This window comes from Dyadobacter sp. OTU695, from assembly GCF_038440355.1.
Taxonomy (GTDB): Bacteria; Bacteroidota; Bacteroidia; order Cytophagales; family Spirosomataceae; genus Dyadobacter.
This window is the reverse complement of the sequence record NZ_JASATN010000004.1, coordinates 1-230,686: the sequence shown is the minus strand read 5'-3', so window position 1 is coordinate 230,686 and position 230,686 is coordinate 1. Positions and strand designations below refer to the sequence as shown.

Here is a 230,686-nt window from a genome sequence, read left to right as displayed (position 1 = left end):
ACGCATATCGTTCGGGTCGAGCTTCCAGATCTCGTACTTGATATAATTGGTGGGAGAATTGACGCCGATACCCCGCCCGAGGCTGTCGGAAGGCAGGTTGGCGCTACCGTTGGGCGATTGGATCTTGTCATATTCAGGCCCCCAGTAACGGATACTGATATTCGCCAGCGACGGGGTCGAATAACCGCCGGGCGTAAAATTCTCAAACTGCCATGCCCACATTACCTCTTTGTTACCCGAGGATTTGTTGATCTGCCCGTCGGCGAAAATGTCAGAGAACACATCCCCCGGACGTGCGCTTGCCTTACCGAAACGCTGCGTCATCAGCTGATAGTCGCCGGCTTCCTTACTGATCACTTTCGTAGCCGCAGCAATGGATTTATCGTAATACGAATCGTCCTTCTTTTCCATACCCAGGGAAATATAGACCTCGCTCAGCAAGTGAAACGCAGCCGCCCGCGGGATTCTACCGTCCGGCACTTCCATATCCAGCAGCTCCGAAGCCGCTTCCAGGTCCTGCGCAGCAAATTCCAGCACCTCCACCCGCGAGCTGCGCACGAAATCGAATTTCGGTTCGACGATCCGCTCCTTCACAATGGGGACGCCGCCGTACACGTTTGCGAGAAAATTGTAGGTATATGCCCTGAAAAACAATGCCTGCCCTTTAATATTGGCCCTTGCCGCATCCCCAATTTTCAGCTCGGGATCGTCGATATTGTCCAGAATCAGGTTGGCCCTTACGATCATTTGTTTAAATGCCCAATCCCAATAAATGGCTGTCGCTTCCAGGTTCGAGCTCAACAGGCTGTAATCCTTGTTGCCGCGGGAGTCGTTTCGGCCCCACTGGCTTTGATCTGTACCAACCGTCATGTATTCGAAATTATTGGAAGCAATGCTATGTTCCTGCCGGGCACCCTCGTAGAGCGACACGACGGCCGCATCGTAGCCGGCTTCGTTGACTAGCAGGTTTTCCGGGCTGAAACGATCCAGCGGCACTTCGTCAAGGTACGACTCCTCGCAAGCGGTCGTTAGCACCAACGCACATAATGTGAGTAAACAGGTAAGATATCTTTTCATGATTTATCAGATTTAGAAAGAAATGTTGAGCCCGGCAATGAACGTTTTCAGTAAAGGGCCGTTTTCGCGCGGACTTCTCCCGCCTTCACCGAATTCCGGGTCCCAGCCTTTCCATTTCGTCCAGGTCGCCAGGTTCTTGGCACTCACATACACTTGTAGCGAACCGATCTTTATGGCCTTCAATACTTTGTCAGGAATATTATAAGACAGCGAAACGTCCTGCAAACGGGCGAAACTGCGGTTTTCATAGAAACCATATCCCAGCGGATTGCGGTAATTGATCCTCGGGCTGGTGTTGATAGGGTTCGCCGGAGTCCAGTAAGGTACATCCAGAAAATTGGCCTGGTCATAGAAATTTTGCCCGGGATTCATCATATCCATCCTGCTGTAACCTCCCTGCCGAATGTTGAAAGTGGTGGACAGACTCAGTCCCCGATAGCTCCATGTATTGGTAAGACCTATGTTGAATTTAGGTTGAGCATTGCTGATCACCGACCGGTCCTGCGGGGTAATCTTGCCGTCGGGCACACCATCCGGACCGCTGATATCCTTGAAACGGATGTCACCCGGCTTAGCTCCCGGAATGAGGCTCAGATCGTCGCCTTCCTGGAAAATGCCGTCGAAAGTATAGTCGTAATTGCTTTGCAGCGGATGGCCGATGAACCAGTTGCTGGCAATGTCGTCGTCCTCCCGTCCGTCGTTGTTCAGGTCGCGACCTGTCAGTTTCATGATTTTGTTTCTGTTAAAAGAAAAAGCAATGCCGGTATTCCAGGCAAATCCGCCGCGCTGAATGTTGGTCGTTTTCAAATCAATTTCCAGCCCGTGGTTTCGCGTCTGGCCCACATTTCTGAGAAACTCCTCAAATCCGTTGGTATTGGGAATGGCCTGCTTCAAAAGCAGATTGTAGGTGCGGGTCCAGTAATAGTTAACAGAAGCGCTGATCCTGCTGTTGAACGCCTGCACATCGACACCAATATTGGTACTTTCGGAAGTTTCCCAACCAAGAGCCGGATTCGCCAGGCTGCTTGGGCTTAGCCCCACCGAGGTACTGCCGCCATCGCCGAACACGTAATTCTTTTGTTCCACCTGGCTTAGCGAAGAATACTCATCGACGCCCCGATTACCGTTCCGGCCCCAGGAAGCCCTCACTTTCAAAAAGTTAACATCCTTCAAATTCCGCATAAACGATTCCTCGGTAACATTCCAGCTCAATGCGACCGCAGGAAATACCCCGAACTTGTTCCCAGCGCCAAAGGCAGAAAAGCCATCCCTGCGTACGCTCACAGTCGCGAGGTATTTGCCCGCAATGGAATATCCCAACCGCGCCATGCCGGAAAGCTGACGGTTTTTTAAGGCTCCCGCATCGATATTGAAGCTCTCCCCTATTTCCAATGCATTGTAACCTAATGCATCGTTGAAGATGTTCTGGCTGGAAAGGAAAGAATACTGTTTTTTCTGCTCATATGCCCCGTAGAGCAATGTAACGTCCAGGCTCTGCCGGGGAGTGATCTGCTGTTTGTAGCTGACGATGTTTTCGACGGTAATATTCTGCGTTTCATCGTGTCGCTTGGACCCTGATCCGAGCCGATTCAATGGTTCATAGGATGGGCTGTAAATGAACGTTTTGGAATCGGTACGGGTGTAGGCCACATTCAGTTTATAGGAAAGGCCTTTCCAAATCCGCACATCGGCGAAACCGTTGGCAAACAATGCATTGGCAATCGATTTGCGATCGTTCAAAAGTGTACCCGTCAACGGGTTGGCAACCAGGCCAACGTCCTGCGGTAATGGTCGCGGCGATCTTCCGTCCGCCAGGTAAAGACTGGCAAAAGGGCTCAGGTAGGTAGCATTCAGCAGGTCCGCGCGCACGCCTGAATCGTCACGGGAGGAAAACCCCGAATTGACGCCGAGTTTAAGCCAGTCGGTCGCATCCACAGAAAGATTGAGCCTGCTTGAAATGCGGCTGAAATTGTCGCCCCTTACCGGTGATTTTGCTTTCAGATAACCGCCGGAAAAGAAATAAGCCGTTCTTTCCGTCTTGCCAGACACACTCAGTTCGTAGTTAGACATCGGTGCCGACTGTTTTATTTCTTCGAAGGGCTTGATCGTCCTTCCCGCCGCGATATTTTCAAGTTCGACCGATTGGAAAGGAACTGCTCCCCCATCCGCGATTTCGGCGTCCTTCCGCGCGGCCAGATACCGTTCTGCATTCAGGAATTTGGGTAAAAAGGCATAATCCGAAGCGCCGGCATAGGTATTGAAGGAAAACACAGGCTTACCCGATTTGCCGCGTCTGGTGGTGATTTCGATTACCCCGTTGGCTGCCAGCGAGCCATAAATGGCTGTTGAACTGGCGTCTTTCAGCACATCGATCGATTCGATGTCGCTCGGATTGATATCGGCCAGGCTTCCGCCGGCATAGATAATGCCATCCAGCACGATCAATGGCGAATTGCTTGCCGAAATAGAGTTGGTACCGCGGATTTTGATCGTGCCCACCTGACCGGGACGGCCATTGTCGGTGACCTGCACACCGGCTGTCGTGCCCCGCAGCATTTGGGATGCATTGGTATTGGGTTGAAGCCGCGTCTGCTCGACGTTCACGCTCGCGATGGCGCCCGTGAGATCGCGCTTTTTCATGGTACCGTACCCGACTACCACCACTTCCTCCAATGCCTTCGTATCGGGTTTCAACACTACTTCCACCTGCGTCCGCGAGCCGACCTCCACTTCCTGCGGCAGGTAGCCTACGAATGAAAACACGAGAAATGTCGCTTCGTCCGGTATTTGCAGGCCAAACTTACCCTCCACGTCGGTCACCGTTCCTGATTGCGTTCCTTTCACCACCACGCTCACGCCGGGCAATCCGGCGCCCGCTTCGTCGGTCACCGTTCCCCCGATCCACCGTTCCTGCATGCGTGCCGGCCCGGGAATCGGGCTAACCGCGGGTGTTACCGCCCCTGTTCTCTGCTCAGGTTCCGCCCGCGACAGGATAATCTGCCGTCCGGCCACTACGTACCGGACATGAACAGGTTTCAGGATCAGGTCCAGTACTTCGCCCAGCGTACGGTTTGCAGCAGATAGCGTGACCCGCTGCTGAACGGGTACAACCTGCGGACTGTATGAGAACTTGATGTCGGCCTGCTTTTCGATTAAATGTAGCACCGATTTGAGACTTTTTTCCTGAACGGTTATGGATATACTCCTATTGAGCAACTCCTGCCCCGAGGCGTTGCGCGCCCAGGAAAGGTGAATAAGTCCAAGCACCAGCAACATGGGGCCGATGGTCGTTCTCATGCATTTGAATGCATAACATGCGGCGAGTTTTTTCATAGTGATCTGCTGATTCGGGTTAGTAATGGGCAATAGGTTAGTTTTCTCACGGCCTCGGCCGGAGGTTTCCTAACTCGATTTCTTTGCCATGGTTTACCGGCACTCACCTCCGTGAATGACTACCTGGCCGTCGAGCTTCTGGTAATCCGCATTGACAGTGGTACAAATGACCCGGAGTTTTTCTTCAAAAGTTTCGGTTTTAAGCGAAGCGCTGAGCTCGCAATTCTTCAACTGCTCTTTGCTAAACAGAATAGAGATTCCGTAAGCTCTTTCCAAATCCTCTATCACGCTGCTAACCGGTACTCCATCGTACTCGAACGAAGGTGCCTGCCCGTCCGCACCGATCACTTGTGGTTCGGCAACGATCGATTTGCTGAACTCCTCGGATTGGCGTGAAAACACGGCCTGCTGATTGGGCAGAAGCAACAGCCCGCTGCCCGACTGCTCTTTGGCTTTTCCCGGCAACGGGCCATCTTTGGATACCGACACCTGCCCGGAAGACACATTCACCAGCACTTTTGCTTCCGCATCAAAGGCACGAACGGTAAACTGCGTACCCAACACCCTGGTAACTACCTCATTGGCATACACCAGAAAAGGCCTGCGAACATCCCTGGTGACTTTGAAAACAGCTTCGCCCGACAGGTAAACTTCCCTCAACGCGGCCTCAAACGAGGGTTTGAAGGTAATCCTGCTGCCCGGTGCCAGCTGCACCACGGAACTATCGGGAAGCACGATCGTTTGCTGAAACGGGCTGTGATTGACACGTTCGGTGTATTCGCTGCGCAGGTCGGCCACACGACTGGCGTAATAGCTTTCGGATGCGCTTTTACCCAACCACCAATATACAAACAGCCCACTTGCCAGTAACACCACAGCAGCGGCCAGCCATCGGAAACGGTACACAGCGCGAACCTGGACCGAACGCTGCCGGTTAGTTTGTCTGATCCTCGTAAGGAGCGCATCAATGGCTTCCTCCGAAATCACCTGCTGCGCATACCGCGCAAGTCCCAGCCGGATCGAATCCAGAAGGTATACCGCATTGTTCCATTCGGCCAGGTTCGGCGGGTTGCTTGCCAGCCACTCGTCCCACAGCAGGGCCGTCTCCGGAGTCGGCTCCAACTGGTGGCTTACGAAATCGTCTGATAGCAGAAAGTCGGCAGCCGAGTAGTTGTCAAATGAATGGTCCAAGGTATAATGCGATGTTCTGGTTCATGCATAGATGACAGAAATCGAAAATAGTACTCAGTTTAACCCAAAAAAATATTAAAAAAGTGAATAACGGGAAGAATGATCCAACCACGCAGCTTTTCCACCGCCCGAAAAACCAGGTTTTTTGCCGACTGGGTGTTCATTTGCAAAATATCGCCGATCTGGCTGTAATTCAGATTCTCAATAAAACGCAGCTTGATCGCTTCCTGCTGCCGCTGGGGCAATTTCGAAACAAGGGCAATAAGTTTGTCCTGGCGGGAGGCGGCCATGTCAAGCTCTCCGAGTATTTCAAAATCCTCGCTGTCAAACACTTCCAGATCGATCTCTGACAATGGGGTGAAGGGCCGTTCCTTTCTCTCCAGCAGATGCATGATGCGCGTTTTCAATGCCTTGATAAGATAGTACTTCACATGTACCGGCACCGACAGACGCTCGCGCTTGATCCACAATTCCGTGAACACATCATGGATACAATCCATCACAAATGCATCAGAGGCGGCCACCAGACTTGACCCGTAGCGGAACATGTCCTTGATATAAAGACGGTAAAGCCTCGTATAGGCCTCCTCGTCCCCGTCCTGAAACGCTTTCCAGAGCTCTTGATCGGTTAATTCCGGCAAAGTAAAGTTGGTTGGGTTAGGTTTTTGAGATAACCGGCAACGATCGCCTGGTGTGGCTGCCACGTTACCTGCATTAAGAGACGGCCATTCCGCCTATTTACTCTGAACCGCTCCCCGGCATTGCTTAGCGGTTTGCCTCTGCAATTCTTTTCATGCTCGGTATTAGTTAATTCCGATGGTTTTACTCCGGCGTTCCAGCAGATTGACGTCCCGCCAGACGCCTTTCATTTTTCCAATTTTTTCACGGTACCCGATGATGCGGAAACCGTTTCTTTCATGCAGTCTGATGCTTGCCGGATTTTCCGGAAAGATTCCCGCCTGCAAAGTCCAATATCCCTTTTGCTCGCTCTCGGTGATTAGATATTTCAATAGCTGATCACCTATTTTCTGCCCCCGGTAAGCTTCGGCAACATAGATGCTTACTTCGGCTACCCCCGCATACACGCAGCGACCTGAAACGGGCGTCAAAGCGGCCCATCCAGCCACTTCGCCATTGCCAGCCACGGCCACATACCGCAGATCCGCGACATGGGACTGGTCCCATACCTCCCACCCGGGCGGACTTGTTTCAAGGGTAGCCTGGCCTGTTTCGATGCCCTGGGCGTAAATTTCCCTTACGGCAGACCAATCATCGGGTACTAGTTCTCTGATTGTCATAAATAGCTCGTTAAAGTCGTCAATTAACAACATCCGCCGCCCGGCGTACAGCACGAAGCTTCCTGACCCGCTGCAACCAACTCAGGCCCGGCTGACGGTACACCGCAGCTTTGATTGCGAGAGAGCGCCTTACATTGCGTAAAGTCGGGAACCAGGTTTACCGTAAATGTCTCGCCTTCTGTGACAAATTCGCCCGGATACATTTGCCGCGTATCAAACTTTGAATTTCCGAATTCGATTTTCACGACCGCTTTCGGGTTCAAAGGCAACGTTTTTTCAACAACATTAACAATTTTGAGCGCCTTGCCAACTTTCATCGAACGCTCAGCTTCTTTAACCGAAGGCTCCCATAGCTGCACAACCACCTCTGTCCAGCTATTCATCTGACCACCACAATCGACCGACACAATCGGCGCCTGTTTGATCTCGGTGATATGATATGAGCTGTCCACAAACTTCCCTGCCTCATATTCGAATTGCAGGTGCAGGTCGGGGTTTTGTTCGAGCGTGTTTTTGAAATCGCCCCACGTCATTGGATTTAATTGGTTTGTCATGACTCTCGTTGTTTAATGTAATATTACGATTAATATGCTCAAAAAAATAGCTGTTAGTTACAGCAGTTGGCCCCCTCAAAGGATTCCAGTATCGAGCCGAACGCCTGCCTTGCCTCTTCCCAAACCGCTGGGTTAATGCAGTAGCAAACGCGGGGCGGATTGATCTCTCCCTGGATGATTCCAATCCGTTTCAACTCCTTTAAATGCTGCGAGACTGTTGCCTGGGCCAGTTCCAGTTCATCCACCAGATCACCGCAAACGCAGGCCTTGCGAGCAATCAGCAATTGCAAAATGGCCACCCGCGCCGGATGAGCAAATGCTTTTGCCAGATCGGCAATGCGGTTCTGCCGCTCGGTAAATATTTCAGTTTTCGTCAATCCCATACTGCAAACATAGCACAAAAAATACAAATCGCAATATTGCGATAATATATTTTTTAAGGGGTATGCGGGCAGGGCTGTGACGACATCGCAAATCGCCTTTTTTGTTTTTGCCTACCTGTTGCATGTTTCTCTGCCGTAGATTTGCGCCATGAAATTTTCGCTGATCATATTGGCTTTTTACGTTGCGGTCCTCTCCTGCTTTCCATGCCAGGATGCACCCGCTCGTCTGGCCCATGATAGCAGCCCGCAAGCCGGATTGGTACATGCTGACGCTGGTCACATGGATCAGCCGGGGGATTTCTGCTCACCTTTTTGCATTTGTTCCTGTTGCGCGAGCGTAAGCATGCCGCCGATGGTTTTCGGGTTTGTACTTCCTTCACCTTTGCCGGAGAATCCGGAGAAATCTTTTCAATACAAAGCTTCGTTTAATCAGACCAATGCCCATTTGATCTGGCAGCCGCCGCGCCTGGTGTAACCCGCTGCGTTTTCGGTTTGGTCTCTTCACTTGTCCTGACACAGGTGTAGCAGGCTATTTCTGCACACTTTTCACGTTACATTCAAAATGTTGGATAGAATCATTCATTTTTCGATCCGCAATAAGCTTATCGTGGGCATTTTTACGCTCGGGCTTGTTGTGTGGGGGCTTTGGAGCGCGTCGCAGATTCCTGTTGACGCCGTGCCCGACATTACCAATAATCAGGTACAAGTCATCACGCTGACGCCTACCCTGGCCGCACAGGAAACCGAGCAGCTGGTGACCTACCCTATCGAACAAAGCCTGGCCAACCTGCCCGACCTGGTTGAAATGCGCTCAATTTCCCGGTTCGGATTGTCGGTTATCACGGTCGTTTTCGAAGACGGCATCGATATATACTTCGCCCGTCAGCTTATCAATGAAAAGCTGAAAGAGGCGGAGCAGAAAATCCCAAGAGGCCTCGGAACGCCCGAACTCGCCCCGGTTAGCACGGGCCTTGGAGAGGTCTATCAATATGTTATTCATCCCAAAAAGGGCTCAGAGAATAAGTACTCGGCAATGGACCTGCGTACCATGCAGGACTGGATCGTCGCCCGTCAGCTTTACGGTACCAAAGGCGTTGCCGAAGTGAACAGTTTTGGCGGCCTTCTCAAACAGTACGAGGTAGCCGTAAACCCTCAGAGGCTGAAAGGAATGAACGTCACAATCGCCGATATTTTTACCGCCCTGGCAAAAAACAATGAGAACACGGGCGGAGCGTATATCGACAAAAAACCCAACGCATACTTCATCCGCGGCATCGGGCTTGTCTCCTCGTTGGATGATATCCGGACTATCGTTGTCAAAAATGTGAACGGTATCCCCGTGCTGGTCCGCGACGTAGCCGACGTACGTTTAGGCAATGCCGTTCGCTATGGATCGGTGACCTACAATGGGGAAAAAGAAGTTGTCGGGGGCATTGTCATGATGCTGAAAGGCTCCAACAGCGCTGCGGTAGTCGAGCGGGTCAAAGCCAAAATGCTGACGATCAAAAAATCGCTCCCCGCCGATGTGGAAGTCGAAGCCTATCTGGACAGGACAGACCTGGTCGACAGGGCCGTGAGTACGGTCAGAACTAACCTGATTGAAGGGGCGCTGATCGTTATTTTTGTACTTGTGCTGTTCCTGGGCAATCTACGCGCCGGGCTGATCGTCGCCTCTGCCATCCCGCTCGCTATGCTTTTCGCGCTGGGTATGATGAACGCGTTTGGTGTCTCCGCTAACCTGATGAGCCTTGGCGCGATCGATTTCGGGTTAATTGTCGACGGCGCGGTAATCATCGTCGAGGCCGTACTGCATCATCTGGCGCTTCGAAAAACAGCAGAAAAACTTACCCAGGATGAAATGGACCAGGAAGTCTTTGAATCTGCTTCAAAGATCCGGAGCAGCGCGGCATTTGGCGAGATTATCATTATGATCGTCTACATCCCTATACTTTCACTGGTAGGCATCGAGGGGAAAATGTTCAGGCCAATGGCAGAAACGGTATCCTTCGCCATCCTGGGGGCGCTCGTCTTGTCGTTAACTTACATTCCGATGATGGCAGCGCTGGTCTTGCCGAAGACCATTTCATCTACAAAGACCCTTTCCGACAGGATGATGGACCGCATTCAGGCTGCCTATCAACCCATTCTTGTCCTTGCGATCCGTTTTCGCATAGCGATCGTTTCGGCAACGGTAGCCGTTCTTGCAGTGACCATCTTCCTATTCTCACAAATGGGTGGCGAGTTCATCCCCCAACTCGAAGAAGGGGACTATGCATTCCACTGTATCCTACCCCAGGGGACATCTCTGACACAAAGTGTAGAAACGTCCATGCAGGCCAGCAGGATTATCAAATCATTTCCGGAAGTAAAAATGGTCGTTGGAAAAACAGGTAGCGCCGAGGTACCCACCGATCCGATGCCTCCGGAAGCAACCGACCTCATTGTCGTCCTCAAACCCAAGGACCAGTGGACCACCACCGAAAGCTACACCGAACTGGCCAATATGATCCAGGAAAAGCTGGAAGTGATCCCGGGTGTATTTTTTGAACCCAACCAGCCCATTCAAATGCGTTTTAACGAGCTGATGACGGGCGTCAGACAGGATGTCGCCATCAAGATTTTTGGAGAAAACATCGATACGCTGGCTGCCATCGCCCCGAAGGTGGCCCAGGCATTGCAAAGTGTACAGGGCGCAACCAGCCCTCAGATCGAACGCACCACAGGGCTTCCGCAAATCACGATCCAGTACGACCGCGCCAAAATCGCCGCTTACGGAATGAATATCGGGGATATCAACCAAACCGTCCGCACGGCATTCGCAGGCGAGGCCGCAGGCGTAGTCTTTGAAAACGAACGCAAGTTTGATCTGGTCGTTCGCCTGGATAGCGCCAATCGCTCTTCGATCAAGGACGTCAGCGACCTTTTTGTGGCCATGGCCGACGGAACGCAGATTCCGCTTTCGCAAGTTGCTTCGATATCCTTCAAGGAAGGGCCCGCGCAGATCAGTCGTGAAGATGGCAAACGTCGTATCGTGGTCGGTTTCAACGTACGTGGCCGGGATGTTCAAAGTGTTGTAGAGGATATCCAGGCCAGGCTCTCGGCCGCTAACCTGCTTCCTACGGGCTATTACTACACCTACGGCGGCACATTTGAAAACTTGCAAAAAGCAACGGCCCGGCTGCAAATCGCAGTACCGATCGCACTGGCTCTCATTTTCATACTGCTTTACTTCACATTCGGTTCGTTCAAAGAATCGCTGCTGATCTATACGGCGATCCCGATGAGCGCGATCGGAGGCGTCTTTGCATTGCTGCTCAGGGGCATGCCATTCAGTATTTCGGCGGGAGTGGGCTTCATCGCGCTCTTTGGTGTCGCTGTGCTGAATGGCATTGTACTGATCAGCACGTTCAACCAGCTCGAAAAAAGCGGTTTCGACAAGCTTATCCCACGTGTTCTGGAGGGAACTAAAATGCGGCTAAGGCCGGTGTTGATGACAGCCACTGTGGCCTCGCTGGGCTTTCTTCCTATGGCGTTTTCTACCGGGGCCGGCGGTGAAGTGCAAAAACCTCTGGCAACCGTCGTAATCGGCGGGCTTGTCTCAGCTACCTTTTTGACGCTGGTCGTCCTGCCGTTGCTTTACATCCTGTTTGAAAAGCCAAAAGGGAAAATAGCCGGTGCAGCCGCCGCCATGTGCGCGTTGCTCCTGACGACATCCGGCCATGCGCGGGCACAGCATACCACGCTCCCCGACCAACGCGTACGGATCGAGCAGCTTCTGGACGCCAGCAAATCCAACCTGGAACTGGAAGTGAACAGAAAAGCTGTGCAACAAGGGGAATACCAGGTCAAATCCGCTGGCCTGATCCCTAAAACCGGTGTTTTTGCAGAGAATGAAGACCTCAGGCCAACAGACAGCAGGGGTATTTTAAAAATCGGTCTTTCTCAAAGCCTACCCTGGCCCGGACTTTATAAATCTCAAAAGAACCTTTACCAACAACAGCTTGAGGCCACAAAAGTGAGCGGCACGCTGATCGGCACGAACCTGAAAAGAGAGATTCGCTCGGTATACTACCAGCTTTGGTATTTGCAGGATAAAGGTAAACTTCTGCAAAGCCTGGACAGCATTTACATAGCGCTCAATCAGACGACAAAACTCCGGGTCCGCACCGGCGATACGCCCGGCCTGGATAGCGTCGCATCAACCGCCCGTTCGCGTGAGCTGAAAGCGTTCATCGCCCAGACTACAACCGAGGTGCGGATCCAGCAACAACTTCTGATGCAACTGCTGAATGTCGAACAGCGCTACCTGCCGGCCGATAGTGCGCTGCAAAAGCTGCCATTGCCTGAATCGGTCTCACAGGCACCCCACCCGCTGATCGAGCTTGAAAAAAGGAATCTTGCCATTGCCGGCGCCGGCGTCGCTGTAGCCCGGAACGAGAACAGGCCGGATTTTTCGGGCCGGTTCTTTTCCCAGCGCTTGTACGGGCTCAGCGATCCGTACACCGGGTTTTCCGTGACCGCGGCTTTCCCGATCCTGGGTTCGGGCGCTTATCGTAACCGCGTGAAAGCGGCGAAGGCACAGGTCGACGTTCAGCAAAGCCAGCTCACCTATGCAGAGCAGCTGTTGCAGATGCAATTAGCCCAGACCCGGCAGGAGGTTGAAAAAAACCTGGCTTTGTTGGACTACTATGAAACAACCGGACTTGCGCAGGCTGCGGAAATTATCAAATCATCGACCCTTGCTTACCGGCAGGGAGAGATCAGTTTTGCGGAACTGTCGCAATTTCTCACGCAGGCAATCGACATCCGTCGCAACTACCTGGATAGTCTGAATGCTTACAACCAGTCGGTTATACAATTCAATTATTTTCTGAATCGATAAAAAATGAAAAAGCTATTAATCATAAAGAGCCTGCTTTTTTCCCTGCTTCTTCTTGCTTGTTGCAAAGGAGAAAAAGGCGCAGACCAGAAAGAAGAACTGAAAGCAGATTTGCCTGCCGAGGAAAGTGACCATGAGACGCATACAAACCCCGGCACAACCAGCTTAACTGCCGGACAAATCAAAAGCATCGGCGTGGAAATGGGTTTGATCGAAGAAAAGGAGCTCACCGCGGCGCTCAAAGCGAACGGTACCCTGAAAGTCCCCAATCAGAACAGGGCGACGGTCAACACCCTGTACAACGGCGTAATCCAGACATTGCGGATACAGCCCGGCGAGAACGTTAAAAAAGGGCAGATTATCGCCACGCTTGCCAATCCCGATTTCATGCGGTTGCAGGAAGAATATGTCGCGGTAAATGACCGGATCGAATTGGCTGAGCTTGAATACAACCGTCAGAAGGAACTCTCGGCAGGAAATGCGGGCGCATTGAAAAATTTTCAAACGGCGGCCACGGAAATGAAAACACTCCGGACGCGCATTAACACATTGACCCAACAGATCCGGCTCATGGGCATCAATCCGTCGAAAATCAGCAGCGGAAAGCTGGTTTCCGTCCTTTCCGTTAAAAGTCCCATATCCGGAGTGGTAAGCAGCGTTACTGCCCAGATTGGCAGCTATGTGGATTTAACCTCGCCCATTGCCGAAATCGTCGACAACAGCCAGCTTCACCTGGATCTGTTCGTTTATGAAAAGGACCTGCCCAAAATCCGCAACAACCAGATTATCCACTTCACCCTCACTAACGCGCCCGGCAAGGAATACGACGCCCGGATTTTCTCCCTGGGGTCTTCTTTTGAAGGCGAAAGCAAAGCCGTTTCGGTACATGCGAAAGTGATGGGCAATAAAACAGGCCTGATCGACGGTATGAACATTACTGCGGCCGTAAGTCTTGAAAAAGCCACGGTTCCGGCTGTACCCACCGACGCGGTCGTCAATTACCAGGGACAGGATTACATTTTCATCGCTGCCGCCCCGCACGACCAATCAAAAAAGGACGAAGAGATCGAAGTTCAAGAGATTACCTTCGAAAAAATACCCGTCGCGAAAGGCACGACCGATATTGGCTACACTGAAATCACATTGTTGAAACCTATCCCAAAGAATGCAAGGGTGGTAGTCAAAGGGGCGTTTTTCGTGCTGGCTAAAATGACCAACTCGGGCGGGGAGCATGAGCATTGACCGCTGACAGTTCCCCCGTCCCGGGGAAGTCGTCAGCGACGGAAATCCAGATTATGAAACGCGAAAATGCGTAACACGTTGTTACTGTTGAAATGGTTGCCCGACGGCAGCTGCTGGAACTGGTTCATATAGCCTGCCTGAATGTTCAAACCTTTGGTGAACTGATAACCCAATCCAAAGAATAGCCGGTTCTGGTCGAATAGGTTATAGGTAATTTGTTTTCCGGCATTAATGTGAATCTCATCATTAAAGGCAAAGAAAAGCGTGTTAGGTTCAATAAAATCGCGGTTCAAAGGCACCATCAGGTTTATCAGGTACCGGAAGCGGAAGTTAAAATTGTAGCCGTCTTGGAGCTGGTCATTGGCGATTTTCCGGTTAAAGCGCTCTTCGATGCGTATCCACTGCTGGGTTTGCAGACGCTTTTGCCTGCTGGTCCAAAGCACCTGCTGCCATAGTCTGTTTTCAGGGCGGACCGTATGAAGCCCTGCCGCTGGATAGCTTCGGGCGTAAGCATACCCCACCGTGAAGCGCAGGTGGTCGTTTGCGAAATAGGTTACACCCGGCCGGATGATCTGAGTCGCCCACCGGTCGAGAAAATCCGTGCGCCTGGCGTGGACGTCCAGCCATAAACCCCACTTGTTGGAAAGCCTTGTCTGGTTGAAATAGCCCAGCCAGACACCGCTGAGCTTGTTGACCTGCTTCTGCGCGAGGGCAGGGACTGAAAAGAGTAAAATGAGTGCCAGTAAATATTTTTTGGTCATTGGAAAGGATAAGATTATAAATAAGTTTTAATGCAATAGCCGATGATGGCCGCAGCCAGGATAATGTAAGGCTCCTGGATTTTTTTGAGATAAACCAGTGCTAAAATCGATGCCAGCGCTATAACCGCCGATGTGAGATCGACAATAGACCGAGTGGCAATCACCACCACCGATCCTACCAGCGCGCCCACAACCGCCGCGGTGATCCCATCCACAAATGCCTTGATGCTTTCATTTTTGGATATCTTCCTGAAATAGGGCGCTGGAAGCACTGTGAATACAAAACATGGGAGAAATACGCCCAATGCCGCTACACTTGCACCGGCAAACCCGGAGACCAGAAAACCGATAAACCCGACGGTAATCACGACAGGTCCCGGCGTGATCATGGCCACAGCGACCGAATCCAAAAATTGCTGCTCATTCAGCCAGCCCATTTCGCCTACCACGCCGGCTTGTAAAAACGGAATAATGGCCAGTCCGCTTCCGAACACGAATGCACCCGCTTCCGTAAAAAACAGCCCCAGCTGCCAGAGTTTTGTGGCATCAAACTGCCAGAACCCCGCGCCGACCAAAAGCACAACAGATGGCAAAGTACTCTGCCTTCTGATCCACTTCGGTGGTGCTTTAATGATCATGTAAACCAGGCCCAGGATAATAAAAAGCCAAACCTCCTCCCGCTGGGTTATCGCTGTCGCAACTGCCGTTACAATGAAGAACAACCACAGTAGCCAGCGGCTTTTGATGGCCTGCGCTTCCAGTTTGCCGACCGACTTGATGGTAAGCTTATAGCAGCTTAGTGTAATTATGCCGATCACCGCGGAGCCTACCCCATAGAATACCGATTGCATCCAGGCAAGGCCGCCGTACAACTTATAGGCAATCCCGAGCAGCACCACCATGATGAACGAGGGAAGCACAAAGCTCAAACCCGTAAGCGTAGCGCCCCAAACCCCGTAGTGGACATACCCCAGGTAGATACCCAGCTGTGCGGCAAGAGGGCCGGGCGCAAGTTGCGCGAGCGCCAGCCCCTCCCGGTACTCTTCTTCGGTGATCCACTTGCGCTCTTCGACCAGATCCCGGTGCATATAGCCGACCAGGGCTACGGGCCCGCCAAAGCCAAGGGTTCCGAGTCTGAGAAAGTACTTGGTAAGCGCTGTCAGGCTGTATCGAACTGTTTCAGGGTGCGTCAGGGTTTCCATACCCGCAATACTAGCCAGTCGAGAACTCAAAAAATAGAACAGAAATAACCCTTTTGTACAAAGTTTACTTTTTGGCCAAAGATTTTCGAAAAGCGGATGGATTTTGCCCTGTGTGCTGCTTGAATATGCGGTTGAAATGGCTTTGGTCTGAAAAGCCGGTCAGGTAAGCGATCTCAGCCAGACTGTTTGAGGTATTGGTAAGCAATTCAATAGCCTTCTCGATGCGCAGCTTTCTGATGTAGTCTCCGAAAGACATATCGCTGAAATACTTGGAAAACTCCCGTGAAACGTAGGCAGGATTCATATCGAGCCCCGCGGCAACTTCTTTCAGGCTCAAATTCAGATTGGTGTCGATCTGATCCTGGATAATTTCTTTGAGCTGTCTGGCCCATTCCGGGGCCTTGCCGCGTTGTAACGACTTCTCCCGGTTATAGGCGTTAAAAACTTCGAGCAAAAGCTTTTCCGTCGGACTTTGGGTGTGCCTTTGCTTTTGCAAATGCTTCGCCCAGCTGTACAGGGCATCGTAAATCAACATTCCTTTTTCCAGCAGCTCATAGTCATCACCGAAGTTGAAACTCAGTCCCGCCGAAATAGCCCAAAGCCCCGAGCTCTGCGCTGCCATCGAATGTGCATCGGTATCGGCTCCCCGGATTACCGGAGCCATGTCCTTAACTGCCGGATCGTCTATATTGAATTTTTCGATGAAGTAATCGAAAGTACAACGATCTTCATAGTGGGTAAACTCCACGCCGGGAATGTCAAACGGGATCGCATCCAGCTCGGCTGCCTTGGTTTGGACCTGCTCAAAAGGCACATAATAGAAAATTGCATCCGGATCGATGAACCTTCTGATCAGCCAGGGGCAAGCAATCCTGTCGATTTTGGGACGCTCTCGGGTAATCCACTTCATACTTATTTGCGATTCGCATTTGTTCACCACAAATATGTCACTTTTTCCCGCCCAGTATTTCTGATAGCTTCCGATTAAGTTCTGGTCCCCGCAAATCTTTCGCGACGATCTTTCCATCGGGATCTACCAGGAAATTTTTAGGGACCGATTCCACGCCGTACAATTTGCAGACCTGATTGTCCCAACCTTTCAAATCGGAAACCTGGGTCCAGGGCAGGCCATCCTTTTTAATTGCATTTAGCCAGGCGTTTTTCGCCGTCAGCTTGTCCAGTGAAATGCCCAGTACCGTAAAGTTCTGGTCTTTATACTGTTCATAGGCTTTCACCAGGTTGGGATTTTCCGCCCTGCAAGGGCCGCACCAGCTCGCCCAGAAGTCGATCAGAACATATTTACCCCTGAAATCCTTCAATGACACGGCCCTGCCCGCCGTGTCGGCTTGTGTAAATTCGGGCGCGGGCGCACCAATGCTCACTTTCGTCAGTCTATCGAGCTTATCAGCGTAAACCCTACCTAGCGCGCTATTACGGACCGACTCACTAAGGCTTTGAAAAAGGGGGTTAACAACAGCCAGATCGGTGTTCTGGCCAGCCACATTAGCGATCGCAAAAACAGCTGCCATATTATCCGGATTGTCTTTTGTAAAATCAAGGTAAGCCTTCTTTAGCTGTTCACTCGAAGATTGCCTTTTAGTATCCCATGTCTTTTGAAATTCCGGATCCTGTTTTTTCTCCGGCGAGGCAGCGATAGCTGCTTGCATAGCCTGGTTGTATTTTCGCAGGTCAGTCTCAATTACATCGGTGATCTTTTTTAATACTGCAAAGTCGGCATTTAATTTCCCCGCGCTCACGGTGGCGTTGTGCAACGAGTCCTTGCTTTCCACTTTGATCTTACCCGGCTCGATGAAAAAATCCAGTCGGTTATTGTCGGGGACCGAAAACAGAATCGCTTTCATGGGCGTTTGAGTATTGCCGTTAAAACTAAAAACCCCGTCCTTCACCGCTGTCGAATCAATCCGGACAGTCTCGGATATGATATCAGCAATGTAGAAGTAAATTTTGTTGGACTTTGTGTTTTCCAGCTTACCCTGGATGGTGTAGCCGTCACTTTGCGCAATCGAAACCTGTGACCATAGCAGGATAATAAGCAAACATGTGCATCTCATAGCCGGAATGTTTAAGGTTAGAACTTGTCACTTATAGGTAACAAAAGGAAACATTCCTGCCAAATTACTGGTTATGAGTAAATACGTATAGCATCATTAGTTACAGAATGGGTAAAGAAATAACACCGTCTGATTTCTCCGAAGGGCATCGACGCCCTGAAATGCAAGATCGCGCTGCCTCCCGCACCAGATTCACGTTGGGTGCTCATCACTACCTCATCCACAATGCAACTGTGAGCTGGCTCTCGTTAGTTTTAGTACTGATAACGTGCGCGGCGAACGCCCAGGCCTGGCAGCCGTCCTTTCAAATAGGACTTAGAGCCGAAGCGGCTGCCTGGGGTGAAGATATTTCCCTGAGCAGGTATCTCAGCCGAAATGCCGATTACAACGCCGGCGATCACGGATGCTATTTAAAAATATCGCTTTTCTTTTTCCGGGTAAACGGCTTGGGGGCCGTCGACAGCGTTTATGCGAGGGGAAGCTTGAATGAAGATCTGGTAGCCACCGTTACGGCCAACATTCTGGCAACGCAAGGAAAGTGGAAATTGCCCGAAAAATCCCAGACATCCGACAAATGCTGGTTCATCTTTCCGTTTATTGACCCCGGAAGAGCCAGATCCTGCCAGGGGATGCAGCGCCTAAGCCGCAACGCATTGACAGAACTACTCTTGCTTTATGCAGATGCGGAACCCACGAAAGATCGGCGAGGGCGGGTTATGCTGCCGCCGAATGATTTTCCTCAATTATCCGAAAGGTAAATTTCGCAGCGGTTTTAACCCGCGAATATGCTCCGTAGCCGTGCCGCAAAGCCGCTTGCCGGTATAAATTGTCTATCTTAACTGCAACCATTATCGTAGCTGGTTCCAATAGCCTGATCAGGCCGGCAGCAAAGACATTATTCCTACCGGACGCCGGTGCTGGCCGAATAGAAAACCCGGGGCTGCGCTATCGGGGTGGAAACCATTCCGGTATCGCGCCTAACCGATACGCTGCCCAATGGAATATATTCTGTAAGTTGGGGTTGGAAAATGATTCTAGCCCATGAGTGAAACCAAATTCAACATTGCCGTATTGATCGATGGGGACAATGCGCAGGCCAAATTGATGAAGGAAACTTTGGAAGAAGTTTCAAAGTATGGTAAAGCAACTATCCGGCGCATATACGGCGACTGGACATCGTCCCAAATGAACAGCTGGAAGGAAATTGTCAATCAGCATTCGATTAGCCCCATCCAGAAGTTTTCATACACGACAGGTAAAAACTCAACCGATAGTTCGCTCATCATTGATGCGATGGACATCCTGCACAGCAAAAGCGTTGAGGGCTTTTGCATTGTCTCCAGCGACAGCGATTACACGGGACTAGCCAAGAGAATCAGGGAAGAAGGACTTTTCGTAATGGGTATCGGGCGGAAAACTACACCCATCGCGTTCGTGAATTCCTGCGAGATCTTTACATTCAGCGAAAACCTCGTGGTTGAACTGGACGCGAATGCAGAGGAACCCGAGCCGCTGAAAGTCGACGTCACCCCGAAAGAAATCGTTAAAAAAGAGCCTAGAAAGCAGGATACCAAACGCAAGTATCCCAAAATTGATACAAGCATTATCGACAAGGCATTCGAAATATCTGCCAACGAGGAAGAAGAAGCATTTATCTCCAAAATAGGATCCTCACTCCGAAAAATTGACCCCAGCTTCGATGCCCGCACCTACGGATTTAAAACATTGACCCAGCTGTTTAAGAGTCTGGACAAATATAAAATCGTCAAAAATGATGTAAATGGCCTGAACCACCCGCTAGTAAGGTTGAAATAACAGATAAGCAGTAAAACAATCATTTACAGTGCTTTACAACAGTAAAAACACCTCAACTAAACTACTGCGTCATGCGTGATATTACATCTACTGTGCTATACCAATGGTTTGAGCAGGTCTGGAATCAAAATAGTGAGGACGCTATCGGCAGACTGATGACCCAAACTGCCGATTTTCAAGGCATTGAAACCGAAGGCAATTTAAAAGGAGCTCCTGGTTTCAAGCTCTTTTTCAGGGCCTTCAAAGCTCAATTTGATCCTGTCAGGATCACCGTAGAAGACGTTGTTTCGCAGGACGACATGGAGGCGGCCAGAACCGTCATTACAGCCACTCATGTCGCCACAAATAAAATTGTGGTCGTTCCCGGCATCTGTATGATCAAGGTAGATAACGGGAAAATCGCTCAGGCCTGGAACAGTTATGATTTCTTGTCCATGCATGAGCAGTTGGGAAAAAAATTGGTTGACGCCGATTCAAATTGATTTCCCTCCATCTCTGATTACAGTCAGCAGTGGGACCTTTAGTTACTTCAACCGAAGCCCCTGAACAACACCAATCACGCCATCGGGATAAACTCCCAGCCAGATCAGCGCGAATGTTAGGATGGAAAGAACGGCCAAGCTGATCCCGAGGAAAACGGGATACCTGGCCGGCGGTTCGGGCAGCAAATCGCGGGTTCCGGCGAACATGATCGTAATGACCCGGAGGTAGTAGTATAGTCCGACGACACTGCTCAGCACCAGTACGAGAGCCAGTAGCCAGAGTCCCTGGCCGATACCGGTAGTCAGCACATAAAATTTACCGGTAAAACCCGCTGTGAGCGGTATGCCCGCCAGCGAAAACATTGCTACACTTAGGATACAGGCCAGCGCCGGATGCTTCCAGAACAATGCGCTATAATGTTCCAGCTCCTCCGCATCCGATTCCGCACGTGAGAGGATCGTAATGACCCCAAATGCAGCGAAAGTCGTAATGAAATAAGTCAGCAGATAAAAACTGACCGCCTGCGGCACGACATTGCTTCCCGGAATAAACGCTACGAGCAGATACCCCAGGTGTGCAATAGAAGAATACGCAAGAAGCCGCTTGATATTTGTTTGCCTCAATGCAAGCAGGTTACCGGCAACCATGGAGGCAATGGCGATGGCGATCATCACGGTCTGTAACTGTTCGGACCGGAAACCGTCGATAGCCACAAAAAACCGCAGGAGTGCAGCCACTACCCCGCCCTTCGAGGCGGTGGCGATGAATGCGGTAACAGGTACAGGCGCCCCCTGGTACACGTCGGCCGTCCACATATGAAAAGGGACGACTGCCAGCTTAAAACCCAACCCCACGAGCATAAAGCCCAATCCGGTAAGCAGTAATGGCGGCACGCTGGCTGCTGTGATCACATGGGCCATTCCCGCAAACGACACGGTACCCGTTTGTAAATACACCAGGGCCATTCCAAAAAGCAGGAATGCGGACGAAAATGCGGCCAGAACAAGATATTTGATGCCGGCCTCGATGCTATGGTTCCGCGTCCGCAGGTAGGCGATGAGTGCGTAAAGACCTACCGTAAGGATTTCGAGCCCCAGGAAAGCCGACACAAAATGACTGCTCACCGCCAGCACGCACGCGCCCAGCGTACACAGGAAAAGCAGAACATAATATTCTCTGGGCCCTTCCTCTTTTTCCTGAAAGTAAATGTAGGAAAACACGTTGACGGCCAATCCTGAAAAAATGATCAGACCGATCATAAAAGCGCCAAAGCTATCGATCATTAACAGCGAACCTACCTGATACGGGAGCATTTCGCGGATATTCAGCAAGGAAGCAAATGCTATGACAAAGAGTAAAAGACTCACTAGCTGAATGATGCGGTGGCTCAGCCGCGCTACAATCAGCAACATCACCAGGACAGATGCACCTGCCAGCACCAAGAGCGGCATCAGCGCGTAAAAATCATTATTTGACATAAGACTCATGATCTGGGACTGCACTTTGAACATCCATAAACCGGATAAGCTCTGTAATGGCGGGTTTGGCGGTATCGATCACCGGTTGCGGAAATAATCCCAGCCAAATCACCGAAACCGTGAGTGCCGCCATAATCAGCATTTCCCTGACAGAAAAATCGGAGACTGCTTCCATGGTCTTCCGCGGCCCCAGGAATATCTTTCCGACAATCCGGAGCGAGTACACGGCCGAAAATATCAGTCCGGTCGCTGCGACTGCGGTGATCCAGGGCTCGGCCTGAAAAACACCGAGCAGGATCAGGAATTCGGCCACAAAATTCCCCAGACCCGGTAATCCGAGCGACGCCATCGCAAAGACCAATCCGATGGTACCCATTTGAGGCATAGGCCCCCAGAGCCCGCCCATTTGTTCGATGTTGCGCGTGTGCAGCCTTTCCTTGATCATCCCGGCCAATAAAAACAAGGCGCCCGTACTTAGCGCGTGGGTAACCAACTGCATGACAACCCCTTGCAGTGCCAGCTCATTCAATGCAAAAATGCCGGTAATCACAAAACCCATATGGCTGACGCTCGTAAATGCTACCAGCCTTTTCAAATCCGTTTGCGAATAGGCCATTACTGCCCCGTAAATGATGCCAGCCACACCCAGCACCATGGCCGGAACCGCCACATCCGTTACAACTTCCGGGAACATCGGTACGACAAAACGCAGCATACCATACGCCCCCGTTTTGAGAAGCAATCCGGCCAGAATGAGACTTCCGGCGGTAGGCGCTTCCCCATGCGCATCGGGCAGCCAGGTATGAAATGGAAAGACAGGCAGCTTGACGGCAAAGGCGATCATGAAGCCGGACATCAGCCAGAAAGCGGTTTTAAAAGGGATCACCGTACCGACCAGTTCAAAATATCCGAATGTGTAAACACCCGTGTCGCGACCGTGGATAAAATACAAGCCCAATATGGCCAGGAACATCAGCAAGCCGCTCGCCTGCGTGAAGATGAAGAACTTATATGCCGCATACACCCTGTTTTCACTTCCCCAAATACCGATCAGGAAATACATCGGGATGAGCATTACCTCCCAGAAAAAGTAAAACAGGAACAGGTCCATCGCCATAAAGACGCCGGCAACTCCGGCCAGGATCCAGAGCAGGTTGAAATAATAGAAACCGGTCCTCTCCCGTATTTCATTCCAGGAACAGAGCACGGCCAGGATCCCCAGAAAAAATGTCAATGCCAGCAAAAGTAAACTCAGCCCGTCGACAGCCAGGTGAAAGGTAATACCAAAGGATGGTATCCAGGTTTTGCGGAAACCCATTAGCCATTGCCCATCCGTCACCGGGTGGCTGGACGCCGAAGTATCAGCCCAAATGGATATGACCAGCAACGACCCGACTATGCAGGCCGTCAAAGCGATCCAGCGTGGTAAGTTCCTGCTCCATTCTCCGGCGACGATTGCCGCAACAGCCCCAACCATTAAAACCGTGATCAAAAGAACCAGCATCATAGCATTATCTGAATACCCAGGATGAGAATTGCGCCAACCACCAGACCCATGATATACCACCGGAGCGACCCGGATTGCGTTTTTGAAAGCAGCTTGTACATTTCACCGGTCATAGCCGCTATGCCGGTATACAGCTTGTCGGTAATGTCCGATTTATTGATTTTTGAGATAAAAATAAATGGCTTGACAAGCACGCTGTCGTACAGTGCGTCGAAAGCCCAGCCCGAAAACCAGAAGCGGTAAAGACCCACCAGCAGGCCATTCCGGCGAAGGCGCTCGATTCGTGCCGGTTTCTCGTAGTAGTAATAGTAGCCAAGAAATATGCCGCCCAGGGTGGCCAAAGCCGCCAGAAGCTGAAACAACCATTCAGAAGGGACATTTTCCCGCATTATTGTCTGGGGCAAAACCGGATGCAAAAAGTCTGAAAAGAGCGTAAAATGCCCGAAATTATGGGGTAGCTCGATAAATCCGGCGAGAACCGAAAACACTGCGAGTACCACTAATGGCATAGTCATCCGTTTGCCGGGCTGATGGCCGATCGGCGTATGCGATTCGCCCCAGAATGTCAGGATCATCATGCGCGTGGTGTATGCGGCGGTAATCAATGCACCCGACAAAGCTATGGCCCATAATAACGGACTACCGCCATCAGCTGCCCAGGAGTACCAGAGTATCTGGTCTTTGCTGTAAAACCCTGCGCTGACGAGCGGCACTGCGGCAAGGGATATCGCTCCCGCCAGAAAGGTCCAGAAGACAACAGGCATTTTATCTTTCAGCCCTCCCATTTTAAACATATTGTGCTCGTGATGAAGGGATTCAATAATAGCACCCGCAGCAAGGAAAAGTAATGCTTTAAAAAATGCATGGATCATAAAATGGAACACCGCCGCCGTCCAGGCCCCTACGCCGAGCGCCAGGAACATATAGCCAATCTGGCTGATCGTCGAATAGGCCAGCACACGTTTGATATCGTATTGGGTAAGGGCCGTCAACCCGGCGAGCAGCAGGGTGGCCGCGCCGATGACGGCGATCACAAGCCGGGCGGTTTCAGAAAGCGCGAAGATCGCATGCATGCGCGCTATCAGGTACACGCCCGCAGTCACCATCGTAGCCGCGTGGATCAGCGCGCTCACGGGGGAAGGTCCTGCCATGGCATCCGGCAGCCAGGTTTGCAACGGTAGCTGCGCCGATTTGCCGAGACCACCGGTCAAAAGCAGCAGGGCTGTCACGGTAACAATTGTGGTATTGGGCTGCCAGATCACCGAGGCATTAGCCTGTATGTCGGAGATGACCAAAGTACCTGCCTGTTGGAACACCATAAACAACCCGATAGCCATCGCTGCATCGCCGATCCGGGTGACCGTGAATGCTTTACGGGCGGCAGTACCATTGGCAGGTTGTTCGTACCAAAAGCCGATCAGCAGGTAGCTGCACAATCCTACTCCTTCCCAACCCAGGTACATCAGCAAAAGATTGTCGGCCATTACCAGCGTCAGCATGGAGAGCACAAAGAGGTTCATACTAGCGAAAAAGCGTGCATAGTCCCGGTCCGCCTCCATAAAAGCCGTGGAATAGATATGGATCAGCGCGCCGATGAATGTGATTACAAATACAAAAATCAATGAAAGGACGTCGAGCGTGAGGGTGATCTTCGCATTAAACGCGCCCACCTCGAACCACGTCCACAAAGTTTGTGTGTATACAGCGTTTTCGGGCATGCCCGACAGCAATGCGCCGCCGACTGCAAAAGTGACCAGCGCGGAAAGGCAGACGCTGCCCGCCCCGACAGTCGCCACCGATTTTCTCCCAAGATGGTTTCCTGCTAATGCCAGGATTAGAAATCCGGCGAGCGGAAGGGCCGGTATGAGCCACAGATACTTGTCCATGCGCTTTCAGTTTGCGGGTTGCTTACCCATTCATTTCTTTCAGATTATCTATATCCAGCGATTTATGCTGGTGATAGATTTGCAGGATCAACGCCAGGCCGATGGAAACCTCCGCGGCAGCCATCGCCAGAATAAAAACGAACATGACCTGCCCGTCGGGTTGGCCCCAACGCGAGCCTGCGGCCACAAATGCCAGACCGGACGCATTGAGCATGATCTCGACCGACAACAACATGAAAATGATATTCTTACGGATGATTACCCCGACGATCCCCAACGCAAACAGAAGACCAGCCAGCAATACCACCACTTCGACGGACACGGATGATTTCATAGCACCATTTCTTCATGTTTCTCTTCTTCCCTCTCGTTTTCTTCCTTCAAAAACCGGTGTAGTACCAGTCTTTTATGGCGACCGATATGCGCAGCCCCCACCACGGCGGCCATGAGCAGCATTGCCGCCAGCTCAACGCCAATCAGATATTCCCGGAACAGTGAAACAGCCACCTCGCGCGGACTGACCGTGGCCGGGCTGTACGTACTTTGCTCCGACGATAAAACGAGTACCAGAAATTCGGCAAACAGAATCCCAGCGAGTAATGAAGGCCCTACCCACACCTTGGCTTTCAACCACTTACGTTCCTGCTCAGCCGTCTCCTTTCCCAGATTCAGAAGCATCACTACGAAAATGAAAAGCACCATGATCGCCCCGGCGTAAATGATGATTTCCAACAGCGCCGCAAATGACGCGCCAAGCAGGTAAAAAAGCAGGGCGTGCGCCAGCAGCGATACATTCAGGTACAGCAGCGCATGGACGGGATTGTGCCGCGTGATAACCATTAAAGTGGCAACAATGGCGACGGTACCAGCGATGTAAAAGGCGATTTCCATGGTTTACGGGATTAAACTGCGGATATCCACAGGCGGTTCTTCATTTGCTCCTTCGCCTTTTCCCTTCACGCCCGCAGCGAGGCCAGCTACTTTATAATAATTATAACCCGGGTATTTCCCCTGGCTGTCGATCAACAGGTCCTCTTTTTCATACACCAGATTCTGCCGGTTGTATTCACCCATTTCAAAATCAGGCGTGAGCTGGATCGCGTAGGTTGGACATGCTTCCTCACAGTACCCGCAGAAAATGCATCTCGAAAAATTAATCCTGAAAAAGGAGGGATACCTTCTCCCGTTTTCATCCTCGGTGGCCTGCAGGGAAATACAGTCGACCGGGCAGGCGGCGGCGCAGAGGTAACAGCCTACACAGCGCTCGCCCCCGTCGGGATCACGCGTGAGCACAATGCGGCCCCGCCAGCGCGGGTGCGGCACTATTTTTTCTTCGGGGTACTGGATAGTCTCGCGCTTCCTGAACATGTGCAGGAAAGTGAGGCCGATCGATCTGAGTAAGCTGATCATGACGCATTGGGTTAATGGTTAGTCTTTCAGCAATGTAAATGCACCGGTTATGAGCAGGTTGAGCAGGGCAATGGGCAGGATGATTTTCCAGCCATATTCCATCAGCTGGTCGTACCGTGGGCGTGGAAGCGAAGCGCGCAGCAGAATAAAGAAAATGATAAAAACGAATGTTTTGAGCGTGAACCATACCACTGGAGGCAATACCGGCCCCAGCCATCCACCAAAGAAAATGGTGACCACCATCGCCGAGATCAGGATGATACCGAGGTATTCTCCGATAAAGAACATCCCGAACTTCATACCCGAGTACTCGGAGTGAAAGCCGGCCACGAGCTCGCTTTCCGCTTCGGGAATGTCAAAAGGCAGCCTGTGCGTTTCGGCTATTCCGGCTGTCAGAAAAAGTACAAAAGCCACCGGCTGCGTCACCACAAACCAGAAGTCCTTTTGCGCCATCACAATGTCCGTCAGCCGGAATGAACCCGAAAGCATCACCACACCCATCAGAGAAAGTCCCATAAAAACTTCGTAGCTGATCATCTGCGAAGCGCCACGCAAGGCGCCCAGCAGTGAATATTTGTTATTCGAAGCCCAACCGCCGAGTACAATGCTGTACACGCCCAGTGACGACATCGCAAGGAAGAACAGCAATCCAATGTCCAGATCAGCCACCAATATATCCGGTGCAAACGGTACCACGACAAAACTCAGCAGTACTGACGCTGCAACAATGGCAGGTGCGAAAATGAAAATGGCTTTCTCGGCAAACGGCGGTATCCAGTCTTCTTTAAAAAACAACTTGATCGTGTCGGCGACAACGATGAACAAACCAAATGGCCCCGCCCGGTTCGGTCCGTAGCGGTCCTGCCATAGCGCCAGCATCCGGCGTTCCAGCCAGATCAGCCAGGCCGCGATCGTCGTCAGCGTAAAGAGGATGATGACGATCGTCAATGTATATTTCAAAATCTCATTCATACCATTGCTTTGGTTAGGACGCCTTTCGCAGGCCATGCGATGCCCGACATCGAGGGCAGATTGTACGCTATCCCTGCCAGACCTTCGGGAAGTTCGTCTTTCCTGACAACGGTAAGATCGTACACCTGACCGCCTATCTGTACCAGCAAAACATCGCCCTCGGCCGCGCCAAGCTGCTCGGCGTCAAGGGCGTTCAGGGCAATGAACGGGCGAGGCGCACGGCTTTCCACCGACGCCGAACGCACGCTGAGCTCATCGGAACCAAAAATGTGTGGTAATGGCACCAGTGTCATCTCATTCGGCGAGCGTTTAAATGCCGGCGGAGCAGGACTTTGAAAGCCGTTCTCAAAATGCAGGCCTTCGCCCGACAACCGCACACCCGGATCCCCACCGCGTAACGATCCGCCGGTTTCGCTCTGGTATTTATGGACCGACTGGCCTGAATTCCATCCTGGCGACCAGTAAAATGGTATCAGTGGTGCCGGCGGCATGCCGCGATACCCCTCCATGGTAAAGGACAGGGGCGAATCTACATCTTCCGGTGGCTTGGGTTCGCTTACGGCCACATTGGAGAGTATTGCTGTCCGGCCGCTGAACCGGTGCGGTTCCCTTGGGATACGCTGCCCGTTGATCCGGAAATCGGATGGCGGCGCAGCGCTTTCAATTCCTTTAAATTGCGGCATTGCGGCAACAAGCTCTTCGAGCAGGTTATCCAGTTCGCGCAGCTCATCAGGCTTCGAACCTTCCTGAAATTGCCGCAGCTCATCGAGCCACCGCCAGCTTTCCCGGATGTGTTCGTTTTTAGGCATAAAAACCTGAAAAAACCGCTGCGCACGCAGCTCATTATTGACGAGCGTTCCTTCTCCTTCCGCAAAGGTGGCGGCCGGGATCAGGACGGTTGCTGCGCGGGTCGTGTCGTTTTGGAGGTGATCCAGTACAATGATGTTTCTAAATCCGCTTAGAAAACGGTCGATCTCAGATCGTTCCGCCCGGCGGTATAAATCATTCTCCAAAATAACCGCCGTCGCGAATCCGCCGGTTTCCGCAGCGCTCATGGCCACGGTGAGCGACGGCGCCTGCATCATCGCAAGCCCGGCCGAATTGCATTCGGGAAGTACAAAAAACAGCCCGGCTTTCTTTTCATCTTGTTCCAGGGCCCGTCCAATCTGATACGCGGCCTGGATGATATCTTCATTCAAAAGCGTCGTTCCCGACACAATCAATGGTCTTTCCGCTTTTTGAAGTAGTTCAGCAATGCGCCTGGCCGATTCCAGCGTTTGGGTATCCATGCCTTCGGGCTTGGACATCCCGGCTACATTGTCAGCGAGATAATGGGCAATGGCCAAACCGAAACGGGCAATATCTTCCGGTGCCGCGTGAAGCGTACCGGACGCCAGTTCGTCTAGTTTGGTGTGAACGGGATAGGCCATAAAAAGCGCTCCCTTTTCGTCCTGGATCAGCTCCCTGACGGCGGAGTCATGCCAGAGCGGAATGTTCGATCCGGCGGTGTCTTCTAATGGTTGGGTACGTACCGCCTGCCGCAATGCTAATGCAAGCCTTGGTGCCGAATTGGTCGGGTCTTCACCCAGTACCAGCACCACATCCGCAGATTCTGTTTCTTTTAACGATGGCGTATACACGTGGCCACTGTGCTGTATCGCTAATACTTTGTCGAGCAGCCGCGCTTCGTTTTCGGGAATGCCCTGGTAAAATTGTTCTTTCCCTACAAGGCGCCGCAATGCGAAATTAGCCTCCAATGAAGCCCTCGGCGACCCAACACCGATCATCCGGCCTTCTCCCAAAATGGCTTTCAGGCTTTCGAACAGGTTCGGCCCTTCGTTTTCTGTACGAACGACAAGTTGCCTGACCCGTTCGGGATCGTTCACAAACTCATAGCCGTATCGGCCCCGGTCGCAAATGAAATAGCCGTTTACAGCCCCATTGAACCGGTTGGTAATTTGCCGTAGTGCCCCGTACCGCTCGCCCGCGATGATGTTACAACCCAGACTGCAATGCTGACAAATCGAAGGAGCCATGGTCATATCCCATTTCCGGGTATAATGCTCTCTCAGGGACTTGTCAGTAAAAACGCCTGTCGGACAAACCTCGGCCAGGTTTCCACTGAATTCGTTTTCAAGAATACCGTCCTTTTCCCTGCCAAAATACACATGGTTATGGGCCGCGAATACATCCAGGTCTTTTCCTCCTGCATAATCCTTATAAAACCGCACGCACCGGTAACACTGAATGCAACGGTTCATTTCATGGTGCAGAAACGGCCCCAGGTACTGGTTTTGATAAGTTCTTTTAGGATACCTGAAACGACGGTAAGCATGGCCAGTCATGACGGTCATGTCCTGTAAATGGCAAGAACCGCCCTCGTCACATACCGCGCAGTCGTGCGGGTGGTTGCTCATCAGCCATTCGATATTCTGCGAACGGAAATCGCGCGCGGTGGGGTCATTCACGGACAGATACATATTATCCCGTACGCCCTCCATACAGGCCATCGCCAACCGGCCCGTCTTGTCATTTTCGTCCTTAAAAAGCTTGACGGCGCATTGGCGGCATGCTCCTACGGATCCCATCGCGGGATGCCAGCAAAAATAAGGCAGATCGAGCCCGAGCGCGAGGCATGTTTCGAGCAGGTTTTTACCCGGCTTTACGTCGTAAGGCTTTTGATCGATGTAAATGCGTACCATGATATTTACCGCCAGGGGCATTTTTTTTGATCGATATGTCTTTCAAAATCCTCTCTGAAATATTTCAGCGCACTTTGCAGCGGCTCCATCGCACCGGGTGCGAGCGCACAGAACGTGTTGCCCGGACCTAAAAACCGGGTATGCATTTCGAGCAGGTTCAAGTCCTCCGGCTTACCCTCGCCACGTTCGATGGAAAGGAGTATTTTCTCCGTCCAAGGCAGCCCTTCACGACAGGGGGTGCACCATCCGCATGATTCCTGCGCAAAGAAATGTTCGAGATTATGGACAAATCCCACGGGGCATGTATGGTCATCGAGGATGATCATCGTACCCGTGCCGAGCCGGCTGCCGGCAGCGGCAACGGATTTGTAGTCGAGGTTAATATCCATATGTTCCTTCACCAGAAAGTCCGTGGACGCGCCTCCGGGTAATGCCCCTCTGAAACCGTATCCGTTGGCCATGCCACCCGCATGGTCCTCGATCAATTCCCGCATAGAAACACCCATCGGCAGTTCCCACAGGCCGGGTCTTTTGACCCTTCCGCTGACGCCGTAAATTTTCGTCCCGGCATCGTTCCCTTTTCCCAGGCCTTTGAACCAATCGGGCCCATTATTAATAATGTGCGGGATATTGCAAAGGGTTTCGACATTGTTGACAATCGTAGGCTTGCCAAACAGCCCGCTCACCTGCGGGAAAGGTGGTTTAGCCCTCGGCGTAGCCCTTTTTCCCTCCAATGCATTGAGCAGAGCGGTTTCCTCGCCGCAGATGTAGCGCCCAACGCCCGTATGCAGGTACATTTCCAGATTGTAGCCCGTTCCCAGGATGTTTTTCCCAAGATAACCCGCTGCATAGGCCTCCTCGATGGCGTGGCTGAGCAGCCTGCCCGCCTTTTTGTAGGCCCACCGCAGGAATATGTACGAAATGTTGGCCTGAATCGCGAACGCCGAGATAATCATGCCCTCGATCAGCTGATGCGGGTTGCCCTCCATCAGCATACGGTCTTTGAATGTTCCCGGCTCCATTTCATCGGCATTCGCAATCAGGTACTTGACCGGGTGATGGCCGTTCATCGGAACGAAGCTCCATTTCATACCTGTGTTGAAACCTGCTCCTCCCCTGCCCTTCAGATCCGACGCCTGCACGATGTTCGTGATGTTTTCGGGCGACAGCGATAGCGCCTTCCGCAACGCCTGATACCCCCCGTTTTTTTCATAATCGCGGAGATTATAGCAGGGCCGGTCGAAGCTGATATGCTGGGTAAGGGGCGTTTCCATATCGTCAGTGATATCTGTCCAGTATTTCGTCCAGGTCGTTTTCCGTCACGTCGCGGAAGAGCTCGTTGTTGATCATCAGCGCAGGCGCGTGGTCACACGTACCCAGGCATGCATTAGGCAGGAGCGTAAACCGTCCGTCGGGGGTCGTTTGCCCGAAAGCAATGCCCAGCCGCTCGCGGATCTGCCCGTATATCTTTTCGTACCCCATTACATAACAACTGATGCTGTCGCATAAAAGGATCACATTTCTTCCGACCGGTCTTCTGAAAACGAGGTTATAAAAAGTAGCCACGCTATCCAGCTCTTCCGGCGATATTTCGAGGTAACCGGCGATCGCCTGCAAGCTGTCGTCGGAAATCCAGCCGCGGTGTTGCTGCACGATTTTCAGCGCTTCGATAGCCGCCGCCCGGCGAACCGGGACCAGCGCGATCTCATGGTCAATCTCCGCCATTTCTTCGGTTGTGAGTGTCTCCTGGGCGATCATGGCAAAGGTTTTTTTGTTGATTATCGGTCTATATCAGCCAAAACATAATCGATACTGCCGAGAATGGACAGCAAATCGGCCACCGTGTAACCCTTACTGATATACGGAAGCATTTGCATATGCGGGAACGACGGGGTCCGGATCCTTACCCGGTATGCCGACGTGTTCCCGTCGCTCGTCAGGTAATAACTGTTAGCGCCTTTTGTCGCCTCGATACAGCTCATTGCCTCGCCGGCGGGAATCACCGGGCCCCAGCTTACATTGAGAAAATGGGTAATAAGCGTCTCGATGTCCTGCATCGTATTCTTCTTGATCGGCGGCGTCGTAAGCGGGTGGTCGGATTTGTATGGCCCCTCCGGCATGTTGTTCAGGCATTGCTCGATAATTCTCAGGCTCTGGCGCATTTCTTCCACCCGCACGAGCGCGCGGTCAAAACAATCGCCGTTTTGCATCGTTGGAATCTCGAAATCAAAGTTTTCATAGCCGGAATAGGGTTGTTTTTTCCTAAAATCCCATTCAAACCCGCATGCCCGCAAGCCCGGCCCCGTTACGCCCCATTCTATCGCTTCTTCGAGTGTGTATATGCCAATGCCAACGGTTCGCGCCTGAAAAATGCTGTTGCGGATCACCATCTGGTCGTATTCACGGAGCCGTTTGGGAAAATAATTGACAAAATCCCGCACCAGCTTGTCCCACCCTGTAGGCAGGTCCTGGGCTACGCCGCCAATACGGAACCAGTTGGGGTGCATTCTTGCTCCGCAAATGGCTTCGATAATGTCGAATATCTTTTCGCGGTCGGTAAACATGTAGAATACCGGCGAGAGTTGTCCCAGATCCTGGGCAAATGTGCCATACCATACCAAATGGCTGGCAATACGAAAAAGCTCGCATAGCATCACCCGTATCACTTCCACTCGCGGCGGTACCCGGATGCCCGCCAGCTTTTCCACTGCGAGCAGATAAGCCAGGTTGTTCATTACGCCACCCAGGTAATCCACCCGGTCGGTATAGGGTATGTAGGTGTGCCACGACTGTCTTTCACCCATTTTCTCAGCCCCGCGATGGTGGAAACCAATGTCGGGTACAGCATCGACGATATCTTCCCCGTCGAGCTGCAAAATGATACGAAGCACGCCGTGTGTGCCGGGGTGCTGCGGCCCCAGGTTGAGGAACATAAAGTCCGCATCGTCGCTGTGCCTTTTGAGGCCCCATTCTTCGGGATCGAACTGCAATGCTTCCTGCTCCCGGTCCTGTTTTTCGTCCCAAAGCCGGAAGGGTCCCATTTCGGTCGCCCGTGCGGGATGCTCTTTTCTTAAGGGGTGCCCGGTCCAGGTTAACGGCATCAATATACGCCGAAGGTGCGGATGGCCTTCAAACCGGATTCCGAACATATCGAAGACCTCCCTTTCATACCAATTTGCATTTTCCCAAAGGGAGCAAATGGATGGTAGGGACGGATATTCTCCGTGCAATGATACTTTAATGCGAATAAACCGGTTGCGGCCGAACGAAAGCAAATGGTAGATAACCGTAAAATCCGGTGGTACAGACCCGTTCAACGCCGCTTTTGCCCTGCTGCGCTCATCAATGGCGCTGAGGTCAAAGAGCATGCTGTACGGACTGGCTACTTTCGTTTTCAAGTGCGTCAGTAAGGGCACTATCTGTTCTTTCCTGACGAGCAGCGTGGTTACTCCGTCTATATGAACCTGTATTTTAAAAGCTGTGTCGCCCAATGCGGCCCTCAGCTCATCTTCGAGACCGGAATCTATATCTTCCATGTCAAACAGTGTCAGGCGTACGAAAATCAACGACCTTTTTCCTCTCCTCTCTCTTTTCAACTCGCATTACAGGCTTTTCGGGCCTGATAACGCCCTGGGGACCAATAGCCCAGCTTAACGGCCTCTGTTCCTTCCCTACCGATTCGGACAAGAGCATCAACCCTTGCATAAACGCGTCCGGACGCGGCGGGCAGCCGGGTACATACACATCCACGGGAAGAAATTTATCGACACCCTGTACTACACTGTAGATATCGTACATTCCCCCCGAATTGGCGCATGAACCCATTGAAATAACCCATTTTGGTTCCATCATCTGCTCGTGGAGCCTTTTAATGATCGGCGCCATTTTCACGAAAACAGTGCCCGCGATCACCATCACATCGGCCTCCCGGGGCGTGCCCCGGATCACCTCTGCCCCAAATCTTGCCACATCGTATTTGCTCGTCAGGCTGGTGGCCATCTCCACAAAACAGCAGGAGAGCCCAAAATGGAACGGCCACATGGAATTCCGACGTCCCCACGCAAGCAGATCCTGGACGGTCGTGAGCATGACGCTCTGCCCGACCGCTTCTTCGAATGAACCCGTTCCCTGCATCGCTGCCGTAGGATCGGATGGTTTACTTAGCCACCAGTTCATGGTATGCTTGCCCTTTGGGCAGTTTACGGTAAGCTTTGAGGATTTTCTTTCCGTCGGGCCCGAAATTCAATGCGCCGATACTCCATTCGTAGATCAGCACAGCAAACAGTAACCCTATAAAAACACAAATGCCGAGGTACCCTGGCCACCCGAGTTCGCGGAATGCCAGAGCCCACAGCACGATAAATACCACCTCGATATCAAATATGACAAACATCATCGCGATCAGGTAAAACTGCGCAGAAAACCGCAGCCTCGCCGAGCCCGTTTCGAGTATCCCCGATTCGTAGGGCTGATCGGACGCCGCTGTGCGGTGACGTTGACCGAGAAAGTAAGAAAGCGAAATAATCAGTGTCAATAATGCAAAAACCAGTAAAGTATATAGCCAAAACGGCCATCCTGGCGTGCCAGACGCATTTAAACGATCCATAAGAAATCCAATTTAGAAAACGGGAACAGCAACAAAACTGTATTCTCTCAGATTGGCGTGAATAAAATGGGTAAGATGATGGAAGTGAAGAAAATGCTCAGATGCCCGTAATGTAATGTTTCAGGTTGTCAATAACGTACTCCTGATCTTCGATGATGAACTTTACCACGTCTCCAATGGAAATGATACCTGTGAGTTTTTCGTCGTCGATAACAGGAAGATGCCTGATAAATTTGTCGGTCATGCAAGCCATGCAGTCTTCAATAGATGTATCCGAAGATACCGTAAGGGGATTACTTGTCATGATTTCCCCCACCAATAAATCTTTAGAGGCCTTACCTCTCAGGATAACTTTTCGTGCGTAATCCCTTTCTGTGAAGATTCCAACGACTTGCTGCCTCTCCATAACCAGCAGCGCGCCGATGTTTTTTTCAGCCATCAGTTCCAGAGCTTCGAAAACAGTATTGTCCGGCCGAATAGACACTGGTCCCGTTTTCTTTGTTTCGAGAATATTTCTGACTTTCCCCATAATTAATTCCTTCCTCCTAACAGATTCAGTGCTAAATATTGGTTAACATAAATATATTTACCAATTCGGTAAAAAGCTAATATTCAAGCATTTTTTTATATTTTTTCTGGATTAAGAAAATGGGTAATGACTAAAATCGGGATGGAGTATTTTGATCTTGCCCTATTCACTCCAAACTGCCAGCACATTGCCATCCGGATCGGCGAAATGGAACCTTCTGCCACCAGGGAAGGAGAAGATATCAACCGTAATGGTGCCCCCGGCGGCGATGACCTTTTCCTTTATGCTTTCCAGCTCTTTGGTGTACAAAACCACCAGCGGGTTGCCGCCTGTCGTTTCCTGAGGATTTTGGTGAAAGCCGCCGGATAGAACACCGTCTTCAAACGCGGTATAATCGTCGCCGTAATCGGTAAAGGTCCAGCCGAAAGCATTGGTGTAAAAAGCTTTGATGACTGAAATGCGCTGACAGTAAAATTCGATGTAGTTGATGGATGTCTGGCTCATGGTTTTTGGAATAATCGTGTTGATACCCTTTTTGCAAATGTATTATAGTCCCGGCCCTGATCAAACAGACTGCTCTGCATTGTTAATTTGCAGCGAAATACCGCCCGATCTATCTGGAAACTTCCAACCTCAGGAACCTTCCATTTTACGAGCGCGCGGGGTTGGTCGAGTACGGGCAACTGGATTTTGGATACACATTATATAATTGCGGGATAATACCGATCAATGCCCGATATTTTTTGCGTTTTTAGGGTATTCGGGGCCGTTTTTAGGCTCTTTAACATATTCCTAAATTCCGCAATCTTAAAATTGATGACAAAGAAACCAACCGAACCCGGCCCCGGGTCGGCAGACTCAACTCCATTGGCCCCAGCCGCGCAAATGCACCCGCTGCTGACCAGACGTAAAATGCTCGGCATAACCGGTATGGCCGGTTTAACGGCTCTGACAGGCTTTACAACCGAAGCAGCTCCGCGAACCGCCCAGGCAAAACCACGCATTGCGTGCCTCGTCACTTATTGGGGCGCTACCAGGTCCCATGCCGACTGGATCATCGCCAAGCTGATGGATGGCTACTGGTGGCAGGGCGCACATACACCTTCCCGGATCGAGATCGTTTCGGTTTACATCCATCAATTTGAAACAAGCTTGCTGGGCCAAAAAGTATGCAAGTCCAAAAACATCCCGATATTCAAGACCGTCGCGGAAGCTGTTACGCTGGGAGGTAAGGAACTGGCTGTGGACGGGGTGGTGATCGTCGGCGAGCACGGCGACTACCCTACCAACCTGAAAGGGCAATGGATGTTGCCACGGTGGTGGATGTACGAAAAGGTGGTCAGGGTTTTCGAGCAGAGCAAGCGCTCGGTGCCAGTCTTTAATGACAAACACCTTTCTTACAGCTGGGATGAAGCCAAATGGATGTTCGATAAATCCCGTGAGCTAAATTTCCCATTGACAGGCGGTTCCTCCATACCTGTCCACTATCGCAAGCCCGACATTGAAATTGACATCGATACACCCATCAAAGCGTCGGTCATGTTGGGAGGCGCTCCGGATGAGGGCGCGCTTTTCCATTGCGTCGATGTGTTACAAGCCTTTGTAGAGCGTCGGAAAGGTGGCGAGACGGGCGTAAAATCGGTACAATGCATACGCGGGCCGGAAACCTGGAAATGGACCGAAAAGAACCCCTGGGCGGACAGGCTCCTTGAATCCGTTCGCGCGAATTTCAATCTGAAACCCGGGCATTTTCAGGAGATCGAAAGACCCAATGTCTGTATCGTCGAGTACAATGACGGGACGAAAGCGGCCATATACAATGCCAGGGATGTCGGCTGGACCTACGCCGCTGAGATCGAAGGACGCAAAGAGGCGACGATCATTTCAATGCTCGAATGGCCGGGACCATTTTCCCAATACCACGCATCCAACTCCCAGCCACACTGGATCGTCGAAACGATGGTCACCAAAAAAGAGCCATTCAATGCCGAGCGCTTGCTTTTGTCAACCGGGATTACCGCATTCAATATGGAATCCAACTGGGAGAACGGCGTCTATTCCCCCGTCGGACGCCGCATTGAAACGCCATTCATGAACATGACCTACCGCTCAACGCGCGGCGCCCAATTCAACAAGGGCGAACGGCCGCCGAATACGCCTTACATGAGAGGCTTTGCTGAATAATTTTGAATGATTGAATGATCCGCCGTGGAACGGGGAATGATTGAATGAGCCGGTCTGGAATGGAATCAGCCGCGATGGCCCGACTGCCCGGTTATGGTTCTATTAGTGCGTAAATGCCGTCAGGCATGTGATATTGGTAGCAAATAATTACAAGGGCGGTCTTGAAAATGCCCTTGGGCATGCAACAACCAGGTATTCGGCTAGCGCTGCTTTGCCGTTGCATCCCTAAAGGGATTTTTAAATGCCTAACCTCCTGGTTGCTACCAATGTGACATCGCTACGCGATTTATTCAGTTGTTAATTATTCAATCATTCCCCTTCCACGGCATAATACGCACCCATTCAACATTATATCATTCAGTCATTGCTCCGGCAACCCAGTCACTCATTCACTCATTCAAAATTCAATCATCGCTCCGGCGACCCGGTTAATCATTCAGTCATTCAATCATTCAATCATTAACTCCCCCATGAATCGCAGAAACGCTATTAAAAGCCTGGCACTTTTGCCGGTAACCGGAAGTGTTTTTCCAATAAAATCAATGTTATCCGCTCCTATTACCGGAAATAATATGCCTTTGGCTTCGCGTAAGCCCATGCCGGACCTGCATCGCGATGCGTTTGTCATGGACGGGCATACGCACGTGATGAGCCGTGAATTGGTGCTGAAAACCGATATCGGCCAGCGTTATCCGGACGGCACAGTCGATTTGCCAAGGGCAAAGGAAGGCGGGCTGGATGCTATGTTTTTCTCCGTTTACACCCCTGAAAACTACTATCCGGGGCGATTCGAGACTAAAAACACCTTCCGAGTCGTAAACCTTGCATTGGATCAGATTAAAAAGAATAGCGCGATGATCGAACTGGCTCTCACGGCTTCCGATATTGAGCGGATCAATAAAAAAGGCAAAATGGCGGCTTTCCTGGATTTAGAAGGCGGATACGACCTGTACGGCGACCTTGACCTGCTACGTGCCCTTTACAAGCTCGGCCTGCGCTCCATGCAGTTGACTGCCCACAGTACAACCAACGCATTTATCGATGCCTGCAACGATGTGTATACCTGGGGCGGTATTAACGATCACGGAAAAGCAATAATCAAAGAAATGAACGATCTCGGGATGGTGATCAATGTCGCTCACGCCTCTAACGACGCTATCATCCAGTCGGTAGCTGCGAGCCGCCATCCGGTCATTTACAGTCACGGCGGGTTTTACAAAATAGTGGACCATCCCCGCTGCATTTCCGACGAAGCAGCCAAAGCCATCGCCGCGAAAGGGGGCGTGATCGGTGTTCATTTCGGCAGCCTTTTCAACAATCCGAAATACTGGGCGTGGCAGAAAGCGAATAATCCGACTAAGGTGCAGCCTGATCCTCAACCCAAAACACCGCGGATTCTCAGCTCCCAGGTTACCACGCAAACCATCGAAGAGGTTGACCGGGAGTTTGCACGCGAGCTTCCATTTACATTTAAAGGCACCATCCCCGACGAGTACTGGATGCACGTAGACCAACTGGCAAAAGTGATCGACTATGGCGTAAAACTCGTTGGAGAAGACCACATCGCCCTGGGCTCCGATCTGGACGGCGGCCCGGAATTGCCACGCGAGATCCAAGACATCAGCGATTACCCTCAGATAACCATCGCAATGCAAAAGTTGGGTTACAGCGACCAGCGCATCAAAAAAATCCTTGGTTTGAACTGGCTTCGCGTGATCAGGCAGGTAACGGAGGGGAAGTAACCAATTTTGTGCAAATCACCATGAAATTGGATGAATCGCCGGCGCGCCTGAGTCTTTCGCCCTAAGACCTGCTACACATCAGGATTTGCTTTGTATCAATCCCGATACAACATTGATAGTAAGCGCGACAAGCAACGTATTGAATGCGAAGGACAATAATGCATGGACAAGCGCCAGCCGCCTAAGCTCCCTGGAAGAAATCGTGACGTCCGAAACCTGGAAGGTCATCCCAATGACAAAGGAAAAATAGGTAAAGTCAAGATAGTCGGGCTCTTCTTCCTGAGGGAATTCCAGCCCTTGCCGTTGCTGATCCTTACCGCCCCGATGGCCTTCCGTGGGCCGGTAATAAAGGTGCGCATACCGTAGCGTGAATATGGTGTGAACCAGGATCCAGGAGCATACAATGCAGGAAAACGAAAGGATCAAATGAATGGTCAGGTCGGATCTCGAGGCCGTCTTTCCAGCCCCATACAAAAGAAACAATATGGCAAAAAGGCTCACGAAAGAAGCGGCGATTACAAAAAGGGAAATCATGATCCGGTTCGAATCCTGCCCGCCCACTTCCCGCCGGATTTCCGATGGATGCGAGCTGAGTATCGTCACCCAGGCCAGCCCCAGGTGTGCGGCCGCGTATGCGAGCCAGCCGATCATCCAGCTGATGGGTTTTTCGACAACAGAACCCGTCATGACAATCGCCAATGTACCGAAAATCAGCGATATAGCTAATTTGTGATGGGCGTCCAGCCGGTTGATAAATCTGATGATGCGCATAGAAGGTCGGGAACACGTTTTCAAAAAAGCAAGATAGCATATTGCCCGCCGAATTAAACAAAGCCGCTTAATAACATTTCCCAGAAAAAGTAGAACTACTTTTATATTCCTTTATACCTTATGGTTCTGTACCCTGACGAGCCTAAAATCCTTCCCAATCAATGCGACCTCCTGTTATACTTTGTGCATTTTCGAATTCCGGCGACGCCTATCTGTCCCAACTTGAAAAGGAAAAAGAAGCAATCTCGGATGCGCTGCGCGAAAGACAGGGTAAGGGCCATCTATTGCTCGACACCGACCCTCGTACAATCAAGAAATTACGGGACCGGCTGCTTCTGTATCAACCTCAGGTAGAGATCATTCATTATGCGGGACATGCCAGCGGCAGTCAGCTGCTCATGGAGGACGCGACGATTTACGGCGCCGGTTTGCTCCAATCGATCCGGTTGCAAAAGAATTTGCAGCTCGTCTTTCTGAACGGCTGCTCGACCCAGGACCAGGTGGACCAACTCCTCGACGCCGGCGTCCGTGCAGTCATCGCGACGAGCGTTGACATAGGCGACGACACTGCCACGCGTTTTGCAGAGGACTTTTACCAGAAATTGGCCAGCGGGCATTCCATCGACGAGGCTTTCAAGCTGGCCACAGAGGTAGTTACCGCCAAAAACAATGCGGCCTTAACTACCACAGAAGATGCTGACCGCGGCATTGCGCGCCTGATCAAGGCGCCCAACTCGGGACCTGTCTGGGGCCTTTATCTTCACAAAAACCAGCAGGGTGCGGCCAGCCACAGATTGTCCGACAAGAGCTTTTACGAACTGCATATCAAAAGCCAGATCGACACCAGGTTCAATACGTCCGAAGATGCGATCCTTGCCTCGCTTTATAATGTATTGATGACGTTCAGCGACGAGCTTCCGATGTTCGAAGACCTTGAAAAAAAGTATGGAGAACAATGGGACCCTAAAAAATTCGATGTGAGGGAGGTGAAAAACGCGATTATCAACAGCCTGCCCTCGCCGATCGCTGAACAGGTACGAAAACTGCTGGTTACCGAAGATGAACCCCTCGCAAGCGAACGCCTCCGGTTTTTGATCAATACCTACACGGTGATGGCCGATCTTTTGCTGTTTATCATGTTTTCCCAACTATGGGAAGCGCTGGTGCAGGGTAAGGTGCCCGTTCTGGAAGATCACCTGAAAGAACAGATCAGCGCTTTCTTTTTGCTTAACCACCACGACCGCCAGGCGTATGATGTCATTCCGCTTGTAAGGCTTATCCATGACAAACTGAAAGTCCATGATGTGCCCCTGTTTGTGAATGAAATGTCGCATCTGGCCGATCTTATGGACGAGCGTGACAGCGAGTTCTTCGGAGCTTACCTGAACATAACGCGCATTAAAAGCAAGTACAGGGATCTCGCGGCTCTGGAAGACCTCGATGACCAGGAGGTTGCAGAAGATTCTCAGAAAGCCGAAGCCAGCCTTTGCATTATGTTTAAGGAACTGGGATTCTGCGCCAGGTACAAATTCGCAACCATCAAGAATATCTATATCAATAAAAAGAAGAACCAGCCGGCCGTTTACCAGCACAAGATGGTGAAACTGGATTATGTGCTCGTGGGATTTACCGACAAGATGGAAGACTTCGAGAATTTCACGGATTCAAATTCGGTCGTTATTTACAAGATCGAGAACAAGAACCTTTCCGCATTCAACCTGTATCCGTTTGTGATCGATATGAATGCACTGATCAGTGAAAAGCTTTCCAAGATCTACTTCTTCTATAATTACGATAAAGGCGCCGCTACCGCTACGTGCAACTACAATTTCATCAAGAATATCAATGAGAAGAAGGACCGTCTGCAAATACCTGCCTTACCCAATTTTTTAAGAACCAAGACCGACCTGAAAATATCACAGGAAGAACTCAACACGATTGGCCCGGAGATCCTTGAAAGTGTCGAAGTTTTTATTTCCTATTTCAAATAGCGACCGATCATGACACCTTCGCCATTCAAACTGCTGGACTCTTTTGAGAAGAACGAACGCAGCGCCTTTTTTGAAAGAGAGGACGAGATCAGGATCATATACAACTACATCCACGAGTCCAACATCGTACTCGTGAACGGTCCGCTGGGTACCGGGAAATCCAGTATCATCAAATGCGGGCTCGCCAACTGCTTTGAGAAGACCGACTGGCTGGAAATATTCGTCCGGCGTTACGATAATATCAATATCTCGCTGCGAAAGGAAATCAACGCGAAAAACAAGGAAGACTTCCCGTTCGACTCCGACATCCTGGATTGCCTGCGGTCTCTCTACCTCGATTTTTTTAAGCCCATTTACCTCATATTCGACCAGTTCGAGGAAATATTCATTTTCGGGAATACCGAAGAACAAGAGACATTCTTCAACGAGCTCAGAAGGATACTCGACGCCAGGGACATTCCTTGTAAAGTGATTTTCATCATGCGCGAGCGATACATTGCGCAGTTGCAAAAATATGAGAGCATTGTGCCGGAAATCTTCGACAAGCGGGTGCTGATCGAACGGATGACCGACAATGATATCAAAAACGTCATCAAAAAATCCTGTGAACACTTCGACATAGAAACCGATGACGCCACCGTCGATGCGATCGTAAAAAACCTGAAAATCGACGAAAACCTCATCGAGTTACCGCATCTTCAGATTTACCTCGACCGGCTCTGGCACCAGGCGCCCGGCCCCCGTAAAAGTTTCAGGATCGGCCTGCTGGCAGAGGTAGGTAACATCCAGAATGTGCTCAAACAGTTTTTGGAACAAAGAATAGAGAAGACGATTTCAGAGGTATCCTCCGTACACGGGTCAGTCAATTACAATACCGTCAGGGATGTACTTTACTGTTTTGTCAGTGACGAAGGCACCAAACGGCCGCAAAAAATTGAGGAGGTGATCTCCCGGGCTGCGCCTCTGGACATTGCCACGGCGATCGTCAAATCGCTGGCCAGTAAAAACATTCTCAGGCTGGACAAATATGGCCGTAACGGGACGGACAGCATTTATGAGATTGCGCATGATAGCCTGGCCCAGATTATCTACGACAAGTTTAGCCTGGAAAACTCGCACATCGCCCGAACGATCAAAACCATAAAAAACGCCTACCTGAAATACGAGCAGTCCAATAAGATATGGTTTTTAAGATCCTATCTCGACCGGAATGATTTAAGGGATATCAAGCGTTCGACCAAGGATATCCGCGAGAACGTTGCGCTGAGCAAGCAGCCGACGAAAGAGGAATGGAAATTTGTTGCCGACAGCAAACGGCGGCTCACGACGATATACGGGCTGAGCTACGCCGCAGGCGCCTTATTTCTTTTAACCATATTAACCTTTCTGACCATATGGAGCTCCGAAACAAGCACGCGTTACCGGCTTCTCATTAATCTTGCCAAGTCGAAAACCCAGCAATACATTCTCTATAAACAATATGAACAAAACAGCGTGCTCTCCGGACTGTTCGGGGATGGCATGTTTGATGAAATTAAGAGGTATCCCGAGCACGAAAACCTGTATTTCGCTTCCATATTTAATGTGGAGCCCATCACCGATATGGCCTTCGCCCACGTAGGCAAAGGTAAAAAGCTTCTGATTATTGCCGGCCCAAACACGGTAAGTCTGTATAACGAGCGCTTGGGGACTCTGGAAAACAGGTATAATCTCGTCAAACGCATCTGGACCAGGGACCGCGCCAATCATGGTTTAAGGGTAATTATTAACAGCCACGATACGACGCTGGTGAGAATATCATATGATAGCGGGAAAATGTTGCTGATGAAGAGGGTTATCGACAGCACACGCAACGGAGAATCGTTCAGGTTAACCTCGGAGGGGATTTTGAGCGACAGTACCCAGTCGTTGTATGATATCGACAACGAATATCATTACAATTCGCTGAGGAGGTTCCGGCACGACTCTGTAATAGCCATTTCAGATACCCGAATGGGCATTACCCGGTTATTCTGGACGGGCAACAAAAAGATCGAACCGAGCACTCGCCTGCTTCCCGAAACAAAGGTACGGTTCCTGTTGCCACTGGATGTAGAAGATCTTGAATATCTGAAACGAAATTCGGGTATCGCTGCCAAAGAGGATTTATGGACCTACCTGGAAAACGAATATCTTACATCGATCGACCGGCTTTCGAGCCATTTCTTTTCCTCCGAAAACTCAGGTTCCCTCGTTCATCTGAGAGGTGTGCTGAGCGCGTTGGTAAGGCAGGTGGAAGGACAATACAATTATGCGCTCTGGACGGCGCTTTCGAGAAAAATAAGCGCAGACCGCAACGAGCGGTTGAATGAAGTCTTCCGGGATGCACGCGGCGAACTGGAACGTAAAATCCAGAAAATGCGGGAAGACGAGCGCAACGCGCTTTTTTCCTTTGTCCGAACGCAATCCAAACGGTATGCGAGCGACGACCACATTTTGTTTCTCGAAGACATGCACGAAAAACTTCCCAATGATACCTGCCTGAATCACTACCTGTCGATCGTTTACAACAACGCGTCGTGGTACCGGCTATTCGACCGTAACTTCAAAAAATCGATCGACTATGCTCAAAAAGGCACAACCGTGAGCGTTGCACCCAGGTCACGCCTCCACTACATTTTCGTGAACCTGGCACACGCCCACCTGCTTTCCGGTAACGTCGCGGAGGCCAGGCGTTACTATCGGAAATATGCCGGCAGCAAAAATTTCAGCGAGAAAAATTGTTCGTATGCAGAAAGCGCTATTTACAACCGCGACGTAATGATTGCTGACCTGCACACATTTGCCCAAAAGAAGATGATCCCCGACTCGCTCAAAGACGATGCAGCATCGATCGTCAAAATGCTCAACGACCTCGCCCTACCCGCCTCGGCGGCCAACGGCTACAATAGCTTAGCCAACGCTTCAACTGACTCGTCGATAACGAAATAGTTGAGATGATGGCACGACACCTTTTGCGGCACGGCGGCCGTCTTCGCAAGGAAGATGCTGTCCGTGCTCACGGCAATATCGTTGACCGTATTCTTGTAAATCCAGGTACCTATTTGCGTTACTACCTTTTCCATTAATGGCAAGCCGTTGCTGGCCCGGAGATAGGCATCGAGATCGCCTCCGATGATGAAGTAGGGAATCGGAGCTGCATTTTTATGGGTTAATTTTTTGATAAAATCGCTGCCGGCATCCATTTGTGCCAAAGTGTGGAGTACTTCTTTATTCCCAACTTTCAGTACCGACGATAAAAAGCCCGTCACAGCGCCTACCTGCGGAGGGAACAACCTGGTACCCAGCGCAAGGGCTACGGACGTCCAGCTGACGTAATCCGGAATCTGACCGAACTTGCTGCCACCGTTTGGCGTTCCCGCCATAATCAGTTTGTCGACAAACTTGTCGCCCCCCAGTTCCTCGATCATATACCGCGACACCAGTCCGCCCATCGAGTGAGCGACCATAACCAGCTCCTTTCCGTCATTTTCGTGGAGTCCAAGGTCCGTCAGTTTGCCTTTCAGAATCGCCGCGATCTCTTCGATGGGCGTGTTCAGGTTTTCATAATCGTAGGTCATCACAAGGTCGTAACCGCTGTCGATCGCCATTTTAAACGTCTTGGCCATTTCTTCCGTATCGCCGATAATCCCGTGGACAAGCAGTAATACCGATTTTGCCTGGCTTACTTTCTCTTTGAGGCTCCAACTTTCGCGGGACGCATTATTGGCATAATCCACCCAGCGCAGCTTGTTCGGGTCCGTTTTAATGCCCAGCTTGCCCGCAAATTTCAGGAACACCATCCGGAACGCGCCGCCAAGGCTCCTCGTTTTCTCACCGGCTTCCTCCGGAATGCTATTGACGCTGATCTGCATTAACCCCGGTTCCGGAATGGCAACTACGCCCATCGGCAAAAAGTCTTCGCCGTCGAAAAAAAATGGCAATACCAACTCGTCCTCTTTTTCAGGTCTGATATCGATAATCAGAGGATTCTCTTTCAGGGCAGCGACGTCGCTGATTTCCACCACCTCGGCAATGCTTCGATCTTCTCCCCGGGTACCTTCGTCGAAGTTGACGATCTCAAACCAGGGATTACCGACCGCATAAGCCTCATTGATAACCGGCTTATCGATGCTCCTGGTCCTGGAAACGAGTGGCGCCCAGCCGAGTTTGCCCCGAAACGACGGATGTGGCTGGACCGTGATCCCTTTGCCGATGGCCACCGGCTGGGCTCCCAATTCTCTCTCTGCTTTTTTGACAAGCCTGATACTCACTGCTTTTGTGATCCAGTCGGATTTCCCTCCTCCGATAGCCTTGGATTGCCCAAGACCCCTCGAACCGGATGGCGTAACTGTGGCGCCGATTTGCAGCGGCTCCTGAACAAACAGACTGCTGTCTATGGCTTCCGTCGAAGCAATCAGCTTCAGCGTATCGATTTCCTCTTCGCTGTTCAGGGTGAAAACGTCACTCGTGAGCACCACCGAGGCTCCCGGATTCACAGGCTGCGAATCGTTGAAAATGACTGTCACCCCGTAATCCGGTGAGAGATATAGAAGGCAGGCGTACAATGGCCTGGCTGTACCGTTACTGAAATTAACTTTAAACGGAATATCCTCTCCATCGTGGTCGAGGGTAATCATCTGCTCCGAAAATGTCCGTGTCGACGCGCCGTTCGCAACCTCTACATTGAACGTAACCTGCCCGGAATGAATGGCCGATTGCGCGTTTTGTAAATCGAGCAGGCGCTGCCAGCGGGCGAGCGTTTGCAGGATGTTCAGCATATGTGTTACCGAAAACTTACCGGTACCTTCCACCGTCTGAATCCTCGTGTCGCTGCCCGTGTGATAGGCTGCGATATTGCCGTTTTCAATTTTTAGTTCAAACAAAGCGGCGGCGGGAACGTCGGTCAATACAATGCCTGATTCAGAGGCGCCGGCCAGCGTTTCCTGCATGGCCTGAACCGCCAAGTCATCACCGTAAATAAAAAATGGTTGAAGCCGGAGGGATTCGGGCTCACCCCAATAGACGTTACTTGCATCCAGGGGTAATGTCCCGGCCTGCAAAGTGCTTTCTGTCACATTCATCACATCCAGTACGGCGTCTCCAACAAGCAGGCCCTCCGCTACCGCATCATATATTTTGATCTTCAAGGGCTCTCCTACCCGCTGCTCTATGCCCATACCCGCGCCCAGATCGATCGTCCACTTGCCTGCTTTCATATACACGCGATACCGGGTGAGCCGCCCGGTTTCCACGTTTCTTCCCAAAAAGCCCTGACTCACGTTGAAAATACCGACCGGCTCCATTTGCGGAGTCTGGTTTTTCAACGCATTGCGGATAAACGCCCTCACCTGAACGAACAGGTCCGCATAAGTTACCTGCCCGCCATTTTTGCCTAACACAGAAATCAATGATTGCGTGAACTGCCCGTGCCCGTTGCTTTCCCACGCACGCTCTACCCGGTCGCACGCGGCCAGTAACAGGTGGTCGGAAGAGGGAATACTCAAATTGGCCCGTTGCAGATACGCACCATCTAGGTAACTTTCAAGAGGCCGGATATCGGAGGTCCCTTTTTCGAAACGGGGCTGCATTTGCAGAAACTGTTCAAGCTCTCTGGTGACTGAACCCGAATGGCAGGAGTCGGCAATAACGACGATCCTGGGGCCACGTAAACTCACTTCTTCGAGTAAAAGCGCAATTTCCTTGTCTGCCAGGTCATATTTGCCCGACTCCCGGCTGTCGTGCAAAACCCAGGTCTGTTCCTGTTGATCGGAGGTTGCCGCCTGGAATTCCCGGGCCGTAATCCCGGTAGATCCGTGTCCCGAATAGTACACCACCGCCATATCCTCGGGCCCCGCCTGGGTAAGATGTTTTCTGAATCCATCTATCACCTTTGCGCGCGTCGCATGGGTGTCAGTTAGCACAAGTATTTGTCGTTCGTCGGGGATCAGATCACGGTAATTTTCTTTTAAAAATTCTCCAAAATCGGAGACGTCATTCAAACAACCGCCCAGCGCTCTGATGGCCGGTTCCGAGGAGGGACTATACTCATTAATACCAATCAGCAATGCGAAGATTTTCATGGGATAACAGGTTGGATGAGAAGGACGGTCGGCATGTACGGATGAGTCGGCAACCGGGCAACATAAGACTCGTATCCCCTGAAATTACCTGCCCGATGCATTAAAATCAATACGCGACATGCTTTGTTATTGAACGGAAAAAATGGCGCATCGAAGACCGTACTGCCTTTGCGGCCCGGTTAATAACTTCTTTCGCTGCCACCCCGAACACCCCGGAAAAATATCGAAATTGAAGTTTAGTCAGCGAAATCACCATCATGGGCATCGGGACAGTTACCCCTCGGCAGAATAAATCAAGACGGAACCGGTTGTTTTTCGTCGCAATCGATAAATACGATCACTGGACACCACTCCGATACCCGGTATCCGACTGCCAGCGTTTTTTTGCCGTGCTTAAAGAGTCCTACGGCTTTTCGGATGAAAACTTTATTATTCAGCCACTTTTTGATGAAAATGCCAAAACCGACATCGTTTTCGATGAGATCTGCTACCTGGCTGACAAAGACGAAAACGGCGAGCTTCGCGTCAGACCGGACGAGAACCTGATCATTTATTTTTCCGGCCATGGTCATTTCGACAAAAACAAGGAAGGCTACTGGGTACCGTCCGACGCGCCGATGCACATGGAACGGCCCAGTGATCTAAAAAAGCTTATTTCCGTCAGTGAAGTGATCCGGATCCTTTCCAATATAAAAGCCCACCACATTGTCCTCATCGTCGACGCGTGCTTCTCCGAAGCCTTTGCCACCATGGAGATTGACGTTACCCAGCAAAGCCAGTCCGCCGAAGCCGAGGAAGTTCCGTCCCGGTGGGTGCTCACGGCCGGACGCAATGGCGTGGTTCCCGACAAGAGCCCATTTGCGGATGCGCTGATCGACATTCTGCATAGCAATGCGGATGCCAGCGTGTCCATCAACTGGCTGGGGGCACAGGTGACGAAACAAGTGCGCGACAAAGGGTTCAATTTAGAACCCCTTTGCAAGAGCCTCGTCAACCAGAAATATAAAGTAGGGGAATTTTTCTTCCATCGCGCGGCCAGCGCATCGCAGCCGTCCACTCCGTTTGATCCCGCAAACCTGCAAGAAACACTGCGCATGGGCTCCAAAGCGCAGTTTGAGCGGCTTCAAAAAGGCCGTTATAAATACCTGAATATCGAGAGCATACTGGTTTCGGAGATTAACCTGGGCAAATACCTCGATGTACAGGTGAAAACGGACGCTCAGGTCGCCTCTCTTGAACTGGCCGTGGAAGCTTTGTGGAAAAACAAAAAGTCGCAGGCACTGCTTGTCGGCGACGGCGGTATGGGCAAAACGGTATCGCTGCTTTTGTTGTGGAGGGACCTCCTTTTCGAAGAGAATGGCCCCGTTCCCGTCTTTATTCCGCTCAATGAATACAACTCGTCTTCCGAACCCGAGCACAACGACTTCATTGTCAGATATATTTGCAAAAACCTGCTTAATATTCCCGAGCCGCTTCCGGAGACCGTCAATGCGCTCTGGAAGCTTTTTGAAACGTCCCGTGAGGGCAAGCCATCGCTCATCCTGCTCCTGGACGGCCTCAACGAAGTGACTGTTCCGAAGGGCCGCCTGATGACCACCATGAACGACCTTGCAGCCAGGGCAGGTGGTACACAGATGGTGATATCGTCCAGAAACAAACAAATCGAAAAACTGGATCTTTCCAGCGAGAGCGCCGCATTGATGCAGATCCTGCCGCTAACCCAGGAAACCGTTGTCGCTTACCTGAAAGAAAAAGGTCAGGAAATACCTGCAAATAAGGATTTGCTGGGGCTGTTTGCCAACCCGATGATGCTGACGCTCTATTCCGGCGCCAATAACATTGCCTTGCGGTTCAGGGACGATGATCGCTTCCACTTTAAAAAAGTGACGACTTACGGCGAACTGCTCTGGAATTTCAATGAAGCCCAGCTCGCACAGCTCACTGATGCCAACGAGGAAACTGAAATCCGCTACCAGGCTTTCCTGCTGCGCGTGCTGGTCCCTTATATCGCTTACCGAATGGAGGATAAGGGCAAATACGCCATTTCGATCCGCAAGCTCACCGACCCGACTTTCAACTTCAAAACAATGCTCGACGAAGCGTTCGCGGAACTGGATACGGAAGAGCTCACGGAAATATACCCTGAATTTGAAGGAAGGCGAAAGGAATTAGGCCTTGGTGTGCTCACCGAATTGGATGAAAAAGAGCAACGCGCCGGGAAAGTAAAGCAATTTCTTGTCGAGCGTCTGCGGGTACTGGTGATGGAGGGAGACGATCTCCGCTTTTTGCATCAGAATTTCCGGGATTTCTTTGCGGTATGCCATATACGCAACATGACGCAGGTCGCGATGGTGCGGCGGGCGTTGCCTGAGGTATTTTTCAGGAATTATATCCCGGTTTACCTGCGTCGCCTGCTGGGAGAAATTGAAGGGGAACACAGGGTGATGCCGACCTGGAATGCCGCAAAAAACCGGCTCGAACTGGTAGAAAAGGAAAACCTGCTATCCAGCCTGATGGATTTATGCCGGAACGAAGCAGGGATTAGTGCCGGTGAAGCAGAACGCGCGTTCGTGATCCGGAATGTGATGACGATCTGGCTTGACTTACGCCAAAGCCTGGCTGGCGCCAACCTCACCGACCTGGACCTGCGCCAAATCCAGTTCAACGGCCTGCCATTGACCCGCCACAAGGGGAGCGCCTACCTTCCGGCGCGTTTTGAGGGAAGTTTGCTGGATGGGGACGGATTTATCTTTAAAGGGCATTACGGCCAGATCAACCAGGTGCATTACAGTCCCGACGGCAAAAAGCTGCTGACAGCCTCCGACGACGGTACCATTAAAGAATGGCTTACCGCCACAGGAAAACTTTTACAGACGTTTTCAGGCCATACCGACAAGGTCATTTCTGCCCGGTACAGCCCGGATGGTCAAAAAGTTGTATCTGCTTCAAACGACACATTCGTCAGGGAATGGGCAGTAAGTACAGGCGCCGAACTGGCCCGCTACGAACACGAACATGCCAGGGTCAACAATACGGTGTACGCTCCGGACGGAACCAGAATCCTCACTTGCGCCGACGACAAACTGATCCGCGAATGGAGCACGACATCCCACGAGTGCATAAAAACCTACGCAGGCCACACCAAGAACGTGACTTCTGCCTGTTACAGCCCGAAAGGGGATAAAATCGGCTCAGCTTCTGCCGACACGACCGTGCGCGAATGGTCGGTAAAAACGGGAGAATGCCTCAGGGTGTTGAATGGCCATACAGAAAAGGTTAACAGCATTTGTTACAGCCCCGATGAAGCGCATCTGCTGTCCGCTTCCGACGACCACACGATAATCGAATGGGCCGCCGACAGCGACGCTCCTTTCAGGACTTTTACAGGTCATTCCGACCAGGTATACAGCGCAGTTTACAGTGCCGATGGCGAAAGAATTCTCTCGACATCAAAAGACAAAACCATGAGGGAATGGTCGGTAAAAACAGGCCTGGAAAGCCGTACCTGCTCGGGACATACCGATAAAGTTAACTTCGCCAGCTACTCTCCCGATAAACCCAGGGCTGTTTCGGCTTCCGACGACAAATCCATCCGTGAATGGAGCCTCGAAACCGGCACGCAGCTTTACATGATCAGCGGCCAGTCCGACTGGGTGGTTAACAAATGTGTGGTCAGCCCGGATTCTAAAAAAATACTGACGGTCAACTACGACCGCACGTTCAGCGAAATACACATTGGATCGGGCATCGCATTACAGGCATTCCGCGGACACGAAAAATGGCTCCACCGCGCAAGGTATAGTCCCGATGGCGCGAGAATAATCTCCACATCCGACGATCTCACGATCCGGGAATGGCTGGTCGGAACCGGTGAATGCATCCGCATTTACAGGGGCCACGGCTATGGTGTCGAGGATGCCACTTACAATGCGGAGGGTACTCAAATCTTCTCCCGGGACTTTGGCCATAACTTCCGGATTTGGTCGGTCGCGACGGGCGAATGCCTGGAAATCGTCGATGACGAGGCCAAAAAAAAGCAGCTGCAGACGGAAATGCAACTGCTCATAACGGGGGTTGCACCCAAGCCCTACAATATCAAATGCAGGTATGCTGAGATCACCGTTAAAGACTCAGCTTCCAAACCCGTTCTTTCATTTGTCAATGTATCAGGCCTGCTCGTGCAAGGCTGCGATTTCCGGAACGCAGACCCGGCCTCGAATTTCTCCGAGGCCGTCAGGAAAAACCTGAGAAGTTACGGCGCCATTTTCAACGACGAGGATGAAGCGGCCTGGAAACAGGCCAGGATCGCGGATCAATGATCTTTCAAACCGTCCATTACATTCAAAAAGCTCCCTGCCACAGCCTGAAAACCATGCTTGTCGGGATGGATCTCGTCGTACCATTGGGCATCGGCTACGAGTCCGCGCGCATTCACGTAATGCACATTAGGGAACTCGGCCGCCACCGTACGCAGGCGATCGTTGAATTCATTGAGAATATAGCTGATCACCCCTTTTCGGTCAGTCTGGCTGGTCATGCCTTTCTCGATCATATAACGCCCCAGCCAGCCCTTGTCGGTCTTTTCCAGCGGGGTAATGTAGTCGTAGCCGTGGCAAAGCGCATGAATATCAGGGCGTAATGCAAACAACTCATTGAACATCCTGCGATAAATCACCTGCAAGTTATCGAGCTCGGCGATCAGCGACGATTCGAGGTAATCCTGTGGTGGAAGTCCCGGCTCGTGCGGGCCGGCCTTGATATGGTTACGGAACTGTTCGCCCAACACATCGTTTCCACCACCGCTGATCAGGAAAAACCGTGGGCTTTTGTCCCGGACCGCTTCCAACCATTCTCCTTCGCGATCGTAGTTGGCCAGCGTGTCGCCAGCTGCCGCCACGCAGAAGATCGGATAGACTTTCGACAAATGATCGATCGTGTCCACCACGAGCGGATGTTGAAACCACGAATCACCTTCGGAAACAATTTTAGGCGCCCGGGGAAACCGCAGCCGCATAATGCGGTATTTGGAATTGCGTATCAGGCGCGCTGTTTTGTTGGCCACATCGAGCAGCCCGTCGCGAATGAACCCTTTTTCGTCCAGGTGCGCATCGCTTTTGCGTAGCTGCACATCCGGCTTCAACTGATATTCGGGCTGCAAATCAGGCTTGGTTTTTACTTCAAAATAATTCCCCAATGCATACTCGGCCAGATTTTCGTCTTCCAGCATCCTAGCCAGCTCGCTCTCGGCTATGATGTTGCATTCGGGGTTAATGTATTCCAATGTCAGCAGCTGCGTCGACCAGCTTGCCGCTACACTTTTGTCCGTTTCTTTGGCACTCGCGCCGATGCCTCGGGTGGAACCTTTTTTGCCCACGGTAAAGGGAGCGGGCAGGCTTTCCAGCGCCAGTTCCTCTATATTCGACAGGTCCTCGACACTGACGATAAATTGAAGATATTCTGCATTTTTGGGCCAATTATAAAGCCGGACATAGTTATCGAGCGAAATCGGAATGGTGGTCTGCCCATTGTAAGTAAGCGCTTTGGAGGCGCCCGGATCCAATGGGGTAACTATGGGATCCAGCAGCCCCAGCGACGCGCCGAAGCCGGCGTCCAGAAATACGCAGCAGCAATACAGCTTGCGCGAGCCGGTATTGGTTATTTTAATTTTGATACTCCCCTTCCACTCACCATCCACCTGCTGATAATGTAATCTCACAACATCCTGATCGGAACCGATCGGGTTCCCGCCCGCGTCGCTGACCTCGATGCGCAGCGGAGTGCCCATTGCCACGTCGTTTCGCAGGTTTTTAAGGAAATGCCAGTTGGAAATATGTTTGAGGTCTTTCACCAGCTCAGAAGCAAATGCTTCCGAATCCAGTTCAATTTGCTCTACGACCGGACGAAAAGTATCAAAAGGTTTCGTCAGCACGGCCAGGCCATTTCGGAACGACAATGTATAATCTGCCTCTGCTTCGCTGGCTTCCAGCCTGGCCTGGGCGGGGATCTCGGCCATCAGCTTTTCGGCAAGCAAAAGACTGTCGGTCAATATATTGTCGACATTGTTAAGGTGAATTTTAAGTTGCTGGCTCATCAACCCTTCCACATACCCCTGGTAAATCTTCGTGGTATCGAGCTCCGACTCCACTGCATTATCGAATGCCAGAATGGTGGTGTCAGCTCCAACCGACCGCACTTTTGCTTCAAATATCTTGTCATCGTCCCGCACGGTAATGCCGCCGGTCGCCCGTCCGATCCCGTGAACAGCCCCCCGTTGCAGCACCCAGTTGCCCGCCCCGTCGCGCAGCACGTCGGCATAAGTGGTATTGCCCGCTCCGCCAGGTTTATTGAATACATTGTTTAATACCAGCTCACGGTGAAATGCAGGTGGAATGTACATGACTGGCGTCTGCTCGAAAGCATTATGGAGCATTTGCTTCACGCGCCCGTGCAATGCCGCATAGGAAAGCTGCCCTCCCGACGCTTCGAGCGATTTGAGCAGATATTTGGTAAAAACACCTTCACCACTTACCTCAACCGCCGATTCATCCGACTCGCAGGCAGAAAGACTGACGTGCCTGGCCGGGGGAAGAATTGCATCAATGTGCTTGCCTGCAAAATCGCCCGTTGAAAGCTCGCCGCTGAAAATGAATTTCTCCCAGGTCCGTTGCGGGAAAACATAAGGGATCCGCCGTTCGGTCACCTCCTGATAGGTCGATTTGATCAGTCCTGCGTTGCGGGTATTATCGCCCGAATGGCAGCAATCCGAGATCACCGTAATATGGGGCCCGTTCTTGGAAACCTCCTTGATCAGGTATCGCAACTCTTTATCAGATAGCAGGTAGTCGTCGGCATGGCCCTCGTCATAATAGCTCACCAGGCATTCGAGCTTGCCATCCTGTTCGGCTGTCCAAACGGATGCATCCGCCAGTTCCTGGGTACCATGTCCTGAATAGTAAAACACGATGACATCGTCCTTACCGGCTTGCCCCAACTCCTGAAATGCCTTGACGATCTCCGCCTTCGTTGCCTCCTGGTTGGTCAGAAACCGGATATGCTTCTGGTCGAACGACGTGTCGTTTTCCAGGTAGCGCCGGATTTTCGTAGCATCGGCCACACAGCCCCTGAGTTTTGGAAAAGCCACTTTCTGGTTCAGCACTACCTGATCTTCGTAGGCATCAATCCCCACCACCAATGCATATAAATTCGGCTTGACCGCAGCACCTTCTTCATCGTTAAAAAGGGATTCGAAATCCTCCGGCGGGGCTACCTCCACACCTCTCGGCTCAGCCCATTGCGCTTCCAGTGATGCTTCGTCCGTAATCGTTCCTTCTTCTGCCACCAAAGCCTCACGTGTAGCGCCCGCAGGCAGATAGGCCTGCGCCTGCACGCCCGAGATAACCTGCTGCCAGTCAAAGGCAGGCCCGAGGTCCCACTTCCCGCTTGTGCGGTAGTTGACATGCGAAACAATGCCTTTAAAGGATAGTACATCCTGCGTACCCTGGTACCGCACCGACTCATCAAGAAACTGGCGGGGGATATTGTATTTTTTGGTTAAAAACCGCAGCAGTATGATCAGGCTTTCGTATTGCTTCTGGGTGTAGGAAGCATAGTATTTCTGGTCGCGGAAGGGATGGTCCAATTTCTGATATGCTTCTGTCTGCGTCAGCGGGCAGTACAAGTCGACGCGGCCGGGATTCTCCCTGGGCCGCGAATAGATCGTTTCCAGGTTAGCGCCCCGTTCGACCAGGTAGCCGTAGTTGATAATCTCGATGGCGATTGTCACCTTATCCTGTGCATTGCCGGTGCCCGCATTACCAATGCCGGCGCCTATGTGCCCCGACCAGTCTTTCGATGGAAACAACTGGTAAATAGTACCGTCTCGGGCGATGACGAACGGGACGGAAACCCGGAAGTTCTGCGTGGTAAGCGTGTTGATGCCCCCGCTCAGGTTACCGGCGGTAAAATGCAGCACGATCCGTTGCTTACCGTGGGGCGGCTCGGGCGTATTGAAGTAACCCGAACGGTTTTTAGGCTTGCAAAATACTCCGCGCAAAGAAAGGTCCTCCCCTGCCACGGGAACCGTAAACGGCGTAAACGTATAGTCAGTCCGGTTTTTGAAAGCTGCCTCATCGGCGGCAAGTGTATCGTAGCGCATGGGATAAGAGGAATGAGGTGAGAAAAGCAGTGCGAATCCGTCAGCACGGCCAGGGCCGACTTTGAAATGAAGACGATTTACCAAAAACGAGAAGCATTGTAAAGCAATTTCCTCACGATTTATTTAATGGTTTCGTAGAAATAATCCTATCTTTCCAATTGTTCTCAGCTCCGTAAACACCGTAACTTTAACACTATCACAAAAAATGGAAGACATCGACCCAAGGAAATACGTCAAAGGACTGGCACTTCAAAATTCCAGGGAATCATTCATTAGCGAAGGCGAGCGTGAAATACTCTCAAGAGACCTGACAACAACGGAAATCGAAACGAAGACGGATGTCGAACAATCGTTCATGAACGACAAGAGTCTGGTGTCGTTTGTTTCGGAAGTATCTGACCAACGCCGGCAGGATGTCCTGCATTCGGTGTTATTGGCCCAGCTTGCGGCCAATAAGAAGTTTCCGGAAGAGGATCAAATCAAAGATTGGTATAACGAATTTGTAAATGTGCTGAGCAATATCGGCTGGGCGATGCAATCCGCGAGTTTTACGCCGTTTACGTCGGAAGGCGCTACCATTGAGGTCGATAAGGCCATTATTGACCTGGTTGCGGCTGCCGTCGGAGGCTCGGCGCTCGTACCGCTTGTCACCAAAACCCTGGATGCGATCAAAGGGCTCAGCGATACCAGTGGAAAATTCATCGCCTTTGAAAAAAATACCCATACCGCCACAAAGGGCGCTTTCCAGATCGGGATCGCCAAAGAGGTGAACAACACGGTGGCACTTCAACTAGGCACTTTTCTGATAACATCATCCGATACGATCAAGCAAATTCTGTTTTTCAAATCCTCCAAGTCCAAAACAACCCTCGAATTCTGTTCGCGGGTCGGTACGCTCGATGAAGCCGTTTACGCCACTATCCGCGACGCGGTACAGGCGAAACTGGGCTTGAAGGCAACCGATTTTATTGCGGGTATCGATATTAGTTAAAAATGCCTTGCTGAACAGCTCATATGGCGGCCGCCAGGGAAGCGGCCGCCCGCAAAATCCACCCCTTTGTGGGTAATAGCGCGGGCAGTTTTGCCCCTATGCAGTGCGCCTTGATTTATTTCATATTTTTATTAAATAAATCAAACCCTGCTCTATCATGAACACAGCACCTGAGACTCATCAGATTACCCCGTCGCGCATTATGGAAACCGCAACGGCTTTCTTTGCTTCCAAAACGCTCCTGAGCGCGGTTAACCTCGGCATTTTTACTGCGCTATCCGGTAAATCCCTATCCGGCAAGGAGATACAGAATGCGTTAAAACTACATGACCGGGGAGTTTATGATTTTCTGGATGCACTCGTAGCACTCGGCTTTTTAAACCGCGAAGGCTTGCTGGATACGGCCAGCTATTCCAATGCGACCGACACTGAACTGTTTCTCGACAAAAACAAACCTTCCTACATCGGCGGGTTCGTGGAAATGGCCAACGACCGTCTGTATCCTTTCTGGGGTTCGCTGGAAGAGGCCTTACTGACCGGCAAACCGCAGAATGAGATCAAGCACACGGGCAGGTCGATGTTCGAAGAGCTTTATGCCAAACCCGAACGCCTGAAACAGTTTATAGATGCCATGTCGGGTATCTCCCTCGGCAATTTCATGGCACTCACGCGGAAGTTCGATTTTTCACCCTACTCGACCCTGTGCGATGTTGGTGGAGCAGCGGGTATCTTGTCTGTCGAAGTAGCCCGGCAATACCCCCACATGTCCTGTACTTCGGCGGATCTGCCGGCTGTCGAGCCTATTGCAAAGGAGTATATTGCGACAAAAGGCATGAATGGGCGGGTGAAAACGGCAAATGTAGATTTTTTCACAGACGAGTTTCCCAAAGCGGATGTCATTACAATGGGCATGATACTGCATGACTGGGACCTACCTAATAAAAAAATGCTGATCCAAAAAGCCTACAATGCTTTACCAGAAGGCGGCGCGTTCATCGCTATCGAAGCGTTGATCGACGACGACCGCAGGAAAAATGCATTCGGCCTGCTCATGTCGCTCAACATGCTGATCGAATTCGGGGTTGCATTCGATTTCACCGGCGCTGATTTTGAACGATGGACAAAAGAAGTCGGATTCAGCAGGGTCGAGGTGATTACCCTGGCCGGACCGTCCAGCGCGGCGATTGCTTACAAATAGCCGTAATGCAAAAATCCCGGCCGAAGAGACCGGGATTTTATATATTACAGATTAGCGTCGGTTATCATCAGCCTTTTCTTTCAGCTTCTTGCCTTCCTTTTTAGTGGCGTCGTAGGCTTTTTCGGCACCGTTTTCAACCTTTTTGGCGCCTTTTTTCACACCCTTTTTGGTCGCTTTGTACGCTTTCTCCGAGCCATCTGCTACCTTTTCGGCACCTTCTTCGGCCTTGTCGCCCACAGCGTTAGCCCCTTTCTTAATCTCCTTTCCTGCCTTACGGCCTGCTTCTTTGGTCTCGGCTGCGGCCTTGTCTGTTTTCGATTTTGCGTCATCCTGCGCGTAAGCCGCAGATGACAGGATGGCGAATGCCACCAAAAATGCTAATTTCTTCATCATTTTTTAGTTTATCGTTTCTCAGCCAGATGGCCGACACGGTTAAACAAAAACCATTCCCGAATTTGCTTACCCACGACGATCCGTCCCTCGGATCGACAAACCTCCCCCATTTAAGTAACCGTTAACTAATAAATTTAACACAAGGCGATTAACTTCTACTACATTCTCACTTAGATCATAAAACTAGTTCGATATTCTCGACTTGGTTCAGTATCACCTTCTAATCAACAACCGCAAAAATGAATTTCAAGCAACGCCTCAGCAACCTTTCCGACCAACCGGACATTCTGATCATTATCACCGATCAGGAAAGAGCAACCCAACATTTCCCTGAAAACTGGGAGCGGGAAAATCTCAAGACCCTTACCTTTTTGAAAAAGAGAGGTTTCAGTTTCGAAAGGGCATTCTGCAATACCTGCATGTGCTCTCCCAGCCGCTCCACGCTCCTTACCGGCCTTTATCCCGCACAACACCACGTAACGCAGACACTCACCGAAGGCGGAAGATATTCACCCGCCGAAATCGAACTGGACAACACCCTGCCCAACATCGCCCGCATGCTGTTCGATGAAGGCTATGATGTACAATACCGCGGAAAATGGCACGTAAGCAAAGGAGCCGATGGCGGTAGTCCGGCCGCTTCCGACATTGCCATGTACGGTTTCAGGGGTTGGATCGCGCCCGATGCCGGAGAGGACACTGCTCCCGAGAATTTTGGCGGCGGCTTTGCCAACCACGACAAAGCATATGTGCAGCAGGCCATTGCATACCTGCAGACTGTTCGGGAAAGAAGGGGGAAAGGCGACAAACAACCCTATTGCCTGGTCGTATCGCTCGTCAATCCGCACGATGTGCTTTGTTATCCCAAAGGTTTCAATTACGGCTATAGTGATGGCTTCCTGGAAGGCCCCATCGCGCTACCGTCGACTGTAGACGAAAACCTTGCCACCAATGGCAAACCTACCGCACAGGCGCAGGTGAAGGCGACGGGCGCGTTAAGCCTGGGGCCGCTGAATACGCCTGAGAAGCAAACCAACTATATTAATTTTTACGGAAACCTGTTACGCGTAGTCGATACGGAGATCGGATTTCTGATCAAAGAGCTTTACCAGGAGGTGGACGGCGGCAAACTGGCCGATCAGGCGCTGGTCATCCGCCTGGCCGATCACGGGGAAATGGGCATGGCGCATGGAGGCATGCGGCAAAAGGCATTTGTGGTCTACGAGGAGGCAACGCGGATCCCGATGGTGTTTTCCAACCCTGTCCTGTTCCCCGAGGACGCCGATCATAAATCCACCCATCACCTGGCTTCGCTGATTGATATCCTTCCCACAATCGCAGAGATTACCGGGGCGGCCCGCCCGCAAGGCATCAGAGGGACCAGTCTCCTGCCATTACTCGAATCCGACCAGCCCGTACAGGAAGCGCTCCTGTTTACATTCGATGATACCAAGGCCAGCGCTTCCAATAAACCGAGTGTGGTAAAAGCGGCAAACCGGATTCGCGCCGTGCGTACCAATGACTGGAAATACACTCATTATTTCGATGCGCTCGGCGGCTACCCCGATGAGTTTGAGCTATACGACCTGCGGACGGATTCAACCGAGTACAATAACCTCGCTTATAACCGGGAATATGCCGGTGTGAGAAAGAAAATGGCTTTGCTGCTCGAAGAACAGGTGAGACAGAAACTGCTGCTCAGCCCCGAGCCGTTCGACAAGGAAAAATTCCTGGAATGGTACGACCGGCAGGGAGTGTAGTCAAGTTATCGTAAGCCGCGGCATTCAGACCGCTGACAGTCAACCGAACGGCGCGGCTTGCAAACTGTTCATTTTCGAACAGAAAAACCATTGCATTTCATTAACAATCAATTACTTAAAACACAGGAACGAATTTTGCACGGCCAGCATGAACCCAATCCGGACCCGATGTTAAAAAACTATCTCAAACTGGCTTTTCGTAACCTGGTTAAAGACAAATTTTACAGCCTGATCAATATCCTCGGGCTTACAATAGGCGTTACCTGCGGCATGCTGCTGTTCCTGTATGTGGCCGACGAGCTGAGTTATGACCGTTACCACCAAAAGGCATCCCGGATTTACCGGATTGTTTCCTACATCCGCGAACCCGATAAAGTCAACAAGTGGGTCAGCACCCAGCCGCCGCTTGTTAAAACTTTGAAACAGGACTACCCGTTTGTAGAGAATTACGTGCGGTTTTTCTCCAATGGCCGGATGATGTTCCGCCAGGGCGAGCGCCAGTTTTACGAGGAAGATGTTTACGCCGTCGATTCCACTGTTTTTGATGTTTTCACCTACAATTTTATTGAGGGCAACCCCAAGGCATTACAGCAGCCGGGCAGCGTTGTACTTACGCGGCGGGTGGCCGAACGCTTTTTCGGCAAATCCCCTGCCCTGGGCCAGATTCTTCAGACCAACGACAGCACCTCCTATAAAGTCACGGGCGTAATCGAAGATGTGCCCAAAAACTCCCATTTTACATTCAATGCATTGGTTTCGCTGGATCAAAACCAGCGCAATGCCGACGGATGGGGCGGGTTTTATATCAACAGTTATTTGCTGCTATCTGAAAATGCGGACCTGAAAAAGCTGGAAGCGGGTTTTCCCGGCCTCTATGAGAAGTATATGTCCGGCATTTTCAAACGAATGGGCATTCACATCACTTACCAGATGCAGCCGCTCACCAGCATTCACCTGCATTCCAAATTCGACGGCGAATCGAACGGCGATATCGGTTACGTGTACACATTCAGCGCAGTAGCGTTCTTCATGCTCCTGATTGCCAGCATCAACTACATGAACCTGGCGACAGCACAATCGGCCAGGCGCGCGAAGGAAGTGGGCTTGCGAAAAGTAATGGGCTCGCTCAAAGGGGCGCTGATCCGCCAGTTTCTCACCGAATCCATTCTGATCACGCTGATCTCGCTCGTTGCCAGCCTTATTCTGGTTGCATTGCTGCTGCCGTTTTTCAATAATGTTTCCGGAAAGGCGATCAGTTATATGCAGCTGCTAAGCCCGCAATTTGTCATCATTGCCTTGTCGGTTGTCGTGTTCACCGGCCTGGTCAGCGGGAGTTACCCGGCATTCTACCTGTCGTCTTTCGAGCCAGCCAATGTATTGAAAGGCACATTTAAAGCGCGGGGTGGCGGTTTTTTCAGAAAAGCGCTAGTAGTAACGCAATTCTCCATCTCGCTGATCATGCTGATCTGCACCTGGATCGTCTATCAGCAGCTCAACTACATGCGCAACAAGGACATGGGCTACGACCGCGAGCAGGTCCTGACGATCGATTTCCAGAACAACCAGCCCAAAGACAAATACAACGCATTCAGAAAAGAGCTGCTCGATAACCCGAATATTCAGAGCGTAGCCTCCGCGTCGGCCCCGGTGAGCAACATCGGCGGCAGGATCATTTTCACCGTTGAATCCAACACGGGGATGAAAGAAATGGCTTTCAAACCGACTGCGATCGATCACGACTATCTGAAAACAATGGGTATAAAGCTGGTAGAAGGCAGGAATTTCTCGGACGAATTGCCCGCCGACACTGCCAACAGCGTGCTGATCAATGAGGCTGCCGTGAAACGGATGAACTGGAAAGAGCCGATCGGCAAAAAGATCATGCTCGGCACCGTACCGGCCGACGGCAAGAACCCGCCCCCAACGACCCAGGTAGCTGGCGTCGTGCGCGATTTCCACCAGCAATCGCTGTACAACCCTATTGAGCCGCTGATCATGGTTTACCGCAGGGCCAACGGGGTAATCCACATCAAGATCAAGACCCACAATACGGCGGAAACCCTGGAATATATCGGTCAGAAATGGCGGGAAACTTACCCCGACAAGCTGTTCGAATACCGCTTTCTCGACCAGGATTTCGCAAACGCCTATCACGCCGACGAGCTGCGCGGCAAGATCTGCACAACATTTTCGGCTCTGACGATCCTTATCGCCTGCCTCGGACTGTTTGGCCTTGCGACATTCACCACCGAGCAGCGGGTAAAGGAAATAGGAGTCCGAAAAGTACTCGGCGGATCGGTTTCCAGTGTGGTATTGCTATTGTCGAGGGATTTTACCCGCCTCGTGTTATTCTCTTTCCCCATTGCCATACCGGTTGCCTATCTGGCGATGAGCCGCTGGTTGCAGAGCTTCCCTTACAAAGCCGACATGAGCGTATGGATATTTGTCGCTTCCTGCGTGGCTACGCTGCTGATATGTTGGCTGACGGTCATTTACCAGTCGCTGAAAGCTGCGCTGGCCAATCCGGTGAAGTCGCTGCGGTCCGAGTAAAATGTGCATGCCGGACTAAACCTAATTTCCGGGTAATCTGTTGGTGGTGATAAAGTGTGCCGGATTCGCCTGTTGCGAACCGAAAAGGCCCTCACATCAACAGATTATCATGAAAATCAGTCAATACGGAAATGGCATTAAGTCCAGTCGGATAGTCGCAGCGTGGTTGTTCACTATTTTGGCCGGCGTGCTGTTTTCCTGCAAGGTAAGCGTGCCGCACGAGCACGATGGAAGTTCGGCTTATAATGACCTGCTGACACGCGGCGGCGATTCTGCAACGGTAGCCGGACGTTATGTCGGTTTGGAAAACACAATCAATTTCAGGGACCTGGGCGGGTTGAAAACCAAAGACGGAAGAACCGTCCGGAAAGGCTTCATCTACCGCTCCGACAATCTTTCAAAGCTCGAAACCGCCGATTTCGACCGGTTCAACGCGCTACACATCGCGACCGTGTACGACCTTCGCACCGACCATGAAATCGAAGGCAAAGAAGATCATTTGCCCGCCCATGTAGCCTACAAGCACACGCCCGTGGTCCAGGACAATGCCGGGGAAATCAAAGGTTTAAAAAAACGGGTACTAAATGGCGAAATCACAGAACAACAGGCCAAAGACATGACGGCCAGGTTTTACGCCGACGCGGTGACGGTCAACATTGGCAATGTCAAGGACATTTTAAAACAGATTACCAGCTCGGGCCAGCCGGTACTCTACCATTGCTCGGCGGGAAAAGACCGCACCGGTATCATATCCGCATTGCTGCTCTCCATTCTGAACGTTGATCGCCAGGTGATCGTCGACGACTTTATGGTTTCCAACTATTACCGCCGCGACCGGGCAGAGAAAACCCTCGGCAAGGCAAAACTGGGGCGCATTATCAAGCCGAAACTGAATATGGATGCCATCGAAGTCCTGTCGACCGTCGATGAAAGTTTTATCAATGCCACATTCAGCGCCATCGACAGTACCTACGGCGGCATGGAGCCGTTCATCGAAAATGAACTGGGTATAGACAAAATGGCCCGGAAGGCCCTGATTGAAAGATTAACTTACTAAGACAAGCCAGCAACACGGGCTAATAGGCCTCATATTCGAGTAGCTGGGTGCCAAAACCGGTTCTCATCCGCTTCGTCACCCAGTTTTCCGAGTTGTATTCGTAGGCATAGGATGCCGAGACGACCTCCGAGGTGAGGTGGTTCGTTACCGTAAAATCGACGACGTTGTTATTGCTCGCAGGCACAGTCAGATAGCCTTCCGGGTAAAAACTGAACATATTCTTTTTGTCGTCGAAAGTGAGGTGGGTGGTGGTAGTGGTGAGCACGTCGCTGGCATTAAAGTGTCTGATTTCGGTAATCTGGCCTGCCGAATTGAAGGCATAGGCATCCGTTCCGTGAAAAAGCGAGCCATTATCCCAAAACTTTACTTCAACGACATTGGCAGCAGGGTAGGTAAAATACCAGATCCCCGAGGTACAGGTAGGACCGCCCACGCAGTACTTTCTGATCCGTTCGATTTTACCATCCGGCGCCCGCAATACCTCATGACCAAGATCGTTCAATGGAGCCGGGAAGTTTTCTACGGCCTGAACCAGCCGGTTGTCGGCCGTGAAGTCGGTAAATGCAACGTCATACGGCGTGATCATCCCCACGGGTTCGAAAACCTCGGTGGCGAGCCGGTTCATCGCATCGTGGGTGTAGCGGTAAGTGCCGTAGCCCACCCGTTCCAACTTAACGACCCTGACGTTACCGGAGGGCACTTCGTGATCTTCCAGGGTACAGGCGACCAGGCCCGTCAATAAAAAAGCGACAATAAAAATGAATTGGTACTTCATAATCTCAGGACGTTTAAGTATTGCTGAAATTACCTAATAACGATCGACGCTTTTAGCGTAAAAATACGGGTCTGATCACCTGTCGGTTCGCTGCATTTTGAAGCAGGGCTCATGGAAAGATTGGAAATATCCCGCCGCAGACGCTACACCGATGGCGCTAAAATTCACGTGAGCAAAAAAAATGCTTAGTATTGCGTATGAAAAGTAGCGTACGATTGGCCTTTCTTGGAGCATTGCTGACCATATCCGGATGTATCAAACCGGAAGCAGAAAATATGGAGGCCGATATCCTGGCGATGATATTGCCCGACTCTGTCCTGATTTCCCCTCCTTCCATTACCAATACCACCGTTACGGCATTCGTCAATTTTTCGAAACTCAACATCAAAGCCGTCGCGCCTCAATTTACCCTTACGGAAGGCGCCAGCATACAACCGGCCCCGGGCACGCCCAGGGATTTTTCCAAACCGGTGTTTTACACGGTCACATCCCAGGATGGGCATTGGAAGAAAGAATACCGGATCAGTTTGCTGCAAAATGTGGCGCCGGACAGTTTCATGTTCGAAAACTGGACGGTCAATCCCGATGGGAACTACTACATTCCCTATGAACTGGTCGAGACCGAGCACCAGAATATATGGGCGTCGGGCAACAGCGGCTTTTCGCTGATTGCCCCGGAAAAGCGACCGGAGGCCTACCCTACCCAACGCAGTACCGACGCCTCCCAGGGACAATATGCCGCCTACCTGGAAACCAAATCTACCGGCGCTCTCGGCGCGATCGTAGGGATGCCCATCGCTGCCGGAAACCTCTTCCTGGGTAGCTTCGACGCCGCAAAGGCAATGACCGCACCGTTGGAGGCGACCATTTTTGGCGTTCCGTTCAATAAAAAACCACTACGATTGACCGGCTCGTACAAATATGTTCCGGGTGGGCCTGTGACCGATAAAACAGGCAAGCCTGTGACGCCCCAGCACCAGGATCTGTGCGACATTTATGCGGTACTCTTCAAGGCCTCTGCGGAGAAACCCTTCCTGAATGGGGCCAACGTGCTCACCGATCCCAGTGTGGTTGCCGTAGCCCAGCTAGCGTCCGGCGTCGCGACGCCTGGCACCGGTTATCGTGCATTCGACCTCCCATTCAATTATAAATCCGAAGTGAATGAAGGTGACCTGGCTGCCTTTGCCTATAAAATCGTCGTTGTGTTTTCTTCCAGCAAGAATGGCGCAGTGTTTGAAGGCGCTGTCGGTAGCAAGTTATTTATCGACGATGTGAAGATCGTAACACAATAGCATTTGAAATGATCCCCATGAGACGTCTCCATCTGTTGATCTTTTTGCTGGTCATTACGCTAGAAACCACGGCCCAGGACGGAAAGAAGATCTCGTTCAATGTTCGGGCAGGATTCTCAGTCGGAGCGGCGGCGCCTGCCGGCATACCGGCTTCGATCCGGAAAATAGAATCTTACAATCCGGGGTTCCAGCCGGCCCTGGAAGCGTCGCTGGGTTACCGTTTTTCTGCAAGATTCGGCCTCGCTACCGGTGTGCGTTTTGAACAAAAAGGTATGACCACGGATGCACGCGTTAAGGCTTACTATACTACTTTCAACGAAGAAGGCACCAGCGGAACCGAGTCTGTGACTGGCTATTTCACCGGGCGGGTCAAAACCAAAGTCAAAAACAGTTATCTCACGCTTCCCTTGCATTTAACTTATCATAACAACAGCTCCTTCACGTTCAAAGGTGGCGGATTTGTATCGCTGCTGCTCGATAGCCGCTTCTCAGGCGACGCGCGCGACGGCTACATACGCGACCAGACACCCATAGGCGAGCGGGAGGATATCGACGCCGCTTCCTACGATTTTTCGGAAAATGTCAGGCGGATCAACGCCGGTATCGAAATCGGCAGCGACTACCGGCTCAGTTCCAGCTTTTTCGCTTCGGCCAATCTGAACTACGCATTGACGCCATTGATGGAGCCCGGTTTCCGGAGCATCGATTTTGGCATGCATAATATCTATCTTAACCTCGGAATCGGATACCGGTTTCACTGAACGCTATTTAAAACATGATGAAATCACCATTTTTGCCCGGCCTGTTGCTTACCGCACTTTTGTACTCCTGCGCAGGCAGCAAACCGGGCCCCGCTTCCGGCTCCAAGGCAATAGAAGTAGGAATAGATCTCGTGAACGTTGATGCCGACCGTGTACGCGTCACCGTCACGCCACCCGCGCAGACAGGCGAGGCAGCCACTTACAATTTTCCGAAAATCATTCCGGGTACGTATGCCATTGCCGATTACGGGCGCTACGTCCAGGATGTTCAGGCATTCGATAAAAAAGGTAAAGCACTGCATGTGACCCGCACCGATTCCAACGCGGTCACCATTTCGCCAGCAAAGAAACTTGCCCGCATTTCCTACCTGGTAGGCGATACTTTTGATACGGAAGTGGAAAGCAATCCTTTTGCTGAAAACAACAAAACCATCTTCTCTCCGGCCGGGACCAATATCGAAGCCGGAAAGCATTTTCTGTTGAATATGGCCGGATTTGTAGGCTATTTTTCAGGACAAACCGAAACGCCCTACCGGATCACCGTTTCGCATCCTGAAACCCTGTATGGTACTACCGCGCTTGTTGATACCGACAATGACATCCGCAAAGATGTGTACAATGTCCCTCGCTACCCCGATGTGGTCGATAACCCCGTGATGTATGCCGCACCGGACACTTTCTCTTTCAAGGTCGACGGAATGGAAGTACTGCTGGGCATTTACTCACAGCGAGGCAACATTCACGCAGCGGCATTGAAGCCGGACCTAGAAAAGATGATGCGCGCCCAGAAGAAATTCCTGGGAAAAATGAATGATACACCAAAATACGCCGTGCTTACCTATGTTTCGTCGGGCGCTCAAAACGACGCCAAAGGCATTGGCGCATTGGAACACAATGCTTCCACGACGGCCGTTTTCAGAGAACCGATGAAAAGCAAGGACCTGATCCATGTGATTAGCCACGAGTTCTTTCATACCATCGCCCCGCTGAAAGTGCATTCAAAGGAAATTCATTACTTCGATTTCAATGCACCCAAAATGAGCCAGCACTTGTGGTTTTACGAGGGCGTAACCGAGTATTTTTCCAACCTTTTCCAGGTAAACCAGGGCCTGATCGGCGCGGATGCATTCTATGATATGATGGCTAAAAAAGTGGAGCAGTCGCACTCGTATTCCGACAGTCTCTCCTTTACCGAAATGAGCCGCAATATCCTGGACCCCAAGCTCAAACCCCAGTATCCGAATGTGTATGAAAAGGGCGCACTCATTGCCATGTGCCTCGATATCGTGATCCGCGAGAAAAGCCAGGGCCAACGTGGCCTGTTGTGGCTTATGGGCGAATTATCCCAAAAGTACGGTCCGCAAAAACCCTTCGACGACGCCGAGCTGATCCCGGCCATTACGCAGATAGCCGGACCGGAAGCAGGTGCATTTCTTGATAAACATGTCGTGATGGGCGAACCCATCAGCTATGAGGATTTTCTGGGCAAAGTCGGACTCAAAAAACAGAGCATCCCCTTCCCAGAGCCCATTGTCTTTCTTCGGAACGATGTCATTTATATTAAGCCTGATGCCTCGCGTACCCATGTGCTGGCGCATGCGGCCGACAACCAAAACGAATTCTACAAGAGCCTGGGCATTCAGGACAATGATATTTTCGTGGAATTCAACGGGATACCCGTCGATCCGAAAAACCTGATGTCGCTGGTCTACCTCGGCTACGACCTCGACGAAGGAAGCCCGATCACCGTCAAAGTGAACCGGAACGGCCAGGATTTGGAGCTGAAAGGCACTGTCAAACTCAACTATAAAGACGGCGACGGTTTCCGCTTTGGCGACGATTCGAAAAAGGCATTAAATGAAGCCTGGCTGAAAAACTAGCCAGGCCCGTGTGCACGCAGCGTTACAGGATCTCGATATATCCTTCCGTTCCGTGCACACGTATTTTTTGTCCGTCCCTGATCAGCCGGGTTGCATTATCCACCCCTACCACAGCCGGTAAGCCGTACTCGCGGGCGATCACCGCTCCGTGGGTCATCAATCCCCCTACTTCGGTCACCAGGCCTTTGATCGAAACAAACAACGGCGTCCAGCTCGGATCAGTGAATGCAGTTACCAGAATGTCGCCGGGTTCCAGGTCAGCGTCTTCCATGTTCAGGATCACGCGCGCCCGTCCTTCGACAGTACCCGCAGAAACCGCCAGGCCGCCAATGGCCCCCTTTGGCAGATTTTCGTGCTTGTGTTTACCTCTGATGATCTCACCATCGGATGTCATCACACGCGGCGGGGTCAGTTTTTCAAAGTACCTGTACGCTTCCTTTCGCTCATTAATAATTTGATAATCTGCCTTTTGTGTACGGATCAGCTCTCGTATTTCTTCCAATCCAAGATAGTAAAGATCTTCCTTTTCAAGAATAACCTTTGCCTGCACAAGCCGCCCCGCCTCCTGCATCAGCGCCTTTTTATACTCAAAATACCTGCTTATGATGGCATATTTAGGATATTCGCGGTAACCTGCCAGGCTGCGCAGCAATCCGATCATCCGCCTGGTTTCCTCCGCTTTTTCCTCACCGCCGGGCAATTGCCGCAGCCGGCTCAACAAGTCGGCTTCTTTTCTGGCCGCTTCCTGTCGCCCTTGTTCAAATTTCCGCTTACCGGCGCCGGGCTCCTGGTTTTTGATATTACTGAGAATCAACGGAATCAGGATAGCAGGTCTTTCGCTCCACCGGGTCCGTGTGATATCGATCTCGCCCGCACAGCGCATGCCGTACTTCGCCAGAAAGGTATTAACCGCCTCCAATGCCTGCATTCCGCCTCGCAGCATGGCCATCCCATCCGGAAAGTTATCATTAGCCGCGTCCTGCAAATAGCTGACGAGCTCCGGATAGGGCCTGATCGCATCCGCTACGTCCAACAACGCCAACCCCATCTCCGAAGTCACGTTGTTCGGGACCGATTGCGAAAGCGCGTCGGCTACATTTTTTTCGCCTAGCCACTCGTTCATTTTTTCATTGATCCAAAAAGCGGCATTCATTGCAGTCACGATCACGCCAAAACTCTGTGGGTCGGCCTGGCTTTTCCTTTGCTGGAAGTCGTCCAGGACAAAATCGATAAGATCGGTTCCCGATTGGGTCCGGATGTTTTCACTTAATGTCCTGATAGAAGCTTCGCTACGTGCGATCAACTCGTTCACAATGGAAGGATCGTAGGCATTGAGGCTGAAAAAATCATGCGGCGGCGGGCCTTGGGCCGGTTGGCCGGGACCGGGTTGTTCCATGTTGGCTTTGACAAAATCTCCCCTTTCCAGAAGTTCCGTTACAGCAGCCCTGACGAGCGGATCGGATTTGCCCAAAACATCCAGCACTACCTTTCTCCCGGCAGTCGAAAGCAGGTCCTGCGCGACATCGATAAAAATTCGGCCGCCCGCAGTGGCCATCGGGCGTGGCGAGGTCAGCAGCCATGTCGACAACCCCAGCGGCTTCATCGCGTCCGTCATCATCTGCTGATGGCCGACCGATACGTAAATGCGGTTTTCCGTATCATTTGCTACCGGGACCGGGTACAAAGTCGTAATAGGGCGGCTTTGCACGATGTAAAATTCATTTCCGGCCAGGCACCATTCAATATCCTGCGGACTGCCGAAATGCGCTTCGATCTTCCTGCCGATCTGTTCGAGGCGCACAATATCCGCGTCGGCCACTACCTGCCGGCCCTGCAATTCCGGATCTATTCCCTGTTCTGTTGTTCCACCGCCCTGGACAGCAAAAATGCCCTTACCCTTGGAGGGCACGTTCTTTTCAATCACCTTACCGTCGCGCACCTTGTAGTTGTCCGCATTCACCAGCCCCGAAACCAGCGCCTCCCCCAGTCCGAAGCCGGCATCGATGGACGACACTTTTCTGTGCGCACTGACCGGATCGGCGGTAAACAAAATCCCTGCCGCCTCAGGAAAAACCATCTTTTGAACCAGCACAGCCAGCCGCACACTCCGGTGATCAAAACCATTCTGTATGCGGTAGGTGATCGCGCGATCGGTGAAAAGCGACGCCCAGCAGTTTCGGACATGCTCCAAAATGGCGTTTTCCCCAATGACATTCAGATAAGTATCCTGTTGTCCCGCAAAAGAAGCCCCGGGCAAATCCTCTGCCGTGGCACTCGACCGCACCGCAAAAGCACCCTGATTTCCAAGCCGCGAAACATGGCCGACAATCTCCTCCCGAATGTCGTCGGGAATATGCAGACCTTCGATCACTGCCCGGATTTCCCGGCCCGCCTCACCGATTTCCTTCCTGTTTTCAACCGTCAGAACCGACAGCCGGGACAAAAAGCCATTCGTAAGTTGCTCATCAATGACCTTTTTAAACGCTTCGGTAGAGATACAGAAACCATCGGGCACTTTTATTCCTTCGATCCTGCAAAGTTCTCCCAGGTTTGCGCCTTTCCCTCCGGCGATCGCGAGCATGGATCTATCCAGCTCTTGAAAATCAATTACATAAACTCCCATAATGGCGACTATTGTTGGTTGAGTGTGCTGGTTGTTTCATTCATCAGATCGATCGCTTTCAGGAAATAGGATTCTATCACCTTCATTTCTTCATCGGAAAATGACGCAATCAATGCCTCCGACTTGTTGCGGAACTCTTTGTAAAGCGGTTCGAGCAAGGCCATGATGTTTTCAGTGACGGGTTCCACCAGGACCTTCCTCCTGTCGTTTTCGGCAAACTGCCTTTTCACAAGGTTTTTCTTTTCAAAACGGTCGATCAGGCCGGTAACCGCACCGGTTGTCAGACCGGTCAGGCTGGAAAGCTCGCCCGCGGTCATCTGCCCCTTTTGCAGCAAAAACCCCAGGTACTTATGATCCGTACCCGAAAGCCCTGCCCTGCGGCCAACAGTTTCATGCATTTGAAGAGCGCTGTATGCATAATGCTGGCTCAACCTCCTCACCTTGGTAACCAGGTCGTCTTCCATTATTTATCTTGATTAGTAAATATCTTAGTTACAAAGATAAATTTTTTCTCAGTAATTTTCCAAGTAAATCTTTCCGCGAAGGAAAAATCCACCCAAAAAAACAAATCCCCGTCGGGCCACTCGCCGGCGAGGATTTGCAATAAAGACCAGGCAAACCGCCTGACTTTCTGGTTATCTCATTCTGCCCTCAGTGACACACCCGGGTTAATCAGGGCGGCTTTAATGCTCTGGAAACTGATCGTACAAAGTGTGACGGCCATCGCGCCCAGTCCCGTTGCGGCAAATATCCACCAGGACGGTTCGATACGGTAGGTGTATTTTTCCAGCCATTGGCTCAGCAGGTAATAGGCTAACGGTGTAGCGAGTCCAAAGGCGATTGTGACCAGGATAATGAACTCGTTCGACAGCAGTTTCCAGACATTGAAAACCGAAGCACCGAGCACTTTCCGGACGCCGATTTCGCGCGTGCGCTGCTCGGCGATAAAGGACGACAGCCCAAAAAGCCCCAAACAAGAGATTAAAATAGCCAGAACGGCGAAGAAATAGGCAAGTCTACCCACGCGCTCTTCCGCTGCGAATTTCGACGCGTAATCTTCGTCGGCAAACTTGTATTCGAAAGGTGCAAGCGGGATCAGCTTTTTAAATACCCCTTCAATGCGGGGCAATGCCTCGTTGATGCTCATATTGGGATTGATACGGATATGCATCCAGTTAGGCCCTCCGTGTGCTTTGATCATGAACACCGTAGGATAAGTAGGCTCATAGGGCGATTCCATGACAACATCTTTAATCACACCCAATATCCGGTAATGCATAACCGGCCGATCCTGAAACTTCCAGCTTACCGGTTCTCCAACCGGGTTTTTGAGCCCCATGTATTTCACAGCCGCCTCATTAACAACAATGCCCGACGAATCCGAAGCCAGATTTTCCGAAAAGTCCCTGCCTTGCACAAACTGCCACCCGACCGTCCGGCCATATTCAGAGCTGACCATCAGCGTACCGAAACTTTCATTAGCGGAAGGGCTTTTACCGCGCCACTCAAAACCATCGTTGCCCGACGATACCTCGGTGACTTTTCCCATGGATTCAGCGATATCGGTTACTGCGCCGGTGCGCCGGAGTTCGCTCCTGAGCAGGTCATGTTTGCCATAAAAATCTCCCGATTTCATCTCCACCATCAGAAGCCCTTCCCGCGTGTAGCCCGTGGGCCTGTTTTTGGCGAACTGGATCTGGCGGAAAACGATAATGGTACCGATCACGAGCGTTACTGACACCGTAAACTGAACGACGACGAGCACTTTCCGGGGGATCGACGCGAAACGTCCTGCCCGGAATGTGCCTTTCAAAACCTTCACAGGCTGGAACGAGGACAGATACAACGCGGGATAGCCTCCCGCCAGCATACCTGTGACCGCAATGAATCCCAGGCTCGCAGCCCAGAAGCCTCCATTCGTCCAGGGAATGTCCATTTGTTTGGCCGCCAGATTATTAAACCATGGCAATGCCAGAGAAACGGCGCAAAGTGATAAGACAAATGCAAGGACAACCACCAGGAATGATTCACTGAAAAACTGGTTGATCAGCTGCGCTCTCACCGAACCGATTGATTTACGGATGCCGACTTCCTTCGCACGTTTTTCGGAACGCGCCGTAGAGAGGTTCATAAAATTGATACATGCGAGCAACAGCACAAACCCGCCGATAATGCTGATCAGCCACACCATTTGGAGCGGCCCTTTATCCGGCATGCCACGCTTGAAATTATGCAAATGCCAGTCGCGCATGGGCAGAAGAAATACTTCCGGTTTGTTTTTGGCTATTGCTGGAAAACCGGCGAGGTTTTTCATCTCCGCTTTCTTAATGTCCGCGGAAAGCTGCTCGAAATCGACGTCTGGACGGAGCTCGACATAGATTTTCATGAAATGGTTCTGCCAGTCGGTCGTTGCGCGCTCCCTGATCCACGGGTTATCGAGCTCCCAAAGTACGAATGGGGCCAGAAACCTGACCTGACTGAATTGTGTGTTTTGCGGAAGGTCTTCGTACACGCCGGTAACGATCACATCGATTTTGTTGCTGATTTTTAACGCACGGTTCACCGGATCAACGTCCCCGAACAATGCAAGGGCCGTCGATCTGGCGAGCATTACCGAATGCGGATCGCGCAAACCCGCACGCGTACCGTACACCATGTGTAAGGTGAGCATTTCAGGAGCTTCCGGATCCATGAATAATCCTGAGCGCGAAATCTTGCTTTCCCCGGCCGACAGCACATAGTCAACATCCCAGGATGCCGCTACAATGTGTTTAAAATACTCCTTATAATTGGTTTTCAGCTCGGTCATCAACGGATATTGTACGGAGGAATTAATGCCTACACCATGCTCTCCGAACTCCCGCGAGCGTACCTGCGCAATGCGTTCGTAATTTTCATGATAGGTATTGAACGACAATTCATCATAAACCCACAGTCCGATGAGCATGGCCACCGCCATACCCGCGGCGAGTCCTCCGATATTAATAAATGAATAGACCTGGTTTCTGGCCAACTGTCGAAGCGCGATTTTCAGGTAATTGCGTAGCATGGTTCGAGGCAGTTTAGGAATGTTGTTCGGGGATTGTCAGATGTCGTTAGGAATAGTCAGCTTTGGTCAGGAATGGCCGGGTTTAGCCAGGGGATTAGGAATAGTCAGAGGTGATTAGTTTGGTCAGAAATAGTCAAGAGTAGTGAGGGCTTATCTGAACTGTCAGGGTCAGATACTGTTTTTGACTAAAAAAGTACGCCGCGGTATATGGGATAGCGATTTTACTTGCTGCGGCCAGTTTCTCGATGTGCTGCCTACCAATACTGTTCAAATTCGGACATCGCGCGTACGGGTTTGAACTACTATCCGGTCTTCTCCTTTCGTCCTTCATCCTCCAAATAGTAGCAAAAAGTGACAAAAAAAATAAAAATTTCACAAAACGGGCGAGGGTAGCGGCCCTGCAAAGTACTCTTATCATTAACCTACTTACATTACTGTATGAACCACAAGTATTCCGTAGAAAATAATGCTGGTGAGAGTGGCCCGGCGGGATTGGCGTCTGATTTCCCGGATTCCAGGAAACCTCCGGCAGACTTTGTCGATTCGGAGTTGTTTATCAAACAGGCATTTGCCACCGATCCTGCCAGGGGCTACGAACTCCTTTTCAAAAGATACTACAAGCAGTTGTGCAGCCATGCCGTACGTTTTGTGTATGCCCGGGACGTTGCCGAAGACATTGTCGTGGAGGTATTCAGTCAATTCTGGTCGAAGCAGCTCCATACGGCCGTTACCTCGTCCTACCGTTCCTACTTGTTCGCGACGGTGCGGCATGCGGCGTTCCATCATATGCGCAAAAATTTCGGCAAAGAATCGGCAACCGAAGAGCTGGGCGACCTTTCCGTGGCCGCTCCGGCCAATTCTCCCCAGCAGGAGCTGCAATTTCAGGAACTGGTGCTAAAAATCGAGCAAGTGATCCGGTCGTTGTCACCGCAAAACCAGAAGGTATTTCTGATGAGCCGGTTTGAGGGAAAGCGGAACACCATTATCGCCGAAGAGCTGGGAATTTCGGTCAAAACAGTAGAAGGCCACATCACCAAAGGGCTTTCGATCCTACGAAAAGCATTGCAGGATCACGGCCTGCTTTCTCTGATCCAGGTTTTACTCCTATTCGTCTGACAGCATAACGCTATCGGATATATGTCCTATTGAATTCAACGAAGTATGAAAAAATCACTTCTCTCCAAACAGGTCATCCAAAATTTCTTTGAAGGAAAAACGACCCGGATGCAGAACATCCTGATTCAGGGATGGCTCGAACACCCCGCCAACCGCGAGTTGTATTTTCAATGGCTGGAAGAATGGGAAACCGAAAATCCGCAGTTTACCCCGGATGTTGAAAGCGCGTACCAACGTTCACTATATACCGTTCACGAAAGCGCAGATATGCACGAGCCAGGAAAGCAAGCGTCTCCGCATCTCGCAACGTTGCGCGGGCGGCTTTACGTGCTCAAATGGGTAGCGGCCGCATCCGTTTTCCTGGCTCTTGGCGCGTATTTGCTTTCCGATTTCTGGCTGTACAAACAATATGAAACTGCCTACGGCGAGATCCGGACTGTTGTTTTACCCGATAGCAGCCGGGTTACGCTCAATGCCAATTCGGTACTGCATGTACCGCGTTTCGGGTTCGGAAGCGGGACGCGGGAAGTAAGGCTGAAAGGGGAAGCCGAATTTGCGGTGAAGCATACGGTCGAGCATAGCAAGTTCATCGTCCGCACACCCGACAAGCTGGAAGTGAGGGTGCTGGGGACCGAATTCATCGTATACAGCCGGGAGCGCGGCTCGAAAGTAGTGCTCAGCCAGGGAAGCGTGCAGCTGCGTTCCCTGAACGAGCCGAATCCGAAACCCATGTTGATGAAACCCGGCGATGTAGCAACGATGTCCACCCAGGGAACGCTGACCCTGAAACACAGTGAAAGCCTCTCGGCGCACCAAGCCTGGAAGCAGCGGCGGTTTATGTTCGAAAACACGCCGGTTTCAGAAATCGCCTATCAGATCAGCGAGCATTTCGGGGTGAACGTGATCGTAGCTGACTCAACGCTGGCCCGGCGAACGATAGGCGGTACATTCAATGCCAGCGACCCCGCCAATGTTTTGAAAGTCCTTTCCGACGTGCTCAATGCGCGTGTCACCCACTCGGGCAAGGACGGGGCCGAGACCTTTGTGCTCGACTCGGATCATTTGTAATTCCTTAATCATTCATAATCATGACGAAACTATTACACGTTAAAGTTCTGGTGGCCTTAATGATGGGATGCCTGTTGGATGGTGTCCCTCTCAAAGCCCAGCTGATGGCACAGAACCGTCCGAAAAGCAATGCGGTCCCTACCCAAATCCCCGGAAGCCGGATAACCCTGAGGGATGCTTTGATGCAGGTGAAAAAGCAATACAAGGTTGATATTCTTTTCGAAGAAAAACTGCTGGAAGGCATTTTTGTGACACCGGCGCAGGTCCAGCCAGGGCAGACCGTCGAGGCGAAACTGAACAATATCCTTCCGTCGGGCCTGCGCTTCAAAAAGGTCAGCAAGCAGACGTACCTGATCCTGACCTCTGCCGAGGATTCCAGAACGGGAGCGAAGCAAAACGAACAGATTATCCCCGGGGAAGCTTCCCCCGTTCCACAACAAACCTATACCATGTCGGTCCAAAGCAACAATTCCACGATGGAACTGACTCACAAAACGGTTGACAGAACCGTATCCGGCGTCGTAAAAGGCGAAGGTGGAGAATTGCTGCCTGGTGTGAGCGTGCTCATCAAAGGCACCACACGGGGAAGCACTACCGGTGTGGACGGCAAATACAGCATTTCGGTCAGCGACGAACCCAAAACGGAAGTCATACTGGTATTCTCCTATGTTGGCTACCAAAACCAGGAAGTGTCTATTGGCAGCCGCTCGGTAATCGATATTACGCTGGCTCCCGACCTGAAAAGTCTTGAAGAGGTGGTAGTAGTAGGCTACGGCACGCAAAAACGCGAACAGATCACTACGGCGATCGCGAGTGTGAAAGCCGAAGATTTTGTGAAAGGCCCGGTTCAGGACGCCGCCCAACTTATCCGTGGAAAAGTGGCCGGATTGAGCGTCATCACACCTAGCGGCGATCCTACCGCCACGGCGCAGATTTCGCTGAGGGGCAATGCGACCATCAACGCCAGCTCCGAGCCCCTCGTCCTGATAGACGGCGTACCCGGGGGCCTGAATACGGTAGCTCCCGAAGATATTGAATCCATAGATGTCCTGAAAGACGGCTCGGCAGCGGCTATTTACGGCACACGCGGCACGAACGGTGTTATACTGATTACCACCAGAAAAGTAAAAGGCGAAACGCCGGCGACATTGGAAGTGAACTCTTATTTCACAACCCAAAGACTTACCCGCAAGCTGGACTTCATGAATGTGGACCAGTACCGCGCATTGGCAGCCCAGGGAAAACCCGGCGCCATCGATTACGGCCACAGCACCGACTGGCTGGGCGCGGTGACACAGAAACCGCTATCGCAGGTGCATAATATCAGTCTGCGCGGCGGCTCACGGACCACCAATTATATAGTGAGCATGGAATACCGTCGGCTGAACGGCATCATGAAGAAATCAGACAATACGACGGTATTCCCACGCATTGAAGTGAACCACTCGATGTTTAATGGTTTGTTAAAAGTCAATGCCAACCTGAGCGGCTATCAGCAGAAATACTTCTCGATCGATGGCGGGCCTTACTCCGGGCTGGTGTACCGCAATGCGCTCACATTCAACCCTACCGAGCCATTAAAGGATGAAAACGGCAAATGGACGGAGCGCACCGACAAAACCGACTATATGAACCCGGTAGCGCTGATCGAGGAATCGAACGGGCAAAACCGCAATAACAACCTCCGTACTTACGGTACCATTTCGCTGGCGCCGGTGGAAGGACTGGAAATCAAGGCATTGTTTGCACGGGATATGTTCAACAGCACGCGGGGTTATTATGAAACCAAAAACCACTACTCCACCAGTAGAAACGGCCGGAACGGCTTCGCCTCGCGTGGTACGACCCGCTCGCAGGACGACCTCTTTGAATTTACGGCCAACTACAACAAGTCCATTCACGACCACAATTTCGTGATTCTGGCCGGGCATACCTGGCGCAGGTACAACACCGAGGAGTACTGGATGCAAAACTGGGATTTTCCCACCGACAATTTTTCTTACAACAACATCGGCGCGGGTTTGGCGCTCCGCCGGGGTCAGGCGCCCGAGTTGTCGGTGCAGTCCGAGAACAAGCTGATCAGCTACTTTTTCAGGGTGAATTATAGTTTTATGAATAAATACCTGCTCTCGGCCAGTATCCGTCACGAAGGCTCCTCCCGCTTCGGGGCCAACCACAAATGGGGTAGCTTTCCGGCGTTTTCACTGGGCTGGAATTTGAAAAGAGAAGCATTTCTGGAAAATTCAAACACCATATCCAACCTGAAACTCCGCGGAGGCTACGGGGTTACGGGTACCGAGCCGGGCAGTTCTTATATTTCTTTGAATAAGATTAATTTCAATACCAATGTGCTCATCAACGGCCAGTGGGTGCAGGCTATCAACCCATCCAACAACGCCAATCCCGACCTGCGCTGGGAACGGAAAGAGGAGGTAAACATCGGTATCGACTATGGCTTCCTAAACGAGCGCGTGTCCGGTTCAATCGATCTCTATCGTCGCACAACCCGTGACCTGATCGCGAACTTCCCTGTCCCTACCCCACCCTATTTGTACAGCACCATCACCGCCAATGCGGCTTCCATGGAGAACAAGGGAATAGAAATACAGGTGAATGCCATTCCCTTGCAAACCGCCGCATTTCGCTGGTCTACCTCTGTCAATTTCTCAACCAATGCGAACAAGATCCTATCATTATCGAACGACAAATTCGCATTAGCCAGCGGCTATTTCGATACAGGCAATACCGGCGAACCCATTCAGCAAACCACACACCGCGTGCAGGTAGGACAGCCGCTCGGCAATTTCTGGGGGTTCAAAACGATCGACATCGATGAAACCGGTCACTGGATCATCGAAGGAAAGAATGGCGAGCCCAAACCTATTGCCCAGCAGCAGGCCGACGACAAGCAGATCATCGGAAACGGCCTGCCGAAGCGGTATTTGAACTGGAATAACACATTGACCTACAAAAACTTTGACCTGAACATGACCATGCGCGGAGCATTCGGCTTCCAGATCCTGAACATGACCGAAATGTTCTGGAGCGCTCCGGTAATGCTCACCCGAGGGAACCTGCGCTCAAATGCCTACGACCCGATTTACGGCAAACGCCCCCTGGCCGACGACCAGTCGCTGAACTATGTGAGCTATTACATCGAAAACGGCAATTACTGGAAGATCGACAACATTACGGCAGGCTACAATCTTCGGTTGAAAAACAAATACCTCAGACATGCCCGCGTATACCTGTCCGTGGCCAACCTCTACACCATTACCGGCTACAAAGGCATCGATCCGGAGGTGGGTATCAGCGGCTTGTTCCCCGGTATCGACGACAAGAACCGGTACCCTGCTACCACCAGCTTCACAGCGGGTGTGATGCTCACATTCTAGTTTTTTAATCCTCATTTCAAAAAGCATATTCACGATGAAGCCATTGAAATCATATATAGGAACAGCACTGTTGCTGACCATAGCCGCCAGCAGCTGCAACAACGACCTGACCGAGAAAATCTACTCCGAAGTGACGGAGGATACCTATAATTATTCCAATGCTTACCAGGCAATGAGCATCAGTTATGCCACCATGCGGAACCTGATCTCGCACACGCATTGGTACATGGCGCAGGAATCCACGGCCGACGGCATTGTAATGCCTGCCAACGCGTCGGGCTGGGACGATGGCGGGATTTACAAACGCATGCACCTGCACACGTGGAATTCCGAAAACCCGCAGATCAACAGCATGTGGAACACCTTCTATTCGGGGGTGATCAATGCCAACCGGCTGATTGACCAGTTATCGAACAGCAAAATTGCAATTCCAGCCGGTGTTACCAAAGAGGCATTGATCTCCGAAATGCGGGCGGTAAGAGCATTCTTTTACTGGCTTATTGCGGACAATTTCGGCGAGGCGCCCCTGATCACCGACCGCTCCGAGGAGCTCCTTGAAAAAACAGGAAGGAAAGCGCTTTACCAATTCATCGTAAAAGAACTGACCGAATCCATTCCAAACCTGAGCGAAGAGCGAAACATGCTGCTTTACGGCCGTTTCAATAAATGGGCGGCCAAAACGCTCCTGGCGAACGTGTACCTGAATGCGGGTGTTTACGCGGGTGAAACCCAATGGGAGGAATGCCTTGCACAGTGCAATGACATTATCGCTTCGGGCAAATACCAGTTAGAAACCGGCCTGTCGGCGCCTTTTGTTACCGAAAATCAAAATTCGCCCGAGATCGTGTTTGCAATCCCATTTGAAGAAAACCTGGCAGGCGGGTTCAGCGCGCACATGTTTTCGTGGCATGCGTCGCTGAAAAATAAGGTGAATATGCTCGCAACGCCCTGGGGCGCGGGCTCGGCCAAGGGCGTGCCCCAGTTTATCAATACCTACGATACCGACGATCAGCGCCTGAAAGCGACATGGATGATCGGCCCGCAGTTTGCCGCAGATGGTGTGACGCCGCTGAAAGGCTCCTACGATCAGGCCGGCAAGAATGTGGTGCTCACCAATGAGCTGCCCGACGGCCTGTATACCGGCGAGGCCGAAGGTTACCGGATGAATAAGTTTGAAGTAAAAACAGGCGCTCAGGGTAGCCTGGGCAATGATTTTCCGCTCTTCCGCTATGCACAGGTCCTGATGATGAAAGCGGAATGTCTCCTGCGTACGGGTAAGGCGAACGAAGCGGCCGCAGTGGTGTCGCAGGTGCGCGCAAGGGCGTTTTCGGCCAAGCCTGTGAAGGCAACGGTGTCGGGCGCTGATCTGCAAAAAGGCAGCAGTTATCAATATGGATATGTCGAAAACTATAAAGTGACAGATCCCGGTAATGCCGTGCCGGTACAATACGGCAGGATGCTCGACGAGCTCGGCTGGGAATTCGCCTGGGAAGGTTACCGTCGCCGCGACATGATCCGTTTCGGGGTTTACACCACGAAAAGCTGGTTGTCGCATAAACCCAGCGGTGCATTCAGGGCCGTGTTCCCGATCCCGCAGATAGCCATCAATTCCAATCCAAAACTTACCCAAAACCCGGACTATAATTAGTTAATATGAAGCGAATGCTGATTGGTTGCCTGTTAATCTTCACGGCTGGCTTTGGGCCGGCAAAACACGTCGGCGGGCCGTTGGCGCAACCAGCGGCCGCTGAGACCAAAGTCCCGCAGGAAGTCATGCAGAAAATTTTTGAGGAAGTAAAAACCCCTTACAAATACGGCATCGTAATTCCCCAGCCCGACAGCGGCCGGATGGTCGACAGTCCTACCGTGTTCCGTAAAGGTGGCGTTTGGTACATGACCTACATTATTTTCGATGGCAGGGGTTACGAAACCTGGCTTTCCAAAAGTGATAACCTGCTGCAATGGACGCATTTAGGCAAGATCATGTCTTTCACCGAAAACACGTGGGATGCCACGCAGAAGGCCGGTTATGTGGGACTGGTCGACACCGAATGGGGAGGCAGCTACGAACCTGAAAAATTCGGAAATAAATACTGGCTCTCCTACCTCGGCGGTTCCGAAAAAGGCTACGAAGCAGGCAGGCTCGGCATTGGCATCGCCACAAGCACGGACCTGACCAAACCGGAAGAGGTAATGCGCCTGCCGCAGCCGGTACTTTCGGCCGTGGACAAGGGCGTCCGCTGGTACGACGACAAAACGATCTACAAAAGCCTGGTAATCCGCGACAAGGCCCGCAAAACCGGACATCCATTTGTGATGTATTACAATGCCAAAGGCGAAAAGGGCGACGCGAAAGGCAACGGTTTCGAAAGCATCGCCATGGCGGTTTCAGACGATATGGAGCATTGGAAACGCCTGGGCGATCAGCCATTGATCACCCGAAACACGGGCATTTGCGGCGACGCGCAGATTGCGAAGATCGGCGACGTGTATGTGATGTTCTATTTCGGGGCATTCTGGAAACCCGGCGCCTTCGAACGCTTCGCCTGCTCCTACGACCTTCAAAACTGGACCGACTGGACCGGCCCCGACCTGATTTCCTCCACCGAGCCCTACGACAAAACCTACGCCCACAAACCCTGGGTCGTCAAATGGAACGGCGTGGTATACCATTTTTACAATGCCGTAGGACACCACGGCCGCGTAATCGCCCTAGCCACCTCCAAAGAGCTCCAAAAAATCAAATAACCCTGACCATACCTGACCACACCTGACAAAACCTGACCACACCTGACAACCATCAAAATGAAAAAACTCCTGTTCGCTTTACTCATCGGCCTGCAAGCAACCGCCCAACCGGCCAAAGAAGTAAGCTATACACCCGGCAAAATCCCGCTCCGTTCGAATCCATACAGCGAGCTGCCATTAGGGGCCATCAAGCCACAAGGCTGGCTCAAAGAAATGCTCGTCCGCCAGCAAAACGGCTCCACCGGCAAGCTTGACGAACTTTATCCGCTCGTAATGGGTAAGCGCAACGGATGGCTCGGCGGCGACGGCGACCAATGGGAACGGGGTCCTTACTGGATCGACGGCCTGCTTCCGCTCGCATACATTCTCGACGACAAGGACCTCATTGCCAAAACCAAACCCTGGGTGGAGTGGGCGCTCGCCAGCCAGCAGCCCGACGGCTATTTCGGCCCGTCGAAGGATTATGGTCACGAACCCGGCGTGCAGCGCGACAACAGCCGCGACTGGTGGCCTAAAATGGTGATGCTGAAAATATTGAAACAGTACTATTCGGCCACCGGTGACCAGCGGGTGATCACTTTAATGACCAATTATTTTAAATACCAATTAAAAGAACTGCCATCAAAACCGCTCGATAACTGGACATTCTGGGCGCGGTACCGGGGTGCCGACAATCTAATGGTCGTGTACTGGCTCTACAACATCACCGGCGACAAGTTCCTGCTCGACCTGGGCAATATCATACACCAGCAGACATTCGACTACACGTATGCATTCCTGAACACAGACATGCTATCGACGCGCGGCAGCATTCACTGCGTCAACCTGGCGCAGGGCATTAAGGCCCCGCTGATCTATTTCCAGCACCATCCGGAGCAAAAATACCTCGACGCTACGCAAAAAGGCTTCGCCGACATCCGTAAGTTCAATGGCATGGCGCACGGCCTTTATGGCGGCGACGAAGCGCTGCATGGCAACGACCCCACACAAGGCTCGGAGCTGTGTTCGGCGGTGGAAATGATGTTCTCCCTCGAAAGCATCCTGGAAATCACCGGCGATGTAGGCTATGCCGATATGCTCGAAAAAGTGGCATTCAATGCGTTACCGACCCAAGCTTCCGACGATTTCATGACCCGCCAGTATTTTCAGCAGGCCAACCAGGTGATGATGACACGCCACCAGCGCAACTTCGACGTGAACCACGGCGGTACCGATGTGTGCATGGGCCTGCTCACCGGCTACCCTTGCTGCACTTCCAACATGCATCAGGGGTGGCCGAAATTTGTACAAAACCTGTGGTACGCTACTGCCGATAAAGGCATTGCGGCGCTAACCTATGCAGCCAGCGAAGCCACTATCAAGCTTGCGGGAGGTATTCAAGTGGCTGTAAAGGAAGAAACCTCCTACCCTTTCGAAGAAACCATTAAATTCACTGTAAATCCCTCTGCAAAAGCCATATTCCCATTCCATTTGCGTATTCCGGCATGGTGCAAAAAGGGTGTTATCAAGGTAAATGCCAAGGTCTGGCTGGAACCCGAAGGTAATCAGATCGTAAAACTGACCCGCGAGTGGGAAAAAGGCGATGTGGTGGAACTGACCCTGCCTATGCATATATTCAAAAATACCTGGGTCGAAAATTCGATTTCAGTCGAACGCGGGCCGCTTACCTATGCCTTGAAAGTGGGTGAAACCTCCAAACTGGTGAAAAACGATAAAGACCCGATCGATTACGGTTCCAGCTATACGGAGGTTCGGCCTACCACTCCCTGGAATTACGGATTGATACTCACGCCGGACAGCAAGCTGGAAGAGCAGTACAAATGGGAAGTTGCCAAACCGGTTTCCGGCTACCCATGGAATCCCGAGAATGCTCCGTTGCAGATCAGGACCAAAGCGCGGCGTATCCCCTCGTGGGGGTTGTATAATGAAATGGCCGGCCCGATTCCGTACAGCCTCACCTACCAGCTCGAAACTGATGAAAAGGAAGAAGACATTGTGCTGATTCCTTATGGTTGTACCAATCTGCGGATTTCACAGTTTCCGGTGATCCGTAAAAAGTAATTTTTGATATAAACCGAATTTTGAAATGCAGTTAATTCCTAAAATATATGTCAGCGCAGCGCTGGTGTCCTGTATCCAGGCATTTCCCGCCCAAGCGCAGCAGCGCATCCAGCCCGTACGGTTCTCGGAGGTCAACATTACCGACCAGTTCTGGAAACCCAAACAGGAAAAAGTAGCAACGGCCACACTCAATGCGTGTATCATTCAAACCGAGGAAAAATCGGGCCGTATCCGGAATTTTGAAAAGGTGGCCCGAAAGCAAGGCGAAAAGCACGAGGGTATTTACTATGACGACAGTGACGTGTACAAGGCGATTGAAGCCATGGCCTATTCGCTCAAAAACCGTCCCGACGCAGCCCTGGAAAAGAAAGCCGATGAATGGATCGACAAGATCGCCGCTGCTCAGCAACCGGACGGCTATTTGAATACCTATTACACATTAACCGACCTCAGGCAGCGCTGGACCGACATGGAAAAGCATGAGGATTACTGCGCCGGGCATTTGATGGAGGCGGCCGTTGCCTATTATAATACCACCGGCAAGCGCAAGCTGCTCGATGTCGCCATTCATTTCGCCGACCATATCGATTCTACTTTCCGCGTCGCCAACCGGCCGTGGGTATCCGGGCACCAGGAAATCGAACTGGCGCTGATGAAGTTATATCATTTGACAAAAGAAGACCGCTACCTGAAACTCGCCGACTGGTTCCTCGACCAGCGCGGGCACGGCCATGGGAAGGGCAAAATCTGGGACGAATGGAAAGACCCCAAATATTGCCAGGACGACGTGCCTGTGAAGCAGCAGAAAGAAATTACCGGCCACGCCGTGCGCGCCATGTACCAGTATACAGGCGCGGCCGACGTGGCCTCCGTCACACAGGACCCCGGCTATATGAATGCCATGACCGCCGTCTGGGAAGACGTCGTTTACCGCAACATGTACCTGACGGGCGGAATCGGCTCCTCCGGCCACAACGAAGGCTTTACCGATGACTACGACCTGCCCAACGGGGCCGCATATAGTGAAACCTGCGCGTCGGTAGGGATGGTGTTCTGGAACCAGCGCATGAATTCCCTCACCGGCGAGGCCAAATACATCGACGTCCTCGAACGCAGCCTTTACAATGGTGCCCTGGACGGTCTTAGCCTTGGCGGCGACACCTTCTTTTACGGAAACCCGCTTTCGTCTGTGGGTAACAATGCCCGCAGTGCATGGTTCGGAACAGCGTGCTGCCCTTCCAACATCGCCAGACTCGTGGCGTCGGTCGGGGATTATATTTATGGTAAATCAGACAAGAATATCTGGGTGAATCTCTTTGTGGGCAGCAATACAACTTTTCAGTTTGGCAAAACGGCCGTGCCGCTGAAAATGGATACCAATTATCCATGGGACGGTAATGTGAAGATCAAGGTCTCACCTCCACAGAAAGTTAAATACACATTGCAAATCCGCATTCCCGGCTGGGCGGCCGAAACGGCTGTTCCGGGTGGATTGTACAACTTTGCCGGCGCCGGTAATGCAAAGGTGGAAATACTGCTGAACGGCAATCCCGTTGTCTATCAAACGGAAAAGGGGTATGCGGTGATCGACCGCACGTGGCAGAACGGCGATGAAATCGAAGTAAAGCTTCCGATGGAAGTGCGGCAGATTAAGGCCCGCAAGGAAGTAAAGGCAGACGCGGATCGCATTGCCATCCAACGCGGCCCCATCGTGTATTGCGTGGAAGGTGCCGACAATGCGGGTGAGGTATGGAACCTGCTCGTGCCTGAAAACCCTTCATTCAGTATTCAGAAAGGCCAGATCCTGAACGAACCGGTTGTGTCCATTCAGGCTAACCTGCAAATGGTAAAAGCCACGCCCGACGGCCTGAATGTAAAGCTTGAACCGCAGACTGTGACCGCTATTCCGTATTATACGTGGGCAAACCGCGGCCGTGGCCCCATGCAAGTATGGCTACCCGTGAAGATGAAGCATATCAGGATTGCCGAATAGCAGCATTCTTACCGTGACTGACTCAATCCAGCTTCCACTAAAAAAATGTCCGCTTTGGAACGATAGACGTGCCAAAGCGGACATGCTGCTTTCATGACGAATAGACAAGTTTTGACCTGATCCCTAACGAATCATCGTTACTTTAAGAAAAGTCGCGGGAATGGATGTGGTATTCTTGTCACCACTCTGGTTTTGACTATTGAACAATGCCGCCAGTTCCCGTTCCAGGTCTGCGGCCTTGCCATTCATCTCTGCCGCCTCGAATGCATTCATTGTCGGCCCGTAGTAATCACGAAATCTTGCCAGGAAATCGGTTGTGGAAAAAGGCCCTTCGAATGTAAATGTTTCCCTGCTGAACGAAATGTTCTCTTTCGAGGCGCCGGCAGCGACAAAACGTTCGGTTACTTCTTTTTCAACACCCCAGAGCATCGGGCTGATAAACCCTTCGGGCGGCGCGGGCGTGTATGCGGAACTTACCCGCAGGATTTGCGCTACGAGTGTCGGGTCGCCCGGTATCCAGTTGCCCATTACGATCTTTCCGCCTCGGCGCGTCACGCGGAACATTTCCTTGGCAACGTCTAGCGGCTTGGGTGCGAACATCGCCCCGAAAATACTGACCACAAGATCGAACGATTCGTCCGCGATATCGTGCAGATCGGTCGCGTCGCCTTCGCGGAAAGAGATATTGGTGAGCCCTTCCTCTTTCACCCGGCGGTTACCCGCTTCCACAAGGTTGCTGGCAATGTCGACACCCTGCACGTTCGCGCCGAGCTTTGCTTCGGGGATGGCTGTGGTCCCATCGCCACAACCCAGATCGAGCACGTCCATTCCCTTTTTGATACCTAATGTTGCGACCAGCTCCGACCCGCTCCTGCGCATGGTTTCTGCCAGGCGCGTGAAATCTCCTTTTTCCCAGAGTGCTTTGTTTGGATTCATTTGATTTTTGTTTTTTGTTTTTAATAAGGCCGCAAGTTCAGTAAACCGACTTCCCTGTTCCATACTGATCATTCAGTATCCGAGGCTGGAACTCATTTTCTGACAGCCATTCCACAGCCCAAATGTACATTCATTATCAGACCATTATCTCTGACAATTCCGCTTTTTCGAGTTAACGGAGTGACTGTTTCGCCTAACTGATTAAACGGTCGTCATAAACCGCGTTGATCCCCTCCGGAATGCCGTCCTGCAAAACCGTTAAATAACTAATTCTACAAATAGGGACGATAAGTAAGTAAAAAAGCAAAGCTCGGTTACTTGATCCTTCAAACAGACTTAATCTCCATGAACTTAACAGACGACTTGCAACAAATTGAAAAACTGCGGCTGATCGTTCAGGAAGCCGAAAACACCGGCAACCTGGATATGATGACCGCGATCCTGGCCGACGATATCACGGTTATCGCTCCCGGTTCGCCGGTAATCAACACCAGGGCAGGCGGTGTGGACTTTCTGCGTTCCTGGTTCGATGCTTTCTACATCCAGATCTCCTACGAATCGCAGGATATTGAGATCCGGAACGACCTTGCATACGAATGGGCGATTTACCACCAAGCTACCACCGACAAAAAAACAGGCGAAAAAGCGTCCGAAACGGGAAGAATGCTTTGGATCTACAAGAAGTACAATGGAGCATGGCTGCAACATTTCATTATCTGGAATACAGCCGCTTAAAGAGTCTTATCTTCACAATAACTTAAAGCATCATGTCTTATCTTCATGCGCCAAGGCTCGTGTTCACGGGTGATTTCCTGTCCGATGTCAGTACGGTCAACAACGACACGGCCCACTACAACAATGCCACTTTCCAACCCAACTTCCAGGAACCCGGCCAGGGTGCTACCAACGGCTGGTGGAACCCGGAAGGAGGTGCGGTTTTCGATTTTCAAAACTGTTCGGTCAAACAGATCTTCCTGCCGGATGGCACCACACAGACTTCTCAATACGACGACATCATCATAGGCCAGGCTGTTGTAGGTGCCGAAGGTCGCCCGACCGGCAAGATGGTCGATCTGGACCCCGATGCCCAGATGTATTCCGCATTATGGTGCGTCCAGCTGCGTATTTGCACTACTAATGGCGACCTGCTTTTCAAAGGCGACATTACTACCACCTCGTTCCGGGACCTCCAAATGAGGCAACTCGACGGCGGCAAAAGCAACGGGCAGCCATTGGGAGCCAGTTGGACCTCGGTGATTACCAACGTTGAATGGGGCAAGGCGGCCGAAAACTCCACATTTCTGAAAACATTGCGCTCCACGACGCAAAACAACACCCTGGCTATTAATATGAACCCGTTCGGCTATTATTACAGCCATAACGACGGGCGGTTTTCGCTGGGCAGGATCATCGGTTCCATCGGGCCGTATTTCGAGGGCGAACCACTTACTTTTGCGGCAGCGCGCAGGTTGTATGGCATTAATTACACGCCCAGCGCCCGCGGCACGTATTTCAGCATTTCCAATTTCCTGGTCGAGCCCGGTGCCAGACGCGTCAGTGTCGATTTCGGTGCGAGCTTCCCCGTTTCCGATTCGATCGGAACGATTAACTACAAGCAGGATTTGCGCCTGGCTGTCAGCAAAGTGCCGCAAACCTTTGTGGCAAGTCGCCAGACCCCGACTTCTTACGTCAGCCCCGACGATTTTATTGAAGTTGGGCCATTGGATTACCAGTCCGACCCTAACTGGCTGAACCAGACGGGCGGGATCGTTTCGTTCAATAATCTGCCGGACGCAACGATATCGGCATTGAGTAACAACCAGCTCATACTCGTCTCACCGTCGGCGAGCCAGCCGGGGCAATATGCGGTAATCGCGCGGGAGGCGATCGACGGCCTTGTGGCCAGGGCGGACAATTTCATCCAGCGCCTGGATTACGGCCAATCGGTCGACGTCGATTTTTACGCGTATCAATGGGGAAACCTGCTTCCGAGTGCCAGCATCACGGCTACGCTCGACCCTGCTACTCCTGATACGCCCGTCGGCCCTCAAAACCCGATCTCTGAACTTTACGGAAACAATTTCCCGGCCGACGGCCTGTCGTTCAACGGGCAGATCTCGACCAACCCGCAAGGCAAAGCGCAACTGCGGCTATCCGGTAATTCCATTTACAGTCCGCGAGTTTACATCGACGGGCAGATCTATTTTATTACCTATCAGACTGCAACCGTTGACCCGGCATTTGGTACAGAACAACTCGTAGTACACCTGCGCGACTATTTTGAAGAAATCGCGAACCCGGTCTGGGACGATATTTCGGAGATGATGGTCCAGTACAGCAACCTGTACCCGATCATGAGCAAGTATGTCGTGAACCTGGCCGACCCGCTGGCGCTGGCAGAGAAAAAGAATATCCTGATTTTCGCATTCTCGCGTGGTATGAACGACACGATGCACATGCCCGTCACCCGCGACTTATCGGATACCAAGCGGAAAACCATCTTGAACTGGCTCAACAACCCGCAAACCGGTCAGAGAAGTGTATTGAAAACCGAGGCCAGGGAGGCGAAAACAGCCAATCCGGCTGCTCCGGGAACAGTCCTGACCGACAAGCAAGCCCGGTACCGGGAGGCCGTCAAGGCGAAAAACGGTTCGTTCCCGGGCTTTGCGGCCACCGACGATTTGTTCGAAAATCTGTGATTTACGGTTAAAAATTTCTTCACCATGCTACAAATAGATTCAACATATATTGAGAAGGCATTGACCGCCAATGCCATCGAAGAGCTCTATCCGCTGCTTCAAAAAGCGATCGAGCTGGAACATTCGACTATCCCTCCTTACCTGACGGCCATGTTTTCGCTCAAACCCGGTACAAACCTGGTGCAGCGGCAGATCATCCATTCGATTGTGATCGAGGAAATGCTGCACATGACCATCGCGGCCAATATCCTGAATGCCCTGGGCGGTAAGCCGAAGATCGACAAAAACGATTTTGTGCCCGAATACCCGGGACCTCTGCCTATGGGCATTGGCAACGGGCTGATCGTGGGGTTGGAAAAATACTCGACGGATGTCGTCAAAAATGTGTTTATGGAGATTGAAGAGCCGGAGAATCCATTGGTTTTCAAATCGGTAAGCCTGGTAGAATTACCCACATTCAGCACGATAGGCCAGTTTTACCAGGCTGTCCAGAAGAAAATAGACGACCTGGCGCCCAATGATCTGCCGGGCGAAAAAAGCAAGCAGGTCACGTCGTCGTTCTTCCCTTCGGACGAACTTTTCCCTATTTATACCAAACAGAACGCGATCGATGCGATCAATATCATCATCGAGCAAGGCGAAGGAACTTCCACCTCCCCGGTTGATCAGGAAGACGAGTTGGCGCATTACTACCGTTTTGAAGAGCTGTACAAAGGTAAAAGACTGATTAAAAACGATGCAGCACCAAACGGCTACTCCTTCTCAGGTCCCGACATCCCGTTTACGCCCGAAGATGTTTTTCCATTGTTTCCCAACACCAAAACCAGCATGCTACCTGCCGGCAGTGAGGAACTGAACAGGATGAACGAATTCAACACGAGCTACTATTCCCTGCTTGCCGGCCTTCACACTACGTTCAACGGCCATCCCGAAATGCTCGACAGCACGGTGGGCGTTATGTACGATCTCAAACTGACCGCCCAGAAACTTTGCGCGACGCCCTTCCCTGGCAAAGCCGGTTATACGATCGGCCCTTCGTTCGAGTTTATCGTTCCGGCCGGAAGTTAAGGTGCTCCCAAATGAGGTCGGCGGCGCGCCAATGCACCGCCGACCTTTTAAAATAGCTTACTCTCTTCAAAAGCTTTGATCAAAGGCGCTATTTCGAGCCTTTTCATGGGCAATAACGCCTGGGTAATCCGGTTAATCTGCTCTTGCGTGCCGTTGACCATCAGTTCTTCCAGCTCTGCGGGAGTGATTTGCCACGACACCCCGAATTTATCCTTAATCCACCCGCATTGCTCGGCTTCGGGGACCGCCGACATCTTTTGGGTAAAATAATCGAGTTCCGCCTGGTCCTCGCAGTTGACAACTATCGAAACACCCTCATTAAAATTGAACTTGTGCTCATGGGCGCTGTCCATGGCCGTAAACCAGGAATCTTCGAGTTTGAAATCCGCGAACATGATCGTACCGGGTTTATCCGGCGCCATACCTTCCGGATACCGGTGTATCGAGCCCAGTTTAGCGTTTTTGAAAACCGAGCAATAGAAATTAATGGCCTCCTCCGCTTTTCCGCATTGGTCTCCCACAAACATCAGCGAGGTAATAATCGGCGGTCGGGGCTCTCCTTCCGGATTGGTAAGGATCAGCTGCCAAGAAACTCCGTACTTGTCCTGAATCCAACCATACCGCTGGCTGAATGGATATTGATCGATGGGCATCAGCACATTCCCCCCTTCTGAGAGTTTGTCCCAGACAAAGTCAATTTTTTCGCGCGCAGCTTGCGCGGGATCGGGCGAGCCGCCAAAAAACAGCGGATCGAAATTCACCATGAAGGATATCGATGGATTGGGTTTGAAAATCGGACCGGCGCTGATCGCCATGAATTTCTGGTTCCAGAGCTCGAATATGACCATATCGGCGTCGCCCGAAGGCGTGTCTTCCATCCTCGTGATGCTGGTAACCCTCGATTCGGGAAATACCGACGCGTAAAACGCTGCCGCTTCCGCAGCTTCCTTATCAAACCATAAATGCGGGACGATTTTTTGCATGATCATTTGATTTAAGTGAGATTCTAACGGATGTTCTGATGGCGGTATGGTAAAAGTAAGAAATTGGTCGATTTGAAACCGTTGTTCTGTTTCGGTCTGTCAATTTATTTCGACATCCCTTTTGATTGTAGTACCTTGTAGCAAGCAGACGGCTGCATTAAATTGCTATTGATTATTACCACCGCATTCAACCTAAGCAATGACAAACTCCAAACGACTTCAAAAATGGGCGATCGCTGGTTGTCTGGCCTTTGCCTCCTGCGCAGGCTACCAGCGAACAGATCTCTATTTCGGCAGGGATATTCCGGGAGGCGGTGGAACGGTGAGCGAGCAGCAATGGAAGAATTTCAGCGACAGCGTCATCAGCAATTATTTCCCCGAAGGCTACACGGAATGGGATGCCAATGGCCGCTGGAAAGATACCGATACCAAACAAACGATCACCGAACCAACCAAAGTCGTCACTTTTTTTGGCAAAAAAACCAAGGCTAGAAGCGCTGCACTCGACAGCATCGCGCAACGCTATCTCCGCAGGTTCCATCAGCAAAGCGTGTTACGTACCGATATAAAATCCAAAGTAAAATTTATCAATAAGGCTCCCTGAATGATCAGGAAAATACTGCCGGTTGCTGGCATAATTTTTACCCATCGTCACTGTACGGATTCAACAACTAATCGATAGCATTATGAAAAAACTAATGATCACCGCGGTGATGGCCTTGTGCTGCGCAGGGACAGTCTCATACGCCCAAAGCACGACCAGTTCGACCGACAAATCAAAAACAACGAAGGGTTCCGGACAAGGGATAAAAACGCCTACTCCGAAAAGCGAGGAAAAAAGCGCCGGCAAGGGGCAGGAAAACAAGTCGGACAAGCCCAATCCCACCGACCAGGTAGCTCAGAAAAGTAGTGAAAACGATGGCAGTAACCGGCCGGGAGGCGCCACGCATGAGAATGCGAACGACGTGGGCCGGTACTCGGACCGGGAAGACAATAATTCGATGCTGTTTTCCAGAGAAGCCATTGCACTTCGCCGGAAGAATCACACCGAACCTGATATGGTATTAAAAGAAGGAAGCGGTTCTTCGCCCAGGAACACAAAAAACCACACGGGCGTGACGGGAAACTACCGGAATCTGGCAACACAAACAAGTGGAATACCGTCGAGCGAATAGAACCAAAGTTATTAACCAAGTAAAACCCCGGAACACTAACTCCGGGGTTTATGATTGATATCCTGCCGATTATGCCTAAGTATTTTACACTTTCGTTCGTGTCACTGATCATTGATCAGCGCTTCGGAAAACTCCCATAACTCCCTTGCCAGCACCCTGCTTTTAGCCTTTGCCGACGACCGGGCGGGTTTGGAGTTGGCAAAATAACGTCCTGTGACATTATTCAGCTCGGGTGCCGTGGCTACGTGGATAATGCCTGCCGCCGCCTGTTCAGGCGTACGGAAAAATGATTTGAAAGATTTCATGAACCAGGAGGTGGCCCCGTCGCCCTCACCACCGAAACTGCTCGAAACCGTACCCGGGTGCACTGCATTAGAGGTAATGCCAAATGGCGCCAGCCGCTCCGAAAATTCATTGGAAAAGAGGATATTGGCCAGTTTTGAGCGACTGTAAATCAACAGATCATGGTAATGCGGCGGATTGGCGAGCTTGGCCGTCTGATACCTGAACGCGAGGAAATGCGCTGCCGAGGCCAGGTTCACTACTCGCGCGGAGTCAGCTGCTTTGAGCAGACCGACTAGCCCTGTCGTCAATAGAAAAGGTCCCAGATGGTTGGTAGCGAACGTCAGTTCGATGCCCTCGGCGGTGGTCTGCCGATGCTGCACAATGAGTCCGGCGTTGTTGATCAGCAAGTCAATTTGCGGATAGTTGGCGGTGATCTCTTCCACCGCGTGTTTGACGGACGCCATGCTGGAAAGGTCGCATTGGATAAAACCCGTGCTCACATCATTCCCTATTTCCAGTTGCAGCTGGCGGGCTTTTGCCTCGTTGCGGGCCACGAGTATCAGATCATAGCCCCTGCGTGCAAGTTCGAGGGCGGTAACGCGGCCGATACCCGATGTGGGCCCGGTAATCAGTGCTGTTTTATGCATTGAATCAAATGGACGATATCGGGGTAATACGGCCGGAACTGCCGACCTCTATGGCGCCTAAGGTAAGCAGGGAACCGGAGCAAAACCAGGGCCGTTGCCTGATTTACTTAAAAACAGATGGCCGGGATTTTTTCTAACTTTGGTAAATGCATACCGAATTCGAAAATTATCTGGCCTCCCAAACTGATCTGCCCGCCGACACCGTAAGGCAGATCAGCGGTATGGCCACTTTGCGGCGATTGCACAAAAATGAAGTGCTCCTGAATGCAGGAGAAATATGCCGCCATAAAATATTCATCGTTCATGGCCTTTTACGGACCTACCATATCAAACCGGATGGCAATGAGCATATCCTCCATTTTTCGCCCGAGAATACCTGGACGCTGGATGTGGAAAGCTACGACATGCAAATTCCGTCGCTAATCAATATCGAAGCGGTCGAACGAAGCACGGTTTTGCTCTGGACCAAACCTGATTTCGACAAATTGCTCAAAGATGTTCCCGAACTCAAACGGTTTTCGGAACGGCTCATTTCCCGCGCCATCTACCACAACCGTAACCGCATCCTGACAATCCTGAGCGGCACGCCGGAGGAGCGTTATGCCGATTTCGTGAACGCCTATCCCGATTACCTGGCGCGATTGCCGCTCCGGATGATAGCCGCCTACCTAGGCATGTCCCTGAAAACCCTCACACGCATACGTCACGCGCAGCTGCTGCGCGAGGCCGGAATTATGGACAAATGACCTTGTTTACCCATGGGCGGGGTTTCAATTTTGCATCAAACAAAAACTGAAACCAACATGCGTGTATTTGTAACAGGGGCCTCCGGATTTGTAGGCTCCGCCATTGTACAGGAACTGTTAAAAAATGGTCATGAAGTGCTCGGGCTCGTACGCTCTGAGCATGCAGTCGAACAGCTGGAACTAGCCGGCGCAACGCCGGTTCGGGGAGATGTGAACGATCCGGAATTGCTCCGCCGCTGTGCAGCGGATTCCGAAGCCGTCATTCACACCGCTTTTAACCACGATTTCTCTCAATTCAAGGCGAACTGCGAAGCCGACCGTAAAGTGATCGAAACGCTGGGCGAGGCACTGAAAGGTTCAGGGAAACCGTTGGTGGTCACCACCGGAATGGGTCTTTTGCGCTACGACAGGCCGGTTACCGAAGACGACGTATTGAATGCGAAGTCGGATGCGATCCCGCGGGCCGCCACCGACGAGGCGGCGAATGCGGTCGCAGCGGAAGGTGTGGACGTGTACCTGGTACGGCTGCCTCCCAGCGTACATGGCGCGGGCGATCACGGTTTTGTGCCTATGATCATTGACATCACCAAAGAAAGGGGCGAATCAGCTTACATAGGCGAAGGTGGCAACCGGTGGCCGGCAATACACCGCCTCGATGCGGCCGTGCTGTACCGACTGATCATCGAGAAACGTCCGGCATTGAAAGTACTGCACGCGGTAGCGGAGGAGGGCATTCTCTTCAGGGACATCGCGAAAGCGATCGGGACGGGCCTGGAACTTCCCGTGGTAAGCAAAACCGGCGCAGCCGCCGCGGCACATTTCACCTGGTTCGAACATTTTGCTGCCATAGGCTGTGTCGCGTCGAGCGAAAAAACCCGCGAGGCGCTCGGTTGGCAACCAACCGGGCCTGAGCTGCTGACCGACATTGCCACGGCCGGGTATCTCACAGCGGACCAGCCGGACAGCTTTCGTTGAACCACATTTCGAAAAGTTCAGGTGTTTCACCAAGCCTTTAACCCGCAACGGACTGACACTGCGCTGAAATAGATTTTCACTATCGAATCATAGAATTAATCGATTTTGACAATAAATTTCAGTATTATACCTTTATCCCGCTGCATAAATACCAGAAGCAGGCAAATGGTTTAACACTTGAACTTATCGTAATGGAAAACGGATCAAACGACATTAGCAAATGTCCTTTTCACAACGGGACTATGAATCACAACGTAGGCGGCGGCGGTACCAGGAACCGGGATTGGTGGCCAAACCAGCTAAAACTGAACATCCTGCGCCAGCATTCGTCCCTGTCCAATCCGATGGGCGAGCAATTCGACTACGCAGAAGCGTTCAAAAGTCTCGATCTGGAAGCTGTCAAAGCTGATCTTCACGCGCTCATGACCGATTCCCAGGACTGGTGGCCGGCTGACTTCGGGCATTACGGGCCATTGTTCATCCGCATGGCATGGCACAGCGCGGGAACCTACCGCGTGTTCGACGGACGCGGAGGCGGCGGCTCTGGTCAGCAGCGGTTTGCCCCACTCAACAGCTGGCCCGACAACGTCAGCCTTGACAAGGCGCGTCGTTTGCTTTGGCCTATCAAACAAAAATACGGTAACAAGATTTCATGGGCCGATTTGCTGATCCTGGCCGGAAATATTGCCCTCGAATCGATGGGCTTCAAAACATTCGGTTTCGCCGGCGGGCGTGCGGATGTGTGGGAAGCCGATGAAGACGTATACTGGGGTTCGGAAACGACCTGGCTCGGTAACGACCGTCGCTATGCCAACGGCAAGCCAGGGCCTGATGACCACGCAGTAATACCTTCGGACGAAAATGCGGACGGCAACATCCACTCCCGCCACCTCGAAGAACCGCTTGGTGCAGCGCACATGGGCCTCATCTACGTAAACCCCGAGGGCCCGGACGGCAACCCCGACCCTGTCGCCGCTGCCAAGGATATCCGCGACACGTTCGGCAGAATGGCTATGAACGATGAAGAAACCGTGGCGTTGATCGCTGGCGGCCATAGTTTTGGAAAAACCCACGGCGCAGCCCCTTCCGACCACGTGGGTGCCGAGCCCGAAGGCGCAGATCTGGAACACCAGGGATTGGGCTGGAACAACAGCTTCGGTTCAGGTAAAGGAGCTGATACGATCACTAGCGGTCTGGAAGTGATCTGGACAACCACGCCAACCAAATGGAGCAACAATTTCTTCGAAAACCTGTTTGCATTCGAATGGGAGCTTACCAAAAGCCCCGGCGGAGCGCACCAATGGGTAGCCAAAGATGCGGGCGAAATCATCCCCGACGCTTACGACAGTTCCAAAAAGCACCGTCCTACGATGCTGACAACGGACCTTTCACTGCGCTTCGACCCGGAATATGAAAAAATTTCAAGGCATTTCCTGGAAAACCCTGACGCATTCGCCGATGCATTTGCCCGGGCATGGTTCAAGCTGACGCACCGTGACATGGGCCCACGTGCCCGCTACCTGGGCGCGGATGTACCTGCGGAAGTCCTGATCTGGCAAGACCCCGTTCCGGCAGTGGATCACGAACTGGTGAATGAAAACGATATCGCTGGCCTGAAATCCAACATTCTGGCGTCCGGACTGAGCGTTTCGGAGCTGGTTTCGACAGCCTGGGCTTCGGCTTCGACGTTCCGGGGTTCTGACAAGCGCGGCGGTGCAAACGGTGCACGTATTCGCCTTGCTCCGCAGAAAGACTGGCAGGTGAACAACCCCGTGCAGCTGCAAAAAGTACTGCGCACGCTGGAAAGCATTCAACAGGAATTCAACGGCGCGCAGTCGACTGGCAAGAAGATTTCGCTCGCCGACCTGATCGTACTCGCAGGTGCTGCCGGCGTGGAAAAAGCCGCCCAGGATGCCGGACATGCCATTACCGTTCCTTTCACGGCCGGACGTACCGATGCCTTGCAGGAGCAAACCGATGTGGAATCGGTAGGCTACCTGGAACCGATCGCGGATGGTTTCCGCAGTTACCGTGGAACAAAATCCAGCGTACCGACGGAAGCGTTGCTGATCGATAAAGCCCAGCTATTGACGCTCACCGCGCCGGAAATGACTGTCCTGCTCGGTGGTTTGCGGGTATTGAATATCAATTTTGACGGCTCCAAAAACGGCGTATTTACCCAGCGCCCTGGCGTACTGACCAACGACTTCTTCGTTAACCTGCTCGATATGAACACTTCATGGAAAGCCATGGGGCCAGACAGGGAAACTTATCTGGGAAGCGACCGTGCTACGGGCCAGCCCAAATGGACCGCTACCCGGGCCGACCTCGTATTCGGCTCGCATGCGGAGCTCAGGGCCATCGCCGAAATATATGGCAGCTCCGATTCGGGTGAGAAGTTTGTCAAAGACTTTGTTGCCGCATGGAACAAAGTGATGGACCTCGACCGGTTTGACCTGGTCTGATCCGCATTCATTCACCGTGAACAAAAGCCGGCCAGGTAATTCCTGGCTGGCTTTTTTAGTTTTTGGAAAAAAGCACCAGCGTTCGCTGAGAACGAATCACTTAGTAAACAGAAGGGCTTGTCCATCCTGCGTAATGGTCAGTTCCTTTGCATCCGGCCGGAATTCCATCGTTAAATCCGCCGCATCATACTTGAATACGTCCTTTTTCACGGGCATCAGCCGAAAAGCCGGCTGGTCACCGGGCTTGCCATACAGCCTGTTGTTGGAGTGGCTGATAGTCATCCGGACAGGAATCTGCTGGCTCACGTACTCGCCCACATATCTTTCCAGCTCCTCAAGACTCAGCTGCATTGCTTTGAAATCAGGGATCGTGACCGGCAACTTGTAATGGGTGCGGAGCATCGCAATCAGCATGTCGTTCAGCGAGTAGTCCGCGCCATTGGAAAATACGGTGGCAGCCAGGCTATCGCCGGGGAAGTACGCGGTCAATGACCGAAATCCGTCGATGCCGCCAGTGTGGCCAAAGCCTTTTTTCTCATCAAAAGGAATTGGCATCAGGCCTATACCAAATACATCTACGATCCTTGTCATTTCGCCCAGGCTTTTCTGTGACACCAGCTTGTGCTCAAAAAGTGCTTCCATGAACGCCGTAACGTCGCGCGGCGTAGAAACAATGGCACCTGCCGCGGCTGGCTGGCTCAGATCGCTCTCTTTGTCTTTTTCCCAGCGCTTTCCAAACGAGTAGGAATAAGCCTCTCCTTTTGCCGACTCGATCTTTCCGCCGAACCGTGTGTTTTTCAGACCTACGCGCGACAGAATGCGTTCTTGCAGGTTCCTTTCGTAACTTTTTCGGGTAATATCTTCGATCATATAGCCGAGCAGCACGTAGTTGGTATTGCTGTAAGTGGATTGTGCGTCCGGTGTAAATGCAGGTGCATGTTTTTCAAAAATCGCCAGCATTTCGGCGCGGGTCCGCGGCTGGGTATTCGATTTCCAGTACGCATCTTCGTCAGTAAAGTTGTAAATACCGCTCCGATGGCGTAGCATCATTTCGATCGTGACCTGGCCGGCATTGGGGATGGTGGGAAAATATTTGTCGAGACGGGTATCCAAAGTCAGTTTATTCTCTTCCACTAACTGCATGATCATCGTCGCCGTGAACGTCTTGGTGATGGACCCGATGCGGTAGCGGGTATCAGGCGTCGCTTTAACGCTGTGGGCACTATCGACCACCGCGTAGCCGATCGCCCGCTCATATACCCTCTTTCCCTTGTGCGTAAGCAGCACGCTAGCCATTGACTGGTTATGGACCGCGAGTGAATCAAACAGCCGGTCGAGGCTGGCGATATCCAATTGCTGAGCCGATGCGGAAAGTGTAAAAAGAAATGCGACGATCGCTGTCAAGATGAGCTTCATGGGAGGAAATGGTCTTTTTTACAAATAAACCATATAGACCGAATTCCAGGTAACCGATCGTCACATTTTTGTTTATTTGACTCAATGCACAATCACGATCTTATGACTGCTCTGAGAGCCATCCATATAATAAATTGTAACCCAATGCATGCCCGAACCCAGCTTTGCCACATCCACCACCGACTGATTTTCAGCAGAAGTATACAAATGCGTCCCCGAAAGCGAATGCAGCTGAACCTTTGAAAACCGCCTGTTGCCGGTCCGGATAAAGAGCTTGTCGGTAACCGGGTTAGGGAACAGCACGACCGGGGAATTGCCGGCAGCGCCAAAATCCACGGAAACAATCTGGCTGTAAGCAAAAGCCTGTTCCGCGTGGTTCACCGCGAGATCGACCATTTTCAGCCGGTAATAGTTGACACCCGGTAAGGGCGAAGCATCATAGGCTTTATAAAGGTGCCCACCCTCGCCTATCGCCGGGATTTCGCCCGGTACCGATGTCCAGGACCTTGCATCGGCACTTCGCTCTATTTCAAAGTGGCTGACGTTCTCCTCCTCGGCCGTACGCCATTGCAGCTGCGTCCCGTTTTCAGCGGGTGTGGCCGCAAAGCTGACAAGCCGCACGGGTAACGGCGTACCTGATCCGATGAAATCTTTGGCAAACCAGAATTCTGAAAAACTTTTGGTCGTAAATTCCAGGTAATACCCCTGCGCATACGGCACCTTTCTCACGGCGCTTTTAGGATAGTAGGCCCAGGCCACGCTGCCGTTATTCGTTAAATCACCATCTTCATTACTGCCCGAATACTTGGTAAGAGCCAGCTCGTAAGCCGACCCGGGTTTGACGATCCCGACCTTTCCTGGCGCCGAAATAAGCTTTTCGCACTCTTCGTCGGTCACGTAGAGCCGCACGCCGACCGGTTGGGCAAAATCGGAATGCGATGCCGATATGGTAAAGCTTCTGCCGAGGTAATATTGCCTATTCTCTATCCTCATTATGCCGTTATCCAGAAAAGCCTTCACCGAAACCTCCCCGAGTGACTGTCCGTTCGGATTTATGGCCGCGACCAGCGAATTGTATAACCTGAATGGCACCCAGTCGCTGCCCTGCACGTCGGCCGAGGCTGTCGGGGTATCCGCAAGCGCATTAAAGTACACCATCGCCTGCGAATCGTAAATATGGATATCGTCAATCGCGATACCAGCCCGTCCGGTGGCCGATTTGCTTTTTATCACAAAACGAAAACGGACGTAGCCGCCCGGGAAGTAGTTGGGTATCGGCACGGTTGCCACATGCCAGCGGGTATAGTCTTGCGCATTCCAGGCATCGGCATTCTCCTGCCGTGCATTGTACCAGTTGGTTCCGCTGTTGATCCCTCCCAGGCGCATCCACGTACTTCCGCTTACATTATATTCCACGTAGGCAACGTCACAGGCGCCACCATCACATACCGCGAGGTCGATCGACGCGCTGAAACTCAGCGACGGCTGGGCCATTCCATTCAGGGTGAAGCAGGGCGAATACAGGTAGGATATGACCTCGCCACTCCGAGCCCCTCCCAGGTTGGTCGTCCATGCATTGTTACCGCTTGCCGCTTCCGTCACTTTACCGGTATTGGGCCTGCCAAATGTCCACTTCGCATTCGATTCGGTTAAATACCATCCGCCCTGGCCGTTTTCAAAGTCTTCCAGGTACGGAAAGCTGGAAATGACTTGCGCAGCCTTCGCAAGTGTTTCCGAAAAATCATTCTCGGCATTCCTGTCGAATGCTTTTCTGATTGCGACCTGGATATTCCGGTCAGTGCCGAGGTGTTTTGTCGAAGAAAAGCTGAAAGTAAAAAGTGTATCGGCACCTGCACGGACCACCGGCACATATCCCTGGTGCACAAGCTCGCCATCGACCAAAGCGTCGAAAGGAATCCGGTAACAATCCTCGGTCCCGTTGTTTTTGATAAGCACATTATATTCCTGATAGCCATCGGAGTCGCAGGAAGGGATTGCCTGCGCGCTGACCGCGGCTACTTCCAGGTCGCTCGTGGTAGTGTACAGGCGGATATCGTCGATCGTCGAACCATCGGTTTGCGCAGGCGATTTGAAACCCTGCTCCCATCTCACCTGGAAGCTCGCCGAAAAATCCTTGCCGTTCCGTTTCAGCACATCACTGATATCCAATGAGAACAGCCAGTAGTTGTTGTTTTTGGTAAAATAAGGAACAGTACTGCTTTCCAGTGCCGGTATCCACGGATCGGTATCTTTCGCACGTATGAATACGCGCAGCGGCCACGTGGGTGAAGTCGCGGCATAGAGCCGGTACCGGAACGACAAACGGATTTCGTCCCTGCCGGCCTGATAGGCTGCCAGATTATAAGTAGCATCGAGGTAGGTCGGGGACTGCGAATCGATCAGGCTGCCGGCATCCACGGTGAACGCCTTCGTACCTGAATAGGACAAACCCGCAGCGGTCCGCAACCTGCCGGGAGTGCTTTCCTGGGAGAAATCATATCTTTCCGTACCGCCCACGCCCATCGTAGCAGCATTCACTTCCACACTTTGCAACGATTCGAGATCGTCCGCAAAGGGAAGGCTTACCGGCGCATTGGCAAGTTGTCGGATCACCACTGATTGCTGGTTGTTAGCTGCAACCTGGTCACCTTCGAGCTTCACCACCACCGTAATTGGGTAGGAACCTGCGCTGCGCGAATCGATGTTTTGGATGAAGGTATAGTCCAGGTAGTTGTTACCGTTGATATCCGTATTCACCGTTTCCCAGTGAATGGCGCCGCTTCCGATGGAGTACCCGACCTGGAAGGATTGTGTCACCGGCTGATCGTCGAAGTTCCTGATCCGGACCTTCACCTCCCCGAATTCGCCAAGACTGGTGGAAGTCAGCACCCTCCCCGATCTGGAGGGGGACACGATCGCATCCACAGCCAGGTCGCCATCGGAAATAATTCCCTGGCAAGTGCCCGAATCCGGTTTCCGGCTGACAGCCACCGCCCTTCTGCCGGGCGCGCCGTTTTTCCGCGGCCTGACGGAAATGTAATAGGTCGAGTCACGCGAGAGGCCACTTAGCGTATATTTCAATTCGCTGGTTATCGCCACCGGCCGCATTTCGTTCCCTTGCAAGCGCATAACCTCATAGTCGGTCGCGCCGCTCACAGCCGTCCACTGCACCGCTGCGTAACTTTCACACTGGTTCGCCGACAAAGTGATTACCGGAAGACCCATGATCGCAAATGCAGCGCTTTCCTTCACAACCCCGGTGCTGTTTTGCGTAATACGGACTTTGGCTGTCGTAGTGGAGGCATCCGGTACCGTCCAACTGAGCTGATTGATCCCGGCAGCCACCGCAGCATTCAGGCTTGTCCATGACACACCGTCATTCAGCGAGTACGACACGGAAAACATGCTGTTTGGATTACCGTAACTATCCCAGGAAATATCGAATACATCGCCTTTCGTAAAACGCTCACCCCCGGTGGGATAAGCAAGGACAGTCGAAGTTTCGATGATATCGTATACGAGAAAATATTCCTGTGGCCCGCTGGGCACTTTGGTGCCTGAGACGTTCACCACATATGTCCCTGCGGCCGGGTTATCCAGTACGATCTGCTCGATATTATTAACGGTATCCACACCGGCCGCTGCCGCTTCCAGCGGTTTGGCCGCCCTGGGAAATGTAGGCAGTATATCGGCATTACCCGGCCGCACCACTTTCAGGTCCAGGTCATTAACCAGACTTTTTTTCCCGGTGAGCATCGCCGGGGCGACATCGTTCCAGTACAGCGTCATCTTGACCTGCGCCGTGTTCGACGGCACCGTAATCTCGTAACCATCTTTTGCCTGATTGGCGAGTTTCCCATTAAAGTACTGCCCTTTTTCGAGCATCGAGACGGATCGCAGCAGGTTCATCACGCCAAATCCATAGGTAAAATCCGGCCCTGGCAACCCCTTATCCGTGGCGCCATTGCAAAGTAAAGCCTTCATCAGCATGTTTTTGGGATTATTCCCGCCATTCAGTTGCTTGTAACGCTGGTACAACAGCGCAAGCCCGCCGGTCACAGCTGGTGCCGCCATGCTCGTTCCCGTCCCTGCCTTATAAGTGTTACCCGGGAGTGTCGACACGATCGATGTACCGGGCGCGATGATCTCCGGCTTGATGCGCCCATCCTGAGTGGGTCCCTTACTGGATGACACCAGAATAAGGCCATTGGTACCGGTAAGTCCGGTACTGATCACATTTTTTGCAGAGATACTGCCGCCGATAATATTGCCAAAGCCTGCTGTAAAACCTTCACAGGGAGCTTCCAGGCCACTATTACCGGCGGCAAAAACGTGTTGCAAGCTGGGTAGCTCGCTAGCCTGGCGGTCGAGGATGTACGAGTCGAAACTATACGCACCAAAATCCGGGCACACGCTGCCACCGTAGGAATTGTTGGTAATCACCATCCCGAAATCCCGCACCAGTTGGGGAGCCTGCCGCCAGATCTCAGAAGTGCCCCTCTTGACGATCGACGCCCTTGGCGCATATCCTCTGTATTTCTCATTCATAATGCCTCCGCCCGCCGCAGTTCCCGCGACGTGCACCCCGTGCCAATAAGTGGTTTCCTGATTGTAGCTGAGAAGCCTCGTGCTAACATCGATGTGTTCCAGCAGGTTGCCACTATCCCCGATACCAATCACCACGCCCTCTCCATTGAGCTGCCGTTGGCCAGGCAATGCCGATGTGAGCATGCTCGCCCGCGTGGCCGCTTCACTTTTATCATTAAGCAGCTCTTCCGGCGGCGGCACCGCCTCGATATACTGGACCCAGGGCATGCTTGCGACCGCCATTAGCCCGTCGATAGGCACCCTCGCTTCTAACACCTGGTAAGCGCTCAGGCCATCGGATAGCAACCGGGCATGCAAACTGTCGAGGCCTCTCACCAGGTCCACGGAGGCGATCGTCTTTATATAACTAATCCTGACATCAACTTTCCCGGCTTCGTGTACGGCATGAGCGGGCACATCGGGCCTCAGCAATGCGGGCTGGATCTTTTGCCGCGGTTCCAGTTCCAGGATAGCCCTCGCTCCGGCGAGCTGTAATATGTTCCTGTCCGGCTGACCGTGGATCATGGCTGTGTAGGCATTATCGGGAATGTAGTCGAGCAAGGTGATTCCCGCCGCATTCAGATGGCGAATCGCAGGCCCGTCGGGAATATCAAAAAATTGGATTATTACAAATTTAGCCTCATCAATAGCGGAGGTCCGGAGTGTGCTCTTTTGATGCTTTGCAGGGAGTTCAAGCGAGGGCAAAGGCGCTATTGTACCACTTTTGAGATAGAGGTTGTAAGCCCTATTTTGTTGGGCCGTAACGTTAGTTAATTGCTGTACCAGTAGTACTACTACGAGGACGCAGCGATACTTCAACAAATACATATAAAGGAGGAATGATTGCGTTCATTTTTACTTCTGAACATCGAATGTAACCCTTTTTCTTACATTTCACCCTTCTTATAACTATTTGTTTTTCAGTAGTAGTACTTGCAAAATTTGATAAACAACACAAGGTACCATGCTGTCCGAAGTAACTGTGATCCTTGACCTTTTTTACGGGCCACGCGCACCTGTTCAGGCTCGTTGACCAAGCACTATTTTCAGCCGCTCCCATCGATGGTGGAGGCAAACCGGGAAGCTGACAAGGGCAGATTAATAGCGAGTAGTTTTGCTAAAATAACCGCCGGATATATTCAATACCAGTGACGCCAAACCTTGGAGTTCATGGCTCAGGGCAATGAATGCATTCGTTCTGCGCCAATCAGAATATTAGTTTAATACAAATTTATCATTGCAAATAAAAAGAACAGGGTATTATTTGAGGTAGAAACTATGATTGCCGGACGTTTGCCTGATGTGAAGGACATAGTCGAAGTCATCAAGAAGGTTACCGTCAAAAAACTGGTTATCGGAAAGGCCGTAAACCAGCAACCGATACCGGTCGGGTAGACGAACACCTTGCACTTTCCGCTTTAATGGAGCTGTTTTGAAATAGAATACAGGCTGACTAATTTTCGAAAAATGGTATTCAAAGCTGGTGCTGTCGCCGCGTATCACTTTGTTTTTATCGGTGATGCGACCCGCTTCCGGAGTAAAGGTCGTGTAAGTACCACCTGCGGTTGTTAGCCCGATGCATTGATAGCCGTTTCCCAATTTTTTCAACAGAAATGAACCGACACTTTTCGAGAAGATATTTGGGGTTCGCTGCAAATGGGCATTATGGGCCAGAATGATCAACTTTTTACCTGCCTCCACTTCCGCGAGCACATTTTCTGCCATCAAAGAATCCCGTATTTCCGATTGTACGTCCTGCGCATGTGCATAGCGGGGATCGTTGAGCAAAATAAATTGCCGGTAGTTGCGAATGCATTTTCTGACCAGCGCACTAGTTTGAGGACCGGTTGTCAGTTTACCCAGCACCCAATCGCTTAGTACTTTCAGTTCGGTGAAATCCGCTTCATTAAAACTATGATTATAAACCTCGTTGTTAAGCAGTTCATAGTAATGCAGAAGGTTTTTCAGTGAATCGGCGATGTCGCTGGTCACGCCGGATTCCCGCAGATTTTGCAACGACTGAAATGGGCTCTGCATATCAAAACCAAAAAAACGGATGTCGCTCCCCCGCGCTTTACTTATCCGGCCGACATGCTCAACCAAATCCACAAACTCCTGACATTCGTACCCGTACAACCTGAATGACCTCAGAATGGCCTTCAAATCTTCGCGGCCGCTTTCCAGATAGTCGTTCAACTTTTCTACCTCGGCCATTGGCGCTTCAAGCCCAATTTTAGTAAGCGTTCGATCCGTCGCAAGGGCATTGATCAATAGCAACCTGGCTGTAAAAAACTCCGAAGTACCATGCGACTGCTCCCCTATTCCCAAAACCTGAAACTCCCTATTCAAGACCTTACTCATAATGCCCACACTAACGTCGCCTGTAAGACTGGCCGAGTCCAGCACTACTATCTGGTCCTTTAAATGGCTGATAAAATCTTCCGATTGAGCGTTCACCTGAGGTGGGAAACAGAATTCGCTCAAACAGAAAAAGATCAAAAGAAAACGACAGAAGCATATCATCATAGTGCAGTTAACAAGTTTCTTTATATAATTAACTTTTATATAAAGAATTTACAACCGGCTGTTTACTTCTATTTTTCTAAAAAAATAGCTGCCTTGCAACCCGGTAGGTGTTGGCATGGGCCTCAATGATCGTTTTGAGTTGTGGCGAGTAGCCTCCTCCCATGCTGCATTGGACGGGTATGCCATGCTTCCGCGCGGTTTGGAGAACAATTTCGTCGCGTTGGCGGCAACCGTCGATGGTGCAGGAGAGCCTTCCGAGTTTATCCGTTGCAAGGATATCGACACCGGCCTGGTAGAAGAGAAAATCGGGTTTGAGGCGTTCGATGAGTCTGGGCAACGTGTCTCTGAGGAGGGCAAGATAAATATTGTCGTCGGCGCGATCGGGCAACTCCAGGTCCAGATCACTCTTCTTTTTACGGAACGGATAGTTGTTCTTCGCATGCATGGAGAACGTGAAGATCCTCTGCTCGCTGGCAAAAATATCTGCCGTTCCATTGCCCTGGTGGACGTCGAGGTCTACGATCAGCACCTGTTTAGCCATTCGGTGATCTACCAGGTATTGAGCAGCAACGGCCTGATCGTTGATCATACAAAAGCCTTCGCCCGCATCGCGGGAAGCATGATGCGTGCCACCGGCAATATTGAATGCAATGCCCGTTTCGAATGCTTTGAGAGCGCCGTCCACGGTCCCGCGCGCAATGCGCAGTTCCCGTTCCACTAGCAGGGGCGTTTGCTCGAAACCAATGCGGCGTATTTCCTGACGACTGAGCATGCCTGTAATGAAGCGGTCGACGTAAAGGCGGTCGTGCGCAGCGTACACGGTGGACAATTCGATGGGTTCGGGCGTAAAAAAATCCGATTCGTCGGCAATCCCTTCGCGCAGGAGCTGTAAGGGGAGCAATTCATATTTGTCCATCGGAAAGCGATGGCCTTCCGGGACGGGGTATTTAAAAATGGGGTGAAATGCAACAGGAAACATGCAAATGGACAATGCTGGGGCACAAATTTGCAAAAAAGAAAGCGACCTTCCGAAAAAGGCCGCTTTCAAAAACGGGTGCTGGATTATTCATTGTCACCGGCAATTACGCCAAACTCCGTGAATTCAACACAATTAATTCGATGGTATGGGGCAAACAACCATTACCATGGGGCGAACATCGCGAAACAAGGGATGAAATTGTTTCAACCAGCGCCCGGAAATTGGTTCTACCAAGGTTTGCCTGTTCCCTGCACCAGCCAAGGCTTCGACCACTGGCTGTTTTTCTTGCGCGGACCAGAGAAATTGGTCTCTTCCAGCTTCTCGATCGCACTGCGTACGTTGTCGCCGTTGTTGTTCATCTCGTTGTTGCTGTAAATAAAACGAAGCGGCAATGCACGGGAAGCAGGTGCCAGTCCCGGCGCCAGCGCCGGCAATGCGGTACGGCGGTAGTCGAACCATGCTTCGGTGGAAGCCGTCCAGCTCGCGATCCATTTCTGTTCCATGATTTGTGCCAGCGTTCCTTTGTAAGCCACAGCTTTCACATATGTATCGTATTGATCGGCCACGCCCCAGGTTTGCAGCGATTGCTTGATACCATTATTGTAGTGCGCTTCTGCGCCGCCGGTAGACCATCCTTTTTGTGCCGCTTCGGCCAGGATGAATGCCGTTTCGGCAGCAGACGCCAAACGGGCTTTCAGCAAACCGCCTTTGGATCCCTGATACGTATAGCTCAGCTGCGATGCATGCTGGTTCTGTACCTGCTGGCCTGTCGTCGGGTTCTCGTTATAATACGTCGGGTCGATCATACCGGCCGGGATACCCACATATTCCGAAGTATTCAGCGGGCCATTGAACAAATCAGCGTGCGTCGGCTTGTAAAGAGCAGGGTTGAAATGACGGGTAAATTTCCGTCCTGCGGCAATCTGCTCACGCAATTCCTGCTCGGTGAGCGATTTCACGCCATTCTGTATCACGCCGTCTTTGCGGATAAATTCGTCCATACCCGTTTTCAGCGTCGCGTCGGACACCCAGCGTACGTGCACGGGCTGGAACCATACTTTCATACGAGGGTCATTGCTGGCTGCCATCGTGTTGAGCAATGCAGCGGCAGGTCTCCGTCTGCGCCAGTTCGACTGACTCACATCGAATGCAATCGCGGTAGGCCACGAATCGCCGGAAGCTGAACCAATGTAGTCCATTACCGCGTCGTCGGATGCTTCTTTCAGATAAATACCGGAGGTGTAGATCTGCTCAATACCGGCTTTGGCAACGTCGGGCAGCTTTAAAGACACCCGCATGTAGTAACGCAGCAGCAGCGAATTGGCAAACTTCTGCCATTTCAGCTTATCGCCATTGTAAAATACATCATACCCAGGCGCATAGGCCGAAACATCCGCGGTAGCAAAAAGCGACGAAGCCTGTTTCAAGTCCTCGATAATGCCTTTGTAGATCACTTCCTGGCTATCAAATGCAGGCAACATTTCGCCCTGGTCGCCTTTCAAAGCATTGGTATAGGGTGCATCGCCCCACAGATCGGTGATAGTCCCGAAAATGAATGCTTTCATCGTAAGTGCCACACCCTGATGAAAGGTGAAACCCATCTCTTTTGATCTCTTGTAGAGCAGGTCGTTGTTGCGAAGAAAGCCATACCATGCTTTCCATTCATCGTCTTCCTCACTCCAGTTGTAATCGTTAAAACCATCTTTCCACGCATCTTCCTGCGTGTGCTGGACCACACCGGCAATGCGTCCGTAGCCCAGTTTCAGGTATTGAGTGCCCACGCCCGTCATAACGGTCGGCATAAGCAAGTTCGGATTGGCGGTGTTGGGATCAACGCCGTTCGGGTTTTCATTGATTTCCGTGAGGCTTTCCTTACAGGACGAAGCAACCAGCACAGCCAATATGAAAACGACTTTGGGGATATATTTAAAAATTTTCATCGCTTTGAATTTTCAGGAATTGATCAGAAATCGAAATTGAGCTTGAAACCGAATGGGATTGTCCACGGCATCACGTTCTGGCGTTCGATACCCTGGCGGAAGCCGCCTTTGTTCGGATCAGCCCAGAATGCCCGCTCCGGATCGATCCCTATCTTGGCCGCATTCCAGAGCATGATGTTCCGTGTGTACAGCGACAAGCTTGCATTGCGCACCGAATTGAAGAGTGTCGGCATCTTGTAGGTCAACGTGATTTCACGCAGCTTGACAAACGACGCGTCGAAAGTTACCTGCTGGTTGAAGCTCCAAGGGTACATGGCCGTGATCGGCATATATTTGGTGCCTGCACCGCCAAGCCATTCGTGATAGTTACCTTCCGCATCTTCCCAAACACCTGGGATGAATGCACCGTCGCCCTCAGCCCCGAAACCACCGGTCGCGGCCGTGTGCCCTCCTACCCGCGGGAAGTTTCCGTTTTGCGGGATAATGTATTTTTCAGGATCCGATTTGAGCAATGCAACAAGCTGATCAGGTGAATACAAGCTGCCCGGGATCAGGTTGTCGAGCTGGCGCTGGGATTTCCAGTCCGACTCTCCGTAGCGATAGGTGAACGACATAAATTCACCGCCCTGGCGCCAATCGAGGCTCAAACCGAGCGAGAAGCGCTTGTAAGACAGGTTGACCTGCCCGCCCACCATGAAGTCGGGATTGTAATTCCCAACTTTAACATTATTCTCACGGCCACCCAGCGATTGCCAGTCCAAATCGCCACCTTCGCCATCATATGCGATAATCGGCCAGCGGTAGTACGGTGAATTCGGATCGGTGACGGTCGCAAAACCACGGCTGTAAATGTTACCGATCTGCTCGCCTACATAGGTATACGCACCTGCACCGTTTTCACCCCATTGTTCGAAATACGGGAAATTAGGAGCCAGTTCTTTGACAGTTACGCGGTTGCGGCTAAAATTAGCATTCACATCCAGCGTCCAGCCATTGACGTTGCTGATAGGCGTACCGCCGATACCGATTTCAATACCACGGCTCACAAGCTTACCGGCGTTGATATTTTTGCTTTCCCAACCGGTCGAAGGAGCCATTGGAACGCTGAAAATCTGGTTGGTATTGGCGCGGTCGTAATAGGTAAGGTCAAAACGCAAACGGTTATTGAACATATTCAGGTCGATGCCGCCTTCGGTCGAAGTCGCAATCTCCGGTAGCAACGTCGGGTTCAGGAGCGTACCGCCCAGGTTAGCGGTTACAAGGTTACCCCAGTTACCGGTGCCCAAATTCGGATATAGCTGATAAGGATCGGTGTCGTTACCCACCTGTGCCCAGCCCCCGCGGAATTTCAGCATTGAAATAGACGACGGCATGTTAAATGTCGTACTTGCAAGCCAGCTAAGCGATGCCGATGGATAAAAATACGAACGGTTCGCTTCGGGTAATGTACTCGACCAGTCGTTACGCGCCGTTAAATCCAGATAAAGCTGGTTTTTGAAACCAAAAGAACCCAGTGCATATAAGCTGTAAATCGCCTTTTTGTAACTGCCGTTACCGACGATACGGTTGGCCACGGGAATATTGGAGATATTATAAAGGCCCGGCACGGAAAGGTCACGACCTCCGAGATTGGAGCTGTTCCCTTTTTGTCTCATGATGTTACCACCGCCGGAAATATTGATATCGAAGTCACCGGCCTTGATGTTCTTTGTCACAAGGAAATCGGCGTTTCCTTCGTTGCGGCCTACGTTTTCAAGGTAGTATCCTCCTTTGGCCATGCTTTTGTAACTCCATGGAATTTTGGTTTCACGGTCTTCGTCGTACATGTCATGCGAGTAACGCACGAATGCGGTCAGGCCGGGAGCGATCGTCCAGTCGAGTTTCAGGTTCCCGTACAGACGGTCGCGTACGTAAGCGTTTGTAAGGTGTTTGGCGAGAAAATAAGGGTTATCGGTTTCGCCTGGTGCCACAGTCAGCTGTTCAATCTCTTCGCGGCCTGGCTTCCATACGCCTTTCAGATCGCGAATGTCGTAGCTCGGCGAGTAGTAAACCGCCTGCAACGGGTTACCGTCACGCTCCGATGTCTGCGGACGGCTGTTAGAATTCGAACGGACGAAGTTGATGTTGGTGCTCAGTTTCAGATTCTTCGACATGTCGAAAGTCAAAGCCGTGCTCAGCGAGTTGCGGTACAGATCCGAATTGGGGATCAACCCACGGTTACTCATATTGTTATAGGAAACGCGGTAGGTTGCCTTGTCGGTCGAGCCGGAAACGGTCAGGTTATTGGTAGAAGTGATTCCCGTTTGGAGGAAATTCTTCATATTGTCTTTGTAAGATCTAAGCTCGGTTGCAATAGGTTTGCCTTCCGCGTCGAGCGGCGCGTTCCATTGAACCTCCTTGACGCCGGCATCCAGCGGCAGACCACCCCAGTAAGCCGACGACTCGTCGAGCTGGAACGGGCGTTCACCATTGGCATATTTATAATGCAGGTCAAGGAAACGATACGGTTTCTCGAATACATTGGAAGTCGAGAACGAAACACCGAGCCCTTTACCCTTCTTGCCCGATTTGGTTGTGATCAGGATTACCCCGTTACCGGCACGCGAACCGTACAATGCCGCAGCGCTTGGCCCTTTCAGCACCGACATACTTTCGATATCATCGGGATTAATGTCCGAAATCGCATTACCATAATCGACCTTGTTGCCACTTCCTTTTTCGCTGACGTTGGCAAGGCTGTTGGCCAATGGTACGCCGTCGACGACAAACAAAGGTTGATTGTTCTTCAAAGAAGCTGCACCGCGAATGACAATGCTGATCGACGAACCGACACCGCTTGTCTGATTGATGGAAACCCCGGAAACACGGCCGGAGAGAGAGGTCAGCACGTTTTCATTGGCCACATTGGCGACATCGCGCCCTTCCACTTTTCCCACATTATAACCCAGCGAGCGCGTGTCCCGTTTGATACCCAACGCGGTAACGACCGCTTCCTGCAAAGTGGCTACGTTTTCAGACAGCACCACATCCAGCACACTCTTGCCGCCAACGGGCATTTCAGTGGTATTGAAGCCGATATAAGAGAATACAAGCACTGCATTTTTAGACTCCACATCGAGCGAATACACACCCTCGGCATCCGTCGTGGTACCGAGTTGGGTTCCTTTCACAAGTACATTCACGCCGGGAATGGGGGAACCATCGACAGCCGAAGTCACTTTACCTTTAATCCTGTCGGCAACAGGTAGGACGGCATTTTTGCCCGCTCCGGTAGCCGGAGCACTTGCCCGGGCTAAGATATCCGGACCGGATAGACAGAGTGCGGCCAACATACATCGTGCCGCCATTTTCAGGGTAGCTTTTGGTTTCATAGTATTAGTATTAGGCGAGTAGGTATTAAAATACAGTCCTTCATACCGGTCTAGTCCAACAGGGTGCGCCGTTTGCCGGACTCCTCGGCAAGCAACCGATTGAAATATACTTCCAGCGCATCCGAATAGGCCTGCTGCACCGTCTCATCGTGCGTGCCGGCAAGCAATTCAGACAATTCTTCCGCCGAAAGGCGGTTGCTGATAAGCTTTTCAATCAATATTTGAGCCCTTGAAACTGACATCCTGTTTGACTGTCGCGATATGTGAGAAATACGTGACCACCACCGGAACGGGCTACTATCCAGATAATCTTTCGTATTAAATAAATGTTACCATAGGCTGCGAAAGGGTGCCGCACAAGGTCCAGATAATTCATCCCGTAGACTTCTGAACGCCAGGCAACGTGTAACCGCTGGCGCAATAGCCAGTTAATTCCCTCCCCGTCAGCGGGAAGCGTAAAACTTGAAACAATCCAATTATTGCCTTTCCATTTTTTTAATCTATCAATCCGATAGATATTAATCATTTTAACTTATTTTTAATACATTTACAAAATATTTAATAATACAATCATTATAATAACTTCATTTTAGAAGATTTACCGGAATTTAATTTTAGAAAAACCCGTTTATAGAAAATTAATTTTAATATCAGTCAGCCAAAAACAGGAGAAAATTCCAAAACAACAACTCAACAAATCCTCACCAAAATACAATTCATGAAAACGAGATTTATCTACTTCATTCTGGTGACTTTACTCGCGACCGGGCTCGTGCATGCACAGCAGCGGACGATTACTGGTACGGTCACCGATGCAAACGATTCCAGCGGGCTTCCCGGAGCATCCGTGACCTTAAAAGGGTCATCAACAGGTACATTGACCGACGTAAACGGAGGTTTTAGCCTGGAAATCAACGGCGATTCACCCGTACTTGTGATATCGTTTATAGGCTATATCACCCAGGAAGTGGCTTTGGGCAACAGCGACAAAATCGCCATCGCATTAAAACAGGACGCGAAAATCCTGAACGAAGTCGTGGTAACCGCGTTAGGTATTTCGCGTGAAAAGCGGGCGCTGGGTTATGCTGTGCAGGAAGTGAAAGGCGAGGCATTACAAACGCGCCCTACGAATGCATTGAGCGCATTATCCGGAAAGGTAGCGGGCTTACAGGTGGTTACCTCCGGTGGTAACATGGGCGGCTCCTCGCGCGTGTTGCTCCGCGGTATCAACTCCATTTCAGGTAATAACCAACCTTTGTATGTGATCGATGGTACGCCGATCGACAATGCCGACCTCAACAGCGCAGCTACCAGCGCGGGAAGCGGAGGCAAGGACGTTGGTAATATGATCCAGGACCTGAACCCCGACGATATCGAGAACATTTCCGTTCTGAAAGGTCCGTCCGCAGCAGCGCTTTATGGTACGCGCGCCGCAAACGGGGTGATTCTGATTACCACCAAGAAAGGCAAGGAAAACAGCAAGGTCAATATCACACTGAACACCGGTGTCGAGTTTGAAAACATCGTGCGTCTTCCGAAACGCCAGAAACTCTATGGCGGCGGTTTTTCGAGTACATTCCAGAAAGCCACTATCGGCGGAACTGAATATAACATCGCAGAATATGCCGTAGATGAAAGCTGGGGGCCGAAACTGGACGGCACGCCTGTGCTGCATTGGTATAACCTCGACCCTGAGAACACGGCTGAATACCTGAAACCACAGCCATGGGCTTATCCTAAAAACGATGTGCATACATTCTTCGAAACAGGCGTTTCGAACACGAACAGCCTCGCTGTGAGCGGCGGTAATGCGAACTCGACCTACCGCATTTCATTTACCAATAAGAATGTAAAAGGTACCATCCCGAACTCGTCTCTGAAACGTAACTCGATCAACTTCTCGGGTTCTACGCAGGCTGGCAAATTCAAGTTTTATAATAACTTCAATTATATCAAAAACCAGTCGACGGGACGGCCCTGGACGGGTGCTACCAACCGGAACATTATCCTCGAAGCGTTCCAGTGGGGACAGGTGCAGGTAGATTATGAGAAGCTGAAAAACTACAAACGCGCCGACGGCAGCCAGATCCTCTGGAACCGCAGCGGCTACCAGGATACGCCGGCCGGCGAAGCTGCCAAGTTTATCGATAACCCGTACTGGTCGGCTTACCAAAGCTACCTCGAAGAAAACCGTGACCGTTTCTACGGCAATGTGGGCGTCATCTACGATGTGAACAACTGGCTCAAACTGAGCGGAAAGGTCAATGCGGATGTTTATCAATATCAATACCAGGACCGCATTGCCGTCTATTCGCGGACGCAGTCGCAGTACCAGGAGTACAACAACAATTTCAGTGAGTTCAACTACGAATTGCTGGCATCGGCGACCAAAAGCTGGGGCGATATTTCATTGAATGTGAATGCGGGCGGTAACATTATGAGCCAGCGCCGGCGCATCAGCGATGCCGTAACGCAAGGCGGGTTGGTCATTCCTGAATATTACAACCTGAAAAACGCCAGCTCGGTACTCGTGAACTCAAATGCTTACCGGAAGCAGATCAGCTCGATCTTCGGTAGCTTCTCGCTCGGCTGGAAGAGCCTGCTATTCCTCGACGGGACACTGCGTAACGACTGGTCCTCTACCCTGCCGCTCAACCGGAACTCGTTTGCTTACCCATCGCTCACGACGAGTTTGATCCTTACCGAGCTGAATGGCGTGAAAGACATCAGCTGGCTGGATTTTGCCAAAGTACGCCTCGGCTGGGCACAGGTCGGTAACGACACCGATCCTTACCAGCTGCAACGCGCTTATGAAGCTAGCCAATCGTTCGATGGCCTTCCTTCGTACAAGCTGCCCGCGCAGCTGAACAACCAGGCTTTGAAACCAGAGATTACAAGCTCCTGGGAGGCCGGGTTGAACATCCAGGCATTGAAAAACCGCGTCGGCCTCGACATTACCTATTATGATAACGTGAGCCGCAACCAGATCATCAATATTCCGGTATCGTCGGCATTCGGTTACGATTCGAAGGTGATCAATGCGGGTAAGATCAATAATAAGGGGATTGAAGTAACGCTCACCGGTACGCCTGTACGCGCCAATGGCTTTGAATGGAATTCAAGCCTGAACTGGTCGAGAAACCGTAACAAGGTGATCCAGCTGGCACCGGGCGTGAATACGTTCCAGCTTGCCAACAGCCTGGTGACGCTCGTTGCGCGTGAAGGCCAGCCGTATGGACAGATCCTGGGCAATGACTTCGTTTACGCGGCCGACGGTCAGAAAGTGATCAAAGCCGACGGCACTTACGAGCGCGCCCAGCAGCTTACCCCCCTGGGAAGCGTGCTGCCGAAATACCTGTTTGGTTTCCAGAACAACTTTACTTACAAGCATTTCAACCTCGGCTTCCTCGTCGACGGGCGCGTGGGCGGCAAGTTCTTCTCGCAAACCTACAAGGTGGCCATGTACGCAGGTGTTCTGGATAAAACCGCCGCAAACAACATCCGCGAAACGGGCGTGGTGCTCGACGGTGTGAAGGGCACGGTTACTTACAATGCCGACGGGACCTACCAGGTGACCAATACCACACAAAACGACACCCGCATTACCGCCCAGGCATGGTCACGCGGGGAATACAGCGGTCCTACCCCGCAGACGATCTTCGACGCGACATTTGTAAAACTGCGCGAGATCACGTTCGGATATAATCTGGCGCTGACTAACAAAGCCGTCAAACAGGTCTATTTCGGAGTTTACGGTCGAAACCTGGCCAACATTTACACAGCCAGCAAATACATCGATCCAGAGTTCACCAGCAGCGGTGGCAACATCCAGGGCCTGGAAGGCGGGAGCGTTCCGGTACCTGCTACTTACGGCCTGAACGTAAATGTGAAGTTCTAACCACCACATTCAAATTGAAGATCATGCAAAAGTTCATATATCATAAAGGCATTCTGGTCCTCGGCCTCGGCGCATTGCTGGCCAGCTGCTCAGACAGCCATTTCGAGGACATCAACAAGGACCCGAACCGGCCCGAAAACGTAACGACGACCACCGTGCTGCTCTCAGCAGAAAAACAGGTGATCGACAACATCCGCAACGAGAACAGCTCCCTGCGCGGCTCGCAGCTTTTTGCACAATATTACAGCCAGAATATTTACAGCGACCAGTCGCGCTACGATATTCCCCGCTCGTATTCGGATACGTATTGGAGCAATGCATACAAGGCGCTCAACAACCTCAATGAGATTATCAGGCTGAACAGCGACCCGGCCACCAAAAACATAGCTGCGGCCGGAATCGCCGGTAGCAATGCGAACCAGATCGCCATCGCCCGCATTCTGAAAGCTTATGCCTTCCAGAACCTGACCGATGTGTTTGGTAACATCCCCTATCAATCGTACGGCAACCAGGACCCTGAGTTTCAGGCATTGCAGCAGCAACCGGAAAATCTGAGCCCGGCCTATGCCAGCCAACAGAAAATCTATCTCGATATTCTGAATGAGCTGAAAGCGGCCGGCGATACGCTGATTAAATACAAAAGCGCCACTACTTTCGGAAATTACGATGTGATTTACAAAGGCAAGAACGAGCTGTGGGCCAAGTTTGCGAACTCTCTGCGCCTGCGTGTAGCTACGCGTATCCGCAAACAGCTCCCGGCCGAGTCGAAGTCGCATTTCGACGACGCATTGGCAAAGGGAGTGTTCACTTCCAATGCAGATAATGCCGTGTTCAAATACCAGCCCCTGGCACCTAACGAAGCGCCGCTTTACCGCGCCACCGTTACCGCCAACCGTAAAGACTTCGCCGTGTCGCATGTGATCATCAACGTGCTGAAAGGCGACCTGGGCACTGTAAAAGTTCAGGATCCTCGCTTGCCGATCTATGCGGCCAAAAATGCTGCCGGCAATTACGTTGGCCAGCCATACGGCCTTCCCGTTGCTGCCGCGGGCCTGCTTACCGCTACGGACGTGAGCCTTCCGGGCGCCGTTGTGAATGCAGCCAATTATGGAGAGGTTTTGCAGGAATATGCCGAAGTGGCTTTCCTGATTTCGGAATACAAAAACTGGGACCAGCAGGAGTATATCAATGGCGTAACCGCTTCGCTGCAAAAATGGGGCGTTGCGCAGGCCGATATCACTCCGTATCTGGCCGCACTCCCGAAAGCCGACAAAGCCAATGTACTGAACCAGAAATACCTGGCGCTATACACCCAGAGCGACGAGGCATGGGCTGAAATCCGTCGCACGGGCCACCCTACATTCCTGGTAAAACCCGGTGATATCGTCTGGAGCCGCACTGTGGACGGCAAAACCACAGATTACAAGTTCCAGCCCCTGTTCGGCGAAGGTGTGCCACAACGACTGTACTACCCCCCCAAAGAACAGAGCGTGAACCTTGCCAACTACCAGAATGCGGTGAAGTCGCAAGGCAATGATGATATTACGACCGCCCTATGGTGGAATAAGTAAAAATAATCGTTCAAAAAAAAGCTGCTCATTTAACTGTGAGCAGCTTTTTTTTTACCCCAACTTAAATTTTGTTGCCTTATATTTGTGGTACAACTTTTATCCTATTGTAGAATAAGTTGTACTCAAAAAGCATCGTTATGAAAAACTTTACGAACGACGACATCCTGAAAATGGCCGTTTTCCTGCCGGTGCTGGCTCCTATTTACTTGGCATATGCGTGTTTTAAGGCGCTGAAAGCACTGCTGGAATTTCAGGACTGATCCGCTTGCATGGGCAGGGGCTTGTGCCAGCCAATCGTGAATGTAACCAACGTAGCGAATACTTCACAGGGCAACCTTTCGGCGAATGAAAAATGTCCTGACTTTTTCCTAAGTATTCAGGGAAGCGATTTTTTCAATAAAGGTTTCGTCGCTTTCAACAATATATTTGCCTATTTCGATCGAGCTGGCTATCCTATCTTTCTCTGATGTATTTTGCTCTTTTTTTGCTTGTAAAGATAAGTTTGCCAGGGTTTCTTTAATACCCACCAGCGATTTCTTTGCTGATGCAATAGCAAAATCTGATACTTCCTTGATGTATTCTTTTGAAAGTATTGGACTTGCATTTCTCAAAGCGTAGTAATACAAACCAATTGACTCATTTTTTTCCTTAAAAAGAATGTCAAGATAGAACGCTACGACCTTTTGGGCTTCCGGACTAGTCGCTGAAAGAAGATCTGTATTCGTCAGGACGGAAACGGCGCAATATTGTTTGTAAACTCCTTCGTTTGGATCATTTGCCTTTTCTGATAACACTTTTTTTGCGGCTTCATCTACCTCCTGCCACGTTAGTCCGGCATTAAAATGTGTGGATGGAAGTAGCCCTTTGTCCTGCATATATTTATTTACTTCTAAATAGTTTACCGGATCAAAGGTATAATTGACCAGAACGTTTTTGTAATTATCGGAGGTATATCCGGTACGCATATCAGCCATCGAACTGGCTTTCCTTTTCAATTGAACCTTGGTGTCGGTATGTTCAGGTTTGCCTTGGTTACAGGCTGATACTGCGAACAATAAAATAAGAACCGATAATTTAGTACCCATAGTTGGAAGTGTTTAAAGTGAAAGCAAACGTCATCCTTTTTTCATTTTAAATAGAACCATGTTTAAATGGTTGAAAGTATGGGTTTTGTCAAATAAAATATAAAAACCACTGCCTTGGCCGGTCGGATACGCCGCCGCAAATGTCCAGCCGACCGTCGGTATTGTCCGGTTCGGCCAGTTTCCCGTTTCCGTCGGATGTGTAGAAGGCTAATTTTGATTCATCCAACCCGGGAAATAGTCCCGGCAAGACATTAACTATCGATCTTCGACATCATTAAACATGAAAAATAACACGCAATACAGCCGTCGCAACTTTCTGGGCCTGACCGCCCTCGCCTTCGCAGCAACACAGATCATGCCGTCGCGTGCCCTGGCAAAAGGGAATGTAAAAAGCGCACCTGGGATACAAGTCCATACTTTTGACGAAATCAAGCAGGTGGAAGCCGGGGTACTCAATATCGGTTACGCCGAAACGGGCCCGGCAAATGGTCAGGCGGTGATTTTGTTGCATGGCTGGCCGTACGATATCCATAGTTACGCCGAAACGGCCGCACTACTTGCCGACGCGGGTTACAGGGTGATCGTACCACATTTACGGGGTCACGGCACTACGCGGTTTCTTTCGGACAAAACCTTCCGGAATGGCCAGCAGGCGGCAGTTGCAGCTGACATCATCGCTTTAATGGACGCGTTGAAAATCAAAAACGCGATAATCGGCGGCTTCGACTGGGGCGCGCGGACGGCCAATATCATCGCCGCGCTTTGGCCGGAACGCTGCAAAGCAATGGTGTCCGTGAACGGGTACCTGATCAACAATCTTGAAAAAAACCAGAAACCGCTTTCACCCGCCGCCGAATGGGGCTGGTGGTACCAGTACTATTTCGCCACCGACCGCGGTCAAAAAGGGTACGCGGCCAACTGGTATGATTTCAATAAGCTGATCTGGAAAAACATTTCACCCAAATGGGCATTCGACGAAGCCACTTACAACCGTTCTGCCGAATCTTTCAAAAATCCCGATTACACCGCGATCGTCATCCACAACTACCGCTGGCGCCTGAGTATCGAACCTGGCGAGAAGCAATATGACGACATCGAGCAAAAACTTTTCACAGGCCCTGTCATCGCGGTTCCGACGGTAACCCTCGACGGCGACTCAGACGGCGTCGTGCCTGCCAGCGACGGTTCGGCATTCGCGGCCAAATTCAGCGGCAAACACGTGCACCACATTATCAAAGGAGCAGGTCATAATCTGCCTCAGGAAGCGCCCAGGGCATTTGCCAATGCCATTATCGAGGCGGACAGCTTTGCAAAATAATGTTATTGCTATTTTCCTGACCGTTCGCATAAATCAACGCCCCGAGCGGCATCAGCTCTACGCCTTCGTTCCTTGTGAAAACAGCCGGAAAGTAATCCCGATCTCCGCACTGAAATGCAGCTCCGCGGGCAATTTCCCGGCACCCACCTCCTCTGCTTTCGGAACGCCTCCGGCACGATTAACCGGAATGCTCTGCCCGTTTGCAACGCCCCAGTGCACGCAGATTACTAAAATAACAATCCAGGGTTTCAAATGCTTCATCATATCTGTTCACCATTGCCAAAATCTTCACCCGGAAGACGAGGATCGGCTGCAAATAATCTTAAAAAGGGAGGATTTTATTCGAAGGAAATTCCGGAAGGCGTCGCTATCTTGGCATATCAGCAAATTAATCTGAATGGAAAGGGAAGAAATCAAATTTGTCCAGGCCAGGTATCATCAATTGAATCTCAATTCGGAACAAGCTGAGAAAGTGCTGAGATTCGAGCACATGAAGGAATCGCATTCACCGACGCATGCATTTTCTGCGCAAGAAGAATGGGATTTCGAGTACAGTGTTTTCCGGGAAATATTGAGTGGAGAGCAGATGGCTGAATATCAAAAACGTGTCGCAGAACAGAAAGAAATGTACATTGAAAGGCTCGTGGATCAAGATAAGGCAAATAGAATCTGGGCGGATCAAATGAGGGAGAAAGTCTACTTTCTGAAAACCACATTGATTCCTTCCATTTTGTTCGGCAGCACGCAAATGATATTGTCATTGATTATCGACCGCAGCAAGGTTGATTACCTCAAAGCCAATTACAGAACTTTCCTGCATGACCGAAGGAAGCAGATATTGGTTGACCACTTTCGTCATTGCAGTATCTATGCTCCCATTCGGCTAAAATCGGCGCTCTTGGGGCATTACGCGTCCTGTCTGCTTCCCACCTTCGATGCATTTGAACAATGGATGGACGAGCCTACCCGGGCAGTGGCAGGATTTGTGAAAACTAAACTACCACGGAGAAATTCTGAAATCCCAGAATTTTATCTTGAAAAACTAAATGAATCAAAAGCGTTTGCCCAGCAAACCAAAGAGAAATACTACCGGCATATCGACGGATGGCACGTCTGGGAGCGCGACCCGCTACCGGAGGAAGAGGAAAACGTGAACTGGCTGATGTCTATGATCTTGCTGGATCGTAACGCATACGGTTTTGAAGACATGGAATAAGCTAGCCTCCCAGCCGCTTCTGTATACAACGGGGTTTAAGATCGAATGTCCGAATAATCCGCACGCACAATGCCATTTCAGGTTCTCCACGGACCAGATCCGGAAACGCTGTCGGCAATCAGCACACCAAATATCAGAGGTAACGAAAACCAATCGATAAGTTCGCCTTAAATAACAAACCAGCAGGCTAGAAATGTTTGTACAACCCATAGAAATTATTGCGAAACTAAGCTATTATTGTACCTAAATTCCGACCTTACATTTGTCATTTCAGGACAAACCCATTTTGTTGACCCGGCTATGAAAATTGCGAGGATTACTGCCCTTCTCACCCTCCTCACGGTAGCCTTAAACGTATCTGCCCAGGAGGTTTCCGATTTCACCGAACAACATTATACAAGCGACAACGGCCTGCCTCAGAACAGCGTCATGCAGCTTCGGATGGACAAAAACGGTTTCGTCTGGATGACTACCCAGGGCGGCGTGGTGCGGTTCGACGGGACCCATTTCGTTACCTATAACCTCAGCAACGTACCGCAGCTTGCCAGCAACCGCATTATCGATTTGGGCCTGACGGGCGATAGCACCATTTACTTTAAGGATACCGGCTTTAAGGTATTTTCTTTTGATAAAAATAACCAGCCATTTATCCTCAACCCGCACATTCGCAACCGGATTGTGCTACTGCAATCGCCCAAAGACCAGTTTGATATCTTTCGTAACCTGGTGCCGAAGGACCGCCGCCGCGTCGAATCGTTGTTTGAGGGTTTTGCGGCACAAGTGATTTATCATCGGGTCGGCGCTCGCGGGGACGGTTTTGTCCTCGTCGGGGATGCCACGTTGGCGTACTTCCATCAAAAAAAACTAACCCTTTTAAAGACTTTCGATGGCTTCGCAATGGCCTATAATAAGGCCGGAATGCTGAATAAAAGGATCTATTTTTTCAATCAGCAAGGCCGGATGGCCTGTATCGATTCTTCGGGCAGGGAATATGCCGTTTCCTCAAAGATATCCGGAGGAAATGCACGGGAGTTCCAGGGACCATCGCAGTTTTTTCAGCAAGGCAAACGCCTTTTTCTGCATAACTCGGATACCTTTTATGAACTCCACCCCGGCACCGATAATATCCTTATTTGTAAACCTGTGCTGAAAACGGGAAATATCGGCCACGTGGCTTGTTACCTGAACATCCCCGAATCGGGCATTCACATGCTGGGTACCGATACGGGCGGGCTCTATATTTTCAAAAAGAAACAGTTCAAAATCGTCCGCATCCCGGGGACGAACAGCAATTTTTACAGCCAGCATTTATACAAAAACAATGGTGTACTTACCGAGCTAGGCGGGATACTGCCTACCGGCATCATTTCCGGTGACCTGTTCCCGCTTATCCCCAGGAGTGGGATCCTGATTGACCGGAATGGTTATGTATGGCTGAACAGGTCACCGAAACACGTGGAGCAACGCGCAACCGATTTAAAACTAATCCGCCAGTTTTACGCGGAAAAAGAGGTTGCCAGATTTGCCCAGACGCCCGACGGGAATATCTGGCTTAACATGGTCTCCGGGAAGCTGGGCAAAATATCCGGCGACTCGATCCGCTGGATGAGCTTGCCCAGGGCAGTCAAAACGTTCATTCCTGTAAATAATGAGAGCTTCTGGGCATCGGATGGCAACGGCTTATTTCAGGTAGATGTTCAAAAAGCGACATTTAAGGACATCCCCGAAATGAAGGGCCGGGAAGTGAGGGCGTTTTATCTCGATCAAAAGAAAACACTCTGGGCAGGAACCTACGGACAGGGATTCTACGCGATACGCAATGGAAAATCAACCGCATTGCCACTCGACCGCAACGGTTATCTGCTCGTAGTACACACTTTTCTGGAAGATAAAAAGGGCTTCATGTGGATGAGCACCAACCATGGCCTCTTCAAATGCCGGACGCAAGACCTGTACGACTACCTCGACGGCAAGGCGAACAGTGTCTTCTACTATTATTATGACAAGAGCAATGGCTTTGGCAACAACGAATTTAATGGCGGCTGCGACCCGTCGGCGGTCGTTTTTCCGGATGGTAAGTTCTCCTTTCCGTCGATGGACGGGCTCGTGCAGATGTACCCCGACAGTATAACCGATATTCTTCCAAATGCCCGGATCCTGATCGACAAATTTGTTGTAGACGGAAAAGAACAGCCATTTGCGAACGACTTGCGACTCGGCCCTTCGTTTAACCGCATTGAAATCACGCTGGCATCGCCCTATTTCGGATTGCCCGAAAACCAGCTTTTGGAATACAATATCAGGGGGCTGGATGATGAATGGTATCAGCTAAACAGCAACCTGACCATCACCCTCAACCGGCTGAGCCACGGAAACTATACGCTTCAAGTGAGAAAAAAGGCGGGTTTCGGGTACAATAACGTCGGCGTATTAGCTAAGAGCTTCACAGTAACCCCTTTCTGGTATCAAACCTGGTATGCTACGCTTTTCGCGCTGTGCCTGCTTGCCTTTTCCTTTTACCTGGTGGTGAAGCTGCGCTATCATTACCTGACTCAACGGAAAAAACAGCTGGAAGCCCAGGTCCGTGAACGCACCAAACAGCTGGAATACAGCAACCGGCTGAAAGAAAAGATTACGCTGCTGCTAGCCCACGACCTGCAATCGCCCCTACATTTTCTAAACCTGCTTTCGGACCACGTTGCTGCCGCGTTGGAAAAGGACCGTCTGGATGACGTCAGGGCCGGGACTGCCGAGATCAAAAAGGCCGCTACCAGTATTCACGCATTTGTAAAGGAGATCAACCTCTGGACCAAATCACAGCAGGATGGCTTTTTCCTTAGTAAGCGCCCGTTCCCGTTTGAGGGCCTGGCCAACGAGTTGAGCGAGTTTTTTGAAGAGATGCTTCTTTTAAAAAACAATACGCTCGAATTCGTTAACCACGGCAATTACTTACTTTTAACGAACCGGGAAATATTAAAGGCTGTGATCCGAAACCTGATAGACAACGCCAACAAATACACTTCCGGCGGGCATATCCGGGTACAAATTGACAAAATGGATGATCAATACCTGAAACTAACAGTATCGGACAACGGGCGGGGAATGTCGCCTGCCGATCTGAGTCAAATCAACCGGCGCATCGAGCATGTACTTACAACCGAGGGTATCGAGCAAAGCGGCCGCCTTGGCTACCAGATCATCATCGATTTTGTGGCCCGCCTCGAATGCAGGCTGGACGTAGAAAGTACCGTCGGACAGGGAACGTCCGTCACGATTTCCGGGCTTTTACCCGGCCAACCTAACACAACAGAAGCTATTTTGACGGAGATTTCTCCGCCCAATTTCACTACGTTATGAAAAAAATACTGATTGCCGACGACCATTCGCTGGTCCGGTACGGGCTTAAAGCTGCGTTACTCAATCATTTCCCCGAGGCCCAAATAGACGAAAGCTGGGATGGTCAGTCCATCATGACCCAGCTAAAAATCAATGTCTACGATCTCGTGCTACTCGATCTGAGCATGCCCGACACAGATCCGAGCACCGTATTACACTGGATCCGGAGTCATCATACCGACACCAAAGTACTGGTCGTATCGATGAACAGCGAGATGATTTTTGGAAAACGGGCGCTGCAAATGGGCGCGCACGGGTATCTTGAAAAGGACGCGTCGCCCGAAGAGCTGATCAGGGCCGTGAATGTGGTATTGGCGGGAAAGAAATACATGAGTGCCGACCTGGCCGAGATTATTGTAAACGACACGCTGAACCGGAAATCGATGAACCCGTTCGACGGGCTGACGCCCAGGGAGTTTCAGGTAGCGATGTACATCATTCAGGATTATACTATCACACAGATCAGCGAGCTGATGCAATTGCAATATACCTCTGTGAGCACGTTCAGGCGGCGTATATTCGATAAACTAAATATCTCCGACCGCAAGGCCCTCGTACAGCTTGCGGAGGCTTATAAGCTCAACTGACGCTTTTCCGGTGCTTCCCGCCCCATTCACTGAGCTGCTGGAAAATCGGCCCGAACGCAGCAGCCATTTCCGTAAGCTCGTATTCTACACGTGGCGGCACTTCGGCGTATACCGTGCGCTTGACCAGCCCATCCTGTTCCAGCGCGCGCAGTTGTAGCGTCAGCATCCGTTCCGTGATGTAGGGAAATTCTTTTTTAAGCTCCCCAAACCGCATTTTCCCTTTTTCCAGCTTACTGATAATCAATATCTTCCACCTTCCACCAATCTTGTTGACCGCGTAGGTAAGATCGCATTCCACAATGTACTTTTCATTGCTGGTGTAGGTAGAATTTTGTTTTCTGGCTGCCATTACTTACACTTTTGTTAGTACCCCACAATTGGTTGTATAGCATTCAAATTTAAATGCTTCCGGCTAGGTTTGCAACCAGTTTTTAACAGATTCGCAGCACAATCATGGATTTGCAATTAAAAGGAAGAACAGCCGTGGTAACAGGTGCCAGCCAGGGCATCGGCCGCGCCATTGTAAAAGAACTGGCCAGGGAAGGTGTACGGGTGTTCGCTACGGCGCGCAACGAGGAGCTGCTGCACAGTCTTAGGGAGGAAGTAGCCACCGAGACAGCCATAGAACCTGTTGTATTTTCCCAGGATTTCATCGCGTCCGATGGGCCGCATCGTATCGCCCGGGCCGCGCTGGCGGCATTGGGCCATGTGGATATTCTTATTAACAACGCCGGACAAAGCCGCCCGGTGGATATTACGGGCCCCGAGCAGCCATGGGATGACACGATGGCGCTGGACTTCGATCGTCCCCGCCAACTTACGCAGGAGCTCCTGCCGCATATGGTCAACCGTCGGCAAGGTGTTATCCTGAACCTGACGAGCACTTACGAGCTCCGCAGCATCAATGTCTCGGCCGTAGCCAAGGCAAGTATGGCAGCCTGGTCGAAACAACTGGCTGGGCAGGTTGGGAAATACAATATCCGCGTCAATACGCTGCAACCGGGGCTGATCGACACGGCAAACATCCGGCCATACTTTTCGGCAGAGGAACGAAAAGCGTTCGCTTCACAAGAAATTCCGCTCGGCGACTTCGGCGAACCGCAGGACATGGCCGATATGGCCGTCTTCCTCGTATCTCCAAGAGCGCGCTACGTAACCGGCTCAGCGGTCGTAGTCGACGGAGGAATGCGACACTATCCGTTTTGAGCATCGTATAGGAAGAAGATTATTTTAGGAGGTAATGAATACAAAAGGCGCCGGCTTTGCATCGGCGCCTCCGCAGGAAAATTACACTGTCACTTGAAAATCGATTCACGTTACAATTTGGATTTAATACCAAATCCTATAAATATTGGTCACAAGTTGACTGCGAAATCCTGGGATACCAGTATAAACGGTCGCGCGCAATCATATGACCCTTCCAAAATACCAGACCGAGTTATTAAAAGCCTCTGAGTACGAAGAATATCTTAGGTTTCTCGATGTGGCACATGCTTGTAAGTTTCGCAGTTCCGGTAAAACGGAGATTTCCAAGGGGCATCAACTTTGACGCCTTTTTATTCACAATGAAATAATCAATAAATTTGAAATTAACACTCCGTGAATATGTCGTCTAACGCAACAAAATCTGTATCCAAAAACGCTTCCGCTCAGACGAAACGGGAAGAATATCAAGGTATTGAACATCAAGGAGACACCATTCTTACAAAAACACTCCGAATGGTCGAGATACTGAAAAAATACCCCAAGCCTGCGAAATAAATCGTACCTCTATCAAAGACCAAATCCGGCCTATTTCTCCGTACCAACAATCGTCTTCTCGTTCTCGGTCTGAGGCTTACCCGTGGCATTGGGTTTGCCGGTACCGGTCGTGATCAGGTTATACAGGCTTTCTTTGATGTAAAAACTCCATGCATCGCGACAAATGTTGAAGCATTCGTAGGTCGGTACCAGCCCCAGGTGTGTCATTCGCAGCTGCGTCTGGTTACCAAGGCTGGCAATGTCGAAGATGACCTGGGTACCTGTCCATTCCTTTTCGTCCTCTGTAAATTTGAAATAGTTGTCCAAAATGAGCCATACGACCTTTTGGGCCGGTACCACTTCCGTCAACCGGACATGGCAGCGGTGTACGTCTTCGAATTTGTATTTGAATTCGTCGTTGAAAGCCGCTGTATTTCCTTCTATTTCTTCCGACCACCATCCACGAACATTCGTAACGGCATTAAAAACCGCCTCCGGTGTTTGATCCACCAGGATCGTTGCGCTGAAATCTTGTGCTGACATCATCTGTTTGTTTTAAGTGTTGACTTCTGATTCTCCATGAAGAACACAAATTACAGCCTTCGTTTTTAGCAAATGCGGTGTGAAACGGACATTATCGCGGGGCAATTCGGACAGGGACTAATTCTTTACGGCCGTTTTGATGCAACGGGCCGACGCACCTTCTCCCTTTCCCATTCCGTCCTGGCAATGCAATGCTTTGCCTCCTGCGCCAAAATTATAGTTCCAGGCCGTCTGCGCATCGATTTCGGTGGTTGTCCAATAGAAACCATGGGCGTTCAATCGGGCGTACTGCCCGTCGGTCAGTTCCCGATTTCCCCCTAATGTAGCATTGAACCCGGATTCGCCCCCCGTTTGCAGTGCTTTATACGCCGCTCTGCCCCAGTCCTTCGATTTGTTGCTGGCGCCCCCGTATGCGTCAGACAGCCCTTCCCAGTCCTTCCTGGAAGGCAAATGCCATCCGTCGCCCAACATTTCGCAAGCCCTGGCGGCCGAAAAGTAGGTATACAATCGTCCGTAAACCTTACAATTTGCAGGATCATTGGCAAAGCACCAGGAACTATCGACGCGGGTATTTAAATCCTGGGTCATCCACAGGTTTTCGTCCGGCATTACCTTAACGGTATACGTATTACCGTCGCCATCGCTGATGGTACTCAGCGACTGAGACTTTGCGGGAATGCAATTCAAATGGGTGCCGACCAGCAGCAGCAATGCTATCAAAAGTTTGCTTTGCATGACATAAGGCTCTTTAAGAATGAACTTTCATAAATTTAACAATATTGGGAAGAAACCCCACCTGTAATGCAGGGTTTACCGCTGGTTCGTTACCGCCATTTTGTGGCCCTTATCATTGTTGATGAGGCGCTACCGTTAGACACCGTTCAATTCAAAGCGTCTTTTCCATATAAATAGCGTCCGCATGGGGATTGTCGTAGTAAGCATCTATGATCCCGAACCCAAATGACTCATACAGCCTGCGCGCACCGGTCATGCTGGCCAGCGTATCAAGCCGGAGTTTCTTGTATCCCAAATCCCTAGCTAGCGAAACGGATCTTTCCAGCAGCAACCGTCCGAGCTGATGCCCCCGAAATTCCGGTTGAACATACATCCGCTTCAATTCAGCGATCCCCTGTCCTTTGCTGCGAACACCTGCGCAGCCAACAGCACGCTCGCCCGCATACGCAAGGACCAGCGCGCCGGAAGGTAGTCCGTATTGAACCTGCACAGTATCAAGCTCTTCCTCAAAGCGTTGGAAAGCGAGGTCGATGGGCAACGACGCGGCGTATTCCCGGAAGAGTTTCTTTCCGTCTTCAAAATGTGATTCGCTGTCTGCGATAATCAGTTTAAATGCATCATTCATATGGAACATTAATCGGTATACCCGCAGAAAACCCTAGTAGACTGTTCCGCTTCTCCGGCAAAGCTCACAAATTATTAGCAATAGGAACAGATACAGATTCAGGTTTATAGGCAAGAACAGCCCTACCCGATCCTTGGCAGCCACATACCCGCTACCGCCCCGAAAACCCCGACGGCCATCAGTGCGGTAACCATAAAAATCAATAGTGCAACGGCCGTGATAACGACGGATTTTACCGCTTTTTGGGCATAAAAATACAATTCGAGCAGCAGGAGCGAAACTGGCAGGGCGTAAACGAACACTGCCAGCGTCGTAAGAAACGGCCCGCTAAATGTCCGTGGATCGAAACCAGCCGGGCCACCGTTGAGAACCAGCCAACACATCAATCCTATCCTAAAAAACCACACGCCGCTTACCACCATGAATAGTCGCGTTGCCCATTTTCGATGCTTGTCAAACTGCCGCGCACGCGCATGCCGCCAGGCGAGCAATGCGAAAACAATGATGTAGATGGTCTGAATACTGATACTGACATGCTGTCCCCGGTCGCCGACAGCGCCCCGCGTCCACACCATCACGAAACCGCCGGTGGCGACGATTACGGCCGTGGTAGTGTAAATCCGGCCAAGCCAGCGGTGAGCTCCCGGCGCTAGCTTCCGAAGGGACGGCAGCAATTGCAAAGGCCCGCCAAAGACCAGGATGGCTGCAAGCAAAACGTGGATACCAACAACGAGGTTACCCGTCCAGTCGCCTGTCACATAGCCATGCGGCAAAACCTCGTTCCAACGGTTAAAGTCACCTGAAACGGTGCTGGTTCCATAAAATGCAAGGATGTAGATGCCAAATGCCCATTGACCTATCGTGGTGACCATAAACCACATGGCCACCGCCAGGTTAAGCAATTTTCGGGGATATTCCGTCGGATTCGGAAGAAGGTCAATTTTTTCGGCCATGATGTCGGACATTTAAGTTTGGCCAAACTTAAATCTGGTCGCATCTAGCGACGTTAGACAAATGTCCAATGCGGATAAGCGGTTCTATTGATGTGTAAAAGTATGCGGTTAGCCACCGCTGCGCAACCGGCTCAGGTGCCGCTGGGTAATACCGAGATAGGAAGCTATGTATTTCAACGGCACGTGTCTGATAATGCCTGGATTTGCCTGCGCAAACTTCGCGTGACGTGTTTCGGCGGTCAGGTTCGCCATATCGTTGATCCGCTCTTTATCCTTTTGCAAATGCTCTTGCAGAATGCGGATCGTGTAATCCTTCTGGGTGGTACTGGTTGCTGCCGTAGCCTCGGCGTCATCGCGACTGATCCGTAAAATGGCACAATCCGTAATGCAATGCAGGTTCTCATTCGAGACTGTCCGGTTCATGAAATGGAAATAAGAAGTGAAGAACCGCGGCCCATCATTAAGGTCGGTCGTGATCTCATTGTTATCCCCATCCAAATGAAAGTTCCGCATGAACCCCGACACGATAAAATTATGGTAACCGGGCACTTCTCCCGCTTTCTCTATTACTGTATCTTTTGGAACAAACAACGGCTTGAACGACCTCCGTACCGACTCCCGGTCGCCCTCCGGCAATGTGATGATGCGGGAAATGTATTCGAAAAGCGTTGTGTAATAAAGTTCCATGGCTGTCTGAATTTGGAAAGGCTCCTGCCACATCCTCTGAACGAAAAATGCATTTGCAAAATAAACACTTTCCCGTGGTCAGCGGTCGCTTCGATACCGCCTGATTTTATTTCAAAATTTTTACACATTCCGCCGGCATTTGCGTATCCTATATTTGAATTACAATCGTTTATGAAAAAAAGGTATAGTTGAATGAATATCTGCCCATTCTAACACTAGGAAACTCATGCAGCCAAGAATACCTGAACCGATTCTCCTAAAATACATATACTTCGCGCTGCTCGCGTCAGTCGCGACAACAGCAACGGCAGCTACCGGACATCCTTATTCCGACAGCCTTGATGTGCGACCGGCTTTTCTGCAAACTACCCGGATTGTTGGCAAGGTCGTCGACGAATCGTCGCGGCCGGTAGTGAATGCAGCAGTACTGATCGCCGGATCGGAACGCGGTACGGTAACCAATCTCACAGGCGGTTTTGAAATCCCGGATGCTCCATTGAGTGGGATGCTGGTCATCAAGCACCCGGATTTTGAAACACGGCAAATCCCCATAGCGAAGTCCGTGGGCGAGTATTTTATTCCATTGAAAACAAGGCCGCAGGCATTGGCGATGCGCATGAAGGCCCAGTCAAAACTTTTGAAGAAGGACGTAGAGGCTAACCAGGGAAGCGAAAGCGGCTCTTCTATACGGCTCGACCGCTGGCCTTATTTCAGGGGGTTAACCAAATTTCTGGCCAACAACCTGAAATACCCCGACGAGGCGCTACAATCGGGTGTTCAGGGGCCCGTGCAGGTTTCCTTTCTGATCGATGAAGAAGGCAATATCAGCAGCGGACGGATCATCAAAAGCCCCGGCATTGAACTGGATGAAGAAGCGCTCCGGCTCATCCGTATCATGCCTAAATGGACACCTGCGCAAAAAGACGGCAAACCAATCGCCGTCTGGTACACGGTGAGCATCCAATTTGACCCGGAACTGGACAAGCTACCGCTGAAAGTGAAGGAAGAAGTACCAAAGCTTTTCAGTAAAAAAATGAAACTGGAACCCTGGAAGGCGCCCGTCCTGATCAGGGACGAGCTCGAAAAGCTTTTCCGGAACCGTAAAGTGAACTTGTCAGCTCACGAGCCGCCGCAAACGAAACTGTCGGGGTTTGGCTATGGCGTCACGCCCGCCCCATTGTATATGCCCCTGCGACCAAATTTCAGCGTATCGCCCTGATAAAATGCGTCTCTTATTGTATTATATAAATAACCTTTATATATTTATGAAGTAGTCTATTGCTTGTAAAATTCGATTGTTCAACCTAACCGGAGATTGAATGAAAACTTTTACAACCATCTTAATGATATCCATCGCGGCAGGTTTTGCCGCGCACGCCCAGCAGCGGGCCGACGTACCCGCGAACCAGCAAAAAATCATCCCGCAACGAACCCGGATCGCCGTACGCGTTCTCGACAAGTATACGTTACGGCCTATCCAAGCTACGATCATGGTGGTGGGCCAACGTCCCGAGGACCTGGTTGTGCCGCTTTACGAAGACGGCGTCTACCAGTTTAAAATGTCGGCCAAAGACATGGGCGTTATCTCTATCCATGCCAGCGGTTATGAAACGCTTTCCGAGGTCATAGAAGCCCGGACCCTGCGCCCAACGAAGATTTTTTATTTAACACCGATAGAAACTGACGAACCAGGCAAAACTACCGAGGTTACCGCAACAGATCTGGATTTAAAAGAAGGCATCGAAACCGTACTGCTCTTTACCCGAAGCGAGCCGGACCTATTGCCCGAGAGCGATTATGAGCTGGAAATCCTGGCCGACTATCTTGTCAGGAACACTGCTCCACGCATTGAGCTTTTCGGACATACCGACGACGTGGGCGATCCCAGAAAGAACCTGTTGCTTTCCTTCGACCGTGTCGATGAGGTCAAAAAGTACCTCGTTTCGCGGAGCATTGAGACTGCCCGCATTCGCGGAAAAGCCTTCGGCAGCGGCCTCCCGATAGCGCCTAACGATTGCGAAGCGAACCGTAGGCTCAACCGGCGCGTCGAAATACGCATTGTCCCCTAAATTTTTCTTCTAAAATTAACTTCCCAAAAAATCCATTGAAAGGTGGAGAAATGAGCACTTTTGTAGTGCATATTTGTTGTTCAGGGCAAGAGAATTCCCAAACAGCGAAATTTACCAGTGTTAAAATCGAATATGAAACAAGTAAAAGCCTCCATTTCAGGCATCGAAGGATATGTACCCGACTATATTCTGACAAATGCCGAATTGGAGACACTCGTTGATACCAGCGACGAATGGATCGTGAGCAGGACCGGCATTAAGGAACGCCGCATCCTGAAAGAGCCCGGACTCGGAAGCTCGCACATGGGTGCCAGAGCGGTGAAGGGCCTCCTCGAAAAGACCAATACCGATCCCGCTGAAATAGACCTCCTCATTTGCGCAACCATTACACCCGATTTTGTTTTCCCAAGTACAGCCAATCTGATCTGTGACCAATTGGGCATTCGTAACATCGGTAGCTTCGATGTGAATGCAGCCTGCTCTGGTTTTATCTACGGCCTCGAACTCGGTGCTCAGTTCATCGAAACCGGCAAATATAAAAAAGTGGTCGTGGTAGGGACCGACAAAATGTCGGCCGTGATGGACTATACCGACCGTCGCACTTGCATTCTCTTCGGCGATGGCGCCGGCGCCGTGCTGCTGGAACCCAATACCGAAGGCTACGGTGTGATCGACACGCTTATCCGCTCCGATGGCGAAGGGTACGACCGGCTGGTGCAACGAGGCGGTGGAAGCCGTTTCCCGGCAAGCCATGAGACCGTCGATGCCCGCCTGCATTTCCTGCACCAGGATGGCCAGCAGGTGTTCAAATCTGCCGTTCGCAATATGGCGGATGTTTCCGCGGAAATGATGGAACGAAACAACCTCAGCCATGACGATGTCGCCTGGCTGGTGCCGCATCAGGCCAACCGCCGCATTATCGAAGCCACCGCCAACCGCATGGGCGTGGGAATGGACAAGGTGATGATGAATATCGCCCACTACGGAAACACCACGGCGGCAACCATCCCGCTTTGCCTTTGGGACTACGAAAAGCAACTCAAAAAGGGCGATAACCTGATATTTTCTGCATTCGGCGCCGGTTTTACGTGGGCTTCGGCTTATGTGAAATGGGCGTATTAATAAAAAAGCCGTCAGGGATTATGAAACGTTCATAACTCCTGACGGCCAATGGGCGCCTGTTGGCTCACTACGCTGACAGCGCCATTCTTCCCAATATCTCGTGTGTCTCACGGATGCGCCTGCGGGCGATAGGGATCACTTTACCACAGCTCAGGTGAATATAATCGGGCCACCGGGATGCGATATGGCGCGCATTGATGCTGTATGATTTGTGAATGCGTAAAAAATCGCTGCTCAGTTCTTCCTGAACTTCTTTCAGACATTTTGAAACCAGGTGCTTTTCATGCCGGGTATATACAAATGTGTAGTTACCGACGCCTTCCAGACAAGTAATATCGCTGGCTTTAACGGAGATCGCTTTCCCAAACTTGTAAACTGTAATAGTAGGGACATTTTTGACTTCGCCGGTGGCGCCCGACGGCAGGATAGACAGGTTTTTCATGGGTGAAAGGACAGGTTGATTTTTCATGGACTGGTTTGGCAATTGGTTATTTACTTTCATGGCTAAAATTTTGATTGACTTTCATGGCTAACAGACGACGCGTATCAGGCCTGTCGTCTGCCTGCGATACAAAAGTGGTATAAGAACAGGCCCTGAAAAACAGCTACCCGGTTGAATTGTAACTTTTACCTCATGAATACGCTAAATCACGGGGTAAACTGAAACAGCCGTTTGGTCAGTAAACAATGCATTTTGCAGGTCTAAATCACGTTAGGCCCTATTTCCCGACGGTTTGCAGCACAAATGCGACGTTTAACGCTGCCCGGTTTTCCGATTTGGATCACATCCGCTTTACTTTTGCACGAAATGAAAATGCGCGTCAATGATCCTTGAAAATTACCTGGCGAAAATCGGGCGAAGGCAGGTGAGCCTTACTTCGTCGGTACTAATATGGGCAGCAGCGACATTGCTGGCCGGCCTGGGACTTTGGCAGGAACGTTATTTTTCAGAATCGCGCCTGTTCATCGCCGGCAGCTTCATTAATATGGTCGTGATATGGGTGGCTTACCGGATTGATCGTGCGCTTGCCCGGAACATTACCAGCCTCCTGCCGGATACCGGCCAATCCATTTACCGCGTTACGCTATGGTTTGGGGTTTATGGGGTTGTGAATGTGGCATTTTTCTGGGTTGCTTTGCCGGTATACCATCAAATTGGCCTGACCGGCGCGGGTTTCGATCTCTTCTGGGCGCTGCGTGTCAGTTTTTTTATTTTGAGCGGCTCGCTCATCGGCGCGGGGCTTACTGAGCTGGCCTATACTTTCAGACAGTGGCGCACCAACCAGAACGAAGTGGAACAGATGCAGGAAAAGCACTTGCTGACCGAACTGGAAGCTGTCAAACAGCAGGTTAACCCCCATTTTCTTTTCAATTGCCTTAATTCACTTTCGGTACTGATTTCCGATGCACCCGTGACGGCCGAAAAATTCGTAGATGAAATGTCGAAAGTGTACCGATACCAGCTGAGTGTGAATGGTCCTGATAAAGAAGACATACTGGTGACGCTTGATTCCGAGCTTCGTTTTATCAAATCTTACATTTACCTGCTCGAAACAAGGTTCGAAAACGGCATCCGGATTACACTGGATATTAACGATGTATTCCTCGGAGGACAAATGGTACCGCTCACCTTCCAGCTATTGATCGACCACACGATCCATTACAATATGGTCTCCCCTGCCCGTCCGCTCCATATCCGCATTGCGACAACAGAGACCGGCCAGCTCGATTTCAGGCACAATCGCCAGCAAAAGGTGATCACAATGCCTTTGGAAACACCGGGGATCAACGTTTTAATCAACCGGTACAAATTCCTTTTCAACCGTGCCGGGGCCGTACAGCTGAAAGAGGACGACCAGGAATTCACGATCATAATTCCTCTGATATTCACATGAGTACAACCCTTGTTTACAACGGAATCGGCCGTCAGATATGGCTGAGCCTATTCGGCAGGTGGATGTTCACATTGCTCGTGCCCTGGTTTGTGCCGACGATCAGCTACCTGCTCATCGGTGACCCGTATCTGGGCAGCATTTATAATTTTACGGGCGGCACACTAATGATCTTTTTGATGACGATCATCGCATTCGTCCCGCATGACTGGGCGGCGCGCTACATTGCCCGGAAATACCCGTCATTCGATTCGTCCTTCAAACGGAGCGCGCTCACAGCCATCGCGTTCTGGATACTGACGTTTGTCTTTGTGACGGCTTACATGCTGTTTATCATGCATTTCAGGCCGTTTGAAGCCCTGCTCAACACGAGGATGATGATCAATGTCTATCTGTTCGAGTTTGTGGCGGTACTGTTGCTCACAGGTCTTTATGAAATTAACTATTCGCTGAATGCATGGAAAACCTTGCAGATCAACAAGGAAGCCATCAAACGCGCGGGAATGCAGGGACAATTGCAGAGCCTCAAAAGCCAGGTCAACCCGCATTTTTTATTCAACAGTCTGAACACGCTGTCAGCATTAATCGCCGATGAACCCAAGAGGGCCGAGCAGTTTGTGGATGAAATGGCCAAGGTTTACCGTTACCTGCTTCAAACCAACCAGAACGAGCTCACGACCCTTTCGGCAGAGATGCGTTTTATACGCTCCTATTACCACTTGCTGCGAACCCGTTACGATATCGGCTTCGACCTTGTGACCGAGGTGGCCGAAGAAGATCTGGATAAAGAAATACCTCCGCTGACATTGCAGCTGCTACTGGAAAACGCCGTCAAGCACAACAGTATCCTCGAATCCAATCCACTGCGGGTGTCGATACGCTCAGTTGGGAACGACCTGCTTGAGATCAGCAACAACCGTCTGATCAAATCGACGCCCGTCAGATCGACACGCCTCGGGCTGGCCAACATCATGGCCAAATACGAGCTGCTTTCCGACCGTATGCCTGTGGTGGACGACAGCGCACATTTTTTCAAAGTTACCCTGCCGTTGATCACGCCAAAAAACGCAAATGCATGAACATACTAATTGTAGAGGACGAAAAACTCGCCGTACGTAAGCTGACCAAGTTGCTGGAAGAGACCGCCCCGGAGTTCAAAGTACGGGGCATTACGCCCAGTATAGCGGCCACTGTGAGCTGGATAACCGAAAACCGCACAAACGGCCAGCCGGAGCCGGATATTATTTTCCTGGATATAGAGCTTGCCGACGGGCAGAGCTTCGAAATATTCAACCGCGTGCAGATTAAAAGCACCGTCATTTTCACCACTTCCTACGACGAGTACGCCTTGCAGGCATTTAAAGTCAACAGTATCGACTACCTGTTGAAACCCGTGCAGCAGGAAGACCTCCAACGCGCCGTGCGCAAATATTACGATCTTACCGCCGCTGGCAAACAGACTCCCGCGGCATCGCCCGAGCCGAGTCTGGAAGCGATATTAAAAAGCCTCCACCTGCAATCGCCAGCGCCCGGGTACCGCAAAAGGTTTCTCGTCAAACAGGGTGCACGCCTGCTGTCGATCGAAACTTCCGAAATCGCTTACTTCTACATCGACAACGGGCTGACGTTCTTTAAAAGCCACCAGGGACAAAAATTTGTAGTGGACTATAAAATGGATGAACTTGACGAATTCCTCGACCCGGAGCATTTTTTCCGTGTAAACCGGGCATTGATCGTGACGCACCAGGCGGTGACACAAATGCAGGCGTACTATAATCACCGGTTGGCGCTCACATTGCACCCGGCGCTGGACAAGGAAACGATCGTCAGCCGCGAGCGGGCAAACGATTTTAAAGTCTGGATGGGTAAATAAGGTCCTTTAAAAAGACAGCATCGCATACTGACAGGCAAGGTCGGGGTAATGCGTGGCGACCGCCTCCTGCAACTGCGCCCTCGCCCGCGCGTATTGCGAGCGAACGGTAGCCTCATTGATTTCGAGCATTGCAGCGATTTCCTTGTGACTATATCCATCGACGGCATACATCAGGAACACCGTTTTATAAATCGGTTTCAGCCCGTGAATAAGCTCCATAATTTCGCCTGCCGTTATAGCCGAAACAGCGTCGTCGGCAATACCCGGCTCGGGAATTTCATCGAAGGCCGTTCGTGCGGCGTAATGCTTTTTGTTCCTTCTGAAATAGCTGATCGCATTGTTGACCATCACCGTCCTCAGCCAGGCTTTGAAAGGCTGATCGGGATCATATCTTTCCAGGTTATTGAAAACTTTGAAAAATCCTTCATTCAGCACTTCCTCCGCTTCTTCCGGTGAATAGGTGTAGCGCAGGCAAATGCTTTTGGCATAACCAAAGTATTTCTTAAACAAAATATGCTGCGCCTGACTGTTCCCTGCAATACAGGCCGCGATCACCGAGCGAAAGTCGTTCGGGTCAAAAATGATCTTATTCAGGAATTTGAGCATACATTCTTACTTTTCAATGGATCATTCAGCAGGTCTACCTGTTGGTTACGGGACTGCCCGATACAAAGAGAATTAACGCGAACCGCGAATAAAAGCCGCATGGACGGAGAGTCCGAATGTGTAGCTGAATGGGCTGTTTTACCCGACAAACCGGCAGGTCGCAAAGGCGTTCCATCAATCCAGACAGCCGGTCGCTAAAGACCGGCCCTTTAACCTGCGAAAACCACGATACGTCGAAACAATGATCCGATGTCATCGAATACGACCGTTTGCCTGTTATTTTTACACCAATGACCAGAGAAAACACAAAAGGCGGCGTATTGGTCGCAATGCATTTGCTTGCATGGGCTTTGCTCGGCTTTGTCCTTGTATTTTACCAGCCACTGTCGTGGGGCGTGAGCCTGCCTGTTGTATTTTGGATAAAACAATTGCTGAATTTCGGGTTGCTGGTAGCGCTGTTCTATTTTAACGCCCGCTACCTGGTACCGCGCTACCTGTTGAATAACCGGATCCTTGCATTTATTCTATGGGTAGTTGTGCTGGTGGTTTTCATGTTGGCTCTGAGTAAGATAGTCGACCAGCAACTTGAAATCCGGCGGCATATGGAACACATCATGCCCCGCCCAAGGCACCGCGGCGGTCCGAAACCCCGGCACCTGGTCGACGGCATTCTGCTCATGACTACGCTGCTCGTGATGGGTGTGAGCACAAGCATGGCCGTCATCCAGCGCTGGCAAGCCGACGCACGCCTGCGCGATACCGTTGAAAAACAGAACATTACCTCCGAACTGGCGCTGCTAAAAGCCCAGATCAACCCCCATTTCTTTTTCAATACACTCAACAATATATATGCGCTGTCGTACACCAACGTCGAGGAATCACGCGAGGCCACCCTCACACTCTCGCGTATGATGCGCTACCTGCTTTACGAAACGCAGCAGGATATGGCCCCGCTCAGCCGGGAGTTCGCCTTTATCGACGATTATATCGAACTGATGAAGCTGCGCGTGCAGAGCAGCAGCCATGTGCAATACACCCGCGACGAGCCCGTTCCCGACTATCCCATCGCCCCGATGCTGTTGCTGCCATTTATTGAAAATGCATTCAAACACGGCATCAATGCCTCGCAGCAATCCGAAATCAGCATCCAAGCCGGATTATCGAACGAGGCATTGAAGCTTCACGTAGAAAATGCTATTTTTCCCGCGCAGCATGTGCCGGGAGCGGAAAGCGGCGGTATCGGTCTCGCCAACACACGCCGGCGACTCAATCTCCTGTACCCGGGAAAACATCGGCTTGAAATCCAGACCGACGAACGTGAAAATACATACAAGGTAGACCTGACCATCGACCTGGCCTAAACCAAACAAGCATGACCCTGAACTGCATTACCGTTGACGACGAACCGCTCGCATTAGGCCTTGTGAGCTCATTTGTGGAGCAAACGCCTTTTTTGCATTTGCATGGCAGGTATATCAACGCTCTGGATGCGCTGGAAGTGATCACCAAAGAAAATATCCATCTGGTTTACCTTGATATTCAGATGCCTGAACTGACGGGCATGGAGCTTGCCAAGGTGCTCAGCCAGAGCCCGGAAACCAAAACCCGTATCGTTTTTACGACCGCATACAACCAGTTCGCCGTGCAGGGCTATGAAGTGGATGCATTGGGTTATCTGCTGAAACCATTCGGCTATAACCAGTTTCTGGCCACGGCTATGAAGGCTAAAAAGTATTTCGAAAACCTCCGCGATGGAGCCAACGAGCCGGAACTGGATTCCAGCGAAAACTACCTGTTCGTCAAATCGGATTACAAACTGGTACGCATTGATTTCGAGGCCATTCTGTTCATCGAATCGTTTAAGGATTATGTCAAAATCCACCAGGTAAACGGCAGTCCGGTCGTCTCGCACAGCAGTCTCAAAGCGATCGAGGAAAAGCTACCTTCCGGCAAATTCATCCGCATTCACCGTTCATTCATTGTCGCTGTCGGCAAAGTGGATTCGATCAGCAAAAGCGCAGTGCACATTAGCAGCGTCGACATTCCGGTGGGCGATTTGTATAAGGACGCTTTTAAAGAGCTTTTGGCTAAATGGCAGTAATGCTTTTCAGAATTTCCGTGTAAAACTCAACACCACGTCCGACTTACCATTCGCATCCGAGAAGCTGCGCACATCCCAGGCAGAGCGTTTCGCGATTGATTTATTGTTCACTGCCAGGTCCCAGATGCTCAGTCCGATGCTCAACGAGCCCAGCCGTTGCCCATCCCGCCGTCTGCTCAATGAGATAACCCACCGCGCAGATAGTGCCGTCCCGATCAATGAAGCGGGGTTTCCGCCCTTCCCGCTCGTAGTTTTTGGGGAATCGTCCGGCCGACCGGTATTCGTGCAACAGATTAAGCAAATGCGCGCGCCTGGCCTGCATTTCAGCCGACATCCTAGATACATCCCGTTTTCTCAATTGGTGTTCTACATATTCCAGATGCGTTGCGATCCGAAGATTTTCATCCGTGCGCGCGTCCGGCTCTACCCAAACTTTGATTCAAAACTGGCATCTCCTATGACCGGGTTGATCGTTCCCTCGGTACTCCGGCGCTCCTTGCAAACAGCTGCGAAGAACAGGATCGCGAAGGCAGTGATAGTAAATGTCCTCATGGTTCCGATGTTAATGGTGGTCACATTCGGTTACATTGACAAAATTGAGATGCGTACCGTTGCATTCGACCGATGGATTTTGGTAGCAAAAGGCCGCAGCAAGGTCAACATTTATTGCGTTGAAACTTAGTATATTTAGCTACCAAGATTTCATACCTGACGGCATTTGGCTTACCTGCGTTTCATCAGCGGCTCCGGCAATCGTCTTTGTGCAATCCTTTAACCTGACACTGTCATGAATGCAACAATCAAACAAATAACACCTATCCTCCGGGTTATCAATCTCGAACTCGCCATTCAATTCTATATGGAGCAGTTGGGCTTTAAGCTGGATTTCAGGTATGAAGATTTTTACGCAGGCATTGAAAAAGACGGACATCCTGTTCATCTGAAAATGGTCGATAGAATAGCGGGAGAAGATTTTATGCGAAGAAATGACGAAGATGTATGCCTGCTTTTTTCGGTAAACGACATCGCAGAGCTGTTCCAGGAAATTTCAGCGAAACCCATCCACATCGTGCAGCCGCTTCGCGAAATGCCTTATGGAAAGGAGTTTTACATTGCCGATCCGGATGGGAATTTGATTGCGTTTGTGGAATAAGCCTGTCAGAATGCCACTCCGGTGGTCACCTGAATCAGTTTGGTCCTCAAATTGGAATATGTTGGGGTCGGTCCCTGATCGTCGCTATTTTTGGGTTGCAGGATGCTGTCGACGAGGCGTATGCTTATCGGAATCGTGACTTTTCCTGCGTCCACTTCAACCCCTGCCCCTGCGAGGATGCCCAGCTTATCTTTATTGGCGACATTCTGTAAGCTTTGCCCACCCCCTGCCGAAAAGCATGAAGCAATGCCACAAATATGACCTGAGTTTCGGAAAAACAGTGCCGTCCGGAACCTGAAATTAAGCCCGAATTCAACATACGGCTTGATAAGACCCGTTGAAAACGTGTAACGAAAGGAAACCGGCAAATGAATCGCCTCCCATTTCCACCGGGATGCGACGTAATATTGACTGCTCTTATTGCCAGCGGTTTCCGTCTTTTTGAAAGTATTGAAACTGGGTTGAAAATGCATCGAGGGGCCGAAATCCTTCTTTTCAAAATAGTAAGCAAAGTCCAGCCCCACCACCAAACCGGAAGCCGACTTCATTTTGTTGCTATCATATATCTTTCCTGCAACCGGGCGGCCCACCATAGCTCCAAACCTCCATGGCCTAATTGGCGTATCTGACTGTCCATTGGCCCGCGCATGGAAAAGGAACAGGCACAGAAATAAGTACAATGTCTTCATCGGATCGGTTTGTTTTGTAACCAAATACCTATAAATGTACCTATTGGTTGTCTCCGGAGCTACCATTAACAACAAATTATCAGACGCTTCACCTTGGTAAGCATTGAATGCACCATGGGCGCCTTCTTGAAAAGCGCCCATAATGAACCATTAACCACAAAATCGCGTAGTGATGCGACATTGGTAGCAAGAAGTCCATCGCTTAATCGCCAAAATCCCATTAGGGATGTAACAACAGAGCATCTGTTTGTCTGACTGTTGTATTTCAATTGCTTATAAACGAGTATGCGACTTTCGAACGAGCAGGTGTTCATCACTCGCGGTAGCCAGATGGCCATGTTCCTCGCCGCCCATGCATTGCTGCAACCGGGCGACCACGTCCTCATCGAAAATCCCGGCTACAAGCCCGCCAGGGAAGCCTTCACACACGCGTGCGCGGGCCTCCTATCCGTGAATGTAGACGCGCACGGGATCGTGATCGACGAAGTCACGGCGTATTTGAAAGATTACCCCAACATCAAGGCGGTGTACATTATCCCTCGCCATCAGTTCCCTACGACAGTTACGTTAAACCTCCGGCGGCGGATGGAGCTGGTGGCGCTGTCCAATCTATATGGTTTCACGACCATCCAGGACGATTACGACCACGAGTTCCATTACAGTCCGCGCCCGGTGACACCGGTGAGCAGCCTCGGACGGGCGCGGAATTATGTATATATCGGGTCCATGAGCAAGATCGTCGCCCCGGCGCTTCGGATCGGTTACCTGGCATCCTGCGCTTCGGTGATCGACAAGGTCACGAACCTGCGCAAGATCATCGACGTCCAGATCGACTTCATGATGGAACAGACTGTATTTCAATTAATTCAGGACAGAGAAGTCCGTCGGCACCTGAAACGAACGACACTCCTACTATACCTGCAACCGCCAACAGTAACTGACCAGATCTGACAACACTTGACCAAACCTGACAACACCTACCCCCCGCTACCCCAACTCCGCCAACACCTTCTCCAACAACGCCTTAGTCTGCCGGATACCCTCATCGTTGGAAGGCTTTGTCGTATCCCCTCCCATGTCGCGCATGAGGCCACCTTCATATTCAATGCCTACAATGCCATTGTTCCAGCCCGAATCTTTGATGATTTTAAACATCTTGATAAAGTCAGTTTCAGGATCATTACCATTCGCATCGAACTGGTGCGTTTTCGCGCTGATTCCTTTGGCATAAGGCATCATCTTCTTCACACCCTCGTATTTTTCGTGCTCCTTCACGCATTTGGTCGCCATAATGCCTTTGATATCCTGCGTTTCCGGCTTGCTTCTTTCCGCGCAGAAATTGCCGAAGTCGGGCAACAGGCCCTTGTTGGTCGCTTTTAATTGCTTCATTACCCCTACCAGCCAGTCAGGATCGGTGGAAACGCCAAAGTGGTTTTCGACAATCACATTCAAACCGGCCTTACCGGCATATTCCAGCAACTTTCCGTAACCATCCACCGCAGCCGTCGCGAGTTGCGCGGGCGTACCTTCCTCTTTTTTGCCCGAAATCATCGCCATCGCATCGCCCAGGTTGACGCGGATCGCCGAGCAGCCGAGGAATTTGGCGGCGTCCACCCACGGATAATGTGCCTCCACAGCCTTCAAACGCGCCGCGTCGTCCAGGGCCGTGAGGTTTTCGCCGTCGACCATGATGAGGTGGTTTTTCATACCCAGGTCGTCGCAGCGCTGTTTCAGCTCTTTCAGGTAACCCTGGTCGGTATGTTTGTTATTGAAAAAACCGGAGACGTATTCAAGGATCGTAATGTCATAATCGTTCTTGGCACGGGCCGGGAAATCCATATTGGTCATTTTTCCGCCCCAAAGCTCGGATGCGAACGAAAATTCGGCCAGGGATATATCGAACTTGAACTTTGCGGCAGGCGCTGCGATCAGCGAGTCCAGAGAAACCAGGCCAAGTCCGGCGCTAGCAAACCCAAGCTGATTCAGAAATTGACGACGTGAATTATTCATGAGCAGATTAGTTAGTTTTTGAAATTATTTTGAAACAAATGTGACCGAGAACGGGACGAACAAGGCGCCTTTCGCATTGTCGTTTTTGAAAACAAAATACAGATCGCGGGCGCCGCTGAGAGGCGAGATGGGTACGTGGAATGGCTTGGGTGGAGTTTTGGAGGTGAATGCATTGGCGTCGTCGGTGGGTGGTATCCAGTCGGTTTTACCCAGCAATGCGCCATCCGGCGAGCCGTCGTGTACTTCCACAATGCCGCCCTGGGCATTGAGTTGATCTTTGGGCGCGGCCACCACCATATCGAGGCCGGTAATGCCGGTGAGATCGATGTTTTTGAAAATGGCGTGGGTGTTCGCCTGCGTGACGATGAGGAGGTTATTCTCGCCCATTTTGAAGCGCATCAGGTTTTTCGAAGCGTCGTCGGCATTGCCGAATAGCAGGGTTGGATTTTTGAGGATCAATGTCTTCTCGGTCGTCTGAGCAGGCATTCCGTTGGCGCCCTTATCGGTATAGCTCGCTATGAACTTATAAATGCCCTTCGACGGATCGCCGCCTGCCGGTATTTTCGCGAGCACTTCCCCCGATGGTTGTAGCATTTGCACGGCCGTTTTTTCGTCGGCGAGGCTCAAAATGTACTTCACCATTTGCCCCGCCTCAGGCAACCCGATCGAAGGATGCGCCGACATAGCAGTTTCCCCCCAAACGCCCGCGCCGCCTTTGATAATCTTGTCCGAAAGCGACGCTACCGCATTATTATCCGCCTTATACTTTGCCGCAACCTCCCTGAATGCGGGGCCTATTGATTTTTTATCGGCAAAATGGCAGGCCTTACAATCGCTTTTTTCGATCAGTATCTTGCCGGCCGTGAATGTCACCGGAGCTTCCTGGTGCCCGCCCGCGACAGGTTTATCCTCCGCATCCTGATAAGCAGCGGCAATCTTCACTTTCGCCGCGGTAATGGTGCTTTTTTCCAGACTTCCGTCCTCCTTGTCCTGCACATCTACCTTGTAATGAATGGGTTTATCAGGAAAGAAAAAGGTCTTGTTCCCGCCCGTCAATTCGAGCGAAACCTGCGGCGGTTCGTTCCCCGCCTGAACCGTAAGGCTTCGAGCATCTTTCAGGCCTTTGGAATCGGTAACGGTGAGCGAAACTTTGTAAATGCCTTTCTTTTTGAAGGTGTAAGAAGGGCTTGGGTCATTCAAAATAATTGGAGTACCGCCGCTGGCAGACGTGATCTTCCATTGGTATTGCAAAGTGTCCTTATCAAAATCCTCGGTACCCGCTGATGAAAACTGCGCTGTAAATGGCACTGCACCAGCCAGTTTGTCTACCGAAGCTGCCACGACCGGTTTCCGGTTGCCACCATTGTACTCGATCCGGACCAGCTTCGATTCCGGGTTGCCCATGAACCAGCCCTGACCATATTCGAGGATGTACAGATCGCCATTCGGTCCGAAGGCCATATCGATCGGATGTTCGAGTTTCAGGTTTGGCAGAAACCGCTCCATTTTCACATAATCGCCTTTCGGACTGAGTGTTACGGCCATAATCCAGTCGCGCATCCATTCGTAGATGAACAGTTTTTTGTCATAATAGGCCGGAAATGCGCGCTTCGCATCCTTAAACTCGTCGGCATAATAGACCGGCCCCGCCATAGCACTCCGACCGCCCGAACCGAGCAATGGAAAACGCTTTGTTTCCGCTGCCGTGTACCATATCAATGCTTTTTGCGCCGGAGGCAGCTCCGCTAAACCGGTGTTATTCGGCGAATTGTTGACCGGTTTTTCAGGATTGAACTTCTCACCGGACTTTTTAGTCTCGAAATCATAGTCCCAATACGCCTTGTTATCGCCCACGAAATAAGGCCAGCCGTAGTTCCCCGCCTTCCGCGCCTGCCCGAACTCATCCTCTGCGGCAGGGCCCAATCCGGTCGAATCCTTACCGGCATCCGGCCCTACGTCGCCCCAGTAGAGGTACCCGTTCTTTTTATCCACCGAAATGCGGTAGGGATTGCGGTGCCCCATTGTGTAAATCTCGGGCCTGGTTTTCGGGTCGTAAGCGCCCGCGGCATTCTTTGGAAAGAGGTTACCTTCCGGAATCGTGTAAGTACCATCGGCTTCGGGGTGAATACGGATGATCTTACCCCGCAAATCTGCCGTGTTCGACGAAGATTTCTGTGCGTCAAAAGGGCTCTTGCCGGGGCGCTCGTCGATAGGCGCATACCCGTCCGAAGCCCGCGGGCTGGTGTTGTCGCCCGTCGACAGGTAGAGGTTACCCTGCGCGTCCCAATCGATGGAACCGCCGGTATGGCAGCAGTTATCGCGCTGGACGGGAACGCGCAGGACTACTTTCTTGGAAGCCAGGTCGAGCGCATTGCCTTTCAGCTCGTACCGCGCCAGAATGTTCTCGGCCGTCGTGCCCGCAGGGGAATAGTAAAAGTAAATCCAATGATTCTGGCTGAATGTCGGGTCGATATTGACGCCCAAAAGACCATCCTCGGCTTCGGAATCGTCGGTATATTTCGTACTGACGGGTATTGTAGCGATGATCGTCGTCTTTTTACTGACCGGACTATACAATTTCACCGCACCGTGCCGCTCGATAAACAATACCCGCTCGTCGGGAAGTACCGTCAGTTCCAGCGGCTCATTCAGGTTTTCGGTCAGGACAACCTTCCGGAACCGGTTTTCCTCCGGCACCTGCGCCTGAGCAAGCGTGGCGCAGAAGAGTAATGAGAAAAGTGTTAAGGTTTTGTTCATGAAGCAGGTGTTGTTAGTTAGGTTTGTCAGGAGAAATGAAAAGTGGTCTTAATGTCAGCCCGGTACGCTGTCAGCCTGACCACGCTGTCAGCCTGAGCGAAGTCGAAGGGTAAATGCGCGATGCACATACCCTTCGACCGCCCGGCGGCCCGGTCCGCTCAGGGTGACAGATACGGGTCACATACATAATATTTTTACCAAAAAATTGAATTTTATCAATCCAAAACATGGATACAATGATAAAGAAAATTTTCTTTGTGTAAAATTTACGCATTGAATTTTTTTCTCATTGTCAGTCCTTTACCCTATGGAGCATAATTTGAAAGAATTTTTTGACAACGCATTGAAGGAGGTTTCGCTTGATTGCACGGTGTTCGGGTTTCATGAGGGCGAGCTGAAAGTGCTACTGCTGCGCTGGAAAGGCACCGATGAATGGAGCCTGCCGGGTGGGCATATATTGCTGGACGAGTCGGCCGACGATGCTGCGAGCCGCATTCTCACGCAGCGCACTGGCCTGTGCGATGTTTTCCTGCAACAGTTTTACACATTCGGCAATGTAAACCGCTATGCGTACCACCCTGAAAAAGAGCTACTTGAAAAGCTGGAAGTGACATTTGGCAAGGGCTTTTTCGATGGCATCATCTTCCGCCGCGTCGTCTCGATCGGCTATTTCGCCCTCGTGGAATTCGACCAGGTGCAACCCACACCCGACTGGTTCACCGACGAATGCCGCTGGTGGTCGCTCGCCGACGTCCCCCGGCTCCTCTTCGACCACAACGAAATGATCGAACGCGCATTAAAAGCCCTCCGCCAGCGCGCCCGCAACCAGCCCGTCGGCTACAACCTGCTGCCCGAAAAGTTCACCATGCCCGAACTCCAACGCCTATACGAAACCATCCTCGACCGCCAGTTCGACCGGAGGAACTTTCAGAAATTGCTCATGAGTTACGATATCCTCGAACGGCTCGATGAAAAGCGCGTCGGCGCCGCCAACAAATCCCCGTTTTTGTACCGGTTTGTGAAAGAGAAATATGACAGAGCGGTAGCGGAAGGGGTTTCGTTTGCGATGTAGTTTTTTAAAGGAGAAAAGGGAGGAAAGGGAGGAAGGAGGAAGGGGTGTTGTTGTTTTAGAATTACAAATTATTTGTTGTTGCGTGCCTACGGCACTTTTTCAGGATAGGGAATTTTCTTATCAGCTACCAATATTACATCCCTAGCGGGATTTAATGCCAAACAACAACGCGAGTCACCTGTTCCGATTTAATGAACCAAGTGAGTCCCGCTAGGGACGCAACATTGGTAGAAAATAAGCCATAATGTTAATTAAAGTGCCGTAGGCACGTAACAACATAGCAAAATCTCTATTCCCTTACTTCCATCCTCCCCACCTCCAACTTTTGAAAGAAAAACACCAATTCCCGAAATGACAGGAAGATTTCGGTTATGGGCGGGTTGTGGCCTGCCTCTTTCCGGAATGCCATGTGGTCGCTGTAAATTGCCCAAAGGTCATCGACCCATTCTGAGGCGCTGCTTTGGCTTAACAAATCTTTGACGCCCCGACCGTAAGCGAGGCAAGGTGCATCATCAAATGATGCGTTGTTCGTTGATGTTTTCATACTATGAATTTTGGAAAAAGGTTAAAAAAAGCCCTGTCTTAGGTGTCCAAACGTTCATAGAAACGTTTAGGGGCTTTCGCCTACCCTCACCATAACAGGGCAAAATTTTGAAATTTTCGTAATCTATGATTTTTTGGAATGCGCATATTCGAAAGACATTAAAAGAAATGCAATACCTCGCGTCACATGAGTTTCCAACCGTATCGTATTAATTATCAAACATAACTTTCCTCCCTAAATCCCGCCCGATCCCGATCATCCCTACCCACATCACTCCAACTTAATCCATCCTCCCTTTCCTCCATCCTCCCCTTCCTCTCTCCCCAAAATCAGTAACATCCCCGCCTTCCAACCTTTTACCCGTACTTTCTCAACCAAAATCCTAAACCACCGATGACCCAATTCCCGAACCGCCGCGAATTTCTTAGAACTGCCGGGCTTACTACGCTTGGACTCGCCGTTTTACCAAACCTGATCACGCGCGCTGCGCCGAGCGACCGCGTGCGTATAGCGCATATCGGCCTGGGCGGGATGGGGAATAATCATATGAAATGGTTTGCGAATTTGCCTGATGCTGAGATTGTTGCGCTTTGCGATGTGGATGAACTGCATTTAGGTGAGACGAAGCAACGGCTGGAAGAGATGAAGCCGGGCATTAAAGTCGATACGTACGGCGATTTCCGGCGCATTCTCGAACGGAAGGATATCGATGCCATTACCATCGCGACGCCCGATCACTGGCATGCGCAGATTGCGACGCTGGCGTTTCAGGCGGGGAAAGATGTGTATGGTGAAAAACCGCTTTCCTATTGTTTGAAAGAGGGGAAAATGATGCTTAAAAATCTGGAAAAATATGACCGGGTGTTTCAAATGGGCAACCAGATCCATGCGGGCGATAATTTTCACCGGGTCGTGGAGCTGATCCAGTCGGGGGCTATCGGGAAGGTGCATACGGTGCGGCTTTGGAAGAAGCCGAGTACCAAGGAGCTCGGTTCGCCGACGGTGCAGGCCGTGCCCAAAACGCTGAATTGGGACATGTGGCTCGGCCCCGCGCCGTTTACCGAATACATTCCCGAAAAGTGCCATTTCACTTACCGCTATTTCCTCGACTATTCGGGCGGCGAGTTTGCCGATTTCTGGTGCCACATTGCCGATGTGATGTACTCGGCGATCCACCCGACGGGTTTGAAGAAGATCAACGCACGCGGTACCGCATACGAAGGCATTGCCGACGCGCCCAAAACGCTCGACGTGGACTATGAATTTGATGGTTTGAAAGTATACTGGTCGTCGAACCCGCCCAATGTACCCGGCGCCGCCGACCGCGGAATCGGTGCTTTCTTCGAAGGCGACAAAGGCACGCTGATTTGCGATTACAACACCCGCGAGTTGACGATCAATGGCGAAAAAATGACGGATATTTCCACCGTTCCGATCACCAATCCCCGCTCGCCAGGCCATCAGCAGAATTTCATCGACTGCGTCAAATCGCGCAAGCAGCCGGAATCCAACCTCGTCTACGCACGCGAAATGACGATCCCAATGCATTTGGGACTGATTTCTTACCGATTAAAGCGGGAACTGACCTGGAATGCGAAGAAGGAGAAGTTCAGCGGCGACAAGGAAGCGAACCGGTTTTTAAGTAGAAAACCAAGGAAAGAATGGGACCTCACATAATGTAACCATTGATAGCTATTTTTGTATATTGGCAATAACTAAACAGCCATTGCCATGAAACGTTCTTTACTAACCTCTCTCATTTTCAGCACATTGCTATTCGGCTGCAAAGAATCGTCGTCGCCGGTTAACGACATGCCGGCGATCCAAAGCATTTCTTTCGAAGCGCTGCCTGATGAGAACATTACTTTCGACGCACGTAACTCGGAGATCACCGTGAGGATGCCGGCAGTGCTGGAAGGTGGCCTGAAACCGGTGATGAAACTGACGGAAGGTGCGGAGGTTGTGGGGCTGCTGGCTGATGGGAGCATCGATATTTCCGCATTTTGCAGGTTAACCAAGCCTACCGAGCCCGTTTACCTGCGCATTGGCAACCGGACAAAAACTGCTACCTACCGAATGAACATTGTTACTACCGGCGACCTTGCGCCGCAGGACATTTATGAAGAAACGACATTCTCACGAAAATCAGAAGCTTTAAAATTGAATTTACCCGTTCGCAATCAATTCAATCTCCCTCATTTAGACCGCATTACCTTCGAGCGCGAGGACGGTACCGACAGCGCGGTGATCTACGCCGATGGCGCTCCGCTCGCGGGATGCGCGTCGGAACCGAACAGGCTTTCGATTCAACTCTATGCACCGATCCAGAGCCTGCTCAAACCTGGTAAGTACAAAATTCAGGTAGGAAACCTTAAATTTCCGCAGCGATTGATCGTCGTCGACTAGTCGCATTCCCACCACTCAGCCATTCCCTCATTACATTCAACCTTCGGATAAATAGCCAGGTCAGCAATTATACAAGTTGTATAATTATTCGTATCTTCATTTGCTGGAACATGAATGTAAATGTTTTGTGTGTTTCGAGCGGCGAAAGCGTAGCCGCGCGCATTACCAAGCCAGGAAAGCTGGTATTACCATCCCTCAATGATGGCTGGCGCTTTAATTTTCATAAACACGCCCGCAAAAAGGGTTGCGAAACTTATGTATTGGTTTGTGATGATAGTCCGGATATAATTGAAGGCTGTCTGGTTTTTCAGATGAAAAATAGCACTGAACCGTATATGGCTTTTGTCGAAGTTGCCCCTCATAACAAAGGAAAGCAAAAGGCCCTCGACAACGTGGCGGGATGTTTAATCGCATTTGCATGCCAGCTTAGTTTCGTGTATGGGAAAGACCACTTCCGCGGCTGGCTGGCTTTCGATGTAAAAGAGCATCGAAAGGAGGACGAAGTGAAATTGATGGCGGTTTACTGCATTAAGTATGGCGCATTGCCCTGGGGGGATACCACGATGTTCATTCCGCCTGAAAAAGGGAAAGACCTGATAGCTAAATTTTTAACTCCTGTATTATGAAAGATGAAAATGAAATTCTTCCCGAACATCTCTGGAATGAGAAGAGATTCGAAGGGCTTCGGGAATTTGTAATTGCGGAGTCGGGAAAACAATCGCCGGAGCAGCAATTGGAATACCAGATGCTCGGGCTCCGATTTAAGATTGAACACTATATTCACGACCTTCTCATCGATGAAGGAGATGGGGCGACCGATTATCACACAATCCATGACTTTGTAAAAATGTATTTGAAACTCCTCGGTGTCACTCAAAAACAACTCGCCGAGCTGTTCGAAATGAAGGACAGCAACCTGCATAAATACCTGACCGGAGAGCGTAGATTGAGTACGGATATGGCGTTCAAGCTGGCTTCTTTTACGAAAACTACGCCGGAGCATTGGCTTCGGTTGGAGGTCAGGAATGAATTGAAAAAACTGGGCGTGGCGAAGGCAGCGGAATTTGAAAAGTACGGCCATCAGAACCTGGCAACGGCGCAGGAATAGATCACGACGCGTTGATTAAATGCATCAGCAGGAATTTAATGCTTTTTGCAGGGGTTGTTGAAGTTGAGTTGTCATGCTAAAAAACAAGCTGCGCGACGAACTATACTTCATCCAACAAATGCAGAAATTCATCCTATTATTCGTTATCGCTATCATTTCAATGCCGGCAATAGCGCAAACTAAGTGGAAACTCATCGCCGATAAAGAGCAGATCCGTATCTACTCCTCGGCTGTTCCCGACTCGAAAATCAAGGCCATTAAAGTGGATTGCGTCGTGGATGCTTCGCTGGCGCAGATGGTATCCCTGCTGCTGGATGTTGAGGCAGGGACGCAGTGGGTTTACAAAACCAAATCCTGCACGCTCATCAAGAAGGTCTCTCCTACCGATTTGTATTATCATTCCGAAATAAGCCTGCCCTGGCCGCTGGATAACCGCGACTTTGTGGCACACCTCATCACACGGCAGGATCCGGTGACGAAAGCCGTGACTATCGACGGGCCGGTGGTGGCCGGAATGGTTCCGGTGAAGAAAAACGTAGTCCGGGTTAGCGATTCGAAGGGCCGGTGGGTGCTGACGCCGGTGGCAGGCAAAGTACGGATCGAATATACCCTCCATACCGATCCGGGAGGTTATGTACCTGCCTGGGCAGTGAATGCATTTGCCGCCGAGGGGCCTATGGAGACATTTAAAAGCATGAAACAGCAGCTCAAATTGCCAAAATATAGAAATGCCTCCCTTACATTTATAGCCAATTAGAAGGTTATACAATGTAAAAGAAAAATAGAATGAAAATCAGAAGCTACGAGCTGTTCCAGGTACCTCCCAGATGGTTGTTTTTGAAAATTGAAACCGATGAAGGCATCGTCGGATGGGGCGAGCCGGTCATAGAGGGCAAGGCTGCAACCGTGGCTGCCGCGGTGCACGAATTGATGGAAGCATTGATCGGCAAGGACCCGCTCGACATCGAAGGCCACTGGAACGCCATGTACCGGGGCGGCTTTTACCGTGGCGGCCCGATCCTCATGAGCGCCATCGCGGGTATCGACCAGGCGTTGTGGGATATCAAAGGGAAATTTTTCAATGCTCCTGTTTACCAACTACTCGGCGGCAAATGCCGCGATAAGATCAAGGTATATTCCTGGATAGGCGGAGACCGGCCCGATGAAGTAGCCGGTGCTGCGAAAGAATGTTTCGACCGCGGTTTCAAGGCCATTAAAATGAATGCGACCAATGAAATGCAGTACATCGATTCATTTGAAAAAATCGATCTGGCGATCAAAAGGGTGGCATCGATCCGGGAAGCGCTTGGGTACGGCCTGGAAATCGGGGTAGATTTTCACGGACGCCTGCATAAGCCCATGGCGAAAGTGCTGGCAAAAGAATTGGAGCCATTCCGGCCGATGTTCATTGAAGAACCGGTATTGTCCGAAAACAATGAGGCATTACGGGAAATTGCCGCGCATACATCCATCCCCATCGCGACGGGCGAGCGGATGTTTAGCCGCTGGGATTTCAAAAAACTGCTTATGGACGGTTATGCCGACATTATCCAGCCCGACCTCTCCCACGCCGGCGGCATTACCGAGTGCAAAAAGATATTGTCGATGGCAGAAGCATTCGACGTGGCGGCCGCTCCGCATTGCCCCCTCGGGCCTATCGCGCTCGCAGCGTGCTTACAGGTGGATGCGACCTGCCACAATGCATTTATCCAGGAGCAAAGTCTGGGCATCCACTACAACCAGGGCAGCGATCTAATGGACTACCTCACCGACCGAACGGTATTCGACTATCACGATGGCTTTGTAAACATCCCCTCCGGCCCCGGCCTCGGCATCGAAATCAACGAAGAACAAGTCCGGAAAATGGCCGCCATCGGTCATAACTGGAAGAACCCGTTGTGGACGCATGAAGATGGCAGTGCGGCGGAGTGGTAAAAGAAAGGGAGGAAGAAGGAAAGGGAGGATGGAGGAAAGGGAAATGTTTTTTTTCCCCTTCCTCCCCTTCCTCCCCTTCCTCCCCTTCCTCCCCTTCCTCCCTTTCCTCCTTCCTCCCCTACATTAATGCTCGCCGAATAGCCCGCTCGACAGGGCTTTCGCCATTAACAGACAAATCGTCCCGCAACAACAACGGCGGTTGGGCCATGAATTTGGGCTCGGTACCGTGGTGCGGTTGCGCAGCATGCGCGAGGAACGGGTGGCAGAGGTACACGGTGCCCGCTTTGCCCGTTGCGAATGCAATTTCACGTTCGGGCATGCTGCCGAGCTTGCCGGCGAGCTCCATAAATGCCAGTCCGGCTTCTCCTTCCGGCTGCAATGCCCGGGCGACGTCCACGTGCGAGCCTATACGTATACGCGTGGGCGCGTCGTGCTCGCTCACGTCCGAGTAGAGGAAAAGCATCAGCAACCCGCGGCCTTTTGAATGGATATTCACCCGCCACTCCCAGTAATCGGCCGGATCGGCGCCGGGGAAGCTGGCGTCGACGTGCCAGCCCGCATCGCCAGGGTCTTCCTCCGACGGGAAACGCACAGGAAATGTGCCCATACTACGGCAGGGCAGCCATTTACCGACACCCACCAACTGATCGAATGCAGCATGCAGCACCGGCGTGTTGGCCGATGCGACGAAAGGCTCCTGCGGGTACATCCCGAGGCGGACTACCGGTTTGGTCCAGGTGGTTGGGTCTTTTTTGTCAAGACCGAGATCGTTCCATAGAATGTCCCGCGCCTGCGATGCGATTTCGGCTGAAAAAGCATTGTCGATACGGACAAAGCCTTGCGTAATAAACTGATCTATTTGCTGAGAACTCAGTCTTCCTTCCATGAGATTCCGATAAGTAATTGATTGAAAAATTGAGATACTAAAATCCTGATCCCTGAAAAACAGGGATGATGTGCAACGGCTGCACGGGAAGGAGTGTCAGAGTGTTGGTGCGAATCTCATGGTTACAAATTTAAGCAATTGGTTTCTTTTGGCCCAACAACAGGCTGAATTCAAATCGAATTGCGCCATATTCAGTTTTGGCTGGTTAGCTGTCGGAGGCGGGTACTTATTTGCGGCTGAACCAGACCATTTTATGTCATGAAAAAATTTGTCCTTTTTAGCCTTCTGATCTTCCTGCCTGCCATTGCCCGTGGACAGTATAGTAACAATAATCTGCTTGTTCTTAAGGAGATTTACGATGGCGTCGTATGCGATTCCTGCATTGTTACCATGGCGGGCAGCATCACAGCGCTGCCCGATAAGATTTCTTTTCTGACGCCTAATCGCGACAACCAGTTCCTCTACACGGATGCCACGCTTACCCGGGAACTTTCGACCGTCGATCCCTCGAAGTTCTTTGTATCAATGGGCAACTTTTCGCTGGATTTCTATCCTTTTGGTAAAGTGCTGGCCCGCAAAGGCGATTCAATCCCCCAGATTGATTTCAAAGATTTACAATTCCGGACTTTTGTAAATGGCAGGCTAAAAAACGATTGGACTACCGTTCTATCACTTAAAAATGATCCGGATTTTTACATTGGACATGTGGATATGAACATGCTCCGCCACCAGCCCGAAAACGTGGAAACGACGCCCGCCGAGCATTACCATGCCGGAAAATTCGAGCTTCGGCTGAATGATTCACTCAGTGTGGAATTCAGGAACAAGAATACGTTGGCGAGGCTGTACCATTTTTCGATCACCCGCGTACGCAGTGTTCCCGATTATTTCAATTTCGTCGATTTCCCCTCTGACAAAAGCTTTGAAGAAATCCTTAACAACGAAATCAATAAAGCTTACACGGCCCAGGGACCGCAGACAAACCATTTCGAAATAAACGCCGGTCATTCCGCAATTCTGCGGTTTTCGAATCATGAGCAATACCAATTCTTCGGTCGAACCCCGAGAAATAGCGGGATTGAGTACGCGATCGGTAAACCTGAAAACTGGCAAAGGCTCGGAGGAGAAAACAACAAAAAATTCACGAGCGGATACTCCTATATTTACCTCGAAAAACCAAAAGCGGGCTCGACTGCCAGGATATTCTTGCGGTACAAGCACCAACCCGAAAGCGTCCACGAGGTAAACATCGATGTCAAGCCAATGCACGCGGACTGGATCGATGTCGCATCGGCAATCATGGGGATAATTGTGCTCGCGCTTCTGGTTATTTTAATTCAAAAACAACGCCATAAAAGGCAACTCATTAAAGTAAACATTAAAAAAAATGAAATAGAAAACCAGCTGCAGCTGCTCACTGGCCAGTTAAATCCGCATTTTCTTTTCAATTCGCTTAATGCGGTTCAATCACTGATCCGGCAAAACGATCCAGAAGGGGCCAATCAATACATTACCGAAGTGGCGACTTTTATGCGCACAATTATGGATAATGGGCGCAAGGAGTTGGTTTCGCTTGCCGAGGAAATCGGGATCGAAGAAAAATATATTGCGCTGGAACAAAAAAGAAAAGCATTTACGTACACCTTCCGAAATGAGTGCGGGAATGACATCGCCTCGATCGATTTCCCGCCACTTCTTTTACAACCGGTTATTGAAAATTGCATCCGTCACGGCCTCGCTGAAAACGTGCGTAACCCGACGCTTACCATTACTATTCGGTGCGATGCCACCGACCTGATTGTGGTCATTGCCGATAATGGTATTGGGTTCGATACTTCGGTAAAAATGCCTGGACATGGTCTCTCTTTGACCGCCAAAAGAATTGTATTATTCAACGAGAAGTTGCCGACCATGCAGATTGTTCTCCAAACCAAATCCGGCCAGGGCTCCGGCACTGCTACCGAAATCCGACTATTAAAATGGCTCTCCTGACCCCAATCCGCTGCTTTATACTCGATGACGAAATCCAGGCCGTGCATAATTTGCGCCTCGCATTGGAAATGCATTGCCCGCAGGTAGCAGTGGCGGGTTATGCGCATAACGTAAGCGAGGCGTACGACTTTTTGACCAAACAACAAACGGATATCCTGTTCCTGGATATCCGTTTGCAAAATGGAACGGGCTTCGACCTGCTTAAACAGCTCGGGCATTACCAGGGCAGCATTATTTTCACGACGGCTTACGACCTGTACGGCATCCAGGCCATTAAATTTTCGGCCACCGATTACCTGCTCAAACCGCTAGATCATCTCGAACTCACGGAGGCCGTCAGAAAAGCAACGGATAAAAAGAAGGAACGCGATCAGAGTGCGCAGATAGCAATGCTGATCCAGTCGTTTGAAAACCTGCCCTCCCAGCGGCAAAAGAAAATTGCCCTGGCGGAGGCAAACGAAATTCATTACATACAGATAGACGATATTATTTTTTGCAAATCGGATAATAGTTACACGACTTTCTATTTAGCAGGAAATAAAAAAGTAACAGTCAGCAAACCTATTTCAGAATACGAAAATATCCTTGAACCTTATGGATTTATACGTACGCATCAATCCTATTTGATTAATAAAAACCGGATCGTATCTTTCAGAAAAGAAGACGGTGGATATCTTCTAATGGAAGGTAATTATCAGGCCATCATCAGTAAACAGCGAAAACATCTTCTAAAAGAACTATTCGCCTAACTATTCATACTATCAAGACTATCAGCCATGAAAAAACAATTTTACATTCTGCATTTTCTACTATTGATCACGTCCTGTTGCATCGCACAAAAACAGATTACCAATTTCGATAACAGCGCTAACAAACAGGCACTTAATCCGGTCTACCAATCACAGATTGGCAACCGGATGATCTTTTCTTCGTTTTCCCCGGCAAATGGAAATGAACTTTGGGTTTCGGACGGAACGAAGGCCAATACAAAACTTCTAAAAGACATTGTTCCGGGTTATCAAAACTCTTATTCCTATGATTTCAGCAAAGCCGGGGACTTTTTATATTTCGTTGCTAATGGATCTGAAGTATGGAAAACCGACGGGTCTCCGTCAGGCACACAAAAACTGCTGCGTTCGGATAGTACAATAAACCTGGATATCGTATCGGGAAAGCTGCTTCTGACTTTCCGCAATGTTAATACACAGCGGTATTCATTCGCGTGGCTGAGCACCGATGGGCAAACTGATTTTTTAAATGATGACGCCACCGCTTTCAGGTATTCGGGCGGAAACCTTTACTATGGCCTGCATGATTCGACGGCCAAGAAATGGACCCTGAAAGTGGTCGACGGTGAAACGCATACGCTTGCCAGTAGCCAAGGCTTGCCGCTGAACGAAATTATCGTAGAAGAGCAAAACGGTTACGAGTACATAGCTATCGACATTAACCATGAGGAAAGAAAATTGGTAGTTGCCGATACCAATCGGGCAGCAACACCCAAAACGTTCGATTGGAGCCGCGGTCCGGCGCCCCTTCTGCTGAGAGACAAGGCAGGATCGCTTTTTCTGATCAACGACGGAGGCTTTTTCAATAACAATGTGACGCTGAAAATTTTTAAGGTTATCGAAGGGCACAATTGGGAAACCGTCGCCGATGTGGTAACCAGTATGCTGTATGCCGGCACACCCACAGGGTCGTCGGAAGGCCCGTTCCACACCAGTTTCGTCATCGAAGGCGACCAACTTTCCTTCACCAGCCTTTTTGGGTATGAAAGCATTTACGCGGCATACCTGGGTGTTTTTGATTTCAAAAAAAATACAAAACGCATTTCCCCAAGCCTTCCCAGAGAAGTTACGGCACGCGGGGTAAAAGTCATTCCGCAATCACGGGACCTGTTCGAGATTCGTTCCGGCTACGCCAAATGCACTTACAACATAGCCGAGAACAAACCTGTTTCTATTGAGCAGCTTCCGTTTCGGGTCCAGAAAGTCAAGGTCGCCAATAAGGAATTCGAGCTTTCCGATAATGTATACACTTCCGACAACACACTCCGTCTGCCGTTGATCACCCGCCGCCCAATTTATAAGGAGAAATATCTTGCTCACAGAACAGTTTTGAACAACAAATTGCTTTTCTGGACCAACGATGAGGAGCACAGTACCGGAAAACTATGGATGAGTGATGGCAAAACGACATCCGAATTACTGTCTTTTGACGGCGGGGTCGTTTCATGGAGAATGGCACAGGATTCGGGCAGGGTTGGAAATCAGATCGTTTTTTCCTCTGCCACTCCAAACGCCGTCAGAATCTTTAAAACAGATGGGACCAGGGCGGGGACGCGTGAAATCTATACTTACGTTAACGACGCCGCAGCCTTTGTAGTCAAAACGGTCACGAACAACCGCATGGCCGCCTTTGAACTGAACGAATCAGGAAAAAGAATGCACCTTATCACCGATCTCGATAGTGTTTGGAAAATCGATGGTTCCCAATTTCCGTTTCATGAACTTCACGCGACATCCAACCATATCTTCCTGACCCACTCGTCGACCAAAAACGGGATGGCTTATGAAATGGTCTACAAATTCGAGAATGGAAAGCTGAATCCGATTGAGCTGAATAAAAACGGGGATGATGCAATGAATCATCAGTTTTACGACAACCGGATCTTTTACATGCTGCGCAACGACGGCCGGCTGAGTGATGTTTGCTACACCGACGCCGGTTCCGACAAAGTCAACCGGCTTTTCACCGGACCGATGACTTATCTGGTCCTCAGAGGCGAGTATCTGATCGCCGGCACGATGAGCGGTCCGGACGTGAAAATTTATAAAGCCAGTACTGCCCAATTGCTCGGCGAGTTCACCGATATACACCAGATCGACGCCGTGGCAGGAAATGCGGTAGGCCTTTGGGGTACCAGGCAGGCGGTGATCGTGCACAACGACCGCGTTATCACTCAGAAATTTACCGAGGAGGTTGAATCGATGAACGCTGTTCCTCAGGGCATTTTGATCAAAGTTAGAAGCAATGCCGGGGCATCTTATTATATATATGACCTGAAACGGGAAAAAATTACAGCGCTTTTTAAAGATCAGTCCGTTGGGTTCTCGATGGCAGGTACAGGCGACCAATTATTTTTCGAGTACGACGGAAGTAATCGGCATACCATTCTTGTCGATATTGCCAAAGAAAAGCACCTCGACTTTCCTGCCGGGGTTTCAGTAACCAGGTCTTTACTGGGGGACCTTGCGATAGCAATCGACCAAGCCTATATCAATCCTCCGAGCGTATATTCGGTGGAAGGCAATGAACCGGTTAAAAAGTATGAACTACCCGGCTGGTATGACTTCGGCAATGGGGTTAGTCCAATTTACACGGCGTTCAATACGGCAGCGACCGGATTCGAACTTGCCCGGTTCGACCGCGACTCACTGTATCACTTTCCCGAAATCGTAAAGGGTAGCGAGGGAGTGCTGTCGCTGGAAGCCTTTCATTTCAGGGGAAGCGTGTACGCCGTAGCCTTCGCCTACTCGAAAGGCCTGCAAGTTTGGAAAATGGACGAGTTGAACCTTATCCCCGATAAGGATGACGAGCTCGTGGTTACCCAGCCGGAAATGCCTGGCCGAGGCAGTTACCTACCCGATGAGGCGCTGCTCAACGCCTACCCCAACCCGGTCGTGAACGAATTGAATATCGATTTAAAAGAGGGAGGAATTATCAGGATCCTCGACCCGAAAGGCTATGAACAACTCAAAACAGTTGTCGGAAAAACCAAAAGGCTCGATGTAAAGAGTTTGCCGGCCGGCCAGTACATTATCATATATTCCGGTGCGAGCGGGCAAGTGGTCAAGAAGATTGTAAAACTTTAAATCGATCTTGCCCGCGGCTTATCTTTGCCTTTTTCGTCCGATGCATTCCATTGTAAAACTAACCGCTATCGCGCTCGCATTGCTCTCGACCGATCCGGTCCGTAACTGATGGCTACACGGCCACCATACCACTTTTACAAGCGCTTTACATTCTTTTACGATCAAACCGCTGCCGAAATGTGGCGTGGTGGTAAACACGAAAGGAGGCATTTACCCAGGTATTTGCCTCCTTTCCGAACTTTTGATGAAACAGATGCTATTTCGTCGATTCCGTCAATTTCACTTTCACGGAAGTGTAGTACAGGGTAGTAGTAGCCTCAAAGCCGGAATCGGTACCGAAAATCAGCCATAGGTTACCGCTTGCATCGGTTTTTCCTTTAAACTCACCCGTTTTGGTAAGCAGTTTATACCCCACTTTGTCGGTTCCGTTACCGATGTCGCCAATCACCTTCATGTCCTTGCCATCGTTTTTTTGCTGGATCTTGTCGATGTTCATGCGATAATGTTCCAGGTTATCGACTGTCGTTTTCGGCTCTACGGGCACCGCACCGATTCCCACACTCACCGCATTAGGCGCACCGCCTACGCCGGCCCAGCCTTCTGAAGGCGCGTCAGAAGCAAATTCAAGCGTAAATGATGCATTGTATTCCTGGTTCGGTTTCAGGCCTGTCATTTTCTTTTTGAAATACATGAACAGGTCGTCGCTGTGGTTGTTACCGGAAATACGGAATCCCTTTTTCTGCGCATCAAGGGGTGCCGGCAAATTGGCAATACCTTCTTCGAGCTTCCAGTCCGATTCCATTTTTACGGGATAGTCGGAAAAACCGGCAGTCCATCCTTGCTTGTCAATGTTAAACTGGTCGTTGAGCTCCATTTTCGGAGGCAGTACCACGTCGCTGTCATCGTCGTTGCAGGAAAGGAACAGGAACGGCAGTCCGAGCACTAAAACTAACTTTTTCATGAGCTGTTATTTGGTTTTAAAATCAGCTAAGTGACGCAAAACCGCCTTGATTTGGTTGGAACGCCCTGATAAAAGTTATTTCAGCCAGGCGTTTCCAACCTGAAAATGAACCATCTACCACAGGTTATTTTTTATGTAGCCTGTCAAAAAAAACCTGATTACAAACCAACATCCTGGGAAGCCCTACCGTTTTTCTCCACCGATCGTTCGTCCCCCGCTATTGTTCCCATCCATATCTCTGCCAGGGCCAGAAAATTTAACACCGATAACCTGTGTGCTATTTTTCTGGGAAAGCAAAGGCCGGAACCTCGAGATTTGGAACGCCGGATGAAAGTGGTTAGATTTTAAATAAATAGCTGGCAAAGGAGTTACTCCGACAAAACGACCTCACTATCATATACGTAATACAAAAGACGAGTGGAAAATTCGATTACCATCAGGCAAATGCAACTTTCGGACGTGCCGTTTGGCATGCAGCTTGTGCTGCAGGCTGGCTGGAACCAGCTGGAAGCCGACTGGCACCGCGCATTGGCGATGCAGACCGATGGCTGCTTCCTGGCAGAGGCCGAACGGCCCCTGGGAACTGTCACGACCTGCTTATTCGGCAAGGTCGCGTGGATAGCCATGGTGCTCGTGGACGTTTCGGCGCGGAACCAGGGCATCGGCAAAAAGCTGATGGAGCACGCGATCGGCCATTTGGAGGCTCAGGGTATTGAAACGATCCGCCTGGACGCCACCGTTTTCGGAAAAGGGCTTTATGAAAAACTGGGATTTAAGGAAGAGTACGAAGTGGTAAGGATGAAAGGTGTGGCCAAAACACTCGCACGGATCGATGAAGAGGCTGTACCGTGGACAAAAGAAACGCCCGCCGCCCCTATTCTTGACCTCGACCTGCGCGCTACCGCAAAGCGCCGAGAGGCATTTCTGCATTCGCTGGTCAGTTCCAATCCCTGCTATTATTCCATGCTCGAAGATGGCGTCGCGTACGCATGCTCACGCAAGGGGCGCAATGCGGTACAACTCGGCCCGATCATTGCTTCAACCGTCGAGGCGGGCCGGCAGATTAGCGACGTAATGCTGTATCACTTCAATGGAATGCCGGTTTTTGCGGATATTCCCGCCCCTAATAAGGCCGCATTGCGCTGGGCAAGTTCAAACGGACTGGAAGAACAGCGCCGGTTTATCAGAATGTACAGAGGCAAAAAATTAATGGATTCGCCGGAATCGATCTGGGCCAGTTCCGGCCCTGAAAAAGGATGACCAACCGTTGTTCCGAAGGGTCTCTTTGGCATCATCGATAGCTCAAACCGTCCGTTCGATCATTTTAACTAACCTTTCGCTCATCACAAAAAGTAACCGGGACTATTTATTTTAATCAAATCCCTGTTTATTTGCCTGCTACAAATTAGTTTGATCGACTGCCTGTCATGTTGCATATGCTTTCCGTTCCAGTACTATCCGAAATGTCATTAACATGATTTCCTTTCCGAGAATCGGCACGCGAACGATCCGAATGGCAATGATAATGCTAATGATCAGCCAGTTGTGTACTGCCCAAACTTTTTTTGCCGTGCTTGTGGCCGACACCAAAGATCCGTCGCTGGGAGCGAGTTGTGAAAAAGACCTTGAAGAAATGTCGGGCGCATTGCGGCACATTTCTAAAAAAATCGAATACAGTTACCAGGAAATCATTTGTAATCAGGACAAATTCGGAAAGGGAGGTATTCAGGAGGCTATTTCCAAAATACAAAGTAAACCGGAAGACCTTATTTTCTTTTATTATACCGGTCACGGCATCCATACGAACACACAGAAAAGCAATTTCCCGGTTCTTTATCTCAAAGATGAAAGCCTCGAACTGGAAACCATTCACCGGCTGCTGAAAGAAAAGAAGCCACGATTTTGTTTAACGCTCGGCGACTGCTGCAATAACATTCTGGCTGGCACGCGCAGCATGCGAACGGCGCGGCCCGTCGTGAGAGGAATAAGGGTGACCGAGGATACCAGGATCGCCCGCAAGCTATTCCTGGAAGCGAACGGCGACTTGCTGATCAGCAGCGCCAGGAAAGGCGAAAAGGCTACGGCGCATCCAAATGAGGGCAGTTTTTATAGTAATACCTGGATTCAGGCGCTCGCCTACGCGGAAGGCCACAACACGCATGTTTCCTGGGAAACGCTGTTGGCCGATGCGGAAAACCGTTTGCAGGCAAGTCTGAAAAGCTTGCCCGATTCATTGAAACATCATTCACAATGGGTTAGCAGCTTTCGGGATGCGGCGGCGCCCTGCGCGGAGGCCAGCTTTACGGAAATCAACAAGTTCCTGAACGTGCTTGCCGATGAAAAACTGAGCTTCGCCGACCGCAGCAGACTCAGTAAGCTTGGTCAAAAGGGCTTTTTCGGGCCTTCGGCCAAAGTAAATATTTACCTGGATGACCCTGAAACGCCCGTGGAGATGCAGCCGATAGACTACTTTCTCAAAAGGGTCGTCAATACCGCACCGCTCATCGATGAGTTCAACTTCGTCGAGCGGCTTTCATCGCTCGGAAACGGGTGTACCTACGATGTGGTAACACTGCAGGAAATCCGCAAAACGCGGTAAGCCATTTCACCCACCAGACATGACCAGATATTTCGCCTCCCTGTTTGTCCTCACCTTCTGCCTCGGCCCGTTGTTTGCGCAGCCCGTTATGGACAAAAAAAGATTAACGGAGTTTGAAAAGTTAACCGGGCAGCGCGTAAACGATCTGCAACATTACATTTCCCTGATCGCCGACAAAAGCAATTCGATAGAACAGCGTGAGCAGGCTGTGGAACTGGCCGTCAGCCTGTTCGAAAAAGATCATCTGGTGAATGGAAAGAGGCGGTCGCCACACGTGCAGGTATCGCGCAGGAACGGTGCCGTAGCGTCTGTCCCGGTGAAGATCTATTTCAAAAACCTGATGAATGTAAAGTTCGACAAGGTGGAAATCACCTCATATGATGCAGCAGTAGTTTCAGAATTCGAAAAGGGGGCCGACGGAGATTACCGCGCCACCGCCACTTACTACCAGCAATTTAAAGGTATGGACAACAAGGGAAACCTCATTTACGGTAGTCGCGACCGCAAGGATATCCGGGTAACCGCGCAAAGCGCAGCCGTATATGCGCAGGCAGGCAAGGAAGATCTGAAAATATTCTTCGGCGACATTACCGTCAGGGATACCGTCCCGATCCCGGGTTTTTGAACTTCGGCAAAGCATTACCCTAATCGAACCAACCCGAAATGAGGTTTACCGTCAAAATCGCTGCATTTGTTGGACTTATAGGTTTCGCTGTTCTTCGGACTCCCGAATCGCAGGCGCAAAGACGCGGTATGGGTTTGAAAATGGATGATTCGAAGTATCTGCGGCTTCCACGTAGATCGCCCGACATTTTGCTGAAAAGCCCGCTGCCCGAATCGTTCGATATCCGGGCGCTTCTGCCGGAAATCGGTGACCAGGGTATGGATGGTACTTGCGTAGGATGGTCGGCTGCGTACTATATGCGCACGGCCATGGAGGCGGCCAGGCTGGGCATCGCCAACCAACCTGTGAAGATTTCGGCTACGGCATTCTCGCCGGGCTGGCTGTACGGACAGCTCAAACAGGGGCAGGACAAAGGATGCGCGGAAGGTATTTTCCTGGAAGACGCGCTGGAAGTAATGAAAACGAAAGGATCCGCATTCCTGAGCTGTGCACCTGGCAACTGCGACAGCCCGTATGAGCAATGCGACGAAAGAGCTGCCAACTATAAGATCGGCGACTACGCAACCCTATTCAGCCCAAAAGATGGGGATAGCACACCCGAGCAACGTATAAATGCGATCAAATCAGCACTATTCGAGGGTAAAAATGCCGTGCTGATTGGAATGCTGGTACCTCCTTCGTTTATCGACGAGGCAACAGGCCACTGGAGGGCCGCGCCGGGCGAGACAACAGACAATGTCGTGGGCGGCCATTCGATGGCAGTGATAGGCTATGACGATCATATTAATGAAGGTTCGTTCCTGATTGCCAATAGTTGGGGGAAAACCTGGGGCAGCAATGGCTATACCTGGGCCCGGTACGCCGACCTTGCCCGCTTTACCAGAAATGCCTATCAGATTTATTCCGGGACGATCCCAAGACCACCGGCCGAAGCAGTAACACTCAAAGGCAATGTCGATTTCGTTCTTGGAAACGAGCCGATGGCCGTACGGTCGACCGTCGCTAAGGGTGACCAGGTAACGCCTACCCTACCTACCGGCAGTGCCGAAATGATTACTTACACGATGAGCAGACCCTACCCTTCCGGAACGCGGTTCAAAATGATCGTTAACAATACCCGACAATCGTATGTGTATATTCTCGGCTCCGACAAAGAGAACCGGGTGTCGGCCATTTTCCCCTATCACTCGGAGAACCTGGTGACAAGCGCCGTCGTACCGGCGAACAGCTCGGTCGTAATGCCTTCGCTGTATGCCTCTTTCACGCTCGACGAGGTTACAGGCGAAGATTATTTCGTCGTATTTATTTCTCAAAACGAATTGAACCTTGAAGAGCTGACCACCAAAGTGAAGAACGCAGCAGGTACGATCGTTCAGAAAGCGTATGCCGCACTGGGTGAAGAATTCATTTCATCGAAGGAAATCGATTACCAGGCGGGAAAGGTAGCCTATGAAGTCAAGGGCGGACGAAAAGGAAGCGTAGTACCAATTCTGGTGAAGATCGTTCACCAATAGCGTAAACTGCCATCCGCTGTCGTCCTCAATTGGATAATATTTTAAACCGATTTGCATTCAATTACTTATTTTTAAATCTGATTACCACTTTTAACCCCTTCGTATTGGACAAGTCTTTGTTTACTAGCGGTCAGAGCACAGGCAATAAGTTTTGTTACAGCAAAACAACTTCCCTATGGAAGGTAATAGTCGTGCCTGCTATGGTCGCATTAATGGTCGGTTTCTTTTCTATGACGGCCACAGCACAGGACAAAATCATCCGGAAGGACGGAAAGGAAATTCATGCAAAAGTACTGGGTACCGATGCCAAATACATCCGTTACAAGAGATTCAACAACCCAAACGGGCCGGATTACTTCATTTTCCGTTCCGAAGTCTCTAAAATAGAATATGAGAATTCCGGTGCCGGTCAAAAGGAAGAGCCCCTCAAACTTGCCAGGGAACAAGCTAATACGGAGCCGAACGCAGAACTGCACCTTTTGGAACGCAACACATTGAAATATAAAAAGCGGAGCAACACTCACCTGGTCCTGGGCACGGCGGCGATCGTCGCGGGAGCGGCCACGTTGATCAAGCTGGGTGGGGATTATAGTTCCTACAAGAGCGAAATCCGGAAAACCAACGACACCTATACAGCCTGGTATAAGGCTAACTATCAAAGCTCACCGCCCGCCGGCGACCTGCAAAAGAAGGAAGGCTTTCTTGCTTTCGCTTCACCGGGCATTTACTTTGGGGCTGCGGCCATTGCGGGAGGTTTCGCATTGGATTGGATCGGTCTTAAAAACTTACGGTTGGCGAGGAATGCACGCGCAGAACTCGCCCGCAGGAAAAAAGAATTGTCTTTCCAGCCATATTACGAACCGTCGCACAAAGCAACCGGTCTGACTATCGCGCTTTCGTTCTAGGCTTCTTTCATTATCATCTTATAAGCTCATGAAGCATTTTTTAATATTCCTCGCACTTGCCTGCACGGCGCTGATTACCCAACCGGTATTCGCGTTCCAGGGCACAGTGGCGGCGGATACGATCTTTTTGAAGTCCGGCGGCAGGAAAATAGCGGAGATCACCGAAGTTTATCCCGATGTTGTAAAGTACCGTTCGGGCGATAGTAAGAACCTGGTTTCATTGCGGGTCGCTGATATTACCGAGATCGTCTATCAAAATGGCAGCAGGGATATTTTCAATCCGCTCAATCCGGGTGGAAAACCTGAAATAAGGTGGATGAAAAATCAGGTGTACAGTGACAAACCGGAAATAAGGCTGAACGCATGTGTGTTGAATGAAGCCGAAAATATCAGGGTTGAGGTCAACGGCGCGGCCAATCCCGTCGCCACGCGGTCGTTCAAAACGATGCCGGCTCAGGAAGAAGGTTGTGTGGGAGGCACGTTAGTTTCCCCCCAGATCATTTTAAACGACGGCAAAAACACTGTCAGGCTCCTTGCCAGCAATGACAAAGGGACTGGCTACTCGGAAACCTGGTCGATCATTTTTGAAAAAGCAAAGAAGCGCATTGCACTCGTGGTGGGTAACTCAGGGTATCAGACCGGCTCGAAGCTGCAAAATCCCGAAAATGATGCAAGAGCTATCTCTCAAAAACTGACCGGCCTCGGGTTCGACGTGATCGAGCGGATCGACGCCAGTCAAGGCGAACTTCGCGCTGCCGTAGCGCAATTCGGAAGTAGTGTGCAGAGCCAGGACCTGGAAGTCGCTTTGTTCTATTACGCAGGCCACGGAATGCAGATAGGGGGCAAAAACTACCTGTTGCCGGTCGATATCAACCCGCAAACCGAGACTGAGCTGAAAGTACTGGCGATTTCGGCAGATGATATCCTCGACCAAATGGCTGTGGCTGACGAAAATTCCCAGCGCACCAACATCATGATCCTCGACGCCTGCCGCGACAATCCATTAAGCCGCAGCTGGACACGCAGCTCGGGTAGCAAAGGACTCGCCGGCATGAGCGCGCCACCGGGTACACTCATTACGTTTTCAACCAAACCCGGCTTCACCGCCCTGGACGGCGAGGGCAAAAACAGCCCGTATACTTCCGAGCTGCTGAAAGCGCTGGATGTGCCCGGCCTGCGCCTGGAAGATATTTTCCGCACGGTGCGCATACGGGTGATGGAACTGACCAACAGACAGCAAATCCCGATGGAAAACAGTCTGCTTACCCGCGAAGTAGTCCTGCATCAGCCCAACTAGCATTTGACAGCCAGCTCAACTACCACGAAAAACGCCATGAAACGGCTGCTGATCGCACTGATCGTTACGTTACCGTTGCATTGCTCGTTAGGGCAGGCGCTGAGCCCCTATTACCAGATCAAATCGGCGGAACGCGTCAAACAGGTTCTTAAAGATTTTGAATCGGCCTTTGGCCTTCTCACCAATCCTTATATTACCGACCGGGACGAGCGTGACGAAGCCAACGACCGCATGCACGCGAGCCTGCGACGCGATGCCCGGTTTGAAAATGACCTCATACCCGACCATAAAGGCACCAGAACAATCGATTTCGACGAATACAAACGGATCGCATTCGTCGGGTACAAAAAAGGGGGCCTCTCTTTTCACTTTGATTGGGAAGAAGCTGAATTCCAATCGATTACTAATGGTTACCTCGTATTGTTTTACGGCAAAAAAACGCTTTTCGGCAGCTACCAGAGCCAAAAGCGCCTGCAACTGGAAAACGTTCCCTGCCGGGCCGGTGTATTTTTGAAAATGGACGGCAACCAGGTTGCAGAAGCCAGGATAGGCTTCATGGACACCGATCTAAAAAAGAAGAGCAATACTACCATTTCCCTCACCGACCAACGCAACCCGCTCGAACTGGTTACGCTTCCAGAGGTAATCGACAAACTCGCCCGACAAATCATCCACACACTGCCCGAAAAAGAAACCTGGAAGCTCTTCATTGAAGAAATCACCTTCGACGGGCTTGGCATCTCCAATGATTTTTCAAAACAATTGACCGGCACGCTGAAATCATCGCTTGCGCGCATGAGCAGCCATATCCGAACCGACCTGACCGATAGCTCCGGACCGTTGCTGAAACTGAAAGGCCGTTATTATAAATCGGGTAATTTTCTAAAAATCGGGGTACAACTTTTTGATGGTCTGGATCACGCCACGGGCTTTGTTCAATCATCGGAAATACTGCTGGCCAATGTCCCGAATGTTGAAATAGAACCCGCCGTAAAGCAGGTTGAGGACGCGTCGCGTGTACAGGCGATCGTGCAGACGGGGAAAGCGGACGAGCCCGTTGCAAGAGAAGATGAATTACTACTGGAAGTAAGTACCGACAAGGGATATGGCCCGCAATCGTATCGGGAAGGCGATGTTATGACGCTGAAAGTCCGTGCCAACAAGCCATGCACGGTGAGAATGATCTATCAGGATGCCTCCAAAAACCTTGTTCAGCTCCGGAATAAGGATTTCACTATTACGACCGATGCCGTTGGCAAATGGATTTATATGCCTGAGCAATTCGAATGCGCGCCGCCTTTCGGGTTTGAAATGCTGTTCGCCTATGCGACGGAAGGCCAATTCAAGCCCATCGGCAAAACTCAGTCGCAAAACGGTTTCACATTTATTCTCGACAACCTTAAAAATGTGGTGGAGCTGACAACCGGAGCCGGAGAAAGGCAAAAAATCGCCAGATGTACGATCCCCATTACGACACAGCCCCGCAGAAAAGCGCCTTAAATCTAAAAAAGAGAGCCCGTCGAAACCGTCGGACTCTCTCTCCTTGTAATAACCCACAGCCCGAAAACTTTGAGCCAACCGCAATGCCCCGGGTCGGCTTTCGGATCTTCGGGGTCGAGCGTTTATCCGCATAGTGGCGTAAACCTTATCACCATTTGGTAACTTTTTTCAATTTGTTTTACTCCAAACTTCCCGATCCGGCTCTTTTTTTTGCTTTTTTGCGTAAATATCGAGCTGAATGACACCCCAAGATTCCTGCAAACGCTACCGTGATTCTGACCTGTTATTTTACCAAGAGCTGCTTCTTGAAAAACGTGAAGCGTTCTCTTGTCTTTACCTCCAAACCTACGGGCAATGCGTTCCTTACGTAGTAAAACGGGGCAGTAACGAGCAGCAGGCAAAGGACCTTTTGCAAGACTGCCTGGCCATCTTTGTGAGCAAAATACGGGATCGCAGTTTTGTATACCAGGAGGGAGCCCGCATTAGCACTTACTTTCAGAGCATTTACATCAACCAATGGAAAAAAAGCCTTGATCTGACTGCCCGCCGTGGCGAAGTGGGCCTGGAAAGCATAATAAGTCCGGACGAGGAAGGCGAAGCATTTGAAACGAGCCTTGCAGCAACGGTTTTACAAGCATATGACGAGGAGGAACGGAACTGGATTTTCAAAAAACTCGACCGTGCTTTTAACCTCCTGGCCGAGGACTGCCGGAAAGTACTGCGGTGGTTCTACGTCGAGGACCGGTCGCTGCGCGATATTGCCGGCGAACTGGGCATGACAGAGGCCTCTGCCACCGTGAAAAGGTTCAAATGCGCGAAGTATCTGCGAGAAAAATTTCATTTGTAGTGATAATAATTGGCGAATGAAGCGTATCAACCACTAAAACATTACCAGCGAATCACGATTTGACATATGGAATTGTCGGAAGAAGCTTTTCATGAAATTCATCAATATCTGAGCGGCGGAGGCACTCCCGAAGAACGCGCGGCCTTCGAAGAACGGATGCGTGCGGACCAGGCCCTGGCCGGGGAAGTCGAGGTACAACTTCGCATTCGCAATGGACTGAAAGCGAATGAATATAAAAACCTGTTCAAGGACATTCACGCACAACTGGAAAACGACGGCCTGCTGCCGTCCGGTGCCGTAGAAGCTGATCCAGAACAAGGTAAAATAGTCCCGTTGAACGAGGAAGGCGGTTCCGCCTTGCGCTGGCCGTACTTTGCTGCGGCCGCAAGCATTCTCATCGCTCTCGGCCTCATTTGGTATTTCAATTCTCTGCCCACCAGCACCCCTGTCGCGTCGGACGTTCCAACGGTAGGAAAGCCGGCCGCAACGGACACCGTAAATCAAATACAGCCTTCATTGAACCCAGATACGGTAAAAACACAGCCCCGGCAGGAGCAGAAAAAGCCGCAAACGCTTCCGTCCAATGTGGACAGAACCGATTTTTTTGCAGATTACTTCAACGAAAACGTCGAGCTGGAAAGCCCGTTCTCGAAGGAAAAACTGGGACTGAGCCCGTCTGCTTTCAAACAATGGGGATCCGACACCGCACACGTTCGCCAGGCAGTGCGCTCACTCGCGGCGCAGGACAGCGAAACGGCCTTGCAGGAGTTGAAACAGGTGGAAACCAGCCGGTTCCCGCAGGTTAAGAACGCCGCCGCATGGTATATTGCCCTCGCCTATCTGCAACGGAAGGACCTCAAAAATTGCCAGGAACAATTGAAGAAAGTCGCGGCGGATCCTGAAAATCAGAACAGGGACAAGGCGGTCGAATTACTCAGGAAAATCAAGTAACTTTACAATACCCCCTATTGACGTTTGGTTCATGAAGAGACTTTTCACCTATATTCTGCTGACATCGATCGCCATTGCATGCCACATCGAGACGCCGCAAAGGCCGGCTTCGAAATTCACGTTTACACCCCCAAACGGATGCAAGGCACCATGCACAGTAACCTTTAAAAGTGAAGCCGAAAATGCAGAGAGCATTCAATGGGATTTCGGCGACGGCACCCTCCTATCAGGCAAAGACTCGGTAAGTCATGTGTTTGCGACGGCAAAAAGTTATCAGGTAAAATTAATCGTGAGAGGCGTCGATGGAGGCAGCAGTGCCAGCACGCAAACTGTAAATATCGAAGCGCCTTCCTCGGAAGCATTCAGCATGTCGGGCGATAAGAACTTCCCGACCGACATCGTAGCCGACGCAAATGGAAACGTCTATATTTCAGGCACCGGTAGAGGCGAAATTAACTTCGGTATTGGATTTACCCGCATTTTGTCCAAAGGTGCCGACGACTTCTTCGTGGCCAAATACAATAGCGCAGGCCAATGCCAGTGGGTGTATACAGATGGCAGCGCAGGTGACGATCATGCCAATGCCTTAGCACTTGATAGTAAGAACTTTGTATACCTGACAGGCTTTGTTAGTGGCCAGATAACGGGCAAAGCAACATCCCCCAAAGGCGGTCTCGATGGATTCGTGACAAAAATAAATGGCTCAACCGGTATACCGGACTGGTTCACTACGTTTGGCGGACCGCTAAACGACCAGGGACGGTCGTTGGCATTTTACCAGGCTGGCGAGGGCCCGAAATTGTACCTGACCGGTACGATCGAAGGGATAAATCTAAATAACGATATTGAGTTCGATAACTTTCGGACGAAGGCCGATAACCGGGATGGCTTTCTAGTGCTACTGAATGCCACTAATGGCACTTTTGGAAAGCCTACTATGATGACGGGTCCGGATATACAGGCTCCCGAGGCAATAGCTGTCGACGATTACGGGAACGCGTACATCACAGGTGCGTTCCTGAAAACCATCAAACTCCCTTTCCTCTCGCTTTTAAGCGTCGATAGTGTGGATGTTTTTGTCACCAAATGGAAACCTATTGGCGAGACTTTTCAATGGATTGCCCGCGCAGGATCGACCGGAGTTGATTTTGCCTACGACATTATAGTGGATGAAAATTCTAAAAATGTATTCGTGACCGGAATGCATAGCGGTCCTTTGGGCGAACTAGAACTTAACAGTGCCAGTGACGAAAATGTTTATCTCGGCAAATGGGATTCCAACGGCCAGGTTCAGAATGCACGCAATGGGTTCAGCGAGGGAAATAAAGATTACCATGGCGGCATCGCATTTGCTTCGAACGGAGACATTATTCTGGCAGGATCTTTCAATGGCAAAGGGTGGTTCCCTATGAATAGCGAGGCGTCCATAAGAAGCAAAGGCAGCACAGACATCATCATCACCAAGGTTGATCCCAATCAACTCAACCCTACAATCGATAAGCCCGTAACGGATGGAGGGATGGACGAAGACCGGGTAAACAAGATTTGTGTTGTTAATGGCTACGTATATGCCGCGGGATGGTTTTACGAGCCATCCACGTTCAACGGCGTCACTTTACAAGGGACAAGCTACCCTATTCCAAACACTTTTGTTGCTCGTTATAAACTTTGAGAAACGTTATTTTAACAAACATCAAAAAAGAGCAGGCGAACCACCTGCTCTTTTGTTTTTGATTGTGAAGCCATTGCCTACACTTGACAATACCTAGACGAGCGGAACGGCGTTTCGTTACACCCGTACCGATTCTTTCTGTTCCAGTACGCCGTCGATCACTTCGTCCAGCGCCTCATTCAAAGCTTTGGGTGACTCGAGCATCGGATAATGGCAGGTGCCTGCTATCTCGATCAACGCGTAGCCGTTGACGGCATTTTGCTCCAACGCTTCCACGTTGGTAGGCATGTAGTTGACATTGATAAGGTTCATTTTAGTCTTCAATAATGGCAGCGCGGCCCGCTCGATCCGGTCCATAACGAAAAATTGCGGCAGGGTTTGCTGTCCCATGAGCTCGTAGGAATTGCGGTAAGCAGCTACAATTTTGTCGGCGATCCATTGCGGGGTTTGCGGGGTAAGGAGCACCATCCGCGCGTAATGCTCGTTCGTGTCGGCATAGGCTTTTTGCGAACCAGCGATTATTTCATCGACCTGACTTTCATATTCCGGCGGAAGCGGGGTCGCGAGATTTTTGAAATTGTCGACAGCTATGAAACCGATAACGGGGTCGGGATATGCGCTTGCGGCCATGAGTATGAGGTTCGCACCGAGCGAATGGCCGATCAGGATCACGTTTTTAAGTTTCAATTCCTTGATCAGGTTGACAACATCCTCAGCCATCCCCTGAAGCGTCCACTCTTCCCGGTTGGTCCCCGATTCGCCGTGACCGGCCAGGTCCATCGTCACAACGCAGTATTTCTCTTTAAAAAACGAAACCTGCTCTTTCCAGTAAGTCTGATCGATGAACGAGCCGTGCACAAAAAGTAATGTCGCAGGGCCTTCGCCGTAAATCTTGTAGCTGATGGGTGTACCATTGCTGAGGATTGTGTTCATAGGGTTGTCTGTTGAAGTAAATACTAATTTCACTTCAAAGAAACCGCGCCAGAATGACAACCCATTGTCAGTAATGTTTTAAAAAATATAATGTAATGCGGATCGTTTGAATCGTCGTTACATGCCTGACGGCATTTATGAGCCGTTGATGACCGGCATTGCTGCCAATATTATTTCGCTAACGCGATTAGGCGTCCATCACCCCAGTGCCGTCAGGCACGTAACATGGGTAGTATACCCGCGCATGTTCCGGAATTGAAATCCCGTAGGGATGCAACAACAATTCCGGCACGTTACAATATTTTCATAAATGCCACAAGCGCCTTTTTTTCTGAATCTTTCAAATTCAGTTTATCGAACGGCAAAGTCTGGTTTTCAAGATTAAAACCTAAACCATTACCTCCCCCACGATCATAGAAATCCACTACTTCCTCTAATGTCCTGAAAACACCGTTGTGCATGTAAGGTGCCGTGAGCGCTACGTGGCGCACAGTGGGCGTTTTGAATGCATAACGGTGCGGCTCGCGTTTGGTGAGCACAAATTTGCCAACATCGGGATCGACGGTCTTTCCTTCTGCCGTAGCAGGAGTACCGAGCACTTCACTTTCCGTTTCGAGGTAAGCCGGAGGTACCGTGCCGTTGAAAAGCGGGAAGAAATGACAAGTGGCGCATTTGGCCTTCCCCATAAAAAGGTTGAAACCCGACTTTTCCTCGACAGTTAAGACATCCTCGGCGCCGCGAAAATGGCGGTCCAGGCGCGAATCGAGCGAGGATAGCGAACGAATGTAGCTGGCAATGGCATTTTTGAGATTGCTTTCCGTAATGCCGTCGGAATAAGCTTCCTGGAACAGCTTTTGCGCGTCTCCTTGCTTGCGTAACGCGGCTACGGCATCGGGAAGCGAGCCGTGCATTTCCTGCGGGTTGCGGATCACATCGCCGGCCTGGTCTTCGAGGAACGTTACGCGGGAGTCGGCAAACTGGGCGGCTTGGAATGAGGCATTCAATAAGGTAGGCGCATTGCGGCTGATCCGCATGCCATTGAAACCGATTGCAAAGCTCTTGGGCTCGCCATCGGTGAATGCTTTTTCTGGCTGGTGGCAAGTGGCGCACGTACGGCCCGAGTTGTTGGATAGTATTGGATTGAAAAACAACATTTTACCCAAGGCAACACGCTGGGCGGTCATGGTCTGCTCCTCAAAATTGACGAAGTAGCTGGCATTGAATACGCCCGAATCCGTCAACGTGCGCGCAGTTGGGGAGAGCAACCTTTTTTCCGTAAAAACAGGGATACCCAAGGCCTTCTGGGCATCCAGCAGCCGGCTGCTGAGCGGATTGCCGTATACTTTGATAAATTCCAACCTGTCGAACGAATTGAAATCCGGCGATTTGCCGATATACCCGATAGCAGCGTCGAACGAACTGTCCAGCTGAACGGCCAATGCATTGCCGGCCGTATAATGTCCCAGCTGCTTTTGGATGCTCCCCAGCGCGGCGGCTACTTCGGGTAGCGAATGAAACGCGACCGGCGAATCGAAACCGGTAATACCCATTGAAATAACCCGGAAAATTTCCAGCCGCATGGCATCGAATATATGACTGTCAGTCAAATCGTTGGTTTCTGAAATTTTACGAAGGCGGTTCACATTCGCCCTGATAACGTCGGCTGCATGCAGCATATCAGGATACGCATCCATTGCCACTTCGGGAAATACCATTTCTTCCAAAACCTGAAAACCCTGCGGCTCATTTACGCGCAGGTCATCGTCGACTTCCGGGATGTTAGGGCCATTGAGGGCGCGGGTGGTTTCGGGACTGTAATAGGCCGAAATGAATTCCACACGCTTGTAAGCCAGACGGGCACGTTTGAACGATTCCTGAATAGCGGCCGGATCTTTGGTACGGATAGCTGCCTGCAAACGGCTCGCGGCGCTGTCCAGCGAGTTGATATCCTCCATGAAGGTTCGTTTGACCTTCCCGGCAGGTGCTGAATTTTGGCCTGTGGGCCCGGGGCTCGTCAGCCACCAGATCAGGCAGACGATCAGCGGGATGATGATGATCAGGAAAAGTGAAAAAAGCAGCCTCCTGTGGCGGTAGATGAATGAATTGGGGTTACGCTCGAATTTCAGCATGGTGCAGGAGTGGGTATTGATTCAAAAGGAAACTCCTGGCCCGAAAATTCCGGCCAGGAGTCTGAAAACTATGTAATTAACGAGGCAGACCTTCAATAAGGATCAGTTGGCTGGCCTGGTTCTCCGATTTACGGACAGAACCGCCGTCGACGCCCTTGTATTTATCCCCGCGCCAGGTATGCCCCTGGATGCCGAGCATGAAAGTATTGGCACGGCCGGTAACATCCGACACGTCGATCATACCACTGCTTTCCCATGAGCCGAGCGCAGAAGTGCCGCCAACATTGTATTTGGCCGCATCAGCCTCGGTACGGCGATGATCGATTTCGAGAACAGGAGTCAATTGTTTGGTATTGAGATTGAACTGATATACATAGCCATCATGTTTTTCGTCGCCATAACCGTTCGGATCTTCCATGATGTACACGTAATCGAAGGTCGCGCAGACGTTGTCCGGGTTCTGGAAAGTCTTTGCGATCCCGTTGCGGTCGTCGCCGTCGAGCAATACTTCCAACTTGCCTTTGGTAGGGTCGTTTGCATCGAGTACCACACGGTAAATACGACCGTATTTCGTACGCGAGTAGTCGGCATTTACGCCGCTGTTATCCTGGCCTGTTACCGCGAAAATCACCTCGCGGCCCTGCGCAGCCCCGCCCTTGCGGTAATCCACATCTTCCACCCGGCCGAATTTGATCGCCTTCAGATCATTTACTTTTGCGTTGATCTGCACTCCGGTCAACGTCTTGTGGTTATCGATTTTTACAAACTCTACATCATACATTGAACCAGGTACCATATCCCTTTCTTTCTGATTGTTGTCGACACGTTTCAGCATGTAGAGCGAGCCGTTATCGAGGTCGCCCACCGTGTTTGACATATACATGGCCACCTGACCGCCATTCACATCCGAATCGTCGTCCCCGATCACAATCACCGTTTTACCGGGATACGCGGTTTTAGGAAGTGGAACCGCGTTTTCAGCGCTCCAACGGCCCAGGCCAGCCACTTCGCGGGAGATATTGGCCTGACTCACATTCGCATCCACATTCAATGCGTGTGTGCGCGACTCCTGGCCACTTTCGCCGGAAGTCAGGAAAACAGGGCCAAAACCATGCTCGACAGGCGTTACCAGCGTGCCCGAGCACAAGCGCCAGGTTCCTCCGTCGGAATTAAGCACGTACTCTCCTTTTACCGGTTTGAAACCTTTGTCCAGTGTAATGCGTGAAACAGAGAAGTTGTCCTCGTTATTCACCAGGATCGTATAATTACCGTCCGGGTTCTGAAAAAGACCGGCTCCATCGGCAGAGCCTCCGAATACGTACCCCGGCGACTGTTCGAGCTGGTCGTCGCTGCTAAGCAATGAATAGAGCTTCACATTGCTGGCCGAAACACGGCCATTGGTGGCACCGGGGAGCAATTTGGCAAGTACGGGTGTTACCGAGCGGTTTTGGAGGGTAATATCCGGACTGTTCGGATCGCGGTGGTCCTGGCACGCGCCAAGTGCAAGAATGCCGGCCAAAGCGGTGTAAGTAAATAAAGGCTTCATGGTGGACATAAACTGATTAAGTGAAATAGTAGCACAAAGAACAGCCATTCACTTTGCGCGGAGTTTATGCATTTATTACCAGTTTGTTAAGATGGTGTTGTGCCGGTGGTCAACATAAAACATTTTGCATAGCTATCCCGCCGTTCTATCTTTGCGCCCTTACTATCAATCATATGCCGAAGCTTCAAAAAACACTTATAACAACGCTCATTGCCGGGGCATTACTTACACCGTTTGTATCCACTGCGCAAAACAAAACCTGGAAACCACCGTTTATCCAGGCCGAATGGTCGAAAGACTACCGCCCTTTCCGCATTGCCGGCAACCTGTATTATGTGGGCACTTACGACTTAGCATGCTATCTGATCGCCACGCCCAAAGGCCATATTTTAATTAACACAGGCCTGGAAGGTTCGGTACCGCTCATCCGGAAGCATGTGCAGGCGCTGGGCTTCAAGTTTGAAGACATTAAAATACTGCTCGCTACGCATGCGCATTACGACCACGTGGCGGGTATGGCGGCCATTAAGCAGGCTACCGGCGCCCAACTGATGATACAGGAAAAGGACGCCAAAGCGATGGCCGACGGCGGCGCTTCCGATTATGCGCTGGGCAGTCATGGCGCCAGTTTCGAGCCGGTCCAGGTCGATCGGTTGTTGAAAAACGGCGAAATTATCAAACTAGGCACCATGCAGGTAAAGTTGCTGCACCATCCTGGCCATACGCCCGGGGCGAGCAGCTTTTCGTTCTCGGTGCGAGACGAAAAGCGGGCTTACAAAGTTTTGATTGCCAACATGCCAAGTATTCTGGACGAAACCAAGCTCTCAGGTATGGCCGGATATCCCGAGGTGGGCAAGGATTATGCGAAGACACTGGCATCGATGAAAAACGAGCAGTTCGACATCTGGCTGGCATCGCATGCAAGCCAGTTTGACCTTCATGAAAAACACAAACCGACCGACCCTTACCGTCCGGAAGCCTTTTTTGACAAAGCGGGTTACGACAAGGCAATCGCCAACCTGAAAAAGACTTACGATGAAAAGCTTAGGCAAAAATAATCAGGCGGGAGAGAACGCCGGCACGTTCTCTCCCGGCAAAAAAATGTGAAAAGTAGTGCCACTCCCCTCTTCCGTTTCAAACCAGAGCCTTCCTCCGTGCGCCTCGACGATCTTTTTTGAAATATACAAACCCAGACCGAAAGCCTGCTCTCCGGCTGTACCTGGGCGCTTAGAGGTTGTGAACGGGTCGAAAATGTTGGCAATAGCCGCTTTGGGAATGCCCAACCCGTGATCCTCCACTGAAATCGTAACGCCGCTATTTGACTGCCCCACTTTGACCCGGATCGTTTCGCCATCGGGGCTGAACTTGATCGCATTGACAATGAGATTATTCAGAACGCGCAGCAGCTTGTCTGGATCGGCATTCACTACGATATGCGACGGTTCTTCCAGGATAAGCCGCTGGTTCTTTTCCGCCGCGCGGAATGTCAGCAGGGTTACTGCATGATCAAGGAAGACGGACAGATCGACCGATTTCTTCTGTAATTCAGCTTCCTTGAAATCAAAGTCGGTTTGAAGTAAATCGCTGATCATATGCAGGCAGCTCGTGCTCGATTCGCGGATCAGTTCGATATACTGGCGGGTCTCGTCGGCCGTAGTATCCCCTTCCTGCAACAACGAACACAGCGCATTGATGCCGCCGATCGGATTGCGGAGGTCATGTGCGACGATCTTAATTAGCCGGGCGTAGTTCTGGTTGCTTTGTTCCAGTGCGTCGGTGGTCGATTCCAACTGCCGGAACTGCATCGTCAGTACGCGGTTGGTCTTTTTGCTGAGCTTCCAGTTCCGCCAGAGGATGACGATACTCAGCAAGGTCAGCACACACACGGCCACAGCCAGCGCCAGTAGCTGCGCATTATATTTCGACTTCAATTGCTCGGAGATCAGCTGCTGGTCTTTGACGGCATATTCAATATAATCGATCCCCGAAACGCGGTCGATATCGGCCTGCTCCTCGTATAGGTTCAATAACTTTTGACTATAAATGAATGCATTGGCATTGTCTTTCCTGCCCAGATAATAATCGTACAGCTTCTTGCATACGTCGCGCGCGTACATGCGATAGTTCTTTTGCTCGGCCAGATCGAGCGCTTTACGATAGAACTGAATGGCTTTGTCGCGGTCCCCGGGAAGGTAATAATTGCCCAGATCCAGCAGGATATCCATACTGAGGTAGTTCAATTCCAGCGCCAGCGTATTGTTGAGGGTCTTTTCCAGTAATGTCACGCCCCGCTCCCTTTGGCCTGATTCGATAAGCGTGGTCGCCCGCAGCTGATCTATCGCCAGTTCGAGACGGATATCCCGATACTTTTTTGCAATGCCATAAGCCCGGTCGATCAGCACATTACGGCGGTTTCCTGCGAATTTTTGAGGATAAAGCAGCATATAATTATAGATAACCAGCGCGGTAATCGAATCGTGCTCGATGCGATCGCCAAGGGCAACGGCACGGTCATAGTTGGCCTGCGCCTTGTCATGGCGGCCGCTAATATGGTATACCGAACCGATGTTCATCAACGTCTGCACGATATTGGACGAATCGCCTAAGGTCACATATTGGTTATACGCGTCGTTATAATAGCGCAATGCGAGCTGTATATTTCCTTTGATATCGAACACTATACCCAGGTTGTTGGTAGCATCAGCCAGTCCTTTCTGGTAATAATTCCGGGAGGCTATCTGCCTGGCCTGCAAGGCATAATAGAGCGTACTATCTGCATTTTGTTCATAAAGAAGCAGGGAAATCCTATTGAGTACATCGACGTAACTTGAACTATCCCGGATCGAAGAAAGACTTTGTTGAAGCTCGCGGATCCTGCCCACCTGAGGCCAGGCTGGCCAGGAGAGAAAAAGCAATAGCACCAAGCAAATGCAGACACCTTTCACGGTACCAAGTCGCGTCATATTAGACCAAAAACACTTCGAATAAATATTACAAACTTTCGTGGCAAATCCAAAAAAAATGCGCCCTTTTGGGGCGCACCCACCGCTTCTGAAGGCGGTGTTCTGTCATCGGTTTTAGTTATTATTTTTAACCCTTTTCCGTCGGATTAGGTCGACGGAAACCGGGATCGGCGATGGTCGGTTAATATCCCGGGTTTTGTTTGAGTTGCGGCGATGAGTTCAATACCGTCTGCCCGATCGGGAAAATCTCGGTGTGGTTGTCGGCATCAGGCGTTTTGTCCCACCAGATCCCTTTGTTGAATACACCCCAGCGGATCATATCGGTTCTGCGGCGACCTTCCACCAGGAACTCCCTACCCCATTCGTCGATCATTTCCTGGTCGGTAAGTTGGCTTCCATCAGCTTTATAAAGGCTCGCCGAGCCGGTTGGATAATTGCGCTTGCGGACCGCATTGAGTAATACCGCCGCCGAAGCCTTATCACCTGCCCGGTATTTGCATTCAGCGAGCGAATAGTATATTTCTGCAAAACGGATCTCCGCATAGGCCGAAGAAATCTTGTTCAGATCATCACTCGGATAGAATGGATACTTCACCGGGAAAATACCCGAGTTGTTATCCGCATTGTTCATATTCGAAGTCTTGTCGGCGATCGGCGTTCCTGGCTTCGCATCGAGGAACTTGCCTACCTGATCGCGGAAATACAATGGATATGGCCCTTTGAAGCCGCGCACCGTGTCGGGCTTGCCTGCGGAGTTGGTGTAAGTCAGATACCCGTGCAAAAACATTCCCTCGCGTTTGCTGTTACCCAGGTTTTTGTATTTTTTCAAACGGACATCGTCCGGGTACTTCTGGAATTTTACGAACGGCTTGCCCAATGCATGGGGATATTCCTTTCCATCGACATCGAGGCCGGGCTGCATTGCGTACTTAGGGTTTGCATTACCAAAGTCAGTGAATCCGAAATAGTTCGGCGCCAGGTTTGGCAGCATCCAGAAATACATACCGCCGTCATACTGCCAGTGCGTAAGCCCGAAACTGCCCGGAAAGCCGAATACCGTTTCTTTCGAGGTGGCATTGTTGTAGTCAAACGGGGCGTCCCAACGTGATTCGAGGGCATAGGTTCCATATTTGCCGTCGATCATTTCCTGGCAAAGTTTGGCGCAGTCGGCAAAACGGTCGGTACCGGTATAAACCTTCGCATTCAGGTAAAGCCGCACCAGCAGCGAAACTGCTCCACCCTGCGTCCAGCGGCCTACCGCGTTCGCTCCGAGGCTCTGTACCGTCGGCAACTTCGGCAGCGACTCTTTGAGCTCCTGCTCGATGAATGCAAAAGCCTCCTGAGGCGTTACCTGCGGGCCGCCCGTGGTTTCGCCTTTCACCTTGGTTACGATTACAATATTGCGGTAGAAATCAAGCAGGCGAAGGTTCAGCCATGCACGCAGCGTGCGCAGCTCAGCGATCATGCCATCGAGCTCAGCCTGTGTCATATCGAATTTGGACGGATCTTTAATGGCCTGCAAATCTTCCAGCGAATTGGTTGCCAGCGTCACACCACCGTACAATGCATTCCAGGGATCGGAGGTGAAACCGTCGTTTGGTGTCCAGGTGTGGTAATGCACCCGCTGGAACTGCCCGCCGTCGAACCAGTCGCCCTGGCGGTTCGGGGTCATGATCTCGTCGGAACTGTTTTCCTGCAACATAAACGTGTTGCCTCCCTGAATACTCCAATAGCTGTGTTCGAATGCGCGCAGGAAATCGCGGGTGACGTCTTCGCGCGTTTGAAGGAAGTTGCCGGAAGTAATTCGGTCGTAAAGCTCCTCGTCAAGGTTGGTACAGCCCACAGTCGACAGCAGCAGCACGCCCGCACCTACCCGAATTGTGTTTTTTAATATATTAATGCTTTTCATTGTATCTCAAAAATTAGAAGGTTAGCTGAACGCCCAGCAGCAATTGAGTGGTCGACGGATAGTAGTTCAGCGTGCCGTTATTGTCGCTGTTTTTGTTCACGCCCGGGTAAAGACCGTTGACATTGATCAGGTCAGGATCGCCGCCGGTAAATTTCGTGAATGTAGCCAGGTTGCGGCTCGTCGCGTAAATGCGCACCGATTGCAGGAACTTGGTCTGGATCGGCTGGGTATAGCTCAGGGTTATATTGTCGACTTTCAAAAATCCACCCTGTTCGAGGAAGTAATCCGACAATGTTGAATAAGTGGTAGGGCTCGTCAGTTTCGAATATTTGCCGCCATCGTAGGCCGAAGTCAGCACATTGGCATTCTCCTGTGTCGCCGGTGTACCCAGGTAGAATGCGTAGGTATTGAACAGCTTATAGCCAAACGAACCACGCAGGAACACGCTCAGGTCCCACCGCTTGTATTTGAAATTGTTGGAAAGCCCCATTGTAAACTTCGGCAGACCGTTTCCGACAAATTGCTTGTCGTCGTTGGTAGCCTGGTTGCCGGGGATCACTTCGCCCTTTTTATTGTACACCAGCAATGCCCCCTGCTCGTTCACGCCGGCCGATTTGAGCGCGTAGAAGCTCCCTATCCGCGTGTCTTCCTGCAAGCGCTGCAAGGTGCCCGGACTACCCGGCGCCGGCATACCTACGACATCCACATACTTCTGGCCCTTGAAAAGCGCATTCGAGAATGATACGAATTTGTTGTTGTTATAAGCGCCGGTGAAACCAAGATCATAGGTGAAGTCCCCTTTCCGAAGCACGGAAGCATTCAGCTGCAATTCGACGCCCGTGTTGCGCATCGTACCCACGTTCGCGAAGGTCTGTCCCTGAATATTGGGCGGGTTAGAAACATTGTAATTACCCAGCAAATCCCTGTTGGTGCGGATGTAGTAGTTCAGGCTACCGGAAACCTTGCTGCCGAACAGTTCGAAATCAAGGCCAGCATTGAAGTTGGCCGCTTTTTCCCAGCGCAGATCGTAGTTGGTGTTCTGGCTGGGCCCCCATACCTGGTAGTTATTGCCATTGTACAAATAGTAGCCATAGCCGCCGTAGGTATCAAGCGAAAGATAGTTGCCAAAATCCTGGTTGCCGGTCTCGCCATAATCCGCTCGCACTTTCAGTTCGTTCAGCCAGGAAATGTCTTTCAGAAAACTCTCCTGGGTTGCGCGCCAGGCTACGGAAGCCGCAGGGAAGTAGCCCCATTTGTTGGCATAACCGAATTTGGATGAGCCTTCGCGGCGCAAGCTGGCCGACAGGTAATACTTCTGATCAAAATCGTAGTTCAAACGGCCGAAGAATGCGATCAGTTTAGAGGAGTTTTTGTAAGAACCCACATTGTTGATACCCTGCTGCAAATTCCACAAGCCACTACCCAGGTTATTGTAGGTCAATACATTGGACGGAAAATTCTCATTCTTCGCATTGAAACCCGACGAGGTAAAATACTGGTAGGAATACCCGCCGAGCAGCTTGATCGAATGCTTGTTCAGGTCCAGGTAATAATTACCAATCCATTCAAAGCTTTTCTGGTCGTTCTCTTCCAGGATTTGCTCGCCCGTATTCCGCTTGCTCCCGTTGACAATCGTCGTAAGCGTCGAGGGTGAAAACAGATACCTTCTCATGGAGGAATTCACCTCACCGACGGTCACGACCGTATTCAGGTTTTCGAGGATATTGATTTTTGCAGAACCATTCATATCCAGCAGCTTGTACTCGCGGTCGGACTTGACGCCCTTAGCGACTTCAACCGGGTTGTTGGCAAAAAATCCGGATGTCAGATAAGCATACTTGCCGGTTGAGTCGCGTACGGAGAGCGTCGGGTTTAGGGTCAGTGCGTAATTGAAACCGCTGTAATCGGCATCGCTATTTTTGGTATAGCGAGGCGCAGCAGTGAATGCCAGTTCGACGATGTTGTTGGCTGTCTTGTGGTTGATGTTAATCCTTCCACCGTATTCGCGCTTGCTGGAACGAAGGTCGAGACCGTTCGCATCGCGGTAGTCGAGGGAAGTAAAATAATTGGTTTTGCCATTACCGCCCGAGAATTGGAGGGTATGCTTGTGCGAGAACGACGGGTTACGTTTGACCGCGTTCATCCAGTTGGTATTGCCGCCAAAGTCCACGCCGCGCTTGTGGGCCAAAAAATCGTCTTTTGAAAGCACTTCCAACTGATTGGTAGCCCAATCGAAAGTAGTGTAACCGTCATAGAATATACGCGAGTTTTCCGAGCCTTTCTTGGTCGTGATTACGATCACCCCGTTGCTGCCGCGCGTCCCATAGATGGCAGATGCTGCACCACCTTTCAGGACGTCGATCGACTCGATCTCGTTCTGGTTGATGTTGTCGATATTACCGCCCGGCACGCCGTTGATGACAAACAAGGGACCCAGACCGGCACTTCTCGACGACGCCCCGCGCAACTGAATGCTGGGAGAAGAGTTAGGGTCCGCCGCAGCGGTGTTGGTCACCGAAAGCCCTGCCACCTTACCCTGAATGGCCATCAGCGGATTATTACCGCCCACACGAAGCAGGTCTTTGCCCGAAAGGTGCGTAATGGCGCTGGAAACCTCCTTTTTATTAAGGGAACCATAACCGATCACGACCACTTCGTTCAGCGTTTTCTGATCTTCTGCGAGCACAATTTCAAATGAGGTCTTTCCGGCAACATTCACTTCCTGGCTTACATAGCCCACATTGGAAATGGCGAGCGTTGCGGTGGCGCTGCCGACCTGTAATTTAAATGAACCGTCGGCCTCCGAAACCGTTCCGTTGTTTGTTCCCTTTTCAACGATAGAAACGCCCGGCAGCGGTCCCTGGGAATCGGAAACTTTACCGGAAATTTGCACGGTATTCTGCGCGCTGGCCTGCCAGGCCGATAATATCAGCAGGATACAGCCCAACCATGCGGTTGCCCGCGCAAAGGAATGTCCCGGCCGCAGGTGTATGCCCTGGCCGGTCAATTTGTATAATTTCATTTTCATGAAGGATAGTTAGGTGAAAAGCCCAGCAGCGTTGTTACTTTTTAATTATAATATTGGATTAATTAAGAATGCTGCGAAGTTCCGGGTTTAGCAGGTAACGGGATGATCGTTTTGTCTCAATTTTGAATCAAAATGTCTCACCAAATATTTTTATGATTTAACTAAGATTTTAGTGGATATCTTTACATGTCGGTTGTCCCAGGTTGTGTGTTTATATGTAGTTAAATTGGTGAGAATATTTGTTTCCATCCTGCTTCTCTTTCTGACTGCTAAGCGGGTTTGTGCGCAGGAAATTCCATTCTATTTCCGTAATTACCAGGTCTCCGACGGACTTTCAGGTAATGCGGTGGGCGAAATCGTGCAGGACAAAAAGGGTTTTATGTGGTTTGCGAGCCGCAATGGGCTCAACCGTTTCGATGGCCACACTTTCAGGATTTTCCAGAACATCGCAGGAGATTCGCTCAGCATCGGAAGCAATTCCATTTTTGCATTATATGAAGACTCCGCGGAAAAGCTCTGGGTAGGTACCCACAAGGGCGTGTACCGCTACGATCCTGTCGCGGACCGATTCGACGCATTCCGGCTAATCCCCGCCGGCGAGGTGCTCGAAATCCGCGGCGACCGTAATGGCAACATCTGGGTCATTTCCGATCTTACATTATACCGCTTTCATATCCGCACAGGCCGGGTCTCGCGCATCGACCTCGGAAACGACCAGCCGATCTCGCTCCACGTCTCACCGGCGGGAGCCGTTTGGGTAGCGTGCAACAACGGGGTTGTACGACACTACCAGCAGGACACCGGCCGTTTCGAAGCATTTAATGTCGGCGAACTTTCGGGCATCAGGGATATTTACGGCGCCACCACATTACATGCCGTCGGCGACTCTTCGTTACTGATCGGCACGATGAAGAAGGTTTTGCTTTTAAATTTTGTAAAAAACCGGGTTCGTGACCTCACTGCCGCCGGACAACCCGGGGAGGACATACAGGTACACACGATCTTTCAAAAAAGCAGCCGCGAGTTCTGGCTCGGCACCGAATCGGGCCTTTACATTCTCGACCTGGGCTCGGGCCGCTCACAACACATTGTCCGCGAGCAGTTCAACCGGTATTCCATTAGCGACAACATTGTCAATTGCATCCTGCGCGACCGTGAGGGCGGTATCTGGATCACCACGCAGTTCGGCGGGATCAATTATTATTCAACCCAGTTCAACAACTTCCGCAAGTTTTTTCCAAAACCCGGTAATAGCATCAGCGGCAGCATTGTCCATGAGATTACCAAAGACCAATACGGTCATTTGTGGATCGGGACGGAGGATGCGGGACTGAACCGGCTCGATGTCCGGACCGGCCAGTTCAAAGCCTTTATCCCCAACGGCCGGCCTGGCAGCATTTCTTACCATAATCTCCACGGGATGGTGGCTGACGGCGACGAGCTGTGGGTGGGAACCTATGAGCACGGGCTCGATGTGATCGATTTACGTACCGAACGGGTGATCCGGCATTACAATTCCTCCGCCAACCCGCGTTCGCTGAGCAGCAATTTTATTGTAACATTATATAAGACCCGCGCAGGCGACATTCTGGCAGGTACCTGGATGGGACTTTGCCGATACGACCGCGCTACCGACGACTTTACACGGCTGCCGTTCTTCAATGCCCAGGTTCAAAGCATTCACGAGGACGCGGAAGGAACGATCTGGGCGGCCAGCTACGGGGGCGGCGTTTATTATTTCAACCCCAAAACACAAAAGCAGGGGCGGATTCGGTATAGCGCCGACCGCCCCGAAGGTCTGCCCGATAACTACGTCAACAGCATTTACCAGAGCTCCGATAAAAGCATCTGGCTTTGCACCGAGCACGGGCTTTCGCGCTACAATCCGGAAACCAGCAAATTCCGCAACTACCGAAAAACTGACGGGCTGCCCGATAACCAAGTATTCAGGGTGTTGGAGGATGATGCAGGTAATTTCTGGATCACGACCTCGCGCGGGCTGGCGAAGCTGGATGGCCGCACCGACCGGTTCACCAATTTCCATACGGGCAATGGCCTTCCTACCGACCAGTTTAACTACAATTCATCGTACAAGGATTCCGACGGTACGCTCTACTTCGGCACGGTGGCTGGCATGGTGGGTTTCAAGCCTGCCGCATTGCTGCGGAATGCATTTGTGCCGCCGGTTTACATTACCCGCTTGCAGGTCAATAACCGCGATATCGATGTCCGGCAGGAAGATGCTCCGCTGAAACAGTCGGTGGTTTATGCGAACGAGCTGACTTTACCTTACCAAAGTTCGAGCGTGAGCTTCGATGTAGCGGTGCTGAGCTATGTGATTCCCGAACAGAACAGCTATCAATACCAGCTCGAAGGACTTTCGCAGGAATGGCTGCCGTTCCACAGCAACAGCCGGCGGATCCAGTTTTCGAAACTGCCTCCGGGCGAGTATACATTAAAAATTCGCGGGGCCAACAACGATGGCCTTTGGAATAAGCGCGAAACCAGGCTGCGGATAACCATTTTGCCGCCGTTCTGGGCTACGGGCTGGGCCTACCTGATTTATGTGGTGCTGATAGTGAGTATTATTGTAGTAATTTTTCGTTACTATTTTCTCGCCCTCCATGAGAAGAACCGGCGGCAGATCGAGACGATGGAAATGGGGAAAGAACGGGAAATTTACAATGCCAAGATCGACTTTTTTACCAATGTAGCGCATGAGATCCGCACGCCGCTAACGCTGATCAAGATGCCGCTCGACAAGCTACTGGTGAGCAGAAAGTCGGACCTTGAAATGATTGAGAGTTTGAATATGATTGATAAAAACACCTCCCGACTGATTGATCTTACCAACCAACTCCTCGACTTCCGAAAGGCGGAGGCTAATAATTACAGCCTTAATTTTACCAAAACCGACATTAACGACCTGCTGAACGATGTTTTCGCTACGTTCCGTCCGGCAGCCGAGCAAAAACAGCTTCAATACAAACTCGAATTGCCGCGCATTACCTTACAGGCATTCGTCGATGAAGAGGCTTGCAAGAAAATCACGAGCAACCTGGTCAGTAACGCGATCAAATATGCCGAAAGCCGGGTAAATGTGAAGCTTTCGCCATTCAACAGCGACGACCTGCTTTTCCATATCGAATTCACCAACGACGGCCCGCCGATCGGCTACAACGACCGCGACCGCATTTTTGAGCCCTTCTACCGCGCGGAAGGTCACAGCAAGGAACCGGGAACGGGCATCGGTCTCCCCCTCGCACGCTCACTTGCGGAGCTGCACAAGGGGACGCTCGAGCTGAAACGCTCGGAGCTCGACCAGAATACCTTCCTGCTTTCCATTCCTATTCACCAGGATTATGAGCTGGATCTGAATAAGGAAGATCAAAGGGACCTGAACGGTTCGGCTGGAACAAATGAGGCAGGACAAAACGCCACCAGCCCAAACAAGCCCAACGTGCTGCTGGTAGAGGACAATGCAGAAATCCTGGGCTACCTTGGCCGGGAGCTGAGCCTGGACTACAACATTTTCAGGTCGGGCGACGGCCGGCACGCGATTGATCTTTTGCAGGAAGAAAACATCCATCTGGTAATCAGCGATATTATGATGCCTGTGATGGACGGCATTGCGCTATGCCGCGAGATGAAAAACGACATCCGTTTCAGCCATATTCCGATTATTTTACTGACTGCCAAGAACTCGATCAGTTCGAGGATTGAGGGGCTGGAAGTGGGTGCGGATGCCTATATCGAAAAGCCTTTCTCACTCGACCATTTGTCGGCGCAGATCACCAACCTGCTCCAAAACCGCGACATTATCAAAGACTACTTTGCACGCTCGCCGCTTACGCACATCAAGGGCATAGCGTTCTCGCGCGCAGACAAGGATTTCCTCGAACAGCTCAACGCCATTATCACCGAGCACATTGCAGACAGCGATCTGGATGTGGATATGCTTTCGTCGAAAATGAATATGAGCCGCCCTACCCTATACCGGAAGATCAAAGGCATTTCGGATATGACGCCCAATGAGTTGATCAACCTTTCGCGCCTCAAAAAAGCGGCTGAACTGCTTGCGGAGAAGAATTACAAGATCAACGAAGTGGCAGATATGGTCGGATACAGTGTTCCGACCAACTTTTCACGTGACTTTCAAAAGCAGTTCGGGGTAAGTCCGTCGGGGTACGTGAATGCGTTGTAAGTTAATAGTCGGCGACGATGGAGACCTGCCGAACTGGCTTAGCCATGCGCGACGGGCCATTGCTGAATGATAATACCCAGTTGCCGGTCGGTGAGCGCGAACTCGCGGGCACCCCAGGGCCTAAGAGTAACCTGGCTGAGATTGGGATGAAGATAATGCGGATGGGTCGAAACGATTTGCTGGTAAACCGACTCTATATCATCGGTTACCAGTCTAAACTCAGGGTTGTGTTCCCTTGCAAGACTTTCATTTTCAAAAACATTTAACTGTAACCCGTCCTTTTCGATCACACAAAAAGGATTACGGCTTTTCAGCTCGTCGTGCACAATCCTAAATTCGAGGCAGTCGACGAACAATTTCAGGCCGTCATTGATGTCCACGTAAAATACGTTGGGTACTAGTCTGGTAAATTTCATCTCCGCTTTTTGTTATTTTTTGAAGAATTCGCCGAAATGCCACAATATCCCCGAAGGGTCATGGACAAAACACTCACGTCCCCAATGCTCGGAACGGATCGGTACAAGACGCACATTTTTGTATTTCGCCGGGAGATCCAGTTTCAGGAGCTCATCCCAGAAACGTTGGACATCTTCCACCTCAAGAAACACCATCGTATTATCCACCCAGTCGCGGTTGAATGCATTTTGCAGATAGAAGCCGTAACTGCCGGTTTTAAAAAGGGACATCGCCGGCGACAGTTCCACTTCCTGGAAACCCAGGTCACGGTAAAATGCTCTTGATACTTCAAAATCGACGGCTCCTATAAACGGGCGAATAGACAGTGCTTGATGATCCATTGTAACTTCGGTTGTTTTCCACCAAAAGTAAAACATTAGCCAGATCATTCATCTTGATCGAAATCAAGAAACGGCGCCGTTTGCAATGGCATTCCTCACCCTGCTGAGGGTTTCAGGCGTGACTTTAAGATACGAGGCGATTATCTTCAATGGAAATGCATGGATCAATTGCGGGCTATGGCTGAGCACAGACAGGTACTTTTCCGTTGGCGTCATGGATTGGTCAAAAAACTGCATTCTTTTGAATGCCCCTTCCAGCACCCTGTTGAGCTGCAAAAACGCCGTTGACCCGCCCGTCAGGTGGTGGACGGCTTCCAGGCTGATCTCCATGATGCGACTGTCGGCAAATGCTTCCATAAAAACCGTGGAAGGACGCTGGGTAATCAGGCTCTCGTAGTTAAGGAACCATTCGCCGGCAACATGCAGGTTGATCACATTATGCTCCGACTCGGAAACCATATCATATTGCTGAACCGCCCCATCCAGAAGATAGTACAAGGACCTGGCCACCTCCCCTTTTCGAAGCAGAAATTCATGTTTACCGACCTGGCGAACCTGGGCCTGTTTTTCGAAAAGCAGCACCTCATGATCGAGGTAATTACCCGTCGCCCTTAAAATATCCGAATACATATACAGATGTTTTTCACAATTCCCGAAAATACGGGTTTTGCAGTATTAGGAAAAGCGTCCGGGGCGGTCTGGGAATTTGTTTTTTGTGTTAAAATCTAAGGAAAGATTAAAACTGATTAAACGGTAAATGAGCTTGTACATCAAGTGTTTAAATTAAGGGTTGATAGCAAACAAACCCTCCCCGACTATGACTGAAAACGAATTCCTTGAGCAAGCGAGAAAAGTAATTAATCCCGATCTCTCCCAACGATTTGCCCCAAAACTACGTGAGGTACTTTATTGGCCACGGTAGCTTATTGCCAATCTCTATCTAATATAGACTTTAATAGTTTGAAGACTTCCTATGGAGTAAAAGCCTTCTTTAATGTCCTGGCTAAACAAGGGGGGAACTAGCGAGCAGCGTTCTATTATGCTTATTTGTCAAATGGTTACCGGTTGCAGTAAATCAATTTATACACCTAACCTTCTCCATTGAAAAAACTTCTACTACTTCCGATTTTCGCATCCCTGTTATCCTCCTGGTTATATACAGAGGGATTCGATCTGGATTTGCATCACCTGTTCGGCCGTTGTTCGGGAAGCAATGCTTATTGCTCCGCTTGCAGCAACTGCTCCTCTTGCAAGAACTGCTCTGTGTATGGAGGTAGTTGCGCGGTTTGCTACACTCCAAAAGTATCAAGACCGAAACGCGTAGCTGCACCTCGTTCGACTGGCAGTCCGGTACGTTCTTCGTATAACCGATCGCGTAACTATAATCGGGTTTTGCAGTCGCCCCCTGTTTCAACTGTTCCGGATAATCAGACCATCGGCATTCCAAAGCAGCGCCCGGAGCAATCACAAACACTGAATCGAGAAGCAGGAAGTAAAACTGCCGTAAAAAGCATTGCTGAACCCCAAGATGTTTTTTTGGCACCTCAACCCCGATCAAATGGATCCTTTACAATACCAATTCCCGATGACGCCGAGATAATTATGGTTATAACACCTAAGGCCAACCTGAGGCAATCGGCCACGACTAAATCAGAAATCGTTGAAGAAGTATTATATGGTACGCTGCTAATGAAGTTGGGAGAAACCGGCGACTGGATAAAAGTTCAAACGATTGATTCCGGCTCCGTTGGCTTTGTCTTTTCGGAATTCGTTCAGTAGTCCGCAGCTTAAATAATGCATTTAATCAGGCAGAATAATATGATTTCGAAATTACTGTTTTGGATCTCGGTCTCGCTCCGCTTCATAAGTACGCTTTTCAAATCGGACAAAAAACTCAGACTTCATCGGACGCGGTCTAAGGATGGCGCTATGGTTTGTGAATGGACCAACGCACTTTGGATCGTTCTGCCGTCCGGTCTTCGAACGCTCGACAGAACGATCATCCTCCAAAGACAGGCCCTCTATCTGGAAGCGCAAACAGTACTTGTTAAAGGCTTTTATGAAAATCAATCTTATTCCCTGACGGCTTTGCTGATTCATGATTCGATTTTGGTGCAGCCGTTTCACTGCTCATCCAAAATACCTGAGATTTCACTCATGGCAGAACGCAAAGCAATTCGCATTCAACCCATTAAAGTTGCCATTGAAATCAATCATGTCAGATTCAAATCAGTTGAAATAAACCATAACACCTTCTCTAAAATCGAATTGCTATGATCCGCGACTATTACGAACTACCAAAAGCTGGATGGTTGATGCGCTTTTTCTGGCGGTGTGCCGGAGCCGATAAATATCTGCTTGATCGGGCCACTTACACGGACCAGGTTAAGTATATGTGCCTGGGAGGCATCGTCATGGCAACCGGTGTCCTAGCCGGAATTGCCGGTGGCTACGCTTTCTACACCATATTCGCCCCCAAAAGCGCGGATGTTCTGAACAAAACCAAAACCCTCGTGGAAAACTCCGAATATGTGGGTACGGACACAACGACCGTCATTGTCGCTGCCCTATTCGGTGCACTTTGGGGACTTATGATATTCAACATCGACCGTTTTATCGTTACCAGCACAGGAAAAGGAGACGGCACTGAAGAGATCACTTGGGCCGAATTCAAGGGCGCTCTACCGAGGATTATCATGGGGATGATCATCGCGATTACCATTTCCAAACCTGTTGAAATCAGGATGTTCAAGACGGAGATTGATTTGGCGATTAAAAAGGAGCAGGATAAAGAGAAAGAAAAAGGAATTGACCAGGCAAAAACAAACTATGCGAAAAAACGGGAAGAAATCAATAAACAGATGCTTGTGACAAGGCGAAAAATTGATCAATTGGATAGCTTGATTAACTATCTCACGATTGAAATAAAGAAAGAAGTAAGAGGCGAAGAATCGAGTGTTCCAGGAGAAGGAGACCGCGCCAAGGCAATTCAAAGACAAAAGACCGAGGTTCAACAAGAACGAGAACGACTTATCAGAAGCTCCGAGTATGCTAGTGCAATTGCAGAAGAAAATCGTCTCAGAGCAGAGTTCAATAAAGATATTTCCAGTGCCGAACAAAAAGCTGCAACTCTTGACGGTCTTCTGATCCGCATTCAAAAAGCACATGAAATCGCAGGATTGACCATCACCATCTTTATCACGTTGCTTTTTATGGCAATTGAGCTGACTCCTATCTTTTTTAAATTGATGCTTACCAAAACGCCCTATGATTATTTGTCCGAAAATCGGGATGAATTGATCAAGGCTGAGCATGGAATTGAAACGAGATATGATTTTTACAAAGACAAATCAGGCCAGGAGCGTCATTTGACGATCAATCACCAGGCTGAAAAAGTTCTGTTTGAAAAATCTAAAATCATCGAAGTACAACGAGAACTTTCAGGTTACGCCATTGAAAAATACAGGGATCAGGAAAAAGAGAAAATAGATAAAAACCCAGCCGATTATGTTCAGACTGCCTGATCGACTTCGTTTATGGGCGCAAAAGGCAATGCAACACCTTTGGGCGTTGTCCGGCGAGGATAAATACATTATCAGAGAATCACCAGAAAGTGTTCAGAATCGCTTTACCCGGATCAGCCTGATCGTAGTGGTTATCGGGCTCGTGTGCTTTACGGGCAGCTTTGCTTTTTTTGAGTATGCATTTGATCTGCCTGCATTATTTGAATTTCTCCTTGCATTGTTTGTGGCCGTGGTCATCGGGAATCTCTACGTATTACTGCTTTACACGATTACCCCGTTGATTTTTGAAAACAGAAAATCCCAACCTTCCCACCAACAAAAGTATACGCTGTTTGGCGCTTTTACCATCAGGATTTTTTTTATTGTTCTGATTGCAACCAGCATTGCCCAGCCCATCGGTGTCCTGGCGCTATCTAAATACACTGACAAGCCAATTGAGGAATACAAAAGAAAATACTTCCTTGAAGCATTGGATGGTTCCGTGAGCGCTATTACCGCCAGTGAGGCCAGTCATGCCGAGCTGACAAGGCAGATGGAAGCCGAACGGCGTATTGTCTCATCCTTGCTCGATTCGAGTCATTTCTTTGTACAGCGGGTCAGGATACTGGCCGGCTCAAATGCGTGGTATTGGCTGATTGTACTTTCGGTATGGGCGCTGTTTTTCTATCCGGTTTACGAGAAATACGATATTCGAAATCATAAGCGGTTTTATGTCCAGAAGAAGGAGCTTGAAAATCAGTTGGTCACGGAGGCCTACGATGCTTTCAAGGCGCATTACGAGCGCATTATGAATGAACGCATCGCAGGCTACAATTCGACCCTGAAGCATGCACTTGTACCTGTCATTCAATCCATTGAGGACTCCCATAGCCGTACCGCTGCCGATATGTATCACGACCTGCTCACAGCCACCCAAGAAACACTGTTTGAAAAATTCGAATACTGGCTTGACCCACCCTTCAGGACTGTCAGGAAAAGAGATGAGAGACTGGTTCAGTCGGAAAAAGTGCTTTTAGATTCGCTGTATCCTTCAATTTCCGAGCCAAAGAAAAGCCAATAATGAGAAATCAGCATCTGTATAGTCCGAAACAAGCGCAACTGGCCGAAGCTACGCCGGTAAACGCCCCTGCTGTGTTGACAATAGATGCTGAGGAAGTTATCCGTAGCGAAGAAGAAGTTTATACCGACAGTCGTGGAAAGCGGATGAGGAGAGTAAGGGTCACCCGAAATATGATCAGGCGAACATTTTTAAAGGGTAAACTCAGAGGAAAATATTGGGGCTATCCTGTTCCAAATGGTTCACGGCCGGAAGACGCCGGTGACTTTTATGACATTCAGATTTATGAATCTGAAATTGTCATTGGGCAACATGACATCGTGACCGACAAGCGAACAAATTACCAGGACCTTATCACCGAATTTTCCCGGAAGTATTGTTGTGAAGGTCAGCAAATTGGCTTCAACCAGTTCTCCGAGAACATCCTCATCTTAGACGACGGCAATAGCGCACTACGCTATAAAATAGACTTGTACGAGCCGACGCTTTTTAATCCGAAACTGATTCATGCTTTGCATCAATCGAATGGAGCAGAAGTTTTTGGAACCGTGGAAAGTCCCATTTGCGGCTATCTTGTGGATTACGTAGAAGAAGTCGAAGAGACGGTAGAGGAGTTTCAGGAGTGGATTCAACAGAAGCCGCCGCTATCGCCGCCATTACCCCCGCAACCGCCAGAACCGACGGGGGTAATGAAAAAAGAAACTGATCAGCAACCAGTTACGGATTACCCCGTGTCATGGTCACTTGAAAAAACTGCTTCCCTTCTAGCGCTTTTACTACTTCTTGGGCTTGCAGGTTTGCTATTATTGAGATTTCAGCTACCCGGGATTCTTGTGCTTGCAGTTGCGGCACTGGCGCTCTTTGCCATACGTCCAGCATTAAAAAACAAGACGCCGTGGTGGCTACCGACGATTATTGTTTTGCTGCTTATCCTTCTGATTTGGAATATACTTTGGCACACGCCCCCTAGATTGGATAGTATTACGGAGACATTTTCCGGGACTACACCGCCAAATGTTGGTGACGAACCTAAAAACACCGAAAATCAGGGCTCAAATCAATCAAAAATCAATAAGAACAAGCCAGGCAGTGATAACATTCAGGCGGATAAACCGGATAATATCAATACACCCAAACCTACCCAAACCGATCCTGTCAAGCCGATTCCGAATACGGCCGAAGAGTCCGATATCAAACCCGTTCCAACACCCTTACCCCCGCCCAGGCCGGCACCTTCGCAGCAATCGGCGGCTTCCTTCGAGATGTTCCTAAACCGTGGATTGAAAGCAGTACAAGACGAAGAATATGCGTTAGCCAACGAAAATTTCAGGCAGGCCGCCAGGCTAGCTCCTGGAAATCGCAGACTTATGGATCTTGCCGCCTCCTATAAGGCGCTCGCAGACCAGAAATGTCGAGAGTTCAAACAGGCCGATGCCAGGAACCTCACTTATATACCCAATAATTACTACCAGTACGCAGCATCCCTCACTCAAACGGTACCGTTGAAATGCGATTGACCATTACTTTCCTTGCTTTTCTGACGTTTGCAACTTTCACGCCAGCCTTGTCGCAGGAAAAATTTGCAAAGAAAGAACTATATGCCGTCTGGATGGCAGCAGAAGAAAAACTCGACCAGGGGCAATTCAACGAGGCATTGACCTTGTACAAGGCCTATCCAAAGGATTCCAGTTTCATGCTTCGCTCCCGGCAGGCTCGGTTGCTTACCGAGGTAGCTGCGGAGGGCGAGCGCCTGTTCAAGCGGAACCAGTTTGCCGAAGCGCTGGACAAATTCAAAGAATATAGAAAATTCAAAGACATCGGTACGCTTCTCTTTTTTGAGGAAAAAATCGAAACGTGTCTTCAACAAATCAATAAGGAAAAATTAACCGAACTTACTTCACAGCAAAGAATTATCACGGGCTTCGAGTTTGCACATCGTGGCCGCCAAAAATTGAGCAGACTCGACACGGCCGGTGCAAAGCAAGATTTTAACAACGCGAAGGCTTTGGGTGGCAATCGGAATAACATTTTGAAAGAACAATATGTCGACGGGCTTAAAGCTACCGAAGATGTTACCAATTGGGGAAAGAAAAATCTTGGCACAGCCACCTATTCCCGTTCTAATGAGGAAAAAATCAAAGGATTAGAGAGCTATCGGGAAATTCAAAACGTCGACCTCCCCGGTATCGAAGATGAAATTAAGCTCCTTAAAGCAAACCTTCGTGGTGATGCATCGCTTTCGGGCATCGCAGAAATATGCGATATCGATCTGCTAATTAAACAGGTGGAGGCAAATAGATCCACAATAAATGGCTCTGACTTTTTTATCAGCAGATTGAGGGAGTTTCAAAGCATAAGGCAAAAAATAGCAGTCCTTAAACAGAGCTCCGCTCATGTCGAGACTGTTCGCAGCGCATATACAACCCTGTTTTCCTGGGCCGACGATCTTCCGGCCGAGGTCCGTCAGGGCGTTAAAACCTGTATCGAGAAAGAATATGCGGAGTACTCGGTCAAATACCCGGTTACATCGCCTCCGCGCTCTCAGAAGTGTGAAGGCGAAGATAGCTTCAGGCAAACAATAGTTCTGATAAGGAAAGAGCTGTCAAACTGCAATCTGAACAGATCAAAAGCACTTTGGGCGCAAGCAGTGTCTTACATTCAGTACTGCGAAAGTTCTGCGTCTTTGCTGAAATCCAATGCCGGTTTAAAAGATTCGATCTCCCGCTTCATGAAAAATGACAGTTTACTCGCCCGATACCGCCTGAGTATGCAAGAATTTGCGGATGCGAACGATTGTCAGAGGCTTCGCGAAGTTTATGTGAAAATGCAATCCCTCAAAACCTGTGATGCACCGGCACTCGAGGCAGAAGTAAGAGACGGACTTTCGATGATAAATAGCTGCAAGTCGAATAGCTGGTTGAAGGCACAGTTTATCGGCGGTTTTTACGGTGTCAAACCACACTACAAAATTGGCGACGCAGAAAAAGACATGTCCACAGGCTGGATGGCTACGGCTGGAATTGAACTGGCTTACATCGATCACAAAAACATCGCAGAATTCGTGGCGGGCATTCAGTATTTCAGGACAAATTATTATTCAAACGGTGCCTTTGGTTCAACAGATGAGAACTTCACTATCCAGGGACTTAATGGATCGCTGGGAATCAAGCTCCACCTGCCCGACACACAACCAGCCCATATCAGGCCATATCTCAAATTTGGTCCCGAAATCCATGTTCCGTTGCGTTACGAGTATCAGAATTATACAAACGGAGTGGATTTTGACGGTGTCGACCAACTTCAGAAAACTGCCTTGTCAATTTATGGCGGCCTCGGCATAGAAATTCAAAGAGAACGGTTCGGAGCGTTTGTTGAAATCCTGGCCGCACCTGGTCTTGGAAATATCTATAACAGCGATGTGTCGCATTTGTCCGCATCGAAGGAGAAGATCGAAGCGTCCCTGACAAGATTTGGCATTAAACTGGGGTTCCAGTTTTGGTGAGGCTGGCTATTAATTCCTCAAAAGTTGATTGTTTTTTTCGGGTTAAGCACCCCAAAGGCAATTTTCGAGAAAAACCTGTTCACCAGGTAACTATTGTGCTACTCTGATGACAACTTTGCCTTTGGCCCGTCCGCTTTCCACGTAAGCTAGCGCATCGTTGGCCTGATCGAATGGGAATATCTTATCCATTACCGGACGGATGCCCCCCGCATTGATCAGTTCGGTGATCTTGCCAAGCTGGTTTCCTTCGGCTCTCATGAAAAGGAAAGAATAGTCTACCCCAAGCCGCCGGGCCTTTCTTTTGGTTGCGAAGCTTAGAAAGAACATGACCACTTTCAGCACCACATTCAATCCGAGTTCCCGGGCGAAAGCGGGGTCAGGCGGGCCGGAGATGGAGATAAGTTTTCCACCTGGCTTTAATATACGAAGCGACTTTTCGAGGGTCGTTGAATCCTGGCTGTTCAAAACCACATCGTAATCTTTAAGTACCGCTTCAAAATCCTCTTTTCTGTAATCGATCACCACGTCGGCACCCAGACTCTTAACCAGTGCTGTATTGGCCGCGCTGGTAGTAGTTGCGACCGTAGCACCCAGATGCTTGGCCAGTTGTATGGCGAATGTCCCTACCCCGCCGGAACCCGCCTGGATAAACACTTTCTGCCCTCTTTGTAGATTTGCTTTTTCGACCAGCGCCTGCCAGACAGTAAGGCCCACCAGCGGAATGGATGCGGCCTCTTCCATAGAAAGCGAAGCGGGCTTGAAGGCCAGGTCCGATTCATGTATAGTTATCAGCTCGGCAAACGTACCGATCCTGAAATCAGCCGGCCTTGCATATACCTGATCACCTGCCTTGAACTTCCTTACCCGAGACCCGACTTCAACTACCTCCCCGGCCACGTCATGCCCCATGATGAGGGGAAATTTGTAAGGTAGCATCGCTTTAAATTCCCCGCTCTTGATTTTAGAGTCCAACAGATTGACACCGGCCGCATGTACCTGCACCAGCACATCGTTCTCTCCCACAACCGGGTCCGGAACATTTGCCTTACGCATGCCGTTTTCCGGCTTATAACGATCAATGACGAATGCTTTCATATTGTTTTTAATGTTTGAATATTATGACTTAAAAATAAACCTTTTGGTATATTTTAATGCAAAAAAAATTAAATCTTATAACTTTCCAGTTCAGATTTCAGGCTTTTGATCAGCCCGTTCATCGGCTTGGCGGTATTCATAGCCCGGCACATCACCAGCCCTCCCTCAATAGCGGCGGTCGCCTTGAATGCGTAGACAACCGGATCCAGCTTTGTTGAAAACTCGCCTTCCTGAATGCCTTGTTTTAATATCGCCGTAAACGTATCCTGCCCCCGGCGGATCACCGCGCCAATCTTTTCTTTGATCCCTGGGAAATTGTCATCCACTTCCACGGCAGTATTGAAAATAGGGCATCCGCCGTCGATATGAGTATTAAAAGGGTCTTTATAGAAGTCAAGGAATGCGAATACTTTCGCTGTGGCTGTCTTAGCCGCACCGACGGCAAACATCATTTTTTGAACGACAGTATCCAGCATATACTCAACGACCTGCACGGACAAATCATCCTTATTTTCAAAATGCCCGTAAAGGCAACCCTTGGTCAACTTCGTAGCAGCAAGTACGTCGTCGATACTAACTCCTGAAATCCCTTTCTGGTTATACAGCGGCGCCGCTGTTTCCAGGATAAAACGCTTAGTTCTTTCTGCCTTCGTGATCATACCTTACAAATCGTTCAGCAAAAATATACTAAAAAGTTTATTTTATGATTTTTCCCTTAAACTTTTTTTAAGCGCTGGATTGATGGAGGCCCTGCCGTGACATTCTGCGGTTTTGGCAGGTTTTATATCAATGCTATGTTGCCGGAGTTTCCCGAAAGTTTTCAATCGCCCAATTACACATTTCCTGAATCACCGGCACAAATGTGCGGCCTTTCTCAGTAAGCTCGTACTCTACTCTTTGAGGCAAAATATCATATACTTTTCGTAAAATAAGCCCATCTGCTTCCAGCTCTTTTAACTGAGTGGTTAAGACCTTCTTACTTAAACCCTCCACAAGATGAGACATTTCACCAAAGCGGTTTACCTCATGTACGATCAAATTGAAAATGATTGGCTTCCACTTACCGCCAATAACCTGATTGGTTATGCGTACTGGACAGCCCCCCACTTTGCCTACCATACTCACGAAAGAATCAAATGCGGAAGACTGTTTTCGTTTCTGCAGTCCTTTCAAATATGCTATTCTGTCCATTTTCTGTGTTGGTAATGTTTTCATCGGTGTTATGTAAAAATAACACCGGCGCCGCCATCAATGCTTAAAGTCTCTCCATTTATATAATTGTTTCCCATCAGAAACGCCACTGCATCGCCAACATCATCATTCGATCCCATTGTTCCCGTCAATGTTTTACTGGTGAGGGGCTGTTTCTGATCAATATAGGTTGGCCTGATCGCGTTCACCCGAATAGGCGCAATCGAAACTGCAAGCGCACGTGCCATTGCCTCCGTTGCCGCAAATGCCATGCTGACCAGCGGGTAGTCCGGAGTAGAACGGACCGCATAGCCTCCGGACATAAGCGTGATCGATCCGCCGGCACTGATATATCGGACCACACACTGTAAGAATTTAAAGGTGCACCAAACCTTTCCATAAAAGTAAGAAGCTTCTATCCTCGGATGGGGCGCATCAAAACCAGCCTCGCCACCGGGGGATGCTGAAATGAACACGTGGTCAAATTCACCAATAGATTCCAATAGCGCTTCATGCGAGTCCACCTCGGTAATGTCCCCCTGGACGGTTCGGACATTTCCAACCAACTCATCGCGTGCCGTTTCCAGGGCGGTCTTTTCTCGTCCTACCAAAATCACCTGAGCTCCCTGCGCTAACACCGCGCGTGCGGCGCCTAACCCCATGCCATGACTACCACCTATCAAAAGAATTTTTTTGTTTTCCAGCCTCATAAGAATCTCATTAATCTAAGTTTGACGTGCATAATATTTGCTAATGGTAATCACTATCAACCGGCCGAAGATATCAGAACCGAAACTGATGATCAAGTAGTTACCCAAAGGTTACCATTTTGAAGGGATTTTGCCTGCGTTAGCACATCGTCGGAATGCTGGTTACGTTTAGGTGACTACCTGACAATCACTTTGACCCGGTCTATGCTGCAGCCTGCTGATTAAATGATTGGCAAACGTTATTCATCAAACCAAGGATCGTATTTGACAATGAGGGGATTGAAATAAATGCTGTAACCGGATTTTGGATACAAACCTCCCGGATAGGGTTAATCCTGCCGTGACGGACCTTCCTAGATTTGCATTGATTGAAACAAACAAATACCAAAAGTATGAAACTCGTAAAATTAGGAAGCCAGGGTCTCGTGGTGCCATCGATCGGACTGGGCTGTATGGGAATGACGGGCATGGCCCATATGGACATTTATGGAAAGGCAGATGAAGCCGAAGCAATTGCCACCATACACCGCTCGCTTGAACTCGGTGGAAATTTTCTCGACACAGCCGACCTTTACGGGCCGCTGATCAACGAACAGCTTATAGCCAAAGCGACGAAAGGACGCCGGGCCGAATACCTGATTGCCACCAAGTTTGGGTGGGAGATCGACGACAATGCACAGATTACCTGGAAGTTCCGGGCCGACAAGGCTTATGTTAAAAAAGCCGCGGAGCGCTCGCTGAAAAATCTTGGTACAGATTATATCGACCTGTACTATCTGCACCGGCTGGATGCCAATACGCCCATCGAAGAAACGGTCGAGGCCATGTCGGACCTTGTAAAGGAAGGTAAAGTGCGTTATATCGGGTTGTCTGAAGTTTCGGCTGAAACCGTCCGGCGGGCCCATATGGTCCACCCGATTACAGCCGTACAAACCGAATATTCTCTGTTTGAACGAAATCCCGAGGAGGCGGGCATCATGCGGGCATTGCAAGAGCTGGGCGTTGGTTTTGTAGCGTATTCACCGCTGGGCCGCGGGTTTATTTCCGGTGAGCTGAAAAGCCCGGACGACCTGGCGGAGGATGATTTCAGACGGGGTATCCCGCGTTTTCAGGGTGATCAGTTTTACAAAAACCTGGACTTGCTTGAAGAAATTCAGCAAATGGCCATGGAAAAGCAGGTAACGTCTTCGCAGTTGGCACTGGCGTGGGTGATGGCCAAGGGCGCAGTACCTATTCCGGGGACGAAACGTCGGAAATACTTGGAGGAGAACATCGCTGCCACCGAAATCGTGCTCAGCGAGGCTGATCTAGGGCGCCTGGAAGCTATTATTCCGTTGGGAACCGAAACGGGCGACCGTTACGACAGATTCGGTATGGACGCGATCGACCGGTAGCCATTGTACGGGCAGGCAAAGTTCCTGCCCGTATGCTTATCTTTAACCAATGAAAAAACAGGCGCCCTATATTGTCCATTCGATTTCGGAGCAGCACCGCATACTCGGCTTGCCCAGGCCCGTGCACCCCTTGGTGAGCGTGTTCGACTTCGAGGAAATGGATCACGTCCACGCCGATACCACCAAGGAAATGCTGATCATAGATATGTATTGCATTTCCCTGAAAAGAAATGTAAACGGCAAAGTGCGCTATGGGCAGGGTTTCTGCGATTTTGATGAGGGCATCATGTTTTGTACCGCACCCGGCCAGGTGACCAGCAATATCTCAGAGGACCATAGACCCAGCGGCTGCTGCGTCGTTTTCCATCCCGATTTCATCAGGCGTCACCCGCTTGGCCAGCGCATGAAAGAATACGGTTTTTTCGACTATGCAGTCAACGAAGCCCTTCACCTGTCGGAACAGGAGGAAAACCAGGTACTTTCGGTCATGAAAATGCTGCGGGACGAAATCAGCGGGAGGATCGACACCTATTCCGAAAAGGTTATTATCGCACACCTGGAACTGCTTTTGAGCTATGGGCAGCGGTTTTACGGCCGCCAATTTCTCACCCGCAAACCCGTTACCAGCGATGTGCTCATACGTCTGGAAAAGCTCCTGTCCGACTACTTCGCCAGCGGCCGACCTGTTTCCGAAGGCTTGCCGACGGTCTCCTACCTGGCCGGCGAGCTCAATTTTTCCGACAACTACCTGAGTGATCTGCTCAAAAACCTGACTGGGCAAAACACCCAGCAACACATTCAACGGTTTGCGATCGACAGGGCCAAGGAGTTGCTCTCGCAAACGCGGCTCACCGTGAGCGAAATCGGTTTCGAACTGGGTTTTGAATTTCCGCAATCATTTAGCAGATTTTTCAAAAACAAAACGAATGTTACGCCACTCGGCTACCGCCGGTCACTGAGCTAGTGATTCTTCTGCCCCCTATCTTCTGATCAGTTCAACCCTCCGGTTCTGGGCTCTGCCTTCCTCGGATGAATTATCGGCGATCGGGTTATCCTGGCCGAAACCGTCCACCGTAAGTCGGCCTGTGTCAATGCCCGCCTGGCCAATGCGATTTTTGACAGCCGTAGCACGCTGCCTGGAAAGATCCAGATTATGCTCGCGACTGCCCGAGTTGTCTGTATACCCATTAACCGCTATTTTCAGGTCTTTATTTTGTTGCAAAACTTTGACAATTTCTCCAACCGCCTCGATACCTTCTTTTGTCAAGGTAGCTTTGTCGGTATCGAAATTGATGTGCAGCACAGCCTTCCCTTTCTGTTCCAGGTCTTTTTGGATTTGCGTGGAACTGATGATTGATATCGTTTGCTTAAAGGGTTCCTTTTGAAGGATGTTTAACTTTCCGCCAGTGTCGTTTCCCGTCAACTGAATATATACATCATCTCCGGCCGACCTGCGAATCAGGTATACAGTTATCCGCTCCTCGGGGTACCCCATTGCGCCCTCATCGCCCAGATATGTCGCCATTTTATTATACCTGTCGAATTCCTGTTGCGAAATTTGGCCTTCAAACACCTTTACCCCACCTGCTGCGAGAATCGCTTCATGATAACTTTTCTCGAAATAGGCCAGCGACCAGTCCTCGGTGCCCTTTTCGGCCGCAATGAAGCTCCGCCACACCTTCCCTTCAACTGGGGTCATTACACCGCCCAGTGGAAAGAACAATTTGTCATACTTTTTCTCCACCGGCTTATTGAGCGGTTTAAGCCCTTTTGGCAAGGTAAAAAATGGGAACTGCCCTAAATCTTTTTCCGAAACCGGGACTGATTCCGGATCGAACGATGCAGCATCTTTTTGCATTTGCTCAGCGGTCACCTGCGTGGTGTCTTCACGCACTGTTTGAGATGTTTTGTTACCTTCCTTGGCCTCTTTTTGGCACGACAGGGTTGTCAATGCCGCTATTGCCACCATGGGCAAAAACTGCGTTACTATCTTCATTTTTCTTTATTAGTGGATATGTGTTGATTTGGTTTCCGCCGGGCATCAGACCGCCAGCGCCGCATCCGGGCTGCCAAGTTAACCTTCCGGAAGACTTTGGTTAACGCAAAAGCTCGGCGATTTGCGTTAACCAAAGCCGGACCACTTAATGCGGTCCGGGCTTTTTCAATGGGCACCTGGCTTCACAAGGCCTAATTGGCGATGCTCTATTGAGTGATAAATGCCAATATATCTTTGTTGATTGTTTCAGCTTCTGTGGTAGGCATTCCGTGAGGGAAGCCGGGATAGGTAATCAAGGTTCCGTTTTTTAGAAGTGAAGCAGCTTTCACCGCAGTAATCTGATATGGAACGATCTGATCGTCCTCTCCATGCAGAACCAGCACAGGTACATCGACGCTTTTCAGGTCCTCGGTGAAATCAGTGGCAGAGAAGGCTTTCACACATTCGTAGTGTGCCAACACGCTGCCCATCATTCCCTGTCTCCACCAATTATCCCGTATACCCGGTTTCTCGACAGCCCCTTCGCGATTATAGCCGTAAAAAGCATTAGAAAAGTCCTTGAAATATTGCGGCCGGTTAGTAGCGGTCATCAGCCGAATTTCGTCAAAGATACCGGCCGGAACCCCGTCCGGGTTACTTTCGGATTGAATCATCACCGGGGTCACCGCGCTCACCAGCACTGCTTTTGCTACCCTACCCTTCCCGTGCTTGTTAACGTAATGAATTACTTCACCGCCTCCGGTAGAGTGACCAACATGAATCGCATCTCTAAGATCAAGATGCGAGGCCAGTTCCGCCACATCCGCTGCGTAAGTGTCCATCTCATGCCCCTCAAAGGTCTGTGATGAGCGGCCGTGTCCGCGACGGTCGTGCGCGATAACGCGAAAGCCTTTCTGCAAAAAGAACATCATCTGGTTGTCCCAATCATCGCTCGAAAGCGGCCAGCCATGATGAAAAACGATCGGCTGCCCGGTACCCCAATCTTTGTAAAACATTTCGGCTCCATCCCGTAATGTAAGCGTGCTCATGCTATTTTAATTTAGAAGTGAAAAAAACTTTCCACAATATCGGCATATTCATTAAATATCAATGAAGCAATCAGCGTTCGTTCGACACATGTTCCCGCCGATGATATTTACGCAGCAATTTGAATCCGGGTTTGGCTTGGGCTGCCAAAGTTTTTCTGTTCAGGTAAATCGGTGATGTACAGCGACAATAATAAACGAATAATTGTCCACTTGATACGTGTCAAATTTTTTGCGGTATTCTATATGGGGGCCTTAAAAAACATGCGCAATTTGGAGCAGGATGAGCAGCATTATGCTACGGTAACACAGGCGCAGTTAAATAATATTCATCAATCTGGTTCCAGGAATAGCTGTAAGTGATCCCGTCCACTATCTGGACAAAATCGCCGGTTTCTCCGTCGGTAAAGCCAACGCGCCAGTTGGTCGTATTTTTAATCCTGAATTTCAATACCGAGCTTGGCGGTGGGAGATCTTTTTTTACTAATATTTTGATTTTCATATGCTAAGGTACGCTTATTTAACATAACCATTGATATTCCGGGAAGCTTACATATATCAGCTATTCAATCCTCAATGGATTTTTCCTGATAAAGAAAAGCTTGCAGGCGCGACCGTGGGCCGACACCGACATCCCTTTTGGAAAATGCGGCACTCGGCGAGTGGAAAATAAGGTTATTTGCTTAACAACTTTTCTGCACTTAGCACATCAAAATAAAAAACCTGAACATAAAAAGACGGGTATAACAGGATAAAATAAATGCAATACTTTTCGACAATTTGATAAAAAGTATCACCAAATTCACACATAGTTTCCTGTAACATTTTTCCTTATGAACGAGCATCATCATATTGTATCGATTGGTGCCTCGGCGGGCGGGATCGAGGAAATTACCTCATTTTTTGATCAAAAGCCACTGGATGGCATATCCTACGTGGTGATTCAGCATTTGTCACCCGATTTTCGCACCAGGATGGCGGAGCTACTGGCCAGGCACATGCATCTGGTCATCCGGGAGGCAGAAAATGGGATGCTGGTCGAAACAGATCATGTTTACATCATCCCTAATGATAAATATATGACCATTCTGAAGGGGCGGCTGTATATTACAGGAAAAGGAGCCGGACATCATCCACATCTGACCATCAACAAGTTTTTCAATTCCCTTGCCGCCGATCAGGGTGAAAAAGCGATCGGCATCATTCTTTCCGGCATGGGCAAGGACGGCGCCCAGGGAATTTTATCCATCAGAAATGCCGGAGGATTCACCATTGCCCGTAATCCCGAAACGACCGAATTTGGGAGTATGCCGGCCAATGCCATTGCAACAGGCGCGATCAACTTCGTTACCGAGCCCGATCTGATGCCCGCACTCATCCAGGATTACGTATTGCAAAACCGGAAGGTATTGAGCGACCAAAATGACAAAGTAAGTATGCAGATCATTCTTGACCTGATACGCGACAACACCGCATTTGACTTTTCAGGCTACAAACCGGCCACACTTACCCGCAGGACCCGGAAAAGGGCTGTCAATCAGAACTTTTCGTCACTTGCCGACTATCTCTCTTTTTTGAAAGGCACGCCCGAAGAAATAAGCGCATTGGCCAAAGAATTTCTGATCAGCGTGACTGCCTTTTTCAGGGATGAGGAAGCCTTCGCCTTTCTGGGGACCAGCATCATTCCGGCAATGCTCGAGAAAATCGGTGCGGGTGAAGAATTGAAAATATGGGTACCGGGCTGCGCCACCGGGGAGGAAGCCTATTCGATCGCTATGCTGGTCTGGGAGCAGGTTGCAGGTAATCCCAAAAATATAACCGTAAAGATATTCGCCACCGATATCGACAATATAGCATTAAAGCATGCCGGAAAAGGGCTGTATAGTTCAGAGGCAATAAGAGAAATCCCACGCGAGCGGCTTGAGAAGTTTTTTACCAGGCAAGGCGCCGATTATAAAATCCGGCCCGAGTTGCGAAAAATGGTGATTTTCGCGCAACACGACTTGGTCAAAAATCCTCCTTACTGCAACATCGATTTAATCAGCTGCAGGAACCTGCTCATTTACATGTCGCCTACCTTGCAAAAAAAAGTATTCGCCATGCTGCTTTTTGGATTAAAAGTGGATGGACACATTATGCTGGGATCAAGCGAAAACCCATTACCCATTGTTAAAAACCTGCACCTGGTCAACAAAAAATGGAAAATATATAAAAAGCTGGCAGCCAGCCGGATAGTGAATTTTGATACATTTTCGTTGCCCGAGTTCGGCGATCCGAAAAGATCTGACTCTAAAAAAACCTGGGAAAGGCCAAAAATAGCCAACGGGTCGCTGGCGGAGGCCATCAATTTGGCGTTGGCCAATGAGTCGGGCCGCCTGATTGTCTGTATTGACTCTGACAATCAAGTAATCAAATCTTATGGCGACACGTCGGCGTTTCTGTTCCAGAAGAATTTCAATTCCAACCTCGCGGATCTACTTCCCAAACCGCTCTTGTCGGCCTTCAATACCTTAAAAGCCGACGCGCGTCTGAGCAATGGCAGGGAGGCGGTCAGAGGCGTCCCTATTCAACTCGACGACCTGACTACCACTGTCGATCTCTCTCTCGCCCCCATGCCTTTATTGAAAGATGAACAGGAATTCTTCCTCGTCATTTTCAGCAAAGCGCCCGGCGACAATGAGGGTAAAAAACAGGACCGACTGTTTGATGAAAGGCTATACCATGACCAGTATACGGTCAATATAGAAAGCGAGCTCAGCCAGGTTAAAGCCACCCTTTCCGCTACTTATGAACAACTGGACGCGTCTCTGGAAAATTTACAATCCTTTAATGAAGAGCTGCTTTCGGCCAACGAAGAAATGCAAAGCACCAACGAAGAGATGCAATCGGTGAACGAGGAGCTTGATACGATCAACAAAGAACTTGTCGAGGTCAACGATGATCTGAACAACTATTTCAGAAGCAATATCAACGGCCAGCTTTTCATTAACAACGAGCTGCAACTGATGAAATTTTCCGCCGGCGTGCCGGATTACCTTAATCTTGCGGAAACCGACATCGGCAGGCCGATCACGCATATTGCCAATATCGTGCGGTTAGAAACGATCATCCACGACTGCAGGCAGGTGGTGGATTTAGGGGGTGTCGTGTCCAGGGAAATCCATATGCAAGACGGCAAATGGTGCCAGGTAGTGACAATGCCCTATCTCAGGCAGATTGATATGGCCAGAAAAGGAGCGATCGTAACTTTCAACGACATTTCCGGGTTGAAAGAAATCGCTATCGAGCTTGATATCAAAAACATAAAACTGAACGAGATTAACAAAGAACTCGACAATTTCGTCCACCTCGCTTCCCATGATCTGATGACACCGCTTACCCAGATAGAAGGGAGTATCGCCGTTATGAATGAAATTGGCGTGGCCGATATCCAGCTTAAAGAGTTTTTAGGCATTATCAATACTTCGGTCAAGAGGTTCCGCACGCTCGTGCAGGATATAGGCACCATCGCTAAGGTCGAAGCTGATCTTAGATCAATGGAACCGATTGATCTTGAAGAAGTTGTTCAGAGTGTGTTATGGAGCCTTGAAAACAAGATCAGGCAGACGGGCGCTGAGATAACCGTCAATCTCGAAGTAAAGTCCATGCATTTTTCAAAGAAAAACCTAAGGAGCATTCTGTTTAATCTGGTGTCCAACAGCATTAAATACAATGAAAGCGGACTTCCGGTCATCAAAATAAGCACGAAAAAAGCAGATCGGCATATCATTCTTTCCGTGCAGGACAACGGTGTCGGCATCCCGGAACAGGAACTTGACCAGATCTTCAACCTTTACGGCAGATTAAGGCATGATATCGAGGGAGACGGAATCGGCCTGTATCTCACCAAACGGATCATCGATGCATCGGGCGGAAATTTGGTCGTGGAAAGCACACCCGGCCAGGGAAGCAATTTCAGCGTGCATTTCGATGCCGGGAAATTGTAGTGGTCCTGCCGAATATTCCAATTTCTTCCTTTTGTGCGACAAGCGTTTTGAGTATTTCGTCATGGCACCTACACTCCACCTGCGGAGCCTATGTAACTCCCATTTTACTTCATTTTCATGTCCTTATGCTCGTTTTTTATCATTAGGCAATGCATGGCGCAAGCCCCATACTGTTTGTAATTTTCGTGGACCAAAAGCAGTGTTTTTCCACTTTTATCTTTGACTTCACAAATCCCATTCATGGGTATGGTTACGGTTAAACTATCACTGGCACCGCTTTGGACATGATAAAGATAGGTACCGTTTTTTGACGCCTTGCCCAGTTTTTTACCTGTTACGGCGTCAACGGCACTCCCCTGATCATCGATATGTGCGATTTTGGCTCCGGTAGCATCTTTGATGATTCCGTCACTGGTGACCCAGCCAATATGTTTTCCTTTCGCATCGATCACTTTCCCGTTTGCATCAATAGATGGAAGGGGTTGTTTGTAGTTTTGCGCGTAGGTTCCCGATGAAATTAGTATCATCAGAAACATGATTGCAATCATTGTTAGATTCTTCGTTTTCATTGATTTGTTGTTTTCTTGATGATCAAAGATAATTTGCCTGCCAGGTTGATTTTCTGATTTGGGTCATTGCCAAAGATGACCCTGGTCACGACTCAATAGTAAAAGGCCTATTTTACTTTCAACAATTTCGCATTGATGGCTACTACAATGGTGGACGCGCTCATTAATACCGCACCCATGGCCGGGCTGAGCATAAATGCCGGGTACAGGACGCCTGCTGCCAACGGAATTGCTATCACATTATAACCGACTGCCCAGGCAAGGTTTTGCACCATTTTCCGGTAAGTAGCCCTTCCAAAAGTGATCATTTGTACCACATCCATCGGATCGCTGTTAACAAGGATAATGTCAGCGGTCTCCGCCGCGACGTCTGTACCGGAACCAATGGCGATTCCCACATCAGCTTGCGCCAATGCGGGCGCATCATTGACACCGTCCCCGGTCATGGCCACAATCTCTCCCTTATCCTGAAATTCCCTTACCTTATCCTGCTTCTGATGTGGCAGCACATTCGCCAGATAGCCATCCATCCCGAGCTTTTCGCTTACAGCTTCGGCAATTTTTTCGTTGTCGCCAGTCAAAAGAAAGGTTTTAATATTCATCTTTTTCAACGCCGAAATGGCCTCAAACGCACTCTCTCTGATAGAATCGGCGAAGGTGATGATGCCCGCCAGGTTGCCGTCAATCAGGATAAAATTGACGGTGTCCGTAGCCTGGTTTACCTGATCGGGGATCTGCGGGATTGGTTTCTTTTCGTGGCTGAAATAATTGGGTCCAGCCGCAACCACTTTTTTCCCGTTTACGACTCCTGTCACGCCGATACCAGGCAGGTAATTGAAGTCAGCAGATTTCCACAGCTCTAATCCGCTCTCTTTTAATTTCCTGAGTACCCCGTGCGCGATATGGTGCTCGGAGTTTTGCTGAACCGCGGCCGCGTATTGCAGGATCTGATCGGCCGAAAACTGTTGGTCCTGAATAATGATCTGCTGGATTTCGTGAGCGCCTTTGGTAAGGGTACCCGTTTTATCGAAGATAATGGTAGTCAGATTACGTGCATTTTCAAAAGCGGTACGGTTGCGGATCAACAGGCCGTGTGTCGCCGAAAGGGTGGTCGAAATCGCAATCACGAGCGGAATTGCTACGCCCAAAGCATGGGGGCAGGAAGTTACCATCACCGTTACCATTCTTTCCAACGCAAATGCCAGGCTTTGCCCGCCGGAAAGCCAGACGATAAAAGTGGCCAGCCCGACAGTAATGGAAACCAGTGTAAGCCATTTAGCCACTTTATCGGCCAGATTCTGGGTATTGGATTTAGCGCTCTGGGCGGTTTTGACCATACTGATCACCTTTTGCAAATAAGTATCATCCCCGGCACCTGTCACGTGGACTTTCAGGACCCCATCGCCGTTGATCGCCCCTCCAATAACCTTGTCGTCTTTCTTTTTCTGCACAGGCACGCTTTCGCCTGTCAGCATGCTTTCATTCACGTACGAGCTACCTTCGAGGATCGTTCCATCGGCAGGTATCTTTTCGCCCGGCTTAACAAGCAATATGTCGCCGGAGCGAAGCTCCTTTAAGGCAATATCGGTTACCTGGTTGTCCCTTTCCACATGAACCACTGACGGAAGCAGTTCCACCAGCGATTCCAATGCGCGTGATGCGGCCATCTGGGATTTCATTTCCAGCCAATGTCCCAGCAACATAATATCGATCAGGGTGGCAAGCTCCCAGAAGAAATCCATGCCTTCCAGTCCGAATACCACCGCTACGCTGTACACATATGCAGTCGTAATTGCCACCGCTACCAGGGTCATCATCCCAAGGTTTTTGTCTTTCACTTCGCCGGCCAGACCTGCCAGAAAAGGCCAGCCACCATAAATGTAAATGGCACTGCTAAGGATCAGCAGCGCATATTTGTCACCGGCAAATGCGAAGTCAAATCCCGCCATCTGCTGGATCATATGTGAGAGCAATAGTACCGGAACCGTAAGCGCTGCACATATCCAGAAGCGTTTGAGGAAATCTTCTGTGTGGTGCCCCGCATGTTTGTCATGGCCGGAATGCCCATCCGTTTGCATGGCGGCATCATGATGGCCTTCCATGGAAACGTCTTTTTTCATGTGGTGATGTCCGTGGTGATTTTCCATTTTGTTTGGTTTATTTTAACCGGCAACCCTTTAATGATCAGTAATTCAAAGTCACTCCCACCCCAAATCCCATATCGCTGTCATAATGCGCGGTCACACCTGCGTACCGGGTAAAGATGTATTTGAGCGCCGCCATGTATTCTTTATCCGTGTTGATCATCAGGTTCATCCGCAGACGTTTGGAAACGGGGATGTCCATCCGCTCCAGTTGAAACCTGACGATCCCATCCATAAAAATTTCTGCCTGCGCCGAAACTAGCATGGGTAACGTATAATTAACACCTGCACTCAGGATGGAGCGCCGGTCCTTAGTATTTCGCTGGCCAAACAGATTGGTTTCGATTTCGTCCATCGCCATTTTCCGATACCGCCAGTCAAATCCGATGAAGGGCATCAGCCACTGCATTTTCCCGATATACCGCCCTACATGTGTTTCTACCTCGTATCCATGGTGATCGTTATATCCCAGCCGCCATTCGGAGCCCACGCTCCAGCGGGTGTTTTGCAGCATTGCTTCCCCGTCGTTCCCGTTGGTAGCGATATCATTTTCGGCCATAAAATGGAATTCCCGGTCATCGGCAAAGAGCTTTCGCTGTGCAAGCTTCGGATTGGGAATTTCGGGGTTTGCAGGTGAGTTCTCGTAGGAGAAAACGGCGCCCATCCCGCTCATCATGTGGTAGAGAATATGGCAATGGAAAAACCAGTCCCCACTTTCGGTTGCGGCAAACTCTAAGGTATCGGTTTCCATGGGCATGATGTCTACGATATTTTTCAACGGGGCGTTTTCACCCTGCCCGTTCAGCACCCGGAAATCATGACCGTGAAGGTGCATGGGATGGCGCATCATGGAATTGTTGTAAATCACCAAACGCACATTTTCGCCCTTTTTGATCAGGATCTTATCCCTTTCAGACACTACTTTATTATCCATGCTCCATACGTACCGGTTCATGTTGCCGCTCAGGACGAATCGCAGCTCTTTCACCGGCGCGCCTTTGGGAAGAGATGTATTGACCGGCGATTTGAGCATGGCATAGTTCAGCGTTGTGATGGAAGACAGTGCATTGCTGTTGTACATGTTGTGACCTGCATGCGCACCTTCCGCCGCTTTGTTTTTGCCGTCCATTTTCATGCCCTTTGTCTTCTGCTGTATACCTGTAATTTCGGGGTACATGACCACATTCATATCCATTTGGTTCAGGCTCATATTCATGCCCATATCGTCCAGATCTCCGTTCATTTTCATCATCCCGTTCATCATTTTCATTCCCTCGAAATATTTGAGCCTGGGCAGTGGCGAGGCAAGTTGTTTGATGCCTTCACCCAAATAGAGCGAAGCAGATTTGGTACGGTCTTCCGAGGTTGCCAGCAACTCGTAGGCGACCGGTCTGCCACCCGGGCCGGCCGGGGGAATGGTAACAATCACATCGTAGGTTTCCGATACGGCTATTATGAGCCTGTCTACTTCCACAGGTTCCACCTCATTGCCATCACTGGCCACCACCGTCATTTTTCCGCCCGCATAGGTGAGCCAGAAATAAGTGGATGCGCCCCCATTGGAAATCCTCAGGCGCACTTTATCGCCGGGCTTAAACTGAGAAAGCTGGCTTTCGTTTTTCCCGTTAATTAAAAACCGGTCATAATACACATCGCTGACATCCATGGCCGTCATCCGTTTGAATTCATTGGCTACTTTGGTTTTAAAATAGCCCTGTTTGATCGCCTCCGAATAACTTTGGGTTGCCCCCTTTTTAATGGCAAACCAATCACTGGCATTGTGCAGCATACGATGCACGTTATTCGGGTTCATGTCCGTCCATTCGCTCAATATGATGGGGACTGTGGGAATGGCCGGCTCCTTTTTCTTATTCAGGATCATCGAGCCATACATCCCGATCTGCTCCTGCAACTGGGTATGGCTGTGGTACCAATGTGTTCCGCTTTGGATAATCGCAAACCTGTACAAATGCGTCGTATGCGGCTTGATCGGCATTTGGGTCAGGTTAGGCACCCCGTCATATTTATTGGGCAAAAACAGCCCATGCCAATGCAGGGACGTTTCTTCGTCCAGCTCATTGTGGACATAAATTTCGGCCGTATCGCCTTCTGTAAACATAAGTGTGGGCATGGGTATCTGCCCGTTTACGGCGATTGCCCTTTTTGGTTTACCCGTGAAATTCACGGTCGTGTCCTTCACATACAGATCGTACCGAACGATTTTCTGAGCACCTGCCAGGGCAGAAAACAGAAGACAGATCATAAAAGGGAAAATAACCTTGATGCCAGGAATTTTTCCAGAATCCATAAGGGGTTTGCGTTAAATGGAGAAGAAGCTTCTGCCCCGGCAGTTTGCAGCGGAGGCAGAAGGAAGAAATGGATACAGAACGCGGCTTTGCTTACCGGATGGTTTCGGTGGTTTTGCCACAATTCAGCATCTGTTTGCCGTAATATGGATTTTTGATTTCCGGTATCTGACTAAGCCAGTTAGCGCCTTTGCCGTCCTTTGCCATCGGGCAATGCTGGTAATAAACCGCCTCGGATGGCTTTGCAGATTTTATGAGCTTATACATATTATCCGAAAGCGAAGTAAAATGGTCACGCTGGTGGCTTACGTCTTTGGTTTCCGCGATATGTTCCGCATCAAAGTCCAGGTCTTTCATCACTTTCATCCAAACCATGTGTTGCTCAGACGCAAGCTGATCCATTTTTACCGCTTTGATGGCGTTGACAAGACGGTTTGCATTCTTCGAAGCGGCATCACCGTCGGAGCCCACCAAGGCATCTTTGACCGCATAATAAGCATCCAAAACCGGTTTTAGCGGATCGGCATCGACAGCCGCTGTTTTTCCGGCAGTCGCCATAGTACTATGCTCGTGCTCCGGCATTTTTTCCCCGGCGACCGCCTCTTTCTTAACTGCACGCTCGTATCGGCAGCAATCCGCAAGTTTTGCATACGCATCATCCGGTGCGAGGTACCGATCATTGTCATAGCCCGCCAATGCGACTCTTTTAAGGATCGCATCCACAGAGGTTTTCTTGTGGTCGTAGGTTACCGTAGCTAATTTCGTATCCTTGTCCCAGCTGGCTTTTGAAACATTTTTCTCGAAAACAACGGCTTCAATGCCTTGCTTGCACAGGTCGCACGATCCAGGAATTTTTACCTTTTCGGTAGACGCATTTTTTATTTCTGCCTGCGACAGTTGGGAGCACAGCAATAACACGATTGCCATCCAAATTTTCATTGATTTCATTTTTGAAAAGACTTAAACTGTTGACATAAATTGATCATTCGAAAGCGGTTGTGCTTTCGAAAAGACGCACCTGTGGCGTCTGGCAACTTAACAGTTTATGTTTGGCGGCATCCACAGAGACAGGTACACCGGTTGAGGTATAGATTCTTTGAAGAACCAGGAACCGGCCTGGCTGACCGTTGTGAGCGGTTTTTGCAGGATTATGGCGGCTTGTGTTTTTAAAGCAAATACCGGAGATCCATGGGCGCAGCTGCACCCGGCACCGCCGCAAGTGTGGCCGCACATTTTCTTTTTAGTGCCCGGCCTGGACTGTTTGCATGAACTGCAACAAGCTTTTTTCGGGGTTGTATATGCTGATTGGATCTTCGACGGGCTGTGCTTGCTACCGCAGCCATAACTGTAACCTGCCGGCAGGGCCAGTAGGCAGGTGATCGTCAGTAGGATGGCAACAAAACCTTTCATAAAGCAACACACGGATTTCAGCAGTACAAATGTCGTGGATCATTTGGGAATCTTTTTTACATAATTGCGGAGATCCATTACATAATTATTGGCTTGTTCTTTATCAAAGTCAATGTACAGGGGCGTTCAGCCTTGACAACTACCTTATTTTCTATCTCTTCCTGCATCCTTGGTAGCTCTTTCAATTTAGACGGGTAGCTCGTACTTAGTATTCCCCCAACTGGCAATTCGGGTATAGCCCGTCAGGAAATGATTTCCGGTTGGTCCCGTCCAACTCGGGTTTCGGGTCTGCCTGTATTGAGGTGGACCTTCAGAATGAATGCGGCTTTTCGGCAGTTTAGGAAGACTGTCTATGAACCATTATGCCCTTGTCAAGACCATGTGTCGGTAAAAAGAATCAGAAAACAATAGTCTATTTTTGCAGATACTAAAAACGGTAACAATTGGCAACGTATTCTCAGGTCCGTCAGCATAGTTTAAGAGAAATTCTCAACATCCTGGGTGAGGATGCACAGCTGGGCACAGAGTGCCATGTTCATTACAACAAGGAACCGGTTATAGAGAACCCTTTTCCTTATCCTTTCCGTGGTAACAACTCCGGACTCTTACTGATACGCGCCGGAAAGCTGAAAATACAGCTCAATCTTGAAGTTTTCGTTGTGGGTGCTGGCGATCTCGTCATTATTTCTTCTCAGGTGATAACGCATATTCTGGAAATATTGGAGCCCGTGACAATCATAGGACTCGTTTTTACCGACCAATACGCCCTGAAAAATATCCTGAATTATGAAGAGGTCAACGTGCTTCGCTTTTTTACCCTGAACGAAATGCCGGTCCTCTCGTTTCCTGAATCTAAGCGGGCAGTGGTCCTTTATCTACTTGAAAGTATGCATAAACTTAATTCCATGCATGGGCAAGAAAGTTACTACAGCGAAGAAAAAACATTTCATTATTTCAACCTATTGGCTCTGGAAATCATTGAGGTATATCGCACCGAGGTGGAGAAAGTAGCTATGAAAACGTCTCGAAAAAAGGAAATTATCCAGGATTTTCTCAATTTGCTGTCGCTCTATGTCAGGCAAGAACGAAGCGTGAAATTTTATGCTGATAAACTTTTTATTACGTCGGGTCACCTCTCAAAGCTGCTCAAAGAGGCCTCAGGAAGTACTGCGCGGGACGTGATCGAGGAAGCGGTAGTAATGGAGGCGCGGAATTTTTTAATGGATACATCGCTTTCCCTGGCACAAATTGCCGAAGAGCTTAATTTCAGCGACCAGTCATTCTTCGGAAAATTCTTTAAGAAGAAGATGATGCTCGGTCCGAAAGCTTTCAGGGACAAATACAAGTAATAATTCAATGCCGGAGGAGTTGTAGCTCGGCGCCAGCTTTCGGCGTAAAGCTTTCACCTGGTCAGATGCAACTCCGGCGATTGCACGTCCGAAATTTCCGAATTCTTAGAATAACGGTTTTAGACCAAAATCTGCGAGAAACAGACCTTTCTTCCGCTACACATTCGTCAGAAATTTGCAACCTGGCAGTTAAGGGAAATTGACAAAAACCTTAATCAGCGAAATAATAGCAAACTTTATGACAATGCTTAAGAAGAACATTTTTACAATTTTGGGTATGCTGCTGTTGACAGCCGGGTGCGGTCAGAAAAAGGAAGCAGACCAAAATGTCGCAGAAGCCGTAAAAGTTACCGTAGAGGAAATCGCGGTTTCATCACAAAATGAGGTGCTGGCTTACAGTGGCAGCATCGAGGCCGACAATACGGTTTCCATAGGTTTCAGTGTGGGAGGCAGGGTAACGGCAGTTCAGGTACAGGAAGGGCAAAGGGTTTCCAAGGGACAGCTGCTTGCCACCATTGAACAGAACAATTATCAGAATAGCTATGATGTGGCCGCAGCCGGTCTGGAGCAGGCGCAGGACAACTTTAACCGCCTGGACCAGCTTTATAAAAAGGGGAGCTTGCCAGAGCGCGATTACATCACCGCAAAGGTGGGACTGGTACAGGCGAAGGCCAGCAAGGAAACTGCGGCCAAAAATTTACTGGATACCAAACTGTACGCATCTTTTTCTGGTATCGTCGCCCAGAAGCAAACCGAGGCTGGCGCAACGGCCGCTCCGGGTATTCCCGCATTTACCATAGTCAAAACCGATAAGGTTTATGCGGTGGCATCAATTACGGAAAACGAGATCAGTTCCCTGAAAATCGGTGCGGATGCACAGATTTATATCCCTTCCGTAGATAGAAAAATTAACGGAAAAGTTTCCATTATCAATCCACAGGGCGATAAGTCTTCCAAGACCTACACCGTCAAAGTGCGTGTGGACAATCCCGACGGAGAGCTGTTGCCGGGAATGATTGCCGACATTAATATCAATACTGGCAAGATGCAAGAGGCTCTTGTTATTCCCGCCCGGGCCGTTGTACGGGATCCGGATAATGTCAATTATGTATTTGTGGCCAAAGCAAACAATACTGCTTTCAAAAAGCGGATCAATATCTTGAAAATGACGGGAACGAGCAGTGTAGTGGTAAACGAAGGTTTACAGGCGGGTGATAAACTCATCATTGGCGGACAAACCAATCTGGAAGACGGGACACCCATCCAGTTTTAATTCCTTAAAACCTTAGTTTAAAAAATGATCAAGCGAAAAATACATTTTCTGGAAGCAGCGATGAAGCACAAGCAAGTGGTCATTGTACTGATTGTCTTGCTGATGTTGATGGGCGTTAATTCGCTGATGAATATGCCCCGAAGCGAAAATCCGCGCATCGAGATGCCTACTGCCCTGGTTTACGCAATTTATCCGGGCGCCGATGAGCATCAGGTAGAAGAGGAGGTCGCGAAAAAAATAGAACAATATCTGTTCTCGTTTGAAGAGATCAAGAAGAAGAAGGTGAAATCAGAGGTCCGGGAGGGACAGGTCTTTATCACCTCAGAGATATACACGACCGTCAAGGACCGCAAGAAATTCTGGCACACCCTGCAACTCGATATGGATGCCAATCTGCGTTCCAAACTTCCCGCGGGCGTCATAGGCCCATTTATTAACAGCAACTTTGCCGATGTCACGGCCATGATTATTTCTGTATCATCGAAAGAGCGATCATACGCAGAAATTGAAAAATACCTTGACAAACTGGAAGACGGACTGAAAGTGATCCCGATGGTATCCAAGATAAACCGGTCGGGTGGCCAGCGTCAGCAGATTTATATCAAGATAGATGACAAAAAGCTACAACAATACGGTTTTGACGTCGGCACCCTGATAGGAACTTTGCAACAACAGAATGTTACCGGATATACCGGTGAAGTTTCCACAGGTTCGAACAACATTGTACCTGTTTACACCAACAGCCGTTTTAAAAACGAAAATGACATTGCCAATCAGATTGTCTACACAACGCCCGAAGGAACGATCGTACGCCTGAAAGATGTAGCGATACTTGAACGCCGGTTTGAAGAAAAGTCTTCACTCGTGCGCATTGGCGACGAAAAAGCGATGGTATTGTCTATTGATATGTTGCCAGGTAACAATGTTGTGGCGTTTGGTGAAGAGGTAGAGGCTAAAATTGCCGAAATTCAGAAGACGTTTCCCCCCGATATTAAAATAAAGACCATTGTGAACCAGCCCGAGGTGGTAGGCGAAAGCATCAGCCACTTTATGAAGGAATTTGGTTTGGCGATCGGTTCGGTTTTGTTAGTGGTCATGTTGCTGCTTCCATTTCGCATAGCGGCGGTTGCATCGGCGGCAGCGCCTATTTCCATGCTGATAACCTTTGCATTTATGAATCTGATGGGAGTGGAACTGCATCAGGTGACCTTGGCTGCCTTAGTAATTGTACTTGGAATGGTAGTTGACAACGCTATTGTAGTCGTTGACAATTACATTGAGAAGCTCGATGAGGGTGTGTTGCCCTGGACAGCTGCCTGGCAGGCAGCCAAGCAGCTGATGGTTCCGATATTCACCGCAACGCTGGCGATTATATTTGCATTCCTGCCACTGGCCATCTTTATGGACGGCATTGCTAAGGACTTTATGTTTTATCTGCCAGTCACTGTGGCCATATCCTTGATTATCTCAATGGTTGTCGCCCTGTTGTTTACGCCTTATACCTGCTATGTATTTATTAAAAAGGGATTGAAGCACAAGGTTAGCGACCGCCCTGTAAAGAAGAGCATGCTCGACCATTTACAGTCGCTATTCGATAAAGGTGTGGAAGCGGCATTCCGAAACCCAAAAATGACTATTTCGCTTGGGGTCCTATCAGTAGTGGCGGCGGTGTTTATTGCCACCAAAGTAGATTCTGAGTTCTTTCCAATATCGGAAAGGGACCAGTTCAATATGGAGGTTTGGCTGCCGAACGGAACCTCTCTGGAAAAGACCGAAGAGAAAGTAAAGGAACTGGAACAAATCCTCAAAAAGGACGACCGGGTACTGGACGTCACGAGTTTCATCGGGATGAGCTCGCCGCGTTTTCACACTTCATATGCACCTGAAACTCCTAAAAAGCATTTCGCACAGGTGTTTATTACAACTACCGGAAACGATGCTACCAATGAAATGGCGCAGGAATATTTGCAAAAACTGAAGGGCTTTGTCACAGACGGTGCCATCAAAATAAAGCAATTGAGTTTTCAGGAAGGGGCACCTATTGATGTTCGGATAGTAAGCGAAAATGAAGCCGACCAGAAAAAGGTGGCGTTACAGGTAAAGAAGATTTTAGAGAATGCCAGAGGAACAAACTACGTGCGTTTGAGCAGCGAGTATGACTATATGGGTGTAAAGCTCAATATCGACAAGGTAAAGGCCAACCGGTTGGGGATCAGCAATCAGGCAATTACGCAGACTTTGGGCGCTGGCCTGAAGGGTTATTCCCTATCTACTTTGTGGGAAGGTGACAAAACCGTGGATATTTTTCTTCGCTATGACGAAGAAAGCCGGAAGGATTTGATCTCATTGGGGAACCTGCACATTTCCTCACGCTACGGGACAAAAGTGCCGCTAAGGGAAGTGGCCACCCTCGACCCTGAATGGCATACGGGAATGTTGCTGAGGCGAAACGGGTTGAAGCTTTTAAGTGTGTATTCGGAAGCGCAAATGGGGCTCAAACCGTCACGTATATTGAAGGACGTTCAGCCGAAAATAGATGCTTTGAAATTGCCAAAAGGAACTTCTATTCAATATGGCGGGGATGCCGAATCCAGTATGGAAAACGCTCCCAGTATGAGCATTTCTCTTGGTGTGAGCCTTCTTCTTATTTTCCTTACACTATTGTTTCAGTTCAAGAGTTTAGGGAAATCCCTCATTGTCTTGTGCACGTTCCTGTTAAGTTTGTTCGGGGCATTTCTTGGGCTGCTCGTTACGGGAAATCCACTTGGAATGACGGGTTTTATGGGGATCATCAGCCTGATCGGTATCGTCGTACGAAATGGTATTATTTTAGTCGACTATGCGGACGAACTTATCCGTGACCACGGCTATAAACATAAAGCAGCCGCAATAGCGGCCGCGAAACGGAGGATGCGGCCTATTTTTCTTACCTCAGCTGCCGCCGCTGTGGGTGTGGTCCCGATGATCATCGGAAAATCACCGATGTGGGCACCGCTGGGCAGCGTGCTGGCCTTCGGCTTGATCTTCTCGATGATACTCACGCTGTTCGTAGTTCCGGTGATGTACTACAAATTTTTAAATCAACCGGTCATCCCCGAAGAAGCACCTGAATTTCAGCCTGACGGGGAGGACGATGTAATGTATAAGCCTATAACCGCCCACTAGGCCAATGTGTTAACCAATTCGAAACTGTCCGCTTTCCAGTACGTTTTCTTCCCGTGGAGCAGTTTGTTAAAAAGAATGATAATGAAAATACAGCAAAAAAAGATTGTAATACTGTCCCTTTTGTCCATCCTGTTTTTGAGATATGAGGGTATGGCACAGGGGAAGAAACTGGCGCTGGAAGAGATAAGATCGCAGGCGCTGGAACACAATAAAAAACTCAAAAAGGCACAAAAAGAAGTCGAAGCTGCGAAGGCGGCACTACTTTCGGCCAGGGCAGGCGGAAAACCTACATTGGATGGAAGTGTTATGGGGATATATCTTTCAGGGCCATTAAATACCCTGCTTCCTGAGTTGCAGGCCAGCGCCGTTCTTTCCGCGACCCAGGTCATATATGCGGGTGCGAAGGTGCAAAACTCTCAAAAGCTCGCTGCCTCGGCAGTCGAATTGCAAATAGCTCAACAGTCTTTAACGGAGGATGAAGTCCTGTTAAAAGCTGAAAGTGCGTATTGGAACCTTGTCAGTATAAAGGAAAAAAGCGTCCTCGCACAAAAATATCTGGATCTTCTCGGCACGTTACACAAGAGTCTTAAGAATTCATTCGATGCCGGACTGATCTACAAAAATGACCTGCTGAAAGTGGAAGTGAAACGGAACGAAGCTGAACTTAACCTTACCAGGGCGCAGGACGGCCTGACAATGGCTAAACTCAACCTGGCGCAGATCGCCGGGCTGACCGAGCTCAGTTTCGATGTCCAGGATACTGTCGTGGTGCAATATGGACTCGTTGCCCAAGCCGATAGATCCTTAATGGAAAACCGCCCGGAGATAGTCATGTTGAACAAAGCCGTAGAAATTCAGAGCCTGCAAACTAAAATACTGCAAGGCGATCAAAAGCCGACAGTGGCCCTGAATGCCTATGGCGTTTCTGCTTTTGGCAAACACATCAATGTGAAGAATCAAAGCAATACCATGCCGGTTGCCGTAGGTGTGCTTTCGGTAAACGTACCCCTTCTGGATTGGGGTCAACGGAAACAAAAGGTTAAGGAACAGCGGTTTAAAGCTGATGCACAAAGGCTGGAACTGGAAGAGACAAGGGATCTGGTCGGGCTGGAAATACAGAACGCCTGGTTTCAGCTTAGTCAGGCAGCAAAGCGCATTAGTCTTTCAGAAAAGTCGCTATTGCAGACGGAAGAAAACCTACGTTTGAACCAAGACAGATTGGATGCGGGAACGGTTCTGGGGGAGGACGTTTTGGAAGCACAGGTATTATGGCAGCAGGCTTATTCCGACCTTATCGACGCCAAGGCGGAATACAAGGTAAATGAAGCCAAATACAAAAAAGCAGTTGGAGATTATTAGTGAGACGACCCTGATCGCGACTTGGTAGAGAGCTTTTTGTAGCTGTTGGAAAAGAGAGCCATCAAGGATTTCGACAGAGAATTGTATCAAGTACAAAAGAGTTTACGGAAGATGCGAAGGTGTGCCTTTTAATTGTAAGCTCAATAATAAGAAACATGGAGTGAATTTTCATGGAAGATGAAGTGTTTTCATACACCCTGCAGGCATTGTTTGTAGGGTGTTTTCAAATCGCCTAAATTACAATTTAAAATTGTGTTAGTCCGATGAAGATGGCAATTGCTGGGAAAAGATGAGAATCTGAGTACTTAACAGCTTTCTTTTTCATATACATTACATTTGCCTGTATTCCAACGGGCTCATACCGGTGTGTTTTCGAAAAAAGGTACCGAAAAAGGATTGATTGGCGAAATTGAGCTCATTGGCGATCTGCGAGATACTCATATTGCTACCCTTGATCATGGACTTGGCCGCAGTGATGACCATTTCCTGGATCCAGCTTTGTGGCGATTTACCGGTAAGCCGGGTAATAATTTTGGAAGCATATTTTGGCGAGATAAAAAGCTTGTCCGCATAAAAACGGACCTCCCGCCTCTCCCTGTAATGTTTAAGCAATAGGGACATAAACCGTCTGTATACTTCCTCGTCCCTTTGGGCCGCGGCTGGATGATTTTCCACCTTCCTTGGCGAAAACCAGGACGAGACCTTATGCAACAGGGCGAGCAAAAGATATCTTACCACACTGTCCCGGTAAAGGGCCGGTGTATGGTATTGCTCCTTCATTAGTTCGATTATTTGGTGGAATTCCGAACATTGCTGTGCCGGCGGCGACAGGCAGGGTTTAATTTCCACCATCTGGATGATCTGTGATATATCTTCGGGTAGTCTGATATCCGATACGAGGTCGAACGAAAATGCAATGCATTCTATCAGAAAACCCTCGCTCTCCTCCAATACCTGGAACAGGAAGTTGGGCAACACGAATAACAGTGTGTTTCTCTGCAAGGAGTATTCCTTTAAATTGCACATCACACGGGCGTTTCCCTCTTTGCATAATAGCAGGATATTGGCCGAAGCTATCACGGGATTAGTCGCAGCCGGCATGCTTTCAGAAAAGGCAACTGGTCTTTTAAGAAGTGCCAGGCCCTGTATTTGGATACGGTTTAAACCTAGTTTCTCAAACTCAGGCAGCCCAATCTTTTTAAAACTTTCATTCTTGGCCATACAATCGGGTTAGAGTACAAAAGTACACGTTTAGGGGAAAATAGAACAATAATAGCGTCATTCTGACATTGACAGCACGTCCCGGGGCGTGTAATTTAGCCCTTAAAAAATAATCGATCTCAACTTTAAAAACAGAATTATGCGACTGGAAAATAAAGTAGCGATTGTGACGGGAGCAGCCAGTGGGATGAGGTACGAGGACGCAAAATTGTTCGCCAAAGAAGGCGCCAGGGGCATCGCGACAGATTTGCAATACGATTCACTAAGCGAACCCGAAAGGGAAGTCAAGGCGGCAGGTGGCACCATCCTTGTCCTGCAACACAATGTGCCATCCGAGAAGGATTGGATCTCGGTAGTTGACAGGGCCGTGAAAGAGTTTGGTGCAATTGACATCCTGGTGAACAATGCGGGTATCTCCGAGAAGAATGCATTTACCAGCAATATCGAGAACAGTACCCCGTAAGAGTGGGACAAGATCATGGAAGTCAATTCCTCCTGTATGGCCGGCGCGGAAATGGTGTTTGACGGTGGGGCAACGACATTTTAATTTTTAAATCAATAATCGAGATGAAAAAGATAACGATTGCCGGCAGCGGCGTTTTAGGTTCGCAGATTGCTTTTCAGACGGCCTTTTTTGGGTACGATGTGACGGTTTATGATATCAATGATGTCATCTTGGAGAAGGCCAGGGCCTCGTTTGCCCGGTACGGTGATATTTATCTTAATGATGTGCAAGCAACCAGGATAGAAGTCGAAGCCGCCAATGCCCATCTCCGGCTGAGCAGCGATCTTAAAGTAGCCTTGGAAGATGCTGATCTTCTGATAGAGGCTATTCCCGAAAGAGTGGACATCAAACGTGATTTTTATCAAAGGGTGGCGACACTGGCGCCGGATAAAACCATTTTTGCGACGAATACGTCTACCTTACTTCCCAGCCAGTTTGCCGCGGAAACGGGCCGCCCGGAAAAATTCCTGGCACTACATTTTGCCAATGAGATCTGGTTCCGCAATACGGCCGAGATCATGGGTCATCCGGGGACGTCCAGGGAGACATTCGACGCAGTGGTTGCGTTTGCCAAATCTATTGGAATGGTAGCGTTGCCATTGCATAAAGAACAGCCCGGATATATCACCAATTCTCTGATCGTGCCGTGGGTAACGGCGGCGCTGAAATTATGGGCCGGTGACGTGGCCGATTACGAGACGATTGACAAAACCTGGATTATTGCGACAAAATCAAACTTTGCACCGTTCGTATTTGCAGACATTGCTGGACTTAATACGGCCTTTAACATTACCAGCATCTTAGCAACCGAAATGAATGACCCACAGCTGCGTCAGGCTGCCAAAAGGCTTAAGGAGGAATACATAGATAAGGGCAAATTGGGTATTGCCTCCGGCGAGGGTTTTTATAAGTATCCTGATCCCGCTTTCGAGCGGGAGGACTTTTTGAAGTATAGGTGATAAGGTTACCGTGAAGCCCCTCCGGGGATCAAGCGGTAGAGGGTGGTGAGTAAGGGCGCGCTCCTGTAAGAACGCGCCCTTTAGGTTGAAAAGAAGGATTGCGACGAGGCCTTGGCGAAGGCTGGCATTAGTTATTGGGCATTAAATCCAATCATGCAGGATCGGAAAAAAACATACGAGCATAGGTCCTATCAGGGGCCGTTATGGGCAAGACCTTAATACCCATCATCGAGTCTATCGCGCGATGGGAAGAGGCCCCCAAGTGCTTGCTGAAACCGCTTCTGCAATCCTTTGATCGATAGGAGAACCTATGGTCAGTACAACAGTGGATCGGTGTTCGGTAAATGGTTTCACCTGATCCGCTATGCTGATCTTAAAGAGTTCCTTCAAGGCTGCTTTGAGTTTCATCGAAATGAATTTGGCAGCGACGGCTGCCGTCCCGGCCTGATGTTCCAGGGCTCGGAAAACATCCCGGATTTTTGATATCAGAAAGTGTTATTTCCGTGAGGGCCCCATCTGTATCTCACTCTCCTAAACAGGATGATTTCATTGCTGGATAGCAATCTTCAAGGTGACGTCCTCTCAGGTATTCAGATGTTTAAAGTCGAGTTTCGGGCGTTTCTTGACGTAAATTAACAAAATCTTTCAAGGCCGTCCGTGGCCGCGGTTAAACCGTTCTGTGCGCTGTGCGGCCTGGTTGTGTTCCCATTGAAAGTTGCAGCCGGCTCCCTACGATTCAATTGCATACCGCTCCGTAGTTTCTACACTTAGAATCCGAACCGGAACACTCTTGCCTTTTAGTAAGATTGTTGCTATTTCCCTGGTCGGAAAATGTCCTTCAATGCCACTTCTGTCAAAGAAATAGCCGGAGACTAAAAGCCTTTTTCCATATTCATTGCATAGGCCCTGAATTCTCGCAGCGGTATTAAGTGTGTCTCCATGATAGGCAATGTCCCGTTTAATTTCACCTATTTCTACTGCGGTTACCGTTCCTATATGCATGCCCGCCTTAAAGACGGGTACAATTCCATAGTTGCTTAAATAATATTGCGCCCTGTGTTGAATATACTTTTCGCAGGTAAAAAAGAACCTTGTGCTTGAAAAGTCCCTCAACCCTTCTACTGCCGGCCAACTTACGACAATTTCGTCACCCACATATTGATACACTTCGGCGTTACAGGGAAAAAGTGCATGGTTAATATCCATAAAGCAATCGCTTATGAAGCTGCTGTACATGATATGTCCCAGCTTTTCAGCTATCGATGTGGATGACTTCAAATCCATAAACATAAAGATGCGCTCTTCCTCTTTTGGCCGCCGGTACTTACCCAGCAGCAAAGGCAAAAGCACTCCCGGACCGAACTTCTTATCGACTTCCCCGATAAAATTTACGACCAGCGTCATAAAAAAGGTATAGGCCAGCACCAGCAGAAACAGATACTCCCAGTTGTAACTGGTTATAACCAAGGCCCTGGTTTGTGTCAGCTGGCCGGCAAAAATCAAATCCAGAAATACATATTGTAACAAGAGAAAGCAACATATCATCAAAACCAGGCATACAATCGCTTTTATTGCCATAATCCGGCCGAGTGAGGTGTTGCGCAGGAATTTCCTTTCCAGAAAGTAATCCAAAACGCCTGTCCCGGTTCCGTATAACAGGCTGCAAATGAAAACAGGCAGAGTATTAAACCCGGCGAAAGATCCATTCATTTCCCGGTAGGTGCTTAGCGTGGCCACATAAGACAAGTAGACAATCCCATACAGCAGACTATACGCTATGACCCAGAAACTAACATGGAACGCAACCACGCTTAACATCGGAAAGCGGGCCGCAAACCTCCTGGACGCAATGGTATAATCAAGCCTGGTTGCCATATTTTAGTTTTGTTGGACACCAGGAAGATACAATTTAGATCGTAAATTTTTACAAATTGAGGTCAATAAAGCCAGCAACTAAAGGACTATAATTCCACACATATTTGGCCAACGTACCTCATTTATCTGAGATTGTACTTCCGTTTGATGGGAGCCAGACGTGACGGGGATCGTTGAAGCTAACGACTATTAGATTCAGTCGACAGAGATTGTACTAATCTCCTATATTTGCTGGTTAGGGATTGATCTACTTTTTGAAACGGGCATTTATTGGGAGGTATGGTAAACTGTAAAGGAAATACCATCAAAACCCAACACTTTATAGTCGCCAGATTTAACAACAATTAAAAATTCTCCCACGATGGATGAAATTGCACCGACAAACGTATTCTTTATCTCCGGTTTGGGTGCCGAT

General features: G+C 50.3%; 175 protein-coding genes (1 of these 175 cut by a window edge). 91 read left to right on the top strand and 84 right to left on the bottom strand.

Annotated features, from left to right (window positions below; all coding sequences use genetic code 11):
• The 7 genes from AAHB90_RS11070 to AAHB90_RS11040 form a co-directional block, all read right to left on the bottom strand.
• Positions 1 to 1,077: the 5' portion of a RagB/SusD family nutrient uptake outer membrane protein gene (locus AAHB90_RS11070; protein ID WP_342085098.1), read on the bottom strand. It extends 162 nt beyond the left edge of the window; 1,077 of the gene's 1,239 nt are visible here — the first part of the coding sequence; its start codon is at positions 1,075 to 1,077; its stop codon lies beyond the left edge, outside the window.
• Between the two features lie 12 nt (positions 1,078 to 1,089).
• Positions 1,090 to 4,410 carry a TonB-dependent receptor gene (locus AAHB90_RS11065; RefSeq protein WP_342085097.1) on the bottom strand — a complete coding sequence of 1,107 codons (3,321 nt, stop codon included), beginning with the start codon at positions 4,408 to 4,410 and terminating at the stop codon, positions 1,090 to 1,092.
• Positions 4,411 to 4,503: 93 nt separating this feature from the next.
• Positions 4,504 to 5,601: a FecR family protein gene (locus AAHB90_RS11060; protein ID WP_342085095.1), complete on the bottom strand. Its 1,098-nt coding sequence runs from the start codon at positions 5,599 to 5,601 to the stop codon at positions 4,504 to 4,506.
• 59 nt (positions 5,602 to 5,660) lie between these two features.
• On the bottom strand, positions 5,661 to 6,242 hold the full coding sequence (locus AAHB90_RS11055) for an RNA polymerase sigma factor (protein ID WP_342085093.1): 582 nt from the start codon (positions 6,240 to 6,242) through the stop codon (positions 5,661 to 5,663).
• Positions 6,243 to 6,404: 162 nt separating this feature from the next.
• Complete coding sequence (locus AAHB90_RS11050) at positions 6,405 to 6,899, bottom strand: GNAT family N-acetyltransferase (protein ID WP_342085091.1); 495 nt, start codon at positions 6,897 to 6,899, stop codon at positions 6,405 to 6,407.
• Between the two features lie 23 nt (positions 6,900 to 6,922).
• The gene (locus AAHB90_RS11045; RefSeq protein ID WP_342085090.1) at positions 6,923 to 7,453 is read right to left on the bottom strand and encodes a DUF6428 family protein; all 531 of its coding nucleotides are present in this window, start codon (positions 7,451 to 7,453) and stop codon (positions 6,923 to 6,925) included.
• A 53-nt stretch (positions 7,454 to 7,506) separates the two neighbouring features.
• Complete coding sequence (locus tag AAHB90_RS11040; RefSeq protein ID WP_342085089.1) at positions 7,507 to 7,836, bottom strand: ArsR/SmtB family transcription factor; 330 nt, start codon at positions 7,834 to 7,836, stop codon at positions 7,507 to 7,509.
• 148 nt (positions 7,837 to 7,984) lie between these two features.
• Between AAHB90_RS11040 and AAHB90_RS11035 the strand changes: the two genes are divergently transcribed.
• The 3 genes from AAHB90_RS11035 (at position 7,985) to AAHB90_RS11025 (ending at position 13,957) form a co-directional block, all read left to right on the top strand.
• The gene (locus AAHB90_RS11035; RefSeq protein WP_342085088.1) at positions 7,985 to 8,311 is read left to right on the top strand and encodes a DUF6660 family protein; all 327 of its coding nucleotides are present in this window, start codon (positions 7,985 to 7,987) and stop codon (positions 8,309 to 8,311) included.
• 87 nt (positions 8,312 to 8,398) lie between these two features.
• Positions 8,399 to 12,718 (top strand): CusA/CzcA family heavy metal efflux RND transporter, encoded by a 4,320-nt coding sequence (locus tag AAHB90_RS11030; protein ID WP_342085087.1) that lies wholly within the window; start codon positions 8,399 to 8,401, stop codon positions 12,716 to 12,718.
• A 3-nt stretch (positions 12,719 to 12,721) separates the two neighbouring features.
• On the top strand, positions 12,722 to 13,957 hold the full coding sequence (locus AAHB90_RS11025; protein WP_342085086.1) for an efflux RND transporter periplasmic adaptor subunit: 1,236 nt from the start codon (positions 12,722 to 12,724) through the stop codon (positions 13,955 to 13,957).
• Positions 13,958 to 13,989: 32 nt separating this feature from the next.
• Here AAHB90_RS11025 and AAHB90_RS11020 read toward each other — a convergent pair whose 3' ends face one another.
• From AAHB90_RS11020 to AAHB90_RS11005, 4 genes are all read right to left on the bottom strand, one after another.
• Positions 13,990 to 14,718, bottom strand: coding sequence for a DUF2490 domain-containing protein (locus AAHB90_RS11020; protein WP_342085085.1), 729 nt, complete (start codon positions 14,716 to 14,718; stop codon positions 13,990 to 13,992).
• A gap of 14 nt (positions 14,719 to 14,732) precedes the next feature.
• Complete coding sequence (locus tag AAHB90_RS11015) at positions 14,733 to 15,920, bottom strand: chromate transporter (RefSeq protein ID WP_342085084.1); 1,188 nt, start codon at positions 15,918 to 15,920, stop codon at positions 14,733 to 14,735.
• A gap of 64 nt (positions 15,921 to 15,984) precedes the next feature.
• On the bottom strand, positions 15,985 to 16,830 hold the full coding sequence (locus AAHB90_RS11010) for a chromate resistance protein ChrB domain-containing protein (RefSeq protein WP_342085082.1): 846 nt from the start codon (positions 16,828 to 16,830) through the stop codon (positions 15,985 to 15,987).
• A 37-nt stretch (positions 16,831 to 16,867) separates the two neighbouring features.
• The gene (locus tag AAHB90_RS11005) at positions 16,868 to 17,992 is read right to left on the bottom strand and encodes a TlpA disulfide reductase family protein (RefSeq protein WP_342085080.1); all 1,125 of its coding nucleotides are present in this window, start codon (positions 17,990 to 17,992) and stop codon (positions 16,868 to 16,870) included.
• Positions 17,993 to 18,099: 107 nt separating this feature from the next.
• Here AAHB90_RS11005 and AAHB90_RS11000 point away from each other — a divergent pair, with 107 nt between their 5' ends.
• The 3 genes from AAHB90_RS11000 (at position 18,100) to AAHB90_RS10990 (ending at position 20,289) form a co-directional block, all read left to right on the top strand.
• Positions 18,100 to 18,750 carry a hypothetical protein gene (locus AAHB90_RS11000; RefSeq protein ID WP_342085078.1) on the top strand — a complete coding sequence of 217 codons (651 nt, stop codon included), beginning with the start codon at positions 18,100 to 18,102 and terminating at the stop codon, positions 18,748 to 18,750.
• 283 nt (positions 18,751 to 19,033) lie between these two features.
• Positions 19,034 to 19,807 (top strand): NYN domain-containing protein, encoded by a 774-nt coding sequence (locus AAHB90_RS10995; RefSeq protein ID WP_342085076.1) that lies wholly within the window; start codon positions 19,034 to 19,036, stop codon positions 19,805 to 19,807.
• Between the two features lie 71 nt (positions 19,808 to 19,878).
• On the top strand, positions 19,879 to 20,289 hold the full coding sequence (locus AAHB90_RS10990; protein ID WP_342085074.1) for an ester cyclase: 411 nt from the start codon (positions 19,879 to 19,881) through the stop codon (positions 20,287 to 20,289).
• Positions 20,290 to 20,331: 42 nt separating this feature from the next.
• On the opposite strand, the gene AAHB90_RS10985 is transcribed toward AAHB90_RS10990, so the two are convergent.
• From AAHB90_RS10985 to AAHB90_RS10915, 15 genes are all read right to left on the bottom strand, one after another.
• Entirely contained in the window at positions 20,332 to 21,768 is a 1,437-nt protein-coding gene (locus AAHB90_RS10985) for an NADH-quinone oxidoreductase subunit N (RefSeq protein WP_342085073.1), read from the bottom strand.
• Positions 21,758 to 23,275, bottom strand: a complete 1,518-nt coding sequence (locus AAHB90_RS10980) for a complex I subunit 4 family protein (RefSeq protein ID WP_342085072.1) — start codon at positions 23,273 to 23,275, stop codon at positions 21,758 to 21,760. Before AAHB90_RS10980 ends, AAHB90_RS10985 begins: the two co-directional genes overlap by 11 nt.
• Positions 23,272 to 25,161 (bottom strand): NADH-quinone oxidoreductase subunit L, encoded by a 1,890-nt coding sequence (gene nuoL / locus AAHB90_RS10975; RefSeq protein ID WP_342085071.1) that lies wholly within the window; start codon positions 25,159 to 25,161, stop codon positions 23,272 to 23,274. The genes AAHB90_RS10980 and nuoL overlap by 4 nt, the downstream gene beginning before the upstream one ends.
• 22 nt (positions 25,162 to 25,183) lie before the next feature.
• The gene (gene nuoK / locus AAHB90_RS10970; RefSeq protein ID WP_342085070.1) at positions 25,184 to 25,495 is read right to left on the bottom strand and encodes an NADH-quinone oxidoreductase subunit NuoK; all 312 of its coding nucleotides are present in this window, start codon (positions 25,493 to 25,495) and stop codon (positions 25,184 to 25,186) included.
• Positions 25,492 to 26,052, bottom strand: a complete 561-nt coding sequence (gene nuoJ, locus AAHB90_RS10965; RefSeq protein WP_342085069.1) for an NADH-quinone oxidoreductase subunit J — start codon at positions 26,050 to 26,052, stop codon at positions 25,492 to 25,494. Before nuoJ ends, nuoK begins: the two co-directional genes overlap by 4 nt.
• A 3-nt stretch (positions 26,053 to 26,055) precedes the next feature.
• Complete coding sequence (nuoI, locus tag AAHB90_RS10960) at positions 26,056 to 26,571, bottom strand: NADH-quinone oxidoreductase subunit NuoI (RefSeq protein ID WP_342085067.1); 516 nt, start codon at positions 26,569 to 26,571, stop codon at positions 26,056 to 26,058.
• An 18-nt stretch (positions 26,572 to 26,589) separates the two neighbouring features.
• A complete protein-coding gene (gene nuoH / locus AAHB90_RS10955) occupies positions 26,590 to 27,543 on the bottom strand; it encodes an NADH-quinone oxidoreductase subunit NuoH (RefSeq protein ID WP_342085066.1) in 954 nt (317 codons plus the stop codon).
• Positions 27,540 to 30,266, bottom strand: a complete 2,727-nt coding sequence (nuoG, locus tag AAHB90_RS10950) for an NADH-quinone oxidoreductase subunit NuoG (protein WP_342085064.1) — start codon at positions 30,264 to 30,266, stop codon at positions 27,540 to 27,542. Before nuoG ends, nuoH begins: the two co-directional genes overlap by 4 nt.
• On the bottom strand, positions 30,251 to 31,519 hold the full coding sequence (nuoF, locus tag AAHB90_RS10945) for an NADH-quinone oxidoreductase subunit NuoF (RefSeq protein ID WP_342085063.1): 1,269 nt from the start codon (positions 31,517 to 31,519) through the stop codon (positions 30,251 to 30,253). The genes nuoG and nuoF overlap by 16 nt, the downstream gene beginning before the upstream one ends.
• A gap of 4 nt (positions 31,520 to 31,523) precedes the next feature.
• A complete protein-coding gene (gene nuoE / locus AAHB90_RS10940; RefSeq protein ID WP_342085062.1) occupies positions 31,524 to 32,003 on the bottom strand; it encodes an NADH-quinone oxidoreductase subunit NuoE in 480 nt (159 codons plus the stop codon).
• 20 nt (positions 32,004 to 32,023) lie between these two features.
• Positions 32,024 to 33,781, bottom strand: a complete 1,758-nt coding sequence (nuoC, locus tag AAHB90_RS10935) for an NADH-quinone oxidoreductase subunit C/D (protein WP_342085060.1) — start codon at positions 33,779 to 33,781, stop codon at positions 32,024 to 32,026.
• Position 33,782: 1 nt separating this feature from the next.
• Positions 33,783 to 34,421 (bottom strand): NADH-quinone oxidoreductase subunit NuoB, encoded by a 639-nt coding sequence (gene nuoB, locus AAHB90_RS10930; protein ID WP_342085058.1) that lies wholly within the window; start codon positions 34,419 to 34,421, stop codon positions 33,783 to 33,785.
• Positions 34,402 to 34,851, bottom strand: coding sequence for an NADH-quinone oxidoreductase subunit A (locus AAHB90_RS10925; protein ID WP_342085056.1), 450 nt, complete (start codon positions 34,849 to 34,851; stop codon positions 34,402 to 34,404). The genes nuoB and AAHB90_RS10925 overlap by 20 nt, the downstream gene beginning before the upstream one ends.
• A 97-nt stretch (positions 34,852 to 34,948) precedes the next feature.
• The gene (locus AAHB90_RS10920; protein ID WP_342085054.1) at positions 34,949 to 35,380 is read right to left on the bottom strand and encodes a CBS domain-containing protein; all 432 of its coding nucleotides are present in this window, start codon (positions 35,378 to 35,380) and stop codon (positions 34,949 to 34,951) included.
• A 162-nt stretch (positions 35,381 to 35,542) separates the two neighbouring features.
• Positions 35,543 to 35,884 (bottom strand): VOC family protein, encoded by a 342-nt coding sequence (locus AAHB90_RS10915; protein WP_342085053.1) that lies wholly within the window; start codon positions 35,882 to 35,884, stop codon positions 35,543 to 35,545.
• Positions 35,885 to 36,196: 312 nt separating this feature from the next.
• On the opposite strand from AAHB90_RS10915, the gene AAHB90_RS10910 reads away from it, so the two are divergent.
• Positions 36,197 to 37,564: a hypothetical protein gene (locus AAHB90_RS10910; protein ID WP_342085052.1), complete on the top strand. Its 1,368-nt coding sequence runs from the start codon at positions 36,197 to 36,199 to the stop codon at positions 37,562 to 37,564.
• A 470-nt stretch (positions 37,565 to 38,034) separates the two neighbouring features.
• Positions 38,035 to 39,306 carry a dipeptidase gene (locus tag AAHB90_RS10905; RefSeq protein WP_342085051.1) on the top strand — a complete coding sequence of 424 codons (1,272 nt, stop codon included), beginning with the start codon at positions 38,035 to 38,037 and terminating at the stop codon, positions 39,304 to 39,306.
• Positions 39,307 to 39,384: 78 nt separating this feature from the next.
• Here the strand turns inward: AAHB90_RS10905 and AAHB90_RS10900 are convergent, their stop codons facing one another.
• Positions 39,385 to 40,077, bottom strand: a complete 693-nt coding sequence (locus AAHB90_RS10900; RefSeq protein WP_342085050.1) for a DUF1345 domain-containing protein — start codon at positions 40,075 to 40,077, stop codon at positions 39,385 to 39,387.
• Positions 40,078 to 40,238: 161 nt separating this feature from the next.
• Between AAHB90_RS10900 and AAHB90_RS10895 the strand changes: the two genes are divergently transcribed.
• Together AAHB90_RS10895 and AAHB90_RS10890 are read left to right on the top strand one after the other, a co-directional pair.
• The gene (locus AAHB90_RS10895) at positions 40,239 to 42,068 is read left to right on the top strand and encodes a CHAT domain-containing protein (RefSeq protein ID WP_342085049.1); all 1,830 of its coding nucleotides are present in this window, start codon (positions 40,239 to 40,241) and stop codon (positions 42,066 to 42,068) included.
• Between the two features lie 9 nt (positions 42,069 to 42,077).
• A complete protein-coding gene (locus AAHB90_RS10890; protein ID WP_342085047.1) occupies positions 42,078 to 45,038 on the top strand; it encodes an nSTAND1 domain-containing NTPase in 2,961 nt (986 codons plus the stop codon).
• Here the strand turns inward: AAHB90_RS10890 and AAHB90_RS10885 are convergent.
• Positions 44,990 to 48,169, bottom strand: coding sequence for a caspase family protein (locus AAHB90_RS10885; protein WP_342085046.1), 3,180 nt, complete (start codon positions 48,167 to 48,169; stop codon positions 44,990 to 44,992). The two genes, AAHB90_RS10890 and AAHB90_RS10885, sit on opposite strands and share 49 nt — an antisense overlap.
• Before the next feature lie 308 nt (positions 48,170 to 48,477).
• On the opposite strand from AAHB90_RS10885, the gene AAHB90_RS10880 reads away from it, so the two are divergent.
• Positions 48,478 to 52,488 (top strand): caspase family protein, encoded by a 4,011-nt coding sequence (locus AAHB90_RS10880; protein ID WP_342085045.1) that lies wholly within the window; start codon positions 48,478 to 48,480, stop codon positions 52,486 to 52,488.
• Here AAHB90_RS10880 and AAHB90_RS10875 read toward each other — a convergent pair.
• Positions 52,482 to 56,324 carry a caspase family protein gene (locus AAHB90_RS10875; RefSeq protein WP_342085044.1) on the bottom strand — a complete coding sequence of 1,281 codons (3,843 nt, stop codon included), beginning with the start codon at positions 56,322 to 56,324 and terminating at the stop codon, positions 52,482 to 52,484. The two genes, AAHB90_RS10880 and AAHB90_RS10875, sit on opposite strands and share 7 nt — an antisense overlap.
• A gap of 205 nt (positions 56,325 to 56,529) precedes the next feature.
• On the opposite strand from AAHB90_RS10875, the gene AAHB90_RS10870 reads away from it, so the two are divergent.
• Positions 56,530 to 57,315, top strand: a complete 786-nt coding sequence (locus tag AAHB90_RS10870) for a hypothetical protein (RefSeq protein WP_342085042.1) — start codon at positions 56,530 to 56,532, stop codon at positions 57,313 to 57,315.
• A gap of 157 nt (positions 57,316 to 57,472) precedes the next feature.
• Positions 57,473 to 58,513 (top strand): methyltransferase, encoded by a 1,041-nt coding sequence (locus tag AAHB90_RS10865; protein WP_342085040.1) that lies wholly within the window; start codon positions 57,473 to 57,475, stop codon positions 58,511 to 58,513.
• A 51-nt stretch (positions 58,514 to 58,564) separates the two neighbouring features.
• Here the strand turns inward: AAHB90_RS10865 and AAHB90_RS10860 are convergent, their stop codons facing one another.
• A complete protein-coding gene (locus tag AAHB90_RS10860; protein ID WP_342085039.1) occupies positions 58,565 to 58,906 on the bottom strand; it encodes a hypothetical protein in 342 nt (113 codons plus the stop codon).
• A gap of 239 nt (positions 58,907 to 59,145) precedes the next feature.
• Here AAHB90_RS10860 and AAHB90_RS10855 point away from each other — a divergent pair, with 239 nt between their 5' ends.
• The 3 genes from AAHB90_RS10855 to AAHB90_RS10845 all read left to right on the top strand — a co-directional run bounded on the left by AAHB90_RS10855 (position 59,146) and on the right by AAHB90_RS10845 (position 64,273).
• The gene (locus tag AAHB90_RS10855; protein WP_342085038.1) at positions 59,146 to 60,666 is read left to right on the top strand and encodes a sulfatase-like hydrolase/transferase; all 1,521 of its coding nucleotides are present in this window, start codon (positions 59,146 to 59,148) and stop codon (positions 60,664 to 60,666) included.
• A gap of 168 nt (positions 60,667 to 60,834) precedes the next feature.
• Positions 60,835 to 63,216, top strand: a complete 2,382-nt coding sequence (locus tag AAHB90_RS10850; protein WP_342085037.1) for an ABC transporter permease — start codon at positions 60,835 to 60,837, stop codon at positions 63,214 to 63,216.
• 109 nt (positions 63,217 to 63,325) lie between these two features.
• A complete protein-coding gene (locus tag AAHB90_RS10845; RefSeq protein WP_342085035.1) occupies positions 63,326 to 64,273 on the top strand; it encodes a tyrosine-protein phosphatase in 948 nt (315 codons plus the stop codon).
• Between the two features lie 19 nt (positions 64,274 to 64,292).
• On the opposite strand, the gene AAHB90_RS10840 is transcribed toward AAHB90_RS10845, so the two are convergent.
• Complete coding sequence (locus AAHB90_RS10840; RefSeq protein ID WP_342085033.1) at positions 64,293 to 65,048, bottom strand: hypothetical protein; 756 nt, start codon at positions 65,046 to 65,048, stop codon at positions 64,293 to 64,295.
• Positions 65,049 to 65,245: 197 nt separating this feature from the next.
• Between AAHB90_RS10840 and AAHB90_RS10835 the strand changes: the two genes are divergently transcribed.
• Genes AAHB90_RS10835 through AAHB90_RS10825 form a run of 3 tightly spaced genes read left to right on the top strand, consistent with a single transcriptional unit; the run spans position 65,246 to position 68,981 of the window.
• Entirely contained in the window at positions 65,246 to 66,340 is a 1,095-nt protein-coding gene (locus AAHB90_RS10835) for a PCMD domain-containing protein (protein WP_342085032.1), read from the top strand.
• Between the two features lie 17 nt (positions 66,341 to 66,357).
• Positions 66,358 to 67,101 carry a porin family protein gene (locus AAHB90_RS10830; protein ID WP_342085031.1) on the top strand — a complete coding sequence of 248 codons (744 nt, stop codon included), beginning with the start codon at positions 66,358 to 66,360 and terminating at the stop codon, positions 67,099 to 67,101.
• A gap of 14 nt (positions 67,102 to 67,115) precedes the next feature.
• On the top strand, positions 67,116 to 68,981 hold the full coding sequence (locus AAHB90_RS10825; RefSeq protein WP_342085029.1) for a M61 family metallopeptidase: 1,866 nt from the start codon (positions 67,116 to 67,118) through the stop codon (positions 68,979 to 68,981).
• Positions 68,982 to 69,003: 22 nt separating this feature from the next.
• Here the strand turns inward: AAHB90_RS10825 and ppsA are convergent, their stop codons facing one another.
• The 3 genes from ppsA to AAHB90_RS10810 form a co-directional block, all read right to left on the bottom strand.
• The gene (ppsA, locus tag AAHB90_RS10820) at positions 69,004 to 71,604 is read right to left on the bottom strand and encodes a phosphoenolpyruvate synthase (protein WP_342085027.1); all 2,601 of its coding nucleotides are present in this window, start codon (positions 71,602 to 71,604) and stop codon (positions 69,004 to 69,006) included.
• An 8-nt stretch (positions 71,605 to 71,612) separates the two neighbouring features.
• Positions 71,613 to 72,068, bottom strand: coding sequence for a MarR family transcriptional regulator (locus AAHB90_RS10815; RefSeq protein WP_342085025.1), 456 nt, complete (start codon positions 72,066 to 72,068; stop codon positions 71,613 to 71,615).
• Between the two features lie 176 nt (positions 72,069 to 72,244).
• Positions 72,245 to 74,653: an ABC transporter permease gene (locus tag AAHB90_RS10810; protein WP_342085024.1), complete on the bottom strand. Its 2,409-nt coding sequence runs from the start codon at positions 74,651 to 74,653 to the stop codon at positions 72,245 to 72,247.
• A gap of 438 nt (positions 74,654 to 75,091) precedes the next feature.
• Between AAHB90_RS10810 and AAHB90_RS10805 the strand changes: the two genes are divergently transcribed.
• The 7 genes from AAHB90_RS10805 to AAHB90_RS10775 are packed head-to-tail and all read left to right on the top strand — an operon-like array spanning position 75,092 to position 87,034.
• Positions 75,092 to 75,769, top strand: coding sequence for an RNA polymerase sigma-70 factor (locus tag AAHB90_RS10805; RefSeq protein ID WP_342085022.1), 678 nt, complete (start codon positions 75,092 to 75,094; stop codon positions 75,767 to 75,769).
• A 45-nt stretch (positions 75,770 to 75,814) separates the two neighbouring features.
• Positions 75,815 to 76,837, top strand: coding sequence for a FecR family protein (locus AAHB90_RS10800; RefSeq protein WP_342085021.1), 1,023 nt, complete (start codon positions 75,815 to 75,817; stop codon positions 76,835 to 76,837).
• A 20-nt stretch (positions 76,838 to 76,857) separates the two neighbouring features.
• A complete protein-coding gene (locus AAHB90_RS10795; protein ID WP_342085020.1) occupies positions 76,858 to 80,232 on the top strand; it encodes a SusC/RagA family TonB-linked outer membrane protein in 3,375 nt (1,124 codons plus the stop codon).
• 34 nt (positions 80,233 to 80,266) lie between these two features.
• Complete coding sequence (locus AAHB90_RS10790) at positions 80,267 to 81,880, top strand: RagB/SusD family nutrient uptake outer membrane protein (protein WP_342085019.1); 1,614 nt, start codon at positions 80,267 to 80,269, stop codon at positions 81,878 to 81,880.
• Between the two features lie 14 nt (positions 81,881 to 81,894).
• The gene (locus AAHB90_RS10785; protein WP_342085018.1) at positions 81,895 to 82,980 is read left to right on the top strand and encodes a glycosylase; all 1,086 of its coding nucleotides are present in this window, start codon (positions 81,895 to 81,897) and stop codon (positions 82,978 to 82,980) included.
• A 57-nt stretch (positions 82,981 to 83,037) separates the two neighbouring features.
• The gene (locus AAHB90_RS10780; protein WP_342085017.1) at positions 83,038 to 85,041 is read left to right on the top strand and encodes a beta-L-arabinofuranosidase domain-containing protein; all 2,004 of its coding nucleotides are present in this window, start codon (positions 83,038 to 83,040) and stop codon (positions 85,039 to 85,041) included.
• A gap of 25 nt (positions 85,042 to 85,066) precedes the next feature.
• On the top strand, positions 85,067 to 87,034 hold the full coding sequence (locus AAHB90_RS10775; protein WP_342085016.1) for a glycoside hydrolase family 127 protein: 1,968 nt from the start codon (positions 85,067 to 85,069) through the stop codon (positions 87,032 to 87,034).
• Between the two features lie 123 nt (positions 87,035 to 87,157).
• Here the strand turns inward: AAHB90_RS10775 and AAHB90_RS10770 are convergent, their stop codons facing one another.
• Complete coding sequence (locus tag AAHB90_RS10770) at positions 87,158 to 87,970, bottom strand: class I SAM-dependent methyltransferase (RefSeq protein ID WP_342085015.1); 813 nt, start codon at positions 87,968 to 87,970, stop codon at positions 87,158 to 87,160.
• A gap of 345 nt (positions 87,971 to 88,315) precedes the next feature.
• Here AAHB90_RS10770 and AAHB90_RS10765 point away from each other — a divergent pair, with 345 nt between their 5' ends.
• The 3 genes from AAHB90_RS10765 to AAHB90_RS10755 are packed head-to-tail and all read left to right on the top strand — an operon-like array spanning position 88,316 to position 91,737.
• Positions 88,316 to 88,705: a YybH family protein gene (locus AAHB90_RS10765; RefSeq protein ID WP_342085014.1), complete on the top strand. Its 390-nt coding sequence runs from the start codon at positions 88,316 to 88,318 to the stop codon at positions 88,703 to 88,705.
• 32 nt (positions 88,706 to 88,737) lie between these two features.
• On the top strand, positions 88,738 to 90,669 hold the full coding sequence (locus AAHB90_RS10760) for a hypothetical protein (RefSeq protein WP_342085013.1): 1,932 nt from the start codon (positions 88,738 to 88,740) through the stop codon (positions 90,667 to 90,669).
• Between the two features lie 24 nt (positions 90,670 to 90,693).
• Positions 90,694 to 91,737, top strand: coding sequence for a ferritin-like domain-containing protein (locus tag AAHB90_RS10755; protein ID WP_342085012.1), 1,044 nt, complete (start codon positions 90,694 to 90,696; stop codon positions 91,735 to 91,737).
• A gap of 47 nt (positions 91,738 to 91,784) precedes the next feature.
• On the opposite strand, the gene AAHB90_RS10750 is transcribed toward AAHB90_RS10755, so the two are convergent.
• Positions 91,785 to 92,720 (bottom strand): VOC family protein, encoded by a 936-nt coding sequence (locus tag AAHB90_RS10750; RefSeq protein ID WP_342085011.1) that lies wholly within the window; start codon positions 92,718 to 92,720, stop codon positions 91,785 to 91,787.
• A 199-nt stretch (positions 92,721 to 92,919) separates the two neighbouring features.
• Between AAHB90_RS10750 and AAHB90_RS10745 the strand changes: the two genes are divergently transcribed.
• Together AAHB90_RS10745 and AAHB90_RS10740 are read left to right on the top strand one after the other, a co-directional pair.
• Complete coding sequence (locus AAHB90_RS10745) at positions 92,920 to 93,324, top strand: DUF3574 domain-containing protein (RefSeq protein ID WP_342085010.1); 405 nt, start codon at positions 92,920 to 92,922, stop codon at positions 93,322 to 93,324.
• An 82-nt stretch (positions 93,325 to 93,406) separates the two neighbouring features.
• Positions 93,407 to 93,895: a hypothetical protein gene (locus AAHB90_RS10740; protein WP_342085008.1), complete on the top strand. Its 489-nt coding sequence runs from the start codon at positions 93,407 to 93,409 to the stop codon at positions 93,893 to 93,895.
• Between the two features lie 101 nt (positions 93,896 to 93,996).
• Here the strand turns inward: AAHB90_RS10740 and AAHB90_RS10735 are convergent, their stop codons facing one another.
• Positions 93,997 to 94,827 (bottom strand): SDR family NAD(P)-dependent oxidoreductase, encoded by an 831-nt coding sequence (locus AAHB90_RS10735; RefSeq protein ID WP_342085007.1) that lies wholly within the window; start codon positions 94,825 to 94,827, stop codon positions 93,997 to 93,999.
• Positions 94,828 to 94,973: 146 nt separating this feature from the next.
• Here AAHB90_RS10735 and AAHB90_RS10730 point away from each other — a divergent pair, with 146 nt between their 5' ends.
• From AAHB90_RS10730 to katG, 3 genes are all read left to right on the top strand, one after another.
• Positions 94,974 to 95,573, top strand: a complete 600-nt coding sequence (locus tag AAHB90_RS10730; protein WP_342085006.1) for a Crp/Fnr family transcriptional regulator — start codon at positions 94,974 to 94,976, stop codon at positions 95,571 to 95,573.
• 57 nt (positions 95,574 to 95,630) lie between these two features.
• Entirely contained in the window at positions 95,631 to 96,548 is a 918-nt protein-coding gene (locus tag AAHB90_RS10725) for an SDR family oxidoreductase (protein ID WP_342085004.1), read from the top strand.
• A gap of 191 nt (positions 96,549 to 96,739) precedes the next feature.
• Entirely contained in the window at positions 96,740 to 99,013 is a 2,274-nt protein-coding gene (katG, locus tag AAHB90_RS10720; protein WP_342085003.1) for a catalase/peroxidase HPI, read from the top strand.
• A gap of 96 nt (positions 99,014 to 99,109) precedes the next feature.
• Here the strand turns inward: katG and AAHB90_RS10715 are convergent, their stop codons facing one another.
• The 7 genes from AAHB90_RS10715 to AAHB90_RS10685 all read right to left on the bottom strand — a co-directional run bounded on the left by AAHB90_RS10715 (position 99,110) and on the right by AAHB90_RS10685 (position 114,074).
• Positions 99,110 to 100,429, bottom strand: a complete 1,320-nt coding sequence (locus AAHB90_RS10715) for a serine hydrolase domain-containing protein (RefSeq protein WP_342085001.1) — start codon at positions 100,427 to 100,429, stop codon at positions 99,110 to 99,112.
• A gap of 81 nt (positions 100,430 to 100,510) precedes the next feature.
• Positions 100,511 to 105,844 (bottom strand): S8 family serine peptidase, encoded by a 5,334-nt coding sequence (locus AAHB90_RS10710; RefSeq protein WP_342084999.1) that lies wholly within the window; start codon positions 105,842 to 105,844, stop codon positions 100,511 to 100,513.
• Positions 105,845 to 106,276: 432 nt separating this feature from the next.
• Complete coding sequence (locus AAHB90_RS10705; protein WP_342084998.1) at positions 106,277 to 107,500, bottom strand: erythromycin esterase family protein; 1,224 nt, start codon at positions 107,498 to 107,500, stop codon at positions 106,277 to 106,279.
• A gap of 118 nt (positions 107,501 to 107,618) precedes the next feature.
• Entirely contained in the window at positions 107,619 to 108,521 is a 903-nt protein-coding gene (locus tag AAHB90_RS10700) for a histone deacetylase family protein (protein ID WP_342084997.1), read from the bottom strand.
• A 227-nt stretch (positions 108,522 to 108,748) separates the two neighbouring features.
• On the bottom strand, positions 108,749 to 110,461 hold the full coding sequence (locus AAHB90_RS10695; RefSeq protein WP_342084995.1) for a SusD/RagB family nutrient-binding outer membrane lipoprotein: 1,713 nt from the start codon (positions 110,459 to 110,461) through the stop codon (positions 108,749 to 108,751).
• Positions 110,462 to 110,484: 23 nt separating this feature from the next.
• Positions 110,485 to 113,832 (bottom strand): SusC/RagA family TonB-linked outer membrane protein, encoded by a 3,348-nt coding sequence (locus AAHB90_RS10690; protein WP_342084993.1) that lies wholly within the window; start codon positions 113,830 to 113,832, stop codon positions 110,485 to 110,487.
• 50 nt (positions 113,833 to 113,882) lie between these two features.
• Positions 113,883 to 114,074 (bottom strand): hypothetical protein, encoded by a 192-nt coding sequence (locus AAHB90_RS10685; RefSeq protein ID WP_342084992.1) that lies wholly within the window; start codon positions 114,072 to 114,074, stop codon positions 113,883 to 113,885.
• A gap of 476 nt (positions 114,075 to 114,550) precedes the next feature.
• Between AAHB90_RS10685 and AAHB90_RS10680 the strand changes: the two genes are divergently transcribed.
• The 3 genes from AAHB90_RS10680 (at position 114,551) to AAHB90_RS10670 (ending at position 119,561) form a co-directional block, all read left to right on the top strand.
• Positions 114,551 to 117,730, top strand: coding sequence for a SusC/RagA family TonB-linked outer membrane protein (locus AAHB90_RS10680; RefSeq protein ID WP_342084991.1), 3,180 nt, complete (start codon positions 114,551 to 114,553; stop codon positions 117,728 to 117,730).
• A gap of 23 nt (positions 117,731 to 117,753) precedes the next feature.
• Positions 117,754 to 119,301 (top strand): SusD/RagB family nutrient-binding outer membrane lipoprotein, encoded by a 1,548-nt coding sequence (locus AAHB90_RS10675; RefSeq protein ID WP_342084990.1) that lies wholly within the window; start codon positions 117,754 to 117,756, stop codon positions 119,299 to 119,301.
• A 137-nt stretch (positions 119,302 to 119,438) separates the two neighbouring features.
• The gene (locus tag AAHB90_RS10670) at positions 119,439 to 119,561 is read left to right on the top strand and encodes a hypothetical protein (RefSeq protein WP_342084989.1); all 123 of its coding nucleotides are present in this window, start codon (positions 119,439 to 119,441) and stop codon (positions 119,559 to 119,561) included.
• 108 nt (positions 119,562 to 119,669) lie between these two features.
• On the opposite strand, the gene AAHB90_RS10665 is transcribed toward AAHB90_RS10670, so the two are convergent.
• Entirely contained in the window at positions 119,670 to 120,386 is a 717-nt protein-coding gene (locus AAHB90_RS10665; RefSeq protein WP_342084988.1) for a hypothetical protein, read from the bottom strand.
• 280 nt (positions 120,387 to 120,666) lie between these two features.
• Here AAHB90_RS10665 and AAHB90_RS10660 point away from each other — a divergent pair, with 280 nt between their 5' ends.
• A complete protein-coding gene (locus AAHB90_RS10660) occupies positions 120,667 to 121,704 on the top strand; it encodes an alpha/beta fold hydrolase (RefSeq protein WP_342084987.1) in 1,038 nt (345 codons plus the stop codon).
• A gap of 57 nt (positions 121,705 to 121,761) precedes the next feature.
• Here AAHB90_RS10660 and AAHB90_RS10655 read toward each other — a convergent pair whose 3' ends face one another.
• Positions 121,762 to 121,968 carry a hypothetical protein gene (locus tag AAHB90_RS10655; protein WP_342084986.1) on the bottom strand — a complete coding sequence of 69 codons (207 nt, stop codon included), beginning with the start codon at positions 121,966 to 121,968 and terminating at the stop codon, positions 121,762 to 121,764.
• Positions 121,969 to 122,101: 133 nt separating this feature from the next.
• Between AAHB90_RS10655 and AAHB90_RS10650 the strand changes: the two genes are divergently transcribed.
• The 3 genes from AAHB90_RS10650 to AAHB90_RS10640 all read left to right on the top strand — a co-directional run bounded on the left by AAHB90_RS10650 (position 122,102) and on the right by AAHB90_RS10640 (position 126,903).
• A complete protein-coding gene (locus AAHB90_RS10650; protein WP_342084985.1) occupies positions 122,102 to 122,920 on the top strand; it encodes a hypothetical protein in 819 nt (272 codons plus the stop codon).
• 300 nt (positions 122,921 to 123,220) lie between these two features.
• Complete coding sequence (locus tag AAHB90_RS10645; protein WP_342084983.1) at positions 123,221 to 126,277, top strand: ligand-binding sensor domain-containing protein; 3,057 nt, start codon at positions 123,221 to 123,223, stop codon at positions 126,275 to 126,277.
• Positions 126,274 to 126,903 carry a response regulator transcription factor gene (locus tag AAHB90_RS10640; RefSeq protein WP_342084981.1) on the top strand — a complete coding sequence of 210 codons (630 nt, stop codon included), beginning with the start codon at positions 126,274 to 126,276 and terminating at the stop codon, positions 126,901 to 126,903. The genes AAHB90_RS10645 and AAHB90_RS10640 overlap by 4 nt, the downstream gene beginning before the upstream one ends.
• On the opposite strand, the gene AAHB90_RS10635 is transcribed toward AAHB90_RS10640, so the two are convergent.
• The gene (locus tag AAHB90_RS10635; RefSeq protein ID WP_342084980.1) at positions 126,896 to 127,252 is read right to left on the bottom strand and encodes a winged helix-turn-helix transcriptional regulator; all 357 of its coding nucleotides are present in this window, start codon (positions 127,250 to 127,252) and stop codon (positions 126,896 to 126,898) included. The two genes, AAHB90_RS10640 and AAHB90_RS10635, sit on opposite strands and share 8 nt — an antisense overlap.
• Before the next feature lie 104 nt (positions 127,253 to 127,356).
• Between AAHB90_RS10635 and AAHB90_RS10630 the strand changes: the two genes are divergently transcribed.
• Entirely contained in the window at positions 127,357 to 128,109 is a 753-nt protein-coding gene (locus tag AAHB90_RS10630) for an SDR family NAD(P)-dependent oxidoreductase (RefSeq protein ID WP_342084978.1), read from the top strand.
• A gap of 585 nt (positions 128,110 to 128,694) precedes the next feature.
• Here the strand turns inward: AAHB90_RS10630 and AAHB90_RS10625 are convergent.
• From AAHB90_RS10625 to AAHB90_RS10605, 5 genes are all read right to left on the bottom strand, one after another.
• Positions 128,695 to 129,189 (bottom strand): SRPBCC family protein, encoded by a 495-nt coding sequence (locus tag AAHB90_RS10625; protein ID WP_342084976.1) that lies wholly within the window; start codon positions 129,187 to 129,189, stop codon positions 128,695 to 128,697.
• A gap of 114 nt (positions 129,190 to 129,303) precedes the next feature.
• Complete coding sequence (locus AAHB90_RS10620) at positions 129,304 to 129,921, bottom strand: FISUMP domain-containing protein (protein WP_342084975.1); 618 nt, start codon at positions 129,919 to 129,921, stop codon at positions 129,304 to 129,306.
• 151 nt (positions 129,922 to 130,072) lie between these two features.
• The gene (locus tag AAHB90_RS10615) at positions 130,073 to 130,546 is read right to left on the bottom strand and encodes a GNAT family N-acetyltransferase (protein ID WP_342084974.1); all 474 of its coding nucleotides are present in this window, start codon (positions 130,544 to 130,546) and stop codon (positions 130,073 to 130,075) included.
• A 122-nt stretch (positions 130,547 to 130,668) separates the two neighbouring features.
• On the bottom strand, positions 130,669 to 131,499 hold the full coding sequence (locus AAHB90_RS10610; protein ID WP_342084973.1) for a DUF2306 domain-containing protein: 831 nt from the start codon (positions 131,497 to 131,499) through the stop codon (positions 130,669 to 130,671).
• Positions 131,500 to 131,607: 108 nt separating this feature from the next.
• The gene (locus AAHB90_RS10605; protein WP_342084972.1) at positions 131,608 to 132,186 is read right to left on the bottom strand and encodes a Crp/Fnr family transcriptional regulator; all 579 of its coding nucleotides are present in this window, start codon (positions 132,184 to 132,186) and stop codon (positions 131,608 to 131,610) included.
• Positions 132,187 to 132,412: 226 nt separating this feature from the next.
• On the opposite strand from AAHB90_RS10605, the gene AAHB90_RS10600 reads away from it, so the two are divergent.
• From AAHB90_RS10600 to AAHB90_RS10590, 3 genes are all read left to right on the top strand, one after another.
• Entirely contained in the window at positions 132,413 to 133,405 is a 993-nt protein-coding gene (locus tag AAHB90_RS10600; RefSeq protein ID WP_342084971.1) for a TonB family protein, read from the top strand.
• A gap of 100 nt (positions 133,406 to 133,505) precedes the next feature.
• The gene (locus AAHB90_RS10595; RefSeq protein WP_342084969.1) at positions 133,506 to 134,255 is read left to right on the top strand and encodes an OmpA family protein; all 750 of its coding nucleotides are present in this window, start codon (positions 133,506 to 133,508) and stop codon (positions 134,253 to 134,255) included.
• Between the two features lie 132 nt (positions 134,256 to 134,387).
• The gene (locus AAHB90_RS10590) at positions 134,388 to 135,377 is read left to right on the top strand and encodes a beta-ketoacyl-ACP synthase III (protein ID WP_342084967.1); all 990 of its coding nucleotides are present in this window, start codon (positions 134,388 to 134,390) and stop codon (positions 135,375 to 135,377) included.
• 67 nt (positions 135,378 to 135,444) lie between these two features.
• Here the strand turns inward: AAHB90_RS10590 and AAHB90_RS10585 are convergent, their stop codons facing one another.
• Complete coding sequence (locus AAHB90_RS10585) at positions 135,445 to 135,846, bottom strand: LytR/AlgR family response regulator transcription factor (RefSeq protein ID WP_342084966.1); 402 nt, start codon at positions 135,844 to 135,846, stop codon at positions 135,445 to 135,447.
• Positions 135,847 to 136,201: 355 nt separating this feature from the next.
• Between AAHB90_RS10585 and AAHB90_RS10580 the strand changes: the two genes are divergently transcribed.
• From AAHB90_RS10580 to AAHB90_RS10570, 3 genes are read left to right on the top strand one after another with little or no spacing between them, the layout of a single operon-like run.
• A complete protein-coding gene (locus AAHB90_RS10580) occupies positions 136,202 to 137,272 on the top strand; it encodes a sensor histidine kinase (RefSeq protein ID WP_342084965.1) in 1,071 nt (356 codons plus the stop codon).
• Entirely contained in the window at positions 137,269 to 138,348 is a 1,080-nt protein-coding gene (locus AAHB90_RS10575) for a sensor histidine kinase (protein ID WP_342084964.1), read from the top strand. The genes AAHB90_RS10580 and AAHB90_RS10575 overlap by 4 nt, the downstream gene beginning before the upstream one ends.
• Complete coding sequence (locus AAHB90_RS10570; RefSeq protein WP_342084963.1) at positions 138,345 to 139,142, top strand: LytR/AlgR family response regulator transcription factor; 798 nt, start codon at positions 138,345 to 138,347, stop codon at positions 139,140 to 139,142. Before AAHB90_RS10575 ends, AAHB90_RS10570 begins: the two co-directional genes overlap by 4 nt.
• 6 nt (positions 139,143 to 139,148) lie before the next feature.
• Here the strand turns inward: AAHB90_RS10570 and AAHB90_RS10565 are convergent, their stop codons facing one another.
• Positions 139,149 to 139,748, bottom strand: a complete 600-nt coding sequence (locus AAHB90_RS10565; RefSeq protein WP_342084961.1) for an RNA polymerase sigma factor — start codon at positions 139,746 to 139,748, stop codon at positions 139,149 to 139,151.
• Between the two features lie 290 nt (positions 139,749 to 140,038).
• On the opposite strand from AAHB90_RS10565, the gene AAHB90_RS10560 reads away from it, so the two are divergent.
• Complete coding sequence (locus tag AAHB90_RS10560; protein WP_342084959.1) at positions 140,039 to 141,109, top strand: sensor histidine kinase; 1,071 nt, start codon at positions 140,039 to 140,041, stop codon at positions 141,107 to 141,109.
• 11 nt (positions 141,110 to 141,120) lie between these two features.
• Positions 141,121 to 141,849, top strand: coding sequence for a LytR/AlgR family response regulator transcription factor (locus AAHB90_RS10555; RefSeq protein ID WP_342084958.1), 729 nt, complete (start codon positions 141,121 to 141,123; stop codon positions 141,847 to 141,849).
• 6 nt (positions 141,850 to 141,855) lie between these two features.
• Here the strand turns inward: AAHB90_RS10555 and AAHB90_RS10550 are convergent, their stop codons facing one another.
• Both AAHB90_RS10550 and AAHB90_RS10545 read right to left on the bottom strand, forming a co-directional pair.
• Positions 141,856 to 142,068: a hypothetical protein gene (locus AAHB90_RS10550; protein ID WP_342084956.1), complete on the bottom strand. Its 213-nt coding sequence runs from the start codon at positions 142,066 to 142,068 to the stop codon at positions 141,856 to 141,858.
• A gap of 204 nt (positions 142,069 to 142,272) precedes the next feature.
• The gene (locus AAHB90_RS10545) at positions 142,273 to 142,401 is read right to left on the bottom strand and encodes a hypothetical protein (RefSeq protein ID WP_342084954.1); all 129 of its coding nucleotides are present in this window, start codon (positions 142,399 to 142,401) and stop codon (positions 142,273 to 142,275) included.
• Between the two features lie 235 nt (positions 142,402 to 142,636).
• Here AAHB90_RS10545 and AAHB90_RS10540 point away from each other — a divergent pair, with 235 nt between their 5' ends.
• On the top strand, positions 142,637 to 143,002 hold the full coding sequence (locus AAHB90_RS10540; protein WP_342084953.1) for a glyoxalase superfamily protein: 366 nt from the start codon (positions 142,637 to 142,639) through the stop codon (positions 143,000 to 143,002).
• A gap of 5 nt (positions 143,003 to 143,007) precedes the next feature.
• On the opposite strand, the gene AAHB90_RS10535 is transcribed toward AAHB90_RS10540, so the two are convergent.
• On the bottom strand, positions 143,008 to 143,691 hold the full coding sequence (locus AAHB90_RS10535) for a hypothetical protein (protein WP_342084951.1): 684 nt from the start codon (positions 143,689 to 143,691) through the stop codon (positions 143,008 to 143,010).
• A 285-nt stretch (positions 143,692 to 143,976) separates the two neighbouring features.
• On the opposite strand from AAHB90_RS10535, the gene AAHB90_RS10530 reads away from it, so the two are divergent.
• Positions 143,977 to 144,642: an aminotransferase-like domain-containing protein gene (locus AAHB90_RS10530; RefSeq protein WP_342084949.1), complete on the top strand. Its 666-nt coding sequence runs from the start codon at positions 143,977 to 143,979 to the stop codon at positions 144,640 to 144,642.
• Positions 144,643 to 144,678: 36 nt separating this feature from the next.
• Here AAHB90_RS10530 and AAHB90_RS10525 read toward each other — a convergent pair whose 3' ends face one another.
• Positions 144,679 to 145,701, bottom strand: a complete 1,023-nt coding sequence (locus AAHB90_RS10525) for a sugar phosphate isomerase/epimerase family protein (RefSeq protein ID WP_342084948.1) — start codon at positions 145,699 to 145,701, stop codon at positions 144,679 to 144,681.
• 24 nt (positions 145,702 to 145,725) lie between these two features.
• Positions 145,726 to 148,458, bottom strand: a complete 2,733-nt coding sequence (locus AAHB90_RS10520; protein ID WP_342084947.1) for a PQQ-dependent sugar dehydrogenase — start codon at positions 148,456 to 148,458, stop codon at positions 145,726 to 145,728.
• Positions 148,459 to 148,765: 307 nt separating this feature from the next.
• Here AAHB90_RS10520 and AAHB90_RS10515 point away from each other — a divergent pair, with 307 nt between their 5' ends.
• Positions 148,766 to 149,530 (top strand): NUDIX hydrolase, encoded by a 765-nt coding sequence (locus tag AAHB90_RS10515; protein WP_342084945.1) that lies wholly within the window; start codon positions 148,766 to 148,768, stop codon positions 149,528 to 149,530.
• 289 nt (positions 149,531 to 149,819) lie between these two features.
• On the opposite strand, the gene AAHB90_RS10510 is transcribed toward AAHB90_RS10515, so the two are convergent.
• Positions 149,820 to 150,074, bottom strand: a complete 255-nt coding sequence (locus AAHB90_RS10510) for a hypothetical protein (RefSeq protein WP_342084944.1) — start codon at positions 150,072 to 150,074, stop codon at positions 149,820 to 149,822.
• Positions 150,075 to 150,467: 393 nt separating this feature from the next.
• Between AAHB90_RS10510 and AAHB90_RS10505 the strand changes: the two genes are divergently transcribed.
• The 6 genes from AAHB90_RS10505 (at position 150,468) to dgoD (ending at position 155,523) form a co-directional block, all read left to right on the top strand.
• Positions 150,468 to 151,751 carry a Gfo/Idh/MocA family protein gene (locus tag AAHB90_RS10505; protein WP_342084942.1) on the top strand — a complete coding sequence of 428 codons (1,284 nt, stop codon included), beginning with the start codon at positions 150,468 to 150,470 and terminating at the stop codon, positions 151,749 to 151,751.
• A gap of 54 nt (positions 151,752 to 151,805) precedes the next feature.
• The gene (locus AAHB90_RS10500; protein ID WP_342084941.1) at positions 151,806 to 152,480 is read left to right on the top strand and encodes a hypothetical protein; all 675 of its coding nucleotides are present in this window, start codon (positions 151,806 to 151,808) and stop codon (positions 152,478 to 152,480) included.
• Positions 152,481 to 152,590: 110 nt separating this feature from the next.
• Complete coding sequence (locus tag AAHB90_RS10495; protein ID WP_342084939.1) at positions 152,591 to 153,106, top strand: hypothetical protein; 516 nt, start codon at positions 152,591 to 152,593, stop codon at positions 153,104 to 153,106.
• The gene (locus tag AAHB90_RS10490) at positions 153,103 to 153,588 is read left to right on the top strand and encodes a helix-turn-helix transcriptional regulator (protein WP_342084938.1); all 486 of its coding nucleotides are present in this window, start codon (positions 153,103 to 153,105) and stop codon (positions 153,586 to 153,588) included. Before AAHB90_RS10495 ends, AAHB90_RS10490 begins: the two co-directional genes overlap by 4 nt.
• Positions 153,589 to 153,661: 73 nt before the next feature.
• Positions 153,662 to 154,345, top strand: a complete 684-nt coding sequence (locus tag AAHB90_RS10485) for an START domain-containing protein (protein ID WP_342084936.1) — start codon at positions 153,662 to 153,664, stop codon at positions 154,343 to 154,345.
• 29 nt (positions 154,346 to 154,374) lie between these two features.
• Complete coding sequence (dgoD, locus tag AAHB90_RS10480) at positions 154,375 to 155,523, top strand: galactonate dehydratase (protein ID WP_342084934.1); 1,149 nt, start codon at positions 154,375 to 154,377, stop codon at positions 155,521 to 155,523.
• Positions 155,524 to 155,641: 118 nt separating this feature from the next.
• Here the strand turns inward: dgoD and AAHB90_RS10475 are convergent, their stop codons facing one another.
• Complete coding sequence (locus AAHB90_RS10475; protein WP_342084933.1) at positions 155,642 to 156,409, bottom strand: phytanoyl-CoA dioxygenase; 768 nt, start codon at positions 156,407 to 156,409, stop codon at positions 155,642 to 155,644.
• A gap of 258 nt (positions 156,410 to 156,667) precedes the next feature.
• Between AAHB90_RS10475 and AAHB90_RS10470 the strand changes: the two genes are divergently transcribed.
• The 3 genes from AAHB90_RS10470 to AAHB90_RS10460 are packed head-to-tail and all read left to right on the top strand — an operon-like array spanning position 156,668 to position 162,276.
• A complete protein-coding gene (locus tag AAHB90_RS10470) occupies positions 156,668 to 158,401 on the top strand; it encodes a sensor histidine kinase (protein WP_342084932.1) in 1,734 nt (577 codons plus the stop codon).
• Positions 158,389 to 159,150 (top strand): LytR/AlgR family response regulator transcription factor, encoded by a 762-nt coding sequence (locus AAHB90_RS10465; protein ID WP_342084931.1) that lies wholly within the window; start codon positions 158,389 to 158,391, stop codon positions 159,148 to 159,150. Before AAHB90_RS10470 ends, AAHB90_RS10465 begins: the two co-directional genes overlap by 13 nt.
• A 27-nt stretch (positions 159,151 to 159,177) precedes the next feature.
• The gene (locus AAHB90_RS10460) at positions 159,178 to 162,276 is read left to right on the top strand and encodes a T9SS type A sorting domain-containing protein (RefSeq protein ID WP_342084930.1); all 3,099 of its coding nucleotides are present in this window, start codon (positions 159,178 to 159,180) and stop codon (positions 162,274 to 162,276) included.
• Positions 162,277 to 162,532: 256 nt separating this feature from the next.
• Here the strand turns inward: AAHB90_RS10460 and AAHB90_RS10455 are convergent, their stop codons facing one another.
• Positions 162,533 to 163,237 carry a hypothetical protein gene (locus AAHB90_RS10455; RefSeq protein ID WP_342084929.1) on the bottom strand — a complete coding sequence of 235 codons (705 nt, stop codon included), beginning with the start codon at positions 163,235 to 163,237 and terminating at the stop codon, positions 162,533 to 162,535.
• A gap of 417 nt (positions 163,238 to 163,654) precedes the next feature.
• On the opposite strand from AAHB90_RS10455, the gene AAHB90_RS10450 reads away from it, so the two are divergent.
• From AAHB90_RS10450 to AAHB90_RS10405, 10 genes are all read left to right on the top strand, one after another.
• The gene (locus tag AAHB90_RS10450) at positions 163,655 to 164,497 is read left to right on the top strand and encodes a GNAT family N-acetyltransferase (RefSeq protein WP_342084928.1); all 843 of its coding nucleotides are present in this window, start codon (positions 163,655 to 163,657) and stop codon (positions 164,495 to 164,497) included.
• A gap of 271 nt (positions 164,498 to 164,768) precedes the next feature.
• Complete coding sequence (locus AAHB90_RS10445) at positions 164,769 to 165,836, top strand: caspase family protein (RefSeq protein ID WP_342084927.1); 1,068 nt, start codon at positions 164,769 to 164,771, stop codon at positions 165,834 to 165,836.
• Between the two features lie 19 nt (positions 165,837 to 165,855).
• Entirely contained in the window at positions 165,856 to 166,461 is a 606-nt protein-coding gene (locus AAHB90_RS10440) for a hypothetical protein (protein ID WP_342084926.1), read from the top strand.
• 38 nt (positions 166,462 to 166,499) lie between these two features.
• Entirely contained in the window at positions 166,500 to 167,975 is a 1,476-nt protein-coding gene (locus tag AAHB90_RS10435) for a C1 family peptidase (protein ID WP_342084925.1), read from the top strand.
• 104 nt (positions 167,976 to 168,079) lie between these two features.
• Positions 168,080 to 168,880 carry a hypothetical protein gene (locus AAHB90_RS10430; protein WP_342084924.1) on the top strand — a complete coding sequence of 267 codons (801 nt, stop codon included), beginning with the start codon at positions 168,080 to 168,082 and terminating at the stop codon, positions 168,878 to 168,880.
• Positions 168,881 to 168,908: 28 nt separating this feature from the next.
• Positions 168,909 to 170,177, top strand: a complete 1,269-nt coding sequence (locus tag AAHB90_RS10425; protein ID WP_342084923.1) for a caspase family protein — start codon at positions 168,909 to 168,911, stop codon at positions 170,175 to 170,177.
• 36 nt (positions 170,178 to 170,213) lie between these two features.
• Positions 170,214 to 171,677 (top strand): hypothetical protein, encoded by a 1,464-nt coding sequence (locus AAHB90_RS10420; protein ID WP_342084922.1) that lies wholly within the window; start codon positions 170,214 to 170,216, stop codon positions 171,675 to 171,677.
• A 238-nt stretch (positions 171,678 to 171,915) separates the two neighbouring features.
• Entirely contained in the window at positions 171,916 to 172,524 is a 609-nt protein-coding gene (locus AAHB90_RS10415; protein WP_342084921.1) for an RNA polymerase sigma factor, read from the top strand.
• Between the two features lie 66 nt (positions 172,525 to 172,590).
• Complete coding sequence (locus AAHB90_RS10410) at positions 172,591 to 173,475, top strand: hypothetical protein (protein ID WP_342084920.1); 885 nt, start codon at positions 172,591 to 172,593, stop codon at positions 173,473 to 173,475.
• A gap of 31 nt (positions 173,476 to 173,506) precedes the next feature.
• Positions 173,507 to 175,147, top strand: a complete 1,641-nt coding sequence (locus AAHB90_RS10405) for a PKD domain-containing protein (protein WP_342084918.1) — start codon at positions 173,507 to 173,509, stop codon at positions 175,145 to 175,147.
• 117 nt (positions 175,148 to 175,264) lie between these two features.
• On the opposite strand, the gene AAHB90_RS10400 is transcribed toward AAHB90_RS10405, so the two are convergent.
• From AAHB90_RS10400 to AAHB90_RS10390, 3 genes are all read right to left on the bottom strand, one after another.
• A complete protein-coding gene (locus AAHB90_RS10400; RefSeq protein WP_342084916.1) occupies positions 175,265 to 176,080 on the bottom strand; it encodes an alpha/beta fold hydrolase in 816 nt (271 codons plus the stop codon).
• A 293-nt stretch (positions 176,081 to 176,373) separates the two neighbouring features.
• Positions 176,374 to 178,209 (bottom strand): cytochrome c peroxidase, encoded by a 1,836-nt coding sequence (locus AAHB90_RS10395; RefSeq protein ID WP_342084915.1) that lies wholly within the window; start codon positions 178,207 to 178,209, stop codon positions 176,374 to 176,376.
• A 76-nt stretch (positions 178,210 to 178,285) separates the two neighbouring features.
• A complete protein-coding gene (locus AAHB90_RS10390; protein WP_342084914.1) occupies positions 178,286 to 179,755 on the bottom strand; it encodes a hypothetical protein in 1,470 nt (489 codons plus the stop codon).
• A 173-nt stretch (positions 179,756 to 179,928) separates the two neighbouring features.
• Between AAHB90_RS10390 and bla the strand changes: the two genes are divergently transcribed.
• A complete protein-coding gene (gene bla / locus AAHB90_RS10385; protein ID WP_342084913.1) occupies positions 179,929 to 180,813 on the top strand; it encodes a subclass B3 metallo-beta-lactamase in 885 nt (294 codons plus the stop codon).
• On the opposite strand, the gene AAHB90_RS10380 is transcribed toward bla, so the two are convergent.
• The 3 genes from AAHB90_RS10380 to AAHB90_RS10370 all read right to left on the bottom strand — a co-directional run bounded on the left by AAHB90_RS10380 (position 180,814) and on the right by AAHB90_RS10370 (position 187,655).
• Positions 180,814 to 182,718: an ATP-binding protein gene (locus AAHB90_RS10380; RefSeq protein WP_342084912.1), complete on the bottom strand. Its 1,905-nt coding sequence runs from the start codon at positions 182,716 to 182,718 to the stop codon at positions 180,814 to 180,816.
• 181 nt (positions 182,719 to 182,899) lie between these two features.
• Positions 182,900 to 184,627 (bottom strand): RagB/SusD family nutrient uptake outer membrane protein, encoded by a 1,728-nt coding sequence (locus AAHB90_RS10375; RefSeq protein WP_342084911.1) that lies wholly within the window; start codon positions 184,625 to 184,627, stop codon positions 182,900 to 182,902.
• A gap of 13 nt (positions 184,628 to 184,640) precedes the next feature.
• Positions 184,641 to 187,655 carry a SusC/RagA family TonB-linked outer membrane protein gene (locus tag AAHB90_RS10370; RefSeq protein WP_342084910.1) on the bottom strand — a complete coding sequence of 1,005 codons (3,015 nt, stop codon included), beginning with the start codon at positions 187,653 to 187,655 and terminating at the stop codon, positions 184,641 to 184,643.
• Between the two features lie 229 nt (positions 187,656 to 187,884).
• On the opposite strand from AAHB90_RS10370, the gene AAHB90_RS10365 reads away from it, so the two are divergent.
• Positions 187,885 to 191,859 carry a hybrid sensor histidine kinase/response regulator transcription factor gene (locus tag AAHB90_RS10365; RefSeq protein ID WP_342084908.1) on the top strand — a complete coding sequence of 1,325 codons (3,975 nt, stop codon included), beginning with the start codon at positions 187,885 to 187,887 and terminating at the stop codon, positions 191,857 to 191,859.
• 38 nt (positions 191,860 to 191,897) lie between these two features.
• On the opposite strand, the gene AAHB90_RS10360 is transcribed toward AAHB90_RS10365, so the two are convergent.
• The 3 genes from AAHB90_RS10360 to AAHB90_RS10350 all read right to left on the bottom strand — a co-directional run bounded on the left by AAHB90_RS10360 (position 191,898) and on the right by AAHB90_RS10350 (position 193,286).
• On the bottom strand, positions 191,898 to 192,275 hold the full coding sequence (locus AAHB90_RS10360; protein WP_342084907.1) for a hypothetical protein: 378 nt from the start codon (positions 192,273 to 192,275) through the stop codon (positions 191,898 to 191,900).
• 12 nt (positions 192,276 to 192,287) lie between these two features.
• Positions 192,288 to 192,656 carry a glyoxalase gene (locus AAHB90_RS10355; protein WP_342084906.1) on the bottom strand — a complete coding sequence of 123 codons (369 nt, stop codon included), beginning with the start codon at positions 192,654 to 192,656 and terminating at the stop codon, positions 192,288 to 192,290.
• Positions 192,657 to 192,719: 63 nt separating this feature from the next.
• On the bottom strand, positions 192,720 to 193,286 hold the full coding sequence (locus AAHB90_RS10350; protein WP_342084905.1) for a Crp/Fnr family transcriptional regulator: 567 nt from the start codon (positions 193,284 to 193,286) through the stop codon (positions 192,720 to 192,722).
• Between the two features lie 762 nt (positions 193,287 to 194,048).
• Here AAHB90_RS10350 and AAHB90_RS10345 point away from each other — a divergent pair.
• The 6 genes from AAHB90_RS10345 to AAHB90_RS10320 are packed head-to-tail and all read left to right on the top strand — an operon-like array spanning position 194,049 to position 200,739.
• Entirely contained in the window at positions 194,049 to 194,435 is a 387-nt protein-coding gene (locus AAHB90_RS10345; protein WP_342084904.1) for an SH3 domain-containing protein, read from the top strand.
• Between the two features lie 39 nt (positions 194,436 to 194,474).
• On the top strand, positions 194,475 to 194,933 hold the full coding sequence (locus tag AAHB90_RS10340) for a hypothetical protein (RefSeq protein ID WP_342084902.1): 459 nt from the start codon (positions 194,475 to 194,477) through the stop codon (positions 194,931 to 194,933).
• The gene (locus AAHB90_RS10335; protein WP_342084901.1) at positions 194,930 to 196,180 is read left to right on the top strand and encodes a DUF4407 domain-containing protein; all 1,251 of its coding nucleotides are present in this window, start codon (positions 194,930 to 194,932) and stop codon (positions 196,178 to 196,180) included. Before AAHB90_RS10340 ends, AAHB90_RS10335 begins: the two co-directional genes overlap by 4 nt.
• On the top strand, positions 196,164 to 197,240 hold the full coding sequence (locus AAHB90_RS10330; protein WP_342084900.1) for a DUF4407 domain-containing protein: 1,077 nt from the start codon (positions 196,164 to 196,166) through the stop codon (positions 197,238 to 197,240). Before AAHB90_RS10335 ends, AAHB90_RS10330 begins: the two co-directional genes overlap by 17 nt.
• Complete coding sequence (locus AAHB90_RS10325; protein ID WP_342084899.1) at positions 197,240 to 198,754, top strand: hypothetical protein; 1,515 nt, start codon at positions 197,240 to 197,242, stop codon at positions 198,752 to 198,754. Before AAHB90_RS10330 ends, AAHB90_RS10325 begins: the two co-directional genes overlap by 1 nt.
• Positions 198,745 to 200,739, top strand: coding sequence for a hypothetical protein (locus AAHB90_RS10320; protein WP_342084898.1), 1,995 nt, complete (start codon positions 198,745 to 198,747; stop codon positions 200,737 to 200,739). Before AAHB90_RS10325 ends, AAHB90_RS10320 begins: the two co-directional genes overlap by 10 nt.
• 90 nt (positions 200,740 to 200,829) lie before the next feature.
• Here the strand turns inward: AAHB90_RS10320 and AAHB90_RS10315 are convergent, their stop codons facing one another.
• The 4 genes from AAHB90_RS10315 to AAHB90_RS10300 all read right to left on the bottom strand — a co-directional run bounded on the left by AAHB90_RS10315 (position 200,830) and on the right by AAHB90_RS10300 (position 203,735).
• On the bottom strand, positions 200,830 to 201,834 hold the full coding sequence (locus AAHB90_RS10315) for an NADP-dependent oxidoreductase (RefSeq protein WP_342084897.1): 1,005 nt from the start codon (positions 201,832 to 201,834) through the stop codon (positions 200,830 to 200,832).
• 68 nt (positions 201,835 to 201,902) lie between these two features.
• On the bottom strand, positions 201,903 to 202,493 hold the full coding sequence (locus tag AAHB90_RS10310; protein ID WP_342084896.1) for a TetR/AcrR family transcriptional regulator: 591 nt from the start codon (positions 202,491 to 202,493) through the stop codon (positions 201,903 to 201,905).
• A gap of 133 nt (positions 202,494 to 202,626) precedes the next feature.
• Positions 202,627 to 203,049 (bottom strand): winged helix-turn-helix transcriptional regulator, encoded by a 423-nt coding sequence (locus tag AAHB90_RS10305; RefSeq protein WP_342084895.1) that lies wholly within the window; start codon positions 203,047 to 203,049, stop codon positions 202,627 to 202,629.
• A gap of 5 nt (positions 203,050 to 203,054) precedes the next feature.
• On the bottom strand, positions 203,055 to 203,735 hold the full coding sequence (locus AAHB90_RS10300) for an SDR family oxidoreductase (RefSeq protein WP_342084894.1): 681 nt from the start codon (positions 203,733 to 203,735) through the stop codon (positions 203,055 to 203,057).
• 392 nt (positions 203,736 to 204,127) lie between these two features.
• On the opposite strand from AAHB90_RS10300, the gene AAHB90_RS10295 reads away from it, so the two are divergent.
• Together AAHB90_RS10295 and AAHB90_RS10290 are read left to right on the top strand one after the other, a co-directional pair.
• On the top strand, positions 204,128 to 205,129 hold the full coding sequence (locus AAHB90_RS10295) for an aldo/keto reductase (RefSeq protein WP_342084892.1): 1,002 nt from the start codon (positions 204,128 to 204,130) through the stop codon (positions 205,127 to 205,129).
• A gap of 49 nt (positions 205,130 to 205,178) precedes the next feature.
• On the top strand, positions 205,179 to 206,093 hold the full coding sequence (locus AAHB90_RS10290; protein ID WP_342084891.1) for a helix-turn-helix domain-containing protein: 915 nt from the start codon (positions 205,179 to 205,181) through the stop codon (positions 206,091 to 206,093).
• A 15-nt stretch (positions 206,094 to 206,108) separates the two neighbouring features.
• On the opposite strand, the gene AAHB90_RS10285 is transcribed toward AAHB90_RS10290, so the two are convergent.
• The 3 genes from AAHB90_RS10285 to AAHB90_RS10275 form a co-directional block, all read right to left on the bottom strand.
• Complete coding sequence (locus AAHB90_RS10285; protein WP_342084890.1) at positions 206,109 to 207,125, bottom strand: OmpA family protein; 1,017 nt, start codon at positions 207,123 to 207,125, stop codon at positions 206,109 to 206,111.
• Positions 207,126 to 207,331: 206 nt separating this feature from the next.
• On the bottom strand, positions 207,332 to 208,153 hold the full coding sequence (locus AAHB90_RS10280) for an alpha/beta fold hydrolase (RefSeq protein WP_342084889.1): 822 nt from the start codon (positions 208,151 to 208,153) through the stop codon (positions 207,332 to 207,334).
• Between the two features lie 295 nt (positions 208,154 to 208,448).
• Positions 208,449 to 208,652 carry a hypothetical protein gene (locus AAHB90_RS10275; RefSeq protein WP_342084888.1) on the bottom strand — a complete coding sequence of 68 codons (204 nt, stop codon included), beginning with the start codon at positions 208,650 to 208,652 and terminating at the stop codon, positions 208,449 to 208,451.
• A gap of 331 nt (positions 208,653 to 208,983) precedes the next feature.
• Here AAHB90_RS10275 and AAHB90_RS10270 point away from each other — a divergent pair, with 331 nt between their 5' ends.
• Positions 208,984 to 212,136, top strand: coding sequence for a chemotaxis protein CheB (locus AAHB90_RS10270; protein WP_342084887.1), 3,153 nt, complete (start codon positions 208,984 to 208,986; stop codon positions 212,134 to 212,136).
• A gap of 104 nt (positions 212,137 to 212,240) precedes the next feature.
• Here the strand turns inward: AAHB90_RS10270 and AAHB90_RS10265 are convergent, their stop codons facing one another.
• The 4 genes from AAHB90_RS10265 to AAHB90_RS10250 form a co-directional block, all read right to left on the bottom strand.
• Positions 212,241 to 212,705, bottom strand: coding sequence for a hypothetical protein (locus tag AAHB90_RS10265; RefSeq protein WP_342084886.1), 465 nt, complete (start codon positions 212,703 to 212,705; stop codon positions 212,241 to 212,243).
• Between the two features lie 107 nt (positions 212,706 to 212,812).
• Entirely contained in the window at positions 212,813 to 214,852 is a 2,040-nt protein-coding gene (locus tag AAHB90_RS10260) for a heavy metal translocating P-type ATPase (protein ID WP_342084884.1), read from the bottom strand.
• A 37-nt stretch (positions 214,853 to 214,889) separates the two neighbouring features.
• Positions 214,890 to 217,157, bottom strand: coding sequence for a multicopper oxidase domain-containing protein (locus AAHB90_RS10255; RefSeq protein ID WP_342084883.1), 2,268 nt, complete (start codon positions 217,155 to 217,157; stop codon positions 214,890 to 214,892).
• 91 nt (positions 217,158 to 217,248) lie between these two features.
• Positions 217,249 to 218,094, bottom strand: coding sequence for a DUF3347 domain-containing protein (locus tag AAHB90_RS10250; protein WP_342084882.1), 846 nt, complete (start codon positions 218,092 to 218,094; stop codon positions 217,249 to 217,251).
• Between the two features lie 157 nt (positions 218,095 to 218,251).
• On the opposite strand from AAHB90_RS10250, the gene AAHB90_RS10245 reads away from it, so the two are divergent.
• From AAHB90_RS10245 to AAHB90_RS10225, 5 genes are all read left to right on the top strand, one after another.
• Positions 218,252 to 218,500 carry a hypothetical protein gene (locus AAHB90_RS10245; RefSeq protein ID WP_342084881.1) on the top strand — a complete coding sequence of 83 codons (249 nt, stop codon included), beginning with the start codon at positions 218,252 to 218,254 and terminating at the stop codon, positions 218,498 to 218,500.
• A 508-nt stretch (positions 218,501 to 219,008) separates the two neighbouring features.
• Positions 219,009 to 219,914 carry a helix-turn-helix domain-containing protein gene (locus tag AAHB90_RS10240; protein WP_342084880.1) on the top strand — a complete coding sequence of 302 codons (906 nt, stop codon included), beginning with the start codon at positions 219,009 to 219,011 and terminating at the stop codon, positions 219,912 to 219,914.
• 244 nt (positions 219,915 to 220,158) lie between these two features.
• Positions 220,159 to 221,187 carry an efflux RND transporter periplasmic adaptor subunit gene (locus AAHB90_RS10235; RefSeq protein WP_342084879.1) on the top strand — a complete coding sequence of 343 codons (1,029 nt, stop codon included), beginning with the start codon at positions 220,159 to 220,161 and terminating at the stop codon, positions 221,185 to 221,187.
• A gap of 24 nt (positions 221,188 to 221,211) precedes the next feature.
• Positions 221,212 to 224,352 carry an efflux RND transporter permease subunit gene (locus AAHB90_RS10230; protein ID WP_342084877.1) on the top strand — a complete coding sequence of 1,047 codons (3,141 nt, stop codon included), beginning with the start codon at positions 221,212 to 221,214 and terminating at the stop codon, positions 224,350 to 224,352.
• Between the two features lie 81 nt (positions 224,353 to 224,433).
• On the top strand, positions 224,434 to 225,711 hold the full coding sequence (locus tag AAHB90_RS10225) for a TolC family protein (RefSeq protein ID WP_342084876.1): 1,278 nt from the start codon (positions 224,434 to 224,436) through the stop codon (positions 225,709 to 225,711).
• Positions 225,712 to 226,041: 330 nt separating this feature from the next.
• On the opposite strand, the gene AAHB90_RS10220 is transcribed toward AAHB90_RS10225, so the two are convergent.
• The gene (locus AAHB90_RS10220) at positions 226,042 to 226,932 is read right to left on the bottom strand and encodes a helix-turn-helix domain-containing protein (protein WP_342084875.1); all 891 of its coding nucleotides are present in this window, start codon (positions 226,930 to 226,932) and stop codon (positions 226,042 to 226,044) included.
• Between the two features lie 139 nt (positions 226,933 to 227,071).
• Here AAHB90_RS10220 and AAHB90_RS10215 point away from each other — a divergent pair, with 139 nt between their 5' ends.
• The 3 genes from AAHB90_RS10215 (at position 227,072) to AAHB90_RS10205 (ending at position 228,879) form a co-directional block, all read left to right on the top strand.
• Positions 227,072 to 227,395: an SDR family NAD(P)-dependent oxidoreductase gene (locus AAHB90_RS10215; protein ID WP_342084874.1), complete on the top strand. Its 324-nt coding sequence runs from the start codon at positions 227,072 to 227,074 to the stop codon at positions 227,393 to 227,395.
• A gap of 104 nt (positions 227,396 to 227,499) precedes the next feature.
• On the top strand, positions 227,500 to 228,396 hold the full coding sequence (locus tag AAHB90_RS10210) for a 3-hydroxyacyl-CoA dehydrogenase (RefSeq protein ID WP_342084873.1): 897 nt from the start codon (positions 227,500 to 227,502) through the stop codon (positions 228,394 to 228,396).
• A gap of 291 nt (positions 228,397 to 228,687) precedes the next feature.
• Positions 228,688 to 228,879, top strand: a complete 192-nt coding sequence (locus tag AAHB90_RS10205) for a hypothetical protein (protein WP_342084872.1) — start codon at positions 228,688 to 228,690, stop codon at positions 228,877 to 228,879.
• Positions 228,880 to 229,125: 246 nt separating this feature from the next.
• Here the strand turns inward: AAHB90_RS10205 and AAHB90_RS10200 are convergent, their stop codons facing one another.
• On the bottom strand, positions 229,126 to 230,028 hold the full coding sequence (locus tag AAHB90_RS10200) for an adenylate/guanylate cyclase domain-containing protein (protein WP_342084871.1): 903 nt from the start codon (positions 230,026 to 230,028) through the stop codon (positions 229,126 to 229,128).
• Positions 230,029 to 230,686: the final 658 nt, after the last annotated feature.

Coding starts and splice junctions, on each gene's coding strand:
- AAHB90_RS11065 (WP_342085097.1), bottom strand. CDS start 4,410: ATGAAAAAACTCGCCGCATGTTATGCATTCAAATGCATGAGAACGACC.
- AAHB90_RS11050 (WP_342085091.1), bottom strand. CDS start 6,899: ATGACAATCAGAGAACTAGTACCCGATGATTGGTCTGCCGTAAGGGAA.
- AAHB90_RS11045 (WP_342085090.1), bottom strand. CDS start 7,453: ATGACAAACCAATTAAATCCAATGACGTGGGGCGATTTCAAAAACACG.
- AAHB90_RS11040 (WP_342085089.1), bottom strand. CDS start 7,836: ATGGGATTGACGAAAACTGAAATATTTACCGAGCGGCAGAACCGCATT.
- AAHB90_RS11035 (WP_342085088.1), top strand. CDS start 7,985: ATGAAATTTTCGCTGATCATATTGGCTTTTTACGTTGCGGTCCTCTCC.
- AAHB90_RS11030 (WP_342085087.1), top strand. CDS start 8,399: ATGTTGGATAGAATCATTCATTTTTCGATCCGCAATAAGCTTATCGTG.
- AAHB90_RS11025 (WP_342085086.1), top strand. CDS start 12,722: ATGAAAAAGCTATTAATCATAAAGAGCCTGCTTTTTTCCCTGCTTCTT.
- AAHB90_RS11020 (WP_342085085.1), bottom strand. CDS start 14,718: ATGACCAAAAAATATTTACTGGCACTCATTTTACTCTTTTCAGTCCCT.
- AAHB90_RS11015 (WP_342085084.1), bottom strand. CDS start 15,920: ATGGAAACCCTGACGCACCCTGAAACAGTTCGATACAGCCTGACAGCG.
- AAHB90_RS11010 (WP_342085082.1), bottom strand. CDS start 16,830: ATGAAGTGGATTACCCGAGAGCGTCCCAAAATCGACAGGATTGCTTGC.
- AAHB90_RS11005 (WP_342085080.1), bottom strand. CDS start 17,992: ATGAGATGCACATGTTTGCTTATTATCCTGCTATGGTCACAGGTTTCG.
- AAHB90_RS11000 (WP_342085078.1), top strand. CDS start 18,100: ATGGGTAAAGAAATAACACCGTCTGATTTCTCCGAAGGGCATCGACGC.
- AAHB90_RS10995 (WP_342085076.1), top strand. CDS start 19,034: ATGAGTGAAACCAAATTCAACATTGCCGTATTGATCGATGGGGACAAT.
- AAHB90_RS10990 (WP_342085074.1), top strand. CDS start 19,879: ATGCGTGATATTACATCTACTGTGCTATACCAATGGTTTGAGCAGGTC.
- AAHB90_RS10985 (WP_342085073.1), bottom strand. CDS start 21,768: ATGTCAAATAATGATTTTTACGCGCTGATGCCGCTCTTGGTGCTGGCA.
- AAHB90_RS10980 (WP_342085072.1), bottom strand. CDS start 23,275: ATGATGCTGGTTCTTTTGATCACGGTTTTAATGGTTGGGGCTGTTGCG.
- nuoL (WP_342085071.1), bottom strand. CDS start 25,161: ATGGACAAGTATCTGTGGCTCATACCGGCCCTTCCGCTCGCCGGATTT.
- nuoK (WP_342085070.1), bottom strand. CDS start 25,495: ATGAAATCATCCGTGTCCGTCGAAGTGGTGGTATTGCTGGCTGGTCTT.
- nuoJ (WP_342085069.1), bottom strand. CDS start 26,052: ATGGAAATCGCCTTTTACATCGCTGGTACCGTCGCCATTGTTGCCACT.
- nuoI (WP_342085067.1), bottom strand. CDS start 26,571: ATGATCAGCTTACTCAGATCGATCGGCCTCACTTTCCTGCACATGTTC.
- nuoH (WP_342085066.1), bottom strand. CDS start 27,543: ATGAATGAGATTTTGAAATATACATTGACGATCGTCATCATCCTCTTT.
- nuoG (WP_342085064.1), bottom strand. CDS start 30,266: ATGCCCCTGGCGGTAAATATCATGGTACGCATTTACATCGATCAAAAG.
- nuoF (WP_342085063.1), bottom strand. CDS start 31,519: ATGGAAACGCCCCTTACCCAGCATATCAGCTTCGACCGGCCCTGCTAT.
- nuoE (WP_342085062.1), bottom strand. CDS start 32,003: ATGATCGCCCAGGAGACACTCACAACCGAAGAAATGGCGGAGATTGAC.
- nuoC (WP_342085060.1), bottom strand. CDS start 33,781: ATGGAAGATATAGATTCCGGTCTCGAAGATGAGCTGAGGGCCGCATTG.
- nuoB (WP_342085058.1), bottom strand. CDS start 34,421: ATGAACTGGTGGCTAAGTAAACCATCCGATCCTACGGCAGCGATGCAG.
- AAHB90_RS10925 (WP_342085056.1), bottom strand. CDS start 34,851: ATGGATCGTTTAAATGCGTCTGGCACGCCAGGATGGCCGTTTTGGCTA.
- AAHB90_RS10920 (WP_342085054.1), bottom strand. CDS start 35,380: ATGGGGAAAGTCAGAAATATTCTCGAAACAAAGAAAACGGGACCAGTG.
- AAHB90_RS10915 (WP_342085053.1), bottom strand. CDS start 35,884: ATGAGCCAGACATCCATCAACTACATCGAATTTTACTGTCAGCGCATT.
- AAHB90_RS10910 (WP_342085052.1), top strand. CDS start 36,197: ATGACAAAGAAACCAACCGAACCCGGCCCCGGGTCGGCAGACTCAACT.
- AAHB90_RS10905 (WP_342085051.1), top strand. CDS start 38,035: ATGAATCGCAGAAACGCTATTAAAAGCCTGGCACTTTTGCCGGTAACC.
- AAHB90_RS10900 (WP_342085050.1), bottom strand. CDS start 40,077: ATGCGCATCATCAGATTTATCAACCGGCTGGACGCCCATCACAAATTA.
- AAHB90_RS10895 (WP_342085049.1), top strand. CDS start 40,239: ATGCGACCTCCTGTTATACTTTGTGCATTTTCGAATTCCGGCGACGCC.
- AAHB90_RS10890 (WP_342085047.1), top strand. CDS start 42,078: ATGACACCTTCGCCATTCAAACTGCTGGACTCTTTTGAGAAGAACGAA.
- AAHB90_RS10885 (WP_342085046.1), bottom strand. CDS start 48,169: ATGAAAATCTTCGCATTGCTGATTGGTATTAATGAGTATAGTCCCTCC.
- AAHB90_RS10875 (WP_342085044.1), bottom strand. CDS start 56,324: ATGCGCTACGATACACTTGCCGCCGATGAGGCAGCTTTCAAAAACCGG.
- AAHB90_RS10870 (WP_342085042.1), top strand. CDS start 56,530: ATGGAAGACATCGACCCAAGGAAATACGTCAAAGGACTGGCACTTCAA.
- AAHB90_RS10865 (WP_342085040.1), top strand. CDS start 57,473: ATGAACACAGCACCTGAGACTCATCAGATTACCCCGTCGCGCATTATG.
- AAHB90_RS10860 (WP_342085039.1), bottom strand. CDS start 58,906: ATGATGAAGAAATTAGCATTTTTGGTGGCATTCGCCATCCTGTCATCT.
- AAHB90_RS10855 (WP_342085038.1), top strand. CDS start 59,146: ATGAATTTCAAGCAACGCCTCAGCAACCTTTCCGACCAACCGGACATT.
- AAHB90_RS10850 (WP_342085037.1), top strand. CDS start 60,835: ATGTTAAAAAACTATCTCAAACTGGCTTTTCGTAACCTGGTTAAAGAC.
- AAHB90_RS10845 (WP_342085035.1), top strand. CDS start 63,326: ATGAAAATCAGTCAATACGGAAATGGCATTAAGTCCAGTCGGATAGTC.
- AAHB90_RS10840 (WP_342085033.1), bottom strand. CDS start 65,048: ATGAAGTACCAATTCATTTTTATTGTCGCTTTTTTATTGACGGGCCTG.
- AAHB90_RS10835 (WP_342085032.1), top strand. CDS start 65,246: ATGAAAAGTAGCGTACGATTGGCCTTTCTTGGAGCATTGCTGACCATA.
- AAHB90_RS10830 (WP_342085031.1), top strand. CDS start 66,358: ATGAGACGTCTCCATCTGTTGATCTTTTTGCTGGTCATTACGCTAGAA.
- AAHB90_RS10825 (WP_342085029.1), top strand. CDS start 67,116: ATGATGAAATCACCATTTTTGCCCGGCCTGTTGCTTACCGCACTTTTG.
- ppsA (WP_342085027.1), bottom strand. CDS start 71,604: ATGGGAGTTTATGTAATTGATTTTCAAGAGCTGGATAGATCCATGCTC.
- AAHB90_RS10815 (WP_342085025.1), bottom strand. CDS start 72,068: ATGGAAGACGACCTGGTTACCAAGGTGAGGAGGTTGAGCCAGCATTAT.
- AAHB90_RS10810 (WP_342085024.1), bottom strand. CDS start 74,653: ATGCTACGCAATTACCTGAAAATCGCGCTTCGACAGTTGGCCAGAAAC.
- AAHB90_RS10805 (WP_342085022.1), top strand. CDS start 75,092: ATGAACCACAAGTATTCCGTAGAAAATAATGCTGGTGAGAGTGGCCCG.
- AAHB90_RS10800 (WP_342085021.1), top strand. CDS start 75,815: ATGAAAAAATCACTTCTCTCCAAACAGGTCATCCAAAATTTCTTTGAA.
- AAHB90_RS10795 (WP_342085020.1), top strand. CDS start 76,858: ATGACGAAACTATTACACGTTAAAGTTCTGGTGGCCTTAATGATGGGA.
- AAHB90_RS10790 (WP_342085019.1), top strand. CDS start 80,267: ATGAAGCCATTGAAATCATATATAGGAACAGCACTGTTGCTGACCATA.
- AAHB90_RS10785 (WP_342085018.1), top strand. CDS start 81,895: ATGCTGATTGGTTGCCTGTTAATCTTCACGGCTGGCTTTGGGCCGGCA.
- AAHB90_RS10780 (WP_342085017.1), top strand. CDS start 83,038: ATGAAAAAACTCCTGTTCGCTTTACTCATCGGCCTGCAAGCAACCGCC.
- AAHB90_RS10775 (WP_342085016.1), top strand. CDS start 85,067: ATGCAGTTAATTCCTAAAATATATGTCAGCGCAGCGCTGGTGTCCTGT.
- AAHB90_RS10770 (WP_342085015.1), bottom strand. CDS start 87,970: ATGAATCCAAACAAAGCACTCTGGGAAAAAGGAGATTTCACGCGCCTG.
- AAHB90_RS10765 (WP_342085014.1), top strand. CDS start 88,316: ATGAACTTAACAGACGACTTGCAACAAATTGAAAAACTGCGGCTGATC.
- AAHB90_RS10760 (WP_342085013.1), top strand. CDS start 88,738: ATGTCTTATCTTCATGCGCCAAGGCTCGTGTTCACGGGTGATTTCCTG.
- AAHB90_RS10755 (WP_342085012.1), top strand. CDS start 90,694: ATGCTACAAATAGATTCAACATATATTGAGAAGGCATTGACCGCCAAT.
- AAHB90_RS10750 (WP_342085011.1), bottom strand. CDS start 92,720: ATGCAAAAAATCGTCCCGCATTTATGGTTTGATAAGGAAGCTGCGGAA.
- AAHB90_RS10745 (WP_342085010.1), top strand. CDS start 92,920: ATGACAAACTCCAAACGACTTCAAAAATGGGCGATCGCTGGTTGTCTG.
- AAHB90_RS10740 (WP_342085008.1), top strand. CDS start 93,407: ATGAAAAAACTAATGATCACCGCGGTGATGGCCTTGTGCTGCGCAGGG.
- AAHB90_RS10735 (WP_342085007.1), bottom strand. CDS start 94,827: ATGCATAAAACAGCACTGATTACCGGGCCCACATCGGGTATCGGCCGC.
- AAHB90_RS10730 (WP_342085006.1), top strand. CDS start 94,974: ATGCATACCGAATTCGAAAATTATCTGGCCTCCCAAACTGATCTGCCC.
- AAHB90_RS10725 (WP_342085004.1), top strand. CDS start 95,631: ATGCGTGTATTTGTAACAGGGGCCTCCGGATTTGTAGGCTCCGCCATT.
- katG (WP_342085003.1), top strand. CDS start 96,740: ATGGAAAACGGATCAAACGACATTAGCAAATGTCCTTTTCACAACGGG.
- AAHB90_RS10715 (WP_342085001.1), bottom strand. CDS start 100,429: ATGAAGCTCATCTTGACAGCGATCGTCGCATTTCTTTTTACACTTTCC.
- AAHB90_RS10710 (WP_342084999.1), bottom strand. CDS start 105,844: ATGTATTTGTTGAAGTATCGCTGCGTCCTCGTAGTAGTACTACTGGTA.
- AAHB90_RS10700 (WP_342084997.1), bottom strand. CDS start 108,521: ATGTTTCCTGTTGCATTTCACCCCATTTTTAAATACCCCGTCCCGGAA.
- AAHB90_RS10695 (WP_342084995.1), bottom strand. CDS start 110,461: ATGAAAATTTTTAAATATATCCCCAAAGTCGTTTTCATATTGGCTGTG.
- AAHB90_RS10690 (WP_342084993.1), bottom strand. CDS start 113,832: ATGAAACCAAAAGCTACCCTGAAAATGGCGGCACGATGTATGTTGGCC.
- AAHB90_RS10685 (WP_342084992.1), bottom strand. CDS start 114,074: ATGTCAGTTTCAAGGGCTCAAATATTGATTGAAAAGCTTATCAGCAAC.
- AAHB90_RS10680 (WP_342084991.1), top strand. CDS start 114,551: ATGAAAACGAGATTTATCTACTTCATTCTGGTGACTTTACTCGCGACC.
- AAHB90_RS10675 (WP_342084990.1), top strand. CDS start 117,754: ATGCAAAAGTTCATATATCATAAAGGCATTCTGGTCCTCGGCCTCGGC.
- AAHB90_RS10670 (WP_342084989.1), top strand. CDS start 119,439: ATGAAAAACTTTACGAACGACGACATCCTGAAAATGGCCGTTTTCCTG.
- AAHB90_RS10665 (WP_342084988.1), bottom strand. CDS start 120,386: ATGGGTACTAAATTATCGGTTCTTATTTTATTGTTCGCAGTATCAGCC.
- AAHB90_RS10660 (WP_342084987.1), top strand. CDS start 120,667: ATGAAAAATAACACGCAATACAGCCGTCGCAACTTTCTGGGCCTGACC.
- AAHB90_RS10655 (WP_342084986.1), bottom strand. CDS start 121,968: ATGATGAAGCATTTGAAACCCTGGATTGTTATTTTAGTAATCTGCGTG.
- AAHB90_RS10650 (WP_342084985.1), top strand. CDS start 122,102: ATGGAAAGGGAAGAAATCAAATTTGTCCAGGCCAGGTATCATCAATTG.
- AAHB90_RS10645 (WP_342084983.1), top strand. CDS start 123,221: ATGAAAATTGCGAGGATTACTGCCCTTCTCACCCTCCTCACGGTAGCC.
- AAHB90_RS10640 (WP_342084981.1), top strand. CDS start 126,274: ATGAAAAAAATACTGATTGCCGACGACCATTCGCTGGTCCGGTACGGG.
- AAHB90_RS10635 (WP_342084980.1), bottom strand. CDS start 127,252: ATGGCAGCCAGAAAACAAAATTCTACCTACACCAGCAATGAAAAGTAC.
- AAHB90_RS10630 (WP_342084978.1), top strand. CDS start 127,357: ATGGATTTGCAATTAAAAGGAAGAACAGCCGTGGTAACAGGTGCCAGC.
- AAHB90_RS10625 (WP_342084976.1), bottom strand. CDS start 129,189: ATGATGTCAGCACAAGATTTCAGCGCAACGATCCTGGTGGATCAAACA.
- AAHB90_RS10620 (WP_342084975.1), bottom strand. CDS start 129,921: ATGCAAAGCAAACTTTTGATAGCATTGCTGCTGCTGGTCGGCACCCAT.
- AAHB90_RS10615 (WP_342084974.1), bottom strand. CDS start 130,546: ATGAATGATGCATTTAAACTGATTATCGCAGACAGCGAATCACATTTT.
- AAHB90_RS10610 (WP_342084973.1), bottom strand. CDS start 131,499: ATGGCCGAAAAAATTGACCTTCTTCCGAATCCGACGGAATATCCCCGA.
- AAHB90_RS10605 (WP_342084972.1), bottom strand. CDS start 132,186: ATGGAACTTTATTACACAACGCTTTTCGAATACATTTCCCGCATCATC.
- AAHB90_RS10600 (WP_342084971.1), top strand. CDS start 132,413: ATGCAGCCAAGAATACCTGAACCGATTCTCCTAAAATACATATACTTC.
- AAHB90_RS10595 (WP_342084969.1), top strand. CDS start 133,506: ATGAAAACTTTTACAACCATCTTAATGATATCCATCGCGGCAGGTTTT.
- AAHB90_RS10590 (WP_342084967.1), top strand. CDS start 134,388: ATGAAACAAGTAAAAGCCTCCATTTCAGGCATCGAAGGATATGTACCC.
- AAHB90_RS10585 (WP_342084966.1), bottom strand. CDS start 135,846: ATGAAAAATCAACCTGTCCTTTCACCCATGAAAAACCTGTCTATCCTG.
- AAHB90_RS10580 (WP_342084965.1), top strand. CDS start 136,202: ATGATCCTTGAAAATTACCTGGCGAAAATCGGGCGAAGGCAGGTGAGC.
- AAHB90_RS10575 (WP_342084964.1), top strand. CDS start 137,269: ATGAGTACAACCCTTGTTTACAACGGAATCGGCCGTCAGATATGGCTG.
- AAHB90_RS10570 (WP_342084963.1), top strand. CDS start 138,345: ATGAACATACTAATTGTAGAGGACGAAAAACTCGCCGTACGTAAGCTG.
- AAHB90_RS10565 (WP_342084961.1), bottom strand. CDS start 139,748: ATGCTCAAATTCCTGAATAAGATCATTTTTGACCCGAACGACTTTCGC.
- AAHB90_RS10560 (WP_342084959.1), top strand. CDS start 140,039: ATGACCAGAGAAAACACAAAAGGCGGCGTATTGGTCGCAATGCATTTG.
- AAHB90_RS10555 (WP_342084958.1), top strand. CDS start 141,121: ATGACCCTGAACTGCATTACCGTTGACGACGAACCGCTCGCATTAGGC.
- AAHB90_RS10545 (WP_342084954.1), bottom strand. CDS start 142,401: ATGAGGACATTTACTATCACTGCCTTCGCGATCCTGTTCTTCGCAGCT.
- AAHB90_RS10540 (WP_342084953.1), top strand. CDS start 142,637: ATGAATGCAACAATCAAACAAATAACACCTATCCTCCGGGTTATCAAT.
- AAHB90_RS10535 (WP_342084951.1), bottom strand. CDS start 143,691: ATGAAGACATTGTACTTATTTCTGTGCCTGTTCCTTTTCCATGCGCGG.
- AAHB90_RS10530 (WP_342084949.1), top strand. CDS start 143,977: ATGCGACTTTCGAACGAGCAGGTGTTCATCACTCGCGGTAGCCAGATG.
- AAHB90_RS10525 (WP_342084948.1), bottom strand. CDS start 145,701: ATGAATAATTCACGTCGTCAATTTCTGAATCAGCTTGGGTTTGCTAGC.
- AAHB90_RS10520 (WP_342084947.1), bottom strand. CDS start 148,458: ATGAACAAAACCTTAACACTTTTCTCATTACTCTTCTGCGCCACGCTT.
- AAHB90_RS10515 (WP_342084945.1), top strand. CDS start 148,766: ATGGAGCATAATTTGAAAGAATTTTTTGACAACGCATTGAAGGAGGTT.
- AAHB90_RS10510 (WP_342084944.1), bottom strand. CDS start 150,074: ATGAAAACATCAACGAACAACGCATCATTTGATGATGCACCTTGCCTC.
- AAHB90_RS10505 (WP_342084942.1), top strand. CDS start 150,468: ATGACCCAATTCCCGAACCGCCGCGAATTTCTTAGAACTGCCGGGCTT.
- AAHB90_RS10500 (WP_342084941.1), top strand. CDS start 151,806: ATGAAACGTTCTTTACTAACCTCTCTCATTTTCAGCACATTGCTATTC.
- AAHB90_RS10495 (WP_342084939.1), top strand. CDS start 152,591: ATGAATGTAAATGTTTTGTGTGTTTCGAGCGGCGAAAGCGTAGCCGCG.
- AAHB90_RS10490 (WP_342084938.1), top strand. CDS start 153,103: ATGAAAGATGAAAATGAAATTCTTCCCGAACATCTCTGGAATGAGAAG.
- AAHB90_RS10485 (WP_342084936.1), top strand. CDS start 153,662: ATGCTAAAAAACAAGCTGCGCGACGAACTATACTTCATCCAACAAATG.
- dgoD (WP_342084934.1), top strand. CDS start 154,375: ATGAAAATCAGAAGCTACGAGCTGTTCCAGGTACCTCCCAGATGGTTG.
- AAHB90_RS10475 (WP_342084933.1), bottom strand. CDS start 156,409: ATGGAAGGAAGACTGAGTTCTCAGCAAATAGATCAGTTTATTACGCAA.
- AAHB90_RS10470 (WP_342084932.1), top strand. CDS start 156,668: ATGAAAAAATTTGTCCTTTTTAGCCTTCTGATCTTCCTGCCTGCCATT.
- AAHB90_RS10465 (WP_342084931.1), top strand. CDS start 158,389: ATGGCTCTCCTGACCCCAATCCGCTGCTTTATACTCGATGACGAAATC.
- AAHB90_RS10460 (WP_342084930.1), top strand. CDS start 159,178: ATGAAAAAACAATTTTACATTCTGCATTTTCTACTATTGATCACGTCC.
- AAHB90_RS10455 (WP_342084929.1), bottom strand. CDS start 163,237: ATGAAAAAGTTAGTTTTAGTGCTCGGACTGCCGTTCCTGTTCCTTTCC.
- AAHB90_RS10445 (WP_342084927.1), top strand. CDS start 164,769: ATGATCAGCCAGTTGTGTACTGCCCAAACTTTTTTTGCCGTGCTTGTG.
- AAHB90_RS10440 (WP_342084926.1), top strand. CDS start 165,856: ATGACCAGATATTTCGCCTCCCTGTTTGTCCTCACCTTCTGCCTCGGC.
- AAHB90_RS10435 (WP_342084925.1), top strand. CDS start 166,500: ATGAGGTTTACCGTCAAAATCGCTGCATTTGTTGGACTTATAGGTTTC.
- AAHB90_RS10425 (WP_342084923.1), top strand. CDS start 168,909: ATGAAGCATTTTTTAATATTCCTCGCACTTGCCTGCACGGCGCTGATT.
- AAHB90_RS10420 (WP_342084922.1), top strand. CDS start 170,214: ATGAAACGGCTGCTGATCGCACTGATCGTTACGTTACCGTTGCATTGC.
- AAHB90_RS10415 (WP_342084921.1), top strand. CDS start 171,916: ATGACACCCCAAGATTCCTGCAAACGCTACCGTGATTCTGACCTGTTA.
- AAHB90_RS10410 (WP_342084920.1), top strand. CDS start 172,591: ATGGAATTGTCGGAAGAAGCTTTTCATGAAATTCATCAATATCTGAGC.
- AAHB90_RS10405 (WP_342084918.1), top strand. CDS start 173,507: ATGAAGAGACTTTTCACCTATATTCTGCTGACATCGATCGCCATTGCA.
- AAHB90_RS10400 (WP_342084916.1), bottom strand. CDS start 176,080: ATGAACACAATCCTCAGCAATGGTACACCCATCAGCTACAAGATTTAC.
- AAHB90_RS10395 (WP_342084915.1), bottom strand. CDS start 178,209: ATGCTGAAATTCGAGCGTAACCCCAATTCATTCATCTACCGCCACAGG.
- AAHB90_RS10390 (WP_342084914.1), bottom strand. CDS start 179,755: ATGAAGCCTTTATTTACTTACACCGCTTTGGCCGGCATTCTTGCACTT.
- bla (WP_342084913.1), top strand. CDS start 179,929: ATGCCGAAGCTTCAAAAAACACTTATAACAACGCTCATTGCCGGGGCA.
- AAHB90_RS10380 (WP_342084912.1), bottom strand. CDS start 182,718: ATGACGCGACTTGGTACCGTGAAAGGTGTCTGCATTTGCTTGGTGCTA.
- AAHB90_RS10375 (WP_342084911.1), bottom strand. CDS start 184,627: ATGAAAAGCATTAATATATTAAAAAACACAATTCGGGTAGGTGCGGGC.
- AAHB90_RS10370 (WP_342084910.1), bottom strand. CDS start 187,655: ATGAAAATGAAATTATACAAATTGACCGGCCAGGGCATACACCTGCGG.
- AAHB90_RS10360 (WP_342084907.1), bottom strand. CDS start 192,275: ATGAAATTTACCAGACTAGTACCCAACGTATTTTACGTGGACATCAAT.
- AAHB90_RS10355 (WP_342084906.1), bottom strand. CDS start 192,656: ATGGATCATCAAGCACTGTCTATTCGCCCGTTTATAGGAGCCGTCGAT.
- AAHB90_RS10350 (WP_342084905.1), bottom strand. CDS start 193,286: ATGTATTCGGATATTTTAAGGGCGACGGGTAATTACCTCGATCATGAG.
- AAHB90_RS10340 (WP_342084902.1), top strand. CDS start 194,475: ATGATTTCGAAATTACTGTTTTGGATCTCGGTCTCGCTCCGCTTCATA.
- AAHB90_RS10335 (WP_342084901.1), top strand. CDS start 194,930: ATGATCCGCGACTATTACGAACTACCAAAAGCTGGATGGTTGATGCGC.
- AAHB90_RS10330 (WP_342084900.1), top strand. CDS start 196,164: ATGTTCAGACTGCCTGATCGACTTCGTTTATGGGCGCAAAAGGCAATG.
- AAHB90_RS10325 (WP_342084899.1), top strand. CDS start 197,240: ATGAGAAATCAGCATCTGTATAGTCCGAAACAAGCGCAACTGGCCGAA.
- AAHB90_RS10320 (WP_342084898.1), top strand. CDS start 198,745: ATGCGATTGACCATTACTTTCCTTGCTTTTCTGACGTTTGCAACTTTC.
- AAHB90_RS10315 (WP_342084897.1), bottom strand. CDS start 201,834: ATGAAAGCATTCGTCATTGATCGTTATAAGCCGGAAAACGGCATGCGT.
- AAHB90_RS10310 (WP_342084896.1), bottom strand. CDS start 202,493: ATGATCACGAAGGCAGAAAGAACTAAGCGTTTTATCCTGGAAACAGCG.
- AAHB90_RS10305 (WP_342084895.1), bottom strand. CDS start 203,049: ATGAAAACATTACCAACACAGAAAATGGACAGAATAGCATATTTGAAA.
- AAHB90_RS10300 (WP_342084894.1), bottom strand. CDS start 203,735: ATGAGGCTGGAAAACAAAAAAATTCTTTTGATAGGTGGTAGTCATGGC.
- AAHB90_RS10295 (WP_342084892.1), top strand. CDS start 204,128: ATGAAACTCGTAAAATTAGGAAGCCAGGGTCTCGTGGTGCCATCGATC.
- AAHB90_RS10290 (WP_342084891.1), top strand. CDS start 205,179: ATGAAAAAACAGGCGCCCTATATTGTCCATTCGATTTCGGAGCAGCAC.
- AAHB90_RS10285 (WP_342084890.1), bottom strand. CDS start 207,125: ATGAAGATAGTAACGCAGTTTTTGCCCATGGTGGCAATAGCGGCATTG.
- AAHB90_RS10280 (WP_342084889.1), bottom strand. CDS start 208,153: ATGAGCACGCTTACATTACGGGATGGAGCCGAAATGTTTTACAAAGAT.
- AAHB90_RS10275 (WP_342084888.1), bottom strand. CDS start 208,652: ATGAAAATCAAAATATTAGTAAAAAAAGATCTCCCACCGCCAAGCTCG.
- AAHB90_RS10270 (WP_342084887.1), top strand. CDS start 208,984: ATGAACGAGCATCATCATATTGTATCGATTGGTGCCTCGGCGGGCGGG.
- AAHB90_RS10265 (WP_342084886.1), bottom strand. CDS start 212,705: ATGAAAACGAAGAATCTAACAATGATTGCAATCATGTTTCTGATGATA.
- AAHB90_RS10260 (WP_342084884.1), bottom strand. CDS start 214,852: ATGGAAAATCACCACGGACATCACCACATGAAAAAAGACGTTTCCATG.
- AAHB90_RS10255 (WP_342084883.1), bottom strand. CDS start 217,157: ATGGATTCTGGAAAAATTCCTGGCATCAAGGTTATTTTCCCTTTTATG.
- AAHB90_RS10250 (WP_342084882.1), bottom strand. CDS start 218,094: ATGAAAATTTGGATGGCAATCGTGTTATTGCTGTGCTCCCAACTGTCG.
- AAHB90_RS10235 (WP_342084879.1), top strand. CDS start 220,159: ATGCTTAAGAAGAACATTTTTACAATTTTGGGTATGCTGCTGTTGACA.
- AAHB90_RS10230 (WP_342084877.1), top strand. CDS start 221,212: ATGATCAAGCGAAAAATACATTTTCTGGAAGCAGCGATGAAGCACAAG.
- AAHB90_RS10225 (WP_342084876.1), top strand. CDS start 224,434: ATGAAAATACAGCAAAAAAAGATTGTAATACTGTCCCTTTTGTCCATC.
- AAHB90_RS10220 (WP_342084875.1), bottom strand. CDS start 226,932: ATGGCCAAGAATGAAAGTTTTAAAAAGATTGGGCTGCCTGAGTTTGAG.
- AAHB90_RS10215 (WP_342084874.1), top strand. CDS start 227,072: ATGCGACTGGAAAATAAAGTAGCGATTGTGACGGGAGCAGCCAGTGGG.
- AAHB90_RS10210 (WP_342084873.1), top strand. CDS start 227,500: ATGAAAAAGATAACGATTGCCGGCAGCGGCGTTTTAGGTTCGCAGATT.